Genomic DNA, 223,888 nt, shown 5'->3' with positions numbered 1-223,888 from the left:
CGGCCCGCGCGGGCCGACCGGACCACCGTGCGGATCAGGCCACCACGGACCGCAGCGGCACCTGCGCCTCCCGCAGGGCGCGGAGCAGGTCACCGAGGAAGGGGTGCTCGTCGATCTGACGGCCCTCCGGGTTGGGGATCACCAGATACGCGGAACCGTCCGCGGTGGACACCCGGGCCCCGCCGGTGAACCCCGCCACGACCGCCCGGGTCCGGGCCAGGTCGTCGGCGGCCACCTCGATGGTGATCGGCCGCCACCCGCCGCCAAGGTCCGCGGGGACCGGCGCCGCCGCCGCGGCCGCCCGGGCTGCGGGGACCTCCGCCGTCCGTGGCGCGGCGGTCCGCGCGTCCGTGCCGGCCGTCGGCAGCAGCAGCGCGTTCGCCACCAGGTGCAACCCGTTCTCGTTGTACGCCCGGAACAGCGGGTTGAACGCGAACAGCACCGCCCGACCCGTGCCGGTCGGCTCGTCGACCAGCGCGACGGTTCCCTTGAGCACGTCCCCGTGCACCGTGTAGCCGTTGGCCCAGAAGGTGTCGTCCGACGGATAGCTGAGCACGTTCGTGCCGGTGGTGCTCGGGGTCAGGATCGAGTCGCTGTTGTTGAACTCGAAGTCCTCCGCTGGGCGGCCGAGCGCGACCAGGCTGTCGTGGTCGACGTCCACCCGCAGGTGCGAGCCGATCACCTGGTACCCGGTCGGCTTCGGCTTCTCCAAGGTGGAGGTGAGCCCGGCCGCGCGCGCCATCCGGGTGCCCTCGTTGCGCAGCCCGATGTAGGTGTGGCCCTGGGCGATCCAGTTCCGCAGGTTGGCCTGGCCGGCGGCGGTCAGGCCGCCGGTCGCGCTGCTGCCGTCCGGCACCAGGAGTACCGTCCGGTCGGTGAAGGCGGGGGTGTTGTCGTTGATGTCGGTGGTGGTCACCGGCGTGAGGTCGAGCCCCCACCGCCGGCCGAGCACGTATCGGGCCTCGCCGTGGGAGCCGGAGGTGGTGGAGATCCCGGTGCCCTGGAACAGTCCCACGTCCGGCCGGGCCAACGGGCTCCCGGCGGCGGCCATGTCGCTCGGCGTCAGGGTGACCCCGAGGGACGCGGCGAGGTCGTCGACCTCCCGGGTCAGGCTGGTCGCCGGCAGGCCGACCACACCGGTCGCCAGGTCGCGTACCAGCGGTACGCCCCGGCCGAGCAGTCGGAAGGTGAACTCGGCCGCGGCGGCGGAGTCCAGCGGGTACGCGTACGAGCCGGTCGCCGGGGCCGCAGCGGTCCGGCCGCCCTCGATCCGCTGGACCGGCCGGGCCGCGGGCCGGACGTCGTCTCCGGTGTAGAGGGTCGCCACTCCCATCAGCAGCGGGTTGCTCCAGGAGGAGACGTCGTAGAAGTAGGGGAACGGGACGTACGGGTCCTCGCCGAGGATCGCCTGGATCCAGTGCTTCTGCGGCTGGTCCATCGGGATCCAGTAGGCGCCGGCCGGCACCGTGACGTCGGTGGCGGTCCGCCCGCCGAAGATCCGCGCGGTCGGCACCCGGGTCGGCTCGCGCACCTCGTACACCTCGACGTCCATCCGGCGCAGCCGCTCGACGAGCTGCCGTACGTCGGCGAGCTGCCGGTCCGGCAGCAGGAAGTACGACCGGATCGACAGGTCGGGCACCGGGAACTGGACCGAGTTGGTGGGCTGGACCACCTCGTTCGGCTCCAGGGCGCCCGCCCGGCCCTCGGCCAGCGCGTCCGTCCAGATCCGGTAGTAGTCGGTGAGCAGCTCGTGCTTGTTCGCCGCGGCCCAGCCCAGGGTCGACCACTGGGTGTGGAACTGCTGCTGCACCCGGTCGGCGACCGCGGAGGCGCTGCCCTTCTCGAACGTCATGCCGGCGGCGCCGAAGCCGGCGGCCGGGACGGTGTCGCCGTACCCCATGAAGAAGAGGTCGTACGTCGCGTAGTTGAAGTAGCACTCGGTGGTGACGGCCCCGCCGCAGGCGCCGTTGTAGCCGAAGCCGGCCTTGTTGGCCTCGCCGATCCGGTTGATCCAGTCGACCGTCTCGCCGGCGATCTCGTGGTGGATCGGGTCGGCGTTGGGCGGGAAGAAGTACTGCCGGCCGCCCATCTCGTGCGCGTCGATGAAGACCTGCGGCGGGTAGCGCCGCATCAGTTCGACCTTGCCGTCGGTCTCCTGCTGGGTGCGGGCGAACCAGTCCCGGTTCATGTCGAAGCCGAACTCGTTCTGCCGCCGGCTCGCGTCCCGACCGTCCGGGTTCTGGGTCGGCACGATCACGGTGACCAGGTTGTCGTTGCGCCGGGCGACCTCGCAGGACAGGCCGGCGGCCAGCTCGTACAGGGTCTTCAGGGCCGCGTCGGTGCCGCTCTTCTCGCCGCCGTGCACGTTCGCCGTCACCCAGACGATGGCCGGGCTGTCGGTGGCGGTCCCGGCGGCCCTGGCCGCCGGGGTCCGGCGGGGATCGCGCAGGCCGCGGAGGTCGTCGGCGATCGTCCGGAGCGTCACCGGCCGGACGTGGTCCGGGTTCGAGACGATCGCGTACGGCAGGGGTTGGCCGAGCACGCTGGTCGCCATGACACCGGTGACCACCCGGTCGGAGGCGGCGTCGACCGCGCCGAGGTAGGTGCGGACCTCCTCGTTGGTGACCACCCGCTGCTGGCCGACGCCGAGCGGGAAGCCGAGCACGCGCTCGGGCGTGGGCACTGTGCCGAGGTGGGCGGTGGGATCGTCGACGCAGGTGGCGGACCCGGGGGTCGCCGCCGCGGGCGAACCGGCCAGCAGGGGCGTCATACCGGTCAGGAGGACGACGGCCACCGCTCCCGCCAGTCGCTTCGTGGGGACTGTCCAGAACGGACGTTTCGCTGAGGCCATGGGTTCTTTTCCCTTCCCGGGAAAGGCACAAGGTTGCCGGAGCCTATGACCAGCACTTTCACCCGGTCAAGATTCGTCCGGTGATCGATGGCCGCGATCATCCCGTCGACCGTCGTGATCGGACGGAGACCCGGGTTCCGGCGGAGGGCTCAGCCGGAGGGACGAGGCGGGACGAGCCCCGAGGCACTTGATCTTCGCCGACTTCTGTGGTAATATGTCCGTTTGCGACTGGTAGCGTGGCGCCGCCCCCGGCGGTGATCCCGCGCCGTCCCGGAGGGCCCTCATCGGCCGCGCCAACCCCGGCCCGGCCGGCTCCCGGAGAGGACCAGTCGCATGTCCGAGACGCCCACCCTCGAAGCCCGCATCCGGCACTTCTTCGCCGCCTTCTCCCCGGCCGCCGGGGCGGCGGACGGCTTCGGCGAGCTGTTCGCCGATCCGTTCCTGCTGGCCGACGAGGCCGGCGCCCGGCCGGTGCCCCGGGCCGCCTTCCTCGCCGCCCTGCCCCGCCGAACGCAACTGTTCGCCGACGCCGGGCTCGGCCCCGCGACGTTGACCGACCTCAGCTACCAGCGCCTCGACGACCGGTACGTGCTGGCCCGTACCGAGTGGGACGCCCCGCGGCGGGACGGCGGCGCGCCGGTCCGGTTGGCGTCGTCGTACCTGCTCCACGACGACGCCGGCCGGTTCCGCGTCGTGCTCTACCTCAACCACCAGGGCCTGCCGGCGGCCTGAGCCTCTTCGGCCGCCGCGGTGGTCGTCAGCACCAGCCGTTGACCGGGCCGCTCACTCCGGTCCACAGGTACGCGTCGGTGACCCAGGTGCCGTCGGTCAGCCGGTTCCACAGGGACGTGGTGCCCCACCGGCCGGTGTGGGTGGTGCCGTTCGCCGAGCAGGCGACGCTCACCGTGGCCCCGTCCGCGACCGAGCCGACGATCGCGTAGCCGGTCCCCGGGCCGGAGCGCTTGTTGACCGTCCCGCCGCCGTTGGCGTCGACGACGCCCTGGGTGAGGCCGAGCGCGCCGTGGTTGTAGAGGGCGCCGCCGACGTTGACCTGCGCCGAGCCGTGCAGGGCGTAGCCCTGGTAGGTGGCGCCGCCGCTCATCACCACCCACTTGCCGAGGTTGTGGCCGGCGATCGGCACGTACGCGCTGTTCTGCCGCAGGGCGAAGTGCACGTGGCGGCCGCTGGCCGCGCCGCCGCAGGTGACGTCGGTGCCGGTGTCCCCGAGGTAGGCGCCCTCGCCCACGCCCGCGCCGTTGACGCTGATGCTGTTCCACAGGTGGTAGTAGTCCGTGGCGTAGCCCCGGTCGTGGATCACCCGGATCCACCCCCGGCACATGGTGTACGCGGTCCCGCCGCGTGCGGCCAGCACCCGCTGGTCCCCGCCGGACAGGTCGACGGAGCTCCACGGCGTGTCGCTGCCCGCCCAGCCGTGCGGCCCGCCGGTGAGGTACCACGACTGGCCGACCGCGAACGGCAGGCGCATGCCGGTGCGGTAGTCGCCCCCGGCGTACATCGGGCTCGGTGACGTGAAGACCCGCTTCTCGGTGGGGGACACCACCGGGGCGGGGGCGGTCGCGGCGAGGCCGGTGAAGGCCGGCTCGCCGTCGAACGCGATCTGCCAACCGGACCGGTCGCGGTGGGCGACGAACAGCCAACCGGCCGGGTACCGCCCCTCCTGGGCCGGGGCGACGACGACGGCCGTGCCGAACGCCCAGGCCTTGCCGTCGCGGCGGGTGACCGTGATCCGGGTGTCGTCCGCGCCGGCGCTGCGCAGTCCGGCGTCGGTGGCGCTCGCCCGGTCGAGCAGCCGGGTGGTCACCGCCGCGGTGAGGTCGCCGGCCCCCGCGGGCGCGGCCTGGGCGGTGGTGGGGTTGGTGAGCAGGGAAGCGGCGACCAGCGCTACCGCGCAGGCCCATCCTCGGACGCGACTCATGGGCACCCCGTCTCCGTTGCATCGACAAGCATCATTGCCGGTCGTGCCGGAAGATTATCGATCGCCCGGGTGGTTGTCCACGCCCGGAGCCACTGTGGGATACGACGAGATCCCGCCGGATCACGGCCGACCGACGCGGCGCGGCCCGACGGGTGAGGTCACCCGCCGGGCCACGTGGCGGCCCGCCGTGCGGCCGGCTCACCAGGACGACGGGGCAGGCGGCGGCACCACCGGCGGACGGTCGTCGCAGGTGATCGTGTTGGGCAGCAGCCAGGGGGCGAGCCAGCCGCCGTCGTTGCCACCGAGGTCGGTCAGGTGGAACTCGGAGCCCGCCGGGGTGAAGTGGAACGAGCCGCAGTTGTTCACCCCCACCGCGCCGACGTTGCGGGCGTCGACGTCGGCGAAGGAGGCCGATCCGGCGGTCCGGGCGCTCACCACCGACGTGCCGGTGCCGTCGACGCGGATGTCCCGGAAGTGGACGTTGCTGATCGAGACCGTGTCCTTCACCGGCCAGTCGCTGACCAGCATGATCGCGTTGTACGTGTTGTCGAGGAAGGCGTCGCCGACGACCTGGATGTCCGCGTCGATGCTGCGGTCCAGCGCGTAGAACCAGATCGCGCCGAGACCGATGTTCCAGTTCAGCTCGTACCCGCCGGCTCGGACCGTGGTGTTGTCGGTGATCCACAGGTGGCCGGTGAACGGCTCGGCGCCGAACCGGGAGCCGACCTGGACGGCGCTGCCCTCCCGGACGGGATCGGCGACCAGGTTGGCCGAGATCGTGTTGTCGGTGCCGCCGTACAGGGCGATGCCGTTGGCCAGCACCGGCGACTGCACGGTGTTGTGGTCGAACGTGTTGTCCGCGTTGCCGGTGCCCTCCGACCACATGGCCAGGCCGTCGTCGCCGGTGTTGCGGACGAAGGTGTGCGACACGGCGGAGTGCGTGACGCCGGTGTGGAAGTTGAGGCCGTCGGCGATCTGGTCGGCGATCACCGTGTGCGTGACCCGCAGGTCGGTCATCGGCCCGTCGAACCACATGCCGACCTTCGTGTGGTGCAGGTAGAGGCCGTCGATGGTGGAGTGGCTCAGCGCCCCGCCGATCGCGTTGACCTGGTCGGTGTCGATCCGTTCCCGCACGTCGCCCTCGATGGCGAAGTCGGCGAGGTGGACGTTGCTGCTGCCGCCCTCGGCGGCGTCGCGGCCGTAGAAGCCGACGCCGGTGTGCACCGAGCCGTCGGGGGCCGGGGTGTCCAGGGCGATCTCGCGTCCCCGGACGATCGTGTACCAGCTGCCGCCGCCCACGATGGTCACGTCGTCGACGACGATGTGCCGGTTCACCTGGTAGACCCCCGGCGGCAGGTAGAGCGGGCGGTGGGCCTGCCGGGCGTACCCGACCGCCCGGTCGAAGGCGTCGGCGGACTCCCGCCGGCCGGTCGGGTCGGCGCCGAAGGCCAGCACGTTGACCGCGCCGGGCACCACGCGCGGCGGGCCGACGAGCTGCGAATCGAGCAGGTCGATGACCGTCCAGGCGGCGCCGCTGCCGGCCGGAGCGGTCAGCCGCACCACCTCGCCGGCCCGGTACGTCCGGCCCAGCAGCAGGCGCTGCTCGTCGTAGAAGTGGTGCGGCCGGAAGGGCTTGGTGATGGTCGGCGCCGGGGTGGTGGCGGCCGGCACGCAGGAGCATTCGGTGATCCACCAGTCGGGGTGGAGCAGCCCGGCGTCCGGGTCGTTGGTGAACGGGTACTGGTTGTAGAGCCAGCCGTACCGGGAGGTCAGGGTCATGGTCCGGGTGGGTCCACGGCCGACGGTGACGTGCAGCGGCGCGGTGATGCCGCCGCCACCGGGAGCGTCGGGGATGCTGTACCGGACGGTGATCGCGTTGGCGGTCGCCGGCAGGGTGAACTCGACGTACTGGCCGGGGGTGAGGCGGACGGCCCGGCGGCCGGAGGCCTCGCCGGCGAGGGTGTAGGCGGCGCGGTCCGGGCCGATGACCACGCCCGTCGTCCGGGCGTGTTCGGCCTCCTGTTCGACGAAGTCCACGTCGGCGCCGCGGCCGGTGACCAGCGCCGGGTCGAGGCCGGCCCGGGTGACCACCGGGGCGGGGCCGGCGGGGGCCGGGCCCGCGGCCGCCGCGACGCTCCCGGCGGGTACGGCGAGGGCGACGGCGCTCGCCGCCGCGACGATCCGGGCTGTCAGCACGTGCCGGCGTCGACCCGCCGGGCCGTCGTCCATGCTCCGCTGCATCGGGTTACCCACTCTCGGGGATGGGGGACGGTGGTGGTGCGCCGTGCGCCGAGGTGTGCCTGTCCGGCTCCGGGGGGTGGCTCATGTTATTCCCGTCACTTGTCGAGATTCAAGCGCCTCTCTGTCCAAAACTTGCGACGACGAGGGCCGTCGTCGAGGCGGGTGGTCGACATGGCGAGGGCCCTGCCTCGCGCCGTCCGGACGGCCAGGTCCACCGCCGACCCGGCCGGAGTGCCTGTAAGCGATCATCCGATTCTTGCGCCACCGAGCAGCGGGCGGTTCATTTTTTGCAGGGGAGCGGCATAGGATTGCGGCGTGACGAAGAGGTTGACGGAGGTCGCCCGCAAGGCGGGCGTCAGCGAGGCGACCGTGAGCCGGGTGCTCAACGGGCGCGGCGGCGTGTCCGAGGCGACCCGGACCGCGGTGCTGACCGCGCTGGACGTCCTCGGCTACGAGCGCCCGACCAAGCTGCGCGGCGAACGGGCGCGGCTGGTCGGCCTGGTCCTGCCCGAACTGCAGAACCCGATCTTCCCGGCGCTCGCCGAGGTGGTGACCGGCTCGCTGGCGCAACGGGGCTTCACCCCGGCGCTCTGCGCCCGCACCATCGGCGGCGTGCCCGAGTCGGACTACGTGGAGATGCTCCTCGACCACCAGGTCTCCGGGGTGATCTTCGCCGGTGGGTCGTACGCCCTCGCGGACGCCTCGCACGAGCACTACCGGCGGCTGACCGACCGGGGCCTGCCCGTGGTGCTGGTCAACGCGGGCGTTGACGAGCTCGGATTCCCCCGGGTGTCCACCGACGACGCGGTCGCCGTGGAGCAGGCGTACGGGCACCTGCGGTCGCTCGGCCACGAGCGGATCGGGATGGTGCTCGGCCCCGAGGACCACGTCCCGTCCCGGCGCAAGCTGGACGCGATGGTCCGGGCCGCGGGCTGGACCGACGACCGGCCGTACGTCGAACGCTCCAGCTTCTCCATGGAAGGGGCGCGGGTCGCCGCGACCAAGTTGGTCGAGCGGGGCGTCACCGGCATCATCTGCGCCAGCGACGTGCTGGCCCTGGGCACCATCCGGGCCGCCCGGCGACTCGGTCGTAAGGTGCCGACCGACGTGTCCGTGGTGGGCTTCGACGACTCCGCGTTCATGACCTGCACCGACCCGCCGTTGACCACGGTACGGCAGCCCATCGAGACGATGGGGCAGGCCGCGGTGGACCTGCTGGTCACCCAGATCGAGGGGGCCGGCGTGCTGCACGACGAGTTGCTGTTCGAGCCCGAACTGGTGGTGCGCGGCTCCACCGCCCCGGCGCCCGGCCGCTGACCCCGACCCGCCCCGACCAACCCGGCCACGGACCGCCGCGTTCCGGCCGCTGAACGGCGCTTCCGGCCGTCGACCGCTGCTCGCGGTCGGCGGCCGTTTCGTCGTTGCCGGCGCCGATTCGCGTCGCCCCCGGGCGAGGGCCCCGGCTGGCCTCGCCCGACTCCGCCGCGAACGAGCAGCCACAACGGGGCGAAGGCGAGCAACCTGGTCACATCCCGTGGCGATGTCGGCATCTGCCGCCGAAAAGTCGCATCCTTTCAAAGCACGATCGAAACCTTGCTGAAATGAGTCGGCTTCGCTACGGTGACTGCACTCACACCTGACCCGGACAGCGTCGGGGCAGGTCGCGTGGCGGATGCAGATCACCAGGCGGCATCCCCGCGGTGACGATCACCGCAGATCAGCGAAGGCCATGGATACCCCCCGTTCCCGAAGGGATGGACAGATGTCCGTACCGCAGTACCGGAAGGCTGCGGCGCTAGCGCTCGTGGCCGGCCTGGGGCTCAGCCTTGCGGCTTGCTCCACCAAGAGCGACGACGCGACGAAGGATGCCGGCGGCAAGGTCACCATCACGGTCGACTGCCAGCCGGTCGGCTCCCAGAAGGAGCTGTTGAAGAACTGGAACGACGACGTGGCCGAGTTCCAGCGGCAGAACGCGGACATCGTCATCAAGAGCGTCAGCGTCGGGGAGCAGTGCAACAACCCGCCGGACTTCACCGCCCGCCTGGCCGGCGGCACCGTGACCGACGTGTTCTACGGGTACATGACCGATCTCCAGCAGGTGCTCGACTCCGGTCAGGCGATGGACATCACCCAGTACGCCAACAAGGACACCATCCCGACCTGGGACAGCGTCGACCCGGCGCTCAAGGAGGTCTTCACCGACAGCGGCAAGCTCTACGCCGTCCCGGTGAAGAACTACTCGATGGGCCTGGTCTACAACAAGGTCCTGTTCCAGCAGGCCGGGCTCGACGTGAACAACCCGCCCAGGACCTGGGCCGAGGTGCGGGCCGCCGCCAAGAAGATCGCCGCGCTCGGCAACGGCATCGCGGGCTACGCGGAGTACAGCGCCGGCAACACCGGGGGCTGGCACTTCACCTCCCTGCTCTACTCCCAGGGCGGCCAGGTGCTGACCGCCGACGGCAAGAAGGCCGACTTCAACAACGCGATGGGCAAGCAGGTCCTGCAGAACCTCAAGGACATGCGGTACGGCGACAACAGCATGGGCTCCCGCCAGCTCCTGCAGTGGGGCGACCTGCTGACCAACGCCGGCGCGGGCAAGGTCGGCATGTTCATCGGCGCGCCGGACACCACCCAGGCGATCGTCAGCCAGTTCCAGGGCAAGTTCCAGGACTGGGCGATGGGCCCGCTGCCCGGCCAGGACGGTCCGGCGAAGGCGACGCTCGGTGGCGGCGAGGGCTACTTCTTCAAGAAGGGCCTCACCCCGGAGCAGGTCAAGGCCGGTCTGAAGTGGATCGCGTACCAGAAGCTGACCCCGGGCAAGGGCCAGTTCGACTATGTCCGGTCCAAGCCGCAGAACTACCCGGTGGGCCTGCCTCAGCCGCTGCTCTTCGCCAACGGCAGCGCCGCGCAGAAGCAGGAGCTCGAGCTGCGTAAGGCGAACGCGAACGTCGACACCGCGAACTTCGCGGCCTTCGAGGCGAACCCGGTCCCGATCAAGGGCGAGCCCCGCAACGCGCAGGCGATCTACGCGGTGCTGGATGCCGCGATGTCCGGGGTCCTGACGAACCCGAACGCGAACATCGACGCGCTGCTCAAGACGGCCGAAGACAAGGTCAACAAGCTCCTGGCCGCCGGGAGCTGATCCACTGCGGGTGGGGGCCGGCACGCCGGCCTCCACCCGCCGCCCGCACCGTCCGGTCACCGACTTCCGCAGGAGTTGCCTTGGCGCTCACCACCGTCCCGGGTGCCACCAGACCACCGGGTCGCCCCGCTCCGCCGTACCCGCCCGGGCCTCGACGTACGGGGCTGGGCCGCAGGGTACGGGACAACCTCACCGGGCACGCGTTCCTGATCGGGGCGGTCCTCTGCTTCGTCGTCTTCTCCTGGTACCCGATGATCCGCGGCATCGTGATGAGCTTCCAACGCACCCGCCGGGGCGAGACCACCTGGGTCGGCTGGGACAACTACCTGCGCATCATCGACGACCCCAGCTTCTGGACCGCCTGGAAGAACACGTTCTACTTCACCATCCTGGCGCTGGTCCTCGGGTACGCGGTGCCGTTCTTCGTGGCGATCCTGCTCAACGAGTTCCGCCACGCCAAGGGGTACCTGCGGATCCTGGTCTACCTGCCGGTGATGCTGCCGCCGGCCTCGGCGCTCTTCCTCTTCAAGTTCTACGCGTACGACCCCAGCGAGGCGGGACTCTTCAACGCGATCCTCACGGCCCTGCACCTGCCGACGTCGGAGTGGATGCAGTCGCCCGGGATGACGATGCCGGCGATGGTGATCGCGTCCACCTGGATGAACATGGGCAGCGCGGTGCTGATCTACCTGGCCGCGTTGCAGAACATCCCCGGCGAGCTCTACGAAGCCGCCGAGCTGGACGGCGCCGGGATCTGGCGGCGGATCCGCACCGTGACCATCCCGCAGACCCGGTTGATCCTCGCGCTCCTGGCGATGCTGCAGATCGTCGCCACCATGCAACTCTTCATCGAGCCGCTGATTCTCGCCAACGGCGCGGGTACGGAGGACTCGGCGACCTCGGTCGCGTACCTCATCTACCAGCACGGCTTCTTCCAGAGCGACCTCAACGGCGCCGCCGCGCTCGGCGTGATCATGCTCGTGGTGCTGGCCGGCTTCTCCGCCGCGTACGCGCGGCTGACCGCGAAACAGGACTAGGACGGACCGCCCATGGCACAGGACTCCGGGACCCGCACCCTCATCTCTGCCGCCCAGCTCAGGCGGGGGCGCGGCAGGGTGATCTACTGGACGCTGCTCACCGTCGTCGTCGTGGGGTTCACGCTCGTCTTCCTCGGGCCGCTCTACTGGATGGTCACCGGCGCGCTGAAGTCCGGCCAGGAGATCGCGCAGACCCCGCCGTCGCTGTTCCCGCAGGATCCCCAGCCGCAGAACTACGTTGACGCGTGGACCAACCTGGACCTCGCCAAGCTGTTGTTCAACACGTTCTACTACGCGACCGGGGCGGTGCTGTTCCAACTCGTCCTCGACACCGCCGCGGCCTACTCCCTGTCGAAGCTGCGACCGGTCTTCGGCAACGTGATCCTCGGCCTGATGCTGGCGACGCTGATGATCCCGGCGATGGTCCTCATCGTCCCGCAGTACGTGACCGTGATCGACCTGCCGATCCTGCACATCAACCTGCTCGACTCGCCGTTCGCGATCTGGCTGCCGCTGGTCGCGAACGCGTTCAACATCTTCCTGCTGAAGCGGTTCTTCGACTCGATCCCGGAGGACCTGATGGCGGCGGCCCTGGTGGACGGGGCGACACCGCTGCGCACGCTCTGGTCGATCATCCTGCCGATGTCGCGTCCCATTCTCGGCGTGGTGTCCATCTTCGCCGTGACGGCGGTCTGGAAGGACTTCCTCTGGCCGAAGCTGGTCATGCCGTCGCCCGAGACCCGGACGGTCAGCGTCGGCATCTACGCCTTCTCCGGCGGCACGCCGATGAACGTGGTGATCGCCGCCTCGGTCATCGCCGCCATCCCGACCGTCGTCATCTTCCTGATCTTCCAGCGCAACATCATGTCCGGCCTGACCACCGGCGGCCTCAAGGGCTGACCGCACCGGCACGCCCCCGGCCATTCCTCCGCGGCGAACAACGACCGTTCGCCCGACACCCCTCAGGTCCGGCGAACCCGCCGACGTACCGACGCAGAAAGCAGGTGCTCGTGTCCACAGCAGACAACGGTCCGTGGTGGCGTGGAGCGGTGATCTACCAGGTGTACCCGCGTAGCTTCGCCGACGGCAACGGCGACGGCATCGGCGACATCGCCGGCATCCGGTCCCGGCTGAACCACCTGTCCGCGCTCGGCGTCGACGCGATCTGGTTCAGCCCCTGGTACCCCTCCCCGATGGCCGACGCCGGCTACGACGTGGCCGACTACCGCGACATCGACCCGGTCTTCGGCACCCTCGCCGAGGTGGAGGCGCTGATCGCGGAGGCACACGCGTTCGGCATCCGGACGATCGTCGACGTGGTACCGAACCACTGCTCCGACGCGCACCCCTGGTTCCAGGCGGCGCTCGCCGGCGGACCGGACGCGCCCGAGCGGGAGCTGTTCTGGTTCCGCCCCGGCCGGGGCCCGGACGGCGACCAGCGGCCCACCGACTGGGTCGGCGAGTTCGGCGGCCCGACCTGGACCCGGACCACCAACCCGGACGGCACCCCCGGCGACTGGTACCTGCACCTGTTCGCCCCCGAGCAGCCGGACTTCAACTGGGACCACCCTCGGGTGCGGGCCGAGTTCGAGGACATCCTGCGGTTCTGGTTCGACCGGGGAGTGGACGGCATCCGGATCGACTCGGCCGGGCTGCTGGTCAAGGACGGGACGCTGCCCGAGGCCCTGCCGGGCCGACCCCACCCGTTCCACGACCTCGACGGGGTGCACGAGATCTACCGCGGCTGGCGGCGGATCGCCGACGAGTACCCAGGGGACCGGGCGCTGATCGGTGAGGTGTGGCTGCCGGACCGGCAGCGGTTCGCCAACTACCTGCGCCCGGACGAGCTGCACGCCGCCTTCAACTTCGACTTCCTCGGCTGCGCCTGGGACGCCTCGGCGCTGCGCGAGAGCATCGACGGGACGCTGAGCGCGCACGCGCCGGTCGGCGCGCCGGCCACCTGGGTGCTCTCCAACCACGACGTCACCCGGCACGTCACCCGCTACGGCCGGGCGGACACCACGTTCAGCTTCGCCGCGAAGCGCGAGGGAATCCCCACCGACCTGGAGCTGGGCACCCGCCGCGCCCGCGCCGCCGCGCTGCTCTCCCTCGCGCTGCCCGGCGCGGCGTACGTCTACCAGGGCGAGGAGCTGGGCCTCTGGGAGGTCGAGGACATCCCGTACGAGCTGCGCCAGGACCCGATGTGGGAACGCTCCGGCCGGGTCGACCCCGGGCGGGACGGCTGCCGGGTGCCGCTGCCGTGGTCCGGCGACGCCCCGCCGTTCGGGTTCAGCCCGGACGGCGCGGCGGCGACCCCCTGGCTGCCCCAGCCGGCCGACTGGAAGGACCGGACGGTCCGCGCCCAGACCGGCGACCCGCACTCGATGCTGGAGCTCTACCGGGCGGCCATCGCGCTGCGCCGGCGCGAGCCGGCCCTCGGCGACGGCACGCTGACCTGGCTGCCGGCCCCCGATCGGGTGCTCGCCTTCCGCCGCGAGCCGGGCTTCGCCTGCCTGGTCAACCTCTCCGACACGGCGGTGCCGCTGCCCGACCACGACGGGCTGCTGCTGGCCAGCGGACCGGTCGGCGACCTGCTTCCGCCGGACACCGCCGTCTGGCTGCGTACCCGCTGATCCGTCGCGGCGCCGGCGGCCCCGCCCCGCCCCCGGCCCCCCCCCCCCCCCCCCCGGGGGGGCCCCCCCCCCCCCCCCCCCCGGCCCCCCCCCCCCCCCCAACCGGGAAACCCCACAAGGCCCCCCCCCCCCCCCCCCCCCCCCGCGGGGGGCCGCGCCCCCCCCCCCCCCCCGCCGGCCGCCCGCCCCCCCCCCCCCCCCCCCCCCCCCCGCCGCCCACCGCGAGGAAGGAGGAAGGAGCGACGCACACGGGGGACCTGGCCGCCGACGAAAGGGAGACACCCCTCATGGCCGCGCACACCACCCCGCACCACCAGCGCACAGTCCGGTTCCGCGCGGGGCTGGCCGCCCTGGCCGCCGCCGCCCTCGCCACCACCTCGCTCACCGTCGTGGCGCTCACCTCCACCGCCACCCCGGCCCGGGCCGCCGGGCTGTCGCCGTTCGACATCGCCGGCCGCGGCGCCACCGTCCCCTTCGTCGAGCAGGAGGCGGAGCGGGCCGTCCACACCGGCACCCGGATCGGTCCCGACCGGCACTACGGCACGCTGCCGTCGGAGGCCTCCGGCCGAGAGGCGGTCACCCTCGACGCCGTCGGCGAGTACGTCGAGTTCACCCTCACCGCGCCGGCCGACGCGGTCACCTTCCGGTACAGCCTGCCGGACAACGCCGCCGGCACCGGCCGGGACGCCAGCATCGACCTGCGCGCCAACGGCGCCCTGGTGAAGGCCGTCCCGGTCACCTCCCGGTACGGCTGGTACTACGGCGGCTACCCGTTCAACAACAACCCGGGCGACACCAACCCGCACCACTTCTACGACGAGACCCGGACCCTGTTCGGCAGCACGTACCCGGCCGGCACGAAGATCAGGTTGCAGGTCTCCTCGACGGCGCAGTCGCCCACCTTCACCATCGACCTGGCCGACTTCGAGCTGGTCGGCGGGCAGATCGCCAAGCCGGCCGGGGCGCTGGACGTGGTGACCGACTTCGGCGCCGACCCGACCGGCGCCACCGACTCCACCGCGAGGTTCCAGGCCGCCGTCGACGCCGGCCGGGCGCAGGGGAGGACGGTGTGGATCCCCGCCGGCACCTTCACCCTCTGGGACCACGTGGTGGTCGACGGGGTGACCCTGCGCGGCGCCGGGCCGTGGTACTCGGTGCTCGGCGGACGGCACCCCACTGACCGGAAACGGGCGGCCGGCATCTACGGCAAGTACGTCGCCGGCGGTGGCTACGGCGGCGAGATCCGGCCGCACGAGGCCGGCGGACCCAGCCGCAACGTCACCCTGCGGGACTTCGCCATCATCGGCGACATCCGCGAGCGGGTCGACGAGGACCAGGTCAACGCCCTCGGCGGGGCGATGTCGAACTCGGTGGTGGACAACCTCTGGCTCCAGCACACCAAGGTCGGCGCCTGGATGGACGGGCCGATGGACAACCTGACCATCCGCAACAGCCGGATCCTGGACCAGACCGCCGACGGGGTGAACTTCCACTGGGGCGTCACCAACTCCACGGTGACCAACACCTTCGTCCGCAACACCGGCGACGACGGGCTGGCCATGTGGGCGCAGAACGTGCCGAACGTCAACAACGCCTTCACCTTCAACACCGTCGGCGTCACCATCCTGGCCAACAACCTGGTCACCTACGGCGGGCGGGACATCCGGATCACCGACAACGTGACCGCCGACTCGGTCACCAACGGCGGCGGCATCCACGTGGCCAACCGCTATCCGGGGGTGAACGGGCCGACCGCGGTCGCCGGCACCATCACCGTCGCCCGCAACACCCTGATCCGCAACGGCAACTCCGACTACAACTGGCGCTTCGGGGTCGGCGCGCTCTGGTTCTCCGCGCTCAACGAACCGATCCAGGGCGCCAGCATCAACGTCACCGACACCGACATCCTGGACAGCTCGTACGCCGCGCTGCACTGGATCGAGGGGCAGACCAGCGGGATCAACCTCACCAACGTCCGCATCGACGGCGCCGGGACGTTCGCGCTCCAGGTGCAGGCGGCCAGCCAGGTCAGCTTCACCAACGTACGGGCCAGCGGCATCGCCCAGGCGAACCCGATGTACAACTGCGTCGGCAGCGCCTTCCAGATCACCCAGGGCGCCGGCAACTCCGGCTGGTACTCGGCCAGCCCGTACTGCGGGCCCTGGCCGGAGCCGCAGTGGGGCAACGGCCCGTCCACCCCGCCCAGCCCGACCAGCCCCACGCCGAGTCCGTCGTCGACCACGCCGCCGCCGTCGGGCGGCAACCTGGCCCTCGGCCGGCCGGTGACCGCGTCCAGCACCACCCAGACGTACGCGGCGGCCAACGCGGTGGACGGCAACGCCGGCACGTACTGGGAGAGCGCCAACAACACCTTCCCGCAGACGCTGACCGTGGACCTCGGCGCGGCCCGCGCCGTCGACCGGGTGGTGCTGAAACTCCCGCCCACCTGGGAGAGCCGCACCCAGACCCTGTCGGTGCTCGGCTCCACCGACGGGTCGACCTGGACCACCGTCAAGGCGTCGGCCGGCTACGCCTTCGACCCGGCCGCCGGCAACACCGTGTCGATCCCGCTGCCGGCGGGGGACCGGCGCTACGTCCGGCTCAGCGTCACCGGCAACACCGGCTGGCCGGCCGGCCAGGCCGCCGAGTTCGAGGTGTACGGCGGCACGACCACCACCCCGCCGCCGACCACCACGCCTCCGCCCAGCACCACGCCGCCGCCCAGCGGCAACCTCGCCGCCGGCCGGCCGGTCACCGAGACCAGCCACGCCGACGTGTACGGGGCGGCGAACGCGGTGGACGGCAACGCGGGCACGTACTGGGAGAGCGCCAACAACGCCTTCCCGCAGTCGCTGAGCGTCGACCTCGGCGCGACGTACCCGGTGTCCCGGATCGTGCTGAAGCTGCCGCCCTCCTCGGCCTGGCAGACCCGTACCCAGACGCTGTCGGTGCTCGGCTCCACCGACGGGTCCACCTGGACCACCGTCAAGGCGTCGGCCGGTTACACCTTCGACCCGGCCACCGGCAACACCGCCACCGTCACCTTCCCGGCCACCAGCCGGCGGCACCTGCGACTGACCTTCACCGGCAACACCGGCTGGCCGGCCGGCCAGCTCGGCGAGTTCGAGGTCTACGCGAGCTGACCTCCCCGGGGTCCCCGCGACGGCGCGGGGACCCCGCCCACCCCCACCACACCCACCTCTCCACGTCCCCCGGAAGAAGGTGTCCCTCCACCATGTCCCGATTCCGTTCCCGGCTGGTCGCGGTGCTCGCCGCGATCGGGCTGGCCGTCACGGTCCCGCCCCCGTCCCCGGCCGCCGCGGCCGGCGGTCCCAATCTCGCCCTCGGCCGGGCCACCTCGGCTAGCAGCGCCAACGGCGCCTACACCGCCGGCAACCTCACCGACGGCAACGCCGCCAGCTACTGGGAGAGCGCCAACAACACCTTCCCGCAGTGGGCCCAGGTCGACCTGGGCACCGCCCAGCCGGTCGACCAGGTCGTGCTGAAGCTCCCCGCCACCTGGGAGTCCCGCAGCCAGACCCTGTCCGTGCAGGCCAGCACCGACGGCAGCGGCTTCACCACCGTGGTCGGCCCGGCCGGCCGCACGTTCAGCCCGGCCAACGGCAACACGGTCAGCCTGAGCTTCCCGGCCATCACCACCCGGTACGTCCGGATCGCGGTCACCGCGAACACCGGCTGGCCCGCGGCCCAGCTCGCCGAGCTGGAGGTGTACGGCGTCAGCAGCTCGTCCACCAACCTCGCGCTCGGCCGCACCATGACCGAGAGCAGCCACGCCGACGTCTACGGCGCGGGCAACGCCAACGACGGCAACCAGGCCAGCTACTGGGAGAGCGCCAACAACGCCTTCCCGCAGTGGATCCGCGCCGACCTGGGCGGCACCGTCGCGGTCGACAAGCTGGTGCTCAAGCTCCCCGCCGGCTGGGAGTCCCGTACCCAGACGCTCACCGTGCAGGGCAGCACCGACGGGTCCACCTTCACCACCCTGGTCGCTTCCGCCGGGTACACGTTCAACCCCGGCAGCGGCAACACCGTCACGATCAGCCCCGCCACCGCCAGCACCCGGTACCTCCGCCTGCTCTTCACCGCCAACACCGGCTGGCCTGCGGCCCAGCTCGCCGAACTGGAGATCTACGGCCCGGCCGCCGGGGACACCCAGCCGCCCAGCGCCCCCGGCAACCTGGCCTTCACCGAACTGGCCCCGGACCAGGTCCGGCTCACCTGGACCGCGTCCACCGACAACGTCGGCGTCACCGGCTACGACGTCTACGCCAACGGCACGCTGCGTACCAGCGTCGGCGCCTCGACCCTGTCCTGGACCGACACCCAGCCGGCCGGGGCCACCGTCTCCTACTACGTGCGGGCGCACGACGCGGCCGGCAACCAGTCCGCCAACAGCAACACCGTCACCCGCACCGGGAACACCGGGGACACCACCGCCCCGACCGCGCCGGGCAACCTCGCGTACACCCAGCCGGCGTCCGGGCAGATCCGGCTGACCTGGACGGCCTCGACCGACAACGTCGGCGTCACCGGCTACGACGTCTACGCCAACAACGCGCTGCGCGGCAGCGTCGGCGGCACCACGCTGTCGTACACCGACACCCAGCCGGACAGCGCCACCGTCTCCTACTACGTCCGGGCCCGGGACGCGGCCGGGAACGTCTCGGCGACCTCCAACACGGTCACCCGCACCGGCAGCACCCCGGGCGGCAGCAACCTCGCCGTCGGCAAGCCGATCACCGCCTCCTCGGTGGTGCACGTCTTCACCGCGGTCAACGCCAACGACGACGACGTCACCACCTACTGGGAGGGCGCGCCGGGGGCGTACCCGAGCACGCTGACCGTGGCGCTCGGCGCGAACGCCAGCATCAGCGCGATCGTGGTGAAGCTGAACCCCGACCCGATCTGGGGGCCGCGCACCCAGACCTTCCAGGTGCTCGGCCGGGAGCAGTCCGCGTCCACCTTCGGCACCCTGGTCGGGTCGGCGACGTACTCCTTCAGCCCGGCCAGCAGCAACACCGTCACCATCCCGGTCACCGCCACGGCCGCCGACGTGCGGCTGCAGTTCACCGCGAACTCCGGCTCGTCCAACGGTCAGGTCGCCGAACTCCAGGTGATCGGCGTCCCCGCGCCGAACCCGGACCTGACCGTCACCGGCCTGTCGTCCGCCCCTTCCGCGCCGGTGGAGACCGACCCGGTCACCCTGTCGGCCACCGTCCGCAACGCCGGCACCGCCGCCTCCGCCGCCTCCGCGGTCACCTTCCACCTGGGTACGACGAAGGTCGGCAGCGCCGCCGTCGGCGCCCTCGCCGCCGGGGCCTCGGCCACCGTGGCCGTCGACATCGGGGTCCGCAACGCCGCCACGTACGAGGTCATCGCCACCGTCGACGAGGCCGACACGGTCATCGAGCAGAACGAGTCGAACAACAGCCGGACCGGCTCGCTGACGGTCAGCCCGGTGGCCAGCTCCGACCTGGTCGCCGACGCGGTGACCTGGTCACCCGGTACGCCGAGCGCGGGCGCGACGGTCGGCTTCGCGGTGTCGATCCGCAACCAGGGCACGGTCGCCTCGGCGAGCGGGGCGCACGGCATCACCCTCACCCTGCTCAGCGATACCGGCACGGCGGTGCGCACCCTGATCGGCGCGTACAGCGGCACCATCGCGGCCGGGGCGACCAGCCCGCCGGTGGACCTGGGCAGCTGGACCGCGGTCAACGGGAAGTACACCGTGCGGGTCGCGCTCGCCGTGGACGCCAACGAGCTGCCGGTCAAGCAGCAGAACAACACCAGCGACCGGTCCCTCTTCGTCGGCCGGGGCGCGAACCTGCCGTACGACATGTACGAGGCCGAGGACGGGCGGATCGGCGGCGGGGCGCAGCTGATCGGGCCGAACCGGACCATCGGCGACCTGGCCGGTGAGGCGTCCGGCCGCCGGGCGGTGACCCTCAACACCACCGGCGCGTACGTCGAGTGGACCACCCGGGCGGCGACCAACACCCTGGTCACCCGCTTCTCCATCCCGGACTCGGCGGGCGGCGGCGGGATCGACGCGACGCTGAACATCTACGTCAACGGGGTGCTGCACAAGCCGATCAACCTGACCTCGAAGCACATCTGGCTCTACGGGGCCGAAGCGGGCCCGAGCGACTCGCCGAGCGCCGGCGCCCCGCGCCACCTGTACGACGAGGCGAACGTGATGCTCAACTCGACGGTCCCGGCGGGCGCCACCATCCGGCTCCAGAAGGACCCGGCCAACAGCACCACGTACGCGATCGACTTCGTCAACACCGAGCTGGTGTCGCCCCGGCCCAACCCGGACCCGGCCCGCTACACCGTGCCGAACGGCTTCAGCCACGCCGACGTGCAGAACGCCCTGGACGCGGTCCGGATGGACCCCACCGGGAACCTGGTCGGCGTCTACCTGCCGCCCGGCACGTACGACACCGCCCAGAAGTTCCAGGTGTACGGCAAGCAGGTGAAGGTGGTCGGCGCGGGCATGTGGTACACCCGCTTCCAGACGCCCACCGGCCAGCAGAACACCGACGCGGGTTTCCGGGTGGAGTCCTCGGCCAGCGGGTCGACCTTCGCGCACCTGGCCTTCTTCGGCAACTACACCAACCGGATCGACGGCCCCGGCAAGGTGTGGGGCGAGCTGAAGGACGTGGACAACCTGACCCTGGACAGCGTCTGGGTCGAGCACACCGTCTGCGCGTACTGGGGGGTGAGCGTCAGCGGGCTGACCATCCGGGACAGCCGGTTCCGGGACACCTTCGCCGACGCGGTGAACATGACCAACGGCAGCACCGGCAACCTGGTCACCAACTCCGAGGGCCGGTCCAACGGTGACGACGCGTTCGCCCTCTTCTCGGCGACCGACCAGGGCGCGTCCACCGGCAACCACGGCAACGTGTTCGAGAACCTGACCGCCACGCTCACCTGGCGGGCGGCGGGCGTGGCCGTGTACGGCGGCTACGACAACGTCTTCCGCAACCTGTACATCGCCGACCAGCTGACGTACTCGGGCGTCACCATCAGCTCGCTGGACTTCGGCTACCCGTTCATCGGGTTCGGCACCAGCCCACCCACCCAGTTCCAGAACGTCTCGCTGGTCCGCTCCGGCGGGCATTTCTGGGGCGCGCAGACCTTCCCGGCCATGTGGCTCTTCTCCGCCTCCAAGGAGTTCCGGGGCATCCGGGTCTCCGACGTGGACATCGTCGACCCGACGTACTCCGGGATCATGTTCCAGACGAAGTACACGGCCGGCCAACCGGAGAACCCGATCACCGACACGGTGTTCACCAACGTGTCCATCTCCGGTGCGAAGCGCAGCGGTGACGCGTTCGACGCCAAGTCCGGGTTCGGCATCTGGGTCAACGAGATGCCCGAGTCCGGGCAGGGCCCGGCGGTCGGCTCCGCCACCTTCACCAACCTCCGGCTGACCGACAACTACCAGGACATCCGGAACACCACCAGCACGTTCACCCTCAACCGCAGCTGAGCCGGGCCGGGTGCCGCCGGGAGGGGAGTCCCCCCGGCGGCACCCCGCGCTACCGGCTCGTGCAGGGGCTGCCGTCGATCGTGCAGCCCTTCGGCGCCTGGCTCAGCGGGTCCGGGTCCCGTACGTCGAACCGGAACGTCGTCGACCCGCCGGCCGGGACGGCCGCCCCGGTGAAGGTGACGACCGTGCCGTCCTGCGTCGCTTGGGCCCCGTTGACGTTGCCGACCGTGGCCCCGGAGCCGAGGGTGATGACCACCGTCCAGGTCTGCTTCGGCGTGCCGCCGGGGTTGCTGACCACCACCTCGCCGCGGTAGCCGAAGACCCGGTCGGAGATCGTCTGGTAGGTGGCGGCCAGCGGGGTCGGCGACGCGCTGGCGGCGCGGGTCCGGCTGGGCGTGGCCGTCGGGCTGGGGGAGGCGGCGGCGCTGCTGCGGGTGGCGGCCCGGGGCGACCGGGACGGGCCGGCCTCGGGCGGGTTGCTGCGGGTGCTCGGCATGACCAGCGGCGTCGTGGCGGGCGCCGGCGCCGGCGTCGGCGGTTCCGGGTGGGCCGCCCACACCGCCACCCCGCCGGCCACGGCGACGAGGGCCACCCCGCCGACCAGCACCGCCCGCCGGCGTCCGGCCCCCGTTCGCGTCCGGACCACCGGCAGCTCGGCAGTCAGCCCGCCCTCGGCGCGGCGCAGGTCGACCTGCTGGAACGCCAGCCAGTCGAGGATGGCCGGCAGCCGTACGCCGATCGCCTGCTGGTGGTGCTCCGCGCGCCGGTCGGCGTCCCACTCGCCCTGCTCCAGGGTCTCGTGGACGGTCAGCCGGCAGCTGTGGCCGGTCGGCACGACCGTGGCGGTCAGCAGGGTCTGCCGGTCGCCCTCCCGGCAGCGCAGCACGAGCAGTTCCGGCACCCGCAGCTGCGTCACCTCCACCACGGCGTCGGCGTCGAATCCCGGCAGTCCGGCGGTCCGCAGCAGCAGCCGGTCCGGCGCGTCCGGCACCGTCGTGGCCTCGGCGAACCACTTGGCGAGCAGCGTCCGATCGGTCAGCGCCTGCCAGACCCGATCGGCCGGATGGAACACCTCGACGTCGGTGTCGATCTCGATCACGCGGAGACTCTACGGCTCGGTCGGTCCCCCCGCCACGGAAGGGCGACTCCCTCCGCCGTCACCCGGTCGTGTCCTCCGGGCCGCCGTCGTGCCACCGGGCGCGCCAGGCCGCCTCGCTGCTCTCCTGGTGTGTCTTCTCCTCGAACACCGCCCGCCGCAGGGCGTGCCGGGCGTCCGACAGCATCACCAGTTCCACGGCGACCAGCGCGACGCAGATGGCGGTCAGCAGCCCGAGCGCGGCCAGCGCGGGCAGGTCGCGGGCGACGGGCAGGCCCACCGCCAGGGCCATCAGCACACCGATCCGGGTCCACGTCACGGTCCGCAGCGTGCGCCACTGGAACGCCAGGTCCGCGGCCAGGTAGATCATCACCCCGCCGAACAGCAACGGCACGGCCGGCCCGTGCCCCCGCTCGCCCACCCCGCCTGCCGGATCGGTGATGGTGCGGACCAGTTCCTCGGCGCCGATGGCGAACATGATGATCCCGGCGATCATCGGCAGGTAGAGGTACGCGTACGCGTCGCGGGCCATGGCCACCCGCGGTGCGCCCTGGGCGGCGTGCAGGGCGATCCGGGCGGCCGGGCCGATCATGTCGAAGTGCGCCCACCAGAGCGCCGCCGTGAACAGGATGCCCATCATGGCCGCCGGGATGGCGGGCCAGGTGACCGGCTTGCCGAGCAGGTTGCCGCCGACACCGACCGAGATCACGGACTCGCCCAGCGCGATGATGAGGATCAGGTCGTAGCGTTCCGTCCAGTGCTCGGCGGAGGTGATCGCCCAGCCCCCGGTGCCGGCCAGCAGGCCGGTGGCGTACTGGATCACCACCACGGCGATCCACAGGCCGTCCCGCAGCCACAACCCGACGTCCGCATCCGTGGTCATGTGCGGCACGAGCGCCGCGACCAGCAGCAGGAGCGTCGTGACCACGATCTCGGGGATGAACTGGTACAGCTTGTGGCGGGCCACCGGGCGGCCCCGCGTGGCGTGCGCGTACAGCGCCAGGTGCACGGCGCGGATCACCATGTAGCTGACCGTGACCAGGATCGGTCCGGCGGCCCCCTCGTGCAGGCCGCCGAAGGTCTGCGGCAGGGCCAGGGCGAAGGTGAACAGCGCCATCATGCCGACCACCATCAGCACCGGGACGAAGCCCTCGCCCAGCCGCAGCCGGCTGGCCACCACGCTGTGCACGATCCAGCACCACCACAGCACGGCGAGCACCAGCAGCGCATGCAACAGCTCGCGCCCGGTCACGTTCGCGGCGGTGGCCCGGGTGATGATGAAGAACGACACGACGAAGACGAGGTCGAAGAAGATCTCGAACTTGTCCACCCGGGCGGCCGGGGCGATCGCGACGGCGGGCCCCAGCTTGCCGCGCCGCCGGTCGCCCTCCACCCGGACGAGTCTCGCAGCGGTGGACCGTCCGCGGGGGCGGAATCGGACGGCGACGGCTCGGCCGCCCGGTCCGGTCAACCGCCCGTCAGCCGGTCGGGCGGCCGAGGTAGGTGAGCGGGCCGGGGTCGGGCACCGGGATCACGTGGAAGCCGAGCCGGTCGTAGAAGCCGCGCGCCCGCACGTTGGCGGTGACCATGCCGACGTGCAGGGCGGGCGCGCCGGCCCGGGCGGCGGCGGCCAGGAACGTCTCCAGCAGCCGCCGGCCGTGGCCCTGCCCCTGGTGACCGGGGAGCAGGTCGATGTGCAGGTGGGCGGGGTAGCCCGCGAGCTCGGGCAGGAGCAGCCGCTCCGGGTGGTGGTGCAGGGCCACCATCTCCTCGTCCGGGGTGCGCGGGGCGCCGGCCGGCTCCGGGTAGCGGCGGGCCAGCCGGGGGATCCACTCGCGCCGGTAGCCGCGGACGAAGGCGGGGGTGTCGGCGGTGCCGAGGACGTAGCCGACCACCCGGCCGGCGTCCTCGAGGACGAACGCCAACTCCGGTTCGAGGTGCAGGTAGGGGCCAGCGAACAGGTCGGGCATCAGGTCGTCGCTCGCGTACCGCCCGCGGGCGTCCCCGCCCGCGTCGGCGGTGCGGACGCAGATGTCGTAGACCGCGTCGTGGTCGCCGGGCCGGTAGGGCCGGATGACCGCCGTGGCCGGCGTCGTCGGGCTGCTCATGCCCGGACCGTACGGCGTGAGACCGTTCTCACCGAAGCCCGCGCCGGCGGCCGGCTCAGTCGCCCAACCGTTCGCGGGCCAGGAACTTCGGCACCACCATCCGCCACGCCTCGGTCACCAGCTCGGTCATCTGCTCGTGGTCGAGCCGGTCGAGATGGCAGCACACCCAGTGGAAGCGCAGGTCGGCGGGCGGGGGGAGGAAGAACAGGTCCGGCTCGGCGGCGATCAGCGCGTCGCGCTCCTCCTTCGGGAAGCCGAAGCCCATCGTCCGCTCGTCCCGGGAGAAGGCGACGTAGACGATCTGACCGACCCGGAACTTGATCCGGTCGCGGATCAGGTGCTCGCTGGTGCGGGGGAGCGTCCGGGCGAGCGCGCGGACGTCGTCGACGGTGACCACACGGGGAACGCTAGCGCCGCCGTGTGACAGTCCAACCCGGCCCGGCCGACACGCGGCCCGCCGACCCGTCCTGCGGCACGGCGCGGCTTCCCGGCTGTCGGTTACCGCCCGGTGCCGCGTGCCGAGCGGATCAGGGGGCACGCCGGGCGCCGGTGATCGTCGGTCGGGCGGGTCGTCAGGACGCGTTCGCGGACGGTGCGGGGGCGGCCTCGACGAGGGCGGCCCGCAGCGTGTCGACCAGCGGTCCGTCCGGGTGTTCGAGCCAGTGCTGGACGGCGACCCGCAGGGTGGCCAGGAAGGTCGCGGCCAGGACCCGGGAGCGCAGTGCCGCCCCCGGAGCGCCGAGGCGTCCGGCCAGCTCGCCGGCCAGCTCCCGCTCGATGGCGGCGTACGCGGCGACCTGGTGTGCGAGCAGCCCCGGGTGTCCGTACAGGTGCCGCCGCCGGGTCAGCCAGGACATCGCCGATTCGTCGTAGCCCTCGGCGGTGAGGTCCAGGGCGGCCCGGCTCAACGCGGTCCACGGCGGCTCGTCGGTGGGGCGCGCGTGGAGCAGGTCGAGCAACCGGCGCAGCCGCGCGGTGTCGCCGTGGAAGAGGGCCTCCTCCTTGCTGGAGAAGTAGTTGGAGAACGTCCGGCGGGAGACGTTGGCCGCGTCGGCGATGGCTTCCACGGTGACCCGGTCCGGTCCCTGCTCGGCGGCGAGGCGCAGGGCCGCCTCGTGCAGGGCGAGGCGGGTCGCCGCCTTCTTGCGCTCTCGCAGCCCGCTGCTCTCCGCCATGGCCCTGAGCATACGTGACCTGGTTCTCAGTGCGCAAACTTGCCCGCTGCGCAAGATTCGTTGATTATTGCTTGAGGCAACCAACGTCGGCCGGGAGGAGATCCGTGGACACCGCAACCCGTGAACTCGGCACGCGGCTGCACGACCTGTTGAAGGGCGTGCGGTTGCTCAAACAGCGTCGCGCCGACGACCGGCCCGCCATCCCGCTCGGTCTGGTGGGCATGCTCCGGCACATCGACGCATGTGCCGCCGGGTGCCACGCCCGGGACCTGGCCGACCGCACCCGGCTCGATCCGTCCACCGTCAGCCGTGCCGTCGCCGCCCTGGTGGCGGACGGCCTGGTGGATCGGCGGGCCGACCCGACCGACCGGCGGGCCAGCCAACTGGTCGTCACCGACGCCGGCCGGGCCGCTCTGGCCGACACCCAGGACTGGTACGGACAGGTGCTCACCCGGGCGCTCGCCGACTGGACCCCCGACGAGGTGGCGGCGCTGGCCGCCGCGCTCGGCCGGTTCACCCGCGACCTCGAGGTCGCCCTCGCACACCACGACAACCTGGAGGACGCGCGATGAGCGCACCCACCGCAACGGCGGAAGCCGCACCGATGAGCAAACGGCAGACGCTGGAGGCACTCAGCGGCCTGCTGCTCGTGCTCTTCGTCGCGATGCTCAGCGGCACGGTGGTCTCGACCGCCCTGCCGAAGATCATCGGGGCGCTGAACGGCTCGCAGACCCAGTACACCTGGGTGGTCACCGCCACCCTGCTCACCGCCACCGCGACCACCCCGATCTGGGGCAAGCTGGCCGACCTGTTCAACAAGAAGCTGCTCATCCAGGTCGCCATCGTGGTCTTCCTGGCCGGCTCGGCGGCCGCCGGGTTCGCGCAGAACGCCGGCCAACTCATCGGCGCCCGTGCCTTCCAGGGCATCGGCGTCGGTGGCCTCCAGGCCCTCGTCCAGGTCGCCATCGCGGCCATGATCCCGCCGCGTGAGCGGGGCCGTTACAACGGCTACCTCGGCGGCGTCATGGCGCTCGCCACGGTCGGTGGCCCGCTGCTCGGCGGCCTCATGGTGGACACCTCCTGGCTGGGCTGGCGCTGGTGCTTCTTCGTCGGCGTGCCGGTCGCCGTGATCGCGCTGATCCTCCTGCAGCTCACCCTGCACCTGCCCACCGCGCGCCGGGACAACGTGAAGATCGACTACCTGGGCGCCACCCTGATCGCGGCCGGCGTCAGCGTGCTGCTGATCTGGATCTCCTTCGTCGACGGCTCGTTCGCCTGGCTGTCCTGGCAGACCGTCGCGATGGTCGGCGGCGCGGTGCTGCTGCTCGCGCTGGCCACCTGGGTCGAGGCCCGGGCGGCCGAGCCGGTGGTCCCGCTGGACATCGTCCGCGAGCGCACCACCGCCCTGGCCATCCTCGGCAGCCTCGCGGTCGGCATGGCGATGTTCGGCGGCGCCGTCTTCCTCGGCCAGTACTTCCAGATCGGGCGCGGCTACAGCCCCACCGAGGCCGGCCTGCTCACCATCCCGATGATGGCCGGCGTGCTGCTCTCCTCGATCGTCGCCGGGCGGCTGATCACCGCCAGCGGGCGGATCAAGCCGTACATCGTCGCCGGTTCGATCATCCTGGTCGCCGGCTTCGCCCTGCTCGGCACCATCGACCACGAGACCTCGCTGGTGCTGGTCGGCGCGGCCATGTTCATCGTCGGGGTCGGCGTCGGCATGACCATGCAGAACCTCGTGCTCGCGGTGCAGAACACCGTCGCGCTCAAGGACATCGGCGCGGCCAGCTCCTCGGTGGCGTTCTTCCGGTCGCTGGGCGGCACCATCGGCGTCTCCGTGCTCGGCGCGGTCCTGGCCCGCCGGGTCACCGACCGGATCATCCACGACCTGGCCGCCGCCGGGTTCCCGACCTCCGGCGGCGGGGGCAGCAGCAACCTCAACATCACCGCCCTGCCGGCCCCGGTGGAGCACATCGTCCGGGCCGCGTACGGCGACGCCACCGGGCACATCTTCCTGATCTCCGCGGCCATCGCGGTGGTCGGCATCATCGCCGCGCTCCTGCTCAAGCCGGTCACCCTGCGCTCCAGCCTCGACCTGCCGGACACCGGCCGCTCGGTGGCCGTGGCGGCCGACGCGGTCGACGGGGCGCCGGCCTTCGACGAGGTCACCGTGGACCCGGCGACCAGGGATCCGGCTCGTCGCTGACGCCGGACCCCCGATCCAGGGCCGTCGCCGTGACCCGGCGGCGGCCCTGGTCCGTGGCCGCGGGCCGATGCCCGCCGGCCGTGACGAATCGAGGAGTACGTGGACACGACCGAGGCCGGGGCGCCCCGGGTGGTGGCCGGCGACGCGCGGCCGGCCGGGGCGGTCCGCCGCGCGGCCCGGGAACTGGCGCTCGTCGCCACGCTGTTCCTCGCGTACAAGGTGGGGCGGGTCGCGGCGGCCGGCCGGGAGTCGACCGCGTTGACCAACGGGGAGTGGGTGTGGCGGCTGGAGCGGCTGCTCCGCCTGCCCGGCGAAGCCGCCGTCCAGCAGCCGCTGCTCGACCACCACCTGCTGATCCGACTCGCCAACAGCTACTACGCCTACGTGCACTTCCCCGCCACCGCGATCTGCCTGGTCTGGCTGTACGCCCGCCGCCCGGCCGACTACCGCTGGCTCCGCCAGGCCCTCGCCGTGCTGACCGCGGCGGCGTTGGCGCTGCACGTCCTGTTCCCGCTCGCCCCGCCGCGGATGACCGCGCTGACCGGCCTGGTCGACACCGGCAGCCGGTACGGCCCCGCCGTCTACGGGTCCCCGGCGGCCGACACCCTGAGCAACCAGTACGCGGCCATGCCGTCCCTGCACGTCGGCTGGGCGCTGGCCGTGGCCGTCGCGCTCGTCGCGGGCACCGCCGGACGGCTCCGGTGGCTCTGGCTGGCCCACCCGCTCGTCACCCTGCTGGTGGTGGTCGCCACCGGCAACCACTACTGGCTCGACGGCGTCGTCGCCGCGGTCCTGCTCGCGCTGATCCTGGCGGTCCTGCCCCGGCGTCCGGCCGACCGCCGACCGGTGCCGGCACCGGGGTCCGCCGGCCGCCTGCGGCCCCACCTGGTGGACCCGCGGCGCCGGCCCGGGCCCCGCCGGCGCGGTCCGGTGGGCTCCACCGGTCGCGGTCCCCGGTGGGGCCGGTTCCGGCCGCCCGGCCGCGGGTGACGGTCGACGGTCGAACCGCGCGAGCCGAGCCATCGACGTATCAGAATCCCCGCCGGCCCGCGAGAACCCACGACGCGCCGGTGGCGGGCCGGCATTTATAGACAGGAGTCTTTACTGTTAACAAGGTTTAATTTATGTTCATGGCATCTCCACCGACTCACCCCGAAGGAGTTGCCGCCGTGCGTCGAAGAATCACCCTGCCGCTGCTCACCACGGGCGTCGTCGGCGCCACCCTGGCCGTCGCCGCCCCCGCCCACGGATACGTCTCCTCGCCCCCCAGCCGCCAGGCGCTCTGCGCCCAGCACCGGGTCCCCGACTGCGGCCAGATCCAGTACGAACCGCAGAGCGTCGAGGGCCCCAAGGGGCTGCGCAGCTGCCACGCCGGGCTCGCCCAGTTCGCCGTGCTCAACGACGACAGTCGCAACTGGCCGGCCACCTCCGTCGGCAGCTCGGTGACCTTCACCTGGGTCAACACCGCCCGCCACGCCACCGCCAACTGGGAGTACTGGATCGGGAACACCCGGGTGGCCGTCTTCGACGGTGGCGGCCGCCAGCCCGACGCGACCGTGTCGCACACCGTCAACCTCGGTGCCTTCTCCGGCCGGCAGAAGCTGCTCGCGATCTGGAACATCGCCGACACGGCCAACGCCTTCTACTCCTGCGTCGACCTGCAGATCGGGTCGGGCGGCCCGTCCCCGAGCCCGACGCCGTCCCCGACCGCCCCGTCGCCAACGCCCAGCCCGACCGTGAGCCCCACCGGCTCGCCCGCGCCCAGCGGCACCTGGACCGCCGGCACGTCCTACCAGGTCGGCGACCTGGTCACCTACAACGGCGTCACGTACCAGTGCCGCCAGGCGCACACCGCGCTCCCCGGCTGGGAGCCGCCGAACACGCCGGCGCTGTGGCTGGCTGTCTGACCGCACGGGTGCGGCCACGCCCGGCGTGCGCCGCACCCCCGGCCCGCTCCACCCGCGAACGGAGGAACGGCATGCGTCGCGTCCTCGTCGCCGCCCTGCTGGCGGCCGTGCTCCCCGTCGCCGGCTGCGCCGGTCACCCGGCGTCGCCACAGCCGGCGGCCACCCGGCCCGGGCCGGCCGCCGACGCCCCGGCCAGCGGCATCGACGTGCTCTTCCTGACCATGATGGTGGCGCACATCCAGCAGACCCTGGAGATCGTCGGGCTCGGGCTCGACCGGACCACCGACCCGGAGATCCGTACCCTGATCGCCGCCGTCCGGGCCACCGAGACGGACGAGCTCGCCACCATGCGCGGCTGGCTGCGCGAGTCCGGGCCGTCGGCGCTGGCCGCCGCGGCCCGGCACGACCACTCCGGGCACAGCGACGCGGTCGCCGGGCTGGCCCGGCTGCGCGCCGCCCCGGCCGCCGAGGTGGACGGGGTGCTGCTCGACGTGTTGAGCGCGCACCAGCGGACAGCGGCCGACCTGGCCCGGGCCCAGGTGAAGGCGGGCACCAGCACCCGGGTGTGCGACCTGGCCGGGCGGATCGAACGGTCCCGGACCGCCGAGATCGAGCTGATGGCGAAGCTGCGGCGGTGACCGGCCGGGGTCGCCGGCGCCGCCCGGCGGCGCCGGCGTCCTCGACCTCGGCCCCGGCCCCGGCCTTCAGCCGGCCACCGACCGGGCGACCAGCAGCGCCCAGCCGAGGCACCCGAGCGCGGCGGTATTCAGCACGGCCCGCACCACGTTCCAGCGCACCCAGGTGCTCTCGAACATCGCCCGCAGCTGCGCCGGGTCGGCCGCCCGGGCGGCCCCGGCCGCCAGCCGGTCGTTCAGCGGGACGTTCACCGCGGCCGTCACGGCGAGCACCAGCCCGTAGAGCAGCAGGGCGGCCAGCAGCCAGGGCAGCGGCGCGCGCCGACCGCCGGGCAGGTGCAGCAGCACGGCCGCCAGTGTGCAGACCAGGGCCCCGCCGAAGCAGAGCGCGAACCAGCCGTTCAGGATGGCCTGGTTGATCGACCGCATGGTGGTCACGAAGGTCCGGTCGTCCACCCGGGACAGTCCCGGCATCACCGCGTACGCGAAGCCGGCGAACAGCCCCGCCATGAGGCCCGTGGTCAGCGTGGCCAGCAGCAACGTGCCGGCCCGCAGCGCGGTCACCGGGCACCCGCTCGTGTCGTCATGACCTCATCCCACCGGTACGCCGCTGGACGATCCATGGTCAGGAAGCCCGAAACCATACGCCAGCGTCTAGGCTCACCGTGATGGACGTCCTCGCCGAGGTGCTGCGCGGGCTGCGGGCCCGGGACGCCTTTCTGCTCCGGACCGTGATGGACCCGCCCTGGTCGATCCGGGTGTGCGACGCCGCCCCGCTGAGCGTCACCACGGTGGTGCGCGGCGCCGCCTGGGTGGTGCCCGACGGCGGTACGCCGGCGCCGCTGCACCCGGGGGACGTGGCGGTGCTGCGCGGACCCGACCCGTACACTGTGGCCGACCGCCCGGAGACGCCGCCGCAGGTGGTGATCCACCCCGGCCAGCGGTGCACCACGCTGGGCGGGCAGGAGCTGACCGACTCGATGACGCTGGGCCTGCGTACCTGGGGCACCCGGCCGGACGGCGCGGCCGCTCTGCTCACCGGCACGTACGCCAGCAGCGGCGCGGTCGGCGCCGGCCTGCTGGCCGCCCTGCCGCCCCTGGTGGTGCTCACCGCCGACGAGGCCGACCTGCCGGTCGTCCCGCTGCTCGCGGCGGAGCTGGACCGGGCCGAGCCCGGGCAGGAGGCGGTCCTGGACCGGCTGCTCGACCTGCTCGTCATCGCGGCGCTGCGGACCTGGTTCGCCCGGCCCGGTGGCCGGCCGCCCGGCTGGTACCGCGCCTACGCCGACCCGGTGATCGGCCCCGCCGTCCGACTCGTCCAGGGTGATCCCGCTCACCCCTGGACGGTGGCGGGGCTCGCCGCCGCCGGCGGCGTCTCCCGGGCCGCCTTCGCCCGCCGCTTCACCGACCTGGTCGGCGAGCCGCCGATGGCCTTCGTCACCGGCTGGCGCCTCGCGCTCGCCGCTGACCTGCTGCGGGACACCGAGCTGACCCTCGCCGCGGTGGCCCGCCGGGTCGGCTACGGCACCCCCTTCGCGCTCAGCACGGCCTTCAAGCGGGTGCGCGGGATCAGCCCGCATGAATACCGGGCGACGGCCTGAGGCGTGCTGCGCGCCACGAGTACCGCTAAACGGGAAGCTTGGTGTCGCAGGCGCTGGTTAGTCTGCGTGCGAATGCCCCTCGCCGCGCCTGCCCCCCCATGCGGGGCGCGGTGCCGCCACCACCCCTGCCCGAACGAAACCAGGAGACTGTTCGTGACCCATCAACCTGTCGCGACGTCGGACAAGCTCGACGCCGCGGTGCTCAAGGTGGCGGGAGTCGTCGTCCTCGGCGCGATCATGTCGATCCTCGACGTGACGGTCGTCAGCGTGGCGCTGCCGACCTTCCAGACCGAGTTCGACGCGTCGTACGCCCGGGTGGCGTGGACGATGACCGGCTACACGCTCGCGCTCGCCACCGTGATCCCGCTCAGCGGCTGGGCCGCGGACCGGTTCGGCACCAAACGCCTCTACATGACCGCCCTGGCCCTGTTCACCATCGGGTCCGGGCTCTGCGCCACCGCCGACAGCATCACCGAGCTGATCGGCTACCGGGTCCTGCAGGGGCTCGGCGGCGGCATGCTCATGCCGCTGGGCATGACGATCATGACCCGGGCGGCCGGCCCGCACCGGATCGGCCGGCTGATGGCTGTGCTCGGCATCCCGATGCTGCTCGGTCCGATCGGCGGCCCGATCCTCGGCGGCTGGCTGATCGACACCGCGAGCTGGCACTGGATCTTCCTGATCAACCTGCCGATCGGCGTGATCGCGCTCGTTTACGCCTGGCTGGCGCTGCCGAAGGACGCCCCCGAGCCGTCGGAGTCGTTCGACTTCCTCGGCATGGTGATGCTTTCGCCCGGCCTCGCCCTGTTCCTCTACGGCGTCTCCTCGCTGCCCGAGGCCGGCACGATCTCCGACAACAAGGTGTGGCTGCCCATGCTGATCGGCGCCGTGCTGGTGATCGGGTTCGTGCTCTACTCGTTCAAGCCCAAGCACCCGCTGCTCGACCTGCGGCTGTTCCGCAACCGCAACCTGACCATCGCCTCGGCGAGCCTGTTCGTCTTCATCATCGCGTTCATGGGCGCCGGCCTGCTCTTCCCGAGCTACTTCCTGCAGATCCGCGGCGAGACGACGCTCACCGCCGGCCTGCTGATGGCGCCGCAGGGCATCGGCGCCATGCTCACCATGCCGGTCGCCGGGATGCTGGCCGACCGGGTGCCGGTCGGCCGGACCGTCCCGTTCGCGCTGGTGCTCATCGCCGCCGGCTTCTTCGCCTTCACCCAGATCGACCCGCACACCTCGTACTGGCTGCTCTGCGGGGCGCTGTTCGTGATGGGCCTGGGCATGGGCGGCACCATGATGCCGATCATGACCTCGGCGCTGAAGACGCTGCACGCCTCGGAGGTGGCCCGCGGCTCCACGCTGGTCAACATCCTCCAGCAGATCGGCGGCTCGGTCGGCGCCGCGGTGATGTCGGTGATCCTCACCAACGAGCTGAACGGCTCCCGGCCGATCCCCGGGGTGACCGACCCGGCCAGCGGCAAGGCGGTCAGCGAGGCCGGCCTGGCCATCGCCGCCCAGCAGCACCCCGAGCTGCTCAAGCAGTTCCCGGTGCCCGCGGCGCTGATCGAGCGCGGTCTCGACTTCGCCGCCAGCTCGTTCGCCACCACCTTCTGGGTCGGCTTCGCGCTGGTGCTGCTCACCTTCGTCCCGGCCGCGTTCTTGCCCCGCCGGCGCGAGCCGTCGCAGCTGCTCGACGGCGAGGCGACGGAACAGCCGCCGATGCCGGTCGGCCTGCACTGACGGGCCGGCGACGGGCCGCTGGCGATCCGCCGGCGGCCCGTCGCCGCGCGCGTGGCCCCGGTCCCGCCGGCGTCACGCGGTGAACGGCCCGGCCCGCGTCCGGCGAACGGCCTACGGCCGGGGCCGCGCGGCGAACGGGAAACTGGCATGCTGGCCGCCATGCAGGAAACCGCGCAACTGGCCGGATTCTTCGCCGCGCACGGCATCTGGTGCGTGTCGGACGGCGGGCCGCTGACCCCGCTGCTCGGCGTCGAGCACGCCGATGGGAGTCGCGGCATGCACCGCTTCGTCGTCGACGACCTGGGCGAGGCCGCGCGAGCCGGCCAGAAGGCGCTGCGGAACAACGAGGACGGCGCGGCGCGCGCCGTCCTGGTGGTGGACGGGTACGTGCACCTGGAGACGGGTCGGACCGACGCCCTGATCATCGAGGCGGTCGACCACGGCAGTGGGGGGTCGGTGACGGTCGCGGTCCCGTACCGGCCCGAGCAGACCCCGGGCGGCTTCGCCGTGCACCGGCCCAAGTTCCTCGACGTCCCCGCCCGCCTGGATCTCCGCGACCTGGGCGCGGCCTTCTTCACCGGCGTCGCCGCTCACGAGAAGGCGGCGACCGTGTGGAACGACCACCTCGACGAGAGCGTGTGAGGCGGCCGGTCTGACCGGTCCCGGCGCCTGCTCGCCGGGGCCGGTGCGCGCCACGGCTCGGGGCGCGGACCCGCACCCGACGGGGTCGGGCCGCGCCTGATCGGCTCAGCGGCAGCGTTCGTGCGCCGAAACCGCTGTTTGCCCCCGGACGTGACGGGTACCGGCGGGGGACGGCGGACGAGGGGGCGGCGCGGGATGAACACGGATCGGCTCAGCGACCTGGTGGTCGGCGTGGCGGGCGACGTGGCCGGGACGGTGGTGGACCCGCGGGCGGGCCTCGCCCGGCTCCGCGCGGTGATCACGCCCCGCGCCCTGATCACCGTGGCGGCGGGGTTGGCCGTCGGCTTCCTGCTGGTCCGGGCCCGTCGCCGCTGAGCAGGCCGGATCGGAATCACGGCCGAGGCGCGACAGCAGCCGGCTGAGCTGGGTGGCGGGGCAGCGGCCGGGGGTCGGTCGAGCCGGTGCCCGGGCACCGGCGGGACGTGGCCGCGCCGGAAATCGCGCCGGATCGGATGTTTGCCGGCAACGGGCCAGGGTAGCCGCCCGAAACATCAGGGGACGCGCGGTGGACCGCCGGACGGGCCCGACGCCCGTACCGCTCGGCGCTTGCGCGTCCGCCATGCGGCCGACGCGCCGCCCCGCCGGCGGCACGACGACCGGCACCAGCGGGGGCCGACAACGCGAAACTCCACATCGGGAGGCGTGACGTGCAGGAGATCGTGGGCGAGAGCCTGGCCCGGCGACTGGTGGAATGGGGCGTCGACACCGTTTTCGGCCTGCCGGGCGACGGCATCAACGGCCTGATGGAGGGCTTCCGCCGGCAGCGGGAGAAGCTGAAGTTCGTCCTGGTGCACCACGAGGAGGCGGCCGCCTTCATGGCCGCCGGCTACGCGAAGGCCACCGGGCGGCTCGGGGTCTGCGCCGCCACCTCCGGGCCCGGGGCGATCCACCTGCTCAACGGCCTGTACGACGCCAAGCTCGACCACGTGCCGGTGCTGGCGATCACCGGTATGCAGGAGACCTCGGTGCTCGGCTCGCACTACCAGCAGGAGGTGCACACGGCGCTGCTCTACCAGGACGTCGCGGAAGCCTACAACCTGATGGTCACCAACCCGCAGCAGATGCCGGGGGTGCTCGACATCGCGATCCGGCACGCCCTGGCCCGGCGTAGCGTCGCCCACCTGAGCTTCCCGAACGACGTACAGGTCGCGCTCGCCTCCGAGGACCCGTACCGGCACGTGAGCCCTGGAAAACCGCCGTCCAGCAGTCCGGTGGTGTCGCAGCCGGCGGTGCCGGCGGAGCAGGCCGACCTGGCCCGGGCTGCGGAGGTGCTGAACGCGGGCAACAAGATCGCGATGCTGGTGGGCGTCGGGGCCCGCCGGGCGCGGGACGAGGTCCTGGCCGTGGCGGAGGCGCTGGCCAGCCCGATCGTCAAGACGCTGCCGGGCAAGATGGTGGTCCCCGACGACCACCCGCTCACGACCGGCGGCCTCGGTCTGCTCGGCACGAAGCCGAGCGAGGAGCTGATGGAGGAGTGCGACACCCTGCTGATGGTGGGCACGTCCTTCCCGTACGGGAAGTACCTGCCCTCGCCCGGGCAGGCGCGGGTGGTGCAGATCGACGTCGACGCGAGCCTGATCGGGATGCGGCTGCCCGTGGACGCCGCGGTCTGCGCGGACGCGGGGGTGGCGTTGCGGCAGTTGCTGCCGCTGCTCCAGCCCCGCACCGACCGGTCCTTCCTGACCCGGTACCAGCAGGAGCGGGACGCCTGGCGCGCCGACATGACCGTCCTGGAGGACGCCTCCCGTGACCCGATCGCGCCGCAGTACCTGATCAGTTGCGTGGACCGGGTGGCCACCTCGGACGCGATCCTGACCTGCGACTCGGGCACGATCGCCACCTGGGCGGCCCGGCACTGGACCATCCGCGGCGGTCGCGAGTTCTACCTCTCCGGCAACCTCGCCACGATGGCGCCCGGCCTGCCGTACGCGGTCGCCATGCAGCACGCGTATCCGGGCCGGCAGGTGATCGCCTTCGTCGGTGACGGCGGGTTCGCGATGCTGATGGCCGAGTTCCTCACCGCGGTACGGCACGAGCTGCCGATCAAGGTGATCATCAACAACAACAACTCGTACGGGCAGATCCTCTGGGAGCAGATCGTCCTCGGCTACCCCGAGTACGCGGTACGCCACCGGCAGCCGGAGGCCGACTTCGCCGCCTGGGCCCGCGCCTGCGGCGGCTACGGCGCGAAGGTCACCGACCCGAAAGACCTGCCCGGCGCGGTCCGCGAGGCCCTCGCGCACCCCGGCCCCGCGCTGGTGGACTGCGATGTCAACCCGAACGAGCCGCCGATGCCCGGCAAGGTCAGGTACGACCAGGCCAAGCACTTCACCGAGGCCTTCCTGCGCGGCCAGCCGAACAAGATGGCCACCCTGGCCACCGTCGCCCGTGACAAGATCAACGAGCTGCGGTCATGAGCCGCCGGGGCACCGGCACGGCGGCCCGAACCACGACGGGTGTCCCACTCCCCGAGCCCGTCCTGCGTCCGCCCGAACCGGCGTACGACGTCGACCTGGCCACCCTCGCCGCCGCGCTGCGCGCCGAGGTGGACGGCGAGGTGCGATTCGACGCCGGCTCGCGGGCGGCGTACGCCACCGGTGGCTCCAACTACCGGCAGGTGCCGCTCGGCCTGGTGGTGCCCCGAACGGCCGAGGCGGCGGTGGCGGCGATCGCCGTCTGCCGGCGGCACGGCGTGCCCGTGCTCTCCCGCGGCGGCGGGACCAGCCTGGGCGGCCAGGTCACCAACGTGGCGGTCGTCATCGACTGGTCCAAGTACTGCAACCGGCTGCTGGCGGTCGACCGGGCGACGCGGACCTGCCTGGTGGAGCCGGGCATCGTGCTGGACACGCTGAACGAGCTGCTGGCGCCGGACGGGCTGGAGTTCGGGCCGCGTCCCTCCACCCACAGCCACTGCACCATCGGTGGGATGATCGGCAACAACTCGTGCGGGTCGACCGCGCAGCGCAGCGGCAAGACCGTCGACAACGTCGTCGAGCTGGAGGTGCTGCTCTACGACGGCACCCGGATGTGGGTGGGCGAGACCAGCGACGAGGAGTACGCCCGGATCCAGCGCGACGGCGGCCGCAAGGCCGAGGTCTACCGGCTCCTGCGGGTCCTGCGCGACGAGTACCTGGCCGACATCCGCGGCCGGTACCCGCACATCCCGCGCCGGGTCTCCGGCTACAACCTCGACAGCCTGCTGCCGGAGCAGAACTTCCACGTCGCCCGGGCCCTGGTCGGCTCCGAGGGCACCCTGGTCACCGTGCTGCGGGCCCGGCTCAAGCTGCTGCCGGTGGTACCCGCCAAGTCGATGGTGTTCCTCTCCTACCCGGACATCGCCGCCGCCGGCGACGACGTGCCGCGGGTGCTGCAGCACGATCCGATCGCCCTTGAAGGGCTCGACGACAAGCTGATCAACTTCGAGAAGCGCAAGCACCTGCATCCGGAGGCCCTGCACAAGCTGCCGCCCGGCGGTGGCTGGCTGATGGTGCAGGTGGGCGGCGACACCGCCGAGGAGGCGGAGGCCGCCGCCACCCGCCTGATCGACGCGGTCCGCCGCGACGGCGGACCGGACGTGCACCGGTTCGACGACATGGTCGACGAGGAGCAGATGTGGGCGGTCCGCGAGTCCGGGCTCGGCTCCACCGCCCGCGTGCCGGGGGAGCGGGACACCTGGGAGGGCTGGGAGGACTCGGCGGTCCCGCCGGAGCACCTCGGTGACTACCTGCGGGACCTGGACCACCTCTTCGCCGAGTACGGTTTCGAGCAGGCCTCCCTGTACGGGCACTTCGGGCAGGGCTGCGTGCACACCCGGATCCCGTTCGAGCTGCGGACGGCGGACGGGATCCGCCAGTTCCGCTCGTTCCTCGAACGGGCCGCCGACCTGGTGGTCTCCTACGGCGGCTCGCTCTCCGGCGAGCACGGCGACGGGCAGGCCCGCGGCGAACTGTTGGGGAAGATGTTCGGCGACCGGGTGATCCGCGCCTTCGGCCAGGTCAAGGCGATCTTCGACCCGGACGACCGGATGAACCCCGGCAAGGTGGTCGCCCCGTACCCGCTGGACAGCCATCTGCGGCTCGGCGTCGACTTCAACCACGGCGACATGGACACGACGTTCCGCTACCCCGACGACTCCGGCAGCTTCAGCCGCGCCGTGCTGCGCTGCGTGGGGGTCGGCAAGTGCCGGCGGGAGCACGGCGGGGTGATGTGCCCGTCCTACATGGTCACCCGGGAGGAGGAGCACTCGACCCGGGGCCGGTCGCGGCTGCTGTTCGAGATGCTCGACGGCACGGCGCGCGGCGGCACGATCGCCGACGGCTGGCGTTCCGAGGCGGTCCGGGACGCGTTGGACCTCTGCCTCGCGTGCAAGGGTTGCAAGGCGGACTGCCCGGTCAACGTGGACATGGCCACCTACAAGGCGGAGTTCCTGTCCCACCACTACGCGGGCCGGCTGCGGCCCCGGTCGCACTACTCGATGGGCTGGCTGCCGGCGGCGGCCGTGGCGGCCGGTTACGCGCCCCGGCTGGTGAACGCGCTGGCGCACGCCCCGGCACTGGGCCGGCTCGCCAAGGCGGTCGGCGGGATCGACCAGCGCCGGGACATCCCCGTCTTCGCCCCGGAGTCCTTCCAACGCGGCTTCGCCGGCCGCGCGCCGGGCGGGGACGGGTCCCGGGGCGAGGTGCTGCTCTGGCCGGATACCTTCACCAACCACTTCCACCCGGGCATCGCCCACGCGGCGGTCGAGGTGCTGGAGGCGGCCGGCTGGCGGGTCCGGGTGCCCGACCAGCCGGTCTGCTGCGGGTTGACCTGGATCTCCACCGGGCAGCTCGGTGTCGCCAAGCGGGTGCTCCGGCGGACCGTGGACGTGCTGCGCCCGCACCTGCGGGCCGGGACCCGGGTGGTCGGGTTGGAACCGAGCTGCACGGGGGTGTTCCGCAGCGACGCCCACGACCTGTTCCCCGCCGACGACGACGTCAACAAGCTGCGCGAGCAGACGGTGACCCTGGCCGAGCTGCTGCACGGGCACAGCCCCGGCTGGCAGCCGCCACGGATCCCGGCGCACGCGCTGATCCAGACCCACTGCCACCACCACGCCATCCTCGGCACCGCCGCCGACCAGGCCGTGCTGTCCGCCGCCGGGGTGGACGCCGAGTTCCTCGACTCCGGCTGCTGCGGGCTGGCCGGCAATTTCGGGTTCGAGCAGGGGCACTACGAGGTCTCCGAGGCGTGCGCCGAGCGGGTGCTGCTGCCGGCCGTCCGGGGCGCCGCCGACCGGGACGTCATCCTGGCGGACGGCTTCAGCTGCCGTACCCAGGTGCAGCAGAGCGCGGCGGACGGGCGCACGGCGATCCACCTCGCCGAGCTGCTCCGCGCCGGCCTGCACGGCACCGGCGTGCCGCCCCGGCCGGAACAGGCCTGGGCCGAGCGGCCCGGACCGCCGTCGCGAATGTCTCGGTGGGCCGCCGCGGGGCTGGTCGGGCTGGCCGCGCTCGCCCCGGTGGCCGCCGTCGCCGCCCGGCTGCGCCGAGGGGGACGGTGACGGCGTGCGGCTGACCGCGGCCGCGTACCGGGTGCCCACCGACGCCCCCGAGGGCGACGGCACCCTCGCCTGGGACGCCACCACGCTGGTCCTGGTCCGGGCCGAGGCCGACGGGCACGCCGGCCTCGGCTGGACCTACGGTCCGGCTGCCGTCGTGCCGGCGGTGACCGACCTGCTCGCCCCGGCCGTGGTGGACCTCGATCCGGACGACGTGCCGGCGGCCTGGTCGGCCATGCGCAGCCGGCTGCGCAACGCCGGCCGGCCCGGCGTGGCCGGGCTGGCGCTCTCCGCCGCCGACTGCGCGGTCTGGGACCTCAAGGCCCACCGGCACGGCCTGCCCCTGGCGCGGCTGCTCGGCACCGTTCGCCGGCAGGTGCCGGTCTACGGCAGCGGTGGCTTCACCACCTACGACGACGCGCAGCAGCACCGGCAGCTCGCCGGCTGGGTGCACGAGCAGGGAATCCCCCGCGTGAAGATCAAAATCGCCGAGTCGTGCGGCACGGAGGTGGGACGGGATCTGGCCCGGATGGCCGCCGCCCGGCGGGCCATCGGCGACGACGCCGAGCTGTACGTCGACGCCAACGGCGGATACCAGCGCAAGCAGGCGGTCCGGGTGATGCGGGCCGCCGCCGACCTGGAGGTGCGGTGGTACGAGGAACCCGTCAGCTCCGACGACCTGGCCGGCCTCGGACTGGTCCGCGACCAGGTCCTGCCCGATGTGGCGGCCGGCGAGTACGGCTTCGACCTGGTCTACTTCCACCGGATGGCGCCGTACGTCGACTGCCTCCAGATCGACGTCACCCGGTGCGGCGGGATCACCGAGTTCCTGCGGGCGGCGGCGGTGGCCGCGGCGGCCGGGCTGGAGGTGTCCGCGCACTGCGCCCCGCACCAGCACCTCGCGGTCGCCGCCGCCACCCCGAACCTGCGGCACCTCGAGTGGTTCCACGACCACGTGCGGATCGAGTCGATGCTCTTCGACGGCGCGGCGCCGGCCACCGGCGGCACCGTGCCCGTGCCGCTCGACCGGCCCGGCACCGGGCTGGAGCTGCGGGCCGCCGACGCGCAGCGCTACCGGATCGGGTGACGAGTGGCCGGTGGACGGCCGGGAAAGGAGGCCCCGATGCGGGCACGCGAGGTACGCCACCAGACCGGGCGGGTGCTGGTGGTGGTCTGCGATCAGGGGGAAGAGGCGGTCGCCGCCGTCGGCGCCGCGCTGCGCGAGCAGGGCATCCGGGCCGCCCGGGTGACGGCGGTGGGTGGGTTCGCCGACGCCGAGGTCGGCTGGTTCGACCGCGCGGCCGGCGACTACCGGCGCATCCCCGTGACCGAGCAGGTCGAGGTGCTCTCCCTGCTCGGCGACGTCGCCGCGCAGCACGGCGAGCCGGCCCTGCACGTGCACGCGGTGCTGGGCCGCTCGGACGGCGGCACCGTCGGCGGCCACCTGCTGCGCGGACAGGTCTGGCCGACGCTGGAGGTGATCATCTCGGAGGTGGCGCCGGAGCTGGCCAAACGGGTCGACCCGGCGACCGGCCTGGCGCTGATCTCGGCCGCCTGACGCCCACCGGATCGGGAACGGCCGACGGTCGGGTTCCGGCTTCTTAGACTCGACCCATGCCGCGGATCGTCCAACTGCTGGCCTCACCCGCCCACCGCTTCGTGGGCCGCCCGGCGGACGGTCCCGCGCCGGCACCGCCCGGCGAACTGGTCGACGAGGTACGGATCCGGGCGGGCCTCGGCATCGTCGGCGACCGCTACTTCGGCCAGCCGGCGCACCGCGAGGCGAGCGTGACGGTGATCGCGCAGGAGTCCCTCCCGCCCGGGGCGGACCTGACCCAGGTCCGGCGCAACGTGCTCACCAGCGGCCTCGCCGTCGACGATCTGGTGGGCCGGGTGCTGGTGCTGGACTCCGGCGACGGGCCGGTACGCCTGCGGGTGCACACCCGGGCCCACCCGTGCGCCTGGATGGACGTCACCGTCGGGCCCGGCGCGTGGAAGGCCCTGCGCGGGAAGGGCGGGGTCCGGTGCGAACCGCTCACCGACGGACTGCTCCGGATCGGCCCGCTCGCCGTCACCGTCGAGGCGTGATCGTCCGCGTAGGCTGAGCGGCGTGGACCAGGAAGACCGGATCGCGCTGTTCCTCGACTACGAGAACCTGGCGCTGGGCGTACGCGACCATCACGGCGGCAGGCCTTTCGACTTCCGCCCCATCGCCGACGCGCTCGCCGAGCGCGGCCGGGTGGTGGTGCGCCGGGCGTACGCGGACTGGTCGTACTTCGACGAGGACCGACGGATGCTCACCCGCTCCCACGTCGAGCTCATCGAGATCCCCCAGCGGATGGGGGCCTCCCGCAAGAACGCGGCCGACATCAAGATGGCCGTGGACGCGGTGGAGCTGGCCCTCGAGCGCGACTACCTCTCCACCTTCGTGATCTGCACCGGCGACAGCGACTTCACCCCGCTGGTGCACAAGCTGCGCGAGCTGAACAAGCGGGTGATCGGCGTCGGGGTGGAGAAGTCCACCTCGGCGCTCCTGCCGCCCGCGTGCGACGAGTTCCTCTACTACGACCGGCTGGAGGGCATCGAGGTGCCGCCGCCGGCCGCGCGTCGGGCACGACCGGCCCGGGCCGCCGCGGCGGAGGCCCGGCCGGAGGTCGAGCCGCAGCCGGAGCCGGAGCTCCCGGCGCCGGAGGAGGAGGAAGCCGCGCGGGACATGGACCACCTCGCGGTCCTCGTCGCCCAGACGGTGGCCGGCCTGCAGGGCAGCTCCAGCGGGGAGGTGACCGCCTCCGGGCTGAAGCGGACGCTGCTGCGGAAGGACCCCACGTTCAGCGAGTCCGACTACGGCTTCCGCACCTTCGGGGAGCTGCTGCGGTATCTCGCCGAGCACAACGTGGTCGAGCTGGGGGAGGGGCCGGCCAAGGGCGATCCGGAGGTGTCGCTGCCCGAACGGGGTGACCGGGAGGCGGAGCTCGAACTGCTCCGCGCGGTGGTCGCGGACCTCGCCGGCGACGGTGGTGCGGTGGCGCTGTCGGGGCTGAAGAACCAGCTCCGGCGGGCCCGGCCGGACTTCAGCGAGAAGAAGCTCGGCTACCGCAGCTTCCTGCAGTTCGTCAAGGCGGCCGCCACCAGCGGCGTCGTCGATCTGCGCTGGGACCCGGACGCCGACGACTACCTGCTCACCCCGCGACGCCCCTGACCGCCCCGGCCCGCCGGCACCCGCCGGGTGGTGTGACCGGCCCGGGGAACTTTTCCGCCCCTTCCGCCGACCAACTGCGCAGGGCCGGCTCCGTGCCGGCGGCGGGCCCGAGCGACGCGAGGCCGGAGGAGGACCGGGGGATGAACCGAGCGACCCCACGCTCCGTACCGTCGATCATGAGCGGGAGCCGACGACGGCGGCCGGTCGGATGACCGCCGAGACGGACGACGACCAGGTGACCCGCTGGGCGCAGCGGGCCGGCCGGGGCGACCAGCAGGCCGCCGCGGCCTTCGTCCGGGCCCTCCAGGGCCCGGTCTGGCGGTTCCTCGCCCACCTGGCCGGCCCGGCCGAGGCCGACGACCTGACCCAGGAGACGTTCCTGCGCGCGGTGCGGAGCCTGCCCGGCTTCGCCGGTCGCTCCTCGGCCCGGACCTGGATCTTCACCATCGCCCGGCGGGTCGCCGTCGACCACGTCCGGGCCGCGACGGCCCGGCCCCGGGTGGCCGCACTGCCGGACTGGCAGGCCGCCGTCGAGACGGCCGGCGCGGTCACCGCCAGCAGCGACGACGTGGTGGCCCTCCGGCGGCTGATCGCCGGGCTCGCGCCCGAACGCCGGGAGGCGTTCGTCGCCACCCAGGTCGTCGGGCTGTCGTACGCGGAGGCCGCCGAGGTGTGCGGCTGCCCGGTCGGCACCATCCGGTCCCGGGTGGCCCGGGCGCGGGAGGACCTGGTGGCCGCGTGGCAGGGCGACAACCGCCCGGCCCGGAGCCTCCGGGTGGTCTGATCAGGCGGCCCGGCGGTCGCGGGCCTGGGCGGAGTAGGGGGCCGGTGGCAGCAGCCGCAGGGGTGCCGGCTCGGGCTGCTCCTCCAGCCGCAGTGACCAGCGGGAGCCGGACGAGCGACCCCGCTGCGGCGGCGTGCCGCCCGGGCGCCAGCGGGGCCGGGAGAGCACCATCATGACCACCCAGCCGACCAGCAGGACCCCGTGGCTGACCAGTCGTGGCACCGCCACCTGGCCGGTGATCAGGTCGTTCACCGACAGCAGCACCAGGGTGGCGACGAAGGCGCTGAGCATCGGCAGCAACCCCGCCGGGGTGGAGCGGCGTACCGCGACGACCAGGAAGCCGGCGCCGACGGCGACGTTCCAGGCGGCGGACTCGTGCCACAGGTGCTGGCCGGAGGCGTGCAGGTGATCGGCGACGGTGTTCCGGCCGACCTGGGTCAGGCCGAGCACCAGCTGCACCGCGCCCAGCAACCCCAGCAGGGTGCGCAGCCCGACCGCCGCCCGGACCCGCCAGGGCCGCCGTACCGGGGGTGCCGCGGCGAGCACCACGTCCACGAGGTCGGGCAGCTCCGGCACCGCGTGCGTCCGCGCCCGCCGGGTCACCGCCACCGCCGCCTCGCGCCAGGCCCGGCAGCCGGCGCAGCCCGCCAGATGCTGCTCGGCCGCCGCCGCCTCGGACCGGGTCGCCTCCCCGTCCAGCTGCGCCGACAGGATCTCCCGCCACTGCTCACACGCCATGTACGGGTAGTCGTCGGAGTCGCCCGCCCGGTTCCCGGCGGCGCCCGGAAACCCGGCTCGTCCCCGACGACCGCGCCGGGCCGCCGCGCCGACGGCCGCTGACCGTGTGACATTGTGGTGCCTCCACCCGTGTCGGGTGTGCGCCGTGCCGACCGGAAGGAAGGGTGCGCATGGGGGAGGGTTCGGCCGGGCCGCTGACCGGCCTGCTCGTCGCGGACTTCTCCCGGATCCTCGCCGGGCCGTACGCCACCATGCTCCTCGCCGACCTCGGCGCCGACGTGGTCAAGGTGGAGAGCCCCGGCGGCGACGACACCCGCACCTGGGCGCCCCCGGTCCGCGACGGCGTCGCCACCTACTACCTGGGCGTCAACCGCAACAAGCGGTCCGTGGTGCTCGACCTCGCCGACCCCGGCGACCTGGTGCTGGCCCGGCGGCTGGCGCGGCGCGCCGACGTGATGATCCAGAACTTCCGGCCGGGCGCGCTGCGCCGGTTCGGCCTCGACCACGCCGGGGTCGCCGCCGCCAACCCCCGGATCGTGTACGCCTCGATCACCGGCTTCGGCGCCGCGGCCGGCGCGGACCTGCCCGGGTACGACCTGATGGTGCAGGCGGCGTCGGGGCTGATGAGCCTCACCGGCGACGCCGACGGCCCGCCGTACAAGGCCGGGGTGGCGGTGTTCGACGTGATCGCCGGCCTGCACGCGGCGGTGGGGATCCTCGCCGCGCTGCGCCACCGCGAGCGGACCGGTGTCGGCCAGCACGTCGAGGTGGACCTGCTCTCCTCGGCGCTGTCGGGGCTGGTCAACCACGCCAGCGCGCACGTCGCCGCCGGGGTGGTGCCGCTGCGGATGGGCAACGCCCACCCGAGCATCTTCCCGTACGAGCCGCTGCCCACCGCCGACGGCGAGCTGGTCGTGATCGCCGGCAACGACCGGCAGTTCCGTACCCTCTGCGAGGTCCTCGGCGTGCCGGAACTGGCCGACGACCCGCGCTTCCGGCGCAACCAGGACCGCACGGCCAACCGGGACGTCCTGCGTCCGCTCCTGGTCGACCGGCTGGTCCGGCGCGGCGGCGCGGAGTGGTTCCGGGAGCTGCGGGCGGCCGGGGTGCCGTGCAGCCCGATCAACACCCTGGACCGGGGGGTCGCCCTGGCCCGGGAGCTGGGGCTCGACCCGGTGGTCGAGGTGGACGGCGTGCCCGGGGTGCGGCACCCGGTGGGCTTCTCGGCGACTCCGCCGCGCTACCACCTGCCGCCGCCGGAGCTGGACGCGCACGGCGCGGAGATCCGCGCCTGGCTGGCCGCCGAGTGAGCGGGCGAACGGCTCAGCGGCGCGGCGACTCGGGCCGCCGTGCCGCGGAGCCGGGCGCCGGGATGAGCGCTCAGCCCGGCAGCGCCGCCGCGAGCAGGTCGTCGATGAGCCGGGTGGCGGCGGCCGAGGTCCGGCCGGAGTCGGTCCGGGCGGCGCTGGCGTAGAGCCCCTCCACGATCAGCCAGATCCGGTCGGCGAGCTGGCCGGGGTCCGCCACGTCCAGGCGGGCCACCAGCTCGTCGATCTCGGCGCGGGTGTCGCGCAGGTAGTCCCGGGCCAGCCGGGCCGGCTCGCCCTCGTGCCCGGGGAATTCGGCGAGATACAGCCGGAACGCGCAGCCGCGGAAGTCCGGTCGGGTCGCGGTGGCGGCGACCTCGGCGACGAGCGCGCGCAGCCGAGCGGCCGGGTCGTCGGCCAGGGCCGCGGTGGCCTGCGCCGAGGACCGGTCCCGCTCCCGGCGGCAGGCCCGCAGGTACGCGGCCACCAGGTCGTCCTTGCTCGGGAAGTGCCGGTAGAGCAGGTTCTTGCCGCACCCGGCGGCGTCGATCACCTGGTTCATCCCGACGGCCCGCACGCCGTGCCGGTAGAACAGCTCGCCGGCGGTGCGCAGGATCCGCTCCCGGCTGCCCGGGGCGGCGGTACGCGCCATGGCTCCTCCCTCCCGTCGTCTGTGGCGAGGATAACGGACCGATCGGTCCGCCAGCGATTGACCTACGCCACGCGGGCGGCGCAGTATCGGACCACTCGGTCCCGGACCGATCGGTCCGATTCAACGCTCGGGAGGCAGCGATGCGGGACGCGGTGATCGTCGAGGCGGTACGGACCCCGGTGGGTCGGGCCAGGCGCGGGGCGTACCCCGACGTGCACCCGGTCGACCTGCACGCGCACGCGCTGCGCAGCCTGGTGGCCCGGGTGCCCGGCCTCGACCCGGTCGAGATCGACGACGTGATCGGCGGGACGGTCGCCCAGGTCGGCGAGCAGAGCACCAACACCACCCGGCTCGCCGCCCTCGCCGCCGGGTTCCCCGAGTCGGTCCCCGGCGTCACGGTGGACCGGCAGTGCGGCAGTAGCCAGCAGGCACTGAGCTTCGCCGCCCAGGGCCTGGTCGCCGGGGCGTACGACATCGTCGTCGCCTCCGGGGTCGAGTCGATGAGCCGGGTGCCGATCGGCAGCGCCGCCGTCGTCGACGGCGTCCGGACCGACTTCGCCGGGCCGGCCGTCGCCGCGCGCTACCCCGGGGGCCTCGTCCCGCAGGGCGTCAGCGCCGAACTGATCGCCCGCAAGTGGGGCCTGTCCCGCACCCAGCTCGACGAGTACGCCGCCACCAGCCACCGGCGGGCGGCCGAGGCCTGGCGGCAGGGGCGGTTCGCCGGCCAGGTGGCCCCGCTGCCCGGCGTCGACCTCGCCATGGACGAGACCATCCGGCCCGACACCACCGTGGCACGGCTCGCCGAACTGCCGCCCGCGTTCGCCGCCGACCACTGGACGACCCGCTTCGGCGAGATCGACTGGAAGGTCACCGCCGGCAACTCCAGCCCGCTCAACGACGGCGCGGCGGCGCTCCTGCTCACCACCGGGGAGACCGCGCGGCGGCGCGGCTGGCGGCCCCGTGCCCGGATCCACACCGCGACGGTGGTCGGCGACGACCCGATCCTCATGCTGACCGGCATCATCCCGGCCACCGCCAAGGTGCTCGCCCGGGCCGGCCTCCGCCTGGCCGACATCGACGCGTTCGAGGTCAACGAGGCGTTCTCCTCGGTCGTGCTCGCCTGGCTCGCCGAGACCGGCGCGGACCCGGCGAAGGTGAACGTCGACGGGGGCGCCATCGCCATCGGCCACCCGCTCGGGGCCAGCGGGGCCCGGCTCGCCACCACCCTGCTGCACGTCCTCGAACGCACCGGCGGCCGGTACGGCCTGCAGACCATGTGCGAGGCCGGCGGCACCGCCAACGCCACGATCATCGAGCGGCTGGACGCCTGACCGATTCCGATCGGGCGCGCGCTCGTCGGTACCGGTGGGATGACGGTCCGGTTACCGGTGGCGGATCTCCTGCTGAACAAGGCGGAAAGCGATCCCGCGTCCAGCCGATTCACAGCCACGCGGGGCAGACGCCCGGACCGCCGAGCGCCTACGCTGGTCCGGTTTGGCACCCCGTCCGCAGGAGGCACCCCGTGCCGCACGCCCCCGTGCGTTCCGACCACCCCGGCCGGCCCGTCCCGCCGGCCCCTAGCGCGCGCCCGGCGCGCCGGCGGGCACCCGGCTGGGCGCGGTGGTGCCTGGCGGTCGGCGCGACGCTGATGACGCTCAGCGGCGTGGCGCTCGGCGGCAGCCAGTTCCTGCTGCACGCCGCCACCAGCAAGGTCACCCAGCAGAACCTGCTCGGCGCCGCCGCGGCCCCCCGGCAGCACCGGACCATCACCGGCGCGAAGAACATCCTGCTGGTGGGGGTCGACACCCGCCCGCACCAGGACGCCAGCCAGCTCATCCGCTCGGACTCGATCATCCTGGTGCACATCCCGGCCGACCACAGCCAGGCGTACCTGGTCTCGCTGCCGCGCGACTCGCTGGTCGACATCCCCGCGTACGACAACGGCGCCACGCCGTTCCGGGGCGGGAAGAACAAGATCAACGCCGCCTTCGCCTTCGGCAGCCGGGGGCTGAGCGGGCCGGCGGCGCTCTCGCACGGCTTCGAGCTGCTGGCGCTGACCATCCGCGACCTCACCGGGATCACCCCGGACGCCGGCGGGATCATCGACTTCCAGGGGTTCAAGCAGATCGTCCAGGTCCTCGGCAAGGTCTGCCTGTACGTCGACGAGACCACCACCTCGATCCACGTGGGGCACGACAAGGACGGCAAGCCAGCGGGTCCGTACAAGATCAACCCTGACGGCACGGTGAACCACCGCATCCCCGGCGTCACCCCGAACATCTACACCAAGGGCAACCACTGCCTGAACCCGGCGGAGGCGCTGGACTTCGTCCGGCAGCGGGACCTGCTGGCCAACCACGACTACGACTACGGCCGGCAGCGCCACCAGCAGCAGTTCCTCAAGGCGGTGCTGCACCAGGTGATGACCGACGGCCTGAACTCGCCGACGAAGCTGCCCGGACTACTGTCGGCGGTCGGCAAGACCATGACCGTCGACGACGGCGGCATCCCGCTGGAGGACTGGGCCTTCGCCATGCGGGGGATCAACGCCGACGCGATCACCACCATCAAGACCAACGGCGGCAGCTTCAACAGCCGGTCGGTCCCCGGGGTGGGCAGCGCCGAGATCCTCAGCCCGACCAGCATGGAGCTGATGCACGCGGTCAAGGTGGACGACGTCGCCTCGTTCGTCGCGGCGCACCCCTCCTGGGTGGCTCCCTCCGGGCCGACCACCACGGCCCACTGACCCGCGGGCGGACGGCCCGGTCGCCGTTCCCCGCGGCCGCTGCGGCAAATGCCTTGGCTCCCCGCCCGCGGACGCCTATGGTGGGCGGATGTTCCCGTCCGGGCAGCCGATCTCCACCGTGGTCACCGCGGTGGCGCCGGCCGCTGCCCGGCACCCCCGTTCCGCCGCCGCGCCCGTCCACGGCCTCCCGAGTCCGATCCCCACGGACCGTGGCCCGCCGCAGATTCGCACCCGAATCCCGCGCACGGCCACCAGGGCGAAGCCATCCGGCTTCGGCCCTTTTTCTTTTTCCGAGGAAGGATCCGACATGGGCACCGACATCCGAGGCGGCGTCGACCAGCAGTGGCTCACGCGACTGCGGACCACCCTGACCAGCGAGTTCGAGGCGCAGACCGTCCGGCTGACCGAACTGACCGCGGACACCGGCGACCCCGGCGAGGCACACACCCGCGCCGCGATGATCGCCGCGACCCGGCAGAGCCTGGGGCAGATCGGTGACGCGTTGCGCCGCATCGCCGAGGGCGGTTACGGCACCTGCGAGCGGTGCCGGACGCCGATCCCGCCGGAGCGCCTGGAGGTGCTGCCGCACGCCCGCTTCTGCGTACCCTGCCAGCAGAAGCAGGGCTGACCCGGGCGCGGGGCCCCGCGCGCCTGCGGGGCCCCGCCGGCCTCACCGGCCCTGGAGGGTCCTGACGTTGTCGCCGAAGGTCCAGCCCTTCGACCCGTCCCAGTTGATCGACCAGGTCATCAGCCCCTTGAGGCGGCCCTGGTAGGTGTTCCACGCCTGCGCCACCGACGACGGCGCCATATACCCGCCACCGGCGCCGGACTGCGCCGGCAGGCCGGGCACCTGCTTGTCGTACGGGACGCGGATGGTGGTGCCCTGCACGACCAGGCCGGTGTCGAGGCAGTCGGACTGGACGACGAAGCCCTGCACGGTGCCGGCGGAGTACGAGTCGCCGGCGCAGCCGTACATGCTGCCGTTGTAGTACTGCATGTTCAGCCACCAGAGTCGGCCGTTGTCGGCGTACCGCTTGACGATCGGCAGGTACGCGCCCCAGATCGAGCCGTAGGTGACGCTGCCGCCGGTGACGTACGCGGTCTCGGGGGCCATGGTGAGCCCGAAGCCGGCGGGCATCTGGGCCAGCACCCCGTCGATGATCCGGACCAGGTTGGCCTGCGAAGTGGACAGCTGGCTGATGTTCCCGCTGCCGGTGAGGCCGGTCTCGATGTCGATGTCGATGCCGTCGAAGTTGTACCTCTTGAGGATCGGCACCACGGTGGCGACGAACCGGTCGGCGACGGCGCTGGAGCTCAGGTCGATGCCGGCGGTGGCGCCGCCGATGGAGAGCAGGATGGTCAGGCCGGCGGCCTTGGCCTGGCACATCTCGGCGGGGGTGGGCACCTTGACTCCGGCGTCCATGCCGTCCTCCCAGAGCACCGTGCCGTCGGACCGGATCACCGGGAACGCGGCGGTGACCACGTTGTAGCCGTGGCCGGGGATGCGCGGGTCGGTGATCGGGATCCAGCCGAGTCCCGGGTGCACCCCGTTGGCCGCGCCGTCCCAGTTCTCCCAGTAGCCCTGGAGCACCTTCCCCGCCGGCCGGGGCTTCAGCGCGCAGGTGGTCCCACCCGGCGAGGAGGTCGGCGTGGGCGACGGCGAGGACGTGGGGGTCGGCGACGGCGTGGGCGACGGGGATCGGGTGGGCGACGGCGTGGGGGAGGGCGAGGACGTGGTGGGGGTGGGGGACGGGGTGCCGCCGCCGTCACAGGCGCCGAGGTCGGTCCAGAGCGCCGGGGTGGCGGGCGGGGTCCAGCCGGCGCCGACCGGCGGCGTGTGCGTCTGCAGCGCCTGGTAGAGCCGGTTGGCGTAGGTGGCCTTGCTGCCGGCGGTCCAGGTGACCCCCTCGGCCCAGGCCGGTACGCCGGCACAGGACACCAGGGCGGTGGTGCCGGCGCTCGCGGCGAGGCCGGTGACGGCCGGCAGGGCGGCGCCGGCGAGCAGCACGGTGCCGCCGAGCAGGGCGGTCAACCCGCGTCTAAGTCGCATGACATACCTCCTCATCGATGCGCCGGAGGTTATCAGTTAACTTTGTTAAATGTAAATGCGCAGTACTCTGTCAGCACTTGGTTCAGGGTGTGAACACGGCCGCCGGCGGCGGGTGGGGGAGAGGACGCGCAGGACGTGGACGCCAGACGCACCACGGTGCGGGACATGCGCCGGGCCAACCGGTCGGTGCTGCTCAGCCGGATCTGGCTGGACGGCCCGCTCAGCCGGCACGAGCTGGGGCAGACCACCGCGTTGAGCCTGGCCAGCGTGAGCAACCTGGTCGGCGAGATGATCGGCGAGGGGTTGGTCGAGGAGGCCGGCTCGGTCGAGTCCGACGGCGGGCGCCCCCGGGTGCTGCTGCGGGTCGCCCCCGGCTACGGCTACCTGGTCGGCGCCGACGTCGGCGAGACGCGGGTCCAGGTGGAACTCTTCGACCTGGCGATGACCGCGCTCGCCAAGGCCGAGTACCCGATCGCCGCCGCCGGGCCCGACCCGCAGGACGTGGCCCGTCACCTGCTGCACGGCCTCGACGCGGTGGTCGAGCAGGCCGGCGTCGACCCCGCGGCGGTGCTCGGCTTCGGCGTCGCCGTCTCCGGCACCGTCGAGCGGACCGCCGACGCGGTCGTGCACGCGCAGACCCTCGGCTGGGACGGCGTGCCGCTCGGGGCGATGCTGCGCGCCGGCACCGACATCCCCGTCCACGTCGACAACGGCGCGAAGACCCTCGGCCAGGCCGAGATGTGGTTCGGCGCCGGCCGGGGCGTGCGACACGCCGTGGTCGCCCTGGTCGGTTCCGGCGTGGGTGCCTGCGTGGTCGCCGACGGGGTCGGCTACCGCGGCGCGCACAGCAGCGCCGGCGAGTGGGGCCACACCACCATCGTGTACGGAGGCCGCCGCTGCCGCTGCGGCAACCTCGGCTGCCTGGAGGCGTACGTCGGGGCCGAAGGCGTTCTCGACCGGTTCCGGCTGGCCAACCGGGGTCGCCCGGCGGCCGGCGGCGACGAGGAGACCGCCTTCGGCGAGCTGCTGCGCGCCAGCAGCCGCACCGCCGCCAAGGTGCTCGACGAGACGGTCGGCTACCTCGGGGCCGGGGTGGCGAACCTGGTCAACCTCTTCAACCCCGAGCGGGTGGTGCTCGGCGGCTGGGCCGGTCTCGCCCTCGGCGAGCGCTACCTGCCGCAGATCCGGGAGGCCACCGCCCGGCATGCGCTGCGCCAGCCGTACGCCCAGACCTCGATCGAGCTGTGCCGGCTCGGACCGGACGCCGTCGCGATGGGCGCGGCCACCCTGCCGATGGCCCGGCTGCTGCGCGACGGCGGTGTGCCGCGCGAACCGGTCGCCCGAGTGACCCCGGCGGTGGCGCGGCCGGCGCGCAGTCCCGAGCTGCCCGGTGCGGGCCCGCTGCGCGGGCGGTCGCGGACCTCCTGAGTCCCGGGCGCGGGCCCGCTGAACTGCCGGGCCGGCGTCGTGGCGCCGGCCCGGCCCCGGTTCAGGACGGCAGCGTCCACTTCTGGTTCGCGCCGCCGGTGCAGCTCCAGATCTGCGTCTTCGTGCCGTCGGCGGAGGTGTTGCCGGTGACGTCGAGGCACTTGTTCGCCTGCGGGTTCACCAGATCCCGCCCGGAGGTCCAGACCCACTGCTGGGCGGCGGTGCCGTTGCAGGTCCACAGCTGCACCTTCGTGCCGTCGGCGGTGCCGCCGCCGGAGACGTCGAGGCACTTGCCCAGCGACCGGAGGGTGCCGTCGGCGGCCCGGGTCCACTGCTGGTTCGGGCCGCCGAAGCAGGTCCAGATCTGGATCGGGGTGCCGTCGGCGGTGGCGTTGTCCGTGACGTCCAGGCACTTGCCGCCGATGCCGGTGATCAGGCCGGTCGGCGCGCCGCCGCCGGACTGGCTGCCCGACCAGGTGAACGTCGCGGTGGTCCGGGCCGGCAGGGTGTAGGTGAAGGACTGTCCACCCCAGACCACCTTCACCGACTGGGCCGAGGTGCCGCCGTTGTGCGCGAGCAGCGCCTTGCTGCCGTCCGGGTTGCGGTACGCGACGTTCTGCACGACCCCGTTGGCGGTGGAGTCGATCCGGTACGCCCCGGGCTTGACGAACTTGGTCAGGTGCCCGGTGGTGTAGTACTCGATCGTGTAGTCGACCTGGCCGGCGCGGGAATCGCCCTCGTGCACGGTGATCAGGCCGGTGCAGGTGCCGCAGCCGCCGTTGTGCGGGCCCATGTTCTGGTTGACCGCGAGGCTCCACTTGACCACGCTCCGGCTCCAGTTCCGGGCGTAGGTCACGATGTCGGCCATGTCCTCGTTGTGCTGGTTGGCGATCCAGGTGCCGCCCGAGTGCTCGGTGCTGAACTGGGACACGGCCGGGTACTGGTTGTGGACCTGGCTGCCGACGGCCGGGTCACCCCAGTAGCCGTGCCAGGCGATCCCGCCGAAGAGCGGGTCGGTGCGGACCGCGCTGTCGGCGAGCAGGCCGGAGCCGATGGTGCCGTAGTCGCCGTAGTTCCAGTCGTGCACCAGGACCTTCGTGGTGATGCCGGCGTTGCGGAACGCCGGGTAGACGAAGTTCTTGGTCAGCTCGACGAGGCCGGAGGAGTTCCAGCTCATCCCGGGGTAGTTCATGGCGGTGGGGTTGCTCGCCTGGCAGCAGTTCGGCTCGTTCTGCAGCGAGACGTAGTCGACCTTCACGCCGCGGGCCGCGTACGCCTGGATGGTCTTGACGAAGTACTGGGCGTAGGTGGCGTAGTACTCCCACTTGAGCCAGCCCATCTGGTCCATCCGGCCGTTGTCCTTCATCCACCCGGGCGCGCTCCACGGCACCACCATCACCCGCAGCGCCGGGTTGAGCTGCTTCGCCTGCGCGGTGAGCAGCTCGACGTCGGTGTTGTAGCCGTTGCTGCCGAAGTCGTTCAGGTCGCAGCAGGTGTCGTCGAGGGAGACGTTGCCGGGGCGGGACAGGTCCGAGGCGCCGACCGGGTTGCGCACGTACGACAGGCCGATGCCGTCGGTCGGGCTGAACAGCCGGCGCATCACCTCGTCCCGGGTGGCCGCGCTGACCGGGCCACCGCGCAGCAGATACGCGGTGGTGTCGGTGATGGACGCCCCGGCGCCCTCGAACTGCTGGTAGCGGGTGTTCTCGTCGACCGTGATGGTGTGCGTGGCACCCGGGCTGGACGCGGCGAAGCTCACCGGGCTCTGCTGTTGCAGCCCCCGGGTGACGGTCCGGCCGCCGGAGTCCGAGGTGGTGGTGAGCCAGATGTTGACGGTCTCCCCGGCGGCCTGTGCGGCCGGGGGCGGGGACAGGGCGAGGGTGCCGGCGGCCAGGCCGAGCGCCAGGGCGACCCGGCCGGCGAGGCGGGGGGTGGTGGTGGGGGACACGGATGCTCCCTTCGAATGAATCGACATCCGCGAATGAGAAAACCCCTCACACCTGCTTATGTCAAGGCATGAAAAAAGCGCCGACGAGCCGCCCGAGGGCAGGTCGGCGCGGCCGCCCGGGATGCTCCCGCGCGGCCGCGCCGAGGCCGGCTCAGCGTTCCCCGCGCACCCGCCGGACCGTGTCGCGGTACCAGTGCGCGCTGCGCTTGGGCGTGCGCCGCTGGGTGTCGTAGTCCACTCGGACGATGCCGAACCGCTTGTCGTAGCCGTACGCCCACTCGAAGTTGTCCAGCAGCGACCAGGCGAAGTAGCCGCGCACGTCGGCACCGGCCTGCCGGGCCCGGGCCACCGCCCGCAGGTGCTCGGTCAGGTACGCCACCCGGTCGTCGTCGGCGACGAACCCGTCGGCGTCCGGCCGATCCTCGAACGCCGCGCCGTTCTCGGTGATCACCAGCGGCAGGCCCGGGTAGTCCCGGTGCAGCCGGACCAGCAGGTCGGTGAAGGACTCCGGCACGATCTCCCAGTCCATCGCGGTGCGCGGCAGGTCCCGCGGGACCACCCGGCGCACCGGCCGGCCCTGCTCGTCGCGCTCCCGGCCCTGCTCGTCCACCCCGGAGTGCAGCTGCCCGAAGTAGTAGTTCACCCCGAGCACGTCGATCGGGGTGGAGATGACCGCCAGGTCACCGTCCTCGACCGGGATCCGCACCCCCTCGGCGGCCAGGTCGGCCACCACGTCCTCCGGGTAGCGGCCGTGGCACAGCGGGTCCAGGTAGAGCCGGTTGGCCAGCCCGTCGGCCGCCCGCGCCGCGTCCCGGTCGGCGGGGGAGTCGGTGGCCGGATCGGCGGGGGCCAGGTTGAGGGTGATGCCCAGCTCGATCGGCGTGCCCGCCGCCGCGCGCAGCCGCTGCGCCGCCAGGCCGTGCCCGAGCAGCAGGTGATGCGCGGCGGCGATCCCGTCGCCCAGGTCGCGCCGGCCCGGCGCGTGGTTGCCGTAGGCGTAGCCGAGCATCGCCGAGCACCACGGCTCGTTCAGCGTGGTCCAGGTCTTCACCCGGTCGCCGAGCGCGGCGAAGACCAGCTCCGCGTAGTCGGCGAAGCGGTACGCGGTGTCCCGGTTCGGCCAGCCGCCCGCGTCCTCCAGCTCCTGGGGCAGGTCCCAGTGGTAGAGGGTCACCCACGGGTCGACGCCCCGGCCGAGCAGCTCGTCCACGAGGCGGTCGTAGAAGGCCAGGCCGGCCGGGTTGGCCGGGCCGCGCCCGCCCGGCTGCACCCGGGGCCAGGCCACCGAGAACCGGTATGTGTCCAGGCCCAGGTCGGCGATGAGGGCGACGTCCTGCGGCATCCGGTGGTAGTGGTCGCAGGCCACGTCGCCGGTGTCGCCGTTCGCCACCGCCCCCGGGACGCGGCAGAAGGTGTCCCAGATGGACGGCGTGCGGCCGTCCTCGGCCACCGCACCCTCGATCTGGTACGACGACGTCGCCACCCCCCACCGGAAGGTCGGCGGCAGAGTGTCGATCGGGTCGGCCTGCCCGACGGGAGGGCTGGTGAGGTCGGTGTCCATGGTTCTCCTCGCAAGTCGTGCGGGTGGGTCGGTCGGGCGGTGGTGGTCAGCGCGGGAGCGGCGCCGCGGCCGGATGCAGCCAACAGGCGACGGCCCGGTCCGGGTGCCCCCCGCCGGGCGGGCCGAGCGGCGGCAACTCCTTGTCGCACGGGCCGAACGATTTCGGACAGCGCGGGTGGAACGCGCAGCCGTCCGGCATGGCGCGCAGGTCCGGCGGGGACCCGGGGATGCCGGTCAGTTCACGGCGCGGGCCGCGCAGCGCGGGGAACGAGTGCAGCAACCCGTCGGTGTACGGGTGCAGGGCCCGCCCGTACAGCTGCGCGGCGGGGGCCTCCTCGACGATCCGGCCGCCGTACATGATGGCGATCCGGTCGGAGAACTCGACCAGCAGCGACAGGTCGTGGGTGATGAACAGGACCGCGAAGCCCAGCCGCTCGCGCAGCTCGGCGAGCTGCCCGAGGATCTGCCGCTGCATCACCACGTCCAGCGCGGTGGTCGGCTCGTCCATGATGACGACCTGCGGTTCCAGCGCCAGCGCCATGGCGATCATGACGCGCTGCCGCATCCCGCCGGAGAGCTGGTGCGGGTAGCTGTCCAGCCGGTCGGCGGAGATGCCGACCAGGCGCAGCAGCTCCCGTGCCCGGTCCCGCCGGGCCGCCGCCGTGCTCCTCGGCTCGTGCGCCTTGATCACGTCGAGCAGCTGGGTGGAGATCCGGTGCACCGGGTTGAGCGAGTTCATCGCCCCCTGGAACACGATGGAGGTCTCCGCCCAGCGGAACTGCCGCAGCTGCGCCGGACTCAGGGCCAGCACGTCCACCGGTGGGCCGTCGTCCGGGTGGTAGATGACCTGACCGCCGCTGACCACGCCCGGCGGCGGCAGCAGCCGGGTCAGCCCGTACGCCAGGGTGGACTTGCCGCTGCCGCTCTCCCCGGCCAGCCCGAGCACCTCGCCCCGGTGCAGGGTCAGGTCGACGTCGCGGACCGCGTGCACCGCCTGGTCGCCGAGGCCGTAGTCGACGCGGAGCCCGCGGATCTCCAGGACGGGATCACTCACTTGTGCCCTCCTTGGTTCGCGACTGCGGGGCTCCGCTTCGCTGCACTCCTCGCGCTCACGGGGCGACCTCCTTCCGGGGAGCCGGGACCGTGCGGGCCGGGGCCAGCACGGGGGTGAAGCCGACCCGCATCCGTACCGTCCGCCCGTCGGCGGTGCGGATCCGGGTCCGGCCGCTGCTGCGCAGCCGGGGGCTGACGAACTCGTCGATGCCGAAGTTGATCAGCGCGAGGGCGGTGCCGAGCAGCGCGATGGCCAGCCCGGCCGGCACGAACCACCACCAGGCGCCCTGCGCCAGGGCCTGCTGGCCCTGCGCCCAGAACAGGATGGTGCCCCAGTTCCAGGACGAGACCGACGAGATGCCGATGAAGGCCAGGGTGATCTCGGACATGACCGCGAAGATGACCGTGCCGACGAAGCCGGACGCGATGATCGCGGTCAGGTTGGGCAGGATCTCGAACAGGATGATCCGCCCGGTCCGCTCGCCGGTGGCCCGGGCCGCCTCGACGTAGTCCCGGCGGCGCAACGACAGCGTCTGCGCGCGCAGCACGCGCGCGCCCCACGCCCACGACGTGAAGCCGATGATCAGCGCGACCAGCGTGTCACTGGCCTGTTCGACGATCGACGTGACGATGATGATCAGCGGGAGCGCGGGGATGACCAGGAACACGTTGGACAGAGCCGACAGCCCCTCGTCGGCGGCCCCGCCGAGATAGCCGGCCGTCACGCCGATGAGGATGGACAGGATCGTCGCCAGCACCCCGGCGATCAGGCCCACGACCATGACGCTGCGCGCGCCGACCAGGATCTGGCTGAAGATGTCCTGCCCGAGGTGGGTGGTGCCGAACCAGTGCGTGGCCGAGGGCGCCTGCAGGACGTCGCCGCTGCGGGCGTCCGGGTCGTACGGCGCCACCCACGGCCCGATGACCGCGAAGAGGCCGTAGACGGCCAGGATCACCACGCCGGTCGCGGCCTTGGCGTTGGCCAGGAACCGGAACCGGCGCCGCTTCGCCCGGCCCGGCGCGGCCGACGGCTGGGCCATCGCCCCCTGGCCGGGGATGACCTGTTCGATGCTCGACGGTGAGATTGCCATCGCTCAGCTCTTTCGGGTGCGCGGGTCGAGAAGCAGGTACGCGACGTCGGCGAGCAGGTTCGCCACCAGCACGGAGATCGTGATGATCAGGAAGATGCCCTGCATCAGCGGGTAGTCCTTGTAGCCGACCGCCTGGAAGAGCTGGTAGCCGAGGCCCGGGTAGGAGAACACGATCTCCACCAGGAGCGTGCCGCCGACGATGAACCCGAGCGACAGGGCGAAGCCGGAGACGTTGGGCAGCAGCGCGTTGCGGGCGGCGTAGCTGAGGGCGACCCGGCGCTCCGGCAGGCCCTTCGCGTGGGCGACCGTGATGTAGTCCTCCGACGAGACGGTGACCATCATGTTGCGCATGCTGAGGATCCAGCCGCTCATCGAGGAGACCAGGATGGTGGCGGCGGGCAGGACGCTGTGCTGGATCGCGCTCGGGATGAAGTACTGGTCGAACGCCGGCACCAGGCCCGGCTCGTAGCCGCCGGAGGAGGGGAAGAAGCTCCCCGGCCCGGTGAACACGGCGATGGCGACCAGACCCAGCCAGAAGTACGGGATCGAGGACAGGAACGTGGTGGCCGGCAGCAGCCCGTCGATCCAAGAGCCGCGCCGCCAGCCGGCGCCGACGCCGAGCGCGGTGCCGAGCAGGAAGCTGACGATCGTGGTGATGCCCACCAGGCACACCGTCCACGGCAGGCTGTCGCCGATCACCGTGGACACCGGCGTCGGGAAGAAGGTGAACGACAGCCCGAGATCGCCGTGGAAGAGCTGCTTCCAGTAGTCGAGGTACTGCTCCCAGACGTTCTCGTTCTTGTCCAGCCCGAACAGCACGCGCAACGACTGGATCGCGTCGGCGCTGATCCGGCCCTGGTTGCGCGAGATCAGGGACTGCACGGGGTCGCCCGGCACCAGCCGCGGGATGAAGAAGTTGAGCGTGATCGCCGCCCACGCCGTGAACAGGTAGAAGGCCATGCGCTGCAGGAGGAATCTCATCGTGCCTCACCCAGGGTGGCGGCGCCTTCCTGCGCGGCCGGCGCTGGCGGCCCGGTCCGGTCGGCGTCGGGAACGGCGGAGCCGGGCGCGTCGGCGGCGACGACGGTGGCCGGGTCGTAGAGCCAGCACGCGGCCCAGTGGCCGGGTCGGTCGGCGATGGTCAGCCGGGGCGGCAGGTCCGCGGTGCAGCGGGGCATGGCGTGCGGACAGCGGGGATGGAACCGGCAGCCCGTGGGCGGGCGGATCAGGCTCGGCGGCTCGCCCTGACCGCGGTCCTTCCCGGCGGTCTCGTCGGCGCCGTCACCGGTGATGCGGTCGGGGTCGGGCGCCGACCCGATGAGCAACCGGGTGTACGGGTGGGCCGGCTGCTGGGTGACGGTCTCGCTGTCGCCGCCCTCGACCATGCGGCCGGCGTACATCACGATCGTCTCGTCGGCGAAGTAGCGGGCCGAGGCGATGTCGTGCGTGATGTAGAGGATGGCGAGGTTGAGCCGCTCCTTGAGGTCCTGGAGCAGGTTGAGCACGCCGAGGCGGATCGAGACGTCGAGCATGGAGACGGGTTCGTCGGCGAGCAGCACCTCCGGGTTGGCGCCGAGCGCCCGGGCGATGGCGACGCGCTGCCGCTGGCCGCCGGAGAGCTCGTGCGGGAACACGTCCAGGAAGCGCTCGGGCGGGGTGAGGCGGACCCGGGTGAGCAGGTCGGCGAGGGCCTTGTCCAGGTCCTCGGCGGTCCGGCCCGCATTGCCGTGGATCCGCAGCGATCGGGTGAGGTGGTAGCGGACGGTGTGCACCGGGTTCAAGGACGCGAACGGGTCCTGGAGGATCAGCTGGACCCGTTTCACGTACGCCCGGAACGGGCGACCGCCGCGCACCCTGGTCGACCTGCCGTGCAGCCGGATGTCGCCGGCGGTGCGGGGGTAGATCTGGGCCAGCAGCCGGGCCACCGTGGACTTGCCGGAGCCGGATTCCCCGACCAGCGCGGTCACCTGGCCGCGACGCAGCGCGAACGACACGTCGTCGACGGCGTGCACGACCGCCGGCGTCCGGGAGATGAGGTCACGCAGCCGTCGGCGGACGGGGAAGTGCTTGGTCAGGCCGACGGCCTCCAGCACCACCTCGTCGGCCGGCGCCGCGCTCTCGCTCAACGTCATGCCGAGTTCCTGTCTGGGGGTTGCCATGTGATGGGCGTGGCCGCCGCCTCCCCGGCCGGACCGGCCGGGGAGGCGGCGCCGGGGTCAGCCGTTGGCGGGCTTCAGGTGCAGAACCACGTCCAGCGCGTTGGGCTGGGTGGGCTGCATGGCGCCGTACGGGTTCGAGTCGTCCGGCCAGCCGGTCCAGTTCTTCGTGCTGTACGCGCCACCGATGTTGTCCGCGCCGACCGGGATCATCGGCATCTGCTCGACGAAGACCTTCTGCAGGGTGTTCATCGCGGTGGTGCGGGCGGCGTCGTCGGTCGCGTTGGCGTAGGCGACCAGGGCGTCGGTCGCCTCCTTGCTGTTGAAGCGGCCGAAGTTGCCGGCGGGGGAGGCGGTGCCGATCGGCTTGAGCTGCCGGCCGTCCATGATCGTCCGGTAGATGTCGTACGGCGTGGCGCCGCCCTCGGTCCACCGGAAGGTCGCCTCGAAGTTGCCCTGCTCGACGTTGCGGAACCAGGCGTCCTGGTTGGCCTTGTCGACCGTGGCGGCGATGCCGATCTTCGACAGGCCGTCCTTCACGATCTCGAGGCTGGTCTGGTAGTCGGACCAGCCGGCCGGGTCGGTCAGCTTGATCGTGACCGCCTTGCCGGTCTTGTCCTTCAGGGTGTTGCCGTCGAGCTTGTAGCCGGCGCCGGTGAGCAGCGCCTTGGCGCCCTCGACGTCGACCTTGTGCTCCTGGCCCTTGAACTCGGGCGCGACGAACGCGTCACCGGCGGGGCTGGGCAGGCCGGTCACGCTCTTCACCAGCGGGTGGAAGTACCCGGCCTCGGCGGTGGTGAAGATGTCCTCCCGGTCGATGACCATGTTCATCGCGCGGCGCAACGTCGGGTCGTCGAACGGCTTCTTCGTGGTGTTGAGGTAGAGGCCGTGGATGCCCAGGACCGGGGGCGCCCAGACCTTGTGGTGGGCCTGGTCCTTGGCGACGAAGACGGCCTGGTAGTTCGGGATGAAGACGAAGCTCCACTCCGACTCGCCGTTGGCCAGGGCGGTGGTCTGCGCGCTGTTGTCGGTGTACGACGTGAAGCGCAGCTCCTTGACCTTCGGCAGGTCCTGCCAGTAGCCCTTGTCCCGCACCGTCAGAGTCGTCGTGGCCGGGGTGAACGACTTCAGGGTGTACGGGCCGCTGCCGACCGGCTGCTTGACCGGGTCGGTCGTCGGGTCGCTGATCTTCTCCCAGATGTGCTTGGGCACGATCGGCACCCGCCACAGCACCTTCTGCTGGTTGACGAACTGCGGGCTGGACATCTTGATCGTGACCTCGTTGCCGCTCGCGGTCGCGTCGGTGTAGGGCACGCCCTGGTCGTTGAGCGCCGGGTACTTCTTGACCAGGTTGTAGGTGAACGCGACGTCCTCGGCCGTGACCTTCTGGCCGTCGGACCACGTCGCGTTGTCCCGGATGGTGACCTTGACCGAGGTGTAGTCGGACGACCACTCGGCCTTGGTGGCCAGCCACGGCTTGAACGGGTCGGCCGGCTTGACCGGGTTCCACATCATCAACGGCTCGAAGATCTGCCAGCGGTAGCCCAGCGAGGCGGCGGCGGACGTGGTGAGGAACGGATTGTTGTTCTCGGCCTGCGGTCCGTTCGGCATGCCGACGTTGAGCACGGTGGCCGCCTGGCCGTTCTTCTTGTTGGCGTTCGGGCTGTCGCCGCACGCCGCGACGCCGGTGGCCAGCGCGCCGGCCAGCGCGACGGCGAGGAACTGCCTTCTTCTCATGGAGGTCTCCCTCGGTGCTCCCGCGTACCTCAGGCGGGGATGTGGTGGATGGAGGGTGTGCGGTGGTGCCACCGGTGGGCGGGCGCCCGTCGGTGTGGGTGGTGTGTTCGGCGGTGGAGCGGTCAGGTGGTGCTGGTCGAGGCGCGGACGGTGAAGCTGGTGGGGATGACGGTCGGGGTGTCGGCCAGCGCCGTGCCGGCGAGGTGGGCGATGAGGGTACGGGCGGCGGCCGCGCCCATCTCCCGCAACGGCTGGCGTACCGAGGACAGCGGCGGGTGGGTGTGCCCGGCCAGGGGCAGGTCGTCGAAGCCGACGACCGCGACGTCGTCGGGGACGCGCTTGCCGGCGTCCCGCAGTGCCTGGAGCGCGCCGGCGGCGGAGAGGTCGTTGTGGGCGAACACCGCGTCGAACGGCACGCCGTCGGCGAGGAGGCGCTCCACCGCCGCCCGGCCGCACGCGAAGGTGAAGTCGCCCTCCACCACCAGGGCCGGGTCGATCGGCAGGCCGGCGTCGGCGTAGCCGGCGGCGAAGCCGGCGAGCCGTTCCCGGGTGCAGCCGAAGCGGCGCAGCCCGGTCACCACGAGGGGACGCCGTCGGCCGAGCGCCAGCAGGTGCGCCGCGGCGGCCCGGGCACCGTCCTCGTTGGTGGTCCGTACGGACGGGAAGCGGGGCTGGTGGCCCCGGTCGTCGATGAGGATGACCGGCAGGCCGCGTTCGTGCAGCTCGGTGATGTAGTCCAGGGTGCCCTCCGGCTCGACCACCAGCAGGCCGTCGAAGGACTTGGCGGAGACCTGCGAGGCGAACCGGCGCATCGACTCGTCGCCGCGGGTGCAGGTGAACAGCAGCAGCCCGTACCCCTCGGACTCGACCACGTCGGCGGCGCCCTGGAGCACCTCGCCCATCCATGGCCAGGTGAGCGAGGGCACCAGCATGCCGACCACCCGGGTACGTCCGCGGGCCAGGCCCACCGCGCGGGCGCTCGGCACGTACCCCAGGTCGCTGATCACGGCGCGGACCCGGTCGGCGGTGCGGACGTGCACCTCGCCCTTGCCGTTGAGCACCCGGGAGACGGTCGTCTTGCTCACCCCCGCCCGGGTGGCGACGTCGGCGATGGTGATCGGCACGGGACCCTCCCGGGTCGCAGGGGTGGTGGGGTTGCTTCGGAACCGGTTGCGGAAGCGGTTCCACCGCAGTCAACCGAAGTGGCGCCGGTCACGTCAATAACAGCCATGTAACGAAACATGACTAAGTTCAAAACATCAAAAAAGTCGGAGCGGTCGGGTGCGGGCTTCCGCCGCCGGGCCGCGGGGGGCGGTCAGGTCGGGGGGTACCGGTCTGGCCGGGACACGGCGTACACGTCGCCCGAGTTGGCCTCGTGCGGCAGGGCGGACAGGTACGCCGCGACCTCCTCGGCCGGCAGCCAACGCGGCAGGGCGAGGGCCATCTCGTCGCCGAGCGCGACGCTGAACCCGGTGAACCCGAGCAGGATGAGCCGGTCCAGGCACTGCCGGGCCAGTTCCCGCGCGATGGTGGTGAACTCGAACGACAGCGCCGGCAGCGGACGGGTCAGTCCCGCCAGCACGGCGTCCTCGAAGCCCTCCACGTCGATCTTCACGAACGCCGGTACGCCGTGCGCGGCGATCAGCTGCTCCAACGTCGTGCCGGCGACCTCGACCTGCGCGTCCCAGATCTCGTGCGCCCAGCCGTCGGCCCCGGCGGCCGCCGCGATGAACCGCGGCGAGGCGGTGGAGATGGTGGGGTTGGCCGAGTTGACGTGCAGCCGGACCCGGTCGGGGTGAGCGCCGCAGGCCGCCTCGACCACGGTCACCCGTGGGTCGTCGGCGTAGAGCGCGCGCAGCGCGCGGGCGCAGAGCGGCTGGGGTTCGACGGCCACCACCCGCGCGCCGAGGCGGCGGAAGCTGCCGAGCCGGTCCCCGACGTGCGCGCCGACGTCGAACACCAGGTCGCCGGGGCGGACGAAGTCGGCGTAGAAGGCGTCCATCGCGGCCTCGCGGGCCGGGTCGCCGTAGTACGCCTCGAGGGAGCGGCGCAGCCCGGACAGGGCCGGGTCCGCCTTGAGTGCCTCGATCGCGGTGAGGTGATCGACCACTGCTCCGACCGTAGTCGGGTCCGGAGCGACGTGAGGGCCATTCGCGTCCATCCGGCGGCCACTCCGGGATACCCAGCCTCCTAGGACGCTGTAGAGGTGGTGATCCCGCCGGTCGCGGGAGCGGGGGATTGCTGCTGCGGCCACCGGTGACCGAGGTCAGGGCGTCTCGACGACCTCCTGGCCCAGCGGCCAGAGCGCCGCCGGCACCAGCTTGAAGTTCGCCACGCCGAACGGGATGCCGATGATCGTGACGCAGAGGCCGACCCCGGCGACGATGTGGGACAGCGCCAGCCACCAGCCCGCCAGCAGCACCCACAGCACGTTCGCCAGGCCGGAGGCGACCCCGGCGCCCGGCTTGCCGACGAGGGTGCGGCCGAACGGCCACAGCGCGTACGAGGCCAGGCGCAGCGAGGCCACCCCGAACGGGATGGTGACCACCAGGGCGAAGCAGACCAGCGCGGCGATGCCGTAGCCGAGGGCCAGGACGAGGCCGCCACCGAAGACCAGCCAGAGCACGTTGAGCACGAAGCGGAGCACGGGTCCATGGTGGCCGCCGCGGGCAAGGCGGCGCGGGCCTGCCGTCCCTGCCCGGATCGGTGCGCTCGGAGCGGCGCTCGGCCGGTCAGCCTCCGGCCGGTTCTCCGGTCGCCGGGAGCAGTCGCCTGATCTCCGGGGCGGCCGGGTGGGCCGGCGCGACGGCGAGGAAACGCCGCAGCGTCCTCCCTGCCTCGGCGGGCTGGCTGGTCCGCTGGGCCAGTCCCAGCACCAGCAGGCCGTCGGGGGAGTCCGGCTCGCGGGCCAGGACGTCCCGGGCGGTTCGTTGCGCGCCGCCGCTGTCGCCGGCGCGGAGCAGGGCGAAGGCGAGTCGCAGCCGGACGGCGTCGTCGGGCCGGTCCCGCAACGCCTCCTGGTACATCTGCGCCGCGGCGTCGTACCGGTCCTGCGTCTCCAGGTCGTGCGCGAGCTGGAGGGCGACCGCGACCGGGTCGGCCGGTGCCGGCCGGGCGGGCGGGTCGAGCCGGTCGGCGACGACCGCGACGGACGCCACGAGCGCCAGCACCCCCACGGACGCGACCTGCCACGCCCGCCGTGCGCCCCGAGCGTCCGGCGTCCAGGGTGCGGTGGGCCGGGCCCGGGCGGTGCCGGGTCGCAGCGTCCGCCGGGCCGCGTAGCCGCCGGCCAGCAGGGCCAGCACGGGTACGCCCCAGAGCAGCAGCCCGACCCCGCGGGCCGGCGGATCGGTCAGCACGTCCGGGCCGTACCGCTGGACGAACCATTGCCGGATCTCGGCCCGGTCCCGTCCCTGGGCGAGCTGGTCCGCCACCACCTGCCGCATCGCCGCCGCGATCGGTGACCGGGAGTCCGCCACCGACTCACCCTGACAGGCCGGGCAGCGGAGTCCGGCGGACACCGCGCGTACCGGGTCGTGCCGGCCGCGGTCGCCCGCCGAGCGGGCCAGCCCCGCGCCGGCCGCGGCGGCCAGCGTGACGAGCACCAGCGCCACCAGGGCGCGTCGCCACCTCACCCGGCCAGCAGCGGCGCGATCCGCTGCTCCAGCCATTGCCGGGTCACCACGCCCTGCCGCCGGTCGACGAGCCGGCCGTCCCGGCCGACCACGAAGGTCTCGGGTACGCCCCGCACGCCCCACTGGACCGCCCGGGTGCCGTCGGGATCCGGCACCACGGTCAGCCCGGTCGCGCCGGTCTCGTCCAGCAGCGCCCGGACCGCCTCGGTGCCGTCGCGGATGTTCAGCCCGACCAGCCGCAGGCCGCGCGGGGACCAGCTGCGCTCGGCGTCCACCAGCAGCGGCAGTTCCTCGCGGCACGGCCCGCACCAGGAGGCGAACACGTTGACCAGCACCACCTGGCCCCGGGCGTCGGAGAGCGCGAACTGGCCGCCGTCCAGGGTGGTGCCGGACAGCGCCGGGGCGGGAGCGCCCGTCACCGTCGGAGCCTCCTCGGCGGCCGGCGTGGCGGGGGCACGCAGGCCGAGGGCGGCGAGGGTGCCGACGGCGACGGTGAGGGCGAGCACCGCCGCCGGACCGGTGCGCAGCCAGCCGGGACGCCGTAGGGTCGGGCGCCTCACGTCGCGGCTCCGGGACCGACGGCCGCCGGGGCGGGCCGCGGCCGGTCGGCGCGGGTGGCCGCGCGTGTTGGCGGGCGGGCGGCGGCGGCCGCGAGCAACCCTCCGCCGGCCGTCAGCGCACCGCCGGCCCAGAGCAGGCCGACGAGCGGGTTCACCGCGAGCCGCACGGTGGCGCTGCCGCCGTCCCCGCTGACGGCGATCAGCGTGACGTACGTGTCGCGCAGCAGGCCGGTGCCGATCGCCGGCACGGTGACGGCGACGTCCCGGGCGGGGTGGTAGCGCAGCGTCGGGGTGACGGACCTCGCGGCGCTGCCCGACGCGGTGAGCGCCAGCCGGGCCCGTACCGCCATGCTTCCGCCGCCGCCCGTCCGGTCCACCCCGACCAGGCGGACCGCGACGTCGCCCACCCGCAGGGTCTCGCCGACCCGCAGCGTCCGTTCGGCGTCCCGGCCGTACGCCGACGAGCCGGCGACGCCCACCGCGACCAGGGCGAGCCCGGCGTGCGCGACCAGGCCGGCCAGCCGGCCGGGTCGGCGGTGCGGGCCGGACCGGCGCAGCCGGTGGGCCAGGTCACCGGCCACCCCGGTGAGCACGAATCCCGCCGCGCCGAAGGCGGTGAGCGCGGCCGGGCCGGGCCGGCTGAGCAGGCCGACCAGAGCCACGGTGCCCAGGCCGGCGGCGGCGGGCACGGCGAGCCGGCGCAGCGCCGCCGACCGGTCGCGGACCCGCAGGGCCGGCGTCACGCCCATCACCAGCAGCAGCACCACCGCCAGGGGCACGGCGGTCCGCTGGTAGTAGGCCGGTCCGACCGAGGTGCGTGTCCCGTTCAGCGGGGCGGAGAGCAGCGGCAGGATCGTGCCGATCAGCACCACCGCGGCGATGGTCGCCAGCAGTACGCCGTGGACCAGCACGAGGGTGGGTCGGGAGAGCACCCGCGGGTGCCCGCGTGGGGCCGGTTCGGGGGCTCGACGGCCGGTCAGGACGGTCGACACCACCACCGCCAGCAGCACGAAGCCGAGCAGCATCGGGCCCAGCGGCGAGTCGGTGAAGGCGTGCACGCTGGTCACCGCGCCGGACCGGGTGAGGAAGGTGCCGAGCAGCACCAGCAGGAAGCTCGCGCAGGCGAGCGCGCTGTGCCAGGCGGCCCTGCCGCGGACCAGGGTGGTGTGCAGGAACGCGGTGGCGGTCAGCCAGGGCAGCAGGGAGGCGTTCTCCACCGGGTCCCAGGCCCAGTAGCCGCCCCAGCCCAGCACCGCGTACGACCACCAGGCGCCGAGGCCGATGCCGCCGGTCAGCGCCGCCCAGGCGACCAGGGCCCACGGGCGCGCCACCCGCACCCAGCCGGCCCCGTCCCGTCCCGCCAGCGGCGCGGCCAGCGCGAACGCGAAGGGTACGACCAGACCGAGGTAGCCGGCGTAGAGCAGCGGCGGGTGCACGCCCATGGCCGGGTGCTGCTGGAGCAGCGGGTTCGGTCCGGGGCCGTCGGCCGGGACCGGGCTCACCGGGCGGAACGGGTTCGCGGCGAAGGTGGACAGCGCGAAGAAGAAGAGCACGACCACGCTGACGACCGCCATCGCGTACGCGTGCAGCCGTGGCGGGTAGGCGCGCCGGGCCAGCAGCGCCGCGTACCCGCCGAGGACCAGCAGCCACAGCAGCAGCGAACCGTCCAGGGCCGACCACAGGCTGGTGAGCGTGTAGTGGAGCGGGACGTGCCGGCCCCCGTTCTCGGCCACGAACCGCACGCTGAAGTCGTGCCGCAGCAGCGCGGTCTCCAGCAGGGCGCAGGCCGTGCCGGCGGCGGCCAGGGTGGTGGCGGTGCCGAGCCGGGCGGTGCGGGCGGGCGCGCCGAACAGGGCCACCCGCAGCCAGAGCAGGGCGGTCAGGGTCGCGCAGGCCAGCCCGGCGGCGAGGCTGGCGGTGCCGAGGTCACCCAGCATCGACCGGAACCACGGGGGAGGACGGCCGGTATTCGTTGCCGTGCCGGACCAGCACGTGGTCGGAGCGGAACACGCCGTCGGACGACAGTCGGCCCTCGACGACCGCCCCCGTGCCTTCCCGGAACGTCTCCGGGGGTGCGCCGCGCTGCTCGACGGTGATCTCGTGACCCCCCTCGGCGAGGCGGAACACGACCAGGTCGCCGTCGTGGCGCAGCGATCCCGGCACCACCTCGCCGCCGAGGCGGATTCGCTGGTGCGCGACGTCGGAATCGTCGAGCAGTTCGGCCGGCGTCCGGTAGTAGGTGACGGTGTCGCGGAGCGCGCTGGTGACCAGCAGCCCGACGGCGGCGAGCAGCACCGCGACGAGGGCGATCCGGCCCGACCGGCGGCGCATCACCCGACCCGCACCGGCGTGCGTTCGGTGGCGGGGGAGGGCTCGGCGGCCAGGCGGCGCTCCAGGCGGACCACCCGGTGCAGCAGGAGGCAGAAGGCGGCGAGGGTCGCGGCAGCCACGGCGAGGAGCAGCGCGGTGGCCATCCGGGGGTCGATGGGTGGGCGGTGCGGGGCGAGGATCGTCGCCTGCTGGTGCAGCGAGCGCCACCAGACGACGGAGAAGTGCACCACGGGGACGAGGAGGAACCCGGCGACGCCGACGACGGCGGCGGGCTTCGCCACCCGGTGGTCGCCGCCGTCGCGTGCTCCCGAACGCTCGGCGAGCGCCCGGCGCAGGGCGAGGTAGCCGACGTAGGCGAGCAGCAGCAGGGCGGTGCTGACCAGCCGGGGGTCCCAGGCCCACCAGGTGCCCCAGACCAGGTGTCCCCAGAGGGATCCGGTGGCGATGGCGGCGGTGGTGAGCGCCACCCCGAGCTCCGCCGCCGCCCGGGCGAACCGGTCCCAGCGCAGGTCGCCGCCGATCAGGTACGCCCCGCTGGCCGCGAGGACGACCGCGAACGCGGCGTACGCCACCCAGGCGGCGGGGACGTGCAGGTACATCAGTCGTTGCGCGTCGCCCTGCAGCTCGTCGGGCGGAGCGAGCCAGGTGCCGGCCAGCGTGGCCGCCGCGGCGAGCCCGCCGGCGACCCAGGCCATGGTCCGACGCGCGGCGGCCGCTCTGGCGGTGTCCGTGACCAGGTCCACCGTGGAGGCTTGCATGATCTCCCTGTCCGCGTCGCTGGGCGCTTGGCCGAAGGTGGGGAATGGAAACCACCATAAGGCGCTCACTGTCCGATATGCCTTCGTTCCCGGTAAAAGGTATGGCGGCGGCGAAGCAGGACTAAGGTCTCGTCCGGTGGAGACGACAGCGGAGCGCACCCCGCGGCCGGGCCGGCGACAGTGCCGACCCCGGCCGGTGCTGCCGCTGCTGTCCGGCCTGCTGCTGCTCGCCGGCTGCTCCGGGGGCAGCCCGTCGGCGTTGAACCCCGCGGGGACCGGGGCGGCGCGGGTCAGCGGCCTCTGGTGGCTGTTGTTCTGGATCTCCGTGGCGGTGTTCGCCGAGGTCATGGCGCTGCTCGCCTGGGCGCTCGTGTTCCGGCGGGGCGCCGCCCGGGTACGCCACGGCCAGCCGCTGCGCTTCGTCACGATCGCCGGGGCCGGGCTGCCGTTCGTCATCCTCGTGGCCGTCTACGGGGTCGGCCTGCGGGACCTCGCCGCGCTCGGCGCCGGCCCCGGCCGGGACGCGCTGACCGTGGAGGTCACCGGCCACAAGTGGTGGTGGGAGGTGCGGTACGCGGGCGCCGCCGGCGCCACCGCCAACGAGATCCACATTCCGGTGGGGGAGCGGGTCAGGGTACGCCTACGCACCGACGACGTGCTGCACAGCTTCTGGGTGCCGCAGCTGATGCCGAAGACGGACCTGATCGCGGGCGAGACCCGCGAGACCTGGCTGGAGGCCCGGCGGAACGGCAGCTACCGCGGCCAGTGCGCCGAGTACTGCGGCACCCAGCACGCCCACATGGCGTTCCTGGTGGTGGCGGAGCCCCGCGCCGACTTCGACGCCTGGCTGGCCCGGTTGGACGCCCCGGCCCGCGAGCCGCGGACCGAGGCCGAACGGCGCGGTCAGCAGACGTTCGTGCAGGGCACCTGTGCCGCCTGCCACGCCGTACGGGGCACCGGCGCCCAGGGGCAGGTGGGGCCCGACCTGTCGAACGTGGGCTCCCGGTGGAGCATCGGCGCCGGCGCGGTGCCCAACGACGCCGGGCACCTCGGCGGCTGGATCGCCAACTCCCAGACCGTCAAGCCCGGCAACGCCATGCCCCCACAGCCGGTCGACGCCGCCCGGCTGCCCGACCTCATCGCCTACCTGCGGTCGCTGGAGTAGGTGCCACCATGTCCACGACCACCAGCACCCCGTCCGGCGTCGGCCGCGACACCCTGGCCCGGCTGACCGAACACTGGGCCGAGCCCCGCTCGCTGCGCGCCTGGTTCACCACCGTCGACCACAAGAAGATCGGCCGACGTTACCTGGTCACCGCCGCGTTCTTCTTCTTCCTCGCCGGGCTCAGCGCCCTGGTGATGCGTACCCAGCTCGCCCGGCCCGAGTCCGGCGTCGTCTCGCCGCAGGAGTACAACCAGCTCTTCACGATGCACGGCACGGCGATGATCTTCCTGTTCGCCACGCCCATGCTGTTCGGCTTCGGCAACTTCCTCGTGCCGTTGATGATCGGCTCCCGGGACATGGCCTTCCCGCGGCTGAACGCCTTCGGCTACTGGGTGTTCCTCTTCGCCGGGCTGTTCATGTGGGTGAGCCTGCCGTTCGGGGCGGCGCCGAACAACGGCTGGTTCGCGTACGCGCCACTCAACCAGGAGCAGCACAATCCCGGCCTGCACATGGACGTCTACGCGCTGGGCCTGCTCTTCCTGGGCATCTCCACCACCGCCGCCTCGATCAACTTCATCGTCACCGCGCTGAAGCTGCGCGCGCCGGGGATGTCGCTCAACCGGGTGCCGTTGTTCGTGTGGGCGATCGTGGCCACCGCGTTCATGGTGATCTTCGCGTTGCCGGCGTTGAACGCGGACAACGCGATGCTCTTCCTCGACCGCCGGTTCGGCACCCACTTCTTCGACCCGGCCGGCGGCGGGAACGTGCTGCTCTGGCAGCACCTGTTCTGGATCTTCGGGCACCCCGACGTGTACATCATCGTGCTGCCCGCGCTGGGCATCGTCTCCGCGGTGCTGCCCGCCTTCACCCGCCGCGGCGTGGTCGGCTATGCGCTGATCGTGCTCTCCATCGTGGCGATCGCGATCATCTCCTTCGGGGTCTGGGTGCACCACATGTTCGCCACCGGGCTGCCACAGCTGTCGTACAGCTTCTTCAGCGCGGCCAGCACCGTCATCACCATCCCGTCCGGGATCCAGATCTTCGCCTGGCTGGCCACCATGCTGCTCGGCCGGCTGGTGCTGCGGGTGCCGCTGCTGTTCGTCATCGGGTTCGTGGTGACCTTCGTGCTCGGCGGCTTCACCGGCGCGATGTTCGCGCTGACCGCGTTCGACCAGCAGGTCACGGACTCGTACTTCGTGGTGGCGCACTTCCACTACGTGCTGATCGGCGGGGCGGTCTTCCCGATGCTCGCGGGCATCTACTACTGGCTGCCGAAGATCACCGGCCGGATGTACCACGAGGGGCTCGGGCGGTGGGCGTTCTGGCTGGTCTTCACCGGCATGCACGTCACGTTCTTCCCCATGCACCTCACCGGCCTGTTCGGCCTGCCCCGGCGCGTCTACACCTACCGCAGCGAGCCGGGCTGGGACGGATGGAACCTGGTCAGCACCGTCGGGTCGTACCTGCTGGCGGTCGGGCTGCTGCTGGTGCTCGTCGGCGTGCTGCACGCGGTGCGGCGGGGCCGGCCGGCGCCGGCGGACCCGTGGGAGGGCGACAGCCTGGAATGGGCGACGGCGTCGCCACCCGAGCCGTACAACTTCCCGGTCATTCCGCGCGTGCACAGCCTGCATCCCACCTGGGACGAGCGGACCGCCGAGTCGACCACCACCGGCGCGACGGAGGACCGCATCCTCAGCGAGGGCCGCCGCACCCTGTTCACCAGCGAGCTCGACGCGCGCCCCGAGCGGGCGGTGGAGATGCCGGAACCGTCGGTCAAGCCGCTCGTGCTCGCCGGCGCGCTGCTGGTCTTCTTCACCGCCCTGCTGCTCGGCGCGTACCCGATCGCGATCCTCGCCGTGCTGGCGGTGGCGGCGACGATCGCGGCCTGGCTCTGGCCGCCGCGACGACCCGACGAGGAACTCGGGGTCGCGTCATGACCGACCGGGGTGGGGTGGTGGCCGCGGCCACCGGCGTCGCGGCGCTGACCACGGAGGAGCCGGTCGGCCGGCCGACCGGCTGGTGGGGCATGGTCATGTTCGTGGCCACCGAGGCCACCCTCTTCGCCTGCCTGCTGGGCAGCTACTACTACCTGCGCTTCCAGCACGGCCCCACCTGGCCACCGGCCGGCATCGACAAGCCCAAGCTGCTCATCCCGCTGGTGATGACCGCGGTGCTGGTGCCCAGCAGCCTGCCGGTGGTCTGGGCCGAGCACGGCATCCGGCGGGGCCGGCGCTGGCGGCTGCGGGCCGGCCTCGCCGCGACCCTGCTGCTCGGGCTGGCCTTCCTGGCCCTGCTGGCCGTCGAGTACGCCGAGGACCTGAAGCACTACACCATGACCACCGACGTCTACGGCTCGCTGTTCTACCTGATCACCGGCTTCCACGGGCTGCACGTGCTGGTCGGGTTGACGATGATCGGGTGGCTGCTCGCCGCCTCCCTGCGCGGCGGCAGCTTCGGGGCCCACCGCCACGAACGGGTCCGCAACGCCGCCATCTACTGGCACTTCGTGGACGCGGTGTGGGTCGCCATCCTGTTCACCATCTACCTGTCTCCGCGGCTGTGATGACCACGCGACCCGGCCCACGCGTCCGCCTGACCGGCGGGCTGCTGCTCTGGTACGGCGTGCTCGGCGGGGCCGTCGCCTGGGGCGCGCATCTGCTCGTCGCCTGGCCGCTGGACGAGCTGACCTGCGCCGCGGGCCGCGAGCGCGTCGCCGCCGTGCCGCTCTGGCTGGCCGTGTGGCTCGCGGTGGTGATCCCGGGCCTGATCACCATCGGATCGCTCCTGGTGGCCACGCTGGTGTGGCGGCGGACCACGCAGGCGTCGTCGGCCGGCGCCGAGGACCGGGCCGTCGACCGGTCCCGGCTGCTCGCCGTGGTGGGCGTCTGGGCGAACCTGCTGTTCCTGACGATCATCGTGCTCGGCGGGGTCGCGGTGCTGGTGTTTCCGCCATGTCAGGGCTGAGCGTCTACCGGGCCCACGGGGCCGGCCAGGGCGACGTGGCCGAAGGGCTGCTGAGCATGCTGGCCGTCGCCGTGCTCTGCCTGCTCGCGGCCGGCTACGGCCGGGGCGTGCAGGAGCTGTGGGCGCGCCGTGGCCGGGGCCGGGTCGTCCCGGGCTGGCGGGTGGCGGCGTTCGGCGGCGGGCTGTTCGTGGTGCTGGCGGCCGACCGGGACCCGGTGCACCGGCTGGCGGAGTCCTCCTTCGCCGGGCACATGGCCCAGCACATGCTCCTGCTGCTGGTGGCCGGCCCGCTGCTCGCGGCCGGCGCGGCGGGGCTGCCGCTGACCCTGGCCGCGCCCCGGCCGCTGCGTCGGCTGTTGGCCCGCTGGCGGGCCACGGCGCCGGTGCGCCGGCTGCGCCGGCCGGCCGGGTACGCCCTGCTCGCCGGGGCGGCGCAGGTCCTCGTCCTCTGGCTGTGGCACCTGCCGGGCCCGTACGTCGCCGCCGTGGACCGTCCGGTCCTGCACGCCGTCGAGCATCTGAGCCTGGTGGCGGCAGCCTGGCTGCTCTGGGCGCCGGTGCTGGGTGCGGCGCGCCATCGGACGCCCGCGCCGGTGTCGCTGCTGCTGCTGGTCGGCACCATGCTGCCCGCCGCCGCCCTCGGCGCGGTCCTCACCTTCGCCCCCGAGCCCGTCTACCCGGCCCGTGTGCTCGGCCCCGACCCGCTGGCCGACCAGCAGCTCGCCGGGCTGCTGATGTGGGCGCCGATGGACCTGGTGGTGCTCATAGCGGCGCTGGCGGTGTTCCTGAGCTGGCTGCTGCGGCTGGACCGGGCGAGGCCGGACCTCCCGGCCGATGCTGGACCGAGCCGGCACCCCGCAGCGCCGGCGACCGGCACCGCAACGGAAGGAGTCGCGCCATGAGCCGTCGCCTCTGGCTGCTGGGCGCCGTACTGGCGGCGCTACCGGTCGTCGGCTGCTCGTCGACGTCGCCCCCACCGCCGCCGGAGTCCCGCGCCGGTCGGCCCGACCGGGGTGCGAAGCTGATCGCCCAGTACGGGTGCGGCTCGTGCCACACCATCCCCGGCGTCGACCGGGCCGGCGGACTGGTCGGCCCGCCGCTGACCCGCTTCGGCGCCCGGTCCTACATCGCCGGTGAGCTGCCCAACAACGCGGACAACCTGCAACGGTGGATCACCGACCCGCAGGCCGTCGAGCCGGGCACCGCGATGCCGCGCCTGGGCGTCAGCGCGATCGACGCGCAGGACATCGCCGCGTACCTCTACACGCTGGACTGACGGATGCGGCGACCACGAGCGGTGACACTGCCCGCCCGGCACCCGCGCCGGGCGTTCGCGGTCGGGTCCGTGCTGGCGCTCGCCATGGGCCCGGTGGCATTCGCGCCCGCGCCCGATCCCCCGCCGACCCCGGCCGCCACCACCCCCGCCGGCGACCGCGGCACCCAGCTCTACCTGGAGCAGTGCGCGAGTTGCCACGGCGTGCAGGGGCGGGGGTCGCAGCAGGGACCGTCCCTGGTCGGCGTCGGACCCGCCGCGGTGGACTTCCAGCTGTCCACCGGCCGGATGCCGGTGTCGCGGGAAGTCCCCCAGGCCCGGCGCCGCGAACCCGTCTTCTCCGCCGACGACATCGCGGCGCTGGTCGGCCACGTGGCCAGCTTCGGCGGTGGCGGCCCGCAGATCCCCCGGGTCGCCCCGGGCGACGTGGTCTCCGGCCGGGAACTCTTCGCCGCGAACTGCGCGCCCTGTCACGGGGCGACCGGCGCGGGGGCCGTGCTCACCAACGGCTGGAGCGCGCCACCGCTGTACGACGCCTCGGCCACCCAGGTCGCCGAGGCGGTCCGGGTCGGGCCCGGACTGATGCCGGCCTTCCCCGGCCAGGTGCTCACCGACCAGCAGGTCGACGACCTGACCAGCTACGTGCGGCAGTTGCGTACCGAGCGACTGGACCGGGGCGGCAACCCGCTCGGCCGGCTGGGCCCGCTGGCCGAGGGGGTGGTCGCCTGGCTGGCGGTGCTCGGCCTGCTGGTGGCCGGCGTGCGTTGGTTGGGCCGGAGGGCGGCGGAGTGAGGCACCCGATCCCGTCGCCGGCCGAGCGGTCCGCGAGCCGCCGGATCGTCGGCGCGTTCCTGGTGAGCGCCGCCGGAGCGGTCGGCTTCGCGGTGACGTACGGGCTGGGCGGCGACACCCGGTGGGAGGGCGGGTGCCTGGCGGTCGCCTTCGCCGGTCTGGCGGTGGGGCTCGCGGTCTGGGCCCGGCGGCTGGTGCCGGTCGGCGGGTACGTCGAGGAGCACGAGGGCTTCCCCCCGCCCCCGGCCGAGCAGGCGATGACGGCTGCGGAGTTCCGGGCGCCGGACAGCCCCACGCGCCGGTACGGCCTGCTCGCGGCGCTCGGGTTCGCACTGACCGCGCTCGGCGTCGCCGCGCTGTTCCCGCTGCGCTCGCTGCTCCCGTGGGACCGGATGCGGCCCGCCCAGGCGCTGAAGGACACCCCGTGGGGGCCCGGCGTCCGGCTGGTCGACGACGCGGGACGGCCGTTGCGACCGGACGACGTGCCCGCCGAGACGATGGTCGCGGTCTTCCCGGAGGGAAACCCCGACGCCGGCGACGCCCCCGCGTTCGCGCTCCGGCTCAACCCCGAACGCTTCTCCCGCCCGCCCGCCGGCGGCCACCTGGGCGGACTGGCCGTCTGGTCGCTGCTCTGCACCCATGCCGGCTGCCCGGTGCGGCTCTACCTGAAAGGCACCGGCCGGGTGCTCTGCCCCTGCCACCAGTCGTCGTTCGACCTGCTGGCCGGTGCCCGGCCGATCGCGGGTCCCGCGGCACGGCCGCTGCCGGGCCTGCCGATCGAGGTCGGCCCGGACGGCTTCCTCCGGGCCACCGGCGACTTCACCGCGCCGCCCGGCGCCGGATTCTGGAGCCGACCATGATCATCGACCGGCTGGCCCGCGCGCTGGACGACCGGCTCCGGCTCTCCCCGATCACCCGCCGGGCGCTGGCGAAGGTCTTCCCCGACCACTGGGCGTTCATGCTCGGCGAGATCGCGCTCTACTCGTTCGTCGCGCTGATCCTCACCGGGGTCTACCTCACCTTCTTCTTCGACGCCAGCTCCGCCGACCGGGTCTACCAGGGCGCGTACGCCCCGCTGGACGGCAGCACCACCTCCGCCGCGTACGCCTCCGTGGTGCGGCTGAGCTGGGACGTGCGCGCCGGGCTGCTGATCCGGCAGACCCACCACTGGGCCTCCCTGGTCTTCCTCGCCGCGATCGTGCTGCACCTGTGCCGGATCTTCTTCACCGGGGCGTTCCGGAAGCCGCGCGAAGTCAACTGGCTGATCGGCGTGACCATGCTGACCCTCGCCCTGGCCAACGGTTTCACCGGCTACTCCATGCCCGACGACCTGCTGTCCGGAATGGGGCTGCGGATCATCACCTCGGTGGTGGAGTCCGTCCCCCTGGTCGGGACCTGGCTGGCCGCCCTGGCCCTGGGCGGCGAGTTCCCCTCCGACGAGATGATCCCGCGGATGTTCATCAGCCACGTGCTGCTCGTGCCGGCCCTCCTGGTCGCCCTCATCTCCCTGCACCTGGGCATCCTGGTACGCCAGAAACACACCCAGTTCCCGGGCCCGGGCCGGACCGAGCACAACGTGGTCGGATCCCGCTTCTGGCCGGGCTACACCCTGCGTACGCTCGCTCTCTTCGCCTGGGTTCTGGCGGTGCTGTTCGCCCTCGGCGGCCTGGCCCAGATCAATCCGGTGTGGCTCTACGGCCCGTTCGAGCCGGCCCAGTCCACCTCACCGGCGCAGCCCGACTGGTACGTCGCCTGGGGTGACGGCGCGCTGCGCCTCTTCCCGCCCTGGGAGTTCCGCATCGCCGGCTACCTGGTGCCGGCGCCGTTCTTCCCCGGCGTCGTGCTCGGCGGGCTGACCTTCGGCGCCCTCTACCTCTGGCCGTTCGCCGAACGGCTGTGGCACCGGGACCGCCGCCAGCACCACCTGCTGGACCGGCCCCGGGAGCACCCCGTCCGGGTCGGTGTCGGCGTGGCCGCGCTGACCTTCTTCGCGGTGCTCGTGGTGGCCGCCGGCGACGACATTCTCGCCCGGCTGCTCGGGGTGCCGGTCTACGACCTGCTGTCGCTGTTCCGGGTGCTGGTGCTCGTCCTGCCGATCCTGACCGGCGCGGCCGCGTTCCTGACCGCGCGGGCCCTGCGTCGCGGCGACGCGACCTCGCTCGGCGACCTCACTCGGGCCGATCTGCGTCGTGCCGGCCATCCGTCGCCCCGACCCCCTGCGGACGACGACGGAGCCGAGACCCTGGCCCCGGACCGGCCGGGGGAGCGGATCGAGCTGTGGCCGGAGGGGGAGGTGTGGCGGTGGCGCTACCGGGACGAGGCCCGGCGGCTGGTGCTCACCGGCAACCGGGTCGCGGTGTCGCAGGAGGAGGCGGTCGAGGCCGCCCGGCTGGCGTACCCGGGCGTGGACCGGGTGGTGGTGCCGGGGCCGCCCCCGCCATCTCCGCCCGGTCCGCTCCGGGCGGCCCTGCGCCGGTGGGGGCGTGCCGCGGCTGCCGGCTCGTTGCTCGCGGCGGCGCTGCTCGAGCGCAGGCGGGACCGCCGCCGGCGGCGGGACAGCGACGATGATCCTCCGGTGGAACAGGCGGACGCCGCCGCGGAGGGTGGTGAAGCGTGACGGCCTACGGCTCGGCCGGGGACCGGTCGTCCGCCGATTGTGGGCTCCGCACGGGCTGGACGGCCGCGCGTCGGGCGGTTTTCCGCCGCCAGGGAGTCGCCAGCAGCAGGACGGCCAGGACGACGGCGGCGCCGGCGCCGAGAGCGGTTCGGGAGGAGAGCGCGGACGAACCGGCGTCCTGACCGTTGTGCTCGCTCTTGACCTGAGCAATGGGACGGTCCTGCTTCTTCTGCTCGTCGGGGGTGACCAGGCGGCCGACCGACGCGCCGGGGGAGAGCGCGAAGCCCCAGTCCAGCAGGGCTGCCGCCTCGCCCAGGCTGCCCAGTGGCGCGGTCTCCGCGCCGAGCAGGGTCACGGCGAGCCGTCGGCCGTTACGTTCGGCCACCCCCACGTACGTCTGTCGCGCCAGGTCGGTGAAGCCGGTCTTCCCGCCGAGCGTCCCGGGGTAGTGGTCCAGCAGGGTGTTGTCGTGGGTGATGGCGAAGCCGGGCCGTCCCGACTCGGCCGGGATCTGCGCGACCCGGGTGGCGATGTACCGCCGGAAGTCGGCGCGGGCGTAGGTGGCGCGCGCGATCAGCGCCAGGTCGTACGCGCTGGTGTACTGGCCGGGGCCGTCCAGGCCGGACGGTGTCGCCGCGTGGGTCTGGTTCGCACCCAGCCGGTGTGCCTCGTCGTTCATCGCCTGCACGCCGCCCTGCCGCCCGGCGGCGCCGCCGCCGACGCGGGCCAGCACGTTGGCCGCGTCGTTCCCCGATTTGAGGAGCAGCCCCAGCCACAGGCTCTCGACCGAGTAGCGGCCGCCCGGGACCACCCCCATCAGCGAACTGGCCGGGTCGAGATCCTGCAGGTCGGCCCGGGTCACCTCGACCACCTGTGCCGGGTCCAGGTGGGGCATGAGGGCCGCGGCCAGCAGCATCTTCTGCACGCTGGCCGGCGTGCGGCGCTCGTGCGGGCCGCAGCCGCCCAGTACCGCGCCGCTGTCGAGGTCGGCCACGACCCAGGAGGTGGCGGTCACCGCCGGCGCCGTCGGCGCACCCGGGGGAATGGCCAGCCCCGCTGTGGCCAGCGCGTCGCCGCCGACGGCCAGGTCGGCGGGACTGACCGGGGGCGGCGCCGGCGCGGCCGGTGGGGCCACCGGCGGTTTCACGGCCGGGCAGGGCAAGAACGGCGCGGCGGCCGCCCGTGCCGGTGACCCGGTGACCAGGGCGGGCGTGCTCAGCACGACGCTGAGCGCTACGGCGGAAATGCGATTGACGGTCACGCTAAAGCACCGTAATCGCCGACCGGGCGGCCGCGGCCCGAATGCAGAAAGTGGGCCCGGGGCGGCGGGGATTCCGGCCCGGCATTGGCCGTGCTCGTTCGATCGCGCTGTCCTGTTTCGCGGCGATACCGGTCCACGTGGTTCCGGGCGGGGCTGCGGATGTTTCCGGCAGACCGGCACGGCGGGGCCCGGTCGGACCCGATCCGGGTCACCGGGAGTGGTCTGTGGCTGCGGGGACGACCGCGCCGCAAGCGGATACGGCGGGCGCAGCCGGGTCGGGACGGGACGGGCGAGCAGTGGACCGCGCTTTCCGTCGGAACACTCGCGAACAGAAATCTCCCGCCGGTTCGTGCCGTCGCGCCAATTCCTGGGAAATGTTGCCCGTGAGCGGTCCCGAGGATCCGGAGAAATCGCGTCGGAGCTCGCTCGCGCCGAGAGAATGTGGGCCTGGGGAAGGCATGAACGGGGGGACGAAACATGGAGCTGAGGCGGCGATTGAGGCTGCTGTCGGTGACCGTCGCGGCGACGCCGTTGGTCCTCGTCGGGTGCACCGCCGACCACCTGCCGGGCGTCCGGCAGGCGAACGCGGCACCGCCGCAGCTGACGGTGACGCCCGGCGACCGGTCGCGGGACGTGCCGATCAGCGCCGAGGTGGGGACCGCCGTCACGGGCGGGAAGATCACCGCGGTGCGGCTGACGGACGACAAGGGTGCCCAGGTGCCCGCCGAGCCGCGGGAGGACGGGTCGAGCTGGGTGCCGACGCGTCCGTTGCAGAATTCGCGGACCTACACGGCGGAGGTGACCGCGACCGGGGACCGCGGGCGGACGACCACGCGGAAGACGACGTTCACGACGATGGCCAGATCGGACAAGCCGACGATCACCAGCGTCCTGAACGTCGACGGCAATCAGACGTACGGAACGGCGATGCCGGTGGTGGTCACCTTCGACCCGCCAATTCCGAAAGAGGCCCGGGCGGACGTGCAGCGCCGGCTGTTCGTGAAGACGGATCCGCCGCAGCCGGGCACCTGGTCGTGGGTGGCGGACGGCAAGCAGGTCGAGTACCGGGCGCCCGACTTCTGGAAGCCCGGCACGAGGATCAGCGTGCGCAGCGCGCTCGAGGGGCTGCCGATCGGCAAGGACGCCTTCGGCGACGTGGACCGCGCGGCGTCGGCGAAGGTCGGCCGGCAGGTGTCGCTGGACATCGACAACGCCACCAAGCAGATGTCGGTCTACCGGGACGGCAAGCTGCTGCGGAAGATCCCGGTGAGCCTCGGTAAGCCGAGCACGCCGACCTCGAGCGGATCCATGGTGATCATGCAGAAGTTCGAGTACACGACGTTCGACACCCGGGGCGACCCGATGGGCGGCTACGTGGTGGACGTGGAGGACGCCCAGCGGCTCACCAACGGCGGCGAGTTCATCCACGCGGCGCCGTGGTCGGAGGGGGATCAGGGCAACACCAACGTCTCGCACGGCTGCACCAACGTCTCCAACGCCAACGCCGACTGGTTGATGGGCATCACGCAGGTCGGTGACCTGGTGACGGTCAAGGGCACCGAGGTGACGCTGGATCAGGGCAACGGCTGGACCGCCTGGAACGTCGGGTGGGACGAGTTCGCCAAGGGCAGCGCGCTGCCCGTACCGGCCGGGCTGAAGCCCACGGTCACGGCCACGCCACATCCGGGCGTGGAGGCCGGCGGCTCCGCACCCGCACCCGCCCGCTCCCGCAGCGGGGGCTGACACACCCGTCACACGACGGCGCCACGGTCCGCGATCCGGATGCTCCGGTCGCCGGCCGTGGCGCTCGTCGTGGCTGACCGCGCTGTCGTGGTGGGCGGCCCCGCCGGCATCGGTGACGGCTTGGCAGCGCCTGGACCGTACGGGGCCAGCGCACGCCCCACCTACGCACCGCCCGAACGGTGCCCGTCCCGCCGGCCGCCTGCCGGAGTCGGGCTGCCGGTCCCGGCGGCGGCCCGGATGCCGGTGAGGAGCAGCCGCAGGCCGTGGTCGAAGTGTTCCTCGTGATGCGGGGCTGGCACGTGCGCGAGCGCCGCGTGCAGGTGCGGGTGGCGCCGCGGATCGACAGCCCGGACGAGACGCGTCGTGGCGGGCGCGCCCTCGTCGGGCAGGCGGGCGGCGAGCTGTTCCTCGGCGGCATGGCCCACCACGTAGTACGTGATGGCGTCGGCGGTCCATGCCGCGTCGCGGCTGGACATCCCGGCGTCGTGAAGTGCGGCGATCATGGCTTCGCCGTAGTCGAGTGCGTTGGGCAGGGGGAAGAAGAGGCTGGCGAACAGGCGTGCGCCGTCGCGACGCGCCAGCAGTGCGCGGCGTAGGCGGCGGGCGAGGTCGGTGACCCGCTCGTGCCATGGCGTGTCCGGGTCGAGATCGTCGACAATCCCGGCGAGCATGGCGTCGGCCATCGCCTCCAGCAGGGCCTGCTTGCTGCGGAAGTGCCAGTAGGTGGCGCCGTTCTGCACGCCGAGCTCGGCCGACAGCCGGCGCATCGTCAGCTGTTCCAGCCCGACCTGGTCGAGTACTTCGAGCGCCGTGCGCAGCACCTGCTCCTGGCTCAGCCGCATCTGCCCTGCCTCACAAACGGTTTGACGACGTACTCCAGTATGCCGCAAACTTCAACGGCGTTGAACTTCAACATCGTTGAGGTTCGGTGATCGACGGAAGGGAGGGTGCTGATGCTGCCGAGGAACACCGCCTGAGACGCGACGCCGCTGCCCGCCGACCCGGGCGGGCGGCCCGCCGCCGGATCCGATCACCGTGAAGGAACGAACGATGCGCAAGGTCAACTTTTCGGATGCCGGCCTGGAGGTCGTCGACGCACCTGACCCGGTCGTGATGCCGGGGCGTCTGCTGGTACGCACGCAGGCCGTCGGTGTCGGGGTCGGGCTGCTCCGCCTGCTGGCAGCCGCCGGCGGGAGAGCCGAGCCGGTGCGCCCGGGTGGTGAGATCGTCGGAACCGTCGTCGCGGTCGGCGCTGGCGTGTCCGGGTTCCAGGTGGGCGACCGGGTCGGCGGGGTCGTGTTCGAGGACGCGTACGCCGACCTCGTGCTCACCGACCCGCGGCTGGTGGCCCGCGTACCGCGTGAGGTCGAGGCCACGGCTGCCGTATGTCTGGTCCGCGGCGGCCTGATCGCACTGAGCGCCCTACGGGCGGGACGGTTCGCGCCCGGCGAGTCGATCCTGGTCACCGCCGCTGCCAGCGGCACTGGGCACCTGGCGGTGCAACTGGGCAGGGCGCTGGGCGCGGCGCGGGTGGTCGCCGCGGTTGGCTCGCCGGACAAGGCGGCGTTCGCGCGCGACTGCGGCGCGGACGGGGTCGTCACCTACGCCGAACCGTCCTGGGGTGAGCCGGTCGATCTCGTCCTGGACGCGGCCGGCGGCGACCTCGTGCCACGGGGCGTGGACACGTTGGCGCCGTTCGGCAGGATGGTCGCGTTCAGCGCCGGCGGCGGGACCGTGGACGTGGCCAGCCTGCTCGGTGGCATGAAGAGCGTGATCGGCTTCACGATCGGCACGCTCAACCGAACCCGACCCGACCTGGTCGACCAGCACCGCGCCGAACTGTGGGAGCTGCTGGCCGGCGGCGCCCTCCATCCCCGACGTGTCGAGTTCGGGCTCGACGAGATTGCCGCCGCCGTCGCGCTGGTGGCGTCGCGCGGGAACCTGGGCCGGGTCGTGGTGACGACCGGCGACCACCCCACCGCGCAGACCGTCCGACAGACAGGAGAGAGACCATGAATGTCGTGGTCTCCGGGGCCGGTGTCGCCGGGGCTGACCGCCTGTTGGTTGACCCGTCACGGGTTCGACGTGACCGTCGCGCCCGGTGTCCCCACGCCGCGACGGGCGGGGACACCGGGCGTCGGCTGGTCGTCAGGTCTGGTTGCCGGGCACGTTCTTGTAGTCCTGCGGGCTGACCCCCTTCGGGCGCGGGTCCTTCTGGGTCTGGCCGCCGCCCTGGTTGGCGTTGGCCGACCCGCCGAGAGCCTGGATCATCTCGCCCTTGTTCATCTGGTCGACGTTGCGGATTCCGGCGCGCTCCGCCTGCTTGCGCAGCTCTCCGGTCTTCATCTGGCCGGGATCGCGGGCCATCGTTCCTCCTTCGGTCAGCGGGCGAACCACGGACTCCGGTCGGTGCGCCGGTGACGGCGTCTGGGCCGTTTCGCCGCTGTCGTCCGTCTCCGTGGCTGCCGGTTACCGGTCCCGGCCCGCTTACCCGACGGCGGCCGGCAGCAACGTCGGAGGGTGTTGGGGATCAGCGACCCGGTCGTCCCGGCGGCGAGCTCGTGGTCAGCGCCCGGACCGGCGCGCCGCCGGCAGCACCAGCGGGGTGCCGGTCTCCGGATCCTCGAGGACCCGGCAGGGCAGGCCGAACACCTCCTCGACCAGCTCGGCGGTGACGATCCGGCGGGGGTCCCCGGCGGCCACCACCCGCCCGTCCCGCATCGCCACCAGGTGGGTGGCGTACCGGGCGGCCTGGTGCAGGTCGTGCAGGACCGCGACCAGGGTGCGCCCCTGCTCCTCGTGCAGCCGGGCGCAGAGGTCGAGCACCTCGACCTGGTGGGCGATGTCCAGGTACGTGGTCGGCTCGTCCAGCAGCAGCAGCGGGGTCCGCTGGGCCAGCGCCATGGCGATCCAGACCCGCTGCCGCTGCCCGCCGGAGAGCTCGTCGACGAGCCGGTCGGCCAGCTCGGCGACCCCGGTGTCGGCCATCGCCCCGGCCACCACCCGCTCGTCCTCGCGGGACCACTGCCGCAGCAGCCCCTGGTGCGGGTAGCGGCCCCGGGCGACCAGTTCGGCCACGGTGATGCCGTCCGGCGCGACGGCCGACTGCGGGAGCAGCCCGAGGGTACGGGCGACGTGCCGGGCCGGGCGGCGGTGGATGTCGGCGCCGTCGAGCAGCACCGTGCCTCGGGTGGGTCGCAGCAGCCGGGCCAGCGCGCGCAGCAAAGTGGACTTGCCGCACGCGTTCGGGCCGATGATCACCGTGAACGAGCCGTCCGGGACGGCCACGGTGAGGTCCTCGGCGACGGTCCGCCGGTCGTACGCGAGGGTCAGCGTGTCGCCGACCAGCCGGGCGGTGTCGGGTGCCATGGGCGGTGCTCCTGTCGTGGACGGGCCGGTCATCGGCGGCCGCCGCGTTCGCCGGCCAGCAGCCAGGCCAGGTAGCCGCCGCCGAGCACGCCGGTGACCACGCCGACGGGCAGTTGGTGGCCGGCGACGGCGTGCTGCGCCAGTTGGTCGGCGGCGACCAGCAGGGCGGCGCCCACCGCGGCGGCCGGCAGCAGGTTCGGCCCCGGGGCACGGGTCAGCCGGCGGGCCAGGTGCGGCGCGGTCAGCGCCAGGAAGGACACCGGGCCGGCGGCCGCCGCGGCGAGGGAGACCAGCAGCACGGCCGCGGCGAGGACGCCGAGGCGGACCCGGCGCACCGGGACGCCGAGCGCGGCGGCCGCTTCGTCGCCCATCTCGATCAGCCGCAGCGCCGGGGCGCGGGCGAGCAGCACGGCGGGCAGCAGCACGGCGAGGGCGGCGAGCAACGGCAGCGCGTTCGCCCAGCCGCGCCCGTCGAGGCTGCCGGTGAGCCAGAGCGCGGCGCGGGCCGCGTCGGTCAGCGGGGCGCGGGTGAGCAGCCAGCCGTTGACGCCGGTGAGGATCGCGGTGACGCCGATGCCCACCAGCACCAGCCGCTGGCCGGCCGCGCCGGGCCGGCCGGCGAGGGCGTACAGCAGCGCTCCGGTGGCGAGCCCGCCGGCGGTGGCGGCCCCGCCGAGGGCCGGGCTGCCGCTGCCGAGCGCCACCACGACCAGCGCGCCGGTCGCCGCGCCGGAGGTGACACCGAGGACGTCGGGACTGCCCAGCGCGTTGCGCGTCACCGATTGGAAGACCGCCCCGGCCAGGCCGAGCGCGGCGCCGACGGCGAGGGCCGTGGCGAGCCGGGGCAGGCGCAGTTCGGTGACCACGAACCGGTCGGCGGGGCTGCCCCCACCGGCGAGCACGCGCAGCACGTCGGCGGGGCTGATCGGGTAGTCGCCGGCGGCGACGGCCAGCACGCCGAGGGCGGCCGCGACCAGGGCGCCGGCCAGGCCGACGGCGAGCGCGCGGGCGTGCAGGCGCACCGACAGGCCGCCGGGGAGGCGGAGCACGATCACGAGCGGACCACCCGTCCGCGGCGCGCCAGGTGCAGGAAGAGCGGGCCGCCCAGCACGGCGGTGACCAGCCCGACCTGGAGTTCGCCCGGCCGGCCGAGCACCCGGCCGGCGACGTCGGCGGTCAGCAGCAGCACCGGCGCGTACACCGCGCACCAGGGCAGCAGCCGGCGCGGGTGGGGGCCGGTGAACGCCCGGACCAGGTGCGGGGCGAGCAGCCCGACGAAGACGATCGGCCCGCAGGCGGCGGTGGCCGCTCCGCAGAGCAGCGTGACGGTGGCGACGACCGTGGCCCGGACCAGGCCGGGGTGGGCGCCGAGCGCCCGGGCGGAGTCGTCGCCGAGGGCGAGCGCGCCCAGCGGGCGGGCCACGAGCAGCGCGAGCGCCAGCCCGGCCAGGACGAAGGGCAGCAGCGCGGGGACGGTGTCGGTGCGGGCGCCGGCGAGGGAGCCGACGGTCCAGAAGCGCAGCCGCTCCAGGGAGGTGGTGTCGACCAGCATGACCGCGCTGACGTACGAGTAGAGGGCGGCGTTGAGCGCCGCGCCGGCCAAGGCCAGCCGGGTGGGGGTGGCGTGCCGGCCGCCGGCCACCGCGTGTCCGGCGACGGTGGCCAGGGCGGCGCCGAGCAGCGCGTACCAGACCTGGTGGTCGAGGGCGGTGACGCCGAGGGCGACGGTGGCGGTGGCCACGGCGGCGGAGGCGCCGGCGTTGATGCCGAGCAGCCCGGGGTCGGCGAGCGGGTTGCGGGTGAGCGCCTGCATGGCGGCCCCGGCGACGCCCAGCGCCGCGCCGGCGGTGAGGCCGAGCAGCGTACGGGGCAGCCGCATCCGGTGCACGACGGCGTAGTCGGGGGAGGCGGGGTCGGCCAGACCGTGCCACACGTCGGCGAGGGGGAGGGGCTTCGCGCCGACGGCGAGGCTGAGCACGGCCACGGCGGCGAGCAGCAGCAGGCCGAGCGCCAGCCCGGCGGCCCGTACGCGCCGGCGTCGCCCGGGCGGGGACGCCGCGTGCAGAGCGGATCGTGGTGGGGTGATGACGGACAGTGTGGACTCCGGTTGGCGGAAGCGGGCTTGACAGAAAGTTAGGTTAGGTTAACCTAACCTCGCTGTCCATGGTCATTTCCGGCCCGTACCGAAAGAACATCGCCATGCCCGAGACCCTGTCCGGCCGCCGGCTCTCCCGCCGCGGCCTGCTCGCCGCCGGTGGCGCCGCCGGCCTCGCCGCCCTCCTCGCCGGCTGCGGCCGGGACGGCGGCGCCGCCGCTCCCGCTCCCACCGGCGGTCCCTGGTCCTTCACCGACGACCGCCGGCAGAAGGTCGACGCCGCCACCCGACCGTCCCGGGTGGTCGCCTTCACCGGGGTGGCCGCCGCCCTGGTCGACTTCGGACTCGACCGGCAGATCGTCGGCGTCTTCGGCGAGACGACGAAGAGCGACGGCAGCAGGGAGCCGCAGGCCGGCGACCTCGACGTGGCGCGCGTCGAGATCCTCGGCAACGCCTGGGGCGAGTTCAACCTGGAGAAGTACGCGGCGCTGCGCCCCGACCTGCTGGTCACCCACATGTACGACCCCGGCGCGCTCTGGTACGTGCCGGACGAGAGCAAGGCCAAGATCCTCCCGCTCGCGCCGAGCGTCGCGATCACCACCGCCCGGGTGCCGATGACCACGCCCATCGAGCGGTACGCCCAGCTCGCCGAGAGCCTCGGCGCCGACCTGTCCGCCCCGAAGGTCACCGCCGCGAAGGCCCGGTTCACCGCCGCCGCGGACGCCGTCCGCCATGCGGTCAAGGCCAACCCGGGGATCCGGGTGATGGCCGCCTCCGGCAGCCCCGACCTGTTCTACGTCTCCAACCCGAAGGTCAGCACCGACCTGATGTACTTCGCCGAACTCGGCGTCGACCTGGTGCTGCCCACCAAGCTCGAGCAGGGCGACTACTTTGCGGCTTTGAGCTGGGAGAACACCGGCAAGTTCCCGGCCGACCTGATCCTGCTGGACAACCGCCCCACCGCCCTGCAACCGAAGGACCTCGCCGCCAAGCCCACCTGGGCCCAGCTGCCCGCGGTCCGGGCCAACCAGGTCACCCCGTGGGACGCGGTGCCCCGCTTCTCGTACGCGGGCGCCGCCCCGCTGCTGGAGAACCTGGCCGCCGCCATCCGCACGGCGAAGAAGGTCACCGCGTGACCACCGCCGTCGCCCTGCGGTACCGGTTCCACGCCGCCCGGGTCGTCGCCACCCGCCCGGTCGGCGCCTCCCTGGTCCGGGTCACCTTCGGCGGCGACGACCTCGCCGGGTTCGCCGGCGGCGGCCGGGACCAGAGCGTCTCCCTCTTCCTGCCCCACCCCGGGCAGGACGCCCCGGTCGTCCCGATCGCGGCGGGAGAGGACTGGTACGCCGCCTGGCGCGCCTTGGACCCGGCGGTGCGAGCGGTGATGCGCTCCTACACCATCCGGGCCCAGCGGCCCGACCGGGCCGAGGTGGACGTCGACTTCGTCCGGCACGGCGACGGCGGCCCGGCCACCCGCTGGGCCGGGCGGGCCTGCCCCGGCGACCCGGTGCTGCTGCTCGGCCCGGCCGTCGCCGACGACCGCAGCGTCCGCTTCCAACCGCCCGCCGGCGCCGACGCCGTGCTGCTGGTCGCCGACGAGACCGCGCTGCCCGCCGTCGGCGGCATCCTCGACTGGCTGCCCGCCGGCACCCCGGTCCGGGCCTTCGTCGAGGTGCCCGCCGCCGCCGACATCCAACCGCTGCCCACCGCCGCCCGCGCCGAGGTGACCTGGCTGGTACGCGGCGGCACCGCCCCCGGCACCGGCCTGCTGGCCGACACGCTGCGCGCCGCCCGGCTGCCCGGGGCCACCCCGTACGCCTGGGTCGCCGGCGAGGCCGGCATGGTCCGGGCGGTCCGCCGCCATCTGGTCGGCGAACGCGGCCTGGACCGCCGCCGGGTCACCTTCGCCGGCTACTGGCGACGCGGCGCCTCCGAGGAGGACCTCCGCGCCGAGGCCGCCACCGCCTGACCGGGTCCCGGCCCGGGCGCCGCACCGGGTCCCGGCCGCCGCCACCACCGCCGACGCCCACCCGCCTTTCCGCAGCCCGCCGCCCGTGTCGCGGGCCGATGCCGGCTGCCCACGACAACGTGGAGGATCACATGACCGCAACCATGCGACCCGTGGCGGCGGCGCCGCCACGGCCCGGGCCGGCCGCCCGTGCCCAGCTGCTGCACGCCGGCACCGCCGAGGCGTACCGGCGGGCGGTGCTCGCCGGCGTCGACCGGGTGGCCCGGCGGGTGGCCGCCGCCGACCGGCCGTTCACCGGGATCGGGCCGGACGCCCTCGCCCACCGGATCGACGCCGTCGACCTGGACCGGCCGCTCGGCGACGGCCCGGCCGCCCTCGACGAGCTGGAGGAGGTCTGGCTGCGCGACGCGGTCTGGTTCCACCATCCCCGCTACCTGGCCCACCTCAACTGCCCGGTGGCGCTGCCGGCGCTGCTCGGCGAGGCGATGCTCAGCGCCGTCAACGCGTCGCTGGACACCTGGGACCAGAGCGCCGGCGCCACGCTCGTCGAGCGCCGCCTGATCGACTGGACCGCCGGGCGGCTCGGCCTCGGCCCCGCCGCCGACGGCGTCTTCACCAGCGGCGGCAGCCAGTCCAACCTGCACGGCCTGCTGCTGGCCCGCCAGGAGACCTGCGCCCGCCACGCCGCCGGGCACGAGCTGCTGCCCCGGCTGCGGGTGCTCACCTCCACGGCCGGGCACTTCAGCGTCCGCAAGTCCGCCGACCTGCTCGGCCTCGCGCCGGGTGCCGTGGTCACCGTCGGCACCGACGCCGAGCGGCGGATGCACCCGGCGGCGGTTCGCGCGGAACTGGCCCGCCGCCGCCGCGCCGGGGAGGTGGTGATGGCGGTCGTGGCCACCGCCGGCACCACCGACTTCGGCAGCATCGACCCGCTGCCCGAACTGGCCGAGGCGTGCGCCGCCGAGGGTGTGTGGCTGCACGTCGACGCCGCGTACGGCTGCGGGCTGCTCGTCTCGCCGACCCGCCGCCACCTGCTGGCCGGCGTGGAACGGGCCGACTCGGTGACCGTCGACTTCCACAAGTCGTTCTTCCAGCCGGTCTCCTCCAGCGCCCTGCTGGTCCGCGACCGGCGCACCCTGCGCCACGCCACCTACCACGCCGACTACCTCAACCCGGCGGGTGCGGCCGTGCCCAACCAGGTGGACAAGAGCCTGCAGACCACCCGCCGCTTCGACGCGCTCAAACTCTGGCTGACCCTGCGGGTGATGGGCCCGGACGCGATCGGCGTCCTCTTCGACGAGGTAGTCGAGCGGGCCGCCGCCGCGTGGTCGCTGGTCGCCGCCGACCCCCGCTTCGAGGTGCTGCCCCGCTCCCCGCTGAGCACCGTGGTCTTCCGTCACCTGCCGGCCGGCGCGGACGCCGCCCGGGCCGACGAGGCGAACCGGCACGCCCGCCGGGCGTTGACCGCCTCCGGGCAGGCCATGGTCGCCGCCACCGTGGTCGACGGCCGGCAGTACCTCAAGTTCACCCTGCTCAACCCGGAGACCACGGTCGCCGACGTCGGGCAGGTGCTGGACCTCGTCGCCGCCCACGCCGGGGCCTACCTGGCCGGGGAGGCGCAATGAGGGAGTACGACGTCATCGGCATCGGGCTCGGCCCGTACAACCTGGGGCTGGCCTGCCTGACCGCGCCGATCGCCGAGCTGGACGCGCTGTTCCTCGAGGCCCGCACCGACCTGGCCTGGCACCCCGGCATGCTGCTGGACTCCGTCCGCCTGCAGACGCCGTTCCTGGCCGACCTGGTCACCCTCGCCGACCCGACCTCGCCGTACTCCTTCCTGGCCTTCCTCAAGGAGACCGGCCGGCTCTACCCGTTCTACATCCGGGAGAACTTCTTCCCGCTGCGCGTCGAGTACGACGCCTACTGCCGCTGGGCGGCCGCCAAGCTGGACACCGTCCGCTTCGGGCACCGGGTCACCGCCGTCACGCACGACCCGGCCGACGACCGGTACGTGGTGCACGCCGTCACCGCCAACGGCCCGGTCACCCACCGGGCCCGGCATCTGGTGCTGGGCACCGGCACCCCGCCGCACCTGCCGGACGCTGCCGCCGGCCTGACCGACCTGCACAGCTCCCGCTACCTGGACCGGCGGGCCGAGCTGCGCCGCCGGCGCAGCGTCACCGTGGTCGGCAGCGGGCAGAGCGCCGCCGAGGTGTTCCACGACCTGCTCGCCGACGCGGGCGACCGCGAGCTGACCTGGGTGACCCGGTCACCGCGCTTCTACCCGCTCGAATACACCAAGCTCACCCTGGAGCTGACCTCACCGGACTACGTGGACTACTTCCACGCCCTGCCCGAGGCGACCCGTTACCGGCTCGAAGCCGCCCAGCACGGCCTCTACAAGGGCATCGACGCGGACCTGATCAACACGATCTTCGACCTGCTCTACGCGCGCAGCGCCACCGGCCCGGTCCGCGCCCGGCTGCTCACCGACACCGAGCTGACCGACCTGCGGCGCGACGCCGACGGCTGGACCCTCGGCCTGCGCCACCGCGAACAGGGCCGCGACCTCACCCTCCGCACCGAGGGCCTGGTCCTGGCCACCGGCTACCGGTACCGGGTGCCGGACTTCCTCGCCCCGGTCCGCGACCGGATCCGCTGGGACGGCCACGGCCGCTTCGCGGTCGCCCGCAACTACAGCATCGACCACACCGGCCAGGGGATCTTCCTGCAGAACGCCGCCACCCACGCGCACAGCGTCACCTCGCCCGACCTGGGCATGGGCGCGTACCGCAACTCGGTGATCATCCGGGAGCTGCTCGGCCGCGAGCACTACCCGGTCGAGCGGCGGATCGCCTTCCAGGAGTTCGGGGTGCCGGCGTGATCGTCCACACCCGGCACGATCCCCGGCTGGGGGAGTTCGCGCTGCGTACCCTCGACCCGGAGCGCGACGCCCGGCTGCTGCACCGCTGGGTGACCCACCCCAAGGCGGTGTTCTGGCAGATGGGGGACGCCGACGAGGCCGCCGTGGCGGCCGAGTACCGGCGGATCGCCGCCCACCCGCACCACGACGCGTACCTCGGGTTGTGGCGCGGCAGTCCCGCCTTCCTCGCCGAACGGTACGACCCGGCGCACGTCGAACTGGCCGGCCGGTACGCCGCCCGCCCCGGCGACGTCGGCATGCACTTCCTCTGCGCCCCCACCGACACCCCCGTCCCCGGCTTCACCCGGGCCGTCCTCACCACCGTCCTGGACTGGCTCTTCGCGGACTTCACCGTGCACCGGGTCGTGGTGGAGCCGGACGTGCGCAACACCGCCGTGCACGCCCGCAACGCCGAGGTCGGCTTCACCGTCGTCGGCCGGCTCGCCCTGCCCACCAAGACCGCGCTGCTCAGCACCTGCACCCGGGAGCGGTTCCGCGCCGCCACCGGCCACCCGGAAGGACCCGCCGCATGACCCCGACGCAGGCCGTCGCCCACCTCACTCCGCCGCTCTGGGCGCGGGCCAACCGCCACCTGGTCCGCAAGGCCCTCGCCGAGTTCGCCCACGAGCGGCTGATCACCCCGGAACCGGCCGGCGACGGCTACGCGGTCCGCGCCGGCGACGTCACCTACACCTTCACCGCCCGGCGGTACGCGCTGGACCACTGGCACCTCGACCCGGAGAGCATCCGCCGCACCCGGGACGGCCGGGACCTGCCCCTGGACGCCGTCGACCTCTGCCACGAGCTGCGCGAACCGCTCGGCCTGACCGACCGGACCCTGCCGCTGTACCTGGAGGAGGTCACCGCCACCCTGGCCGCCCTCGCCGACCGGCTGCGCCGCCCGGGACCGTCCGCCGCCGAACTCGCCGACGCGGAGTTCCAGACCGTCGAGGCGGCCATGACCGAGGGCCACCCCTGCTTCGTCGCCAACGGCGGCCGGCTCGGCTTCGGCGTCGACGACCACCACCGGTACGCCCCGGAGGCCGCCGCCGACGTCCGGCTGCTCTGGCTGGCCGCGCACCGCGACCACGCCACCTTCAGCGCCGGGGCCGGCCTCGACCACGACACCCTGATCCGGGCCGAGCTGGACGCCGACACCCTGGACCGGTTCGCCGCCACCCTCGCCGACCTCGGTCTCGACCTCGCCGACCACCACCTGATCCCGGTGCACCCCTGGCAGTGGTGGAACAAGCTCGCGGTCACCTTCGCCGGGGAGCTCGCCGCCCGCCGGCTGGTCCTGCTCGGCGAGGGGCCGGACGCGTACCGGGCGCAGCAGTCGGTGCGGACCTTCTTCAACGTCACGGCACCGCACCGGCACTACGTCAAGACCGCGCTGTCCGTGCTGAACATGGGCTTCATGCGGGGGCTGTCCGCCGCGTACATGGTGGCCACCCCGGCCATCAACGACTGGCTCGCCGCACTCGTCGCCGGCGACCCGGGGTTCACCCGGACCGGGGTGTCGATCCTGCGGGAACGGGCCGCCGTCGGCTACCGGCACCGGCAGTACGAGGCGGCCACCGACCGGCACTCGCCGTACCGGAAGATGCTGGCCGCCCTCTGGCGGGAGAGCCCGCTGCCCGGCCTCGCGCCGGGGCGGCGGCTGGCCACGATGGCCTCGCTGCTGCACGTCGACCCGGCCGGCCGGCCCCTGGTCGCGGCGCTGGTCGCCCGCTCCGGGCTGACCGCCGCGGCCTGGCTGCGCCGCTACCTGGACGCCTACCTGGTCCCGCTGCTGCACGCCTTCTACGCCCACGACCTGGTCTTCATGCCGCACGGCGAGAACGTCATCCTGGTGCTGCGCGACGGCGTCGTGGAACGGGTGATCCTCAAGGACATCGCCGAGGAGATCGCGGTCCTGGACCCGGCCGCCCCGCTGCCGCCGGAGGTGGCCCGGATCCGCGCCGACGTGCCCGAGGAACTGCGGCTGCTCTCGGTGTTCACCGACGTGTTCGACTGCTTCCTGCGGCACCTCGGGGCGCTACTGGCCGCCGACGGCCTGGTCGACGAGGAGCCGTTCTGGCGGACCGTGGCGCGGTGCGCGGCCGACTACCAGGCGGCCACCCCGCAGCTGGCCGCGCGGTTCCGCCGGTACGACCTGTTCGCGCCCACCTTCGCGCGGTCCTGCCTCAACCGGCTCCAGCTGCGGGACAACCAGCAGATGGTCGACCTGGCCGACCCGGCCGGCGCGCTGCAACTGTTCGGGGAACTGACCAATCCGATCGCCGCGTACCCGCCGGCGACCTGAGCGGGGCTCAGTCCAGGGTCCGCCGCTGCGGGTGGGGTGTCTCGCCGCGGGCCAGCATCTCGACGAACTGGGCGATCCGCCGGCCGCGGGTCTCGGGCCGCTTCGCGCTGGTGACCCGGTAGATCACCGCGTAGCGGTTCTGCGCGGTGAGGATGTCGAACATCCGCCGGGCCCGGGGCTCCGCGGCCAGCGCGGCCAGCAGGTCCTCCGGCGGCTCCGCGGTGGACTGCCCGGCGTACGCGGCGTCCCAGCGGCCGTCGGCCCGGGCCCGGTCCACCTCGGCCAGGCCGGCCGGGTGCATCCGCCCCTCGTCGGTCAGCCGCGCCACCAGGCCCACGTTCCGGGCCGACCAGGGGCTGCGCGCCCGGCGCGGGGTGAACCGCTGCCGGTAGGTGCCCTCGTCCCGGCGCCGGACCTGGCCGTCGATCCAGCCGTGGCAGAGCGCCTCCTCGAGGGCCTCGTCGTAGCCGAGGCGGGTGGGTGCAATGGTGCCGCGCTTCGCCAGCACCAGCCACACCCCGGTCGGGTCGGCGTGGTGGGCGGCGAGCCAGGCCCGCCAGGCGTCCGCGTCGGGAACGACCAGCTCGGGCGGCTCAGCGGGCATCGTCGCGCCCACCCGCCACGCCGACCCCGCCGAGGGGTACGACGTCCACCCGCTCCGGCGGCCCGGCCAGCATCGCCAGCACCTCGGCCACGCTCGGGCCGAGCCCGTCGCCGGGAGTGGCGGCGGCCAGCGCGGCCTGCACGGCCTCCTCGTCGGACCACACCTCGGTCACCCGGACGGTGTCCGGGTCGGCGTGGTCGCGGCTGATCACGTACAGCTCGCAGCCGGGGAACCCGCGCAGGTTGTCGGCCACCCGCAGCAGCGCGTCCGCGACCTCGGCGCCCCGCCCCGGCTGGGCGCGCATCGTCATCAGCCGTCCGACCCGTGCTGCCGCGTCCATCGTGACCCTTCCCCGTCGTGCCAGCGGTCGGCACCGAGCGTACGCGGTGCCCGGACGGCAGGCGGTTCCGGCACCGCGTGTCGCCGGGCGTTGTCCGGCGGGTGTCGAGATCGTCGGCGTGACCGGGCCGCGCCAGGTGCACGCCGCCCGGCGAGAGGCGGTCGGGCGACCGACTCCCGCCGGTGCCCAAACGACCGTTAAGCTCAGGGGGTGGGATCCGACGAGCTGTACCCCGCCGCCCGGCTGGCCGCCGCGCAACGCGCCACCGCCGCCGCCGGCCTCGACGCGCTGCTGCTCACCCCCGGCTCGGACCTGCGCTACCTGACCGGGTACGACGCGCACGAGGGGGAGCGGCTGACCTGCCTCGTGCTCCCCGCCGAGGGTGAGCCCACGCTGATCGTGCCGACCCTGGAACGGCCCGCCGCGGAGGCCGCCCCGCGCACCGGCGTCCGGATCGTCGACCACCCCGACGGCACCGACCCGTACCCCCTGGTCCGCGCGGCCCTGCCCGGCGCGGTGACCGCGGTGGGCCTGGCCGACCGGATGTGGGCCGCGCAGGTCCTCGCCCTGCGCGCCGCGCTGCCCGACGCCGACCAGCGCCTCGCCTCCGAGGTGCTGCGGGAGCTGCGGATCCGCAAGTCCCCGGCGGAGGTGGCCGCCCTCGCCGAGGCGGGCGCGGCGATCGACGCGGTGCACGCCCGGATGGGCGAGTGGCTGCGCCCCGGCCGGACCGAGGCGGAGGTGGCCGGCGACATCGCCGCGGCCATCCGCGCGGCCGGCCACGTGAGCGTCGACTTCGTCATCGTCGCCGCCGGCCCCAACGGCGCCAGCCCGCACCACGGCACCTCCGACCGGCGCATCCGGGCCGGCGAGCCGGTGGTGGTCGACATCGGCGGCACCATGCCGTCCGGCTACCGCTCCGACTGCACCCGCACGTACGTCGTCGGCGGGCCCGCCCCGGCCGAGTTCACCGACTACTACGGGGTGCTGTACGAGGCGCAGCGCGCGGCGGTGGCCGCGGTCCGCCCGGGGATCACCGCCGAGGCGGTCGACGCCGCCGCCCGCGACGTCATCGCCGCCGCCGGGTACGGCGACGCCTTCCTGCACCGCACCGGCCACGGCATCGGCCTCGACACCCACGAGGACCCGTACGTGGTGGCCGGCAACCCCCGGCCGCTGGAGGCCGGCATGGCCTTCTCGGTCGAACCCGGGATCTACCTCGTCGGGCGGCACGGCGCCCGGATCGAGGACATCGTCGTCTGCACGACGGACGGCGGCCAACGGCTCAACACCACCCCCACGGAGCTCATCGCGCTATGAACGTCGACCGGATCCTCCCCACCGACGAGGCCCACGACCTGCTGGACCTCGCCACCGAGCTCGCCGACCGGGAGCTCGCCCCGAAGGCGGCCGGCTTCGAGGAGCGCGCCGAGTTCCCCCGCGAGGTGCTGCGCACCCTGGGCCGGGCCGGCCTGCTCGGCCTGCCGTACGCCGAGGAGCACGGCGGCGCCGCCCAGCCGTACGAGGTCTACCTCCAGGTGCTGGAGATCCTCGCCAGCCGCTGGCTCGCGGTCGCCGAGGCGGTCAGCGTGCACACCCTGTCCTGCTACCCGCTCGCCCAGTACGGCACCGACGAGCAGCGCAAGCTGCTGCCCGACATGATCGGCGGGGAGCTGCTCGGCGCGTACTGCCTCTCCGAGCCGCAGGGCGGTTCCGACGCGGCGGCGCTGACCACGAAGGCGGTCCGCGACGGCGACGACTACGTGGTCAGCGGCACCAAGGCGTGGATCACCCACGCCCGGGTGGCCGACTTCTACAACATCTTCTGCCGCACCGGCGGCCCCGGCCCGAAGGGCATCTCCTGCCTGCTCGCCGACCGGAACACGCCGGGCATCCACCCCCAGGCCGCGGAGCGGACCATGGGCCTGCACGCCTCCCCGGTCGCCCAGATCGCCTTCGACGACGCCCGGGTGCCCGCCGAGCGGCTGATCGGCGGGGAGGGGGCGGGCTTCCGCATCGCCATGTCCGCGCTGGACTCCGGCCGCCTCGGCATCGCCGCCTGCGCGGTCGGCCTCGCCCAGGCCGCCCTCGACTACGCGGTCGGCTACGCGAAGGAGCGCCGGCAGTTCGGCAAGCCGATCATCGACTTCCAGGGGCTCGGCTTCAGCCTCGCCGACCATGCCACCCAGATCTCGGCGGCGCGTGCCCTGCTGCTCTCCGCCGCGCGGCTGCGTGACGCCGGCCGGCCGTACTCGATCGAGGCGGCGAAGGCGAAGCTCTTCGCGACCGACATGGCGATGCGGGTGACCACCGACGCGGTGCAGGTGCTCGGCGGCGCCGGCTACGTCGCCGACCACCCGGTCGAGCGGTACATGCGGGAGGCGAAGGTGCTCCAGATCGTCGAGGGCACCAACCAGATCCAGCGACTGGTCATCTCCCGGGCCCTCGCCAAGGGCTGAACCGACGCCGCCCGGACACGGTGCGCGTTCGGCCAACGGGCAGGGCGTGCACGCCCGCGGGCCGGGTGCGGCGGGGGAGCGTCATCTCCGGTAGGTTGCACCGCGTGGAGGAGATCGACCGGGCCATCGTCGCCGCGCTGACCGGGGACGGTCGGCTGTCGTACACCGACCTCGCCGAGAAGGTGGGGCTGTCGGTGTCCGCCGTGCACCAGCGGGTCCGGCGGCTGGAGCAGCGCGGCGTCATCAAGGGGTACGCCGCGCGCGTCTCGTTCGAGGCGCTGGACCTGCCGCTGACCGCGTTCGTGGCGATCCGGCCGTTCGACCCGTCCCAGCCGGACGACGCGCCGGAGCGGCTGGCCCATCTGCCCGAGATCGACTCCTGTTACTCGGTGGCGGGGGAGGACTTCTACCTGCTGCTGGTGCGGGTGGCCGGCCCGGCGGACCTGGAGCGGCTGCTCCAGGAGATCCGTACCGCCGCCAACGTCACCACCCGCACCACCGTGGTGCTCTCCACGCCGTACGAGAACCGGCCGCCGCGGATCAATGGCGACCTGCCTGGTCGGACGCGGCCCCGGGGGGCGGGGGAGCCGGCTGGTTCCACCGCAGGATGACGCCCCGGCCGTGCTCGTGACCGAGCACGCTGACCGTGGCGGTGTCCAGCCGCAGCAGCCCGCCGGCGGTGGGCGGCAGCCCGATCCAGCGGGCCCCGAGGACCCGGAGGCTGTGCGCGTGCCCGACCAGGGCGACGCTGCCCCGGTCGAGCAGGGGAGCGATCCGGCCCAGCACCCGGTCGAGGCGCTCGCCGACCTGCGCCGGTGACTCCCCGCCGGGGCAGCCGTCGGTCCAGATGTTCCAGTGCGGCCGGTCCTCGCGGATGTCCGCGGTGGTGCGTCCCTCGTACTCGCCGTAGTTCCACTCGGCCAGGTCCGGGTCGGCGGCGTCGACCGTCAGGCCGGCGAGGTGTGCGGTGCACAGCGCGCGCTGCCGGGGGCTGGACAGCACCCGGACGAAGCGGCGCCCGGCGAGCATCGACGCCAGGGCGCGGGCCTGCCGCTCGCCGTCGGGGGTCAGCTCCAGATCCGTGTACGAGGTGTGCCGGTGGCTGGCGCTCCAGGTGGTCTCGCCGTGGCGGATCAGCAGGATTTCTCCCATGCGGCCCAGTTAACCAGTCCGCCGGTCCCGCCGTTCACCTAGTGTCCTAGGATGTACTAGCGGTGGTGCCGCCGGCCACCCGGGAAGCATGCGTTTCGGCCAGGCCCGGACGGGGACGCGACAGGCGAGCGGGCCGTCCGGCCCGGCGTACCGCGGCAGCGGAGGGGAGTCCGATGAGCTTCACCGAGAAGGCGAAGAACAAGGCCCAGGAGCTGAGCGGCGTCGCCAAGGAGCGGATCGGCGACGTCACCGACAACGAACGGTTGCGGGCGGAGGGCGCCAGCGAGCAGAGCATGGCGCGGGCCCGGCAGACCGGCAAGGAGGCCGGTCGCGACGTCAAGGACGCCTTCGAGAAGTGACCTGTACGGCGGCGGGCTCCCGGACTTCCGGGGGCCCGCTGCCTCGCGTCTGCTCCCCGGGTACGGGCCGGCCGGCGAGCGATGTGGCGCGGGCGCCGGCCGGTGGGGATCCCGGCTCCAGGGCACCTATTGATGCGGCGTCGCCCCCGCGGCCTGGTGCGGCGGCGGGGGCGACGGGTGGTGGCGGGTCAGTCGTTGCGGTGGGCCGCCCACCAGGCCTGGCCGGACTCGGGCAGGGTGTCGATCGGGTCGTAGTAGGCGTAGCGCTTGTTGAGCGCTTCGAGGTCGGCGGATTCGATCGAGGTGCGGTAGTTCTTGGTCCAGTAGGAGATGCCGCGTTCCCGGTCGTACTCGGTGAGCATGTGCACCCAGCGCTTGCCGACGAAGGGGACGTCGCAGACGATGCGCGGGGTGGCGTAGCCGGGCAGGTAGCCCATGATGTCGTGCTGGAGCTGCTGGGCGTGCCAGACGGGGACCCGCCAGTGCTCGGCGTTGGGGATCATGTCGCACATGTAGAAGTAGTAGGGCAGGATGCCGGCCTCGCCCTGGAGGGCGAAGCAGAGGTCGAGCAGGTCGGCGCTGGTGGCGTTGACGCCGCGCATGAGGACGCCCTGGTTGCGGACGTCGCGGACGCCGACGTCGAGGGCGGTCTGGGCGGCCTTGGCGACCAGCGGGGTGATGGACTGCCGGTGGTTGACGTGGGTGTGGATGGCGAGGTTGACGCCGCGGCGGGCGGCGGTGCGGGCGACGCGTTCGAGGCCTTCGACGACGTCGGCCTGGAGCCAGTGCTGGGGCAGGCCCATGAGGGCCTTGGTGGCCAGTCGGATGTCGCGGATGGTTTCGATCTCGAGTAGCCGCATGAGGTAGGACTCGAGGTTCTTCCACGGCACGTTGGCCACGTCGCCGCCGGAGACGACGACGTCCCGGACGCCCGGGTGGGCCTTGAGGTAGGCGATGTGGGCGTCGTAGCGGTCGACGGGCTTGAGGGTGAGCTTGAGCTTGTCGACGGTGGGGGTGGAGTTGCCGACCAGGTCCATGCGGGTGCAGTGGCCGCAGTACTGCGGGCAGGTGGAGAGCAGTTCGGCGAGGACCTTGGTGGGGTAGCGGTGGGTGAGGCCCTCGGCGACCCACATGTCGTGCTCGTGGAGGCTGTCGCGGGTGGCGTAGGGGTGCGACGGCCAGTCGGTGCGCCGGTCCGAGGCGACGGGGATCATGTAGCGGCGGATCGGGTCGGCGAGGAACGCCTCGGTGGTCATGGGCTCGAACGGCACCATGGTGTTGAGCATCTGCGGGGGCACCAGCATGGACATGGTGGCCAGGGCCTTCTGGTCGGCCTCGAGGTCGGCGTAGAAGGTCTCGTCGACGAGGTCGCCGAGGACGGTGCGCAGCTGCTTGATGTTCTTGACGCAGTTGACCCGCTGCCACTGGGCGTTCTCCCACTGCTCGCGGGTGACGTGGCGCCAGCCGGGGAAGCGGGTCCAGTCGGGTTCGACCAGGGGGCTGCGGCGGTATTCGTAGGGCTGTCCGGCGGTGGGGACCGCGACCGGCGTGGAGCGGGGCGCAGGGATGGTCTCCACCGGTTGGGTCTGGGTCACGGCCCCTCCTCGTTGACGGTGCGGGTTGATCAGCGGTTGCGAAGGCTACTGGAAAATATCCGGTGAAGAAATTAGTCTGCCGGAAGTTTTCCCGCGATGCGACCCCTGGCCGGGGGTTCGAGCGGCTGGACATAGGGGGTCGGCGTGACGTCACCGGTGGGCCTGCACCGCGTTGTGGAACCGGCGGGGGTGCTGCCGCAGGCGGCGTGGCGCCTGGACGCGGACCCGCGGATCGCCTCGAACGAGGTGCGGATCCGGGTGGAACGGCTGAATCTGGACGCGGCGAGCTTCCGGCAGCTGTCGGAGAAGCACGGCGGCGACGGGGAGAAGGTCCGCGCCGAGGTGCTGGAGATCATCTCGGCCCGGGGGAAGATGCAGAACCCGGTGACCGGCTCGGGCGGCATGCTGATCGGCACGGTCGAGGAGGCGGGGAAGCGGTCCCCGCTGGGGCTGCGGCCGGGCGACCGGGTGGCGACGCTGGTGTCGCTGACGCTGACCCCGCTGATGATCCTGGACGGCCTGGCCCGCTGGGACGGGCGCAGCGAGCAGGTGCCCTGCGACGGGTACGCGATCCTGTTCGCCCGGTCGATCGCGGCGGTGCTGCCGGCGGACCTGCATCCGGAGCTGTCCCTGGCGGTGCTGGACGTGTGCGGGGCGCCGGCGTTGACCGCGCGGGTGGTGGCCGAGCAGGTGGCGCGGCGCCGCCGCGATGGTGATCCGCGGCCGGTGAGCGTGGCGGTGATCGGCGGCGCCGGCAAGAGCGGGTCGCTGTCGCTGGCGGCGGCGCGGCGGGCGGGTGCCGCCCGTACGGTCGGGGTGGTGCCGGTGGTGGGGGAGCGGGACGCGCTCGAGGCGGCCGGTCTGGCGGACGTGGTGGCGCTGGCCGACGCCCGGGATCCGGTGGGCCTGTCGACGGCGGTGACCAGCGCGCTGGGCACGCCGGCGGACGTGACCGTGGTGTGCGTGGACGTGCCGGGTTGCGAGCACGGGGCGGTCCTGGCCACCGAGGACGGCGGCACGGTGATCTTTTTCTCGATGGCGACGAGCTTCGCGGCGGCGGCGCTGGGCGCGGAGGGTCTGGCGGCGGACGTGACGATGCTGGTCGGCAACGGGTACGTGCCGGGTCACGCGGAGTTGGCGCTGGACCTGCTGCGCGGCGAGCCGGGGGTGCGTCGTCTGTTCGAGGCCCGGTTGGCGGCAGACTGACACCATGACGAACCCCTCGATCTTGTACCGCGGCGGAGTGCTGCACTGTCCGGCCGACCCGAGCGCGACGGCGCTGCTGGTGCGCGACGGCCGGATCGCCTGGCTGGGCGCGGACGGCGACGCGCCGGCCGCCGACCGGGTGGTGGAGCTGGACGGGGCGCTGGTGACGCCGGCGTTCGTGGACGCCCACGTGCACGCGACCGACACCGGGCTGGCTCTGTCGGGGCTGGATCTGTCGGGTGCCGACTCGGCGGGTGCGGTGTGTGCGGCGGTGGCGACGTTCGCGGCGGCGCTGCCGGCGGACGCGGTGGTGCTCGGGCACGGGTGGGACGAGTCGACCTGGTCGGACCGGACGCTGCCGGACGCGGCGGCGCTGGACCGGGCGGCGGGGGGCCGGAAGGTGTACCTGTCGCAGGCGTCGATCCACTCGGCGCTGGTGTCGGCGGCGCTGCTGGCGGCCTGTCCGGACGCGGCGGCGGCGCCGGGGTACGACCCGTCGGGCTGGTTGCGTCGGGACGCCCACCACGTGGTGCGGGCGGCGGCGTTCGGGTCGGTGACCCGGGCGCAGCGGGTCGCCGCGCAGCGGCGGGCGCTGGCGCACGCGGCGTCGCTGGGCATCGCCGCGGTGCACGAGTGCGGCGGCCCGGAGATCTCGGACGAGGAGGACTTCACGGGGCTGCTGGCCATTTCCGGGGCCGGCGTGCCGGAGGTGTACGGGTACTGGGGTGAGCTGCTGGGCGCGGCGCGGGCCCGGGACCTGGGGGCGGTCGGGGCCGGTGGGGACCTGTTCGCCGACGGGGCGTTGGGGTCGCGGACGGCGCACGTGTCGGCGGCGTACCTGGACGGGGAGCCGGGCGGCTGCGGGCACGGGTACGTCACGGCCGAGCAGGTGCGTGACCATCTGCTGGACTGTGCGGCGCACGGCCTGCAGGGCGGTTTCCACGCGATCGGTGACGCCGCGATCTCGACGGTGCTGGAGGGGTTCGCCGGGGCGGTGGAGAAGCTGGGTGTGGACCGGGTGCGGGCGGCCCGGCACCGGGTGGAGCACGCCGAGATCATGAACAAGCGGCTGATCGCCGGGTTCGTCGAGTACGGCATCGTGGCGTCGATGCAGCCGGCGTTCGACCGGCTGTGGGGCGGCGCGGGCCGGATGTACGAGTCGCGGTTGGGGCTGGACCGGTCGTTGGAGTCCAACCCGATGGGCGCGATGCACTCGGTCGGGGTGGCGTTGGCGTTCGGGTCGGACTCGCCGGTGACCCCGCTGGATCCGTGGGGGTCGGTGCGGGCGGCGGCGGCTCACCACAACCCGGTGCAGCGGATGAGTGTGCGGGCGGCGTTCGCCGCGCACACCCGTGGCGGGTGGCGGGCGGTGCACCTGGACAACGAGGGGGTCCTCGCGCTGGGCGCGCCGGCCACGTTCGCGGTGTGGGCCACCCCGGCCGGGGTGGAGCGGGGCCTGCCGGTGCTGCAGGCCGAGGACCCGGAGCAGCGGGGCGCGGACGACCCGACGCCGCTGCCGGTGTGCCGGGCCACGGTGCTGCGCGGTGACGTGATCTATCAGGAAGGGTCCGCGTGAGCGGGCGGCCAGAGGAAGGGTCTTCGTGACAGGGAAGCTTGGGCTGGATCCGGCGCTGGTGGCGCGGGCGCGGGAGTTGGCGCGCCGGGCCGGGCAGCCGGTGGTGGATCTGGCGCGCAGCCACACCACCGTGTCGGTGGAGCGGGCGGTGCTGCGGCTGGCCGGGGTGACCGGCGCGGACCCCGACGGCATCCCGTGGGTCAACCGGCTGGTCGACGCGGTCGTCGGTGACGTGGGCCTGGGGCACGGGGTGGCGGTGCCGGTGTTCGACGCTCTCGCCCGGGAGCAGATCAGCGACGTGACGCTGCTGGCGCAGAAGGCCGCCGCCGGGTCGGTGCGGTTCACCCAGCCCACCGGCAAGGCGGCCACGGCCGCGCGGAAGGCGGCGCGGCGGGCGGTCGCGGCCGGGATCCGGCAGATCGACCGGCGTCGCGCCGAGCGGGACCGGCTGGTCAAGCGGTACGGGGACCCGAAGCAGCGGCCGTGGATCTACCTGATCGTGGCCACCGGCGACATCTACGAGGACATCCCGCAGGCGCAGGCCGCCGCCCGCGCGGGCGCGGACATCATCGCGGTGATCCGCTCCACCGGCCAGTCGCTGCTGGACTACGTGCCCGAGGGCGCCACCCGGGAGGGCTTCGCCGGCACGTACGCCACGCAGGAGAACTTCCGGCTGATGCGGGCGGCGCTGGACACCTCGTCGAAGGAGCTGGGCCGGTACGTGCGGCTGACGAACTACGCGTCGGGTCTGTGCATGCCGGAGATGGCCACGCTGGCCGGCCTGGAACGGCTGGACATGATGCTCAACGATTCGATGTACGGGATCCTGTTCCGCGACATCAACCCGATCCGCACCTTCGTCGACCAGCGGTTCTCCCGGCAGGTGCACGCCCGCGCCGGGATCATCATCAACACCGGTGAGGACAACTACCTCACCACCGCCGACGCGGTGGACGAGGCGCACACGGTGACCGTGTCGCAGCTGCTCAACGAGTACTTCGCGCACGAGGCCGGGCTTCAGGACTGGCAGTTGGGGCTGGGGCACGCGTTCGAGATCAACCCGGACCTGCCGGAGTCGTTCCGGCTGGAGCTGGCGCACGCGCTGCTGGCCCGGGAACTGTTCCCCGACGCGCCGCTGAAGTGGATGCCGCCGACCAAGCACATGACCGGCGACGTGTTCCGCGGCAACCTGCTCGACGGGTTCTTCAACCTGGTCGGCACCATGACCGGGCAGGGCATCCTGCTGGTCGGCATGATGACCGAGGCGGTGGTGACGCCGTGGCTGTCCGACCGGGACATCGCCCTGCAGAACGTGCGGTACGTGCTGGGCGCCGCCGGCGGCCTGCACGAGGACTTCGTGCCCGCCGCCGGCGGGTTCATCCAGCAGCGCGCCCACCGGGTCCTCGGGGAGGCCGTCGACCTGCTGGAACGCATCGGCGACCAGTCGTTGCTCACCGCTATCGCCGAGGGCACCTTCGGGATCATGAAGCGGCCCGCGGACCGCGGCAAGGGCCTCGACGGCGTCGCGAAGCACGAGGCCGACTACTACAACCCGGCCACCGAGATCCTGGAAGGAGACCGCCCGTGACGGCCCCCGCGGCGGAGAAGAAGATCGTCCGGCCGTACGGGGACACCACCGGTGACGGCATGGTGCAGGTGTCGTTCACCCTGCCGGTGCCGCACGACAAGCGGGCCGAGGGCGCGGCGATCCAGCTGGCGAACAAGATGGGCATCGACCCGGCGATGCTGGTGCACGCCAAGCAGATGGGCGACGGGTTCACCTTCTTCGTCGTCTACGGGCGGGTCAACCACCTGGTGGACCTGTCGGCGGTGCAGGTGGTGGAACGGGACTTCCCGCTGCTGTCGGCCAAGGAGGTCAACGCGGTGGTGAAGCAGAAGCTGCGCCGCAAGCTGTCCGTGGTGGGGGCGTGCATCGGCACCGACGCGCACACCGTCGGCATCGACGCGATCCTCAACGTCAAGGGCATCGCCGGGGAGAAGGGCCTGGAGTACTACCGGGAGCTGAAGGTCACCAACCTGGGCGCGCAGGTCAGCGTCCCCGAGCTGGTGGAGGCCGCCCGGCGGGAGAAGGCCGACGCGGTCCTCGTCTCGCAGGTCGTCACGCAACGCGACGCGCACCTGCACAACACCCGGGAGATGTCGGCGGCGTTCCGGGAGGCCATGCCCGCCGGGAAACGGCCGCTGCTGATCGTCGGCGGTCCCCGCTTCGACGAGACGATGACCGACGAGCTGGGCGTCGACCGGATCTTCGGCCGCGGCACCACCCCCGGCGAGGTCGCCAGCTACCTGGTCGACGCCCTGATCACGAACAAGAAGGCGAGAGCATGAGCGATTCCCGGGTCGGGCTGACTGTCACCCACCGCCGGTACGTGCCGTACTCCCACGCCCACTACGCGGGGAACCTGGTCGACGGGGCGTACGCGCTGGGCCTGTTCGGGGACGTGGCCACCGAGGTGTGCATCCGCACCGACGGCGACGAGGGCCTGTTCGCCTCCTATTCGGACGTGCAGTTCAAGGCGCCGATGAAGGCCGGCGACGTGCTCGAGGTCGTCGCCACCGTCACCCGGGTCGGCACCCGCAGCCGCACCATCGACTTCCAGGCGCGGGTGGTGTGCCGGGGCCGCCCCGACAAGAGCGAGTCGGCCGCCGAGGTCCTCGCCGAGCCGATCGTGGCGGTCACCGCGACCGGCACGGTCGTCGTACCGCCGGCGGCGTGAACGTCGCCGTCTGCGCCGACGTCGGGTCCACGTACACGAAGGCGGCGGTGGTCGACCTCGACGACGGCCGGCTGGTCGCGGCGGCGGCGGCGCCCACCACCGTCGGCACGGACGTGCTGCACGGCCTGGACGCCGCCGTCGGCGCGGCCACCGCCGGGCTCGGCGTCCGCGACCTGCCCTGGTACGTGTGCTCGTCCGCCGGCGGCGGGCTGCGGCTGGCGGTCGTCGGCTACGAGCCGCTGGTGACCGCGCAGGCCGGCCGGCGGGTCGGCCTGTCCGCCGGGGCGAACGTGGTGCACGTGGCCGCCGGGCGGCTCGGCGCGGCCGACCTGACCGCGCTGCGCGCCGCCCGACCCGACGTGGTGCTGCTCGTCGGCGGCACCGACGGCGGCGACGCGGAGGTGTTGACGCACAACGCCACCCGGCTGGCGAAGGCCCGCTGGCGGGTGCCGGTGGTGCTCGCCGGCAACGCCGACGCCCGCGACGACCTGCACGCCCTCCTCGCGGCCGCGAACGTGCCGGTCACCGCCGCGGACAACGTGCTGCCCCGCATCGGGGTGCTCGCCCCCGCCCCGGCGCGGGCGGCGATCCGCGAGGTGTTCCTGCGGCACGTCATCGGCGGCAAGAGACTGTCCCGGGGCAGCCGGTTCGCCCGGCTGGTGCGGGCCGCCACCCCGGACGCGGTGCTCACCGGCGTGGAGGTCCTCGCCGACGCCCTCGGCGGTGACCTGGCCGTCGTCGACGTCGGCGGCGCCACCACCGACGTGTACTCGGTGCTCACCCCCGACGAGCGGGCCGACGGCCCCGGCCGGGAGGTCGCCGGCACCCTGTGGCGGGCCCGCACCGTCGAAGGGGACCTGGGGATGCGGTGGAGCGCACCCGGCGTGGTCCGCGCCGCCGCCGAGGAACGCCTCCTGGCCCCCGGGGAGGAGGAACCGCTGGCCGCCGCCGCGGCGGTGCGGGCCGCCGACCCCGGTTTCCTGCCCGGCGACGACACCGATCGGGCCGCCGACCGGCGGATCGCCGCGCTCGCCGCGACGGTGGCGCTGCGCCGGCACGCCCGCGGCGCCGCCACCGGGGAACGCGCCGGACGGGACCTGCGCGACGTGAAGCTGCTGGTCGGCTCCGGCGGGGTGCTGCGCCACGCCGACCCCGCCGACGCCGCCGCCGTCCTCGACGCGGTCCTCACCGACCACGCCGGCGGGTGGCCGCTGCCCCGCGCCGCCCGCCCGGTCGTCGACGTCGACTACGTGCTGGCGGCCGCCGGGCTGCTGGCCGCCGACCATCCGGGGGCCGCCGCGGCGCTGCTGCGCCGGCACCTGGACCGGTGAACCGTCGCCGTCCGCGCACGCATCGAGACGCGCCGACGCGACACGCCGTGGCGCAACACACGACAGGCCGGGGTGGGTTGACAGCGGCGGGGGTCCACGCCGTACCGTCTTTGAGTCCTACCACGGGAAGCGGCTGTTGTTCGCTTCGTCCCTTCGTCCGCTGGCCGAGCGACCCGATGCGGTTGCGGCGGCCAGGTCCAGCGGGCGGGGGTCGGCGGGGCGGCGCGAACCGGCCGCGGTTACCGGTGTACGGGCAGGGTGAAAGGCACGGCCAGTAGACAACGGCCAGGCGGGGGCAGCCAGTCCACGTCCGGTCGGTCCGAAGGTCGGCGTCGCTCGTCCTCGCCCCACCGGCCGGGAAGGGCCTGGGAGCATCGGGGCGCGGCGCAAGCCGCGCCCCGATTTCGTCTCAGCACACCTGCGACCGGTACGCCTCCAGCCGGTCGGCCAGCAGTGCCGGCTGGCTCAGCGCCAGCAGATGCCCGCCCGGCAGTTCGTCCGGCGCCACGCCCAGCCGCTCGCCGGCCAGGCGGCGCTGGAAGTCGGCGGGGAAGAACCGGTCGTCGCGCCCCACGACCACCCGGGTGGGCACGTCCGGCCAGCGGCGCAGCGGATTCGGCCGGACGAACACCGCCGCCGACTGCGGCTGCTCACCGGCGGCCAGCAGACCGGTGGTGACCTCGTCGGGCACGTCGTGGAAGAAGTCCACCGCCAGGTCCACGCCCGCGCCCGGGTCACGGCCCTGCGCGGCCGCGTACGCGGCGCGGGCCTCGGCGTGGCCGGTGGCCGCCCACCACTGGCCCGGGGTTTCCCCCGGCCGGGGCAGCATCGGGTTGACCAGCACCAGCAGGCGCACCGCGGGATGATCGGCCACCAGCGGCGCGGTGAACGCCCCCAGCGACTGCGCCACCAGCACGACCCCGCTGCGCCCGGCCAGCACCGCCCGGACGGTGTCGGCGTACTCGGGCAGGGCGGCGTCCTCGTCGCCGGCCGGCAGGTCCACCGGCACCGCCTCCCGGCCCCGCCGGCGCAGCTCGTCGACCAGCAGATGCCAGTAGGCGCCGCTGCCACCGGCCCCGGGAATCAGCACGTACGTCATCAGCGTCCCTTCCTCGACCGCTTCCGCCGGCACGCCAGTCTGTCAGGACAGGCCGACACGATCCGGCGCCGCACAGGTCTGACCCCTCACCACCGGTGCCACCGCAGTACGCTGCGGGTATGACCGGAGCGGTGCGGAAGTTGTCGATCTCGGTCCCGCCGGACGTCGCCGAGCGCCTTGAACGGGAACCCAACGCCAGCGCGTACCTGGTGCACGCCGCCCGGGTGCTCATGCGCCGGGAAGCGCTGGAGGCCGAGCTGGCCCACCAGGGCATCGCCCTCAGCGAGGAGGGGGCCGCCCGGGCCCGGGCGGCCCGCGCGGCCGTCGACGCGGCCTGGCCGGCCGACCGCTACCAGGCCGTGCGGGAGCGGGTCCGGCACGCCGTCGACGCGGACACCACCGGCCGGGTCACCGCCGCGTGAGCGCCCCGGACGCCCCGCCGGTGCGGCTGGTGCTCGACCGGTCCGCGCTGCTGGCGTACCTGGCCGGGTCGGTGCACGTCGGGGAGACCCTGCACGAGGTGATCGCCGACGGCGTGCGCTTCGGGGTCACCGCGGTCGCCGCCGCGGAGACGTACGCGGCCGTCGACGACCCGAAGGACCGGGCCGCGCTGCGGCGGCTGCTCGCCCTGGACGCCTGCGCCGTCCTGTCCACGGCCGCCGGATCCTGGCAGGAACTGGCGTACTGGCGCGGCTTCACCGGCCGGGTGGATCTGGCCGCCACCGTGCTGGCCTGCCTCGACCACGACGCGCCGACCCTCACCGGCGAGTTCCGCTACGGCGACGACGACCTGCCGGTGATCGGAATCCCCGACTGAACCCCCGCCGCGGGGGCCGCCGGGCGGCCCGGCCGGGTAGCCTTCGGCGCGTGATCGTGGTGAGGTGCCGGTGACGACGCTCGACCGGGAACAGACCCGTGCCACCGACGTGGCACCCGAGGGCGCACGCCCGCGCCCCCTGCCGCTGATGGTGGCCCTGCCGATGGCCGTCGTCGCCGGCCTGGCGCTGCTGGCCGCCTTCCCCCCGTACGGGGTGTGGGCGCTCGCCCCGGTCGGGGTGGCGCTGCTGGCCGCCGCCACCCACCGGCGGCGGTTGCGCGCCGGCGCCGGACTGGGCTTCCTCGCCGGGGTGGCGCTGTTCGCGCCGCTGCTGGAGTGGACCAACCTGCACACCGGCTACCTGCCGTGGATCCTGCTGGCGCTGCTGCAGGCCGGCTACCTCGCGCTGCTGGGCGTCGCGACCGCCTGGGTGTCGCCGCTGGTCGACCGGCACCGCTGGGCGTGGCCGGCGGTGACCGGGCTGCTGTGGGTGGGGCAGGAGGCGCTGCGCGACCGGACCCCGTTCGGCGGGTTCCCGTGGGGGCGGCTGGCGTTCAGCCAGGACGACTCGCCGCTGCTGCCGCTGGCCGCCCTCGGCGGCGCCCCGCTGGTCAGCTTCGCCGTCGCGCTCGCCGGCGGGCTGCTGGTCACCCTCGCCTGGCGCGACTGGCGCCGGCCCGCCGGGCACTGGCGCCCCGTGGCCGGGCTCACCGCGGTCCTCGCCGCGCTGCTCGCCGTCGGCGGGAGCGTGCCCACCGGGGTGCGGGGCGGCGGCGACACCCTCACCGTGGCCATCGTGCAGGGCAACGTGCCCCGCCTCGGGCTGGACTTCAACGCCCAGCGGCAGGCCGTGCTCAACAACCACGTCGACGCCACCCTGAAGCTCGCCGAGCAGGTGGCCGCCGGCACCCAGCGCCGCCCCGACCTGGTGGTGTGGCCGGAGAACTCCAGCGACATCGACCCGCTGCGCAACCCCGGCGCCGGGTACCGGATCTCCCAGGCCGCCGACGCGATCGGCGCGCCCATCCTGGTCGGCGCGGTGCTGCTCGGCCCCGGCGAGGGGCAGGTGCGCAACGCCGGCCTGCTGTGGCGTCCGGGCAGCGGCCCGGACCTGGACCAGCTCTACACCAAGCGGCACCCGGTGCCGTTCGCCGAGTACGTGCCGCTGCGCAAGGTCGCCCGGATGGTCAGCTCCGAGGTCGACCGGGTCCGCTCCGACTTCGTCCCCGGCAGCCGCGCCGGCGTGCTCGACGCCGGAAACGTCCGCTTCGGCGACGTGATCTGCTTCGAGGTCGCCTACGACGGCCTCGTCCGGGACACCGTCACCGGCGGCGGGCAGCTGCTGGTGGTGCAGACCAACAATGCCACCTTCGACGTGGCCGAGGCCCGCCAGCAGCTGGCCATGGTGCGACTGCGCGCCGTCGAGCACGGCCGCGGCGCCCTGATGGCCTCCACGGTCGGGGTGTCCGGGTTCGTTGCCCCCGACGGGCGGGTAGACGGGGCCACCGGGTTCAACACCGCGGCCGTGGTGGTGCGGCAGATGCAGCTCGGGGACGGGCGTACCCCGGCCACCCGGGCGGGGGTGTGGCCGGAGGTGGCCCTCGCGGCGCTCGCCGTCGCGGCCCTGGCCGGCGCGGCCGTGCTGCGCCGCCGCCGGGAGGAGGTCGCCGGCGGGTAGGAGACGGTGCCGGTACGCCGGCGGGGAGGCGGTACGACGGTGGTCGTGGCAGCCGACAGGAGAACGGTCGGCCATCCCGGGGTGGGCCGGGTGCTGGTGGTCATCCCCACCTTCAACGAGGCCGACAACGTCCGCCGGATCGTGACGCGGGTCCGCGAGGCGGCGCCCGCCGTGGACATCCTCGTCGCCGACGACAACAGCCCCGACGGCACCGGCGCGATCGCCGACTCGCTGGCCGGTGCCGACCCGCACGTGCACGTGCTGCACCGGCAGGGCAAGGAGGGCCTCGGCGCGGCCTACCTGGCCGGTTTCGCCTGGGCCCGGCAGCGGGGCTACGACGCCGTGGTGGAGATGGACGCCGACGGCTCCCACGCCCCGGAGGACCTGCCGGCGCTGCTGGACGCCGCCCGCGACGCCGACGTGGTGATCGGCTCCCGCTGGACCCGTGGCGCCCGGGTGGTGAACTGGCCGCTGCGGCGGCTGCTGCTGTCCCGCTTCGGCAACCTGTACGCGCGGCTGGCCCTGGGCATGCCCGTCTCCGACGCCACCGGCGGCTACCGGGTGTACCGGTCCCACGCGCTGGAGGCCATCGACCTGGACTCGGTGCGCTCCCAGGGGTACGCGTTCCAGGTGGAGCTGTCCCGGCTGGCGCACCGGGCCGGGGTGCGGATGGTCGAGGTGCCGATCACCTTCGTCGAGCGGGAACACGGCGACAGCAAGATGAGCCCGCTGATCGTGGCCGAGGCGCTGTGGCGGATCACCTCCTGGGGGCTGCGGGACCGGCGCGCGGCGGCGCGCCGCCCCGACGCGTTGGCCCGGTGGCCGTGAGCCTCGACGTGTCATGCTGGAGGAGCGTGATGACGCCCGTGGCTGATGAGGTGAGATGCGCCGAGGACTGAGGTACGTACCGCCGGCCCTGCTGCTGCTCGCGGTGCTGGAGCTGATCGTGTTCGTCCTGGTGGGCCGGGGCATCGGCTTCGGGTCCGCGCTGCTGCTGGTGTTCGCGGCGTCCCTGCTCGGCCTGGTGCTGCTGCGCCGCGAGGGGATGCGGGCGTGGCGCGGTTTCCGCGCCGCCGTGGAGTCCCGGCAGCCGCCGGGTCAGCAGGTCACCGACGGCCTGGTCGGCCTGGTGGGGGCGCTGCTGCTGGCGCTGCCCGGCCTGGTCAGCGGCGCGGTGGGCCTGCTGTTGCTGGTGCCGCCGCTGCGCCGGCTGGCCCGGGGCGGTGTGCAGCGTGCCGCCGAGCGCCGGGTGTCGTCGATGGTCGCCGGTGACCTGTTCGGGCCGCGCGTGGTGCGGGTCCGCCGGGGCGAGCCGCAGCCCCCGGCACCCGGCCCGCAGCAGCCCCCGCCGCCGCAGGAGCCCGGGCGCGCCATCGAGGGCGAGATCGTCCAGTAGAGGCCCGAAAGTGACGAAACGCCCCCGGGTGATCCCGGGGGCGTTTCGGTTGTTAGGTGCGCTCAGGCGCGACCGCGGCGGGTACGGACCTCCTGGAGCCGCTCGGCCAGGATGTCCTCCAGCTCGGCGATCGAGCGCCGCTCCAGCAGCATGTCCCAGTGGGTACGCGGCGGCTTGGCCTTCTTCTGCTCCGGCTCGCTGCCGTCGACCAGCCGGGCGACGCTGCCGTCGAACTTGCACTCCCAGGTCGTCGGGACCTCGGCGTCGACGGCGAACGGCACCTCGAACTGGTGTCCCTTGGCGCACAGGTACTCGCGGGTCTGACGCGGCGCGAGCTCCGTGTTGCGGTCGGATTCGTAGCTGACCGCGCCCAGTCGGCTTCCGCGCAGCATGCGCTCGCCCATGATCGGCTTCCCCTCGTTCGTGGTGCTGGTCTTCTCGGTGTAACGGTCCGTCCTGGCCGGGCCATTCCCGCCCGCGCCGACATGGGTCCGCGCGGTAGGGGAACCCTCCAAGGGTAGCCGGACATCACGGCTGCCCGGCGGGGTCGTCCCCGGCCGGGCCGAATCGGTGGAGTGTTTCGCCTGTCAACGGGGATGTTAGCCGCCTCCACGCGTGCGGAGGTGAGCATGGCCAGTGACGCGCCGGTCGAAGCCCGACCGCCCGCCGGGAAGACCTTCTTCGGTCACCCCCGGGCGCTGTCGACCCTGTTCCTCACCGAGATGTGGGAACGGTTCAGCTTCTACGGCATGCGTGCCATCCTGGTGCTCTACCTGACCGCGGCGGCGGCCGACGACGGGCTGGCCATCCGGGAGTCCACCGCCAACGCCGTCTACGGCACGTACAACGCGATGGTGTACCTGATGGCGCTGCCGGGCGGCTGGGTCGCCGACCGGCTGCTGGGCGCCCGGCGCAGCGTGCTGTGGGGTGGGGTGGTCATCGCGGCCGGCCACTACGTGATGGCCGTTCCCGTCCGGTGGAGCGTGTTCGCCGGCATGACCCTGATCGTGCTCGGCACCGGCCTGCTCAAACCGAACATCTCGACCATGGTCGGCGACCTGTACGACCGGGACTCGCCGCGCCGCGACGCCGGCTTCTCGATCTTCTACATGGGCATCAACCTGGGCGCGTTCATCGCCCCGCTGATCACCGGCTTCCTCGGCGAGAAGATCAACTGGCATCTGGGCTTCGGCGCCGCCGCGGTCGGCATGACCTTCGGCGTGCTGCAGTACGTGCTGGGCCGGCGCAACCTCGGCGACGCGGGCGCCCGGCCCGCCGACCCGCTGCTCGGCGCGGACCGGCGCCGGGCGCTGACCCGCATCGGCCTGGTCGCCCTGGCCGTGATCGTGGTCCTGGTGGTGCTCGCCCTGCTGGGGCTGTTCACCGTCAACACCGTGGTCAACCTGCTCACCCTGGTCACCGTGCTGGTGGCGATCGGCTACTTCGCGCGGATCCTCACCGACGGGGAGATCAGCGCCACCGAGCGCAGCCGGATGAAGGCCTACACCTGGCTGTTCGTGTTCGCCGCCGCGTTCTGGCTGATCTACGACCAGGCCGGGTCGGTGCTGAACATCTTCGCCGCCGACCGCACCGACCGCGACGTGGCCGGCTTCACCTTCCCGGCGTCCTGGCTCCAGTCGGTGAACCCGATCCTGATCATCATCGGCGCGCCGCTGGCCGCCTGGCTCTGGCTCAAGCTGGGGCACCGGGTGTCCACCCCGATGAAGTTCGCCGTCGGGCTGATCCTCAACGGCCTGTCCTTCGTACTGATGGCCGCCGCCGCGCAGGCCGCCGTCGGCGGGGGCCTGGTCTCGCCGTGGTGGCTGGTCGCGGTGTACGCGATCCAGGTCGCCGGCGAGCTGTCGCTGAGCCCGGTGGGCCTGTCGGCGACCACGAAGCTGGCCCCGGTCAAGTACGCCAGCCAGATGATGGGCCTGTGGTTCCTCGCCTCCTCCGTCGGCGACGCGATCGGTGGCCAGGTGGCGCGGCTGGCGGAGACCTGGGCGGAGCCGACCTACTTCCTCACCTTCGGCCTGGCGTCGGTGGTGCTGGGCCTGGCCGCGGTGATGTTCGCCCGGCAGATCCGCCAGTTGATGGCCGGCATCCACTGACCGGCCGCGCCGTCACGCCACCGGGGTGGGCGGCAGCGGCAGGGGCAGGCCGGGCAGCCCGTCGATGCTGGTCGCGACGTGCTCCTTGCCGGCGAAGTACACGCTCAGCGACGCGTCGTCCTCCCGGGCGAAGCGCCGGCCGTGCAGGTCCCGGTCGGCCTCGTAGGTCATCAGCGGGACCGCGTACCCGCAGGTGTCGCGGATCAGCTCGGCGCGGACCACGACGATCGCCCGCAGCCCGTGCAGGCCCGGGTCGATGTCGGGGAAGTGCCGCAGCAGCGGTGTCCACCGGGGATCGTCGCGGAACACCGGCTCGCCGCGCCCGTGCACCCGCACGATGTTCGGCGGGCCGGTGAAGGCGCACCACATCAGCGTGATCCGGCCGTTCTCCCGCAGGTGGGCGACCGTCTCGGCGTTGCTTCCGGCGAAGTCCAGGTAGGCCACCGTGAGCTCGTCGAGGACCGCGAGGGAGCCGCGCAGCCCCTTGGGGGAGAGGTTGATCGTGCCGTCGCCCGCGAGCGGGGCGGTGGCGGTGAAGAACATCGGCTGCGCCTCGATGAAGGTCCGCAGCCGCCCGTCGATGCGCTCGTACGTCTTTCCCATACGTCGATCATGGCCACCGCCGGGGGGTGGGCGCTGCCCCGTCCCAGCCCGTGGCCGCTCAGCCCAGCCGCTCGCGCAGCCAGTCGGCGAGGCCGGCCAGGGCCGGGGCGGCGATGCCGTGCCCGACCGGGTCCCGGCGGGCCGTGGTCGCCGCGCCGGACTCGCCGGTCAGGTACGCCCAGGTGCGGTCGAGCAGCTCGCGGGGGATGACGTTGTCGTGCTCGCCCTGCGCCACGAACGCCGGCACCCCGGCCAGCCGACCCGCCGTGGTGGGCACGCCGGCGTCGAAGGGGAGGGTGCCGTAGAGGATCGCGGCGCCGGCGTACCGGGCCGGGTCGTCGAGGAGCAGGCCGCCGGCGAACGCCGCGCCGCCGCTGAAGCCGACCAGCGCCACCGGGCGGCCGGCCGGGGCGACCCCGTCGAGCCAACTGGTGAACCAGTTCATGGTGGCGCGCAGCGACTCGGCCACGGGGCGGCCGATGCCCCGGTTGGCGAACCAGGCGTACCCGCCGCCCTCGGCGATAGGGGCGCGGACCGCCGCGTACGCCGGGCCGGCCGGCAGGTGGTCGGCCAGGGTGAGGATCTCCCGCTCGTGCGAGCCGCGGCCGTGCAGCAGCACGACCAGGGGCGCGGCGGGGTCGGTGCTGCCGCTGGTGGCCACGACGGGCGACGGGAAATGGTTGAGCATTCAACAACCATAGCGCGGTGGGTCGGCGGTCAGGGCAGCGCGGCGCGCACCCCGAGGGCGAGCAGGACCGCGCCGGTCAGCCGGTCGAGCAGCCGACGCACCCGGGCGGCGCGCAGCAGCCGGGCGGCGGCCCCGGAGACGGCGGTCCACCCGGCCAGCCAGCAGGTGTGCAGGGCGGCGTGCGCCGTGGCGAGCACCAGCATCGGCATCAGCACCGGACGACCCGGCTCCAGGAACTGCGGGGCGAGCGTGAGGTAGACCGCGGCGGCCTTGGGATTGAGCACATTGCCCAGCAGTGCCTGCGGGAAGGGGTGGTGTCCGCGCCACGGCAGCCGCCGCGGCCGGGCGGGCGGCGCCTCCGGCGCCCTCCTCCGACGACCGACCGAGGACCACAGCAGCCAGAGCCCCAGCCCGGCCAGGTAGGCGGCGCCGACCAGCTTGACCACCCAGAATGCCTGCGACGAGCGGAGCACCAGCGCCGCGAGGCCCACCGCGGCCAGGATGGCGTGCACGTAGAGCCCGCTCACGGTGCCCAGGATCACCCACCAGCCCTGCCGCCGCCCACCGGCGGCGACCCGCGAGACGACGAGGGTGAGGCTGGTTCCCGGTGCGGTGGTGATCGGCGCGACGGCGGCCAGGAAGCCCAGCACCGCGACCCCGCGCACTTTCAGACCACCACCCGGTAGTGGGTGGTGAGCAGCCCGGTGTCGTCGTAGACGTGGAAGGCGACGCCGGGCGGCTGGCTCTGGGTGGTCAGCCGGCCCTCGCCCTCCCACGGCATCCGCAGGGTGGAGACCACGCCCGGCGCGATCCGTAGTGGACGGCCGGCGAAGGTGCTCGCGGCGGCGGTGTGGAAGTGTCCGGTCAGCACGGCGATGACCTGCGGGTGGGCGGCGACCAGTTCGGCCAGGGGCGCGGCGGGCAGCAGCCGGGTCGGGTCGATGACCGGGTGGTGCAGCGCGACCGGCGGATGGTGGAAGGCGATGAAGGTCGGCGTGTCGGCCGGCAGGCTGCCCAGCTCGGCGGCGAGCCAGTCGATCGTCTCCGTGTCGAGGTGGCCGTCGTCCTCGCCGGGAACGGAGGAGTCGGCGAGCAGGAAGACCGCGCCGGCCACGTCGTACCGGGTGTTGATCGGCGCGTCGCCGCCGCGGTCGTCGCCGAGCAGACCCTTGCGGTACGCGTCGCGCACGTCGTGGTTGCCCGGGCAGACCAGCACCGGCGCCGGGGACTCGAACAGCCGCGCCGCGGTCTCGTACTCGGCCACCTCGCCGTGGTCGGCGATGTCCCCGGTGATCAGGATCGCGTCCACCGGTCGGGCCAGGCCGTTCAGGTGGTCCATCACGCGTGCGGTCCGCTCGGCTGAGCGGGGATGGCTGTCGATGTGCGTGTCGCTGAGGTGGGCGATGACCAGCAAGACCGCTCCCTAATGGTTATTCCCGTAAAAAGCGTTAGGGACGCTACACTCGGCCGCGAGGACCGCACAAGCCCGGAGGAGAACCGATGGCCCCGCACCTCGCGCTCGCCCTGGCCGGCACCATCCGGCACGACGGCAACGGGGGAGTCGCCGACGACCTCGGCGACGTGGCCGGCCTGGCCGCCTGGCTCCGCGCCGAGGCCCCGCTGCTGCGCGAGTACGTCGGCGCGGTCGAGCCGCTCGCCGACGCCGCCGACGAGGCGACCCGGGTCGAGGTGGCGGCGGTGCGCCGGGCGATGCGTACCCTCTTCGCGGTGGCGGTCCGACCGGGGCCGCCGAGCCGGGCGGACTCCTCGTCGCTGCTGCCGCCCGAAGAGGCGGTCGAGCAGCTCAACCGGGCGGCCGCCGCGCTGCCGGTCCGCCCCGTGCTGCACTGGCCGGACGACGCCGCACCGAGCCTCAGCTGGGCGGGTGACCCGACCGAGCCGCGGGTACGGCTCACGGCGGGACTGGCCCGGGCCGCCGTCGAGTTCCTCGCCGGCCCGGCCCGCGAACAGCTGCGCGCCTGCCCGGCGCCACGCTGCGTCCGCTACTTCGTCAAGGACCACCCGCGCCAGGAATGGTGCAAGCCGTCCTGCGGCAACCGGGCGCGGGTCGCCCGCCACTACCAGCGCCACACCACCCGCTGACCGGCCCCCGCCGGGGCGGGGTCAGCCGGTCCGGGCGCCCAGCCGCGCCAGCGCGCTGGCCAGGTCGCTGACCTGGTCGGCGAGCTGCCCGGCCCGGCGCTGGGCCGCGTCCCGGTCGGCCTCGGCGGTGGCCAGCCGTACGGTCAGCTCCGCCAGCCGGGCCTCGACGGCGTCGGCGGCGTCCCGCGCGCCGGCCAGCTCCGCGGCCAGGGCGTCCCGCTCGCCGGTGCGGGCGGCCAACTCCTGCCGCGCCGCGGTGGACGCCGCGACCGCCTCCGCCCGGGCCGCCTCGGCCTGTTCCCGGGCGGTCTGCGCCGAGTGCTGGGCCCGCCGGGCCTCGCCGGCCTCCGCCCGGGCCTGTTCGGCCGCCGTCCGGGCCGCCTCGGCGTCCGTCCGGGCCCGGTCGGCCTCGGCCCGCAACTGCTCCGCGCGGGCCAGGGCCTCGCCGGCCGAGCGGGTGGCCCGCTCCGCGTCGGCCCGGGCCGCGTCCCGCTCGGCGGTCAGGTCGGTGACCCGCCGGTGCTCGCCGTCCAGCTCCGCCCGCACGGCACGCAGCTCGTGGCGGGCGGCGTCGCGGTCCCGCTCGGCCTGCGCCCGCAGCGCCTGCGCGGCGCTGGCCTCGCCGCGCGCCTCGTCCCGGGCCGCCTCGGCCCGCGCCGCCCGCTCGGCGGCACGGCCCGCCTCCGCCTCGGCCCGGTCCGCCCGCTCCCGGGCGGCGTCCCGCTCGGCGAGCGCCGTCCGCGCCTCCTGGCGGGCCCGTACCGCGGTCGCGGTGGCGTCCTCGGCGTCCCGGCGGGCGTCGTCCCGTTCGCCGTGCGCGGCCGCCACCTGGGCGGCGGTCTCGGCGCGGACCTGGGCGAGCTGCCGCTCCACCCCGGCCGGGGAGAGCTCGGCGTGCAGCGCCTCGGTGAGGGTCTCCACGATCTGGTCGAGCCGGTCCACCGCCTCCCAGGTGCGGGCCACCTGTCCAGGCAGTCCCGGGGCGTTGCGGTGGCGCATCCGGGAGTTGCGCGAGGCGCGTTGGCAGGCGCCGTCGTTGTCCCGGCAGTACCGGAACGGCCGGCCGGCGCCGGCGCGCTGCGGCACCTCCCGTCCACAGTGGGCGCAGGGGCGGGTCTCGGGGGCGGGCTGGGCGTCCATCGGGGGCGAAGTCTAGTGGTCGGGCGCCGGGTCGGCGCGGGCCACGCGGTCCAGGGTGTAGCGGCTCTGCAGCAGCACCGCGACCAGCATCACCGCGGCGGGCAGCAGGCCGAACCCGTACCGGACGGCCGCCAGCGCCGCCGGCGACTGGGTCACCGTCTCCCCGGCGGCGGAGGCGACGAAGCCGCCGGCGGTCAGGCAGAGGGCGTAGGCGTACGGGCCGAGCGCGCCGCCGGTCGCGTCGGTGGCCGTCCACACCCCGGTGTACGTGCCGGCGCGGGCGGTCCCGGCGGCGCAGATCACGTCCGGCAGCATGGAGAACGGCAGCAGTTGCAGGGCGGCGAACGCCACCCCGAGCACCGCCACCACCCCGGTCAGCACGGGCAGGCCGACCGGCCGGCCGACCGCGAGGACCAGCGTGCCGGCCGCGAACGTGGCCTGGGCGGCCAGCAGCGCCCGCTGCTTGCCGATCCGGCGGGCCACCGCCAGCCAGGCCGGGGTGACCAGCAGCGCGGGCGCGAGGAACGCGGCCATCAGCACGGTGGTGAGCGCCGGCCGGCCCAGCTCGTACCGGGCGTAGTAGGGCACCCCGGCGAGGACCAGGTGGGTGGTGGTGGACATGGCCAGGTAGGCGGCGACCAGCCAGCGGAACTGCCGGTCGCGCAGGCTCAACGCCAGGGCCCGCCAGCCGGCCGGCCCGTGCGCGGTGGCCGGGGCGGCGGCCGCGCGCCGCAGCCGGTCGATCCCGGTGACGCCGACCAGCATCGCGACGAGCATCCCCGCGCCGAGCAGCACCGACATGCGCAGGTAGCCGCCGCGGGTGGGGGTGTCGCCGCCGGCCAGCAGCGGCGCCATCAGCCCGGAGAGCAGGATGCCGACGGTGAGGACCATCATCCGGAAGGCCATCAGCCGGGTGCGTTCGTGGTAGCCGATCCGCAGGTCGGCCGGGGTGGCCAGATACGGCACCTGGTACGCGGCGAACAGCAGGTTCCCGGCGATGAACAGCAGCGCCACCCAGGCCGCGGCGCCGGCGCCGGTGAGCTCGCCGGGCACCGCGAAGAGGGCGGCGAAGGCCGCCGGGAGGACACAGCCGGCCAGCAGCAGCCGGCGACGGTGCCCCCGGCGGGCCTGCTCGACGTCGCTGCGGTGCCCGATCCAGGGGTGCAGCAGCACGTCGGCGATCTTGGGCAGCAGCAGGGTCAGCCCGGCCAGCCAGGGCGCCACGGCGAGCACGTCGGTGAGGAAGTAGAGCAGCAGCAGCCCGGGCACGGTGAGCCAGACGCCCATGCCGAGCGAGCCGGTGGCGAAGCCGAGCAGGGGTCCGCGCCGCAGGGTGACGTCGCCGTCGAGCCCGGTCATGTGTGCGTCCTCCCCGGGCGCGTCGCCCCGCCAATCCAACGGATGATGGATTGTAGGGGGAACAATGGCGGGATGACCATGCCCCGCCGGCGGCCGGGCCGGCCGCGCCGCGACGACCAGCGCCCGACCCGCGACCTCGTCCTCGCCGCCGCCACCGCGCTCTTCGCCGAACGCGGCTTCGACGCCGTGAGCCTGCGCGACGTCGCGTCCGCGGCCGGCGTCGACGTGGCCACCGTCGCCCATCACACCGGCACGAAGGCGCAGCTCTACGACGCCTGCTTCGCCCGGGTCTTCGCCGCCGAGCAGCAGGTCCTCGAAGCGGCCGGGGAGCGGGCCCGGGCCGCGCTGGCGGCCGGACCCGGCGCGGCGCTGCGCGCACTGCACGACCTGGTGGACGTGTTCGTGGACTTCCTGGAGGACCGGCCGGAGACCACCGCGCTGTGGCTGCGTCGCTGGCTGGAGCCGCACCGGCACGGCGAACTCGACCGGCGGTACGCGGCGCCGCTGTACGGGATGGTCGAGCAGTTGCTCGCCGCCGCGGCGCACAGCGGCGCGCTGGTCGAGCCCACCCCGCACGTCACCGTGCGCAGCCTGGTCTGGGCCGTGCACGGGCACGTGGTGGCGCTGGCCGCGCAGGGCGGCGCCGGGGCGCGGGAGCGGCGGGAGTTCCGCGCCTTCCTGCACCGTTTCCTCGACGGGCTGTACCCGCCGGCCGGCTCTTGACGGTCCGCGGCCTGCTGGGCATTATCCATCGGGCGTTGGATTAAGGAGGCGGGCATGACGGCACGGCCCAGGGTCGCGGTGATCGGCGCCGGGGCGGCCGGCCTGGCCACCCTCAAGGCGCTGCGCGACGCACGCGTGCCGGCGGTGGCCTTCGAGACCGCGGACACCGTCGGCGGCCTGTGGGTGTACGGGGCGCCCGGCTCGCCCACGTACCGGACGCTGCACCTGAACACCAGCAGGGGCCGCACCCAGTTCGCCGACCACCCGATGCCCGCCGACTGGCCCGACTACCCGGACCACACCCGCATCGCCGGCTACCTCGCCGACTACGCCGACCGGTTCGGGCTGCGGGAGGACGTCCGGCTGCGGCACACCGTCGAGCGGGTGGTCCGCGCCGCCGACGACACCTGGACCGTGCAGGCCACCGGGCCCGACGGGCCGGTGCGGATCGACGTGGAGGCGGTGGTGGTGGCCAACGGCCACAACCGGGTGCTGAACCTGCCCACCGCCCAGCCCGGCGAGTGCGCCGCCGAACAGCTGCACAGCCACGACTACCGGGGGCCGGAGCAGCTCGCCGGCCGGCGGGTCCTGGTCGTGGGTGGCGGCAACTCGGCGATGGACATCGCCGTCGACGCCTCGTACGCGGCCACCCGCACCCTGCTGTCGCTGCGCCGCGGCGTCTGGGTGGTGCCCAAGTACCTGCTCGGCCGCCCGTCGGACACCCTCAACGGGGCCCTCGCCCGCCGGCTGCCCTGGCGGCTGCGGCAGCGGATCAGCCAGACCATGCTCACCGCCACCGTCGGCCCGCCCGGCCGGTACGGGCTGCCCACCCCCGCACACGGCTTCCTCCAGGACCACCCCACCCTCTCCGACGGGCTGCTGTCCCGGCTCACCCACGGCGAGATCGAAGCCCGCCCCGGCATCGCCCGGTTCGCCGGCACCCGGGTCGAGTTCACCGACGGCCGCGCCGACGAGGTGGACCTGGTGGTCTGGTGCACCGGCTACCGGGTGGAGGTGCCGTTCCTCGACCCCGGCCTGCTCGGCGACGGCGCCGACCGGCTGCCGCTGTACCGGCACGTCTTCCACCTCGACGCCCCCGGCCTGGCCTTCGTCGGGTTGATGCAGTCCACCGGGGCGGCGTTCCCACTGGTCGAGGCGCAGGCCCGGCTGGTCGCCGGACGGCTCGCCGGCACCTGGGCACCCCCGGACCCGGCCCGGCAGGCCGCCGCCTGCCGCGCCGAGCTGCGCGCCGCCACCACCCGGTGGGGGCAGCGCCGCCCGCACATGCGGGTCGACTTCGACGCGTACCTGGCCGAACTGGAGCGGGAACTGGCCGCCGGACGGCGCCGGGCGGGGGCGCCGGCATGAGCGCCCTGCACGGACGGCGCGTGCTGGTCACCGGGGCGCGGGGCACCTTCGGGCGGCACCTGGGCGCCGCGCTCGCCGGCGCCGGCGCCCGGGTCGTCGGGCTGGACCTGCGCGCCGATGAGGACGCCGACGTGCCGGTGCTCGGCTGCGACCTCACCGACCCGGCCGCGGCGCCGGCGGCGGTGGCCGCCGCCGTGGACCGGCTCGGCGGGCTGGACCTGCTGGTCAACAACGCCGGCGTGGGCGGGCCCGCCCCCGCCGAGCTGCCCCCCGACGAGCTGGTCCGGCAGCAGCTCGAGGTCAACCTGCTCGCCGCCTGGCGCACCACGGCGGCGGCGCTGCCCGCGCTGGAGGCGGCCCGCGGTCGGGTGGTCTTCGTGGCCAGCCGGATGGCCGTGCTGCCGCTGCCCCTCGCCGCCGCCTACGGGGTGAGCAAACGGGCCCTGGTGGCGTACGCCGACGCGCTGCGCCACGAGGTCGGCACCCACGTCGGGGTCAGCGTCGTCTACCCCAGCATGGTCGCGTCACCGATCCACGACAGCACCGCCCGGGCCGGGCTGTCGCTGAGCGGGGTGTCCCGGCTCGAACCGGTGGACGGCGTGATCGCGGCGATCCTGCGCGCCGCCACCGCCCGCCGGCCGCCCCGCGACGTGGCCACCACCGCCCGGGGCCGGGTTGAGCTGGCCCTGGCCCGGCACGCGCCCGCCCTCGCCGACCGCCTGGTGCGCCGTACCGTCGCCGGGCGGATCGCCGCCGGTGACCTGGACGGCGCGCCGCTGGCCGCCGGCATGGTGCGGCGGCACCGGGAGGCCCGCCGGTAGGGTGCCGGCATGCCACTGTCGCCCTACATCGCCCGGATGCGCCGCCACATCGGACACGACCTGCTGATGCTCTACGGGGTCAGTGCGGTGGTGACCGACGACGCCGGGCGGCTGCTGCTGGCCCGCCGGGGCGACAACGGCCGCTGGTCCATCCCGGCGGGGGTGGTCGACCCGGGCGAGCAGCCGGCCGACGCGCTGCTGCGCGAGGTGTACGAGGAGACCGGCGTCAAGGTCGAGATCGAGCGGGTCGGCGGGGTCGCCACCCACCCGGTCGTCTACCCCAACGGCGACGCCTGCGAGTACCTCAACGTCTGGTTCCACTGCCGGCCCGTCGGCGGCGCCCCGATGGTGGACGGTGAGGAGTCGCTCGCGGTCGACTGGTTCGCCCCGGACGACCTGCCCGAGCTGGACGACTGGTCCCGGCTGCGGATCAGCACCGCGCTGCGCGCGGACCGGGCCGCCTGGTACGCCGCGCCGGGCGAGCACCACCCGGCGCTGCACCAGCCGGACAACCTGTGACGTCAGCGCCGGAAGACGACCTCGACGGCTCGCCCCGGCGTCAGCGCCAGCACCCGCTCCCCACCCGGGCCGCGGACCCGCAGCCGCTGCGCCACCGCTGACACCAGCCGGGCGCGGACCCCGGCGGCGTCCCAGGCCAGCTCCTCGACGACGACCCGGCCCCGGCCGCGCACCCCGCGCAGCGTCCCGGAGTCCAGACCGGGCAGCGGCGCGGGCAGCAGCCGCAGCACCCCGGGCCGCGACTGCACCAGCGACTCGATCAGCACCGCCGGCAGGGCGTGCGCGGCGTCGGCGTTGTAGGTCACCCGGCCCGGGTTGTGCGCGCTCATCAACGACCGGAAGAACATGTCCGCGCCGAGAATCTTCCGCAGGTTCGCCGCGACCAGCGGGCCGTCGTGCAGCCGCGCCGCCGCGAGGGCCCGGTGCAGGCTGCCGTGCGCGGACAGGTTCTCGTCGCCGCGTACGGTCAGCGCCCGGTGCTGAACAGCAGGTAGCGGCCGGCGTGGAAGAGCTGTTCCAGCAGCGCCGGGTGCAGCCGGCCCCGGTCGGCGGCCTGCCGGTCCAGCAGCCCACCCACCGGCAGCTCCCGCTCGCGCGCCGGTCGGGGCGGCGGCGGTCACGGTCACCGCGCCGACCAGCCGGACGTCCCGGGCGGAGCGACCCACCAGCAGCGTGTGCGTGGCGTCCTCCACCACCATCGCGCCCCGGGTCTCGTCCCACCAGGCCAGCTCGTCGGTACGCAGCCGCAGCGTGACCCGCGCGGTCACCCCGGGGTCGAGGGTCACCCGGGCGAAGTCGCGCAGCTGCCGCAACGGCTGCTTGACCCGGGAGCGGCGCTGCCGGGTGTAGAGCTGCACGACCTCGGTGCCGGGGCGGACGCCGGTGTTGGTGACCTCGACGCTCACCTCGACCTCCTCGCCGGCGGGCACCACGGCCGCGCTCGACCGGAGGTGAGCGTAGTGGAAGCGGGCGTAGCTGAGCCCGTGCCCGAACGGGTACAGCGGCTCGCCCCGGTGGTACAGGTAGGTGGCGTCGGCGCCGATGATGTCGTAGTCGAGCAGCTCGGGCAGGTCGGCGGTGTCGGCGTACCAGGTCTGGGTGAGCCGCCCGCCGGGGTCGGCGTCGCCGAGCAGCACGTCGGCCAGGCCGTTGCCGTGCTCCTGACCGCCGTGCGAGGTCCACAGCACCGCCGGCAGGTGCTCCTGCGCCCAGCCCACCGCGTACGGGTAGCTGCTGGTCACCACCAGCACGGTGCGCGGGTTGGCGACGTGCACGGCGCGCAGCAGTTCCTCCTGTCGGCCCGGCAGGGCCAGGTCCACCCGGTCCTCGGTCTCCCGGCCGTTGACCATCGGGTGGTTGCCGAGCGCGACCACCGCCACGTCGGCGGCGGCGGCCAGGGCGGCGGCCTCGGCGGCGCCGTCGGCGACGAGTTCGGGAGTGAACACGGCGGCCTGCCCGGCGTCCGCCCCGACGACCAGCCGGCCGTCGCCGTCGACGGCGACGTACCGGTCGGTGGCCAGGTGGTGCAGCAGGGCGGTGCCGTCGGCGCGGTGGTGGAAGCGGAACGTCTCCCGGACCACCCAGTCGCCCGGGCCGGGCCGGTCGTTGACCAGAACGCCGGTCTCGTCGGCGCCGACGTGCCGGCCGTTGCCCACCGCGCGCAGCGCCACCACCCCCTGCCCCCAGTCGAACACGTCGAAGCGGGTGGCCGCCCCGTCGAGGGCCAGCGGGCCGCCCTCCGGACGGTCCGGGCAGTGCACGTGGCGGTCGCCGACGCGCAGCGCGATCCGGTCCGCGCCCGGATGGGTGGTCACCTCGGGCAGCCGCGCGGCCAGCCCGGCGTACGCGCTCACCGCGTACGGCAGGGTGCCGCTGTACCAGTCCTCGTACACCGCGTCGGCCAGCGGGCCGAGCACGGCCACCCGGGGCGTCTCGGCGGGGGAGAGGGGGAGCAGCCCGTCGTTGCGCAGCAGCACGACCGACTGGCGGGCCGCCTCGCGGGCCAGTTCCCGGTGCGCCGGGCAGTCGACCACGTCGGCCCGCACGCCGGCGTACGGGTCCTGCCCGGGTGGGTCCAGGTCGCCCAGGCGCAGCCGTACGGCGAGGATGCGCCGCACCGCCCGGTCCACGTCGGACTCGCCGATCAGCCCCCGGTGCAGCGCCTCGGTGAGCCGTGCCACGGTGGGGGCGCTGTCCCGGTCGTCCTCGGTGAAGCTGTCGATCCCGGCGCGCAACGCGGCGGCGAATCCCTCGACGTGGTCGGGCAGGTGGCCCTGTACGCCGGCGATGTTGCCGACCGCCCCGGCGTCGCCGACCACCATGATGTCGTCCTCGGCCCAGCCGCGCAGCTCGCCCTCGATGAGCGGGCTCAGGTGCGCCGGCACCCCGTTCACCCGGTTGTACGAGGCCATCACGGCCACCGCCGCGCCGGCGGCGAGCGGGGCGCGGAAGGCCGGCAGCTCGTACTCGTGCAGCACCCGGGGCGGCAGGTCGCTGGACGTGGTGGCCCGGTCGGTCTCGTTGTTGTAACCCAGGAAGTGCTTGAGCGTCGGCGCGGTCCGCAGCCGGGTGGGGTGGTCGCCGCGCAGCCCCCGGGCGTACGCGGTGGCCAGCCGGCCGGTCAGCCAGGGGTCCTCGGACCAGCCCTCCTCGTTGCGGCCCCAGCGGGGGTCGCGCAGCGGGTTGACCACCGGCGCCCAGACGTTGAGGCCGACGCGCTCCGGGTCGGCCTGGTGCGTGGCGCGGACCTCGTCGCCGACGGCGGCCCCCACGGCCCGGATCAGCTCGGGGTTCCAGGTGGCGGCCAGCCCGACCGCCTGCGGGAAGACGGTCGCCGGGCCGAGCCAGGCGACGCCGTGCAGCGCTTCCGTGCCGGTGCGGAAGGACGGCAGGCCGAGGCGGGGCACCGGCGCCTGCCACTGGTGCAGCAGGCCGAGCTTCTCGGGCAGGGTGAGCCGGGCCAGCAGGTCGTCGAGGCGGTGCGGGGTGCGGTCGGTCATGGCAGGTGCCTTCCGTAGGGCGTGCGGTGCGGCCCGCGGCGGGTCGAAGCGCTTCGACGACCGTCGTGACGAGTGGCGGCGCGCATGGTGGAGGGGGCGGTCGTCGGCCCGGACGCGTGGTGAAGCGCTTCGACAACCGCGGAAAGAAATGCCGCCCCGACTGCCCTGTGCCGGAGTGGCCGTACCGAGGTTGGCACCCGGCGACCGGTCCGGTCAAGGCCCGGCCGCGACGTCCGGTCCGGACGGAGCGCGGCCGAGGGCCCGCGCTCAGGCGGCCGGCAGCCGTCCCGCCTCGACGGTCGCGAGGGCCGCGGTGGCGCCGCCGAGGGCGCTGGCCGCCGAGCCGAGGTTGCTCGCCTCCAGCCGGCAACCGCCGTCCGGCGGGGCCAGGGTGCGGGCGGCGAGTTCGGCCCGGGCCGCCGGCAGCAGCCAGGGCGCCAGCGCGGCGAGGTGTCCGCCGACCACGACCACCTGCGGGTCGAGCAGGTTGGCCAGGATGGACACTCCGTGGCCGAGCTGCCGGCCGACCTCGGCGAGACCGCTCAGCGCGGCGTCGTCGCCGGAGCGGGCGAGGGCCTGGATCCGTTCGACCTCGGGCAGGTAGTCGGCGACCGGGCCGTCCGGTGCGGCGTCCGGCAGCAGCCGGCGGACCACCGCGTCCACGCCGGTGAGCGCGGCGAGGCAGCCGCGCCGGCCGCAGGCGCAGACCGGCCCGGCCGGGTCCAGCGGGACGTGGCCGATCTCGCCGGCGAAGCCCCGGCCGCCGCGCAGCAGTCGGCCGCCGCTGACCAGGCCCGCGCCGACGGCCACCCCGCCGGTGAGGTGCACCAGGTCGGCCGTGCCGGCGTACGCCCCGTGCCGTTGCTCGGCCAGGACGGCGAGGTTGGCGTCGGTGTCGACGCCGACGGCGAACCCCGGGTCGCGCAGCGCGCGGCGCAGCTCGGCGGCGAGCGGCACGTCCCGCCAGCCCAGCGCGGGTGCGAGCGGGACGCCGTCGTCGGTGTCGACCAGCCCGGGTACGCCGACGGTGAGGCCGAGCACGGTGCGGCCCTGGCCGCTGACCCGGTTGATCGCGCGGCGGGCCAGCGCGGCGAGCGCCTGCACGGTCTGCCCCGGGGTGGCGGCCGCGGCGGCGAAGGCCCGCCGCCAGGTGAGCAGCCGGTTGCCGCCGAGGTCGACCGCGACCACGACCAGTTCGTCGGCGCCGATCTGCAGGCCGAGCCCGGCGTACGGCTCGCCGTCGAGGACGAGCATGGTGGCGGGTCGGCCGACCCGGTTCTCGGTCAGCCCGGTCTCGCGCAGCAGCCGCCGGTCGATCAGCTCGGTGACCAGGCTGGAGACGGTGGCCTTGTTGAGCCCGGTGTGCGCCGCGATGTCGGCCCGGGAGCAGGGCGCGTGCAGGCGGACGTGCCGCAGGACCACGGCCCGGTTGGCCACCCGCACGTCGCCGAGGTCGGTCGGCTGGGGTGGTGTGTGGATGCTGATCACGAGCTGCCCGCTTCCTGCGCCGCCGGTCCCGGTGGTGCGGCCCCCATCATCGCCCACCCCGCGGCTGGCCCGGACCGGCCGCCGCCGGTCGTCTTGTGGGAGGGATCACCGTCGATTGGCTTGTTCGGCTGGAACCACAACTAATTCTATCCGGTTCGCAGTCCTCCGCACCGGTCACCGCGTACCTCGGCGGGGTGCTGGGCGGCCGGCCGGCGGTCACCCGGCACCGGATCGGCGACGCCCTGACCTGGTACGTCTCCACCCGCCCCGACGACGACACCTACCGCCGGCTGCTCACCGAGGCCGCCCGGCGCGCCGGCGTCACCCCTGTGTGCCCGGCGGCGCCGCCCGGGGCCGAGGCGGTGCGCCGCCGCGACAGGGACCGGAGCCGGCTGTTCCTGCTCAACCACACCGACCGGCCGCACCGCGTACCGGCCGCCGGGCTGGAGCTGATCACGGACGAACCGGTCGACGAGACCGTGACCGTCCCGGCCGGTGGGGTCGCCGTGCTCCGCGAGCCGCCCCGGTGACAGTCGTCGGGGCGTACCGGGTCAGGGCGTGGCGACGGCGGCGCGGGAGCGGTCCGCGGCGATCCGGATCGCCAGGCCGGCCAGCACGCTGCCCATCACGTACCGCTGCACCCTGGCCCAGGTCGGGCGGCGGGTCAGGAACGCCGACACGCTGCCGGCGGTGAGCACGATCAGCCCGTTCACGGTCAGCGCGATGCTGATCTGGGTCAGCCCGAGCAGCAGGCTCTGCACCGCCACGTGGCCGCGCGCCGGGTCGATGAACTGGGGCAGCAGCGACACGTACAGGATGGCGATCTTCGGGTTCAGCAGGTTGGTGACCAGGCCCATGGTGAACAGTCGCCGGGGCCGGTCCGGCGGCAGCGGCGCGGGAGTGAACGCCGAGGTGCCGCCCGGGCGCAGGGTCCGCCAGGCCAGCCACAGCAGGTACGCCGCGCCGGCCAGCTTCACCGCCAGGTACAGCGGGGGCACCAGCACGAACACGGTGGCGATCCCGGCGACCGCCGCGACCAGGTAGACCAGGAAGCCGACCGCCACTCCGAGCAGGGACACCAGCCCGGCCCGGCGGCCCTGGGTGACTGACCGGGACACCAGGTAGACCATGTTCGGGCCGGGTGTGAGCACCAGACCCAACGCCACCAGGGCGATACCCACCAGCGCACCGGTAGTGACCATGCCGACCCCCGTTCCCCGCGTCCTGCCCCGACCCTACGCGGGCGATGATCGCGGCCCGTGCCCGGGCATGACCACCCGCCACCGGCGGCCCCCGCGGACCGGGCCACTCGGGTGAGAATGCCGGCATGTCGATCGTCCTGCGCGCCCCGGCCACCCCCGTCGCCCCCGAACTGCTGCTGCGGCCGTGGTGCGACGGCGACGCCGACGCGCTGCTGGCCGCGTACCGGGATCCGGTGCTGCTGAGCTGGACCCGGCACCCGGTGACCACCCGGTCCGAGGCCCGCGCGTTCCTGAGGCGCAGCCGGCAGGGCTGGGCGGCCGACCGCCGGTTCAGCTTCGCCGTGCTGGAGCCGACCCCGGAGGGCGAGCGGCTGGTCGCGCACGTGGTGCTCAAGGAGGTGGCCCCCGGCCGGCCGGACGCCGAGGTCGGCTACTGGACGGCCGCGCCGGCTCGGGGGCGCGGGGTGGCGCCGCGCGCGGTGGACGCAGTCAGCGCGTGGGCGTTCTCCCGCTTCGCCGCCGGTGGGCTGACCCGCCTCGAGCTGCTGCACCAGGTCGACAACCCAGCCTCGTGCCGAGTGGCGGAGAAGAGCGGGTACGTCTTCGAGGAGGTGCTGCCCGCCCGGCCGCCGTTCCCGCGGGACGGCCACCGCCACGTCCGCCGCCGGGACTAACCCCGACCGTCAGCGGCCGACCGGTTCCGCCCCGGTCGCCGGATCGCCGGTCGCCGGGCCGAGCAACCGCAGCAGCAGCCGCGGCTCCCCGGGCCACGCGTCGAGCAGCACCTGCCGGGGCACCTGCCGGGCGGCGTACCGCAGCGCCAGGGCCACCACCACGATGTCGTCGAGCGGGCCGATGACCGGCAGGAACTCGGGAATCAGATCGATCGGGCTGGCCACCCAGAGCCCGGCGAACACGACGGCCACCTTCGCCCGACGCGGCACCCGCGGATCCTTGCGCAGCCGGCGCACGGTCGTCAGGCAGTCGGGGATGAACGCGGCCAGGTCCCGCAGGATGCCCGGCGGGAGCCGCCGGGCCAGCAGGACCAGCAGCGCCCAGCTGGCCAGCAGGCAGGCCACCGCGACACCGAGCCCGATCAGCCAGTCGCGCACGCCAATGATCCTTCCCACGGGGGTACGGGCCGCCCGCCGGCCCACCAGGAATGTACGCCGTGTCTCCGCCGCCCGCCGGTGGGGAATGCGTCGCTCGCCGCGCGCGCTGACCCGGGGTCGGGACTGGCGGATACGGTGGATGCGGGAGGTGACGGCGGTGACGACTGGCTGGGAGGCGGCGGTCGAGGCGCAGATCCGATCGGCCCAGGAGCGGGGCGAATTCGACAACCTGCCCGGCGCCGGCAAGCCGATCCCGGGCCGGGACCTGCCGTACGACGAGTCGTGGTGGATCAAGAGCTTCCTGGAGCGGGAGCAGCTCCCGACCGACCTGCTGCTGCCCACCCCGCTGCAACTGCGCCGGCGCATCGAGCAGGTGCCCACCGAGGTCCGTGACCTGCCCAGCGAGGAGTCGGTGCGGGCGTACGTCGCCGACCTGAACGCGCAGATCGTCGCCTGGCTGCGTACCCCGACGGGACCGCGCGTGGCGGTCCGCCCGGTCAACATCGACGACGTCGTACGCGGGTGGCGGGCCGATCGGGAGCGGGCGGCGGCCGAGCCGGTCGCCGCCGCGCCGGAGGCGGCCCCCGCCGCCCCGGCCCGGCCGCGGCGGCGCTGGCGGCTGCCCTGGCGCCGGCGCTGACTGCCGTCGTCGGGGACCGGTGCAGCCGGCCACAACGATTGCCTCATCCCGGTTGCTCCGGCGAAATTAGCTGGCGGGCTTGCCGAACCAGCGGGAGAGGTGGTCGTCCAGGTCCTGCTGATCGTCGCCGATCCAGGCGACGTGGCCGTCGGGGCGTAGCAGGACGCACGGAACATCCAGCACCACAGTGGGATCCCCGAGGTAATCGACCCGGTCCGACCAGCCGCCGACGCTCAGGCGTTCGGTGCGGTCCAGCAGCAGGCCGCGGCCGCGATGCAGCAGACCGTAGAGGTGGCCCTGTTTGACGTCGATGTCGCGCAGGCGGCGGCCGAGCAGGTCGGGGCCCGCGCCGAAGTCGTAGCGGATGCCGATCGCGGTGATCTTCTCGATCAGATAGCGGTTCACCTCGTCGAAGTCCATCAGTTCGGTGAGCAGCCTGCGCACGGCCTGCGGGCCCGGTTCGGTGGAGAGCAGTTCCATCTGGGCGCGGGTGTTGTCCAGCACGTCCTCGGCGACCGGATGACGTTCGGCCTGGTAGGTGTCCAGCAGTGTTTCCGGCGCCCAGCCGCGGATCTGTGCGGCCAGTTTCCAGCCGAGGTTGAATGCGTCCTGAACGCCCAGGTTGAGGCCCTGTCCGCCGATGGGTGGATGGATGTGTGCCGCATCGCCGGCCAGCAGCACCCGCCCGACCCGATAACGTTCGGCCAGCCGTATGGCATCCCCGAAGCGGGACAACCAGCGCGGGGAGTGCACGCCGAAATCGGTTCCGGCGATGGTGCGCAACTGTTGTTTGAAGTCCTCGAGGGTGGGCGGTTCCGCACGATCGCTGACTCCCGCCGCGGGGACCACGACGCGATAGACCCCGACGCCTGCGGGCCTGAGGTCGAGTCGCTTGTCGGTCTCGCGGATTTCGACCACCTTGGCGGCGATCTCCTCCTGCGGCACGCCCACTTCCAACTCGCCCATCAGCGTCTCGGTCCGCGAGGGCTCGCCGGGGAAGCCGACGCCGAGCAGTTTTCGCACCGTGCTGCGCGCGCCGTCACAGCCGACGAGATAGCGCGAACGCAGCCGTTCCCCGTCGGCCAGCTCGACGGTCACACCCTCGTCGTCCTGCTCGAAATTGGCCACCGCGCAACCGCGCCGGACCTGCACACCCAGTTCGATGGCATGTTCTTCGAGCAGATGTTCGATGACCGGCTGCGGGATGCCCAGCAGATAGGCGTGCGCGGAATCCAGGCCCTCGGGCGCGGGTTTGGGGATGGCGGCGAAGAAGCCGCCGGCCGGACGCTGTCTTCCGCGTTCGCGAATGCGATCCAGCAGTCCGCGCATTGCCATCAGCTCGAGACTGCGAATATGCAGGCCTACTATGCGGACGAACGACTTGGGCTCGGTTTCCTTCTCCAGGACGAGTACCCGCACGTCGTGCAGCCGCAGTTCGGCGGCCAGCATCGCACCAGTCGGCCCGCACCCGGCAATGATCACGTCGAACATGAGGGGCGCACGATCGGCGTCGGAGGCCGGTGCTGGGAGTCGGGGGACATCGCCCGCGGTGAAGTCGCGCTCGACCGTATCGGTCGACGACGGCTCGGTGGTGAACGGCAGAGAGTGCATAGGTGTTGCCTTTCGGGAGCGCCTTGTTGGCGAGGCGCTCCCGGCGACACCTACGTCAATCGCCCGACCGTGACGGGAAGGGGGAGCACCCACATCGATACAGCGTTCATGGGTCTCACCTCCTCGGTCGGTGTCGCGGTCAGCTGGAAGCTACAAGCCTGAGCATCACCCCGTCCAGTCCTTTCCCCGCCACCTGATCACGACTCCGAGCGGGGCCAGTGCGGTTGCAGCGAGGCTGGCGCCAAGCTGCACACCGCCACCAGACCGCCCAACCCATCCTCCCGGGCCCCACTCCCGCCGTTTATCGGATTGCCATTGCCGATAATCCGATAAACCAACCCGACAAAACGGGCGAACACACGATGCACCATAATGACAGTTCCTGGGTAACAACAAAAGTGATACTGTTGCAGGGTGTCCAAGGTGTGTGTCCGGTGCGACAAGACGCGACCCCGCGACAGCTTCATGAAGAACGGCCGTGAACTGCTCTCCTGCGCCCCGTGCCGCGAGTACGCCCGCGCCAACAACCACAAGAACCGCAGGGCCAACCCGGACAAGGTCCGCGCCGATAACCTCTGGTCCTTCTACCGAATCAGGCCGGAGGAGTACGACGCCCGGCGAGAGGCCCAGGGCTACCGCTGCGCCATCTGCGGTGCCCACGAGAGCGAGATCAAGGTGGGTTCGAGGGGCAGGCCGCGACTGGACGGTACGCGGAACGCCGAGCCCTTCCGGCTGGTTGTCGACCACTGCCACGACTCGAAGCGGGTCCGCGGTCTGCTCTGCGGTGCGTGCAACGCCGGCCTCGGCGGCTTCCGCGACTCGCCGGACCTGCTCATGGCGGCCGCGCGCTACCTCCTCAACCGGGAGGGTGCACCGCTGATGCTGGAGCCGAGTCGTACGGTGGAAGCGCGACGCTGACTGTGCCCCCTGCTGCGCCAGTCGCAGGACTCTCGGTGGTCTCGCCACCGAGTCTGCGGTCAGCGCCCGGGGCGGCAGTGCGGGACCGTGCCCGAGAGGAGGCGGGGCGTCCGGCCGCTGTTGCCGGCCAACGCCACGTCGACGAAGGCGCCCACCCCGGCCCGTGCGGCGTTGGCCAGCAGGGCCACCAGCAACAGTCGGACCCGGACGTCTGCGACGCGGTCCGGCGTGCCGGCGCCGGGCGGCGACCCGCCGTTGGACAGGATCGCGGCCAGCAGCCGGGGATCGGCCTCGGGCAGCCATCCGGTGACGTGGTCGAGCTGCGCGGCCAGCAGCGGCCAGGGATACCGGCCGTCCGGGTCCCACTCCTCGACCAGCAGGTCGGCGGTGTCGCGGAGGACCTGGGGCGCCCAGGGGCGGGGCAGTCGGGACAGGCGGCCGACGGCGGCCTGGAACCCTTCGCGGTTCGCCTGGTTGGCCGCGCGGACCCCGGCGACGACGGCGTTCCACAGTTCCTGCTCGACCGGGGTCGGTGGGCGCCACATCACGTCTCCTCTCGCCCCGGGGTGGGCCGCCGGGTCGGATGTGTGGTTTCGGGGTGTGGGACGGCCGCCACGACCGGCGGGCGGGGTGGCCGGCACGGGCCTGTAGGAGGGCGAGGCCCGTGCCGGCCGCGGTGATCACCCCAATCACCGTCTTTCCGCCGGCGGCGCCGGCCGGACCGGGTGGGCATTTCCGGGAGCCGGGCCGCGGCCGCTGTCGCGAGCGGACTATATGACAAAAGTTAACGAGTTATGACGAATTCAGCGCCGGGCGCGCCTCATGTCCGCTTCTCAGGTCCCGGGGCCATCACCTCCCGGAGCTGGTGCCGTCGGCGCGTCGACCGGCGGCGTGCGGGCGCGGCTGTCCGTGCCGGGCGAGGCCAGGGCAGCAGTCCGGGCGGTGACGGTTGACCCGGCAGGGTGTGGAGCACCGGTAAGCCCATCGAGCGACATGCGAACAGCCACCGGTCGAGGTTATGAGGCGCTTGGTGGGCTTTGTCCGTGTTTGAAAGGTGAGGACGCCGCGTAATGTCTCACCATTCGCATATCCGGAAATCATGTGCGTCGGATGTCGAAACAGCGCAGCCGTGCATTGAGCGGCGAAACAGGACGGCGAGGCGGAAAGCTCCGGCAGACGGGCAGCGATGTGGGCCGCCCCCGCTCGGGGGCGGCCCACAGTGGGCGCTCAGCCCTGGGTACGGTCCGGGATCTCCTGGCCCGACTCGCCGGGTCGGCCGCCGATCGCCTGCTCGGCCGCCTGGCCGCCGGTGCTCTCGTCACCCAGCGTCAGGTCGCTGCGAGGCAGCCCGGACAACCGCGCCGGATCCCGTATCTCCCCCTGGACGCCACGCGCGTCCTGCGTACGGTCCGGGATCTCCGTGCCGGCCTCGCCCGGTTGGGCGCCGATCGCCTGCTCGGCCGCCTGGCCGCCGGTGCTCTCGTCACCCAGCGTCAGGCTGCTGCGAGGCAGCCCGGACAACCGCGCCGGATCCTGGGTCGGCTGGTCGGGCCAGCCGGTTTCCGCGCCCGGGCCGCCGGCGGACTCGCGGCGTCCGACACCACGGGCGTGGTACACGCCCGAGGCGTCGCCCGGATCGCCGGGGTCGGCGAGGCTGGTGTCCACCGGCCGACCGTCCGGCCCGGCCAGACCGGCCCGGCGCAACATGTCGACCAGTTCGTCGTGCGGCAACCGCTCGGTGTCGGGTATGCCGGCACCGCGCGCGATGGACCGCAGGGTGGTCAGGTCCTGATCTGCGAAGGTCTCGGCCATACGGTTGGCTTCCCGAGGGCCAAGACAAGGAAACCTGGGTCAGGCCCGCGCGCCGCCCAGGCCGAGCAGCACCGCGAGGCCGAGGGCGCTGCGCGGGGCGTACGGCACCCGCCACAGGCCGCCGTGCGCCGCCCCGTACGCCTCGTCCCGCCACGGGTGCTCCTGCGCCGGACCGCCCCCGGTGCGCAGGTCGTGCATGAGCAGCGCGGCCATCAGCGTGTTGCTGGTGGCCGGCTCGAACACCTCGATGCCGAACCGGTGCGCCCCCGCGTACGCGGCCGCGAGGGCCCGGTTGCGCAGCACCGAGCGCGTCCGGGTGGGCGGGGCCACGGTGAACGATACCGTCGTCCCGGCGTCGCGCGCCACCGCCGCCCGCCACCGTTGCAGCCGCTTGGCCAGGGCGTAGTTAGGTCCCTGCTGGGGCACCAGGCTGTCGTTGATCCCGGGGTCGGCGGCCGGCGGATAGTTGCGGTGCAGCAGCCGGCCGCCGGAGAGCACCCGCAGCGACCGGCGGGCCAGGCCCCGGGCGGCGTAGCCGCGCTCGGCGTGGGCGACCGCCTCGGCGGGGACGGCGTACACGTCGGTGGGGGTGGCCAGGAAGGCGAGGGCGACGTCCGGGCGGCGCCGGGCCAGGTGGACGGTGAGCGCGTCGACCGCGGTGGCGACCCGCACGTTCGTCGCGCCGTCCGCGTACACGTAGTTGCCGAGCACCAGCCGCCCGTCCAGGCCGCCGAGCCAGGCGGCGGCCTGGGGGAGGCGGTGCAGCAGGTCCGCGCCGGCCCCGGCGGCGAGGGCCTCGTCGTCGTCGCCGGTGCCGGGGCGGACCGGCAGGTGCAGGCGCCCGCCGTGGCGGCGGGCGGTGCGCAGCACCCGCCGCCAGATCTCGGGTCGGGGCAGGTCGACGGCGACCACGTCGCCGCCCCAGCGCAGCACCGACGGCAGCGGGCCCATCTCCGCGCCGGCCCCGAGCACCACGATCCGCTGGTCGCGCAGGTCCAGCCAGTCCGGGTTGGCCAGCACCGCGCCGACCGCCTCGGCGCAGCTCGGCTCGATCACGCCCGCGTCCACCCAGGCGTCGAGGCGGCGGCGCAGGTCGTCGCCGCGCAGCCGCCGCCCCCGGTACGGCACGGACAGCTCCCGCTCCACCTCGCCGGTCCCGGCCACGGTGGCGGTCGCCAGCGGCTCCGGGTCGGGCAGCGCGAACACCTCGTCGAGGCCGATCTCCGCACCGCCCTCGGGCAGGTAGCGCATCCGGGCGTGCAGGGAGGCCAGCCCGTCCCGGGCGACGGTCAGCGCCGCGTCGCGGGAGAGCAGGCCGGCCTCCACCAGCCGGCGGAAGTGCCCGAGGTAGCCGTGCCGCCAGTTGGTCTCGTGCTCGGCGGCCCGGGCCCCCACCGGGTCGACCGCGCGCAGGGCGTCGGCCACCACGGCCCGGCCCAGCGCCGTCGTGCTACGCGTACCACCGGTTTGGGGGAACACTACCCCGCTCGGACCCTCCACGGTCGCCGTCCTCCCGGTCGTCTCGGCTGCGGACACCGGCCCACTCTGCCGTATCGGCGGCTGAGCCGCAGCACAGGGCCGCCGCGCACGCCGACCGATTCAGGTCACGCTTCGTACACGGATCGGTCACGACGTTCACGCTTGGATATCGGCTCGGCCACGGCGGGAGCCACCACACCGCCGCCCTGCGTCAATGACCGGGACGGATCCGGCGCGGCACGGCCGGATCACCGCCCCTCAGTCCAGCCAGGAGGATCCGATGGCCCACATGAGACGGTCGACGCTGCTGCCGCTGGTGCTGGCCGCCGCGATGACGATCACCGCCTGCTCGTACGGGGGCGGCGGCGGGCAGCGCAGCGACTCGGCCCGCGGCCCGGACCGCCCGTACGGCGGCACGCCCTGGTCGGGCGGGGAGGAGACGACCACCGCGGAGGATGCGGCCTCCACGTTCGGCGTCGACGTCGACACCGCCTCGTACGGCTACGCCCGCCGGCTCATCCGGGACGGCCGGCTGCCGGAACGCTCCGAGGTGCGGCCCGAGGAGTTCGTGAACTCGTTCCGCCAGGACTACGCCGAGCCCGCCGGCGACGGCTTCGCCGTGCACGTCGACGGCGCGCGCCTGCCCGGGACGCACCGGGCCGTGGCCGACGAGCGGCTGCTGCGGGTCGGCCTGCAGACCCGCGCGGAGGACCGGGAGAGCCGCCCGGACGCGGCCCTCACCTTCGTCATCGACGTCTCCGGCTCGATGGGTGAGCCCGGGCGGCTCGATCTCGTGCAGGACGCGCTGCACACCCTGGTGGACCAGCTGCGCCCCACCGACTCCATCGCCATCGTCGAGTTCAGCACCAGGGCCCGGGTGGTCCGGGAGATGACCCCCGTCTCCGACGCCCGCCAGCTGCACACCGCCATCGACTCCCTGCACAGCCAGGACAGCACCAACCTGGAGGCCGGCCTGGTGCTCGGCTACCGGGTGGCCCGCGACGGGTTCCGGGCCGGCCGGACCAACCGGGTGATCGTGCTCTCCGACGGGCTGGCCAACACCGGCAGCACCGAGGCGGAGCCGATCCTGCGCCGGGTACGGGAGGAGGCGGAGAAGCAGATCGCCCTGCTCGGCGTGGGTGTCGGCAGCGAGTACGGCGACCAGCTGATGGAGCAGTTGGCCGACCGGGGCGACGGCTTCGCGGTGTACGTCAGCGAGCGTGACCAGGCCCGGAAGGTGTTCGTGCAGCAGTTGCCCGCGACGCTGAGCGTCCGGGCACTCGACGCCAAGGTCCAGGTGACCTTCGACAAGGCCGCGGTGCGCTCCTACCGGCTCATCGGGTACGACAACCGGGCCGTCGCCGACGAGGACTTCCGCGACGACCGGGTCGACGGCGGCGAGGTCGGCCCGGGGCACAGCGTCACCGCGCTGTACGCCGTCCGGCTCGCCGAGGAGGCGTCCCCCTCGGCCCGGGTCGGCCGGGTGCAGGTGCGGTGGACCGACCCAAAGGACCGGGAGCCGGCCGAGACGTACGAGTCGGTGACGGTCGCCGACCTGGACCGGGACTTCGCCGAGGCGTCGCCGCGGCTGCGCACCTGCTACGCGGCCGCGTACTTCGCGGTGGCCCTGCAGGGTGGCGGGGAGGCGCGCCTGGGCGACCTGGCGACCATCGCGGACCGGGCGGCCGAGGCCACCGAGGACGCGCAGGTGCGGGACCTGGGCCAGGTGATCCGCGAGGCCGAGAAGCTGCGCTGAGCCGGGTGCCCGCCCGCCGTGGTGGCGGGCGGACACCCAGGGTCAGTTGCGGGAGAGCTTGCGCCGCGGGGCCGGGCGGGTGCGCTCGACGTCGATGCCGACCAGTTCCCCGAGGCGCGGGTCGACGGCCAGCAGCGGGCGCGGCCCGAACAGGGCCATCGCGGTGAGCAGCTCGTCGGTGCCGCGTTCGCGCCACACCGGCCGCCGCTCCGGCGCCAGGTCGGCGTGCTGGCGGCGCAGCCGCCGCAGCAGGCGACGCGCCGCGGACCCGGTCTCCGGCACCTCGCACAGCCACCAGCCGCCCAGGGCGGTGGCCAGGCAGCACAGCAGCAGCCCCACCACGGAGGCGGGGCCACCGGCGTCGCGGCCCTCGACCGCGCTGTCGACCAGCCGGGTCAACCCGACGGCGGCGACCAGGAACAGCGGCAGGGTGCCCAGCGCCACCCGCCGCCGCTGCGCCGGGGTGAGCAGCCAGCCGTCCCGGACCAGCCGAGCCACCAGCCGGCGCAGGGCCCGCCCCACCCCCGGGTCGGCGAGCACGGCCGCCCAGGTCTGCGGCCGGCGCAGCGCGGCGTGCAGGGCGCGGACCAGCGGGGCCGCGCGCGGCGGGGGCGGGCCGTCCACCGCGAGGGTGGCCAGCTCGCCGTGCCGGACCACCCCGGCGCGGTGCAGCACGGCCATGCCCACCTGGCAGGCCAGCCCGGCCCGGTCGGTCAGGTACGCCAGTTCGACGGTGTCCGGCGCCTCGCCCCGGACCCGCCGGCCGGTCAGCTCGCGGACCGCCAACGCGACCGCGAGGGCCACGGCGACCGCGGTGACGTAGTCGAGCAGGAAGAGCGGTCCGCTGACACCCCAGAGCATGGCGCCAAGTATGGCCCGGCGGCCCAGGCCGCCCGGTACCTGTTCACCCGCGCCTCGGCGGCGCGCAGCGCGCGGCCGAATATGATCACGAGGCGTGGCGTACCTCGGTCTGCCAGATCTGGGACCACGGGCGCGGCATGCCCCGGCAGACGAAGATGGGCAGCCCGTTCTCGTCGTTGTCGACGGCGACCCGCTGGTCCACCCGGCCGGCCTCGGTGACCTCGGTGAACCAGGCCCGCAGCCGGTCGGCGCGGGCCCAACCGACGGCGATGACCACGTCGGCGTCGTCGGCCGGGCGGCCGAAGGCGGCCATGCTGTTGTGGCCCGAGTACGCCCGGGGCAGTCCCCGCGCCGGCCCGTACCGTGCGAGCGCCCCAGCCTCGCCGTAGTTGGCGGTGAGCACGACCGCGCGGGCCCGTTCGGCCGCCGGCAGGCCCCGGTGGACGGCGGCGACCGAGTCGGCGAACGCGGGCCAGCCGATGGTTTCGCCCGCGTCGTAATTGACCTCGACGACGAAGCCGGGGAGCCGGTCGGCCGGCAGGGTGGGCAGCAGCAGGACGCCGCTGCTGGCGACCGCGCCCGCCGTGCCGGCGGCGAGCAGCGCCCGCCGGGCCCGGCTCCGGCCGGCCTAGTCGGCGGTGACCACCGCCCCGGCGGCGGCGAGCACCAGCAGCAACGGGGCGTCGTAGTAGCCCTTGCCGCCGACGAGCAGCACGATCGCGAACACCACGAGCCAGGCCCAACCCACCGCCCGGTACGCGGCCCAGTTCGGCCGGCGCAGCAGCGCCACCAGCCCGGCCACCCAGACCGGCACCGCGAAGGGGCTGATGATGACCAGTTGCAGCACGACGGCGTCGAGCCGCCCGCTGTAGGAGCTGTCCCCGCCGGCGATCGACGAGGCCACCGACAGTTGCGGGAAGCCGTGCGCGGCCTGCCAGACCAGGTAGGGCGCGGCGAGCAGGGCGGCCACGGCGGCGCCGAGGTGCACCCACCGGTCCCGCAGCAGCCTCCGCGGGCCGGCGATCGCCACCCCGGCCAGCAGCCCGACGGCGAGCAGGGCGGGCAGCAGCTTGTTGAGCATGCCCACGCCGAGCGCCAGGCCCAGGCCGAGGGCCCAGCGGCTGTCGCCGGTGCGCAGCATCCGGACCGCGCACCAGGCCGCAACCAGCCAGACCAGCAGGTCCACCGTGGTGGTGCTGAGCAGGTGCCCGGGGGCCAGCACGATGCCCGCGACGGCGGCGAGGAACGCGGCGAACAGTTGGGCGCCCCGCCCCGCGCCGAACTCGCGCGCGATCGCCGCGACCAGCACCACCGCTGCGCCGGCGATCAGCGCCGAGGGGGTACGCAGCACCACCAGGTTGCCCGGCGCGACCGTGTCCGCCAGCCGGGCCAGGGCCGGGACCAGCGGACCCTGGTCGACGTAGCCCCAGTCGAGGTGCCGGCCGCAGAGCAGGAAGTACAGCTCGTCGCGGTGGTAGCCGTACCGGCCGGCGAGCAGCAGCAGCACTGCGGTGACGGACGCGCCGACCAGCCACGGCCCGGCGGTACGCGGACCGGGCGGTGGGGGCCGGTCCACCGGGGACGGTGCCGGGTCGGGGCGTTCGAGGTCGGTCACGGGCTCGGCCACGCAGTCCATCATCGTCCCGCCGCGCCACCCGTGGGATCCGCTCGGCGGCCGGGTAAACCGGCTCGCGCGCCGTCGGTGCTGCGGTTAGCCTGCGCGGGATGCGCATCCGCGAGTACACCGGGGCCGACTGGGACCAGGTCCGGCCGATCCTGGACGAGGTCATCGAGGCGGGGGACACCTTCCCGTACGACCCGGCGTGGCCCGCCGAGGTCCGGCACGACGTGTGGGTGGAACGGCCGCCGGGGCGGACCGTGGTCGCCGAGGTCGACGGGCGGATCCTCGGCACCGCCAAGATGGGCCCCAACCGGCCGGGTCCGGGCTCGCACGTGGCCACCGCCAGCTACCTGGTGGCCGGCGCCGCCCGGGGGCGTGGCGTCGGCCGGGCGCTGGTCGAGCACACCCTGGACTGGGCCCGCCGCCAGGGCTACGCCGCGATGCAGTTCAACGCGGTGGTGGAGACCAATCCCGCCGTCGAGCTGTACCGGCGGCTCGGTTTCTCGGTGGTCGGCACCGTGCCGGAGGCCTTCAGCCACCCCACCCGGGGCCGGGTCGGCCTGCACGTCATGCACCGGTTCCTCTGAGGACTGTCGGGTCGACGACCGTCGTCGTCGGGACGCAACCGGATGCCGGACCGAAGCGTGTGGGGCGACAGGGCACGTCGATCCCGGGCATCCGGCCCCGGACCGTGCCGCAGCGGAAAACGGAGACCCTGATGGCTGTCATGACTGTCCGGCCGCACGCCGGTCGCGCGTACCGGCATCTCCTGCTCGTCGGCGTGCTGGCGCTGCCCGGCTGCGGTTCGGAGGCGGCGCCGTCGACGGCCGCGCCGGAGAGCACGGTGACCGCGTCGACGGCGACCTCCGGCGCGCCGATCACGGCCAGCCCGACGCGCTCGACCGTGCCGGCTGCCGGTACCCGGGTGCCGCAGCGGTGCACGGTGACGCAACTGGACGTGGTCCTCGGCGACGAGACGTCGGGGTCCGGCCATCGAGGGGTGCGGCTGATCTTCCAGAATCGCGGTGATCAGGCGTGCTGGTTGCGGGGCTACCCGGGCGCCGACGGCCTCGACCGCGCCGGGAAGACCCTGGCCCACGCGAAGCGGACCCCGCACGGCTACCTCGGCGGCGTCCGGGGCGACGAGCCCGTCCGCGTGCTGCTCGCCCCGGGTGAGCTGGCGTCCGCCCTGGTCGAGGCGCTGGCTTTCCGCGCCGGCGACGGCGGGGCGTGTGCCCCGTACGCGTCGTTGCTGGTCACGCCGCCGGACGAGACCCGGTCGGTGCGGCTGGCCTGGACCACCGACAGTTGCTCGGCGCTCGAGGTGCACCCGGTGGTGGCCGGCACGACGGGCCGGTCCGGTTGAGGGTCCGCGTCCCCAGCCGCCGGGTCGGCTGCGCGAGGATCGGTGCATGAGAGACGAACCTGTCGAGCTGGCCGCCGCCCTGGCGCGCTTCGACCAGCTGTGGAGTCCGCGCATCGTCACCAGCGTCAACGACTACGACGTCCGGATCGCCAAGGTGGCCGGGGAGCACGTGTGGCACGCCCACGACCACACCGACGAGTTCTTCCTGGTGCTCGACGGGGAGCTGCGGATCGCGCTGCGCGACGGCGCGGACGGCGCCGAGCGGGAGGTGGTGCTGCCGCGCGGCGCGGTGTACGTGGTGCCGCGCGGGGTGGAGCACCGGCCGTCCGCGCCGCAGGGCGCGTCGATCCTGATGTTCGAGCCGTCCGGCACGTCCAGTGTCGGTGACCGGCACGACGAGGTGCCCGGGCACGTGGACGCCACCACCGGCCACCGGCTCTGACCGCACCGGGTCAGCGCCCCGCCGGCACCTGTTCCACGGTGCCGGTCGGGGCGCCCGCCGGCCAGCCCAGCCGGCGTACGCCGGGGACGGCGGCGGTGCCGGCGCAGGCGAGCAGAACCAGCACCCCGGCCACCGCGAGCGGCGCGGGCGGGCCCCAGGCCCGGGCGGCGAGCGGGGCGAGGGCGTACCCGACCGGCATGGCGCCCAGCGACATCAGCCAGTCGTACGAGGTGACCCGGGCCAGCACCTCGGGCGGGAACTGGCTCTGCACCACCGTCTCCCAGACCGGGTTGAGGAAGCCGAGCGCGGTCAGCGCCACGCAGTACGCGGTGATGGTCACCGGAGCGGGTGCGGCGGCGGCGAGCAGGAGCAGCGGCGCCGCGTACGCCGCGAGCGCGAGGTTGCCCACCAGCACCGGCCGGGCGGGGCGGACCCGCGCGGCGAGCAGCGACCCGGCCAGCATGCCGACGGCCCCGGCCTGCTGGAGCAGCACCCAGACGCCCTCCCCGCCGAGGCGGTCCACGGCGACCAGCGGGCCGACGGTGAGCAGCACCGCGGCGGCGCCGTTCCACACCCCGTGGGCCAGCAGGCTGCTCCAGTACCAGTCGCGGGAGCGGACCTCGCGCCAGCCGTGCACCAGGTCGGCGCGGAGCGACCGGTGCGGGACGGGCACGTGCCGGACCCGGATGAGCGCCAGCAGCGCCGCGCTGACCGCGAACGAGGCCGCGTCCAGCACGAACGCCCACCCGGGGCCGGCGGTCCAGATCAGCAGCCCGGCCAGGGCTGGGCCGGTCAGCCGGCTGGCGTTGGCGGTGACGCCCATCAGCGCGTTGGCCCGCTGCCGGCCGTCGGCCTCGACGGTGCCGGCGACCAGCGGGGAGGCGGTGGGATTGGCGAAGGCCGAGGCCGCGCCGCCGACGGCGGAGGCCACCGCGAGGTGGGGCAGGGACGGCGTTCCGCCGAGCAGTTCCACGCCGACGACGAGTTGCGCGGCGCAGCGGACCAGGTCGGTGGTGAGGGCGACGCGTCGGGCGTCGAACCGGTCGGCGACCACGCCGCCGAGGGGGAGCAGCAGCAACCGCGGCACCATGGCGCAGCCCAGCACCACGGCCAGGGCGGCGGTGGACCCGGTGGCGCGCAGCACCGCCAGGGCCAACGCGGTGGGCACCACCGCGTCGCCGATGGCGGAGACCGTACGGCCGAGGAAGAGCAGGCGGAAGGCGGGCAGGCGGAGGGGATGTGTCACCTCTGCAGAGTACTTCGACGTCGAATATTTCGGCAACGAATATTTCGGTGGCGGCGTACCGTGGTGGGGTGACCGACCGTGACCCCGTGGACCAGCACATCGCGCGCTGGCTGCCCGTCCTGCCCGATCTGGACCCGGACGTCGAGGGCGCCGTCGTGCGGATGTCGCTGCTCACCCGGCACCTGCGCGAGGTGAAGGACCGGGCCCTGGCGGAGCTGGACCTCCAGGAGAAGGAGTACGGCACCCTGCACGCGCTCGCCGGCCGGGGCGGCCGGGCCGCGCCCTCGGACATCGCCGCCGACCTGCGGATGGCGCCGGCCTCGATCACCGCCCGGGTGGACGCCCTGGTCCGCCGCGGCTTCGTCCGGCGGATCCCCTCCACAGTGGACCGGCGGCGCATCGACGTGGAACTCACCGACGCCGGCCGGGCCGCCTGGCGGCGCGCGATCGGCGTGGTCGGTGACGAGGAGCACCGGGTGCTGGGCGCGCTGACCCCGGACGAGCGCCGACTCCTGTCCGACCTGCTCCGCCGGGTCATGCTGGTCGCCCAGCAGCCACCCGCCCGACCCTCCTGGACTGTCGGTGGGCGGGTCTAGGTTGGCCCGAGGCCAGCGGACACCGTTCCCCGGGGAGGCACCATGACCACGCTCGTCGACCGACCGCGCACCGCCCTGCTCGTCATCGACGTGCAGAACGGCGTCGTGAACCACGCCCACGACCGGGACCGGGTGGTGGCCAACATCGCCACCCTGGTCGACCGGGCGCGCGCCGCCGGCGTCACCGTCGTCTGGGTCCAGGACCACAGCGGGGAGCTGGTCCGCGACACCGAGCCCTGGCAGTACGTGCCGGAGCTGGTGCGCCGCGACGCCGAGCCGCTGGTGCACAAGGCGTACGGCGACGCCTTCGAGGGGACCGACCTCGAGGCGGTCCTCGCCGGGCGCGGCGTCGGCCGGCTGGTGGTCGCCGGCGCGCAGACCGACCAGTGCATCCGCTCGACCCTGCACGGCGCGATCGCCCGGGGCTACGACGCCACCCTGGTCGCCGACGCGCACACCACCGAGGACCTCACCGCCTACGGCGCACCGTCGCCCGAGCAGGTCATCGCCCACACCAACCTCTACTGGCGCCACCACACGGCGCCGGGCCGGACCGCCGGCACGGTCGACACCGCCGACGTCGAGTTCGCCGCGGCCCCCGCCGGCGTCTGAGCCGCGCCGGCGGAAAACGCCTGGCCACCCGTGTCGGCGGGCTGGCAGGCTGCCGGTCATGAGTTCCCAGGCCCTGGCGGGTGCGCTCGCCGACGACCGACGCCGTGCCGTGTTCGCCGCCATCGTCCTCGGCGCCGGGGACGTACCGGCCGTCGTGGCGCGTACCGGGCTGTCGGCGCGGGACGTGGTCACCGCCGTCCGCCGACTCGTCGAGGCCGAGATCGTGGCCGACGACGGGACGGCGCTGCGGGTCGACGGTGAGCGGCTGCGGGAGTTCGCCCGCACCGCCGAGCCGGCGCCGTCCCCGGCGGCGGACCCCCGGGAGAAGATCCTGCGCACCTTCCTCCGCGACGGCCGGCTAACCCGGCTGCCCGCCCAGCGCGGGCGCCGGCGGGTGCTGCTGGAACACATCACCGAGCGCTCCTTCGAGCCGGGTGTGCGGTATCCGGAGCGGGCCGTGGACGACGCCCTGCGGGCATGGTGCGACGGCGGCGAGGCGGACCATGTCTCCCTGCGCCGCTACCTGGTCGAGGATCTGCTCCTGGCCCGCGACCACGGGGTCTACTGGCGGCCCTGAGCAGACAAAATCCGTTGACCGTCCGGTGAGGATCGGACGGTGACGACCTGGACGACGACGCCCACCCGACCCGACTCCCGCGACGCGGCCACCCTGCTGTACGAGTACCTGGCGGAGATGGTCCGCCGCTGGCACCGCCGCCCGGAACGGCCCGGGGAGGTGGAGGCGGCGCTCGCCGAGTCGCCCAGCGACGACCTGGTCCCGCCCACCGGGCTGCTCCTGCTGGCGCACCGCGACGGGCAGCTCGCCGGCTGTGCCGGGCTGCGCTGGCGTCCCGAGTGGGCGGAGCTGACCCGGGTCTACGTCCGTCCCGCACACCGCGGCGCCGGCGGCGGGGCGGCGCTGCTCGCCGCCGTCGAGGCGGCCGCCCGCGCGGCCGGGGCGGACCGGATCCGGCTGGACACCCGTACCGACCTGGTGGAGGCCCGCGCCCTGTACGCCCGGCACGGCTACACCGAGATCCCCGCCTTCAACGACGGCCGGTACGCCCAGCACTGGTTCGAGAAGCGCCTGCCGGCCCGGCTTGACGACGCCATCGCCGCGCGCTAAATAAGAAATCGAGAAGTTGAGTCACTCAGACTCAACCTGACACCTTCGGCCAGGAGAACCGAGGAGGCACGGCCATGTTGATGCGTACCGACCCGTTCCGCGAGATCGACCGGCTCGCCGAGCAGTTCTTCGGCACCACCGCCCGGCCGGCGGTCATGCACCTCGACGCCTACCGCGACGGCGACTTCTTCTACGCCGCCTTCGACCTGCCCGGCGTCGACCCGGACAGCATCGACTGCACGGTCGAGCGCAACGTGCTGACGGTCCGCGCCGAGCGGCGCCGGCCCACCGGGGAGAACGTGGAGCTCGTCGCGGCCGAGCGGCCGATGGGCACCTTCACCCGGCAGCTCTTCCTCAGCGACACCCTCGACACCGACAAGCTGGAGGCCGGCTACGAGCACGGGGTGCTGACCCTGCGTATCCCGATCGCCGACCGGGCCAAGCCGCGCCGGATCGCGGTCACCGCGGCCGCCAACGGCAACGGCCGCAAGGAGATCAGCGCCTGATCCGGCGCCTACCGGGAGAGATTAGCGCTTGGCGGTGGATCAGCCGGGGACGTCCGGTTCGGATGTCCCCGGCGCCCGGTCGGGGTAGAGCCGGGCCAGGGCGCGCGCGGTGGCGGTGAACCGTTCCCGCAGCTCCACGGGCTCCAGCACCTCCACCTCGGCGCCCAGCTTCAGCAACTCGGTGTGGGCGTGCTTCACCGACTCGATCGGCACGGTGGTCTCCAGCCAGCCGTGCTCGTCGGGCTCGCCGGCCGCCGCCCGGGCCGCCCGGCTCATCTCGGGCGGGAAGACGTACGGCATGTACTCCAGGGCGGCCACCGTCATCCGGACCCGGGCCTGGTCGCGGTAGACGTCCCGCTCGTACCGCTGCGTCCACTCCCGCCAGTACGCGGCCAGGTCGAAGTCGGCCGGGCGCTCGCACCGCTCGTCGGACACCACGACGTCGAGGACCGCGCTGACCCGGTAGGTGCGCAGTTGTTCCGCGCAGCTCGCCACCAGGTACCAGCGGCCCGCCTTGAGCACCACGCCCAGCGGGGCGACCACCCGGGTCACCTCGCGCGGGGCCCGCCAGCGCCGGTAGCGCATCTGCACCAGCCGGTCCTCCCACACCGCCCTGGCCAGGGCCGCCAGGTGCGGGGTGGGTTCGGGATGCCGGAACCAGCCGGGGGCGTCCAGGTGGAAGCGCTGCCGCATCCGCCCGCCCCGGTCGGCCAGCTCGTCGGGGAGCGCGGCGAGCACCTTCAGCTCGGCCGCGGCCACCACCGGTCCGAGGCCCAGTTCGGCGGCCGGGCCGGGCATCCCGGCGAGGAACAGCGCCTCGGCCTCCGGCGCGGTCAGTCCGGTCAGCCGGGTCCGGTAGCCCTCCAGCAGCCGGTAGCCGCCGGCCGGGCCGCGGTCGGCGTACACCGGCACGCCGGCGGCGCCCAGCGACTCGACGTCCCGGTAGACGGTCCGGACCGACACCTCCAGGGCGTCGGCGAGTTCCTGGGCGGTCATCCGCCCCCGCGTCTGCAGGAGCAGCAGCAGGGAGACCAGGCGGCTGGCACGCACCGGCCGACGGTAACCCGGGCGGAAAACCGGTCGCGCCACGGCCCGCCGGCTGACTCGGGCGGCCCGAGCCACGACACCCGGTTCGCCGGGGCGGTGTGCTTCGACCGGCGTCGGCGGGTCGCCGTCGGCGGCCTCGTGGCGGAATCGGTGTGACGTTCCTCGGATTCCCGCCGGGCGCGCCTCGTCGCGATTCCTCCGGAACGCTGAGAGCCTTTCACACATGCTGCGTCCCGAGGTCATGCCCCGCGCCTCGGCGCGCCCCGCCCTGCGCGGGGGGCCCGCCGACTTCACCGAGGCGTGGCTGCGCAACCGCCGGCTGTCGGAGCACACCCGCGACGCGTACCGGCGGGACGTCGCCGGCTGGCTGAGCTGGTGCGCCGACCGGGGTCTGGATCCGCTGCGGGTCAGTTTCCTCGACGTCAACGCCTACGGCCGGGAGCTGGAGTCGACGCTGGGTGTGCGCAGTGGCCGCCCGCTCACCCCGGCCACCGTCGCCCGCCGGCTGTCCGCCCTGTCCAGCTGGTACGACTTCCTGGTCAAGCTGCGCGCGGTCGAGGCCAACCCGGTCGCCGGCGCCGATCGTCCCCGGGTCGACCGGGACCACTCCGCCACCGTCGGGCTCACCCCGGAGGAGGTGGACGCGCTGCTCGCGGCGGCCGACGCGGACACCGGGCCGACGGCGCCCCGCAACCGGGCCACCATTGCCCTGCTGGCGGATCTGGGGCTGCGGGTCGGCGAGCTGATCTCCCTGGACCTGACCGACCTGGGCGTCGAACGCGGGCACCGCAGCGTCCGGTTCGTCGGCAAGGGCGGCAAGGTGCGCCGGCGGGCGCTCACCCCGGGCACGGCGTACGCGGTGGACGCCTACCTGGCCGCCCGGGCCGCGGCGCACGGGGTGACCGTGCCCGAGCTGACCGGCCCGCTGCTGGTCACCGCCACCGGCGCCCGGCTGGACCGGCACGCGGTGTTCCGGCTGGTGCGCCGGCTCGCCCGGGCCGCCGGCATCCCGTCCTGGGCGAAGCTGTCCCCGCACTCGCTGCGGCACGCGTTCGCGACCACCGCCCGGGCCGAGGGGGTGCCGCTGGAGGACGTGCAGGACGCGATGGGGCACGCCGATCCGCGCACCACCCGCCGCTACGACCGGGACCGGCACAACCTGGACCGCGATCCCGCGTACGTCATCTGGGCCGCCCGGGCCCGGCGGAGGGGATGAACCGAGTTGACGGAGTGAGTACTCACTCCGCATGATGGGCGGCGTGACAGACACCGCCGCACCCCGACGCCGCGCGCCGGGGCTGAGCCCGGAGCAGCGCCGGGCGATGATCGTGCGGGCCGCGCTGCCGCTGCTCGCCACGCACGGCGCCGCGCTGACCACCGCCCAGGTGGCGCGGGCCGCCGGCATCGGCGAGGCGACCGTCTTCCGGGTCTTCGCCGACAAGGACGCCCTGCTCGACGCCTGCGTCGCCGAGGCGCTGCGCCCCGACACCGCGCTGGCCGAACTCGCCGCGATCCCGCTCGACCAACCGCTCGCCGACCGGCTCGCCGCCGCGGCGGCCGCCCTGCTCGCCCACCTGGAGCGGCTCGGCGCGGTGCTCACCGCCGCCCACGCCGCCGGCCGGCCCGGACGGTCGCGTCGTGCCGCCCCACCGGCCGGCGAACGCGGCGCCGGGCGGGACGAGTCGAGCGCCGCCGTGCGGGCGGCCGTGGCCGGCCTGTTCGCCCCCGAGCAGGACCGCCTGCGGTTGCCGGCCGATCGGCTCGCCGCCCTGTTCCTCGCCGTGCTGGTGCCCGCGCGCAGCCCGCTGCCGGGCGAGCCGCCCAGCCCCGCCGAGCTGGTCGACCTGTTCCTGCACGGCGCCCTCGGCCCGACCGCCCGGAAGGAGAAGGCGTGACCGTCACGCTCAACCACACGATCGTCCCGGCCCGTGACCACCACGCCGCCGCCCGGTTCTTCGCCGAGGTGATGGGGCTGCCGGTCCTGCCGCCCGCCGGCCGGCACGGGCACTTCGCCCCGGTACGCGTCAACGAGCAGCTCACCCTCGACTTCATGGCCGTGCCCGCGCCCGAGGGGCACCATCTGGCCTTCGACGTCGACCCGGACACCTTCGACGCGATCCTCGGCCGGCTGCGCGACGGCGACGTGCCGTACGGCAGCGAGCCCGGGTCGCCCGACAACGGTCGCATCGACCATCCACTGTGCCCGCGGGGGCTGTTCTTCCGGGACGACTCCGGCAACCTGTTCGAGGTGATGTCCCCGGCGTGACGGCCGGCCCGCCGCGGGCATGACGACGCGCGAGCGGAAGCCGGCTCGTCGGAGCGAGCAGGCGCCCGACGAGCCGGCCCGCCCTCAGCCCTGCGGACGCGGGCAGAGGCAGAACGGCTGCCCGACCGGGTCCAGCAGCACCGTCCACCGCTCGCCGCCCGGCTGGAACTCCGGCCGGGCGGCACCGGCCGCCAGGAACTCCTTCTCGGCGACGGTCACGTCGTCGACGTACAGGTCGAGGTGGTAGCGCTTGCCGGCGGTCTCGTCCGGCCAGGCCGGCGGGGTGTACCCGGGCACCAGGCCGAAGCCGATCGAGACCCCGTCCTTGCTGATCATCGCGTATTCGGCCTGGCTGTGGGTGACCTCCCAGCCGAGGACACGGGAATAGAACCCGGCGTGGGCGACCGGGTCGGAGCTGTCGAGGTTGACCATCGCGAGGTCGGCGTGCATTGTCATGCCGCCCATCCTGCCGACGGAAGCTGACACCTTCTGGCAGGTACCTCGGGCCGATTTCGGGAACCGTCGGCGGCGCCGCCAGGGGGCGCAAGTTCCTGCGCGCGCCCCTCACGGTCTTTACCGTCGATGGTGATGGGCAGGGAACAGGGGTGGACCAAGCCGGCCCGGCGGCGCCGGCCGATGCGCGCGAGCGTGCTCGTCGGCGGTCTCGGGATCGGCATGTGCCTGGTCGGCATCGCCGGCCTCGCCGTCTGGAACATGCAGGTGGTCCTCCAGGCCAACGGCCCGGTCCGGGAGACCGCCGACACGTTCTTCCGGCAGGTCGCGGCCGGCGACACCGACCAGGCGTACGAGAAGCTGTGCCGGGACGCCCGCGGCAAGTGGAGCCAGGTCGGCTTCGGCAGCTGGGTACGCACCCCGCCGCAGGTCAGTGGCTACCAGATCGTCGACGTGTCGGTGGCCACCCGGGGCGGCCGCCCGCGCGGCACGGTGAAGGTGCGGCTGACCCGCGAGGGCGGCGCGAGCGAGGAACGCGAACTGCCCGTGGTGCAGGAGGACGGCAAGTGGCGGGTCTGCGGGGACCCGTTCTGAACCGCCGGGGGCGGCGCCCCGCCCGGTCGTCTCCTAGGCTGTCGGCACACGACTGGCGCGGGTGGGCCACCACCGGGGAGTGAAGTCGGGGGCGTCGACCGCCTGGGTGTCCCCTCATCGACGAGATGAGGAGCCGCATGAACCCGCCCACCCGCCACCGGATCCTGCACCTGTCCGACACCCACATCGGCGCCGACGGCCACGACGAGGACGGCGTGGACGCTGCCGCCGCGCTCGACCGCATCCTCCACGACGCCCGGCACGTGCCCGACCTCGACCTGGTGGTGGTCAGCGGGGACATCGCCGACGACGGCTCCCTCGACGGCTGCGCCGCGGCGCGGGAGCGGGTCGGCCGGTTCGCCGCAGACCGGGGCATCCCGCACGTCTACTGCCCCGGCAACCACGACACCCGCCGGTCCTTCGCCGCGGTGTTGGGCAGCGGCCACCTGGCCGCCGACGGCACCGACGCCGGCGAGCTGGCCGACCCCGCCGCCGAGCTGCGGACCGCCGTCAGCGTGGTACGCGGGCTGCGCGTGGTCACGCTCGACAGCCTGGTGCCCGGGGCGGTGCACGGTGTCCTCGGTGACGAGCAGCTGCGCTGGCTGCGGTCCGTGCTGGACCGGCCGGCCGAGGCCGGCACGGTGGTGGTGCTGCACCACCCGCCGATCGCCCTGCCCTCGTCGCCGCTGATGGCCTCGGTCAACCTGCGTGACGCCGACGCGTTCGCCGCGGCCCTGGCGGGCAGCGACGTGCGCGCGGTCCTCTGCGGCCACTACCACCTGCAGGTGTCGGGCTTCCTGGCCGGCGTGCCGGTGTGGGTCACGCCCGGCGTGGTGACCCGCATCGACCTGACCGCGCCGCCCCGGCTGGAGCGGGCCGTGACCGGCGCCGGCGCGACCGTCGTCGACCTGGGCGGTCCCGGGTCGCCGATGTTCCACACCCTGCACGCCCGGGATCCTCGGGCGGGCCGGCAGGTGTACCTGGTCGACGCCGTGTCAGGGGTGGACGTGCCGGCGGAGTGAGCTCAGCCGCGCGGGCCGAGGTCGCCGGAGCGGTAGTGCCGGCGGCAGAGCACCTGGTAGCGCACGTCGGCGGTGTCCACGGTGTCGCCGATGACGACCTGCTCGCCCTCGCGCGCCACCCGCCCGTCGACGACCCGGGCGTTGAGCAGCCCTTCCCGGCCGCACCAGCAGAGCACCTCGACCTGGATGCGGGCCACCTCGTCGGCGAGTTCGAACAGCCGTTGCGCGGCCGGGAACAGGCAGGAACGGAAGTCGGTCGCCAGGCCGAACGCGTACACGTCGACGTCGTAGTTGTCGACCAGGTCGGCCATCTGCTCGACGTGCTCCAGGTTGTAGAAGGACGCCTCGTCGCAGATCAGGTAGTCGACGCGTACCCCCTCGGCCCAGGCGTCGCGGACTAGGTCGCGCAGGTCCAGGTCGTCGGTGACCTCGATCGCGGAGTGGGCCAGGCCGATGCGGGTGGTGACCTGCGGGCCGAGCGAGCGGTCGATCCGGGTGGTGACCAGGCCCCGGCGGCCCTGCCGGGCGTGGTTGTAGTTCATCTGCAGGGCCATGGTGGACTTGCCGCAGTCCATCGGCCCCCAGAAGAACTTCAGCGCGGCGGCGTGCAGCGGTCGGCCGTCGACGGCCCGGGCGGCGGCGCAGCCGCCGGCGCGGTCGTCCCCGGGCCCCGGGAGGGGGCGGGCCAGGCAGATCGGGGCGGCAGCGGCGTCGTCGGTCACGTCGGGGCAGCCTAGCCCATCGACGCGGCTGCATCCGTCCGCGCGCGGCCCCATGATCGCCGCCGGGCACCTCGTGGCCCCTCATTCACGGAAACAGTGCTCATGCGCCCGTGGATAGCCGCTGTTTCCGTGAATCAGGGGGAGGACGTGAAGGTGCGTGCCGACCTACAGCACCCGGGGCGGGGTGTTGCCGGCGGCGACGATGGCCTTGCGGATCGGCACCGCGGCCAGCAGCACGAACCCGATCACGAAGAAGATCAGCAGGGAGACCAGGCCGACCCGGTAGGAGGAGGTGAGCTGGAACACCAGGCCGAAGGCGAGCGGGCCGAGCCAGCTGGTGCCCTTGTCGCTGATCTCGTAGAAGCCGTAGTACTCGCCCTCCTTGCCGGTGGGGATGAGCTGGCTGAACAGTGACCGGCTCAGCGCCTGGCTGCCGCCCAGCACCAGGCCGATGCAGCCGCCGAGGATCATGAACGGCAGCGGCGCCTCGGCAGGCAGCCGGAACGCGGCGATGATCACACCGGTCCACAGCACCAGGGACAGCAGCACGGTCTTCCAGGCGCCGATGCGCCGCGCGAGGGCGCCGAGGGCGAGCGCGCCGCCGAAGGCCAGGAACTGCACCAGCAGGATGGTCACGATCAGGGTGCTCTGCTCCAGCCGCAGTTCCTCGGTGCCGTACTGGCTGGCCAGGGTGATGACGGTCTGGATGCCGTCGTTGTACACCAGGAAGGCGAGCAGGAAGAACAGCGTCAGCGGATACGCCTTGATGTTCCGCAGGGTGTGGCCGAGCTGCCGGAACCCGTCGGTGAGCACGTTGCCGCGGCCGACCCGGGCCGCCACCGCGGCGGCGGGATGTTCGCGCAGCCAGCGCAGCGGCAGCAGAGTGAACGCCGCCCACCACACGCCGGCCGAGACGATCGACCAGCGGGCCAGGTCCAGGGTGCGCTGCGGGTTGCCCTCCTCGCTGAGCATGGTGACCGCGACCAGGTTCAGCGCGAGCAGCAGCCCGCCACCCAGATAGCCGATGGCCCAGCCGCGGCTGGAGATGGCGTCGCGGTCGTCGGGGCCGCCGAGCTGCGGCAGGAACGAGTTGTAGACCACCACGGCCGCGCCGAAGGAGATGTTGGCGATCAGGAACAGCGCCCCGCCGAGCAGGTACCGCTCGCCGGTGACGAAGGCGAAGGCGATGGTGGCGCCGGCGCCGGTGAAGGCCGCGAGGGCCAGCAGCCGCTTCTTGTGCGCCGACCGGTCGGCGATTGCCCCGACCACCGGGAGCGCGAACACGGTGAGGAACACCGACAGCGAGATCAGGTACGGGTAGTAGGAGCCGGCGGCGACCCGGATGCCCAGCGGGTGCACGTACCCGTGGCAGCTGTCCGCGCCCAGCTCGCAGCCGGCGGCCAGCTCGGTGACGGTGGTGAGGAACGGACCGAGGAAGACCGTGATCACGGTGGTTTGGAACGCGGAGTTCGCCCAGTCGTAGAAGTACCAGCCGGTGCGTTCGCGGCGGGTGCTGCCGGGCTGGGCGGGCTCGTCCACGGCGGGGGCGACCGTATCGACCATCGGGGTCCTTTGGCTCAGGCGGCCCAGTGGCCGCGGCTGCGGTAGACGTCGCGCAGCACGCCGACGTGATCGGTCATGATGCCATCCACACCAAGATCAAGTAAGTCGTGCATTTCGGCGGGTTCGTCGATCGTCCAGACGTGCACCTGCAACCCGAGCCGGTGGCAGTACGCGAGGAACCGCCGGTCGACCACCCGGATGCGCCCGTACCGGACCGGGACCTGGGCGGCGACCACGGACGGCGGCACACGCAGCAGCCGGCCGTGCAGGGAGGCCATCCGCAGCCGGGCGACCCCGCGCATGCCGAGGCTGGTGGCGACCTTCGGCCCGGCGAGGGCGCGCAGCCGGGCCAGCCGGGCGTCGCTGAACGAGGCGAGCAGCACCCGCTCGCCGGCGCCCGACCGGATGACCGTGTCGACGGTGGGTACGACCCCGCCGTCGGCCTTGACGTCGACGTTGAACCGGACGTCGGGCCAGGCGGCGAGGACCTCGTCCAGTCGGGGCACCACGGCGGCGCCGCCGACGCGTACCGAGGCCAGGTCGGCCCAGCGCAGGTCGGCGATGCGACCGCGTTCGCCGGTCACCCGGCGCAGGGTGGCGTCGTGGAAGATCACCGGCACACCGTCGGCGGTGGCGTGCACGTCGGTCTCCACGTACCGGTAGCCCAGGGCGATGGCCCGGGCGAACGCGGCGGCGGTGTTCTCGTCCCCGTCGGCCGCCCCGCCGCGGTGGGCGAAGGCCAGCGGCGCGGGGGCGTCGAGGTAGCCGTGTCGGGGCTGCACGCGGGAAGTATGCCGCGCGTGGGTGGCCCCCGGATGACCGGCCGGCGTCGCCGCAACGAACTTCCCAATCGTTCCCTGTCCTGGCTACGATAGGGTGCGATGGGTAACGACATGTACTCGGTGGAGCAGGTCGCGGAGCTGCTCGGGCTGCACGTGCGCACCGTGCGCGGCTACATCCGTGCCGGCCGGCTGCCGGCGGTGCGGATCGGCAAGCAGTACCGGATCGCCCGCGCCGACCTCGACGCGCTGACCGGCCGGCCCGCGCCCGCTGCCCCACCGGCGCTGGAGGTGTCGAGCATCGCGCAGGTCGACGGCGTCGACCGGGCCACCGCCGACCGGCTCGCCACCCTGGTCCTCGCCGCCGCGAACACCCACCCCGACCCCGCGCGCCCGCTGCGGGTGCAGACCGTCCACGACGAGGAACACCACCGCATGAAGATCGTGATCCTGGGCGACGCCGCCGCCACCGCCGACCTGCTGCACCTGCTCGACGCCGTCCTGCGGGGCGAGGACGGCCTGCTCGCCGGTCCGGTGCGCGATGCCTGACCGGCTGGAGGAGCGGGCGGGGGTGCCGGTGCTGGTGTGCGACCCGGCCGGACCACGGATCGCCACGGAGCGGGACGCGCTGGACCTGATCGGCGCGGCCTTCCTCGGCGCCGCGGCCGTCGCCGTGCCCGCCGACCGGTTCGACCCGAGCTTCTTCGCCCTGGGCACCCGCTTCGCCGGGGAGATCATGCAGAAGTTCGTCAACTACCGGCTGCGGCTGGTCGTGGTCGGCGACATCTCGGCCCACCTGGCCGCCAGCGCCGCGCTGCGGGCCCTGGTCACCGAGTCCAACCGGCACGACCACGTCTGGTTCGTCCCCGACCTGGCCGCGCTCGACGACCGGCTGCGTGCCGCCGGCTGACCGTCAGCGCAGCCAGCCGGCGGTCAGCGAGGTCACCCCGAGCCCGTCGGTGTCGGCCAGCTTGACGGCGACGAACTGCCGGGCGGCGGCGGAGGTCTGCACCCGGGGCGCCGGCTCCGGGTCGGTCAGCGTGGCCACCACCACGGCGGCGGCGTCGGCCGCGGACTGCGCGGCGGCGAACGCGCCCGCGGCGCGCGGCAGGTACGCCCGCAACGCCGGCCCGTACACCCCGGCGGCGGCGATCGCGGCGTCGGCGTCGAGGCCGACGTTGGCGACGAACTCGCTGGCCACCGCGCCCGGCTCGATCACGGTGACGCTCACCCCGACGGTGGCGGCGACCGGGGCGAGGGACTCCATGAACCCCTCGACCGCGAACTTGGCGGCGCAGTACGCCTCGTTGAACGGCTGCCCGACGACCCCGCCGACGCTGGTGACGGTCAGCAGCCGGCCCCGGGCCGCGCGCAGGTGCGGCAGGGCGGCCTGGGTGACGTGCAGGACGCCGAAGAAGTTGACCTCCAGCACGGCCCGTACGTCCTCGACGGTCTCCTGCTCGAGGGTGCCGAGATGGCCGGCGCCGGCGTTGTTGACCACCGCGTCGAGCCGGCCGTGCGTGGCCACCACGTCGGCCACGCAGGCGGCGACCGCGGCCTGGTCGACGACGTCGAGCCGGCGTACCTCGAGCAGGTCGGCGACCCCGGCGGCGTCGGCGGCGGCGCGCAGCGGCCCGGCGCGGGCGGGGTCGCGCAGGGTGGCGACGGTGCGCCAGCCGGCGCGGGCCGCGCCCACGGCGGTCTCCAGGCCGATGCCGGTGGACGTGCCGGTGATCAGCACGGTGGGTGCGCTCACGGGTGCCTCCTGCCGCCACGGTCTCATCGCCGGGGTGGCGCGGGGGCGGGAATCAGCCGGACCGCTGCCGGCGGTGGGAGCGGGTGGTCTCCATCGGGCGGCCGGGGTCGACGTGGCGGGGCCGGTCGGGTTCGTCGGGGCGCAGCGGCGCCAGACCGTCGGTGATCGCGTCGATGATCCGGTCGGTGGCGCGGCGGGCCGCGCCCGGCGTGCCGGGGTACACGTCGTGCAGCGCCACCGGGGCGCCGAAGTGCACCCGGATCACGGGCCGGCGCAGGATCGCCCGGGCGAGGCCGCGCAGCATCCCCTTCGGCGTCCGGTACGGCAGCACCTCGTGCGAGCCCCACTGGGCGACCGGGACGACGGGGGCGCCGCTGGCGAAGGCCAGCCGGGCGGTCCCGGTCTTGCCCCGCTCGGGCCACATACCGGGGTCCAGCCCGATGCGCCCCTCCGGGTAGACCAGCACGACCGAGCCGCCGGCCACGGCCCCGGCGGCGACGTCGAGGGACTGGTGTACGGAGCTGGTGCCCCGGTCGACGCGGATGTGCCCGGCGCGGCGCATCAGCGGCCCGACCACGGGTGCGCGGAACAGCCCGCCGGTGGCCATGATCCGCGGGTGGATGCCGCGGGCCCGGCAGGCGGCGCTGAGCACCACGGGGTCGAAGGGGCTGATGTGGTTGGCGGCCAGGATCAGCGGCCCGTGCCGCAGCCGGGCCGGCACGTCGCCGGTGACCTCGAGGCGGCCGAGCAGGCCGACGATGGCGCGGGCGAGCAGTTGCGCGGCGCGCCAGAGCAGTGGCGCCCGCCAAGGGGTGGTCGGGGTGTCCATCAGTGCTGGATGGTCGCACGCCGGTGGGTGAGGCGGGGGTCCGGTCCCGGGCCGAGCGGCAGAGGTGATCAGGGTCATTGGTCCCGGGCCGGCTCGGGCCGTGCGGCCCTGCCGATTCTTCTACGACAACGAGTAGTATCTACTACGTCTCGTAGTACGACCGCTGGGGGTTTCAGGTGGACGCGTTGGACGTCGCCCGCTGGCAGTTCGGTGTCACCACCGTCTACCACTTTCTCTTCGTGCCCTTGACCATCGGCCTGTCCATCCTGGTGGCCATCCTCCAGACCCTGTGGCACCGCACCGGCAACGAGCGGTACCTCAAGCTCACCAAGTTCTACGGCAAGCTCTTCCTCATCAACTTCGCGATGGGCGTCGTCACCGGCATCGTGCAGGAGTTCCAGTTCGGCATGAACTGGTCGGACTACTCGCGGTTCGTCGGGGACATCTTCGGCGCGCCCCTCGCCATCGAGGCGCTGGTCGCGTTCTTCCTCGAGTCGACCTTCATCGGCCTGTGGATCTTCGGCTGGGACCGGCTGCCCAAGCGCCTGCACCTGGCCGCCATCTGGGCCGCGGCGATCGGCACCAACCTGTCCGCGTACTTCATCCTCGCCGCGAACTCGTTCATGCAGAACCCGGTCGGCTACCGGGTCAACCCGAGCACCGGCCGGGCCGAGCTGACCGACTTCTTCGCCGTGCTCACCAACAAGGTCGCCCTGATCACCTTCCCGCACACCCTCTCCGGCGCGTTCCTCGTCGCCGGGTCGCTGATCGTCGCGGTCGGCCTGTGGCACGTCATCCGCAACCGCGACAGCGCCGACACCGACGCCTACCGCTTCGCCACGAAGTTCGGCGCCTGGGTGGTCCTGGTCTCCTCGGCGCTGGTGCTGTTCACCGGCGACATCCAAGGCAAGATCATGACCGAGGTGCAGCCGATGAAGATGGCCGCCGCCGAGGGCCTCTACACCACCGAGAGCCCCGCCTCGTTCTCCGTGCTCACCGTCGGCAGCCTCGACGGCAGCCGCGAGGTCTTCGCCATCAAGATCCCGTACCTGCTGTCGTTCCTCGGCACCGGCGACCCCAACGGCACCGTCCAGGGCATCAACGACCTGCAGGCCCAGTACGCCACCCAGTACGGCGCCGGCAGCTACACCCCGATCATCCCGGTCACCTACTGGAGCTTCCGTTTCATGATCGGCCTCGGGTTGGCCGCCGCCGCGATCGCCCTGATCGTGCTCTGGAGCCAGCGCAAGGGCCGCACTCCGCGCAGCCGTTGGCTGCTGCGCGCCGGACTGGTCATGCCGCTGCTGCCGCTGCTGGCCAACTCCTTCGGCTGGATCTTCACCGAGATGGGCCGCCAGCCGTGGATCGTCTTCGGCGAGATGCTCACCCGCAACGGCGTGTCCCGCACCGTGTCGCTGGCCGAGGTGCTCACCTCGTTCACCGCGTTCACCCTGATCTACGCCACCCTCGCGGTGATCGAGTTCAAGCTGCTGGTCCGCTACGCCAAGGCCGGCGTCCCCGACGTCACCCCGGCCCCCGTTGACGACGCCACCGACGACGCCGAGCGCCCGCTGGCGTTCGCCTACTGATCCCCGGAGCCCATCGTGGAACTGACCACCGTCTGGTTTCTCCTCGTCGCCGTGCTCTTCACCGGCTACTTCATCCTCGAAGGCTTCGACTTCGGCGTCGGCATGCTGCTGCCCGTGCTCGGCCGCGACGACCGGGAACGCCGCGTCCTGATCAACACCATCGGACCGGTCTGGGACGGCAACGAGGTCTGGCTGATCACCGCCGGCGGCGCCATGTTCGCCGCCTTCCCCGAGTGGTACGCCACCCTCTTCTCCGGCTTCTACCTGCCGCTGCTGCTGATCCTGCTCGCCCTGATCGCCCGGGGCGTCGCCTTCGAGTACCGGCACAAGCGCCCCGAGGCGTCCTGGAAACGCCGCTGGGACCAGGCCATCTTCTTCGGCTCCCTCGTCCCGGCCATCCTGTGGGGCGTCGCCTTCGCCAACATCCTGCGCGGCGTGCCGCTGTCCGCCGACCACGAGTACGTCGGCGGCCTCGTCGACCTGCTCAACCCGTACGCCCTGCTCGGCGGCCTGACCACCCTGGGCCTGTTCCTCACCCACGGCGCGGTGTTCCTCGCCCTGAAGACCAGCGGCGACATCCGCGAGCGCGCCGGCGCCCTCGCCGTCAAGCTCGGCGTCGGCACCGCCGTGGTGGCGGTGGCCTTCCTGTCCTGGACCCTGACCATCCGCTCCAGCGCGGCCGCCGTCGTGCTCGCCGTCGGCGCCGCCCTCGCCCTGCTCGGCGGTCTCGCCGCCGCCCGGGTACGCCGGGAGGGCTGGGCGTTCACCGGCACCGCCGTGGCCATCGCCCTCGCGGTGGCGACCCTGTTCGCCGCGCTGTTCCCGAACGTGCTGCCCTCCACCCTGGACGCCGCCGGCACGCTGACCGCCAGCAACGCCGCCTCCACCCCGTACACCCTGAAGATCATGACCTGGGTGGCGGTGGTGTTCACCCCGATCGTGCTGGCCTACCAGGGCTGGACCTACTGGGTGTTCCGCAGGCGGATCGGGGTACAGAACATCCCGCAACACTGATCAGCCTGCGGGCGCGGGGACGCGGGGCCGGTGCGAGGGGGTTGCACCGGTCCCGCGGGGCGTCCGGGCGGTGTCAGCCGGTCGCCCGCTCGTCCGCCCACACCCGGCCCGAGTTGTGCGGGTCCTCCGGGCGCAGGGGGCCGTCGGACGGGCGGGGTTGCCGGCCCCGGGCCGCCTCGTACTGCGTCCGCAGCCGCTCCGCCCGCCGCGCCAGCCCCGCCATGTCCACCTCCGGCCGGTACAGCGACGCCCACAGCTCCTCGTCCAACTGGATCGCCGGCGCCTCCCACGGCGCTGCCGGCTCGGGTTCGTCGCCGTCTTCCACCGCCGCCTGCCGGTACGCGGCCTCCGAGCGGGCCCGCGGCCCCAGCAGGTCCGTAATCCACCGCAACGGCCACTGTTCCAGCGGCACCGACCACGGCCGGGTCCGCCCGATCCGTGCCACGCCGAGAGCCTTCACCAGCGTGAACAGCAGGTCGTCCGCCACGACCGGAGGCTCGTGCCCCAGCGCCGCGCGCAGCCGCGCCGCGTCCGCCCGCAGGCTGGCCGCCGTCGACCACGCCACCAGCTCCGCGACCACCTCGTCGACAGCACGGCCGGTCGGCTCCGGCAGGCCGCGCGGCTGGTGCCGGTACACCCCGCACGGCCCGTCGGTGTCCCACAGGTGCGTCAACGGCCCCACCGCGCCGGGCACCGCCGTCGCCATCACCGCGCAGTCGCCGTCACTGACGTACGCGGCGAGGACGGGGTGACCCGTCGACGCCGCGAGCGCCCCGGCCGGGGCGAGCAGGTCCGGCGGATCGTTCCAGCCGCTGGTCTCCACCAGTTGCCAGCCGTCACCCAGGTCCCGCAGCCACCGGTGCTGGTAGCCGAACCCGCCGATGCCGTCCTGGTCGACCAGCAGCCCGGCCGCCCGCGCCACCACCACCGCGCCCCAGTAGCCCACCCGGGCAGCCTAGGGGCGCACACCGACATGTGCGGCCCGACCGGCGGGAAGCCGGCCCGCCGCCGCGGCGGCGGGCCGACCCACGGGCGGTCACACCAGGTCGACGCGTTCCCACTCGACCGGGTAGCCGGCCCGGGCGAAGGTGGCCGCCATCGGCGTGTTGCCCTGGTCCGTGGCCGCCACGATCTCCTGCGCGTCCGCCTCGACCAGCCGGTGCGTGGCCTCCACCAGCAGGTCGTACGCGTACCCGTGGCCCCGCTGCCCGGGCAGCACCCCGACGAACCCGACGATGTGGTGGGTCTGGTTGCGGGCCGGCACGATGATGCCGGCGAGCTCCCCGTCGGAGGTCCAGGCGAGCTGCCACCAGTCACGCGGGCTCGGCAGCCACCGCAGCAGGTCCAGGTCCTCCTGGGCTGCGGCCTCCGGGCCGTGTTCGGCGGCCGCGTGCCGGAAGTGGGCGTCCAGGCTGCCCTCGCCGATGCGGCGCAGCACGTCCAGGATCACCGCGTCGTCCGGTTCGGGCCGGAACTCCAGCCGACCCGGCCGCGGCGGCAGGCCGCACTCCGGCGTCCACCGGTAGCGGTAGCGTTCCACCAGCACCCGCAGGCCGGCGGCGGTCGCCGCGTCGATCCGGGCCTGCCCCTGCGCCCGGACCAGCGGATCGTCCCGCCAGCCGTGGGGGAGCAGGATCGAGTACTCGGCGCGCAGCGGCGCGGTCCGCAGCAGCGCCACACCGGCGTCCGGGTCGGTGAAGTCGAACCAGTCCAGCGCCAGCGGCGCCGGGTCGTCCGGGCCGGCCCACCAGGCGGCCCGGGCGACGACCACCCCGTCGCGCAGGGCCACCCACGTCCACTCCGGGCGGTAGCCACCCCCGGCGTACGTCTCGCCGAGCACGGCCCGCCCGACCAGCCCCGGGTCGGCGAGAGAGTCGAAAAGCTGTTCCTCGCCCGCGACGAGCGGGCGGATGACCAGGTCGCTCATGCAGGTCCTTCCAGGAAGCGGTGCGCTCTCCGGTCAGGAACCCGACGTCCTCGCGATCGGGTGGGAGCGCATGACAGTCGTACGTGCCATGGCGCTCACCTCCCTCCGGTCTCGTCGAGGACGCCGCGGAACCGTATCAGACGGCCCCAGCCCCGGCCGAGGGATTTTTCGGCCGGGGCGGCGACCTCAGCTCGCCTCGCGCAGCTCCGCCAGCCGCGCCTCGATCTCGGCCAGCTCGGCGCGCAGCTTCTCCGCCTGCTGCTCCGCCTCCGCCCGCTCCGCGGCCAGGATCTGCTCCACCGCCTCCTGCACCCCGGGCACGTCCACCAGCGCCACCATCCGCAGCGCCTCGGCCGGCTTCACCACGTACGGCTTCGCGAGGACCTTGGCGCCCTGCTGCGCCGCCACCGTCCACTCGCCCTCGACGTACGCCAACGTCACGGTCAACCCGGCCGGGGTCTTCGGCTTCGCCGCCTTGACCGCCCGCTTCGCCGGCTTCGGCTCCGCCTGCTGCTCCACCTTCGGCTCCTCCCGACGCGGCGCCGGCACCGGCGGCGTGTCCAACACGAACTCCGGCTCCGGCGCCGCCTCCTGCTCGACCGGCGGCTCCGGCTTCGGCTCCGCCGGCTTGCGCCCGGCCCCCCGCGGGGCGATCGCCACGTCCGCGGGGGAGAAGGGCAACTCGTCCCGGCCGAACCGGACCACCACGAACTCCTCGGACAGCTCCGGGTCGGTCAACTCCACCACCTGCCCGAGCTGACCGGCCATCTGCCCGGCGGCCGCGGTGAACACCACCTTCGGCTTGCGGCCCGCCGCCAACGACTCCCGGATCCCCTGCACCTCGTCAGTGGACAAACCCTGGCCCGCCATCACGCCCTCTTCCGTACACATGTTTGATGTGCAGCCTTGATACCAGCCGGCTGCGACAACCGGAAGATCAACCCCCCAGGGCGCGCAACGCCGCGTCGGCGTGCTCGTTCATGCTCAACTCGCTGCGCACCACGGCCAGCACCCGCCGGTCCGGGCCGATCACGAACGTCATCCGCCGCGTGCTCAGCGGCCCCAACGCCAGCCGACGCCGCACCCCGAACGCCTCCGCCACCGTCCCGTCGACGTCCGACAGCAGCGGATAGTCGAAGCCGTGCCGGCGGGAGAACTCCGCCTGCTTCGCCACCGGGTCCCGGCTGATGCCGACCCGCCGCGCGCCGACCGCCGCGAACTCCGCCGCCAGGTCACGGAAGTGGCAGCTCTCCGCCGTGCAGCCCCGGGTCATCGCCGCCGGGTAGAAGAACAGCACCACCGGCCCGGCCGCCAGGAACTCCGACAGCCGCCGCGGCGTGCCCGTCTCGTCCGGTAGTTCGAAGTCCTCGACCAGGTCACCGACACCCACCGCCACCGCGTACCTCCCTGCCGCACCAGCGCCGACGCGGTGAGCCTAACGACCAACCCCACGCCGCGTCGCGGTGTGACCGTCCTCTCCACCCGGCGTCCCGCCCGCTGCCGTAACGTCACCGGCACCACCAGGGCAGGGGAGAGGGCATTGACCTCAGTCACCGTCATCACCGGCGGCAGCCGCGGCATCGGCGCCGCCACCGCCCGGCGGCTCGCCGCCGCCGGCCACGACGTCGCCATCGGCTACCGCCGAGACCACGACGCCGCGCAGGCCGTCCTCGCCGACGTCCGGGCCGCCGGCCGCCGCGGCGTCGCCGTCCCCGCCGACACGACCGACCCCGACCAGGTGCAGCGCCTCTTCGACGCCGCCGCCGACCTCGGCCCGCTGACCGGCCTGGTCAACAACGCCGGCATCACCAGCCCGATCGGCCCGTTCACCGACCTGCGCGTCGACGACCTGCGCCAGGTCGTCGACGTCAACCTCATCGGGTACGTCCTCTGCGCCCAGCAGGCCGCCCGCCGGATGACCCGCGGCGGGACCATCGTGAACGTCTCCTCCGCCGCCGCCACCCTCGGCAGCCCCGGCGAGTACGTCCACTACGCGGCCGTCAAGGCCGCCACCGACACCCTCACCGTCGGCCTGGCCAAGGAACTCGCCCCCCAGGGCATCCGGGTCAACGCCGTCGCCCCCGGCATCATCCGCACCGACATCCACGCCCTGTCCGGCGCACCCGACCGCCCCGACACGGCCGTCGGGCGCATCCCGCTGGGCCGCGCCGGCGAGCCGGACGAGGTCGCCGGCGCCATCGCCTTCCTCCTCGGCCCCGACGCCTCCTACACCACCGGCGCGGTCCTGCGCATCGCCGGCGGCCTGTGACGGCCGGCGGCCGGAGGAAGTCCACCCCGGCCGCCGGTCGCACCGTCCCTAGTGGGTGAACAACTTCGCCGCCGTGATCACCGTCTGCACCACTCCGTAGCCGAGCAGCACCGACACGACCACCCACGACACCACCAGCCGGACCCGCTGCCCGTGACCCGCCTCGTTCACCGCGTGCTCCTCTCCGCCGCCACCGGCTCCGTACCCTCCGTCACGTCCCGACCCGACGCCGGCTCGTGGAACCGCTCCGGCACCGGCCGGATCAGCAGGTTGGCGACGAATCCCACCGCCAGCACCCCGACCATCGTGAACAACGCCGGCCGGTACGCCGCCGCCGTCAACGTGCCCGGCTTGCCCTGCGCGTCCAGGAACGCGTTCACGATCAGCGGACCGGCCACCCCCGCCGCCGACCACGCCGTCAACAACCGGCCGTGGATCGCGCCCACCTCGAAGGTGCCGAACAGGTCCCGCAGGTACGCCGGCACCGTCGCGAACCCGCCGCCGTAGAACGACAGGATCACGCACGCCAGCAGCACGAACAGCGCCGTCGCCAGCTGCCCGACCAGGGCCAGCAACACGTACAGCACCATCCCGACACCCAGATACAGCAGGTAGATCGGCTTGCGGCCGAGCACGTCGGACGTCGACGACCACACGAACCGGCCGCCCATGTTGAACAGCGACAGCAGCCCGACGAACCCGCCGGCCGCCGCCACCGACACCGACGAGGTGCCGTTGTCCCGGAAGAAGTCCTGGATCATCGGGCTCGCCTGCTCCAGGATCCCGATGCCCGCCGTCACGTTGCAGAACAGCACCACCCACAGCAGCCAGAACGACCGGGTCTTCACCGCGTTCGCCGCCGACACGTTCGCCGTGGTCACCAGCGGCTTCGCCGCCACCTGGGCCGGGTCGAAACCCGCCGGCCGCCACTCCGGCGCCGGTACCCGCACGTTGAACACCCCGAACATCATGATCAGGAAGTAGCCGACGCCCAGCGTCACGAACAACCACACCAGCGCCGAACCCGACGCCGTCGATCCCGCGTTCGCCGGGTCGTACCCCGCGTCGTAGAACGACAGCAGCTGCCGGGACAGGGGAGAGGCCACCATCGCCCCACCACCGAACCCCATGATCGCCAGGCCGGTCGCCAGACCCGGCCGGTCCGGGAACCACTTGATCAACGTCGAGACGGGGGAGATGTAGCCGATCCCCAGACCGATCCCACCCAGCACCCCGTACCCGAGGTAGAGCAGCCACAACTGCTTCGTCGCGATGCCCAACGCCCCGACCAGGAAACCGGCGGCCCAGAAACACGCCGAGACGAACATCGCCTTGCGCGGCCCGTTCGCCTCCACCCAGGTGCCGGCCACCGCGGCCGACAACCCCAGCATCACGATCGCGATGCTGAAGATGATCCCGATCGCCGTCTGGCTGGCGCCGAAGTGCGAAATCAAGGAGTTCTTGTACACGCTGGTCGCGTAGACCTGCCCGATGCAGAGATGGATCGCCAACGCCGCCGGGGGGATCAGCCAACGGCTGTACCCGGGCGGCGCGACGGTGTGCCGACGGTCGAGTGCGGAAAGCATGCGCGCTTCCTCTCCGGAAAAATGGCGGAAACTTCCCGCCACATGCCCACCCGGACGGCGGCGGCCAAACCCACCGCGCGCCGGACGGTCGAAACCGTGAGCCGAACGGTCACCGCCGACCCGGACATCCGCCGCTGGCACTGCCGCAGCATGACCGACGACGAGGCCCGCGACTGGATCACCGCCTGGCCGCACCGCTGGCAGGCGGAAACCCCCGCCGGCTGGGCCGTCACCGACACCACCGGCGTCCTCGGCCAGATCAGCCTCCGCCGGATCGACCTGGCCGAGGCAGAGGCCGAGGTGTCGTACTGGGTGCTGCCCACCGCCCGCGGCCGCCGCATCGCCGCCCGCGCCCTGACCGCCCTCACCGGCTGGAGCTTCGCCGAGGCAGGACTGCACCGGGTGTGGCTGCGCCACTCCACCGCGAACCCGGCCTCCTGCCGGGTCGCCCGACGCGCCGGCCTCGCCGTCGAAGGCACCAACCGCGGCGCCGCCCGGCACGCCGACGGCTGGCACGACATGCACCTGCACGCCCGCCTGCGCACCGACACCTGACCGGTCACCACCAGCGGATACGGGGGATGCGACCATGACCTGGTGAAGATCCTCTCCATCCAGTCCTCGGTCGCCTACGGCTACGTCGGCAACTCCGCCGCCGCGTTCCCGCTGCAACGGCTCGGGCACGAGGTCTGGCCGGTGCTCACCGTGCACTTCTCCAACCACACCGGGTACGGTGCCTGGCGCGGGCCGCTGCTCGCACCGGCCGACGTCGCCGACGTGATCACGGGCATCGAGGACCGCGGCGTCCTCGGCGACGCCGACGCCGTGCTGTCGGGCTACCAGGGCGACCCGGCGATGGGCGCGGTGATCCTCGACGCCGTCGACCGGGTGAAGACGGCCAACCCGAACGCCGTCTACTGCTGCGACCCGGTGATGGGGGACGTCGGCCGCGGCATGTTCGTCCGACCCGGCATCCCGGAGTACCTGCGCGACACCGTCGTCCCGCGCGCCGACATCATCACCCCGAACCAGTTCGAGCTGGAGTTCCTGTCCGGCCGCACCACGAACTCCCTGGCGGACCTGCTCGCGGCGGTCGACGTCGTCCGGGAGACGGGACCCCGGCAGGTGCTGGTCACCAGCGTGCTGCACGGCGACATCCCGCAGGGCTCGCTGGAGGTGGTGGCCGTGTCGGACGAGGGCGCCTGGGCGGTCACCACCCCGCTGCTGCCGATCAGCCCGAACGGCGGCGGCGACATCACCGCCGCGCTCTACCTGGCCCACCTGCGCACGACCGGGTCGCCCGCGACCGCCCTGGAGCGGACCACCAACTCGGTCTTCGCCGTCTACGAGGCGACGCTCACGGCCGGCACCCGGGAGCTGCAACTGGTCGCCGCGCAGGACGCGATCGCCCACCCGCCGACCCGGTTCGCCGCCCGCCGGCTGCGCTGACCCCGCACCGGCCCGGCCGTGGCGAGTGTGGCAGATCCGACCGCCTCCCGCCTCCGTGCTGCCTACGCTGCCAGGTAGGCGAGGCGGGGGGGCGGCGGTGACGCGGGTAGCGGTGATCGGGCTCGGCGGCATGGGCACGCCGATGGCGGAGAACATCATCCGGGCCGGGCTGCCCACGGTCGTGTGGAACCGCCGCCCGGACCCGGCGAAGCGGCTCGGCGCGCAGGGCGCGGAAGTGGCCACCAGCCCCGCCGACGCCGTCCGCCGCGCCGACGTGGTGGTCACCATGGTGACCGACGCCGGCGCGGTCCGGTCCATCGCCGTCGACCAGGGCATGCTGGGCGCCCTCCCCGACGGCGCCGTGTGGGCGCAGATGAGCACCATCGGCGTGACCGAGACCGAGCGGCTGGCCGGCCTCGTCGACGCCGAGCGTCCCGAGGTGACCCTGGTGGACGCCCCGGTCGCGGGCAGCCGGGGGCCGGCGCAGCAGGGAAAACTCGTCGTCCTCGCGTCCGGCCCGCAGCAGGCGCGGGACCGGGTGGCGCCGGTGTTCGACGCGGTCGGGCAGAAGACCGTCTGGGTCGGCCCGGTCGGGGCGGGATCCCGGCTGAAGCTCGTCAACAACCTGCTTCTCGCCTTCGTCGCCGAAGGTGTCGCCGCGGCGGCCGCCTTCGGCGACGCCCTCGGCCTGGACCGGGCAACCGTGCTCGGTGCCCTGCACGGCAGTCCGCTGGTGTCGCCCTGGGCCGCGGAGAAGCTGGAGCGGATCGGCCGGGACGACTTCACGACGCAGTACTCGCTCGCCCTGGCGCTCAAGGACGTGGACCTGGCCCTGCGTGAGGTGCCGGCCGGTCGTTTCCCGGCCGCGGCGGCGCTGGCGGCCGAGTGGCGGCAGGCGGTGGAGCAGGGCCTCGGCGGCGACGACCTGACGGTCATGGCGCGGGCGCTCCGCGCCGATCCGGGTGGGGGACGACCGTGACGGAGATCGAACTGACCGACGCCGACCGGCGCGTGGTGGTGGTCGCGGTCGGCAAGGGCGAGGACGCGGTGACCGCCATCAACGAGGCCGCCGCGCGGCACCGCATCCACGGCGCCCGGGTCACCGCCGTCGGCGGGTTCGCCTCCGCGGAACTGGGCTACTTCGACCGCGCCAAACGGGACTACCTGCCCATCCCCGTCCGGGAACAGGTCGAGGTCCTGTCCCTGCTCGGCGACATCGCGGACGACCACGGCCGGCCGGCCCTGCACCTGCACGCGGTGCTCGGCCACCGCGACGGCAGCACCGTCGGCGGCCACCTCCTGCGCGGCGAGGTGTGGCCCACCCTCGAGGTCATCATCACCGAGGTCGGGGCGAGCCTCACCAAACGCATCGACCACGAGACCGGGCTGGCGCTGCTGACCGGCACGACCGGCCCCTGACCGGCGCCGCTACGCCGTTATCCGTGCTCGGGCTCCTTCGGCGGTGCCTGGATCCGGTCGACGCCCCCCGCGAGGTCGGCGAGCCACACGTCGACCTCCACCGGAAGCAGCACCTCCGGCCGACGCTCGCCGGCCGCGACGAGCCGGCGGACCTGTTCGACGACGTCCGCCGCCGGCGCCGCGGCCTCCACCGGACGGTCGACCCGCCCGCCGGGCAACTGGCGGGCCAACTCGCGGTAACCGGACCCGAGCCGCTGCGCCCACCCGATCAGCTCGGCCGACAGGCCTGGCCAGGGCGCCAGGACACCGGGCCGATGACGGGCGAGCAGCGCCTCCGCCCCGTCCACGACACGGTGCCCGACGGCAAGGGCCGACTCCCAGTTCACGTGGGACACCCGTGGTTCCTGGCGCTCCGACTGGTAGCGGATGAAGGACGCGTCGGCGAGAACCCCAGCACGGCGCGCCGCCTCGACCGCCCGCCGATCATGCGCCCGGCCCGCCAGCGCGCCGACCGTCTCCTCGATCACCCGCGCACCCGCGGCGAGGTACGCGGCGGCGTCGCGGCGCAACTCCCCGCCGCCGCCGCGCGGCCACATGAGCAGACCGGCGAGCACCCCGACCGCCGCACCGATCAGGACGTCCACCAGCCGGGCCCCGGCCAGCTGCCAGTCCGTCGGCGTGAGCTGGGCGAAGACGACAATGAGCAGCAGCGTCTGGAACGCCTGCGTCCACGCCAGCCCCAGCAGGGGGCCGACGCCGAACGCCAGCAGCAGGGCCAGCGGCAGGACCGCCGCGTACGCCTCGTGGCCGGGGGAGGCCAGCAGCAGCAGCGCACCGCCGGCGGCGCCGGCGAGCGTACCGACCACCGCGGGACCGAGCGTGGTCCGCGTCTGCGCGGCGGAGGTCCGCATCAGGGTGAGAGTCGCCAGGAGCGCCCAGAAACCGTGCATCAGATCGAACGTCCCGGCGATCACGCGGGCGGCCGCCAGCGCCACGGCCAGCCGCAGCGCCCCCTGGAAGTACACCGAGCGGGGAGTCAGGTGCGCCCGCAACTGCCGCCAGTACAACGACGCGGCGGGGCGCCCGGCGTACCAGAACCGGTCCGCGTCCGGCCGCAGCGCGGATCCGCCGGCGATCCGGGCCGCTGTCGTGAACACCTCGACATGATCGACGAGGGTCTGGCCGATCGCGTACCGGCGCAGGTCGCCGGCCGTCGCCTGCCGCCACGCCGGTTGCGCGGCGGCGACATCCAGGTCCTCCGCCGCAGGGGCCGACGCCTGCCCCCGCGCCTCGACGCCGCAGCGGCGCACCGCCGCCGCCGCATCCCGCAGCAGCCGCGCCATGTCCGGGTCCCGGACCGTACCCGTCGTGGCGCCGGCCGCGAGCGGCTCGGCGGTCCGCAGCAGCTGGCGCAGCGCGGCGGCCGCATCCCGCAGCGCCCGGTCCCGCCGGCTCGCCGACGTCGGACGCTGGGTCATTGGAAGCGCCTGCATCCGCGTCTGCTCGACGGCTTGGACCGCTCGCGCGTGGCACCCGCGTACCGCCTCGCCCGCGCCGGGCCGTCCCGCGAGCACGTCCGCGATGCCGTCGACGAGCGCGGCGAGGCTCCGCGCGGCCTCGGCCAGGCGCTGCGGGAAGGTGACCGGCGCCGGGCCGGGCCAGAGCACCACCTCGGCGAGCGCCACCAGCAGGATGCCGACCGTCACGCCGGCCAGCCGCTGCGGGAGCGTGCCGGGTTGATACGGCGGGAAGCAGGCCAGAATGTAGAACAGCTGGAAGGCGCTGGCCAGCCCGACCAGGCGGGGGCCGCCGGCGCCGGCGAACGCCGCGGCGAATCCGACGACCAGCATGCCGGCCGCCGCCGCCCAGGTCCGCACGGCCAGCACGGTGCCGACCGCCACCAGCACCCACGCCACCGGCAGCGCCGCCAGCAGCGTCCGCGCCCGCTCGACCGGCCGGCCCGGCAACCGGGCGAAGGCGCCCGTCGCGACGGTGCCGAACAACGCGTACGTCGCCAGGACGACGTTGCCCACCCCGTACCGGCAGCCGTAGAAGACGAGGGAGGCGACGAGGGTGAGCCGCGCCGCCCGCCGGACGACCTGGTAGCCCGGGTCCCGGCGGCGCAGCCGGTCCACAACAGCTGCCACGTCGGCCTTCTCCCGGGACGCGACCGGGCGCAACGCCCTCGGACGACAGGCGGGACAGTGCCGCAGTGGGCCCGCCCACCGGCACGACCCCCGACGTTTCCGCCGCTCAGGGCAGCCTAGCCCACCTCGTGACCGGCCATCCGGGCTTCGCACGGCGGGCGACCACACCACGGCACGCCCACGCCGACAGCGCTGGGGAACTCCCGCACGACGTGGCAGGATCACCAGGTGACCAGCACACCCGCCGAGACTCAGCGCCTGCGCGACCTCGCCCGGCTGCGCCGCGTTCGCGACCGGATCGACCGGGACTACGCGAAACCCCTCAACGTCGAGGCCCTCGCGCGCGGCGTGAACATGTCCGCCGGACACCTCAGCCGCGAGTTCCGACGCGCCTACGGCGAATCGCCGTACGCCTACCTCATGACCCGGCGGATCGAGCGCGCGATGGCGCTGCTGCGCCGAGGCGACCTCAGCGTCACCGAAGTCTGCTTCGCGGTCGGCTGCTCCTCACTGGGCACCTTCAGCACCCGCTTCACCGAGTTGGTCGGCATGCCACCCAGCACCTACCGGGCCCGGACCGCCCCCGCGACCGCCGAGATGCCCCCGTGCATCGCGAAACAGGTGACCAGACCGGTCAGGAATCGAGAAGCACAGGCCAGCGAGCCGCAACTAGCGTGACCGGCATGAACATCACCATCCAATACGCCTTCCTCCCGCAGACCGACCCGGACGCCGCCCTGGCCTTCTACCGCGACACCCTCGGCTTCGAAGTCCGCAACGACGTCGGATACGACGGAATGCGCTGGATCACCGTCGGTCCCCCCAACCAGCCGGGCACCTCCATCGTCCTGCACCCGCCGGCCGCCGACCCCAGCATCACCGACGACGAGCGCCGCACCATCCTCGAAATGATCGCCAAGGGCAACAACATCGGCATCACCCTGGCCACCGACGACCTCGACGGCCTCTTCGAACGGCTGGAGGCCAGCGGCGCCGACGTCGTCCAGGAACCGATCGAACAGCCGTACGGCGTCCGCGACTGCGCCTTCCGCGATCCCACGGGCAACCTGATCCGGATCAACGAACTGCGCTGACCAGACCTACCGCTCGACGCCGGTGGGACCGCTCCGGGCAACGCCGCCGGAGACCGCGGAGACGGCCCGCCGCACAGATGGAGACACGATGACCATGGCCACGAAGACGGACACCCAGCCGCCTGCGCCGCGCGGCGCCACCAGCCACGACCAGATCCGCGTGCAGGGCGCCCGCGAGAACAACCTCAAGGACGTCAGCGTCGCCATCCCGAAACGGCAGCTGACGGTCTTCACCGGCGTCTCCGGCTCGGGCAAGAGCTCGCTGGTGTTCGGCACGATCGCCGCCGAGTCGCAGCGGCTGATCAACGAGACCTACAGCGCCTTCGTGCAGGGCTTCATGCCGACGCTGTCGCGGCCGGAGGTCGACGTGCTGGAAGGCCTCACCACAGCCATCATCGTCGACCAGGAACGGATGGGCGCCAACCCCCGCTCCACCGTCGGCACCGCCACCGACGCCAACGCGATGCTGCGCATCCTCTTCAGCCGACTCGGGCAGCCGCACATCGGCTCGCCCAACGCGTACTCCTTCAACGTCCCGTCGGTCCGGGCCAGCGGCGCGATCACCGTCGAGCGCGGCGCCGGCCGGACCAAGACCGAGAAGGCCACCTTCACCCGCCTCGGCGGCATGTGCCCGCGCTGCGAGGGCATGGGCTCGGTCAACGACATCGACCTGACCCAGCTGTACGACGACAGCAAGTCGCTCAACGACGGCGCGCTCACCATCCCCGGCTACAGCATGGACGGCTGGTACGGCCGCATCTTCCGCGGCTGCGGCTTCTTCGACCCCGACAAGCCGATCCGCAAGTACACCAAGAAGGAACTGCACGACCTGCTCTACAAGGAACCCACCAAGATCAAGGTCGAGGGGATCAACCTGACCTACGCGGGACTGATCCCGCAGATCCAGAAGTCGTTCCTGTCCAAGGACGTCGACGCGCTTCAGCCGCACATCCGCGCCTTCGTCGAGCGGGCCGTGACCTTCACGACCTGCCCCGAGTGCGACGGCACCCGGCTCAGCAAGGAAGCCCGCTCGTCGAAGATCAACGGCAAGAGCATCGCCGACGTCTGCGCGATGCAGATCAGCGACCTCGCCGACTGGATCCGCAGCCTCGACGAACCGTCCGTCGCCCCGCTGCTCACCGGACTGCAGCACCTGCTCGACTCGTTCGCCGAGATCGGGCTGGGATACCTCTCGCTCGACCGGCCGGCCGGCACCCTGTCCGGGGGAGAGGCCCAACGCACCAAGATGATCCGGCACCTCGGCTCATCCCTCACCGACGTCACCTACGTCTTCGACGAGCCGACGATCGGCCTGCACCCGCACGACATCCAGCGGATGAACAACCTGCTGCTGCGGCTGCGGGACAAGGGCAACACCGTACTGGTCGTGGAACACAAGCCCGAGACGATCGCGATCGCCGACCACGTCGTCGACCTCGGCCCGCGCGCCGGCACCGAGGGCGGCGAGGTGGTCTTCGAGGGCACCGTGGAAGGGCTGCGAGCCAGCGGCACCCTCACCGGGCGGCACCTGGACGACCGGGCCGCCCTGAAGCCCGACACCCGCACCCCGTCGGGAGCGCTGGAGGTACGCGGCGCCCGCACCCACAACCTGCGGGACGTGAACGTCGACATCCCGCTCGGCGTGCTGGTTGTGGTGACCGGGGTCGCCGGCTCCGGCAAGAGCTCACTGATCCACGGCTCGGTCGCCGGCCGCGACGGCGTGGTGGTCGTCGACCAGGGCGCCATCCGCGGTTCGCGACGCAGCAACCCGGCGACGTACACCGGCCTGCTCGAACCGATCCGCAAGGCGTTCGCGAAGGCCAACGGGGTGAAGCCGGCGCTGTTCAGCGCCAACTCCGAAGGCGCGTGCCCCACCTGCAACGGCGCCGGCGTCATCTACACCGACCTGGGCGTCATGGCCACCGTCGAAACCACCTGCGAGGAGTGCGAGGGCAAACGCTTCCAGGCGTCCGTGCTGGAGTACACGCTGGGCGGCCGGAACATCGCCGAAGTGCTCGCCATGTCGGTGGCCGAGGCCGAGGAGTTCTTCGCGCAGGGCGAGGCACGTACGCCGGCCGCCCACAAGATCCTCGACCGGCTCGCCGACGTCGGGCTCGGCTACCTCACCCTCGGCCAGCCGCTCACCACGCTGTCCGGCGGCGAGCGGCAGCGGCTCAAGCTGGCCGCCCAGATGGCCGAGAAGTGCGACGTGTACGTCCTAGACGAGCCGACCACCGGCCTGCACCTCGCCGACGTCGAGCACCTGCTCGGCCTGCTCGACCGGCTGGTCGACTCCGGCAAGTCGGTCATCGTCATCGAGCACCACCAGGCGGTCATGGCGCACGCGGACTGGATCATCGACCTGGGGCCGGGGGCCGGCCACGACGGTGGCCGGATCGTCTTCGAGGGGACACCGGCCGACCTCGTCGCCGCCCGTTCGACGCTCACCGGCGAGCACCTCGCGGACTACGTCGGCGCCTGATCGGACCCCGGCTGGGACGAGGACCCTCGTCCCAGCCGGACGAGGTCTCCGTCCAGATTCGATAATCTACATTATGTCAAGTAAGGCGGCTCCGGCCCTCCTCCGGGCAGCTCCAGCGGGGCGGTGATCCGGAAGTCGCGGTCGACCGCCGTGACGAGGGCCGCACCACGTACGCCGAGTCGTGCGTCGCGCGCCCACGCGTCGAGCCGGGCCAGGAAGCCGCGCAGATCGGACTGCGCGGACGCCAGCAGTTCGGCCAGGTGCGCCGGGGTCAGCTCGACGTACGGGCCGCGCCGGTCCGGCCCGCCGTGCTGCCACACCCGCAGCAGGCCGCCACGTGCCTCGATCTCCGGTCCTGGGTCGTGGCCCAGCCAGGGCGTGCCGCCGTCGAGGGCCGACGTCCACTCCCGCCAGTCCTCCAGCCCCGCGCAGCAGCCTGGTGACACGGTCGCCCCGGTGGCCGGGTCGTCCAGTCGTAGACCCCCGGCGGCGAGCAGCAGGTCTTCGCGCAGCAGCGCGTCCACCACCTCGTCCCGGCCGCCGGGCGGCGCGACGTCGAGGTCGGCCGCCAGGATCGAGACGAACAGTTCGATCTCCTCCGGCGGGCTGCCCGCGTGCAGCGTGAGCCACGGGCCCGTCGGCGTACGTGCCGGCCAGATCCGGGTCGGATCAGTCGGCAGCTCGACGACCGCGCGGAGGGTGATCATGTCGCTCATTCCACCGTGCGGCCCGCTCCCCTACGGCCCGCCGTGCCCAGAACGCGAAATTCATGCATAATATCCCTTATGCATGACAAACCGGGCGAATCGGTAGGGCGATTGATCGAGGAGTTCCTGACCGACCGGGCCACCCGGAAGCCCTCCCCTCACACCGTGGCGGCGTACCGGCGGGACCTGACCACGATCGCGGCGCTGACCGGCCCGGACGACACCACTCCCCTCCCCCTCGACCGGGTGCCGATCACCGCCCTCTCCCCCCGCGTCATGCGGGCGGCGTTCGCCCGGTTCGCCGCTCCCCGCGCCGCCGCCTCCGTCCACCGTGCCTGGTCCACCTGGAACAGCTTCTTCACCTTCCTGGTCGCCGAGGGCGTCGTACCCGGGAACCCGATGCCGGCGGTGGGGCGGCCCCGCGCACCGCTCCCCCGCCCGAAGCCGCTGCGCGGCGAGGACACCCCGGAGGAACTGCTCGCCGCGGTGGCCCGGGAGGACGGACGGCAGCGCGACCCGTGGCCGGAGCGCGACGTGGCGGTGCTGGCGCTCGCCCTCTGCGCCGGGCTGCGCCTGTCCGAGCTGCTGGCGCTGCGGGTGGCGTCGGTCGCCGGGCGGGACGGCGAGCGGCGGGTGGACGTGGCCGGCAAGGGCGGGCGTTTCCGTACGGTGCCGATCGAGCCGGGCCTGGATCGGGTCGTGACGGACTACCTGGACAGTCGCCGGCGGCGCTTCGGCGCGCGCAGCGTACGGCCGGACTCGCCGTTGCTGGTGGATCGGCGGGGCGAGCCGCTGCGCCGTGGTGGCCTGCAGTATCTGGTGGAGTCGTGTTACCGGCGGGCGGGGATCGGTGACCGGGTGCCGAAGGGGGCGCGGCTGCACGCGTTGCGGCACACGTTCGCGACCCGGTTGGCGGAGGACGGGGCGAGTGCGGCGGAGATCATGCGGTTGTTGGGGCACGCGTCGTTGGCGTCGTCGCAGACGTACATCGAGGTGACGGCGGGGCAGCAGCGCGCGGCGGTGCGGTCGAACCGGACCAACCGGGCGTTGCTGGGGCTGACGATGCGTGCCGGGGGTCGTGGGGCGTGAACGACGGTGACGGCTCGGCCGGTTCCGGTCCGGAGAGTCGGGCCGGAGCCGGAGTGGGCGCGAGGGACCGCGGGACCGGATGGGTTCTCGAGTGGGCGTCGGCGGGTGTCCTGCCGACCGGCCTTGGCTGGACCAAATGCCGGCATTCCGGGTGGGCTGCGATGTCTGACCGTGATGCTGTACCTATGCGAGACGTCGCTGATGTTCCAGTCGTCGGCGGGCCGGCCGACGGGCGCACCGCCACCGTCGAACTGGACGATCTTGGGCAACCGCCGGCCGAGTTGCACCCGGGTGAGATCGACGTGGACGGCGACGGTTTGTACGTGCGGGCGCCCGTGGTCGGTGCCGGGCCGCCCTGGACCTATCGCTGGCGGTCGGCGGCCCGTTGACCGCAGCGCCAGGGCGGGTCGGACTCGACGTGGTCCGTCCGGCGGGTGCCGCCGGTCGTCGGCGCGGAGCCGGCCCGGTCGCTGTTCGGCGCGCTCGCGGTCGTGGGGGCGCTGCCCGCCGCTGTCCCCGTGCGGCCCGGCGGCCGGCTGCCCGTGGCTGGTGGCCCCGAGTTGCGCCGTCGAGGTGCGGTCGCGATGGCAGGATCGCCGGGATGCGGGTGGGTACGGCGCGGGCGGTGGCGGTCGGCTGGGTGCGCGAGCGGGTGCGGCGGGATCCGGGTATCGGGGGCGCGTTCTTCAGCGGGTCGACGGTGGGGTTGCCGGATGACGCGGTGCTGCCGGCGTCGTCGGACGTGGACGTGTTGCTGGTGCGGGACGGTCCGGGCGCGAAGCTGGGCAAGTTCCGGCACCGGGGGGTGCTGCTGGAGGTCAGCACGGTCAGCTGGGACGAGTTGGGTGGGCCGCGGGACGTGCTCGGGTCGTGGGTGTTCGCCCCGTTCTTCCGTACCGACACGGTGATCGTGGATCCGGCGGGTCGGCTGGCGGCGATCCGGGAGCGGGTGTCGGCGGGGTACGCGGATCCGGTGTGGGTGCGGCGGCGCTGCGCGGGGGTGCGCCGGCGGATCGAGGCGGGGCTGCGGCGGCTGGACGACGCGGCGCCGCTGCACGAGCAGGTGCTGGCGTGGGTGTTCCCGACGTCGGTGCTGGCGTTGCTGCCGGTGGTGGCGGGGCTGCGGGATCCGACGGTGCGGCGGCGGTACGTGCGGGCCCGGGAGGTGCTGGCCGGGCACGGGTTCGCCGACCGGTATCCGGAGTTGTTGGCGACGTTGGACGGCGGTGGGGTGGGGCCGGGGCGGGTGCGGGAGCACCTGGCTGGGCTGGCGGTGACGTTCGACGAGGCGGCGCGGGTGGTGGGTACCGGGTTTCCGTTCCGGGCGGACGTGAGCGTGGCGGGTCGGCCGGTGGTGGTGGACGGCGGCGCGGAGCTGATCGGAGCGGGCGCGCACCGGGAGGCGATGTTCTGGATCGTGGTGACGTACGCGCGGTGTCACGCGATTCTGGCGACGGGCGCCCCGGCGCGGGAGCGGGTGTTGCGGCCGGCGTTCGAGGCGGCGGTGGCGGACCTGGGCGTGCTGTCGGCGGAGGATCGGCGGCGCCGGGCGGACGGGCTGCTGGGGTCGCTGCCGGGGTGGCAGCGGGTGGCGGATGCGATCGTCGGGCGCGGTGTGGCAGGCTGAGGTGGACGCGACTGGCGGCACGGGGATGGCAGCAACCATCGGGGAGCTTCGTCGCGGGGGTCGACCGCCTGGGCCTCCGCGGGCGAGGTGTGGCATGTCTTCTTCGGGTGCGACGGCCCGGCTGCTGCCGGGTGGGCCGGTGGCGGAGCAGGTGCTGGCGGAGGTCGCCGATCAGGTGGCGGCGCTGCGCGCGGCGGGGGTGACGCCGGCGTTGGCGACGGTGCTGGTGGGTGACGACGACGCCAGCGCCGGGTACATCCGGATCAAGCAGCGGCAGGCGGCGGAGCTGGGTTTCGACTCGCCGCACGTGCACCTGCCGGCGTCGGCGTCGCAGGCGGATCTGCACGCGGTGCTGGAGGACTTCAACTCCGACAAGGGTGTGCACGGGGTGCTGGTGCAGTATCCGATCCCGGGGCACCTGGACTACGACCGGGCGCTGGCTGTGCTGGATCCGGACAAGGACGTCGACGGGATGCACCCGGTGAACATGGGCCGGCTGGCGTTGGGGCTGCCCGGGCCGCTGCCGTGCACCCCGGCGGGGATCGAGGCGCTGCTGGCGTTCCACGGGGTGCCGGTGGCCGGCCGGGAGGTGGTGATCCTGGGTCGGGGCGCCACGCTGGGGCGGCCGTTGGCGATGCTGCTGGCGCAGAAGCGGCCGACGGCGAACGCGGCGGTGACGGTGGTGCACACGGGGGTCGCGGACTGGCCGCGGTACACCCGGCGGGCGGAGATTCTGGTGGCGGCGGCGGGCGTGCCGGGGATCGTGCAGCCGGAGCATGTGCGGCCGGGCGCGGTGGTGGTCGGCGGCGGCGTGCGGTACGAGGGGCGGCGGCTGCTGCCGGACGTGGACGAGTCGTGCGCGCGGGTGGCGGGGGCGATCACGCCGCGGGTCGGTGGGGTGGGCCCGACGACGGTGGCGATGCTGTTCCGCAACGCGGTGCGGGCGGCGCAGCGGGCGGCCGGGCTGGGCTGAGCCGGGTCAGGGTGTGTTGACGGGGCGGCCCAGCCAGGTGGAGAGCCAGTCGAAGGCGGGTGCTTCGACGGCTCGCCAGGTGGACGGGTTGTGGCCGCCCCCGTCTACGTAGCTGGTGGTGAGGGCGATCGGTGGGCGGGCCAGCCGGCTCAGCGCGCGGGTGTCGTGCATCGCGTGGTGGTCGGCGCGGCCGCAGGACAGGTAGAGGGCGACGGCGGGGCGGGGCAGGTGTTGCAGCCGCCAGATGTCGTTGTTGAGGGTGTGTTCGGTGCCGTCGCCGATGGTGAGGCCGGGGTCGGCGTAGCCGGAGAGGCTGGCCGCGGCGGCGTACCGGTCGGGGTGGCGTAGTAGCAGGTTGGTGGCGCAGTAGCCGCCGGCGGACAGGCCGGTCAGGCCCCAGGCGTTGCGGTCGGTGCGTAGCCGCAGGTGGGTGGTGGCCCAGGCGGGCACGTCGGCGGTGAGGAACGTTTCGGTTTGCGGGCCGTGGGTGAGGTTGACGCATTCGGTGTCGAGCATGGTGTTGGGCGTCTGGTAGGGGAACAGCACGACGGTGGGGGCCATCCGGCCGGCGGCGATCTCCCGGTCCAGGTGGCCGGGGGCGTCGAGCAGTTGCAGCCAGCCGGCGGGTGAGCCGGGGTAGCCGTGCAGCGCCTCGATGACCGGGAAACGCTGCTTCGGGTGGGTGTCGTAGGCGGCCGGCAGGTAGACGTACATGGGCAGGTTGAGGCCGCTGGCGGTGCCGGGGACGGTGACGGTGAGGACCCGGCCGCCGTGGTGGCCGTCGGCGCCGGTGGGGATGGCGGTGGTGCCGGTCGCGGCGGCGTCGGGCGAGCCGAGCAGGTCCGCCCACCTGGTGTACGTGGCGCTCTGCCGGTTGGCCCAGGCCAGCCCGACTGCGGCGGTGGTGGCGAGGCAGAGCAGACCGGCGACGGCTCGCACGGCGTGCCGCCGTGGGCCGTGCGGCGTGTCCCAGATGGCGGCGAGGAGCACGGCGGCGGCGACGGCGAGCGCGACCGCGGTGAGCTCAGTGGGGATGCTGTCGGGTGACATGGGTGTCTGCCGTCGAGGGTGGGTTGGCCGGTGGGTGCGGGTGCCGGGGGTGCTGCGCGGGCGGGATCAGCGGGGCGGGGGCGGCCAGTGGCGCCGGGGTGTGCTGGCAGGCCCACCGCAGGGCGGCGGGCAGGCCCCGGCCGGGGCCGGCCGGGAGGTGGGTGGTGGCCGCGGCGGTGGGTGCGGTGACGGCGAGGGCTTCCCCGGTGGGCAGGGCGGGCGGGGTGCGGGCGGGGGTGTCCGCGACCAGGGCCAGGGCCGGGTAGCGGTCGGGTGCGGCGTGCACGACGGCGTCGGCGAGGGCCTGCCGGCGGGTGGTGGTCACCAGGGCCCAGCTGTGGCCGGTGACGCGCAGGTCGCGGGCGAGGCTCAGCGGTACGGCGCCGGCCAGGACGCCGGGGTCGACGGTGGGGGCGGGTCGGGTGAACACCAGCACGGCGGGGCCGGCGGTGACGGCGGCGCGGGCGGCGTCCTGGTCCTCGGTGGGGGTCCAGCGGTCGTCGTCGGCGACGACGAGGACGGCCGGGTAGCGCCAGTCGGGGTGGCGCAGGTAGCCGGCGGGCACCACGACGGTGGGTGGGGTGGCCAGGTGCCAGTCCTGCCAGCCGGTGGGCCGCCAGTCGACGGTGACCGGGGTGTCCGGGTCGGTGGTGCGGTGGCTGAGCCAGCGGTCCAGTCGTCCGGGGTGGTCGTCGCGGCCGGCGGTGGTGTTCCCGCCGGTGTGCAGCAGGTCGTTCCAGGAGGTGTAGAACTGCTCCTGCCGGTTGACGGCCAGGCCGACGGTGAGCAGCACGAGCAGTTCGGTGAGCAGGACGGCGGTGGGGCGGACCAGCAGCCGGGCCCGGCGTACGCGGGGCCAGCCGACCACGGTGGCGCCCGCGGCGGCGAGGGTGGCGGCCGTGGCCAGGGCGAGCAGCGGTATGCCGGTGAGGGACACCTCGTGCCTCCCGTCGTCGCACCATCGTTACCACGGTCGCCGCCGCGGCCGGTGGGGAATGCCCGGCCCGGGGTCGGGGCGAGGGTGATTGTGATCCGGTCGGCTGGGTGCCGGCCGAGGGGTGCCTGGGAGTGGGCTGACGGTGTGGTTCAGCCGAGGTCGACGACCAGCGGCCGGTGGTCGGAGATCACCGACAGCGGGGTGTCGACGGCGGTGACGGGTGGCAGCCGGTGCCGGTCCTGCCGGTCGGCGAGGATGTGGTCGAGCTGCACCCGGGGCTGCCCGGCCGGGTAGGTGGGGCGGCGGCCGAGGGGCGGCCAGCCGGACAGCAGCCCGGCGGGGCCGGCGGGGAGGTTCAGGTCGCCGAGGAGGATCCGCGGGGCGGGTAGCGCGCGCAGGGCGCGTACCACGCGGCGCAGTTGCAGGATGTTCCAGCCGGGCACGAAGGACAGGTGGGTGGCCGCGACGGTCAGCGGCCCGTGCGGGGTGTCCAGGACGGCGGCGAGGACGACGCGGGGTTCGTCGTGCAGCAGCACCAGTCCCCCGCCGGCGCCGGGTACGTAGACCGGGGAGCGCACGGGGGCGGGGCGCAGGCGGGTGACCTGCCAGGAGCGGACGGGGTACCGGCTGACCAGGCCGACGCCGTAGAGGGGTTCGCCGTGCCCGTCGTCGTCGTGGGTCAGCGGACGGAACCGTTCGCCGGGGGTGCCGACCACGGCGGCGGCGAAGTGGTGCTCGGGGGCGTCGAGGGCGCGGGCGGCGATGGCGGTCAGGTCGAGCTTGCCGCTGCGGGACTGGTCCCGGTCGACCTCCTGCAGGGCGAGCACGTCGGCGTCGAGCGCGGCGACGGCGCCGGCGAGCCGGTCGGGGTCGACGAGCCCGTCGGTGAGGGAGCGGCCGTGCAGCAGGTTGAACGTGGCCAGGCGCACGAGCACACCCTACGTCCCCGTGGCAGGCTTGCCGGGTGCTCAAGCTGCTGCTCTGTTCGATGCTGGTGTTCGTGGCGCTGGGGTCGGCGGGCCTGTGGTTGCGGCGGCGCCGGGGGCGCTGAGCGGCGGTGAGGCTGGCCACAGCCGGCCTCGTCGCGGCGGTGGTGGTGGGAAGAATGGCCGCCCGTGGATCCTGTCTCGCTGACCACCCTGTTGACCGCGGCCGCCATGGCGGGCTGGGTGGATGCCGTGGTCGGGGGCGGGGGCCTGTTGCTGTTGCCGGCGCTGCTGGTGGCCGCGCCGGGGGTGCCGGTGGCCACGGCGTTGGGCACGAACAAGCTGGCCGCGATCTTCGGTACGTCCACCGCGGCGCTCACCTACGCCCGGCGTACGAAGCTGGACTGGGCGGTGGCCGGTCCGTCGGCGGGCCTGGCGGTGGTGACCGCCGGGTTGGGCGCGGTGCTGGCGGGGGCGGTGCCGGCGGGCGCGTACCGGCCGGTGGTGCTGGTGGTGCTGCTGTCGGTGGCGGTGTTCGTGCTGACCCGGCCGCGGTTGGGGGTGGTGGCGTTGCCGCACCGGCGCACGGGGGCGCGGGTGGCGGCGGCGGTCGCGGTGGCCGGGCTGGGCATCGCCCTGTACGACGGGTTGATCGGGCCGGGCACCGGCACGTTTCTGGTGTTGGCGTTCACCGCGCTGGTGGGGGCGGATTTCGTGCACGCCTCGGCGATGGCGAAGGTGGTCAACGCCGGCACGAACCTGGGCGCGCTGGTGGTGTTCGCGATGACCGGGCACGTGTGGTGGCTGCTGGGTGCGGCGATGGCGGTGTGCAACGTAGCCGGAGCCGCGCTGGGCGCGCGGATGGCGCTGCGGCGCGGCTCCGGCTTCGTGCGGGTGGTGCTGCTGGTCGTGGTGGTGGCCCTGGTGGGCAAGCTGGGCTACGACCAGTGGATGGCGAGCTGACCCGCTCGCCTCAGGCGTGCCGGACGACGTCCTCGTAGTCCAGGCGGGGCAGTCGGGGGAACCAGGCGTCCGGGCCGGGCTTGCCGATGTTGACCACGAGCAGGGACCGCCAGCTGCTGTCGGCGAAGAACTCCTTGTCGAGGCCGTCGGCGTCGAAGCCGGCCATCGGGCCCGCGGCCAGGCCGGCGGCGCGGACGGCGAACAGCCAGTAGCCGATCTGCAGGGTGGCGTTGAAGCGGGCCATCCCCTCGCGGGCGACGGCGTCGGCGGCGAGGCCGTCGCGCATCTCCGGGCGGATCGGGAAGACCCGCGGGATGAACTCGTGGAAGTCGGTGTCGGCGGCGAGGACGGCGACGACGGGCGCGGTGGCGGTCTTGGCGCGGTTGCCCTCGCCCATGTGGGCCAGCAGCCGCTCGCGGGCCTCCCCCTGCCGGACGATCAGCACCCGCAGCGGCTGCGTGTTGGCGGCGGTGGGCGGGTACTTGGCCAGCTCGAAGATGGCCCGCAGCTGCTCGTCACTGACCGGCTCGTCCGTGAAGGTGTTCGCGGTGCGGGCGTCGGTGAACAGCTGCGCCTGCGCCTCGGGGTGCAGGGTGATGAAATCGCTCATATCGGTTCCTTGTTCCGGGCTTGCCCCTCCGACATCGAGAGGGGCTAGCTTTTTAGTAGTGCCTTCCGGGACGAGGGTAGCGCGTATCCTGGAGAGGTGACAGTCAGGCCGGAGGTGGGCGGCGAGCCCCGCATGTGTGACCAGGGGCTGGCCCAGGCCTTCGCGTTCCTCGGCAAGCGCTGGAACGGCGTCCTGCTGGGCACCCTCGCCGCCGGGCCGGCCGGCTTCGCCGAGCTGGGCCGGGCACTGCCCGGGATCAGCGAGTCGGTGCTCTCCGACCGGCTCGGCGAACTGTGCCGGGTCGGCCTGGTCTCGCGCACCGTGCGGGAGGGTCCGCCGGTCGGGGTCAGCTACGAGCTCACCGAGCGCGGCGCCGCCCTGCTGCCGGCCCTGGACGCGCTCGCCCGCTGGGCGCACGAGAACCTGCCCGCCGAGCGGGGACGCGCCGGCGGCTGCTGACCGCCGCCATGTGATCATGGCCGGGTGCCCGTACGCGCCGAACACGACCGGGCCGTCCTGGCCGAGCTGCTGGGACGCGACCCGGTGCTGCACGCCTACCAGCTGGGCGACCTGGACGACTTCTTCTGGCCTTACACCTCCTGGTACCGCCGCGGCGACCAGGTGGCCCTGCTCTACCACGGCGTCGAGCTGCCGACCCTGCTGGCGTTCGCCCCGCCGGAGCGCACCGACGAGATGGCCGCGCTGCTGACCGAACTGGCCCCGCTGCTGCCGGCCCGGCTGTGGGCGCACCTCTCCCCCGGCCTGGACGCCACGGTGGCCCGCTGGTACGAGCCGACCGACGCCGCGCCGCACCACCGGATGGCGTTGACCGACCCGGCCCGGCTGGCCCGGGTCACGCCCGCCGGGCAGGTGCTCGACCGCGCCGACCTGCCGGCGCTGCACGCCCTCTACGCCGCCGCGTACCCCGGGAACTGGTTCGACCCGCGGATGCTGGACACCGGCCAGTACGTGGGGATCCGCGCCGACGGCGACCTGGTGGCCGTGGCCGGGGTGCACGTCTGGTCGCCCACCTGGCGGGTGGCCGCCCTGGGCAACGTCACCACCCACCCGCACGTGCGCGGCCAGGGCCTGGCCGGCGCCGCCATGGCCGCGCTCTGCGCCCGGCTGCGCGAGAGCGTCGACCACGTCACCCTCAACGTCCGGGCCGACAACACCGCCGCCGTACGCCTCTACGAGCGGCTGGGCTTCACCCGGGTCGCCGACTTCACCGAGTGCGGGCTGCGCCGCCGCCCGTGACCGGCTGACTCCAGCTCGGCGCGTCCGCCGCCGCGCCGCGACCTGGAGCCGTCGTCCGACAACCCCGGCTCGGCGCGTCCGGCGCCGCGCGCCGACCGGGTGCCGTGGCTGCCGTGTCCAGTCGCCACGCCGGGTCGGGAAACCGACCGTGAGCTGGGCAAGTGTCGGACCGGTCCGGGCCCGACGAGCCCCTAGCGTCTGCCTTCGAGGCCGCGCCCGGGGCGGGCGCGGCGGAGCCGAAGGAGACACGATGGGTTTCACAGCGACACCCCGGGGGCGACGAAGGGCGGTGACCGTCGCCGCCGCCGTGACCGCGATGGTGACCGCGGCGGCCACACCCGCCTGGGCGGCGCCCGGCGTCGACCCGGCCACCGTGGACCGGGCCGCCGACCCCGGCGCCACCATCCCGATCAGCAAGGTCGTCTCGACCCCGCCGATCCCGCCGAACCCGGACGTGGTGCTGCTGGTCGACACGACCGGCAGCATGGGCCCGGCGATCGCCAACGTCCGCACCAACCTGCAACAGGTGATCGACAACGTGCGCGGCGCGCAGCCGAGCGCCCAGTTCGCGGTCGCCTCCTACCGCGACGAGGGTGACGGCGCGGAGCTGTTCCGGGTCCGGCAGAACCTCACCGGCGACGCCACGGCGCTGCAGGACGCGGTCAACGGGCTGGTCGCCGGCGGCGGCGGGGACACCCCGGAGGCCTGGGTGAACGGCCTGTTCCAGGTCTCCGAGGGCGGGATCGCCTACCGGTCAGGCAGCAGCCGGATCGTGGTGCTGGTCGGCGACGCCCCCAGCCACGACCCGAGCGCCGGGCACACCCTGACGCAGGCCACCGCCGCGCTGCAGGCCGACGACGCCCGGGTCCTGGCGGTCGACGTCAGCGGCGGAGGCGGCGGGCTGGACGCCCTCGGGCAGGCCACCACCGTGGCCAACGCCACCGGCGGCCAGGTGATCGGCAGCGCCCCGGACACGGTCACCGCGGCGATCCTGTCCGGGCTGCACGACCTGGACGTCACCGTCACCCCGACCGTCACCTCCTGCGACCCGGGCCTGTCGGTGAGCTTCGACGCCGCGTCGAAGACCCAGCAGAGCGGCACCGACGTGCCGTTCGCCGAGACCATCACGGTCGCCGCCGACGCCGCCCAGGGCGCCACCCTGCACTGCACGGTGGAGTTCCTGCTCAACGGCCTGTCCGGCGGACCCGCGTTCGTCGAGCAGATCAGCGTCACGGTCAACGACGTCACCCCGCCGACCGTGGTCGTCGACGACCGGACCGTCGAGGCGACCAGCCCCGCCGGCGCGGTGATCACCTACCCGGCGACCGCGACCGACAACGTCGACGGGCTGCTCACCCCGACCTGTGCGCCGTCGTCCGGCAGCACCTTCCCGCTGGGCGCCACCACGGTCACCTGCACCGCCACCGACGCGGCCGGCAACACCGGCAGCGACACCGCGGTGATGCGGGTGGTGGACACCACCGCCCCGACCACCCAGTGCGTGCCGACCAACAACCCCAGCGGCGACAACACCCCCGGCTCGTACAACCCGGACGGGTTCTACGAGCTGGCCGCCACCGACATCGTCGACACGGCCGTCGAGGTGTACATCGGTGACGCCGCCGACCCGTCGGTGAAGTTCGGGCCGTTCCCGGCCGGCACGAAGATCAAGCTGGTGCAGGCGCCGGGCGCGCAGTCCCGGGTCAAGGACGGCACCGGCGACATCGACTACAAGGTGACCCTGCGCGGCGACGCCGTGATCACCGGCGTGGACGACGCCGGCAACGCCTCGACGGCGACCTGCCTGGTGGCCCCGCCGCCGAAGTGACGACCCGGTCGTGACGCGGGGGTGGCCGGCGGTTCCGGCCACCCCCGCCGTGCGTCAGAGGCCGCGGCTGGGCGAGTGGAACCGGCCGGCGCGGATCTCCCGCAGCGCCCGGCGGCGGGTATCCCCGCGCAGCGTGTCGACGTAGAGGCGGCCGTGCAGGTGGTCGGTCTCGTGCTGCAGGGCCCGGGCGAGGAAACCCCGGCCGGAGATGGTCAGCGGCTCGCCGTGCTGGTCGAAGCCGTGCGCGGTGGCCCGCATCGCCCGCGGGGTCGGGAAGTACAGCCCGGGGATGGACAGGCAGCCCTCGTCGTCGTCCTGGCGCTCCTCGGACAGCTCCAGCGTGGGGTTGATCAGGTGGCCGCGGTGGCCGTCGGCGTCGTAGACGAACACCTGCGCGTTCACCCCGATCTGGGGCGCGGCCACCCCGGCCCGGCCGGGCGCGCCGAGCAGCGTGTCCATCAGATCCTGCACGAGCGCGCGCAGTTCGGCGTCGAAGCTGGTCACCGGCTCCGAAGGGGTACGCAGCACGGGGTCGCCGATGATCCGGATCGGGCGCATAGTCATGCCCGGAAGGCTATCCGTCCGTTACCCGCGCCGGTGCGGGCACCCGCCGCTCAGCCGGCGGTGCGCTCCCGGATCAGGACCTCCACGCCGTCGAGGAGGCGGGCCAGCCCGAACTCGAAGGCGCCGGCCGGGTCGGCGGCGGCCTGGTACGCCTCGCCGGCGGCGGTGCCGACCCGCGCGGCGCGCGGGAACCGCCGGGGGTCGAGCACCTTCTCCAGGTACGGGGCGTGCGCGTGCCACCACTGCTGCTCGGTCATGCCGGTGCGCTGGGTGGCCTCCGCCGCCTCCACGGCGCCGCGGACCGCGCCGTGCACGTAGTTGTCGACGAGGGTGACCACGGCGTCCATCTCCAGGTCGGTCAGGCCGATGCCGTCGACCGCGCGCAGCTCGTAGTCGTACTTGGCGATCAGGTTCGGGCCCAGCGGCGGCCGGGTGGTGGCGACCTGCAGCAGCCACGGGTGCCGCAGGTACAGGGCGCGGTTCTCCCGGGCGATCTGTTCCAGCCGGCCCCGCCAGCCGCCGGGCACGTCGTCGGGGCGGGCGGTCTCGCCGTAGACGGTGTCGAGCATGACGTCGAACAGCTCGCCCTTGCCGGGCACGTGCGTGTAGAGGGTCATGGTGCCCACGCCCAGCCGCTCGGCGACCCGGCGCATGGACAGCGCGGCGAGCCCGTCGGCGTCGGCGACCTCGATGGCCGCCCGCACGATCCGGTCGACGGTGAGGTCGCCGCCCTTGCGGCTGGGCCGGTCCCGGGTACGCCAGAGCAGGGCGAGGCTGCGTGCGGGGTCGCCGGTGCCGCTGTACTCGGTGGTCACCGGCCGACTGTACCGTCACCAATACCGTATGGTGTACGGTACAGCGTACCGGAACGATGGAGCGGGGGCGTGATGCGACGGGACGGACCAGTGATCGAGGCGGCCGGGCTGCGCAAGCGGTACGGCGACCAAACGGCGCTCGACGGCGTGGACCTGGCCGTGCCGGCCGGCACCGTCTGTGCCGTGCTCGGCGTCAACGGGGCCGGCAAGAGCACCCTGGTCCGCATCCTGAGCACGCTGCTGCGCCCCGACGCGGGCGTCGCCCGGATCGCCGGCTTCGACGTACGCCGGCAGGCCGACCAGGCCCGCGCACACCTGGGTCTGGTCGGCCAGTCCGCCGCCGTCGACGAGATCCTCGGTGGCCGGCAGAACCTGGTCCTGTTCGGCCGGCTGCACCATCTGTCCCCCGCCCGGGCCGCGGCCCGCGCCGACGACCTGCTGGACCGGTTCGGGCTCACCACGGCCGCGGACCGGCCCGTCGCGACCTGGTCCGGCGGGATGCGCCGCCGGCTCGACCTGGCCGCCGCGCTGATCGTCGACCCGCCGGTGCTGTTCCTCGACGAGCCCACCACCGGGCTGGACCCGCGCGCCCGGGCCGACGTCTGGGACACCGTCGGTGACCTCGTCACCGCCGGCACCGCCGTGCTGTTGACCACGCAGTACCTGGAGGAGGCCGACCGGCTGGCGGACACGGTGCGGGTGCTCGACCGGGGGCGGATCACCGCCGCCGGCACACCCGAGGAGCTGAAGTCCACCCTCGGCGGTGACCGGGTGGACCTGGTCCTGCACCACCCGGACGACCTGGCGCCCGCCGTCGCCGCGCTCACCGCCGCCACCGGCCACCCGCCCACCGTGGACCGGGCGGCGTTGCGGCTCAGCGTGCCGGCCACCGACCGGGTCGCCGGGCTCACCGCCGTCCTGCGCGCGGTGGAGGCGGCCGGACTGGCGGTGGGCGACGTGGCGGTCCGGCGCCCCACCCTGGACGAGGTGTTCCTGCGCCTCACCGAAGCGCCGGTGGAGGTGACGGCGTGACCACGCTGCCACTGCGCCGGGCCCGCTGGGCGGCCACCGACACCGCCACCCTCACCGGCCGGGCCCTCGCCCACTGGCGTCGCCGCCCCGCCGACCTGCTCGTCGGGCTGCTCTTCCCGGTCCTGCTGGTGCTGATGTTCGGCTACCTGTTCGGTGGTGCGATGGCCGTGCCCGACGGCGCCGACTACCGCGAGTTCCTGCTGCCCGGCATGGCCGCCATGACCATGCTCTTCGGCGTCGAGACCACCTACACGGCGGTCGCCGGCGACACCGCGCGCGGGGTGACCGACCGGTTCCGGTCCCTGCCGATGAGTCGGGCCGCGGTGGTGACCGGGCGGGCCCTGGCCGACCTGCTGCACGCCACGGCGGCGCTGGCCGTGGTCCTCGGCTGCGGCGTCCTGGTGGGCTGGCAACCGCACCGGGGGCCCGTCCGGGCGGCCGCCGCCGTGGCGCTGCTGCTCCTCCTGCGCTTCGCGATGATCTGGCTCGGCGTGTACCTGGCGCTGCTGCTGCGCCGCCCCGAGGCGGTCGCCGCGCTGCAGATCCTGGTGTGGCCGCTGGGCTTTGCCTCCAACGCCTTCGTCGCCCCGGCCACCATGCCGGGCTGGCTCGCCGCCGTCGCCGCCTGGAACCCGCTGTCGGCCACCGTGGCGGCGTGCCGGCAGCTGTTCGGCAATCCCGGCTGGGGCGCCGACTCGTGGCCGGCACAGCACGCGTGGGTGCTGGCCGTGGCCTGGCCGCTGCTGGTCATGGCGATCCTCGTGCCGCTGGCGGTGCGCCGCTGGCGGGAGCTGGGCCGCTGACCGACGCGCCGCTCGGGGCAGGCACCCGCCGGTGGACCCGCCCCGGTGCGTCGGTCAGGCCGGCGGGACGGCGGGGGCCAGGCCGGTGTCGGTGATCCGGTCGCGCAGCGGCCGGCGGCGCAGCGCCGCGAGGACCGCGTACAGCTCGTCGGCCAGGGGTACGGGCAGCTCGGCGTCGAGCTGCCGCATGGCGGTGGTGGTGGCCGCCCACTCGGCCTCGATCACCGGCCGCAGCGCGTGGGCGCGGTCGGTGAGGGTGACGATGCGCTGCCGGGCGTCCGCGCCGGGGCTGAGGGTGACCAGGCCGGCGCGGCTCATCTGGGCGACGGTCTGGCTGGCCGCGGAGTGGGTGACGCCGACCCGGGCGGCGAGGTCGCGGATGGGCAGCGGGCCGTCGGCGAGCAGCACCCGCAGCAGGGGCGAGTAGCGGGGCCGGTAGTCGGCCAGGTCCAGGTCGGCGTAGACGGCGGCGACGTCGCTGTCGAGCAGCTCCAGGACGTGGCGCAGCAGGGTGCCGAGGGCCTCGCGGTCGGGGGCGGCGGTCATGTCCGCTAATGTAACAGCGCTGTTGTATCTGGTGCGTGGGAGGGGACCCGGATGTATCCACCGATCGAGCCGTACGCGCAGGGCCAGCTCGACGTCGGCGACGGCCAGCGGATCCACTGGGAGACGTGCGGCAACCCGGACGGCCGGCCCGCGCTGGTGGTGCACGGCGGCCCCGGCTCGGGCGCCACCCCGTCCTGGCGGCGGCTGTTCGACCCGGCCGCCTACCGGATCGTCCTGTTCGACCAGCGCGGCTGCGGCCGCAGCACCCCGCACGCCAGCGACCCGGCGGTGGACCTGTCGGTCAACACCACCGCCCACCTGCTGGCCGACATGGAACGGCTGCGCGAGCACCTGGGCGTGGACCGGTGGCTGCTCTGCGGCGCCTCCTGGGGCTCGTCGCTGTCCCTGGCGTACGCCCAGCGCCACCCGGAGCGGGTCACCGCGCTGGTGCTGTTCAGCGTGGTCGCCAACACCCGCCGGGAGATCGACTGGGTGACCCGGGACATGGGACGGGTCTTCCCGCAGGAGTGGGCCCGGTTCCGCGACGGCGTGCCCGCGGCCGACCGGGACGGCGACCTGTCCGCCGCGTACGCCCGGCTGGTCAACGACCCGGACCCGCTGGTGCGGGAGCGGGCGGAGCGGGACTGGTGCGCCTGGGAGGACGTGCACGTCTCCCTCGCCGGCGGGTTCAAGCCCGACCCCCGCTACGCCGACCTGGTGTTCCGGGCCGCGTTCGTCCGGATCGTCACCCACTACTGGAGCAACCTCGGGTTCATGCCGGACGGGCAGCTGCTGCGCGACGCCGGCAAGCTCGCCGGCATCCCCGGCGTGCTGGTGCAGGGCCGGCTCGACGTCAGCGGCCCGCCGGAGATCGCCTGGCAGCTGACCCGGGACTGGCCGGACGCCCACCTGGAGATCGTCGAATCCGGCGGCCACGGCAGCGGCCACGGCGTGGGCGAGCGGGTCGTCGCCGCGCTGGACGCGTTCGCCCGCGCCTGACATGGCACCGCCGAGGCATCGCGCCCGGTTCAGGCGGCGGCGAGCAGCGCGCGGACCGGGGCGGCCTTGGCGGCCGCCTCGGCCACCTCGGCGGCCGGGTCGCTGCCCCAGGTGATGCCGCCACCGGCCCACACGTGCAGCCGCTCGGCGTCGGCCGCGGCGGTGCGGATGGTCAGCCCCAGGTCGATCCGCCCGGGCCCCACCCAGCCCAGCGCGCCCATGCTGGCGCCCCGGCCGACCGGCTCCAGGGCGGCGATCCGGTCCAGCGCGGCCAGCTTCGGCGCGCCGGTCACCGATCCGCCGGGGCAGACCGCCCGCAGCAGCGCCGCCAGGCCCAGCCCGTCGGCGGGCGCCGCCGAGACCGTCGACTCGGCCTGCCACAGGTCGCACCACCGGCGTACGGCGAACAGCTCGTCGACCCGGACCGAGCCGGTGCGGGCGACCCGGGCCAGGTCGTTGCGTTCCAGGTCGACGATCATGACGTGCTCGGCGCGTTCCTTGGCGGAGGCGAGCAGCTCCCGCCGGCCCGCGCCGGTGGCCGGTCGGGTGCCCTTGATCGGCCGGGTGACGAGACGGCCGTCCTCGAGGGCGATCAGGGTCTCCGGGGAGGCACAGCCAACCGCCCAGCCCAGCCCGGCGAGGGTGCCGCCGTAGCGGGCGCCCGGCAGGGCGGCCAGCCGGGCCAGGGCGGGCAGCGGATCCCCCGCGTACGGGGCGGCGGCGTGGCCGACGACGTTCACCTGGTAGACGTCCCCGCGACCGATGGCGGCACGGACCGCCTCGACGGCGTCGGCGTGCGCGTGGGGCGTCCAACTGTCCCGCCAGTCCCCCAGCCACCAGCCACCCGGCGCGCGGCCACCGCCGGACGGGGCGGCCGGCTGGTCGGCGTGGCCGTAGACCACCACCGCGAGGTCGGGCAGCGCCGGCACCGGGGTGGGTGCGCCGGTCGACCCGCCGGCGGCGCGGGCCCCGGCGGCGGCCGACAGGTACAGGGCGGCACCGCAGACACCGTCGGGGTCGTGGACGGCGGGACGGGACACCTCCCGCAGGTCGATGCCGTGGGCGGCGAGGAAGTCCTCGGCGAGGGCGGCGGGGTCGCCGCCGTCGGCGGGCCACCACTCCAGGCGGGCCCGTTCGACGAGCCGGTGCCGGCAGTCGAGCGGTGCCGCCGGGGCGTCGACGAACCTCTTTGGGAGCGCTTCCACGCCGTCCGGTCCGTTCTCACTCATCCGTTCAGCCGATTCTGGGGGAACAAGCCGGATCCTTGCTCGATGCCGCGCGGTTTTGCTTGGTACTGTGCGTCACTGGTCATGTGAACCATGACACAGCGCCCCCACAGTCCGGAGAACCCGATGTGCCAGCACCAACCCACCTGCCCCTCCGCTGAGGCGACCGACCGAGAAGCCGCCCGTGTCCTCGCCTGCTTTCCTGAACAGGGGTGGAGCCTGCTCTGCAACGGTGTGATCGTCTTCGAGGACACCGGAGAACTGCTCCCCGACGGCAGCACCATCGCCCCGCACCGCGGCCCCGCCCGACACGCCCTCGTCGCCTGATCTCACCACGCTGCGTGACCGCAGCATGCGTCGTCGACCCAGGCTAGCCCCCACCGGCGAGGGCTCGCTCCCCAGGTCGACGACGCGCCGGGGCGGCTTGACGACCGCCCCGGCCTCCGCGCACCTCAGTTCTCGAACGCCTCCGGCGCCGGGCACGAGCAGACCAGGTTCCGGTCGCCGTACGCGCCGTCGATCCGCCGCACCGGCGGCCAGTACTTCCCCGCCCGGTCCTGAGCGGGGTACGCCCCCACCGACCGCGGGTACGGGTGCGGCCACTCGTCAGCCGAGACCATCGCCGCGGTGTGCGGGGCGTTCGCGAGCGGGTTGTCCCCCGCCGGCCACTCCCCCGACCCCACCTTGTCGATCTCCGCCCGGATCGCGATCATCGCGTCGCAGAACCGGTCCAGCTCGGCCAGGTCCTCGCTCTCGGTCGGCTCGACCATCAGCGTCCCCGCCACCGGGAACGACATCGTCGGCGCGTGGAAGCCGTAGTCGATCAGCCGCTTCGCCACGTCGTCGACGCTCACCCCGGTCGCCTTGGTCAACGGCCGCAGGTCCAGGATGCACTCGTGCGCCACCAGGCCCTTGTTGCCGGCGTACAGCACCGGGAAGTGGTGGCGCAGCCGCGCGGCCACGTAGTTCGCCGCGAGCACCGCCACCCCGGTCGCCCGGGCCAGCCCCTCGGCGCCCATCATCCGCAGGTACGCCCACGGGATCGGCAGGATCCCCGCCGACCCGTACCGGGCCGCCGAGATCGCCGGCCGGCCCTCGGCAGGCTCCCCGGCCGGGTCGCCGGGCAGGAACGGCGCCAGGTGCGCCCGCACCGCCACCGGACCGACCCCCGGACCGCCGCCGCCGTGCGGGATGCAGAACGTCTTGTGCAGGTTCAGGTGCGACACGTCCGCCCCGAACTTGCCCGGCTTGGCGAACCCGACCAGCGCGTTGAGGTTCGCCCCGTCGACGTACACCTGGCCGCCGGCGTCGTGCACCTTCGCGCACAGCTGCGCGATGCCCGTCTCGTACACCCCGTGGGTGGACGGGTAGGTCACCATGATCGCCGCGAGCGCGTCCCGGTGCTTGTCGATCTTCGCGTCGAGGTCGACCAGGTCGACGTTGCCGTCGGCGTCGCAGCCGACCACCACCACCCGCATGCCGGCCATCACCGCCGACGCGGCGTTGGTGCCGTGCGCCGATGACGGGATCAGGCACACGTCCCGGTGCCCCTCGCCCCGCGACCGGTGGTAGGCCCGGATGGCCAGCAGCCCGGCCAGTTCCCCCTGGGAGCCGGCGTTGGGCTGCACGCTGACCGCGTCGTACCCGGTCACCTCGGCCAGCCAGTCCTCCAGCTGCCCGATCAGCTCCCGGTAGCCAGCGGTCTGCTCGGTCGGCGCGAACGGGTGCAGGTGCGCGAACTCCGGCCAGGTGATCGCCTCCATCTCGGTGGTGGCGTTCAGCTTCATCGTGCACGACCCCAGCGGGATCATGCCCCGGTCCAGGGCGTAGTCGAAGTCGGCCAGCCGCCGCAGGTAGCGCAGCATCGCCGTCTCGGAGTGGTGGTTGCGGAACACCGGGTGGGTGAGGAAGTCCGAGGTGCGGGCCAGCTCGGCCGGCAGGGCGGCGGCCACCTCGCCGGTCGCCGGGGCGACCCCGAAGGCCGCCCACACCGCCTCCAGGTGAGCCAGGGTGGTGGTCTCGTCGCAGGAGATCCCCACCCGGTCGGCGTCGACCAGCCGCAGGTTCACGTTGCGCTCGGCCGCCGCGGCGACCACCGCGGCCGCCCGCCCCGGCACGGTGGCCGTGACGGTGTCGAAGAACGCCACGTCCGCGACCCGCACGCCGCCGGCGCGCAGCCCGGCCGCGAGCCGCGCGGCCATGTCATGGGTACGCCGGGCGATCGCCCGCAGCCCGTCCGGGCCGTGGTAGACCGCGTACATGCCGGCCATCACGGCCAGCAGCACCTGCGCGGTGCAGATGTTGCTGGTCGCCTTCTCCCGGCGGATGTGCTGCTCGCGGGTCTGCAGCGCCAGCCGGTAGGCCGGGTTGCCGTCGGCGTCCTTGGACACGCCGACCAGCCGGCCGGGCAGCATCCGCTCCAGGCCGGAGCGGACGGCCAGGTAGCCGGCGTGCGGGCCGCCGAAGCCCATCGGCACGCCGAACCGCTGGGTGGTGCCGGCGGCGATGTCCGCGCCGATCTCGCCGGGTGGGCGCAGCAGCGTCAACGCCAGCAGGTCCGCGGCCACCGTGACCAGGGCGCCGGCCGCGTGCGCGGCCTCGACCAGCCCGGCGTGGTCGCGGACCGCCCCGGACGCGCCCGGGTACTGCAGGTGCAGGCCGAAGAACTCGCCCGGCAGCTCGTCGTGGTCGACGTCCAGCACCCGCACCTCGATGCCCAGCGGCTCGGCCCGGCTGGTGATCACCGCGACGGTCTGCGGCAGGGTGTCCGCGTCGACGACGTACACCGGGCTCTTGCTCCGGGACGCGCGGCGGGCGAGGGTCATCGCCTCGGCCGCGGCGGTGCCCTCGTCGAGCATGGACGCGTTCGCGGTGGCCAGCCCGGTCAGGTCGGTGACCATGGTCTGGAAGTTCAGCAGCGCCTCCAGCCGGCCCTGGCTGATCTCCGGCTGGTACGGCGTGTACGCGGTGTACCAGGCGGGGTTCTCCAGGACGTTGCGGCGGATCACGCCGGGGGTGTGGGTGCCGTGGTAGCCGAGGCCGATCATGGAGACGGCGACGGTGTTGCGGGCGGCCAGGGCGCGCAGCTCGGCGAGGGCCTCCCGTTCGCCGGCGGGGGCGGGCAGGTCGAGGGTGCCGTGCCAGCGGATCACCTCGGGGATCGCGGCGTCCATCAGCTCGTCGATGGAGCTGTAGCCGACGGTCTCCAGCATGCGGCGTTCGTCGTCGGGGCCGGGACCGATGTGCCGGTCGGCGAACTGCTCTGCGGTCATGCGCTGCGCTCCTTGCGGGGGCCAGGTCGACGGGTCGGCCTCCCCCTGAGTCGCGCCAAGCGCTCCACAGTGCCTGCCCACGCGGTCCTTTTGCCTGAGAGGTTCCGGGGAGGAATCTGCCCCTTCGGCGCCGTCCGGGGGTTTTCCGGGCGGTCTCTCCCGCGTGGGTGGTACCGGCATGGTCAACGCTACCAGCGACCGTGTTTCCGGCTCATGTCGTACCCCGGCCGGCCGGGGTCACACCGCGGCGGGCTCCACCGCCGGAGCGCCGGCCGCGGCGTCGACGTGGTCGGCCAGGGCGGTCAGCACCGCGCCCAGCGGCGCGTCCAGGGTGAGGGTGGCGTGCCCGTCGCCGCGGGTCGGCCCCTGGTTGACGATGGCCACCGGGATGCCGAGCTTCGCCGCGCGGATCACGAACCGGCGTCCTGACATGACCGTCAGGGAGGAACCGAGCACCAGCAGCGCCCGGGCCCGCTCGACCAGGGCGAAACAGTCGGCGACCCGGGGCGCGGGCACGGTCTCGCCGAAGAACACCACGTCCGGTTTCAGCATGCCGGTGCCGCAGATGCCGCAGTCGACGGTGCGGAACCGGGCCACCGCCTCGTCGGGCAGGTCGACGTCGCCGTCGGGATTGACGTGGGCGATGTGCGCGTCGAAGCCCGGGTTGGCCTCCCGCAACCGCCGGTCCAGCTCCTCCCGGGAGGTGAGGTTGCCGCAGTCGAGGCAGGTCACCTCGTCGAGGCGGCCGTGCAGTTCGATCACCCCGGTGGCGCCGGCGGCGGTGTGCAGACCGTCGACGTTCTGCGTGATGATCCCACCGACCAGGCCGGCCCGCTGCAGCCGCGCCACCGCCCGGTGCCCCACGTTGGGGGCGGCCCGGGCGATCGTGCGCCACCCCAGGTGGCTGCGCGCCCAGTAGCGCCGCCGGGCGTGCGGGTCGCGGGTGAACGCCTGGTAGGTCATCGGGGTGTGCCGGCGGGCCGCGCCGCTGGGCCCCCGGTAGTCCGGGATGCCCGACTCGGTGGACAGGCCGGCGCCGCTGAGCACCACGACGTCCCCGGCGCCGACGAGCCGGGTCAACGCGTCGAACGTCTCCGTCACGCGTCCATGCTGCCTCACCCGCCGCCCGCCGACGACCGGTGGCCGCCGGGGTGCCGGTCCGGGTGACCACGGTCACCGCCACTGGTCCCGTAATCCGGGGACGCCGTCGGCTCGCCGCCCGCCGGGCGGGCCGGGCCCGCCGAGGATCCCCGGCGGGCCGGCCCGCACGTCAGCGCTCGTGGCGCGGCAGTGCCTGCTGCGGCTGCCCGGCCCCGACCGGCGTGGCCTCCCGGGCGATCCGTTCCATCGTCCGGGCCAACTGCTCGGTGCCGTCGTCCAGGTGCCGCGCCGCCGCCCGCATGTGCGAGATCATCATCTCGCCGAAGATCCGCAGCGCCTCCCGGGTGGCCACCGAGTCGTCGAAGTTCGCGCCGGCGGTGCTGCGGTACTGCGCCACCGCCCGCTCGGCCTCCTGCTTCGCCTCCTCCGCCGCCGCACGCATGTAGCTCTCGTACTGCATCTGGGCGTACTCGGCGACCCGCCGGGCGTAGTCGTGCGCCTGGGCGATGATCTGCTCCGCCTCCCGCTGCGCCGCCGACAGCAGGTTGACCTCCTTGGCCGCCGGCAGCGTCGCCGCCGGGTCGGTGCTCGGGATCACCCCGTGCCGGTGCAGCTCCAGGTGGTCCTGCAGCCGCTCGGTCTCCGCCCGCAGGTTGGCGATCTGCGTGGCCAACAGGTCCAGCTCGTCGGCCACCTGCAGCTTGAACCGGTCCACGTCGGCGTGGTCGTAGCCGCGCCGGGTGAACGACGCGCTGCCGAACTCCCACCGGCGGACCCGGTCGGCGGTCAGGCGCACCTGCACCCCGCCGGAGAACATCCCACCCTCGTACCTGCTGATCGGGGTCGCGCTCACCGGACACCTCCGGATTCGTCAGGGGCGGTCGCGGTCCGCCACGTCGGCCCGTACCAGTGCTTGCCGAACCCCTCGTGGTGCAGCTGACCGGCCTGGTAGCCGGCCCGGGTCAGCGCCGCCACGGAGTGGCTCACCATCTCGTCGGAACCACACACGTACACGTGCCGGGACCGCCAGTCCCCGTCCGCGAGCGCCCGGTCCGCCACGTGGACGAACTCGCCCGGACGCAGCGGATCCGCCCCGACCACGTAGTTCACCGTCAACCACGGGTGCGACGCGGCCAGCTTGTCGATCGCGTCGGTGTCGTAGAACTCCATCCGGGACCGGGCCCCCACGTACAGGTCCACCCGGCGTCCCGCGCCCTCGGCCGCGACCTGCTCGACCAGGGCCTTCACCGGCGCCCAGCCGGTGCCGCCGGCCAGCAGCAGCAGATCCGACGACCCGGCCGGCCACAACGTCAACCGGTCGCCCACCGGCGAGGCCAGGTGGATCTGGTCACCGACCGCGCACCCGTACACCAGCCGCGACGACACCACACCACCCGGCGTCGCCCGCACGTGCAGTTCCAGCGTCCCGTCCGGGCGGGGGGCGTTCGCCGGCGAGTAGTACCGCCACGTCCGCGCCGCCGGGTGCGACACCCCGATCGACTGGCCGGGCGTGAACGGCAGCAGGTACTGCGGGCGGACCGTCAGCACCGCCACGTCGAACGTGCGCCGCTCGTGCCCGAGGATCTCGGCCACCCACCACGGCGGGGACACCGCCTCCGCCGACTGCGCCGCCTCGATCATCACCTGCGAGATCAGCCCGTACGCGGCCGTCCAGTCCGCGGCCAGTTCCTCGGTCCACTCCTCCCCGAGGAAATGCCGCAACGTGGCCACCAGCGCCTCACCGACCGCCGGGTAGTGCTCGGGGCGTACCGCGAACTTGCGGTGGTCGGCGCCGAGTTCCTGCAGGAACCCGACGAGCCGGTCCACCTGGTCCACATGGGACACGATGTGCCCCAAGGCGCTCACCAGGCGGTCCCGCTGCCCGGCCATGTTCGTGGGGAACATCTGCCGTGTCTCCGGGTACGCCAGGAACAGCGTCGAGTAGAAGTAGAGCGGCACCTGGTCGCCGTGCGCGGCGACCAGGGACCAGCTCTGCTTGAGCCGTGCCGCGTCCACGCTCAGGCGTTCCCCGTCGACACGACCTGGTCCCGCACCTGGCCCAGCACGACCTGCACGTCGGCGATGATGTCCGCCGGCACCCCCAGCTCGTTCAGCGTCGCCGTCAGGTGCTCACCCACCTTGGCGTAGTGCGCCGGCGGGATGTTCAGCGGCTGGTGCGCCTCGGCCAGCCCCCGGCCGGCGTACTCGTTCGGTCCGCCGAGCACCACGGCCAGCATGAGCGCCAGGTGGCGGCGCTGCTCGGCCATGTTCACGTCGGAGAAGTAGCCGGCCAGCTCGGGGTCGACCAGCACCCGGTCGTAGAAAAGCTCCACGGCCGCCTTCACCGCGGCGGCGCCGCCGATCCGCTCGTAGTGCGAGATCGGGGTGGTCTCTTCCGTCACCGTCATGGTCACATTCCTTCCGGAGGGGGTCACGCGGCCGGGACCGCGGAGGGGCAACGGCAGCCGCGCGCGCCGCACAGCAGTCCGCCACAACGTCCACGCGCAAGCGACCGTGTCGGACCATAGCGTGCTCGCCCGAACGGTTCACCCCTGCCCTATCCGATTCCCGACAACCGTCAACTACGGACAGTCAACATCGGCCTCGAAGTCGGCGGCACCCCGCACTCACCCCGACACGCTGCGTGGCAGCCGCGCCGTCACCGACCTTCGGAAGAGTCCTTTTCGGACACCCTCGGACACCCCGCCCGCGACGTCCGCGAACCCCGCCGCGACCTGCGGACACGCCCTCACCCCGGCCCGCCCGCCGGGCGACCCGCACCGGCGCCGGCCGGCGCGCCGTCGCGGGTCGACCAACCGACACGGGCAGTAACCAAAAAAGTGGACCGCGCCGTGCCCCTTTGGGCGCGTCGCGGTCCCCGAACGGATGACCGGCGGATCAGCCGGCCCGGCGACGCGCCCGCCGCGCCGCCAACTCGTCACCCACCGACTCCGGCGACTCCGGCGACTCGGCCGCCGGCTCCTGCCCACCCACCGGCTCCGCCGGCAGATGCGACAACGAACCCTGGATCTCCTTGAACGCGCCGCCGATCGCGATACCGAACACCCCCTGGCCGCCCTGCAACAGGTCGACCACCTCCTCCGGCGACCGGCACTCGTACACCGTCGTCCCGTCGGAAATCAACGTGATGCCCGCCAGATCCTCCACCCCGCGCGACCGCAACGCCTCGATCGCCTTGCGGATGTTCTGCAACGACACCCCGGCGTCCAACAGCCGCTTCACGACCTTCAACACCACCAGGTCGCGGAAGGAGTACAACCGGGACGTCCCCGACCCCGACGCGTCCCGCACACTCGGCACCACCAGGCCCGTCCGGGCCCAGTAGTCCAACTGCCGGTAACTGATGCCCACCGCCGAACAGGCGGTCACCCCCCGGTAACCCACCTCGCCGTCACCCACCGGCGCGGGCGGCACCCCCGGCTGCTGCTGTTCCGAACTCGGACCAGGATCTCGCGGCTCGTGCATCCGGACAACCTCCCCGCCCGTGCGGTGACACGTCGTCTCCCCGTACGTGCACCCCTCGACAACCGCAACCCTATAGCGGCCCCCAGGACTTACCACGCAGGAAGCACCACGACACGCCGCGCCGCCACCAGGAAGATCACCGAACGCGGCCCGCCGCCACCCACCGTGACGGCCACCGCCGCGCCACCCGGGCCCAGCGACCCGGCACCACTCAGCCCGCGAAGTCCTCCGGACGCACCTGCTCCAGGAACTCCCGGAACTTCTCCACCTCGTCCTCCTGCTCGTCCGGGATCACGATCCCCGCCTCACTGAGGACCTGCTCGGCACAACGAATCGGAGCCCCGACCCGCAACGCCAACGCGATGGAATCGCTCGGCCGCGCCGACACCCGCACCCCGTCACCGATCAACAGATCGGCGTAGAAGACGTTCTCCTTCAACTCGGTGATCTCCACCGCCCGCAACGGCGCCTGCAACGCCGCCAACACGTCCCGCAACAGATCATGCGTCAACGGCCGCGCCGGCTTGACCCCCTGCTGCTCGTAGGCGATCGCCGTCGCCTCGACCGCGCCGATCCAGATCGGCAGATAGCGGTCCCCCTCGACCTCCCGCAGCAGGACGATCGGCTGGTTGCTGGGCAACTCCACCCGAACTCCGACCACGCTCAGCTCGCGCACCGCCCGCCTCCGTGTCGTCGTCGTCTACGCACCGCGCCCTTCCCTGCACGGTACACGGACCGCGACACGAGAGTCCCATGCGCTACGTGCACCACGCCTCGCCAGAAGGGGTTACCCCGGCAAGCCTACGACACGCACCCGCAGGCAGATCTTTCCGCGTCCACCCACGCACAAGGGCCGGGCGCCCCCACGACACCCGGCCCCACACACCTCAACGACCCAACGTCGACCGCAGCCCCACCCGCACCAGAGCCGCGTGCAACTGCTGCGACAACGCCACCAACTCCCGCGCCGTCTCCGCCGCCCGGGCCCGCGCCGCCGGATCACTCTGCCGCGCCAACGGCGCCACCAACTGCGCGAACAGACCGACCTCCCGATCCGCCGCCGTCCGGTACCCCCGCAGATGCCGCGGCTGGAACCCGTACGCCGCCAACCCCGCCACCGCCCGCGCGATGATCAACGCATCCCCGTCGTACCACCCGGGCGGATCGGACACCAGCACACCGAGCCGCTCCAACTCCACCAACGTCGACTCGTCGATCCCGCTCCGGGAAACCAGATCAGCCCGCCCCAGCCGCACCTGCGACGACTCGGCGGACTCCTCCACCTCCCGACCCGGAACCTCACCACCGGGACCCACAGCCACCAACGTCGGCCGCTGCCGCCCCGGCGCCGCACCCGACGCGTCCCACTCCGCCAACTGGTCACGGATCACCCGCAACGGCAGGAACTGGTCCCGCTGCGCGGTCAACACGAACCGCAACCGCGCCACATCGTCCCAGCTGTACTTCCGATACCCCGCCGGCGTCCGCTGCGGCTCCACCAGGCCCTCGGCCTCCAGGAACCGCAACTTCGAGATCGTGACGTCCGGGAACTCCACCCGCAGCTGCGCCAACACCTCACCGATACTCATCAGCGGGGTGGAACGCGCCGCCCCGGAAGGCGTCGAAGCCGCAGGCTCGTTCACCCCCGGCCGGCCTCCTGCTCCGGACGCGGACCGGCGATGAACACCACCCGGAACTTGCCGATCTGCACCTCGTCACCATTGCTCAACGTGGCCGCCTCGACCCGCTCCCGATTCACGTACGTGCCGTTCAGGCTGCCCACGTCCCGCACCGTGAACGTGCCACCATCCCGGTGGAATTCGGCGTGCCGCCGAGAAACCGTCACGTCATCGAGGAAAATGTCACTGTCGGGGTGCCGGCCACTCGTCGTCACATCGTGGTCCAGCAGGAACCGGGCACCCGCATTCGGACCCCGACGAACCACCAGCAGCGCCATACCCGGCGGCAACGAACCGGACATCCGGCTCGGCACCACATCGGTGTCCGGCCCCTCCAGCACTTCGTCGAGCGAACCGAGATTGAGCGTCGAAGTGACGTCGAGCGGGGGGAACTCGTCGTCTGGCCGCGTCATGGGGACCACCTCACGGATCTGTTTCGGTCGGCGTCGGGGTAATGGCGGGTCTGGCCGCCGGGCAGACACACACCCGGCGGCTGGCTCCCCGTGCCCGGGAAGGCGCATTCCACAACGCTCAACTATTGGGTTCTCGGTCGACTGGGCGAGCCTAGCCAGCGCCGAAATGCAGGGCAACCGGACGCGCGGAGACCAACCCCGCCGCCCGGCACGACAACTCAGCTCTCAGTGAGCTCGCGGTACGCACCAGCGGTCAACAAACCCTCGACCGCCGCCGGATCATCCGGAGTGATCTCCAACAACCACCCCGCACCGTACGGATCCGTGTTGATCACCTCAGGGGTGTCGGCCAACGCATCATTGCGCGCCGCCACCGTTCCACTCACCGGCGCGTAGATCTCCGACACGCTCTTGGTCGACTCGATCTCTCCCAGCGGCTCACCCGCCGCCACCACCGCGCCCTCGTCCGGCAACTGCACGAACACGATGTCACCCAGGGCGTCCTGCGCAAAGTGCGTGATACCGACCCGGACGGCGCCGCCGCCACCACCGGCCACCCACTCGTGCTCGGCGGTGTACCGCAGATCCTCAGGAATCACCAGCTGCGTCCTCCTCATCGGTGCACCGGGGGGAAACCGGCGCGGCCGCGACCGATCAGGAGACCGGCCGGGCGTGATCCAGCTTGATCGGCGCGTGCAGCTGCGAAACCTCCACAGCCTCACGATCCTCAACGGTCAACTTACCGCCGGCATCCTCCACCGATGCGACCACCCCGCCGGGAATGCTCAACGCCGTACGCATCGTCGCCGGATCCCCGATCACCATGATCGTGAACGGACCGCTCAACCGCCGCCCGTCCACCACCAGACCACCCCCACCGGCATCCACGAAGTACGTCGACGCGATGATCCGCACCGCCGTCCCGTCCGACCCGGCGATCTGCATCGCCTCCGCACCCGCGCCCCGCAACTCCTGCACCGCGTCCAGGATCCGCACCGACGAGATGGCCTTGTCCGGACCCTCGAACCGCACCGACAGACCCGGCCCCACCGCCGGCAACGTCCCCGCCAGGATCCCCAGCTCGTCCGCCCGCCGCGTGGCCTCCTCCAACGCCGCCTGCCGACCCTGCTCACCCGACCGCAACTGACGCTGGCTCTCCTCCAACGCCTCGATGTCCTGCCGCAGCCGCCGCTCCCGCGAATCCAGATCCGACGAGATCCGGACCAGGTCCTCCTCGCGCGTCGCCGCCAGCGTCGGATCCGTCGACGTCGTCTTCAACTGCACCACCAGGGTGAACCCCAGCAACGCCAACAGCACCGCGATCATCGCGCCCGCCGACGTCAACCGCCGCGCCACCGACACCGGCTGCCCCGCCGCCGCACCCGGGCCGGCACCCGCCGACTCCTCCACCGGCGGCACGTCCACCTCCCGCTCGGCCGGCTCCACCGGCTCGACCGGCTCGACCGGCTCCGCCGGCGCCAACGGGCTCAACTCGTCCGGATCGGGCGCGTCCGGGCGCGGATCCGGCTCACCCGCCGGACCCGTCGGCCGCCCCGGCTCCGCCGGCTCCGGCCAACCCGTCCCCGTCTCCCTGTGCTCCTCGCTCATCGCCTCGAACCCTACGCCCGGAACAGGTGCCGGCGGATCGCCGCCACGTTTCCGAAGATGCGCACCCCGAGCACGACCACCACCCCGGTGGACAACTGACCACCCACCCCGAGCTGGTCACCCAGGTACACGATCAGACCCGCCACCAGCACGTTCGAGATGAACGACACCACGAACTGCTTGTCGTCGAAGATCCGGTCCAGCTTCGCCCGCACGCCGCCGAACACCGCGTCGAGCGCCGCCACCACGGCGATCGGCAGGTACGGCTGCAACGCCGCGGGCACAGTGGGGTCCAGATACACCCCGAGCACCACACCGGCGAGCAACGCCAGCACCGCGATCATCGGCCACCTCCGGAGGGGCTGGGAGACGTCCGCGAGCCGGACGGCTCCGGACTACTGGTCGAACCGGCGACACCCGAACCCGACATCGACGGGCTCGGACTCACCGAGGGCTCGGCGTAGCGTAGCCGCGGCTGCGGCGCGGCCGGCAGGGTGAGGCCGTCGACCTCCTTCACCCCGAACGACAACCCGGTGGACTTCGCCACCTCGCGCATCAGGCCCGCCGCCCGGCTGTCCTCGAACCGGTCCCGCATCGACCCCGGACCGATCGCCGCCACCTCGTACGGGCTCGTCACCGGCCGGTAGTCCACCAGGATCGCCTCACCCGCCGACCGGATCGTCGACGTCGCCGTCAACCGCTGCCCGTTGATCGCGACCGCCTCCGCGCCCGCCGCCCACAGCGCGTTCGCCACCTTCTGCAGGTCGGAGTACAACACCCGGGACGGCCCGGCGTCCGCTCCCGTCACCGCGTCCTTGTCCCGCGCCGCGTCGGCCAACCGCACCACCACACCGTCACCGCGCACCCGCCCCAGCCCGGTCCCCGCCTCCAGGTTCCGCAACCGGTACGCCTGCGAGCCGCTCAGCGCCGCGTCCCGCTGCCGGCTCACCTCCTCGCGCAACTGGTCCGCACGGGCGGTCAACCGGTCCGTCTCGGCCTCACGCTGCTTGATCTCGGCGATCAACCCCGCCCGGGCCTTCGCCCGCCCCGGCTCCTCCGCCATCGTCTCCCGATACGCCACCGCGAACAGGAACCCGATCGCCACGATCACCACCAGGCTCACCGGACGACCCAGCAACCGACGCACCCGCGACTGCGGCACCGTCCGCCGCCGGGCCGCCGCGTCGGCGTACCCCGGATCCAGCGGGTTGCGGAACAGGTCGGTGAGGAAGTCCGGCGCGTACACCCGCGCCGACGGGTCCCGCCCCTCCCGGCCCGGCGCGCTCATGCCACCACCTCGCTCCGCTCGGCGCCGGCATGAGGCACATCCGCGCTGAGCCAGATGATTCGCTCGCAGGGCTCGCTCATGCCACCACCCCGGCGCGCCGCGCCCGCATCTCCCGCACCAGGCGGCTGGCCTGCACCACGTACATCGCCCCGGCCACCCAGTAGAGGACCAGGCCCCACCAGGCCAGCCCCCAGCCGATCGCCCCGGCCGCGGTCGCGACACCCGGCGCGGCGGCCGCCAGCAGCAGGATCGGGAACGCCGCCAACAGCAGGAAGGTGGCCGTCTTGCCGACGTAGTGCACCGGCGGCGGGCCGTACCCGTAGCGGCGCAGCACCCCCAGCGAGGCGAGCAGCAGCAGTTCACGGGCCAGCAGCGCCGCGGTGAACTGCCACGGCACCACCTCCCGCGCGGTGAACGCCAGCAGCGTGGCCAGAATGTAGAGCCGGTCGGCCAGCGGGTCGAGCAGCTCCCCGAGCCGGCTGACCTGCTGCAGCCGGCGGGCCACCCAGCCGTCCACCCAGTCGCTGGTGCCACCGATCGCCAGCACCACGATCGCCGCGACGTCGGCGCGCACCACCAGGAACAGGTAGAGGAAGAGCGGCACGCCGACGAGCCGGACGAAGCTGATCAGGTTGGGCAGGGTGAGGACACGGTCCCCCACGACCGCCGTCGTACCGCCCGGAGCGGGGTGCTCCGACGGAGCCGGCCGACGCGACACCGAACCTCCCTTCGCAGCACGCTCCGGCGGCCGACCGTGATCGGCCGCTCCTCCAGGCTCGTGCGCGTTGCCGGCCGGTCAGCGCCGGCGCCCTCTGCGATCCCGGGCTGGGACCTCCCCGATGCGGCCCACGATCTCCTCGATCATGGGCCGGCCAGTTGCGCTGCCACTATATCGGGCTCCGCCGTGCCGCCCGGGACGGTGCTTCCCGCGTCGTCGGCCGTTGCCGGTTGTGTGGCACCGCACCATCTGTAGGGCATCCTAGGACACTAGCGGGGTGGGCGGGACGCAGGTGGGAAGCGCGACCAATCGGCCTGCCGTCAGGCCGTACGAGCGGTGGAGTCGGAGCTGGCCGGAGTGCCCACGGCCGCCGCCTGGCTGAACGCCATCAGGGCCAGCAGGAGCTCGTGCTGCACCCGGTTGGGCATCCGGTCCAGCACGGCCTGGACCGCCTGGTGCCGCCGCTCCTTCAGCTCCCGCAGCAGGCTCTCCGCGGCGGCGGTGGGGATCAGCCGCACCTCGCGTCGGTCGCGGGGATCGGCGACCCGGCGCAGCAGGCCGACCGCCTCCAGCCGGTCGCAGAGCCGGCTCGCCGAGGACGGCACCACGTCCAGCAGCTCGGCCAGCCGGTTCACGTTGCTGTGCGGGTGGGCGATGATCAGGGAAAGCACGCGCAGCTGCGTCGGGGACACCACGTTGTGCCGTGCGGTGGCCGAGTCGAGCACACCGACGAGCGCCTCGGCGGCCGTGTCGATGGCCGCGGCAAGATTCGGAGGTCGCTCCACCCGCTGTCCCCTGCGATCGTCCCGTCGTGTTTCCTCGCTGGTGCGGTTACCGCCCGCCGGCGTCGTCGACCCGGCTGGAACCGCGCCAGTCCAGGCAGACGACGACCGCGTCGTCGCGGAGATCCGCGTCGGCATGGTACGCGTGCAGTTCGCGCATCACCGTACCAACCGCTTCGGTCGCCGGCTGCAACCGAGTGGACCGCATCGCGCGCGCCATGGCTCTTTCTCCATAGGGCTCCTGGCCATCGGGCTCCGCCGCGTACACCCCGTCGGTGACGACGAACAGCCGGTCCCCCGGTGCCACGGTGAACTCCTGCACGACGTACCGGGTCTCGGGGAACATGCCCAATGGCAACTGTTGCTCCAGCGCGACCGGGCTGACCGTGCCGCCGCGCAGCCGCAGCACGTGCGGCGAGCCGGCGTCCACCGCCCGCACCACGCCGCGCCGGGTGCCCAGCTCCAGCAGCAACGTCGCCACGTGCCGGCTCCCCCGGTGCTGGTAGAAGATGGTGTCCGAGGCCAGCTCGGCCTGTTCCACCAGGCTGCCGCCCGACCGCCGGGCGTTGCGCATGGCGTTCACGGTGACGGCGGTGAGCAGCGAGGCGGCCAGGCCGCTGCCCGTGCCGTTGAGCACGGTCAGGGTCAGCCGGTCCCCGTCGACCGACCAGTCGAAGTGGTCACCACCCACCGTGTACGCCGGTTCGAGCTGCCCGGCCAGCACGAAGTCGCCGTGCGTGACACTGCGCCCGGGCAGCAGGTCCCACTGCATCTCGGCGGCCATGCTGAGCCGTTCCCGCCGGCGGGCGCGCCGGTAGCGGTCGGTCTCCCGGTCGGCCGCCCGCAGCGCCATCGCCAGGTCGTCCGCGACGTCCCGGACCGCCTCGACGGTCGCCGCGGCGGGCGCGTCCGGCAGCTCGACCATCAGCACCCCGAGCCGCTCCCCCCAGACCGACAGCGGCAGGTACGCCCGGCACCGGCCGTCCTCGCCGGTGTCCAGCATCGGCTGCTGGCCGCTGAAGCAGCGCTGCGCCACGCCCTGGCGGGTGAGGGAGCCGCCCTCGGGCAGGTCCGGGTCGAGCACCGGCCACAGTCCACTGAACCGGTAGTCGGCGATGAACACCTCGGTCCGTGAGGCGCCGAGCGCCGAACGGAGCTCCCGGTTGGCGGTCTCCGCCAACTGGTCGGGCGGCGCCTCGCGTAGTGCGCGCGCCACCTGTCCGGGCCCGTGCGGCATGCTCATCCTCCGAGGACGACTATTGCTGTAGGGCAAGCATCATACGGAGGTCGGCCGGCGCGCCGGCGCGCCGGCTCCGACCGCCCGGCCTACCAGCTCTCTGACCAGCGCAGACACTGTGGACGGTCGCGTCGCCATCGGCGGGCCGACCGCCCGGACGGGCCATGGGGCCGGCGATGCGGGCGCCGGCCGCCGCGACGCAGGGCGCGGCCGCCGCACGATCCGCAGGGGTTGACGGGGGCGGGCCACAGCGCCCGGCCAGCCCTCCGCCCTGCGGTGGCCCGCCAGGCAACCCGGGCCGATCCCGGCAGAAACGGGGCCGATCCCGGCGACGGGGCCGGTCAGGTGCCGGGCTTCGTCGCCACCGCGCCGTAGAAGGCGTCCGGCACCGCCTCCGGCGTGCCCTCGGCGCGCCACTCCGCGACCGGCACGATGCCGTCCGCCGTCGGTTGCCAGCGACCGAGCAGCGGCGCGAACGCCGCGGGCGGCCGCATCCGGAACGCCGGCCCCATCATGGCCAGGGCCTCCGGGTACGCGGTCAGCTCCTCGCTGTCGAAGTCCACCGCCAGGAAGCTGCCCGGCGCGGTCGCCTCGTACAGCTCGTCGAGGGTGCGGGCCAAGGTGGCGTCGTCGAGGAAGGCGGCCAGCCCGAGGAAGACCACCCCGACCGGCCTCCTCCCCCACCCCGGCACGAAGCGGTGCAGCTGGGCCGGGTCGATCGTGCCGATGTCGGTGGCGTCGCCGAAGCCGTACCCGGCCCGGTCGCTGTCGGCGAGCAGGCGCTGGCCGAGCCGGATGGTGACCGGGTCGACGTCGGTGTAGAGCACGGTGGCGTCCGGGGCCACCTCGTGCACGTTGCCCCGGGTCGGCACCCCGGCGCCGAAGACCAGGAAGCCGTCCACTCCCTCGTCGGCGATCGACCGGACCGCCCGGCCGAGGAAGGCGCGCAGCGAGCGGAAGATCGCCGCGCACGGCCCGTACGCGCCCTCGAAGGCGCGGGCCGCGGCGACGTCGACCGGCAAGTGGTGCTCGCCGCCGAGCCAGAAGTCGATCATACGGGCGGTGCTCGGCTGATCGGGCTCGGCCATCGACGAAGCTCCCTTCCTCGGGCGGTGCTCGCCAGCGTACCGACGGGTCGGCTCCGGCGGTATCGCCCCGGTGACGCCGCGACGGCCGGGATACTGGCCGCGAGCGGGCGGGCCAGGGAGGTACGGGGTGAACTCGGCGAACGGCGCGGCGGTGGTGGTCGGCGTGGACGGCTCGGAGTCCGCGCTGCGGGCCGTACGCCTGGCCGCGGATGAGGCCGCCCGCCGGCACCGGCCGCTGCGGGTGGTCCACGGGTTCATCTGGCCGCTGCTGCGCGTACCCGTGAATCCGCTGGCCGAGGGGCCGCCCGGCGGCGGTCTGCGGCACCAGGCGGAGGAGATCGTCCGCGCGGCGGTCGCCGAGGCGGAAGGCGCGGTGCCCGGGATGCGGGTGTCCGGAGAGATCATCGACGGCGAGGCGGCGGCGGCGCTGCTCGGCGAGGCCTCCACCGCCACCATGATCGTGCTCGGTGACCGTGGCCTCGGCGGGTTCGCCACCCTGGTGGTGGGCTCGGTGGCGATCCAGGTCGCCGCGTACGCCGACTGCCCGGTGCTGGTGGCGCGCGGCGCGGACCGCACGGCGGGCCCGGTGGTGGTCGGGGTGGACGGCTCGGCGCGGTCCCGGGCGGCGGTGGAGTTCGCCGCCGAGGAGGCGTCCGTGCGGGGCACCCGCCTGCACGCGGTGCACGCCTACACCCATCCGTTCTCCGGCGGGCCCGGCGACATGCAGCCGCTGGTCTACGAGGAGGGCCAGCTGCGCGGCGAGGAGGACCGGGTGCTGGCCGAGTCGCTCACCGGGCTGGGTGAGCGCTGGCCGGAGGTGCCGGTGACCCGGGAGGTGGTGCACGGTCGGCCGGTGGGGGTGCTCACCGAGGCCTCCCGCACGGCGCAGCTGGTGGTCGTCGGCGCGCAGGGCAGGGGCGAGCTGAGCGGGCTGCTCCTGGGGTCGGTGAGCCAGGGGGTGTTGCACCACGCCGACTGCCCGGTGGCCGTGGTCCGCTCGCCCGGCTGAACGGTTGGCCCCGCGCCCGGCGGGTAGACGGTCGGGTAGCCAAACCGGAGGAGGCAGGGATGCCAGGACCACGGCCGGGCAGCAACGCGTACGACAAGCAACGGGCCAGACTGCGCGATCTGGTCGAACAGTCCGGGCGCGCCGCCGACGACGAGGCGAACGAGGCCGCGAACCGGATCCTGCAGGACGACCGCGGCCAGCGCGGGATCGTCCGGGGCGAGCGGACGTTCGGCCCCAAGGGCGAGCGCGAACCGGGCGACCCGAAGTGAGGGCCGCACCGGCCGTCGACGGCGCCATCGCGGGCGCCGTCGGCAGCGCCGCGTTGAACATCGTCAGCTACCTGGATGTCGCGGTCCGGGCCCGCCCGGTGAGCAGCACGCCGGAACAGACCGCGGGACGCCTCGCGGACGCCGCACACGTCAACCTCGGACCCGAGCAGCAGGCGGCCAACCGCCGCTCCGGCGTCGGGGCGGTGCTCGGGTACGGCATCGGCATCGCCGCCGGAGCGGCCTTCGGCGTGCTGGCCGCCCGTCGGCGGGTCCCGCTGCCGGTGGCCGTCGGTCTGCTCGGCGGCGGCGTGATGGCGTCCTCCGACGGGTCGCTCGCGGTGCTGCGGATCAGCAACCCGCGCACCTGGCGCCGGGCCGAATGGATCGCCGACATCGTGCCGCATCTGGCTTACGGAATGGCGGCCGCAGCCACCTGGCGGAGGCTGCGACCGCCGTCGCGGCGGGGCGGTTAGCCCCGCCGGCCGCTCTCGTCGTCGGCCACCGGCTCACCTGCCGGGCCGTACGGCGACACCTGCCCCTTCGGGACGGGTCGACCCACGTCCGCGTTGGACGTGCCCTTGTTGCGCGGAGACCCGCTCACGTGCATACCCATTCGGCTGTCCTGGCTCGTCGCGCCCTTGTCGTTGCGGCGGAGTTCCTCCTGCTGCGGCTTGACCACAGGTCTCTCCTTCCCGGTGGGAGCACGCGACATCGGTCGCGCACCTGATCCGGGTACCCGCCGCCGCCGAGCGCATTCCGGCCGCCGTCCCGGGTCTGGCGGGGCCCGGCGGGGGTATTCGGAACGGATGCCGAACGATCGGAACGTGGCCCGGGCGCTGCTCGACCGGCAGGGCCGCACGTACGCGGAGGAGGCCGGCATCGGGCTGGCCGACCGGCCCGGTCCGCTCTACCAGTTGCTGGTGCTCACCACGCTGCTGAGCACCCGGATCCGCGCCTGCGTGGCGATCGCTGCGGCCCGGGAACTCTTCGCCGCCGGCTACCGCACGCCGCAGGCGATGGAGGCGGCCGGCTGGCAGGACCGGGTCGACGCGCTCGGCCGCGGCCACTACCGGCGCTACGACGAGCGGACCGCCACCATGCTCGGCACCGGGGCGCGGCTCTGCCTGGACCGGTGGCACGGGGACCTGCGCCGGATGCACAAGGAAGCGGACGGGGACCGCACCGTGCTGCGCCGGCTGCTGACCGAGTTCCCCGGGATCGGCCCGACCGGGGCGGACATCTTCCTGCGCGAGGTGCAGACGGTCTGGCCGGACGTGCGCCCGTACGCCGACCGGCGGACCCTGGCCGGGGCGCGGCGGCTGGGCCTGCCGGCGAACCCGACCGGGCTGGCCGGCCTGGTGGGCGACGGCGAGTTCGGGCGGCTGGCGTCGGCGCTGGTGCGGGTGGCGCTCGGCGAGGAGCCCGCGGGCGAGGTCAGCCGGGCGGCGGCCGCCGCGCGCTGAGCCCTACTTGGCCGGGCCCGGCTTGGTCAGGTGCCACGCCAGCGCCGAGGCGAGCAGTGCCAGCAGCACGATCCCGCCGGAGATGCCGCTACCCTCCTCGCCGCTCTGGCGGTGCCCGGTGACCCCGAAGTAGATGACGGCGACCCCCGCGAGCACCGTGATGAACGTCCGTATTCCTCGGTCCCTCACGCCTCGCACGGTACGGCCGATCCACACTGGTTCGCGGCGTTTCGCGCCCCTTTCCCCCGTCCGGGGTCGGCGTCACTCCTCCGGGCAGCCGGCCGCCGGGCCGCGCAGGCGGACCCGGCGGATCGCCCGATCCGCCACCTCCACCACCTCCACGGTGAGCCCGGGCAGCCGCACCCGCTCCCCCGGCGCGGTGGGCACCCGGCCCAGGCCGGCCATCACCAGCCCGGCCACGGTGGTGTACTCGCGCGACAGCGGGAAGGTGAGCCGGACCCCGACGTCGGGCAGGTCGTAGAGCGGGAAGTCGCCGGGCAGCAGCAACGCCCCGTCCGGCTCGCGGACCGCGCTGCGCACCTCCGGGTCGGTCTCGTCGTACAGCTCGCCGACGACCTCCTCGAGCAGGTCCTCCATGGTGATCAGGCCGGCGATGCCGCCGTACTCGTCGACCACCAGGGCCAACTGCTCGTGCCGCTGGCGCAGCTGCCGCATGGCGTCGGCGACCGGCAGGGTGGCGGGCAGCAGCAGCGGCGGCCGGGCACGCCGCCCGGTCTCGGCGCCGTCGGCGTCGACCAGGTCGCGGATGTGCACCACCCCGCGTACGTCGTCCAGGCCACCGGGGCCGACGACCGGCGCGCGGGAGCGGTTGGCGGTGGCCAGCCGGCGCATCGACTCCGCTGCCGGCAGGGACGCGGGCAGGAACATCACGTCGCGGCGGGCGACCAGGATCTCCCGGAGGGTACGGCCGGCGATGTCGAACGCCCCGGCCAGGATCTCCCGCTGCTGCGCCGACAGCCCGCGCTGGCTGACCAGCAGCTCCCGCAGCTCCTCCTCGGTCATCTCCTGCCGGCCGGCCCGGGGATCCCCGCCGGCCAGCCGGACCAGCAGGTCGGTGGCCCGGCTGAGCAGCCACACCGCCGGCCGGGACAGTCGGGCCAGCAGGTCCAGCGGCGGGGCGCTGAGCAGCGCCCAGCGTTCCGCCGACTGCATGGCCAGCCGCTTCGGGGCCAGCTCGCCGACGACCAGCGTGACGAAGGTCAGCGCCACGGTCACCAGCACCACGGCGACCGGGTGGGCGGCCCGGCCGAGGAAGCGCAGCGGGCCGACCAGCGGTTGCGCCAGGGACACCGCGGCGGCCGCCGAGGCGAGGAATCCGGCCAGCGTGATGCCGAGCTGGATGGTGGCCAGGTAGCGGTTCGGTTCCCGGGCCAGCCGGACCAGCCGGGCCCCGGACCGCCCGACCCGGCCCAGCCGGCGCAGCTGGCCCTCGCGCAACGTCACCAGGGCCATCTCGCTGCCGGAGAGCGCCGCGTTGACCAGCACCAGGACGAGCACCAGGGCGAGTTGGCCGCCCATCAGTCGCTCTCCAGGTCGTCGAGGGAGATCGCGTGGGTCATCAGCCACCGGGCCAGCGCGGACATCCCGAACAGCCACAACGGCGCGGACTCGGTGGTCCCGTTCGTGGCGAAGATGGCGAACCGCAGGTCGGGGGCCCGGTACGCCTCGATCCGCCACCGGTGGTTCTTGTCCCGCCAGACCGCCGAAGGGTCCATGGCGTCACCGTAGGTGACCGGGTGCTTCCGCCGACGCCACTTCGGCTCAGCGGGGCGGGGCCACCACCTCGCGGGCGTCGTCGGGCAGCCGGCGGGTGGCCCCCCGGCGGTCCAGCAACTCCAGCAGCGGCACCGCCACCCGGCGGGTGGTGTCCAGGGCCTGCCGGGCGGCGCTGAGCGTGAACGGCTGCGGCAGCCGGGCGAGCACCCGCACCGCGTCGTCGAGCGCGCCGGGCAGCAGCACCACGTTCTCGGCGAGCCTCAGCAGCGCGCCGGCCCGGACGGCCGCGCCGATCTCCCGGGGGCCGAGGCCGAGGTCGGCGAGGCGATGCGCCTCGGGAGCCTGGAACGGGCGGTCGTCGTACTCGGCGCGGACCCGGGCGACCGCGCGGGCCACCGGTTCCGGCAACGCGTCGGTCGCCGCGGCGGTGACCCGGCCGGACCACAGCCGCAGCGGCGGCCGCAGCAACGCCTCGACCAGGGCCCGGTCGGGCAGGGCGAGGCGCTGGCGCAGCACGTCGACCGGCACGCCGGGTTCGAGGGGATGCTCGCGGGCGTACCGGGCGACCTCCTCGGTGAGCCGGGCGCCCAGGGCCCGCCAGTGCGCCGGGTCGGCCAGCCAGTCCCCGGCGACCGGCGCGGCGCGGCCGGTCACCCCCATCCGGGTCAGGTCACCGGCCCGGACCAGCCGTCGGCGGCGCAGCTCCCCGGCCAGGTCGGGCCGGCCGTCCAGCCCGGCGAGGACGGCGGCCCGGGCGGCGGCCGCGCCGCGGCGGCGCAGCGGCGGCGGGTCCACGTCCAGCACGGTCACCCCGCCGGCCACGTGGTGCCGGCCGGGGTCGCGCAGCAGGGCCCGGTCGCCGATGAGCAGCGGCAGCGGGCGGGCCAGCCGCAGCCGGACGGTGTCCGGGCCGAGCGGCCGGACCCGTACCGGCACCGCAGCGGACCCGACGTGCAGGGTGAGGGTGGCCGGCAGGTCGGCGGCCGGGTCCCCGGCGAGCCGGACGTCGAGCAGGTCGGTGCGGTGGAACCGCCCCGGGGTGAGCAGCGCGTCGCCCCGGGCGATCCGGTCCCGGGCCACCCCGCGCAGGTTCACCGCGACCCGGGCCACCGCGTCGACCTCGGCGCGGGCGGTGTTCAGCGCGTGCAGGCCGCGGATCCGGACCGGTTCCCCGGTGGTGGCCAGTTCGAGGTGGTCGCCGACGCGCAGCCGGCCGCCGCCGAGGGTGCCGGTGACCACGGTGCCGCTGCCCCGGATGGTGAAGGAGCGGTCCACCCAGAGCCGCACCGGCGCGTCCGGCGCCGGATCGGGCAGCCGGGCGACGAGCCGGTCCAGGGCCGCGCGCAGTTCGGGCAGGCCGGCGCCGGTGGCCCCGCTGACCGGCACCGCCTCCACCTCGCCGAGGGAGGTCGCGGCGATCTCCTTGCGGGCCCGGGCCAGGGCCGGCCCCGGATCGGCCAGGTCCGCGCGGGTCACCGCCAGCAGGCCGTACGACACCCCGAGCGCGTCCAGGGCGGCCAGGTGCTCGGCGGACTGCGGCATCCAGCCCTCGTCGGCGCCGACCACGATCAGCGCGGCCGGGACCGGGCCGACCCCGGCGAGCATGTTCGGCACGAACCGCTCGTGCCCGGGCACGTCCACGAAGGCGACGGTCCCGCCGGAGGGCAGGGTGGTCCAGGCGAAGCCGAGGTCGATGGTCATGCCCCGGCGGCGTTCCTCCGCCCACCGGTCGGGCTCCATCCCGGTCAGCGCCCGGACCAGGGTGGACTTGCCGTGGTCGACGTGCCCGGCGGTGGCCACCACCCACATGTCAGCCGCCCACCCGCAGCACCGCCGCGCGGAGGGTCTCGTCCGCGTTGGCCGGTACGCAGCGCAGGTCGAGCAGGAGCCGGCCGTGCAGCACCCGCCCCAGGATCGGCGGTTCGCCGGTGCGCAGCGGCGCGGCGTACCGCTCGGGCAGGCTGAGCGCCCACGAGTCCAGTTCCACGCCGGGGGCGCCTCCGCCGCCCACCACGGCGGCGCTGGGCACCACCTCGGCCTTGCAGCCGTCCTCGCCGAGCCGGTCGCGCAGCCGTTCGGTGCGCTCGCGCAGGGCGGCCGGGTCGGCGTGCAGCGCGTCGCGGGTGGGGGTGGTCGGGCCGTGCAGGGTGGCGGCGAGCGCGGCCAGGGTGAGCTTGTCGACCCGCAGCGCCCGGGCCAGCGGGTGCCGGCGCAGCCGCTCGACCAGGTCGGCCGCGCCGAGCAGCAGCCCGGCCTGCGGGCCGCCGAGCAGCTTGTCGCCGCTGGCGGTGACCAGGTGGGCGCCGGCGCGCAGGGTGGTGGCCGCGTCCGGCTCGTCGGGCAGCAGCGGGTCGGGGGCGAGCAGCCCGGAGCCGATGTCGACGACCACCGGTACGCCCAGCGTGGCGAGCTCCCGGACCGGCACGGCCGAGGTGAACCCGGTGACCACGAAGTTCGACGGGTGCACCTTGAGCACGAACCCGGTGCGCGGGCCGACCGCGGCGGCATAGTCGCCGAGGGTGGTGCGGTTGGTGGTGCCCACCTCGCGCAGCCGCGCGCCGGTGCTCTCCAGCAGGTCCGGCAGGCGGAAGCCGTCGCCGATCTCGACCAGCTCGCCGCGGCTGACCACGATCTCCCGGTCGGCGGCCAGCGCGGTGGCGGCGAGCACCAGGGCGGCGGCCCCGTTGTTGACCACGTGCACGGCCGGCGCGTCGGGCACGGCGGCGGCGAGCGCGTCGAGGGCGTCCCGGCCCCGCCGGGCCCGCCGGCCGGTCCGCAGGTCGAGCTCCACATCGGTGTGTCCGGCGGCGGCCACCAGCGCGCCGACGGCGGCGGCGGAGAGCGGGGCGCGGCCGAGGTTGGTGTGCAGGACGACGCCGGTGGCGTTGAGCACCGCCCGCGGGGCCGGCGCGGGCAGGTCGGCCAGCGCGGCGTCGCGTACCTCCTCGGGGGTGATCTCACCGGAGCGGGCGCGCTGCTGGGCGCGGACGACGGCGGCCTTGACCCGGTCGCGGCCGAGCGTGCCGACGGCGGCCGCCAGGGCGGGGTCGGCGAGCAGCGCGTCGGTGCGCGGCACCCGCCGCCGCGGGTCGGCGTCACGCATAGGTCACCCCCTGCCAGGCCGCGGCGGCGGAACCCCGGGATCTGCTTGGCGGAGACGGACGGGAATCGAACCCGCCTGGCCCGGGTCCCGGACCACACCGGTTTTGAAGACCGGGAGGGGCACCAGCCGCCTGAACGCCTCCACCAGCACTTAACCACATACGATCTCCGGCCGCCCGCGGAGGGCACGGCTGGCACCGGATCAGGGCCCGGGCGTCTGGAAGTGGGGTCGGGGCTTGCCGGGCGCGGTGGGCAGGCGGGTGATCGGCGGGAGCACCAGCGCGACGAAGGCGACGATGGCGATCACCGTGAACGGCAGCGTGTAGCTCTTGCCGCTGGCGTCGTAGAGCAGCGCGGTGAGCAGCGGACCCACCACACCGCCGATGCTCCAGGCCACGATCATCGCCCCGTAGATGGCGCCCGCGTTCGGGGTGCCGAAGTAGTCCGCGGCGGTCGCCGGCATCGTGCCGAAGCCCCCGCCGTACGCGAGGTACACCAGCGCGGCGAGGACCGCGAAGAGCCAGAAGGCGGAGGCGTGCGGCAGGATCAGGAAGCAGACGCCCTGCAGGGCCAGCATGCCGAGGAACGCGGTCATCCGGCCGATCCGGTCGGACAGCCACGCCCAGAACACCCGGCCGCCGCCGTTGAACAGGCCGAGGACGCCGACCATCCCGGCGGCGGTCGCGGCGCTGACCCCGGCGACCGCCTGGGCCGCGTCGGCGGCCTGGGAGATCAGCGCGATGCCGCAGGTCACGTTGAGCGTGAGGATCAGGGTGAGCAGGTACCACTGCCGGGTGCGCAGCGCCTCACCGAAGGTGTAGACCCGGGTGCCCGCGACGGCCCGACCGCCGACCGCCGGGGTGAAGCCCGGCACCTGGTAACCGGCGGGCGGGTCGCGGAAGAAGGACGCCCCGAGCAGCACCGCGACCAGGTAGGCGAGGCCCAGGGGCAGGAAGACGCTGGTCTTGTGGTCGGTCCCGGCGAGCAGCGCCTTGGCCACCGGCGCGGTGATCACGGCGCCGAAGCCGAAGCCGGCCACGGCGATGCCGGTGATCAGCCCCCGCTTGTCCGGGAACCACTTGCTGAGCATCGCGATCGGGGTGATGTACGCGGCGCCGAGCCCGATGCCGCCCAGCACCCCGTAGGTGAGCAGCAGCAACCACAACTGGTCGCTCGAGGACACCAGCGCCGCCAGCATCGTCCCGACGGCGTACAGGATCCCACCGCCGAGCGCGACCGGACGCGGTCCCCGGCGGTCCTGGATGCGCCCGCCCACCAGGCTGCCGATGAAGATGGTGCCGATCGCCACCTCGAACGGCAGCACCACCTCGGCCTTGCTCCACCCGAACTCGGCCTGCAGCGGCTTGTTGAACACGCTCCAGGCGTAGACCGCGCCCAGCGCGAGCTGGACGAGCACGGCCGCGACCACGAGACCCCACCGGCCCCGCGTCGGTTGTCGACTCCCCCGTGCAGTTGTGGCCATGAGCTAACCCCCGTATCGCTCATGGGCCCGGCGCCTGCTTCCTGGCTACCCCCCGTTCGGGCCGGCGCCCGGCCCGTTGTCGTCCGGTGCCGGGCGCTGGTGCCCGCGCACCCGTTCCCGCTGTGGCACCACGGTGTACTTCGGATCGCGGGCGGAGGCGACCCCGCCGTGGAAGATGCCGAACCGGGTGCAGACGGAAGCCGCGAGCAGCGCCCCGCCCGACAGGGCGGAGAGGACGCGGCTGCGCCGACCCACCAGCGCGCCGACCACGCCGGCGGCGGTCAGCGACCGCCCGGCCCGCAGCAGTCGGCCGGCGGTGCCGGTGGCGTAGGGCTCGCTGAGCAGGCCGAGCCGGTTCTCCACCCGGTGCGAACCCCACAGCTCGAGGCCGGCCCCGGCCACCGCGAGGCGCCGCGCCGGGCCGGCCTGCGCCGGTGGCGCGGCGATCAACCCCACGCCGGCGCCGCTGGCCAGCGCGCTGCCCGCGAAGACCATCGGCAGTTCCGGGTACGCCTCGTGCCACGACGGCACGGCGGTGTCGGCGAGCAGCACGGCGGTGTACGTGGCCAGGGCCGGCGCGGTGGCGGCGGCGGCCAGCCCGGCGGCCTGCCCGACCGGGGGCAGCACCCGGCGGGCCAGCCCGAACAGGCCCCGCTCGGGCAGCCGGGGCGCGGCCTCGGCCACCGCGGCGATGCCCGCGGCCGGCCCGAACGCGGTGAGGATCCAGGTGCCCATCGACATCGGCGAGGTCGGCTTCGCCACGCGCAGCATGTGGTGGAACCGGCTCGGCCTGCCCAGGTCGTGGATCAGGAAGTACGCGCTGGCGCTGACCGCTGCCAGGGCGGTGACCCGGCCGGCCCGGCGCAGCGCCGGCCGGTCGGTGAGCTGCCCACCGGCGGCCAGCAGCGACGAGCCCGCGGCGAGGCCACCGGTGAAGAGGTAGGCGGCGATGTCCCACTTCCACACCGGCGGTTTGAGGATCGGCCGGCCGTAGTAGGAGGTGAACTCGGCGGGCGGCACGGCGAGCTGCTCCCCGCGGCCGCCCCGGCCTCGACCGACGGTCCACCCGTCCGCCGGCGCGGCGTCGCGGGACGGCACCGGCGCCAGCCCGGCACGGGCGGCACCGCCGTCGGTACGCGCCACGCCCTCCCCGGCGCCGGTCGCCCGGCTGCCGTTCGTGCCCGCCTTCGGGGTGTGGCCGCCGGGCTGGCCGGGGCGGGCGGGACCCGCCACGGCGAGCCGCTCGCGGAAGCGGCGGAACAGGCCGCCCACGGGAGCACGGTCCGGACTCACGATGAACCTCCGACGAACGCGGCGACGGCGGCCGCCGCCATGGCCAGGGCGGCCAGCCCGGCACGCTTCCACATCCTCGGCAGGTCCCGGGTGGTGACCACCGGGTCCGGCGGCAGCCCGTACACCTCCGGCTCGTCCAGCAGCAGGAAGAACGCGCCGTCGCCGCCCACCCCGTCGGTCGGGTCGTGGCCGTACAGCCGGGCCTCCGGCACCCCCCGCTCGTGCAGGACGGCCACCCGCTTCGCCGCCCGGTCACGCAGCTCGTCCAGCGGCCCGTACTGGATCGACTCGGTCGGGCAGGCCTGCGCGCAGGCCGGCGTCATGCCGGCGCCCAGCCGGTCGTAGCAGAGCGTGCACTTCCAGGCCCGGCCGTCGTCCTTGCGCTGGTCGATCACGCCGTACGGGCAGGCGGAGATGCAGTAGCCGCAGCCGTTGCAGATGTCCTCCTGCACCACGACCGTGCCGAACTCGGTCCGGAACAGCGAACCCGTGGGGCAGACGTCCAGGCAGGCGGCGTGGGTGCAGTGCTTGCAGACGTCGGACATCATCAGCCAGCGGAAGTCGGTCCGTGACTCCGCGCCGGTGGCCCGGCCGGGCGGTTGCGCGCCGGGCATGCCGAGGAACTCGGGCCCGCCCTCGGCCATCCGGGCGGCCGCCGGCGGCGACCCGGTCGGCACCCCGGGGTCGGTGCCGCTGTCCTGGTCGGTGCGGGCGGCCTTCGCCGCGGTCTCCGCGCTCACCGGCGGGCCGGTCGGCGTGCCGGCGAAGGGCGGCGTCCGGTGCCCGGCCGGCAACGGCTGCTCGACGAAGGCCACGTGGCGCCACGAGTTGGCGGTCAACGCGCCGGTGTTGTCGTACGACATGCCGAGCAGGTCGAACCCGGAGGCGGGAACGTTGTTCCACTCCTTACAGGCCACCTCGCACGCCTTGCAGCCGATGCAGACGCTGGTGTCGGTGAAGAAGCCCATCCGGGGCTGGCCGTCGGTCCACCCGGCGTCGGGCGCCGGGTCGAGCGGCCCGTAGAGGCTGTTGCCCTCCAGCAGCGTCATGCCTGTCTCCCGCCTGGGCCGGCGTCCGTGGTGATGATCGGCGTGCGGTGTTGCGGGGTGAGGCCGGCGCGTCGCTGGTAGTCGGTGACGAGGTCGAGCAGGGCGGGGCCGGTGGGTCGGCGGCCGGGGCGGATGTCGCAGGTGCCGACTTTGCTTTCCTGGATGAGGACGTTGGGGTCGAGGGTGATGCCGAACAGGTCGTTGACCGAGTCGCCGGTGACCAGGCCTTCGCGGCCGAAGTGGTAGGGCAGCCACACCTGGTGGATGATGCGGCCGTCCACGCGTAGCGGGGTGAGTCGGTCGGTGACCAGGACCTTGGCTTCGATCGCGGCGCGGCCGGTGATCAGGTGGGCCCAGTCCAGGTCGTCGAGCCCGATCTGCGCCGCCAGTTCGGGTGAGACTTCGACGAACATCTCCGGTTGCAGTTCCGCGAGCGGCCGTACGGTGCGGCTCATGCCGCCGGCGGTGTGGTGCTCGGTGAGCCGGCTGACGGTGAAGACGTACGGGAAGACGTCGCTGTGCGCCTCGGGTGGGCTCGGGTTGATCGGGTTCACCGGGTTGTCGTAGACCTTGCGGGTCGGGTTCGCCTGCTGCCCGTACAGCGGGTTGCGGATCGGCGACTCGGCCGGCTCGTAGTGCGTCGGCATCGGCCCGTCCTGCAGGCCGCTGGGCACGTACAGCCAGCCCTTTCCGTCGCCTTGCATGATGAACGGGTCGTCGCCGGCGAGCCCCGCGACGCCGGTGGTGCCCTCCGGCGGCCGGTACGTCGGCGGCTTCTTCTTCTCGAAGTCGGGCACGTCGTACCCGGTCCACTCGGCCTTGTCGGGGTCCCACCAGACGTACTTCTTGCGTTCGCTCCAGGGCCGCCCCTCCGGGTCCGCCGAGGCACGGTTGTAGAGGATGCGGCGGTTCGCCGGCCAGGCCCAGCCCCACTCGGCGGCCACCCAGTCCTGGTCGTGCCGCGACCTGCGCCGGGCTGCCTGGTTGACGCCGTCGGCGTACACCCCGGTGTAGATCCAGCAGCCGACGGCGGTGGAGCCGTCGTCCTTGGCCTCGGTGAACGCCGACAGCGGGCGGCCGGTGGCCACCTCGTACCCGTTGATCTCCTTCAGCACCGCCTCGGCGCTCGGCTCCGCATGGTCGCCGTGGGTGGGGTAGGTCCACGCCAGGTCGCGCACCGCACGGTCGCGCGGTTTTTCGGAGCCGGCCAGCTTCTGCCGGATGATCCGGCCGAGGTGGTAGAAGAACCAGAGTTCGGAGCGGCAGTCGCCCGGTGGGTCGAGTGCCTTTTCCCGCCATTGCAGCAGCCGTTGGGTCTGGGTGAAGGTGCCTTCCTTCTCCACATGCGAGGCGGCCGGGATGAAGAACACCTCGGTGCGGCATTCCTGCGGCACGATCTCGCCGGTCTCCACCTCGGGGCTGTTCTTCCAGAACGTCGCGCTCTCGATCATGAACAGGTCCCGAACGACCAGCCAGTCCAGATTGGCCATGCCCAGCCGTTGCGCCCTGCCGTTGGCGGAGCCGACCGCGGGGTTCTGGCCGAGCAGGAAGTAGCCCTTGACCTTGCCGTCGATCATGTTCAGCACGGTCTGGTAGGTGCCGTGGTCGCCGGTCATCCGGGGCAGGTAGCCGTAGCAGAAGTCGTTCTCCGGGGTGGCCGCGTCCCCCCAGTACGCCTTGAGCAGACTGGCCCCGAACGCTCGCGCGTTGGACCAGAAGCCCTTCTGGCCCGGGTGCCGGATGGCGTCCACCCAGTCGGTGAAGGTCGCGTGGTTGCGGTGGTGCGGCATGGGCAGGTAGCCGGGCAGCAGGTTGAACAGCGTCGGGATGTCGGTGGAGCCCTGGATGCTGGCGTGCCCGCGCAGCGCCAGGACGCCACCACCGGGGCGGCCCATGTTGCCCAGCAGCAGTTGGATGATGGCCCCGGTGCGGATGTACTGCACCCCCACGGTGTGCTGGGTCCAGCCCACGGAGTAGATCAGCACACCGGTGCGCTCTCGCCCGGAGTTCTCCGTCCAGGCCCGGGCCAGCTCCAGGAACTTCTCCCGCGGGATCCCGCAGACCCGCTCCACCATCTCCGGCGTGTAGCGGGCGAAGTGCCGCTTCAGGAGTTGGTAGACGCACCGCGGATGCTGCAACGTCTCGTCCCGCTGTACCCGGCCGCCGACCGGGATGCCGTGCGACTCGTGGCGCAGGCCGGCAGCGGTGTCCCGCTCCTGGTGGGCGGCGCGGTAACCGGTGGTCTCCTCCTGGCCCTCGTACTGCCAGCTGCGCTGGTTGTAGGCGTGCGTGTCTGGGTCATAACCGGAGAAGAGGCCGTCGAGGTCCTCGGTGTCGGCGAACTCCTCGCTGACGATGGTCGCGGCGTTGGTGTAGGCCAGCACGTACTCCCGGAAGTC

The 223,888-nt window shown here is 73.8% G+C and carries 219 protein-coding genes, 1 tRNA gene, 1 pseudogene and 2 riboswitches; of the genes and pseudogenes, 113 read left to right on the top strand and 108 right to left on the bottom strand.

The genetic code is table 11. The annotated features are described in order from the left end of the window. Positions 1–34 precede the first annotated feature (34 nt). Positions 35–2,794 (bottom strand): M14 family zinc carboxypeptidase, encoded by a 2,760-nt coding sequence (locus ACGFI9_RS01105; protein ID WP_393173526.1) that lies wholly within the window; start codon positions 2,792–2,794, stop codon positions 35–37. 390 nt (positions 2,795–3,184) lie between these two features. On the opposite strand from ACGFI9_RS01105, the gene ACGFI9_RS01100 reads away from it, so the two are divergent. Next, positions 3,185–3,583 (top strand): hypothetical protein, encoded by a 399-nt coding sequence (locus ACGFI9_RS01100; protein WP_393173524.1) that lies wholly within the window; start codon positions 3,185–3,187, stop codon positions 3,581–3,583. Positions 3,584–3,608: 25 nt separating this feature from the next. Here the strand turns inward: ACGFI9_RS01100 and ACGFI9_RS01095 are convergent, their stop codons facing one another. Together ACGFI9_RS01095 and ACGFI9_RS01090 are read right to left on the bottom strand one after the other, a co-directional pair. Next, positions 3,609–4,787 carry a peptidase M23 gene (locus ACGFI9_RS01095; protein ID WP_393173522.1) on the bottom strand — a complete coding sequence of 393 codons (1,179 nt, stop codon included), beginning with the start codon at positions 4,785–4,787 and terminating at the stop codon, positions 3,609–3,611. Between the two features lie 198 nt (positions 4,788–4,985). Beyond that, positions 4,986–7,028, bottom strand: a complete 2,043-nt coding sequence (locus tag ACGFI9_RS01090; RefSeq protein WP_393173520.1) for a glycosyl hydrolase family 28-related protein — start codon at positions 7,026–7,028, stop codon at positions 4,986–4,988. 315 nt (positions 7,029–7,343) lie between these two features. Between ACGFI9_RS01090 and ACGFI9_RS01085 the strand changes: the two genes are divergently transcribed. The 7 genes from ACGFI9_RS01085 to ACGFI9_RS01055 all read left to right on the top strand — a co-directional run bounded on the left by ACGFI9_RS01085 (position 7,344) and on the right by ACGFI9_RS01055 (position 21,359). Next, positions 7,344–8,345 (top strand): LacI family DNA-binding transcriptional regulator, encoded by a 1,002-nt coding sequence (locus tag ACGFI9_RS01085; protein WP_393173518.1) that lies wholly within the window; start codon positions 7,344–7,346, stop codon positions 8,343–8,345. A 445-nt stretch (positions 8,346–8,790) separates the two neighbouring features. After that, positions 8,791–10,170 carry an ABC transporter substrate-binding protein gene (locus ACGFI9_RS01080; protein ID WP_393173516.1) on the top strand — a complete coding sequence of 460 codons (1,380 nt, stop codon included), beginning with the start codon at positions 8,791–8,793 and terminating at the stop codon, positions 10,168–10,170. A gap of 80 nt (positions 10,171–10,250) precedes the next feature. Further along, positions 10,251–11,207, top strand: a complete 957-nt coding sequence (locus ACGFI9_RS01075) for a carbohydrate ABC transporter permease (RefSeq protein WP_393173514.1) — start codon at positions 10,251–10,253, stop codon at positions 11,205–11,207. Positions 11,208–11,219: 12 nt separating this feature from the next. Beyond that, positions 11,220–12,107 (top strand): carbohydrate ABC transporter permease, encoded by an 888-nt coding sequence (locus tag ACGFI9_RS01070; protein WP_393173512.1) that lies wholly within the window; start codon positions 11,220–11,222, stop codon positions 12,105–12,107. Positions 12,108–12,217: 110 nt separating this feature from the next. Next, on the top strand, positions 12,218–13,840 hold the full coding sequence (locus ACGFI9_RS01065) for a glycoside hydrolase family 13 protein (RefSeq protein ID WP_393173510.1): 1,623 nt from the start codon (positions 12,218–12,220) through the stop codon (positions 13,838–13,840). 287 nt (positions 13,841–14,127) lie between these two features. Then, positions 14,128–16,983, top strand: coding sequence for a discoidin domain-containing protein (locus tag ACGFI9_RS01060; RefSeq protein ID WP_393173508.1), 2,856 nt, complete (start codon positions 14,128–14,130; stop codon positions 16,981–16,983). A gap of 92 nt (positions 16,984–17,075) precedes the next feature. Then, positions 17,076–21,359 carry a discoidin domain-containing protein gene (locus ACGFI9_RS01055; RefSeq protein ID WP_393173506.1) on the top strand — a complete coding sequence of 1,428 codons (4,284 nt, stop codon included), beginning with the start codon at positions 17,076–17,078 and terminating at the stop codon, positions 21,357–21,359. A 49-nt stretch (positions 21,360–21,408) separates the two neighbouring features. On the opposite strand, the gene ACGFI9_RS01050 is transcribed toward ACGFI9_RS01055, so the two are convergent. From ACGFI9_RS01050 to ACGFI9_RS01030, 5 genes are all read right to left on the bottom strand, one after another. Continuing rightward, the gene (locus ACGFI9_RS01050) at positions 21,409–22,458 is read right to left on the bottom strand and encodes a cellulose binding domain-containing protein (RefSeq protein ID WP_393173504.1); all 1,050 of its coding nucleotides are present in this window, start codon (positions 22,456–22,458) and stop codon (positions 21,409–21,411) included. A gap of 58 nt (positions 22,459–22,516) precedes the next feature. Beyond that, on the bottom strand, positions 22,517–23,848 hold the full coding sequence (locus ACGFI9_RS01045) for a low temperature requirement protein A (RefSeq protein WP_393173502.1): 1,332 nt from the start codon (positions 23,846–23,848) through the stop codon (positions 22,517–22,519). 85 nt (positions 23,849–23,933) lie between these two features. Beyond that, on the bottom strand, positions 23,934–24,563 hold the full coding sequence (locus tag ACGFI9_RS01040) for a GNAT family N-acetyltransferase (RefSeq protein WP_393173500.1): 630 nt from the start codon (positions 24,561–24,563) through the stop codon (positions 23,934–23,936). Positions 24,564–24,618: 55 nt separating this feature from the next. Further along, entirely contained in the window at positions 24,619–24,960 is a 342-nt protein-coding gene (locus ACGFI9_RS01035; protein ID WP_393173498.1) for an MmcQ/YjbR family DNA-binding protein, read from the bottom strand. A 175-nt stretch (positions 24,961–25,135) separates the two neighbouring features. After that, positions 25,136–25,738: a TetR family transcriptional regulator gene (locus tag ACGFI9_RS01030; protein WP_393173496.1), complete on the bottom strand. Its 603-nt coding sequence runs from the start codon at positions 25,736–25,738 to the stop codon at positions 25,136–25,138. 104 nt (positions 25,739–25,842) lie between these two features. Here ACGFI9_RS01030 and ACGFI9_RS01025 point away from each other — a divergent pair, with 104 nt between their 5' ends. From ACGFI9_RS01025 to ACGFI9_RS01005, 5 genes are all read left to right on the top strand, one after another. Beyond that, the gene (locus tag ACGFI9_RS01025) at positions 25,843–26,310 is read left to right on the top strand and encodes a MarR family winged helix-turn-helix transcriptional regulator (protein ID WP_393173494.1); all 468 of its coding nucleotides are present in this window, start codon (positions 25,843–25,845) and stop codon (positions 26,308–26,310) included. After that, entirely contained in the window at positions 26,307–27,944 is a 1,638-nt protein-coding gene (locus tag ACGFI9_RS01020; protein ID WP_393173492.1) for an MDR family MFS transporter, read from the top strand. The genes ACGFI9_RS01025 and ACGFI9_RS01020 overlap by 4 nt, the downstream gene beginning before the upstream one ends. Before the next feature lie 99 nt (positions 27,945–28,043). Beyond that, on the top strand, positions 28,044–28,934 hold the full coding sequence (locus tag ACGFI9_RS01015; protein ID WP_393173490.1) for a phosphatase PAP2 family protein: 891 nt from the start codon (positions 28,044–28,046) through the stop codon (positions 28,932–28,934). A 179-nt stretch (positions 28,935–29,113) separates the two neighbouring features. Further along, on the top strand, positions 29,114–29,851 hold the full coding sequence (locus ACGFI9_RS01010) for a lytic polysaccharide monooxygenase (RefSeq protein WP_393173488.1): 738 nt from the start codon (positions 29,114–29,116) through the stop codon (positions 29,849–29,851). Positions 29,852–29,922: 71 nt separating this feature from the next. Next, complete coding sequence (locus tag ACGFI9_RS01005; RefSeq protein ID WP_393173486.1) at positions 29,923–30,489, top strand: DUF305 domain-containing protein; 567 nt, start codon at positions 29,923–29,925, stop codon at positions 30,487–30,489. A gap of 66 nt (positions 30,490–30,555) precedes the next feature. Here the strand turns inward: ACGFI9_RS01005 and ACGFI9_RS01000 are convergent, their stop codons facing one another. Next, entirely contained in the window at positions 30,556–31,050 is a 495-nt protein-coding gene (locus tag ACGFI9_RS01000) for a DUF1772 domain-containing protein (RefSeq protein WP_393173484.1), read from the bottom strand. A gap of 104 nt (positions 31,051–31,154) precedes the next feature. Between ACGFI9_RS01000 and ACGFI9_RS00995 the strand changes: the two genes are divergently transcribed. The 11 genes from ACGFI9_RS00995 to ACGFI9_RS00945 all read left to right on the top strand — a co-directional run bounded on the left by ACGFI9_RS00995 (position 31,155) and on the right by ACGFI9_RS00945 (position 44,048). Continuing rightward, positions 31,155–32,087 (top strand): AraC family transcriptional regulator, encoded by a 933-nt coding sequence (locus tag ACGFI9_RS00995; protein ID WP_393173482.1) that lies wholly within the window; start codon positions 31,155–31,157, stop codon positions 32,085–32,087. A 153-nt stretch (positions 32,088–32,240) separates the two neighbouring features. Beyond that, positions 32,241–33,827 (top strand): DHA2 family efflux MFS transporter permease subunit, encoded by a 1,587-nt coding sequence (locus ACGFI9_RS00990; RefSeq protein WP_393173480.1) that lies wholly within the window; start codon positions 32,241–32,243, stop codon positions 33,825–33,827. Between the two features lie 159 nt (positions 33,828–33,986). Further along, entirely contained in the window at positions 33,987–34,469 is a 483-nt protein-coding gene (locus ACGFI9_RS00985) for a hypothetical protein (protein ID WP_393173478.1), read from the top strand. Between the two features lie 195 nt (positions 34,470–34,664). Then, a complete protein-coding gene (locus tag ACGFI9_RS00980) occupies positions 34,665–34,844 on the top strand; it encodes a hypothetical protein (RefSeq protein ID WP_393173476.1) in 180 nt (59 codons plus the stop codon). Positions 34,845–35,176: 332 nt separating this feature from the next. Continuing rightward, positions 35,177–36,946 carry a thiamine pyrophosphate-dependent enzyme gene (locus tag ACGFI9_RS00975; protein WP_393173474.1) on the top strand — a complete coding sequence of 590 codons (1,770 nt, stop codon included), beginning with the start codon at positions 35,177–35,179 and terminating at the stop codon, positions 36,944–36,946. Continuing rightward, the gene (locus ACGFI9_RS00970) at positions 36,943–40,068 is read left to right on the top strand and encodes an FAD-binding and (Fe-S)-binding domain-containing protein (RefSeq protein WP_393173472.1); all 3,126 of its coding nucleotides are present in this window, start codon (positions 36,943–36,945) and stop codon (positions 40,066–40,068) included. The genes ACGFI9_RS00975 and ACGFI9_RS00970 overlap by 4 nt, the downstream gene beginning before the upstream one ends. A gap of 4 nt (positions 40,069–40,072) precedes the next feature. Then, positions 40,073–41,152, top strand: a complete 1,080-nt coding sequence (locus ACGFI9_RS00965) for an enolase C-terminal domain-like protein (RefSeq protein WP_393173470.1) — start codon at positions 40,073–40,075, stop codon at positions 41,150–41,152. Positions 41,153–41,188: 36 nt separating this feature from the next. Continuing rightward, positions 41,189–41,623: a PPC domain-containing DNA-binding protein gene (locus ACGFI9_RS00960; protein WP_393173468.1), complete on the top strand. Its 435-nt coding sequence runs from the start codon at positions 41,189–41,191 to the stop codon at positions 41,621–41,623. A 56-nt stretch (positions 41,624–41,679) separates the two neighbouring features. Then, positions 41,680–42,153, top strand: coding sequence for a molybdenum cofactor biosysynthesis protein (locus ACGFI9_RS00955; RefSeq protein WP_393173466.1), 474 nt, complete (start codon positions 41,680–41,682; stop codon positions 42,151–42,153). 22 nt (positions 42,154–42,175) lie between these two features. Next, on the top strand, positions 42,176–43,264 hold the full coding sequence (locus tag ACGFI9_RS00950) for an NYN domain-containing protein (RefSeq protein ID WP_393173464.1): 1,089 nt from the start codon (positions 42,176–42,178) through the stop codon (positions 43,262–43,264). 208 nt (positions 43,265–43,472) lie between these two features. Then, positions 43,473–44,048, top strand: a complete 576-nt coding sequence (locus tag ACGFI9_RS00945; RefSeq protein ID WP_393173462.1) for a sigma-70 family RNA polymerase sigma factor — start codon at positions 43,473–43,475, stop codon at positions 44,046–44,048. On the opposite strand, the gene ACGFI9_RS00940 is transcribed toward ACGFI9_RS00945, so the two are convergent. Then, entirely contained in the window at positions 44,049–44,786 is a 738-nt protein-coding gene (locus tag ACGFI9_RS00940) for a zf-HC2 domain-containing protein (protein WP_393173460.1), read from the bottom strand. 170 nt (positions 44,787–44,956) lie between these two features. Between ACGFI9_RS00940 and ACGFI9_RS00935 the strand changes: the two genes are divergently transcribed. Then, a complete protein-coding gene (locus ACGFI9_RS00935; protein WP_393173458.1) occupies positions 44,957–46,096 on the top strand; it encodes a CaiB/BaiF CoA transferase family protein in 1,140 nt (379 codons plus the stop codon). A gap of 70 nt (positions 46,097–46,166) precedes the next feature. On the opposite strand, the gene ACGFI9_RS00930 is transcribed toward ACGFI9_RS00935, so the two are convergent. Further along, positions 46,167–46,745, bottom strand: a complete 579-nt coding sequence (locus ACGFI9_RS00930; RefSeq protein WP_393173456.1) for a TetR/AcrR family transcriptional regulator — start codon at positions 46,743–46,745, stop codon at positions 46,167–46,169. A 140-nt stretch (positions 46,746–46,885) separates the two neighbouring features. On the opposite strand from ACGFI9_RS00930, the gene ACGFI9_RS00925 reads away from it, so the two are divergent. The 3 genes from ACGFI9_RS00925 (at position 46,886) to ACGFI9_RS00915 (ending at position 50,119) form a co-directional block, all read left to right on the top strand. Beyond that, a complete protein-coding gene (locus tag ACGFI9_RS00925) occupies positions 46,886–48,076 on the top strand; it encodes a thiolase family protein (RefSeq protein ID WP_393173454.1) in 1,191 nt (396 codons plus the stop codon). A gap of 317 nt (positions 48,077–48,393) precedes the next feature. After that, positions 48,394–49,491 carry an LCP family protein gene (locus tag ACGFI9_RS00920; protein WP_393173452.1) on the top strand — a complete coding sequence of 366 codons (1,098 nt, stop codon included), beginning with the start codon at positions 48,394–48,396 and terminating at the stop codon, positions 49,489–49,491. 307 nt (positions 49,492–49,798) lie between these two features. Then, positions 49,799–50,119: a TraR/DksA family transcriptional regulator gene (locus tag ACGFI9_RS00915; RefSeq protein ID WP_393173450.1), complete on the top strand. Its 321-nt coding sequence runs from the start codon at positions 49,799–49,801 to the stop codon at positions 50,117–50,119. A 42-nt stretch (positions 50,120–50,161) separates the two neighbouring features. Here the strand turns inward: ACGFI9_RS00915 and ACGFI9_RS00910 are convergent, their stop codons facing one another. Next, the gene (locus ACGFI9_RS00910; RefSeq protein ID WP_393173448.1) at positions 50,162–51,541 is read right to left on the bottom strand and encodes a glycosyl hydrolase family 18 protein; all 1,380 of its coding nucleotides are present in this window, start codon (positions 51,539–51,541) and stop codon (positions 50,162–50,164) included. 135 nt (positions 51,542–51,676) lie between these two features. Between ACGFI9_RS00910 and ACGFI9_RS00905 the strand changes: the two genes are divergently transcribed. Then, positions 51,677–52,969: an ROK family protein gene (locus ACGFI9_RS00905; RefSeq protein WP_393173446.1), complete on the top strand. Its 1,293-nt coding sequence runs from the start codon at positions 51,677–51,679 to the stop codon at positions 52,967–52,969. Between the two features lie 61 nt (positions 52,970–53,030). Here ACGFI9_RS00905 and ACGFI9_RS00900 read toward each other — a convergent pair whose 3' ends face one another. The 15 genes from ACGFI9_RS00900 to ccsA all read right to left on the bottom strand — a co-directional run bounded on the left by ACGFI9_RS00900 (position 53,031) and on the right by ccsA (position 69,799). Then, entirely contained in the window at positions 53,031–54,917 is a 1,887-nt protein-coding gene (locus tag ACGFI9_RS00900) for a ricin-type beta-trefoil lectin domain protein (protein WP_393173444.1), read from the bottom strand. A 151-nt stretch (positions 54,918–55,068) separates the two neighbouring features. Next, the gene (locus tag ACGFI9_RS00895) at positions 55,069–56,478 is read right to left on the bottom strand and encodes a GH1 family beta-glucosidase (RefSeq protein WP_393173442.1); all 1,410 of its coding nucleotides are present in this window, start codon (positions 56,476–56,478) and stop codon (positions 55,069–55,071) included. A 46-nt stretch (positions 56,479–56,524) separates the two neighbouring features. Continuing rightward, on the bottom strand, positions 56,525–57,532 hold the full coding sequence (locus ACGFI9_RS00890; protein ID WP_393173440.1) for an ABC transporter ATP-binding protein: 1,008 nt from the start codon (positions 57,530–57,532) through the stop codon (positions 56,525–56,527). A 55-nt stretch (positions 57,533–57,587) separates the two neighbouring features. Then, positions 57,588–58,622 carry an ABC transporter permease gene (locus tag ACGFI9_RS00885; protein WP_393173438.1) on the bottom strand — a complete coding sequence of 345 codons (1,035 nt, stop codon included), beginning with the start codon at positions 58,620–58,622 and terminating at the stop codon, positions 57,588–57,590. A 3-nt stretch (positions 58,623–58,625) separates the two neighbouring features. Next, positions 58,626–59,603, bottom strand: coding sequence for an ABC transporter permease (locus tag ACGFI9_RS00880; protein ID WP_393173436.1), 978 nt, complete (start codon positions 59,601–59,603; stop codon positions 58,626–58,628). Next, positions 59,600–60,754: an ABC transporter ATP-binding protein gene (locus ACGFI9_RS00875; RefSeq protein ID WP_393173434.1), complete on the bottom strand. Its 1,155-nt coding sequence runs from the start codon at positions 60,752–60,754 to the stop codon at positions 59,600–59,602. Before ACGFI9_RS00875 ends, ACGFI9_RS00880 begins: the two co-directional genes overlap by 4 nt. Before the next feature lie 84 nt (positions 60,755–60,838). Further along, entirely contained in the window at positions 60,839–62,515 is a 1,677-nt protein-coding gene (locus ACGFI9_RS00870) for an ABC transporter substrate-binding protein (protein ID WP_393173432.1), read from the bottom strand. 122 nt (positions 62,516–62,637) lie between these two features. Further along, complete coding sequence (locus tag ACGFI9_RS00865; RefSeq protein WP_393173430.1) at positions 62,638–63,639, bottom strand: LacI family DNA-binding transcriptional regulator; 1,002 nt, start codon at positions 63,637–63,639, stop codon at positions 62,638–62,640. 191 nt (positions 63,640–63,830) lie between these two features. Beyond that, positions 63,831–64,625: an FkbM family methyltransferase gene (locus tag ACGFI9_RS00860; protein ID WP_393173428.1), complete on the bottom strand. Its 795-nt coding sequence runs from the start codon at positions 64,623–64,625 to the stop codon at positions 63,831–63,833. Between the two features lie 156 nt (positions 64,626–64,781). Then, on the bottom strand, positions 64,782–65,162 hold the full coding sequence (locus tag ACGFI9_RS00855) for a YccF domain-containing protein (protein WP_393173426.1): 381 nt from the start codon (positions 65,160–65,162) through the stop codon (positions 64,782–64,784). Positions 65,163–65,247: 85 nt separating this feature from the next. Continuing rightward, complete coding sequence (locus ACGFI9_RS00850) at positions 65,248–66,150, bottom strand: cytochrome c-type biogenesis protein CcmH (RefSeq protein WP_393173424.1); 903 nt, start codon at positions 66,148–66,150, stop codon at positions 65,248–65,250. Then, positions 66,147–66,710: a TlpA family protein disulfide reductase gene (locus ACGFI9_RS00845; protein ID WP_393173422.1), complete on the bottom strand. Its 564-nt coding sequence runs from the start codon at positions 66,708–66,710 to the stop codon at positions 66,147–66,149. The genes ACGFI9_RS00850 and ACGFI9_RS00845 overlap by 4 nt, the downstream gene beginning before the upstream one ends. Then, complete coding sequence (locus ACGFI9_RS00840; RefSeq protein WP_393173420.1) at positions 66,707–68,647, bottom strand: heme lyase CcmF/NrfE family subunit; 1,941 nt, start codon at positions 68,645–68,647, stop codon at positions 66,707–66,709. The genes ACGFI9_RS00845 and ACGFI9_RS00840 overlap by 4 nt, the downstream gene beginning before the upstream one ends. After that, positions 68,637–69,041 carry a cytochrome c maturation protein CcmE gene (locus tag ACGFI9_RS00835; RefSeq protein WP_393173418.1) on the bottom strand — a complete coding sequence of 135 codons (405 nt, stop codon included), beginning with the start codon at positions 69,039–69,041 and terminating at the stop codon, positions 68,637–68,639. Before ACGFI9_RS00835 ends, ACGFI9_RS00840 begins: the two co-directional genes overlap by 11 nt. Further along, on the bottom strand, positions 69,041–69,799 hold the full coding sequence (gene ccsA / locus ACGFI9_RS00830; protein ID WP_393173416.1) for a cytochrome c biogenesis protein CcsA: 759 nt from the start codon (positions 69,797–69,799) through the stop codon (positions 69,041–69,043). The genes ACGFI9_RS00835 and ccsA overlap by 1 nt, the downstream gene beginning before the upstream one ends. A 136-nt stretch (positions 69,800–69,935) precedes the next feature. Between ccsA and coxB the strand changes: the two genes are divergently transcribed. From coxB to ACGFI9_RS00785, 9 genes are read left to right on the top strand one after another with little or no spacing between them, the layout of a single operon-like run. After that, positions 69,936–70,964, top strand: coding sequence for a cytochrome c oxidase subunit II (coxB, locus tag ACGFI9_RS00825; protein WP_393173414.1), 1,029 nt, complete (start codon positions 69,936–69,938; stop codon positions 70,962–70,964). An 8-nt stretch (positions 70,965–70,972) separates the two neighbouring features. After that, positions 70,973–72,901 carry a cytochrome c oxidase subunit I gene (gene ctaD / locus ACGFI9_RS00820; protein ID WP_393173412.1) on the top strand — a complete coding sequence of 643 codons (1,929 nt, stop codon included), beginning with the start codon at positions 70,973–70,975 and terminating at the stop codon, positions 72,899–72,901. Then, positions 72,898–73,527, top strand: coding sequence for a heme-copper oxidase subunit III (locus ACGFI9_RS00815; protein ID WP_393173410.1), 630 nt, complete (start codon positions 72,898–72,900; stop codon positions 73,525–73,527). The genes ctaD and ACGFI9_RS00815 overlap by 4 nt, the downstream gene beginning before the upstream one ends. Beyond that, positions 73,527–73,928: a hypothetical protein gene (locus ACGFI9_RS00810; protein WP_393173408.1), complete on the top strand. Its 402-nt coding sequence runs from the start codon at positions 73,527–73,529 to the stop codon at positions 73,926–73,928. Before ACGFI9_RS00815 ends, ACGFI9_RS00810 begins: the two co-directional genes overlap by 1 nt. Beyond that, complete coding sequence (locus ACGFI9_RS00805; protein ID WP_393173406.1) at positions 73,916–74,830, top strand: cytochrome c oxidase assembly protein; 915 nt, start codon at positions 73,916–73,918, stop codon at positions 74,828–74,830. The genes ACGFI9_RS00810 and ACGFI9_RS00805 overlap by 13 nt, the downstream gene beginning before the upstream one ends. Further along, positions 74,827–75,204, top strand: a complete 378-nt coding sequence (locus ACGFI9_RS00800; protein ID WP_393173404.1) for a c-type cytochrome — start codon at positions 74,827–74,829, stop codon at positions 75,202–75,204. Before ACGFI9_RS00805 ends, ACGFI9_RS00800 begins: the two co-directional genes overlap by 4 nt. A gap of 3 nt (positions 75,205–75,207) precedes the next feature. Continuing rightward, positions 75,208–75,993 (top strand): c-type cytochrome, encoded by a 786-nt coding sequence (locus ACGFI9_RS00795; RefSeq protein ID WP_393173402.1) that lies wholly within the window; start codon positions 75,208–75,210, stop codon positions 75,991–75,993. Beyond that, a complete protein-coding gene (locus ACGFI9_RS00790; RefSeq protein WP_393173400.1) occupies positions 75,990–76,853 on the top strand; it encodes a Rieske 2Fe-2S domain-containing protein in 864 nt (287 codons plus the stop codon). The genes ACGFI9_RS00795 and ACGFI9_RS00790 overlap by 4 nt, the downstream gene beginning before the upstream one ends. Further along, positions 76,850–78,610, top strand: a complete 1,761-nt coding sequence (locus ACGFI9_RS00785) for a cytochrome bc complex cytochrome b subunit (protein WP_393173398.1) — start codon at positions 76,850–76,852, stop codon at positions 78,608–78,610. Before ACGFI9_RS00790 ends, ACGFI9_RS00785 begins: the two co-directional genes overlap by 4 nt. A 4-nt stretch (positions 78,611–78,614) precedes the next feature. Here the strand turns inward: ACGFI9_RS00785 and ACGFI9_RS00780 are convergent, their stop codons facing one another. Further along, on the bottom strand, positions 78,615–79,871 hold the full coding sequence (locus ACGFI9_RS00780) for a D-alanyl-D-alanine carboxypeptidase family protein (protein ID WP_393173396.1): 1,257 nt from the start codon (positions 79,869–79,871) through the stop codon (positions 78,615–78,617). Positions 79,872–80,348: 477 nt separating this feature from the next. Between ACGFI9_RS00780 and ACGFI9_RS00775 the strand changes: the two genes are divergently transcribed. After that, a complete protein-coding gene (locus ACGFI9_RS00775) occupies positions 80,349–81,614 on the top strand; it encodes an Ig-like domain-containing protein (protein ID WP_393173394.1) in 1,266 nt (421 codons plus the stop codon). 161 nt (positions 81,615–81,775) lie between these two features. Here ACGFI9_RS00775 and ACGFI9_RS00770 read toward each other — a convergent pair whose 3' ends face one another. After that, positions 81,776–82,456 carry a TetR/AcrR family transcriptional regulator C-terminal domain-containing protein gene (locus ACGFI9_RS00770; RefSeq protein WP_393173392.1) on the bottom strand — a complete coding sequence of 227 codons (681 nt, stop codon included), beginning with the start codon at positions 82,454–82,456 and terminating at the stop codon, positions 81,776–81,778. Positions 82,457–82,664: 208 nt separating this feature from the next. On the opposite strand from ACGFI9_RS00770, the gene ACGFI9_RS00765 reads away from it, so the two are divergent. Then, entirely contained in the window at positions 82,665–83,630 is a 966-nt protein-coding gene (locus ACGFI9_RS00765) for a zinc-binding alcohol dehydrogenase family protein (RefSeq protein ID WP_393173390.1), read from the top strand. 132 nt (positions 83,631–83,762) lie between these two features. Here the strand turns inward: ACGFI9_RS00765 and ACGFI9_RS00760 are convergent, their stop codons facing one another. From ACGFI9_RS00760 to ACGFI9_RS00745, 4 genes are all read right to left on the bottom strand, one after another. Then, positions 83,763–83,981: a Rho termination factor N-terminal domain-containing protein gene (locus ACGFI9_RS00760; protein ID WP_393173388.1), complete on the bottom strand. Its 219-nt coding sequence runs from the start codon at positions 83,979–83,981 to the stop codon at positions 83,763–83,765. Between the two features lie 198 nt (positions 83,982–84,179). After that, positions 84,180–84,983, bottom strand: a complete 804-nt coding sequence (locus tag ACGFI9_RS00755; protein WP_393173386.1) for an ABC transporter ATP-binding protein — start codon at positions 84,981–84,983, stop codon at positions 84,180–84,182. Positions 84,984–85,012: 29 nt separating this feature from the next. Further along, positions 85,013–86,038: a FecCD family ABC transporter permease gene (locus ACGFI9_RS00750; protein WP_393173384.1), complete on the bottom strand. Its 1,026-nt coding sequence runs from the start codon at positions 86,036–86,038 to the stop codon at positions 85,013–85,015. Then, positions 86,035–87,078 carry a FecCD family ABC transporter permease gene (locus tag ACGFI9_RS00745; protein WP_393175189.1) on the bottom strand — a complete coding sequence of 348 codons (1,044 nt, stop codon included), beginning with the start codon at positions 87,076–87,078 and terminating at the stop codon, positions 86,035–86,037. Before ACGFI9_RS00745 ends, ACGFI9_RS00750 begins: the two co-directional genes overlap by 4 nt. A 104-nt stretch (positions 87,079–87,182) precedes the next feature. On the opposite strand from ACGFI9_RS00745, the gene ACGFI9_RS00740 reads away from it, so the two are divergent. The 6 genes from ACGFI9_RS00740 (at position 87,183) to ACGFI9_RS00715 (ending at position 94,275) form a co-directional block, all read left to right on the top strand. Next, positions 87,183–88,214, top strand: coding sequence for an ABC transporter substrate-binding protein (locus ACGFI9_RS00740; RefSeq protein ID WP_393175186.1), 1,032 nt, complete (start codon positions 87,183–87,185; stop codon positions 88,212–88,214). Further along, on the top strand, positions 88,211–89,047 hold the full coding sequence (locus ACGFI9_RS00735) for a siderophore-interacting protein (RefSeq protein WP_393173383.1): 837 nt from the start codon (positions 88,211–88,213) through the stop codon (positions 89,045–89,047). Before ACGFI9_RS00740 ends, ACGFI9_RS00735 begins: the two co-directional genes overlap by 4 nt. A 131-nt stretch (positions 89,048–89,178) precedes the next feature. Continuing rightward, a complete protein-coding gene (locus ACGFI9_RS00730; protein WP_393173381.1) occupies positions 89,179–90,672 on the top strand; it encodes a pyridoxal phosphate-dependent decarboxylase family protein in 1,494 nt (497 codons plus the stop codon). Next, positions 90,669–91,931, top strand: a complete 1,263-nt coding sequence (locus ACGFI9_RS00725) for a lysine N(6)-hydroxylase/L-ornithine N(5)-oxygenase family protein (protein ID WP_393173379.1) — start codon at positions 90,669–90,671, stop codon at positions 91,929–91,931. The genes ACGFI9_RS00730 and ACGFI9_RS00725 overlap by 4 nt, the downstream gene beginning before the upstream one ends. Further along, positions 91,928–92,503 carry a GNAT family N-acetyltransferase gene (locus tag ACGFI9_RS00720; RefSeq protein WP_393173377.1) on the top strand — a complete coding sequence of 192 codons (576 nt, stop codon included), beginning with the start codon at positions 91,928–91,930 and terminating at the stop codon, positions 92,501–92,503. Before ACGFI9_RS00725 ends, ACGFI9_RS00720 begins: the two co-directional genes overlap by 4 nt. Further along, a complete protein-coding gene (locus tag ACGFI9_RS00715) occupies positions 92,500–94,275 on the top strand; it encodes an IucA/IucC family protein (protein WP_393173375.1) in 1,776 nt (591 codons plus the stop codon). Before ACGFI9_RS00720 ends, ACGFI9_RS00715 begins: the two co-directional genes overlap by 4 nt. 7 nt (positions 94,276–94,282) lie before the next feature. Here the strand turns inward: ACGFI9_RS00715 and ACGFI9_RS00710 are convergent, their stop codons facing one another. Both ACGFI9_RS00710 and ACGFI9_RS00705 read right to left on the bottom strand, forming a co-directional pair. After that, positions 94,283–94,879, bottom strand: coding sequence for a YdeI family protein (locus ACGFI9_RS00710; protein ID WP_393173373.1), 597 nt, complete (start codon positions 94,877–94,879; stop codon positions 94,283–94,285). Beyond that, on the bottom strand, positions 94,869–95,219 hold the full coding sequence (locus ACGFI9_RS00705; protein ID WP_393173371.1) for a putative quinol monooxygenase: 351 nt from the start codon (positions 95,217–95,219) through the stop codon (positions 94,869–94,871). Before ACGFI9_RS00705 ends, ACGFI9_RS00710 begins: the two co-directional genes overlap by 11 nt. Before the next feature lie 210 nt (positions 95,220–95,429). Between ACGFI9_RS00705 and ACGFI9_RS00700 the strand changes: the two genes are divergently transcribed. The 3 genes from ACGFI9_RS00700 to ACGFI9_RS00690 all read left to right on the top strand — a co-directional run bounded on the left by ACGFI9_RS00700 (position 95,430) and on the right by ACGFI9_RS00690 (position 98,289). Continuing rightward, positions 95,430–96,539, top strand: a complete 1,110-nt coding sequence (locus ACGFI9_RS00700; protein WP_393173369.1) for a M24 family metallopeptidase — start codon at positions 95,430–95,432, stop codon at positions 96,537–96,539. Next, positions 96,536–97,678, top strand: a complete 1,143-nt coding sequence (locus tag ACGFI9_RS00695) for an acyl-CoA dehydrogenase family protein (RefSeq protein ID WP_393173367.1) — start codon at positions 96,536–96,538, stop codon at positions 97,676–97,678. The genes ACGFI9_RS00700 and ACGFI9_RS00695 overlap by 4 nt, the downstream gene beginning before the upstream one ends. A 104-nt stretch (positions 97,679–97,782) precedes the next feature. Then, positions 97,783–98,289 (top strand): Lrp/AsnC family transcriptional regulator, encoded by a 507-nt coding sequence (locus tag ACGFI9_RS00690; protein WP_393173365.1) that lies wholly within the window; start codon positions 97,783–97,785, stop codon positions 98,287–98,289. Here ACGFI9_RS00690 and ACGFI9_RS00685 read toward each other — a convergent pair. Then, positions 98,219–98,830 carry a histidine phosphatase family protein gene (locus ACGFI9_RS00685; protein ID WP_393173363.1) on the bottom strand — a complete coding sequence of 204 codons (612 nt, stop codon included), beginning with the start codon at positions 98,828–98,830 and terminating at the stop codon, positions 98,219–98,221. The two genes, ACGFI9_RS00690 and ACGFI9_RS00685, sit on opposite strands and share 71 nt — an antisense overlap. A gap of 173 nt (positions 98,831–99,003) precedes the next feature. On the opposite strand from ACGFI9_RS00685, the gene ACGFI9_RS00680 reads away from it, so the two are divergent. Continuing rightward, the gene (locus ACGFI9_RS00680) at positions 99,004–99,189 is read left to right on the top strand and encodes a CsbD family protein (protein ID WP_393173361.1); all 186 of its coding nucleotides are present in this window, start codon (positions 99,004–99,006) and stop codon (positions 99,187–99,189) included. Positions 99,190–99,377: 188 nt separating this feature from the next. On the opposite strand, the gene ACGFI9_RS00675 is transcribed toward ACGFI9_RS00680, so the two are convergent. Beyond that, positions 99,378–100,784, bottom strand: coding sequence for a KamA family radical SAM protein (locus ACGFI9_RS00675; protein ID WP_393173359.1), 1,407 nt, complete (start codon positions 100,782–100,784; stop codon positions 99,378–99,380). Positions 100,785–100,940: 156 nt separating this feature from the next. On the opposite strand from ACGFI9_RS00675, the gene ACGFI9_RS00670 reads away from it, so the two are divergent. Genes ACGFI9_RS00670 through ACGFI9_RS00645 form a run of 6 tightly spaced genes read left to right on the top strand, consistent with a single transcriptional unit; the run spans position 100,941 to position 107,635 of the window. After that, positions 100,941–101,990, top strand: coding sequence for a zinc-binding alcohol dehydrogenase (locus tag ACGFI9_RS00670; protein WP_393175184.1), 1,050 nt, complete (start codon positions 100,941–100,943; stop codon positions 101,988–101,990). A gap of 4 nt (positions 101,991–101,994) precedes the next feature. Then, positions 101,995–103,566, top strand: a complete 1,572-nt coding sequence (locus ACGFI9_RS00665; protein WP_393173357.1) for an amidohydrolase — start codon at positions 101,995–101,997, stop codon at positions 103,564–103,566. A 25-nt stretch (positions 103,567–103,591) separates the two neighbouring features. Further along, a complete protein-coding gene (locus tag ACGFI9_RS00660; protein ID WP_393173355.1) occupies positions 103,592–105,154 on the top strand; it encodes a lysine 5,6-aminomutase subunit alpha in 1,563 nt (520 codons plus the stop codon). Then, positions 105,151–105,915, top strand: a complete 765-nt coding sequence (locus tag ACGFI9_RS00655) for an OAM dimerization domain-containing protein (protein ID WP_393173353.1) — start codon at positions 105,151–105,153, stop codon at positions 105,913–105,915. The genes ACGFI9_RS00660 and ACGFI9_RS00655 overlap by 4 nt, the downstream gene beginning before the upstream one ends. After that, on the top strand, positions 105,912–106,304 hold the full coding sequence (locus ACGFI9_RS00650) for a hotdog domain-containing protein (RefSeq protein ID WP_393173351.1): 393 nt from the start codon (positions 105,912–105,914) through the stop codon (positions 106,302–106,304). Before ACGFI9_RS00655 ends, ACGFI9_RS00650 begins: the two co-directional genes overlap by 4 nt. Next, positions 106,301–107,635 carry a glutamate mutase L gene (locus ACGFI9_RS00645; protein ID WP_393173349.1) on the top strand — a complete coding sequence of 445 codons (1,335 nt, stop codon included), beginning with the start codon at positions 106,301–106,303 and terminating at the stop codon, positions 107,633–107,635. The genes ACGFI9_RS00650 and ACGFI9_RS00645 overlap by 4 nt, the downstream gene beginning before the upstream one ends. A 409-nt stretch (positions 107,636–108,044) precedes the next feature. On the opposite strand, the gene ACGFI9_RS00640 is transcribed toward ACGFI9_RS00645, so the two are convergent. Then, positions 108,045–108,734, bottom strand: coding sequence for an alpha/beta fold hydrolase (locus ACGFI9_RS00640; RefSeq protein ID WP_393173347.1), 690 nt, complete (start codon positions 108,732–108,734; stop codon positions 108,045–108,047). 119 nt (positions 108,735–108,853) lie between these two features. Here ACGFI9_RS00640 and ACGFI9_RS00635 point away from each other — a divergent pair, with 119 nt between their 5' ends. The 5 genes from ACGFI9_RS00635 to ACGFI9_RS00615 all read left to right on the top strand — a co-directional run bounded on the left by ACGFI9_RS00635 (position 108,854) and on the right by ACGFI9_RS00615 (position 112,625). Beyond that, a complete protein-coding gene (locus ACGFI9_RS00635) occupies positions 108,854–109,156 on the top strand; it encodes a hypothetical protein (RefSeq protein WP_393173345.1) in 303 nt (100 codons plus the stop codon). Next, positions 109,153–109,551, top strand: coding sequence for a hypothetical protein (locus ACGFI9_RS00630; RefSeq protein WP_393173343.1), 399 nt, complete (start codon positions 109,153–109,155; stop codon positions 109,549–109,551). The genes ACGFI9_RS00635 and ACGFI9_RS00630 overlap by 4 nt, the downstream gene beginning before the upstream one ends. 70 nt (positions 109,552–109,621) lie before the next feature. After that, positions 109,622–111,229: an apolipoprotein N-acyltransferase gene (gene lnt / locus ACGFI9_RS00625; RefSeq protein ID WP_393175182.1), complete on the top strand. Its 1,608-nt coding sequence runs from the start codon at positions 109,622–109,624 to the stop codon at positions 111,227–111,229. Between the two features lie 39 nt (positions 111,230–111,268). Continuing rightward, on the top strand, positions 111,269–112,057 hold the full coding sequence (locus tag ACGFI9_RS00620) for a polyprenol monophosphomannose synthase (RefSeq protein WP_393173341.1): 789 nt from the start codon (positions 111,269–111,271) through the stop codon (positions 112,055–112,057). A gap of 55 nt (positions 112,058–112,112) precedes the next feature. Next, positions 112,113–112,625, top strand: a complete 513-nt coding sequence (locus tag ACGFI9_RS00615) for an FxsA family protein (RefSeq protein WP_393173340.1) — start codon at positions 112,113–112,115, stop codon at positions 112,623–112,625. Between the two features lie 62 nt (positions 112,626–112,687). On the opposite strand, the gene ACGFI9_RS00610 is transcribed toward ACGFI9_RS00615, so the two are convergent. Continuing rightward, positions 112,688–113,029, bottom strand: coding sequence for an RNA polymerase-binding protein RbpA (locus ACGFI9_RS00610; RefSeq protein ID WP_046564157.1), 342 nt, complete (start codon positions 113,027–113,029; stop codon positions 112,688–112,690). A gap of 225 nt (positions 113,030–113,254) precedes the next feature. Between ACGFI9_RS00610 and ACGFI9_RS00605 the strand changes: the two genes are divergently transcribed. Further along, positions 113,255–114,736, top strand: a complete 1,482-nt coding sequence (locus ACGFI9_RS00605; RefSeq protein WP_393173338.1) for a peptide MFS transporter — start codon at positions 113,255–113,257, stop codon at positions 114,734–114,736. Positions 114,737–114,748: 12 nt separating this feature from the next. On the opposite strand, the gene ACGFI9_RS00600 is transcribed toward ACGFI9_RS00605, so the two are convergent. The 4 genes from ACGFI9_RS00600 to ACGFI9_RS00585 are packed head-to-tail and all read right to left on the bottom strand — an operon-like array spanning position 114,749 to position 117,441. Then, positions 114,749–115,339, bottom strand: a complete 591-nt coding sequence (locus ACGFI9_RS00600; protein WP_393173336.1) for a pyridoxamine 5'-phosphate oxidase family protein — start codon at positions 115,337–115,339, stop codon at positions 114,749–114,751. Between the two features lie 58 nt (positions 115,340–115,397). After that, positions 115,398–116,027: an alpha/beta hydrolase gene (locus ACGFI9_RS00595; RefSeq protein WP_393173334.1), complete on the bottom strand. Its 630-nt coding sequence runs from the start codon at positions 116,025–116,027 to the stop codon at positions 115,398–115,400. Between the two features lie 29 nt (positions 116,028–116,056). Beyond that, entirely contained in the window at positions 116,057–116,692 is a 636-nt protein-coding gene (locus ACGFI9_RS00590; protein WP_393173332.1) for a LysE family translocator, read from the bottom strand. A 2-nt stretch (positions 116,693–116,694) separates the two neighbouring features. Further along, complete coding sequence (locus tag ACGFI9_RS00585) at positions 116,695–117,441, bottom strand: metallophosphoesterase (RefSeq protein ID WP_393173330.1); 747 nt, start codon at positions 117,439–117,441, stop codon at positions 116,695–116,697. A gap of 86 nt (positions 117,442–117,527) precedes the next feature. On the opposite strand from ACGFI9_RS00585, the gene ACGFI9_RS00580 reads away from it, so the two are divergent. Further along, complete coding sequence (locus ACGFI9_RS00580) at positions 117,528–118,130, top strand: CGNR zinc finger domain-containing protein (RefSeq protein WP_393173328.1); 603 nt, start codon at positions 117,528–117,530, stop codon at positions 118,128–118,130. A 21-nt stretch (positions 118,131–118,151) separates the two neighbouring features. On the opposite strand, the gene ACGFI9_RS00575 is transcribed toward ACGFI9_RS00580, so the two are convergent. Both ACGFI9_RS00575 and ACGFI9_RS00570 read right to left on the bottom strand, forming a co-directional pair. Then, positions 118,152–119,270, bottom strand: coding sequence for a hypothetical protein (locus tag ACGFI9_RS00575; RefSeq protein WP_393173326.1), 1,119 nt, complete (start codon positions 119,268–119,270; stop codon positions 118,152–118,154). 12 nt (positions 119,271–119,282) lie between these two features. Beyond that, entirely contained in the window at positions 119,283–120,629 is a 1,347-nt protein-coding gene (locus ACGFI9_RS00570; protein WP_393173324.1) for an MFS transporter, read from the bottom strand. A 72-nt stretch (positions 120,630–120,701) separates the two neighbouring features. On the opposite strand from ACGFI9_RS00570, the gene ACGFI9_RS00565 reads away from it, so the two are divergent. Genes ACGFI9_RS00565 through ACGFI9_RS00550 form a run of 4 tightly spaced genes read left to right on the top strand, consistent with a single transcriptional unit; the run spans position 120,702 to position 124,060 of the window. Continuing rightward, on the top strand, positions 120,702–121,352 hold the full coding sequence (locus ACGFI9_RS00565) for a TetR/AcrR family transcriptional regulator (protein WP_393173322.1): 651 nt from the start codon (positions 120,702–120,704) through the stop codon (positions 121,350–121,352). Positions 121,353–121,406: 54 nt separating this feature from the next. After that, the gene (locus ACGFI9_RS00560; protein ID WP_393173320.1) at positions 121,407–122,720 is read left to right on the top strand and encodes a flavin-containing monooxygenase; all 1,314 of its coding nucleotides are present in this window, start codon (positions 121,407–121,409) and stop codon (positions 122,718–122,720) included. Next, positions 122,717–123,541 (top strand): SDR family NAD(P)-dependent oxidoreductase, encoded by an 825-nt coding sequence (locus ACGFI9_RS00555; protein WP_393173318.1) that lies wholly within the window; start codon positions 122,717–122,719, stop codon positions 123,539–123,541. Before ACGFI9_RS00560 ends, ACGFI9_RS00555 begins: the two co-directional genes overlap by 4 nt. Before the next feature lie 9 nt (positions 123,542–123,550). Beyond that, positions 123,551–124,060 carry an NUDIX domain-containing protein gene (locus ACGFI9_RS00550; protein WP_393173316.1) on the top strand — a complete coding sequence of 170 codons (510 nt, stop codon included), beginning with the start codon at positions 123,551–123,553 and terminating at the stop codon, positions 124,058–124,060. 2 nt (positions 124,061–124,062) lie between these two features. Here ACGFI9_RS00550 and ACGFI9_RS00545 read toward each other — a convergent pair whose 3' ends face one another. Continuing rightward, entirely contained in the window at positions 124,063–127,059 is a 2,997-nt protein-coding gene (locus ACGFI9_RS00545; protein ID WP_393173314.1) for a beta-glucosidase, read from the bottom strand. Positions 127,060–127,326: 267 nt separating this feature from the next. Then, positions 127,327–128,547 carry an ROK family protein gene (locus ACGFI9_RS00540; RefSeq protein ID WP_393173312.1) on the bottom strand — a complete coding sequence of 407 codons (1,221 nt, stop codon included), beginning with the start codon at positions 128,545–128,547 and terminating at the stop codon, positions 127,327–127,329. Positions 128,548–128,642: 95 nt separating this feature from the next. Here ACGFI9_RS00540 and ACGFI9_RS00535 point away from each other — a divergent pair, with 95 nt between their 5' ends. Continuing rightward, a complete protein-coding gene (locus ACGFI9_RS00535) occupies positions 128,643–129,077 on the top strand; it encodes a Beta-galactosidase C-terminal domain (RefSeq protein ID WP_393173310.1) in 435 nt (144 codons plus the stop codon). 21 nt (positions 129,078–129,098) lie between these two features. Here ACGFI9_RS00535 and ACGFI9_RS00530 read toward each other — a convergent pair whose 3' ends face one another. Then, complete coding sequence (locus tag ACGFI9_RS00530) at positions 129,099–129,749, bottom strand: LysE family translocator (protein ID WP_393173308.1); 651 nt, start codon at positions 129,747–129,749, stop codon at positions 129,099–129,101. 125 nt (positions 129,750–129,874) lie between these two features. Between ACGFI9_RS00530 and ACGFI9_RS00525 the strand changes: the two genes are divergently transcribed. Beyond that, positions 129,875–130,423, top strand: a complete 549-nt coding sequence (locus ACGFI9_RS00525; protein WP_393173306.1) for a GNAT family N-acetyltransferase — start codon at positions 129,875–129,877, stop codon at positions 130,421–130,423. Between the two features lie 9 nt (positions 130,424–130,432). Here the strand turns inward: ACGFI9_RS00525 and ACGFI9_RS00520 are convergent, their stop codons facing one another. Further along, positions 130,433–130,861, bottom strand: coding sequence for a YkvA family protein (locus ACGFI9_RS00520; RefSeq protein WP_393173304.1), 429 nt, complete (start codon positions 130,859–130,861; stop codon positions 130,433–130,435). Positions 130,862–131,018: 157 nt separating this feature from the next. Between ACGFI9_RS00520 and ACGFI9_RS00515 the strand changes: the two genes are divergently transcribed. Next, positions 131,019–131,501 carry a DUF1992 domain-containing protein gene (locus ACGFI9_RS00515; RefSeq protein WP_393173302.1) on the top strand — a complete coding sequence of 161 codons (483 nt, stop codon included), beginning with the start codon at positions 131,019–131,021 and terminating at the stop codon, positions 131,499–131,501. A 66-nt stretch (positions 131,502–131,567) separates the two neighbouring features. On the opposite strand, the gene rox is transcribed toward ACGFI9_RS00515, so the two are convergent. Further along, positions 131,568–132,992 carry a rifampin monooxygenase gene (gene rox, locus ACGFI9_RS00510; RefSeq protein ID WP_393175180.1) on the bottom strand — a complete coding sequence of 475 codons (1,425 nt, stop codon included), beginning with the start codon at positions 132,990–132,992 and terminating at the stop codon, positions 131,568–131,570. 534 nt (positions 132,993–133,526) lie between these two features. Here rox and ACGFI9_RS00505 point away from each other — a divergent pair. Then, complete coding sequence (locus tag ACGFI9_RS00505; protein ID WP_393173300.1) at positions 133,527–134,030, top strand: endonuclease VII domain-containing protein; 504 nt, start codon at positions 133,527–133,529, stop codon at positions 134,028–134,030. Positions 134,031–134,089: 59 nt separating this feature from the next. Here ACGFI9_RS00505 and ACGFI9_RS00500 read toward each other — a convergent pair whose 3' ends face one another. The 3 genes and pseudogenes from ACGFI9_RS00500 to ACGFI9_RS00490 form a co-directional block, all read right to left on the bottom strand. Further along, the gene (locus tag ACGFI9_RS00500; protein WP_393173298.1) at positions 134,090–134,575 is read right to left on the bottom strand and encodes a hypothetical protein; all 486 of its coding nucleotides are present in this window, start codon (positions 134,573–134,575) and stop codon (positions 134,090–134,092) included. An 850-nt stretch (positions 134,576–135,425) separates the two neighbouring features. After that, positions 135,426–135,842 (bottom strand): annotated as a pseudogene (locus tag ACGFI9_RS00495) (hypothetical protein); the annotation flags it as partial. Between the two features lie 39 nt (positions 135,843–135,881). Then, positions 135,882–137,378: a hypothetical protein gene (locus ACGFI9_RS00490; RefSeq protein ID WP_393173296.1), complete on the bottom strand. Its 1,497-nt coding sequence runs from the start codon at positions 137,376–137,378 to the stop codon at positions 135,882–135,884. Between the two features lie 223 nt (positions 137,379–137,601). On the opposite strand from ACGFI9_RS00490, the gene ACGFI9_RS00485 reads away from it, so the two are divergent. Next, positions 137,602–139,077, top strand: a complete 1,476-nt coding sequence (locus tag ACGFI9_RS00485) for a von Willebrand factor type A domain-containing protein (protein ID WP_393173294.1) — start codon at positions 137,602–137,604, stop codon at positions 139,075–139,077. Positions 139,078–139,119: 42 nt separating this feature from the next. Here the strand turns inward: ACGFI9_RS00485 and ACGFI9_RS00480 are convergent, their stop codons facing one another. From ACGFI9_RS00480 to ACGFI9_RS00470, 3 genes are all read right to left on the bottom strand, one after another. After that, entirely contained in the window at positions 139,120–139,938 is an 819-nt protein-coding gene (locus tag ACGFI9_RS00480; protein ID WP_393173292.1) for a TIGR04222 domain-containing membrane protein, read from the bottom strand. A gap of 85 nt (positions 139,939–140,023) precedes the next feature. Further along, positions 140,024–140,341 carry a hypothetical protein gene (locus ACGFI9_RS00475; RefSeq protein ID WP_393173290.1) on the bottom strand — a complete coding sequence of 106 codons (318 nt, stop codon included), beginning with the start codon at positions 140,339–140,341 and terminating at the stop codon, positions 140,024–140,026. A gap of 225 nt (positions 140,342–140,566) precedes the next feature. Further along, entirely contained in the window at positions 140,567–141,565 is a 999-nt protein-coding gene (locus tag ACGFI9_RS00470; protein ID WP_393173288.1) for a glycosyltransferase family 39 protein, read from the bottom strand. A gap of 98 nt (positions 141,566–141,663) precedes the next feature. Here ACGFI9_RS00470 and ACGFI9_RS00465 point away from each other — a divergent pair, with 98 nt between their 5' ends. The 3 genes from ACGFI9_RS00465 (at position 141,664) to ACGFI9_RS00455 (ending at position 143,367) form a co-directional block, all read left to right on the top strand. Next, complete coding sequence (locus ACGFI9_RS00465) at positions 141,664–142,146, top strand: GNAT family N-acetyltransferase (RefSeq protein ID WP_393173286.1); 483 nt, start codon at positions 141,664–141,666, stop codon at positions 142,144–142,146. A 131-nt stretch (positions 142,147–142,277) separates the two neighbouring features. Next, complete coding sequence (locus ACGFI9_RS00460; protein WP_393173284.1) at positions 142,278–142,925, top strand: DUF4232 domain-containing protein; 648 nt, start codon at positions 142,278–142,280, stop codon at positions 142,923–142,925. A 46-nt stretch (positions 142,926–142,971) separates the two neighbouring features. Next, positions 142,972–143,367 (top strand): cupin domain-containing protein, encoded by a 396-nt coding sequence (locus ACGFI9_RS00455; RefSeq protein ID WP_393173282.1) that lies wholly within the window; start codon positions 142,972–142,974, stop codon positions 143,365–143,367. A gap of 10 nt (positions 143,368–143,377) precedes the next feature. Here ACGFI9_RS00455 and ACGFI9_RS00450 read toward each other — a convergent pair whose 3' ends face one another. Further along, complete coding sequence (locus ACGFI9_RS00450; protein ID WP_393173280.1) at positions 143,378–144,613, bottom strand: MFS transporter; 1,236 nt, start codon at positions 144,611–144,613, stop codon at positions 143,378–143,380. 68 nt (positions 144,614–144,681) lie between these two features. Between ACGFI9_RS00450 and ACGFI9_RS00445 the strand changes: the two genes are divergently transcribed. From ACGFI9_RS00445 to ACGFI9_RS00425, 5 genes are all read left to right on the top strand, one after another. After that, the gene (locus ACGFI9_RS00445) at positions 144,682–145,209 is read left to right on the top strand and encodes a MarR family winged helix-turn-helix transcriptional regulator (protein WP_393173278.1); all 528 of its coding nucleotides are present in this window, start codon (positions 144,682–144,684) and stop codon (positions 145,207–145,209) included. Between the two features lie 42 nt (positions 145,210–145,251). Further along, positions 145,252–145,821: an isochorismatase family protein gene (locus ACGFI9_RS00440; RefSeq protein ID WP_393173276.1), complete on the top strand. Its 570-nt coding sequence runs from the start codon at positions 145,252–145,254 to the stop codon at positions 145,819–145,821. A 58-nt stretch (positions 145,822–145,879) separates the two neighbouring features. Then, positions 145,880–146,398 carry a DUF2087 domain-containing protein gene (locus ACGFI9_RS00435; protein ID WP_393173274.1) on the top strand — a complete coding sequence of 173 codons (519 nt, stop codon included), beginning with the start codon at positions 145,880–145,882 and terminating at the stop codon, positions 146,396–146,398. A 39-nt stretch (positions 146,399–146,437) separates the two neighbouring features. Then, positions 146,438–146,947 carry a GNAT family N-acetyltransferase gene (locus ACGFI9_RS00430; RefSeq protein WP_393173272.1) on the top strand — a complete coding sequence of 170 codons (510 nt, stop codon included), beginning with the start codon at positions 146,438–146,440 and terminating at the stop codon, positions 146,945–146,947. A gap of 74 nt (positions 146,948–147,021) precedes the next feature. Beyond that, positions 147,022–147,453 carry an Hsp20/alpha crystallin family protein gene (locus ACGFI9_RS00425; RefSeq protein WP_393173270.1) on the top strand — a complete coding sequence of 144 codons (432 nt, stop codon included), beginning with the start codon at positions 147,022–147,024 and terminating at the stop codon, positions 147,451–147,453. A gap of 39 nt (positions 147,454–147,492) precedes the next feature. Here the strand turns inward: ACGFI9_RS00425 and ACGFI9_RS00420 are convergent, their stop codons facing one another. After that, positions 147,493–148,503 (bottom strand): helix-turn-helix transcriptional regulator, encoded by a 1,011-nt coding sequence (locus ACGFI9_RS00420; RefSeq protein WP_393173268.1) that lies wholly within the window; start codon positions 148,501–148,503, stop codon positions 147,493–147,495. Between the two features lie 220 nt (positions 148,504–148,723). Between ACGFI9_RS00420 and ACGFI9_RS00415 the strand changes: the two genes are divergently transcribed. Genes ACGFI9_RS00415 through ACGFI9_RS00405 form a run of 3 tightly spaced genes read left to right on the top strand, consistent with a single transcriptional unit; the run spans position 148,724 to position 150,766 of the window. Continuing rightward, the gene (locus ACGFI9_RS00415; protein WP_393173266.1) at positions 148,724–149,716 is read left to right on the top strand and encodes a tyrosine-type recombinase/integrase; all 993 of its coding nucleotides are present in this window, start codon (positions 148,724–148,726) and stop codon (positions 149,714–149,716) included. A gap of 43 nt (positions 149,717–149,759) precedes the next feature. Further along, positions 149,760–150,395 carry a TetR/AcrR family transcriptional regulator gene (locus ACGFI9_RS00410; protein WP_393173264.1) on the top strand — a complete coding sequence of 212 codons (636 nt, stop codon included), beginning with the start codon at positions 149,760–149,762 and terminating at the stop codon, positions 150,393–150,395. Beyond that, the gene (locus ACGFI9_RS00405; RefSeq protein ID WP_393173262.1) at positions 150,392–150,766 is read left to right on the top strand and encodes a VOC family protein; all 375 of its coding nucleotides are present in this window, start codon (positions 150,392–150,394) and stop codon (positions 150,764–150,766) included. The genes ACGFI9_RS00410 and ACGFI9_RS00405 overlap by 4 nt, the downstream gene beginning before the upstream one ends. An 84-nt stretch (positions 150,767–150,850) precedes the next feature. Here ACGFI9_RS00405 and ACGFI9_RS00400 read toward each other — a convergent pair whose 3' ends face one another. After that, complete coding sequence (locus ACGFI9_RS00400; protein WP_393173260.1) at positions 150,851–151,222, bottom strand: VOC family protein; 372 nt, start codon at positions 151,220–151,222, stop codon at positions 150,851–150,853. Positions 151,223–151,354: 132 nt separating this feature from the next. Between ACGFI9_RS00400 and ACGFI9_RS00395 the strand changes: the two genes are divergently transcribed. Both ACGFI9_RS00395 and ACGFI9_RS00390 read left to right on the top strand, forming a co-directional pair. Continuing rightward, positions 151,355–151,813 carry a hypothetical protein gene (locus ACGFI9_RS00395; RefSeq protein WP_393173258.1) on the top strand — a complete coding sequence of 153 codons (459 nt, stop codon included), beginning with the start codon at positions 151,355–151,357 and terminating at the stop codon, positions 151,811–151,813. Positions 151,814–151,950: 137 nt separating this feature from the next. Then, entirely contained in the window at positions 151,951–152,835 is an 885-nt protein-coding gene (locus tag ACGFI9_RS00390; protein WP_393173256.1) for a metallophosphoesterase family protein, read from the top strand. 2 nt (positions 152,836–152,837) lie between these two features. On the opposite strand, the gene ACGFI9_RS00385 is transcribed toward ACGFI9_RS00390, so the two are convergent. The 3 genes from ACGFI9_RS00385 to ACGFI9_RS00375 form a co-directional block, all read right to left on the bottom strand. Beyond that, positions 152,838–153,557 (bottom strand): thymidine kinase, encoded by a 720-nt coding sequence (locus ACGFI9_RS00385; protein WP_393173254.1) that lies wholly within the window; start codon positions 153,555–153,557, stop codon positions 152,838–152,840. A 165-nt stretch (positions 153,558–153,722) separates the two neighbouring features. Continuing rightward, positions 153,723–155,120, bottom strand: coding sequence for an MFS transporter (locus ACGFI9_RS00380; RefSeq protein WP_393173252.1), 1,398 nt, complete (start codon positions 155,118–155,120; stop codon positions 153,723–153,725). Positions 155,121–155,134: 14 nt separating this feature from the next. After that, the gene (locus ACGFI9_RS00375) at positions 155,135–155,902 is read right to left on the bottom strand and encodes a glycerophosphodiester phosphodiesterase family protein (protein WP_393173250.1); all 768 of its coding nucleotides are present in this window, start codon (positions 155,900–155,902) and stop codon (positions 155,135–155,137) included. Positions 155,903–156,001: 99 nt separating this feature from the next. On the opposite strand from ACGFI9_RS00375, the gene ACGFI9_RS00370 reads away from it, so the two are divergent. Next, a complete protein-coding gene (locus tag ACGFI9_RS00370; RefSeq protein ID WP_393173248.1) occupies positions 156,002–156,448 on the top strand; it encodes a helix-turn-helix domain-containing protein in 447 nt (148 codons plus the stop codon). Beyond that, positions 156,441–156,809, top strand: coding sequence for a DUF4180 domain-containing protein (locus ACGFI9_RS00365; protein WP_393173246.1), 369 nt, complete (start codon positions 156,441–156,443; stop codon positions 156,807–156,809). Before ACGFI9_RS00370 ends, ACGFI9_RS00365 begins: the two co-directional genes overlap by 8 nt. Positions 156,810–156,812: 3 nt before the next feature. Here the strand turns inward: ACGFI9_RS00365 and ACGFI9_RS00360 are convergent, their stop codons facing one another. Both ACGFI9_RS00360 and ACGFI9_RS00355 read right to left on the bottom strand, forming a co-directional pair. After that, entirely contained in the window at positions 156,813–157,655 is an 843-nt protein-coding gene (locus tag ACGFI9_RS00360) for an SDR family NAD(P)-dependent oxidoreductase (protein WP_393173244.1), read from the bottom strand. Positions 157,656–157,707: 52 nt separating this feature from the next. Then, positions 157,708–158,484: a lysophospholipid acyltransferase family protein gene (locus ACGFI9_RS00355; RefSeq protein ID WP_393173242.1), complete on the bottom strand. Its 777-nt coding sequence runs from the start codon at positions 158,482–158,484 to the stop codon at positions 157,708–157,710. A 176-nt stretch (positions 158,485–158,660) separates the two neighbouring features. Here ACGFI9_RS00355 and ACGFI9_RS00350 point away from each other — a divergent pair, with 176 nt between their 5' ends. Next, positions 158,661–160,073, top strand: coding sequence for a cytochrome ubiquinol oxidase subunit I (locus ACGFI9_RS00350; protein WP_393173240.1), 1,413 nt, complete (start codon positions 158,661–158,663; stop codon positions 160,071–160,073). Between the two features lie 15 nt (positions 160,074–160,088). Further along, positions 160,089–161,087 carry a cytochrome d ubiquinol oxidase subunit II gene (gene cydB, locus ACGFI9_RS00345; protein WP_393173238.1) on the top strand — a complete coding sequence of 333 codons (999 nt, stop codon included), beginning with the start codon at positions 160,089–160,091 and terminating at the stop codon, positions 161,085–161,087. 73 nt (positions 161,088–161,160) lie between these two features. Here the strand turns inward: cydB and ACGFI9_RS00340 are convergent, their stop codons facing one another. The 4 genes from ACGFI9_RS00340 to ACGFI9_RS00325 form a co-directional block, all read right to left on the bottom strand. Beyond that, entirely contained in the window at positions 161,161–162,033 is an 873-nt protein-coding gene (locus ACGFI9_RS00340; protein WP_393173236.1) for a hypothetical protein, read from the bottom strand. A gap of 90 nt (positions 162,034–162,123) precedes the next feature. Further along, complete coding sequence (locus ACGFI9_RS00335; protein ID WP_393173234.1) at positions 162,124–163,014, bottom strand: GNAT family N-acetyltransferase; 891 nt, start codon at positions 163,012–163,014, stop codon at positions 162,124–162,126. A 186-nt stretch (positions 163,015–163,200) separates the two neighbouring features. After that, the gene (locus tag ACGFI9_RS00330; RefSeq protein WP_393173232.1) at positions 163,201–163,884 is read right to left on the bottom strand and encodes a hypothetical protein; all 684 of its coding nucleotides are present in this window, start codon (positions 163,882–163,884) and stop codon (positions 163,201–163,203) included. Between the two features lie 67 nt (positions 163,885–163,951). Then, entirely contained in the window at positions 163,952–164,410 is a 459-nt protein-coding gene (locus ACGFI9_RS00325) for a peroxiredoxin (protein ID WP_393173230.1), read from the bottom strand. 144 nt (positions 164,411–164,554) lie between these two features. Here ACGFI9_RS00325 and ACGFI9_RS00320 point away from each other — a divergent pair, with 144 nt between their 5' ends. Then, the gene (locus ACGFI9_RS00320) at positions 164,555–165,283 is read left to right on the top strand and encodes an SDR family oxidoreductase (protein WP_393173228.1); all 729 of its coding nucleotides are present in this window, start codon (positions 164,555–164,557) and stop codon (positions 165,281–165,283) included. A gap of 48 nt (positions 165,284–165,331) precedes the next feature. On the opposite strand, the gene ACGFI9_RS00315 is transcribed toward ACGFI9_RS00320, so the two are convergent. Both ACGFI9_RS00315 and ACGFI9_RS00310 read right to left on the bottom strand, forming a co-directional pair. Further along, entirely contained in the window at positions 165,332–165,454 is a 123-nt protein-coding gene (locus ACGFI9_RS00315) for a hypothetical protein (RefSeq protein ID WP_265006863.1), read from the bottom strand. After that, a complete protein-coding gene (locus ACGFI9_RS00310; RefSeq protein ID WP_393173226.1) occupies positions 165,451–166,869 on the bottom strand; it encodes an OFA family MFS transporter in 1,419 nt (472 codons plus the stop codon). Before ACGFI9_RS00310 ends, ACGFI9_RS00315 begins: the two co-directional genes overlap by 4 nt. Positions 166,870–166,890: 21 nt before the next feature. Between ACGFI9_RS00310 and ACGFI9_RS00305 the strand changes: the two genes are divergently transcribed. From ACGFI9_RS00305 to ACGFI9_RS00290, 4 genes are all read left to right on the top strand, one after another. Continuing rightward, positions 166,891–167,424 (top strand): GNAT family N-acetyltransferase, encoded by a 534-nt coding sequence (locus ACGFI9_RS00305; RefSeq protein WP_393173224.1) that lies wholly within the window; start codon positions 166,891–166,893, stop codon positions 167,422–167,424. A 42-nt stretch (positions 167,425–167,466) separates the two neighbouring features. Next, positions 167,467–168,318: a pyridoxal kinase PdxY gene (pdxY, locus tag ACGFI9_RS00300; protein ID WP_393173222.1), complete on the top strand. Its 852-nt coding sequence runs from the start codon at positions 167,467–167,469 to the stop codon at positions 168,316–168,318. A gap of 97 nt (positions 168,319–168,415) precedes the next feature. Then, positions 168,416–169,297 (top strand): NAD(P)-dependent oxidoreductase, encoded by an 882-nt coding sequence (locus ACGFI9_RS00295; RefSeq protein WP_393173220.1) that lies wholly within the window; start codon positions 168,416–168,418, stop codon positions 169,295–169,297. Then, positions 169,294–169,737, top strand: coding sequence for a PPC domain-containing DNA-binding protein (locus tag ACGFI9_RS00290; RefSeq protein WP_393173218.1), 444 nt, complete (start codon positions 169,294–169,296; stop codon positions 169,735–169,737). Before ACGFI9_RS00295 ends, ACGFI9_RS00290 begins: the two co-directional genes overlap by 4 nt. Positions 169,738–169,754: 17 nt before the next feature. Here ACGFI9_RS00290 and ACGFI9_RS00285 read toward each other — a convergent pair whose 3' ends face one another. Continuing rightward, positions 169,755–171,884 carry an FUSC family protein gene (locus ACGFI9_RS00285; RefSeq protein WP_393173216.1) on the bottom strand — a complete coding sequence of 710 codons (2,130 nt, stop codon included), beginning with the start codon at positions 171,882–171,884 and terminating at the stop codon, positions 169,755–169,757. Positions 171,885–172,112: 228 nt separating this feature from the next. Here ACGFI9_RS00285 and ACGFI9_RS00280 point away from each other — a divergent pair, with 228 nt between their 5' ends. From ACGFI9_RS00280 to ACGFI9_RS00270, 3 genes are all read left to right on the top strand, one after another. Continuing rightward, entirely contained in the window at positions 172,113–172,562 is a 450-nt protein-coding gene (locus ACGFI9_RS00280) for a helix-turn-helix transcriptional regulator (protein ID WP_393173214.1), read from the top strand. A 5-nt stretch (positions 172,563–172,567) separates the two neighbouring features. After that, complete coding sequence (locus ACGFI9_RS00275) at positions 172,568–172,978, top strand: VOC family protein (RefSeq protein ID WP_393173212.1); 411 nt, start codon at positions 172,568–172,570, stop codon at positions 172,976–172,978. A gap of 88 nt (positions 172,979–173,066) precedes the next feature. Further along, complete coding sequence (locus tag ACGFI9_RS00270; RefSeq protein ID WP_393173210.1) at positions 173,067–175,460, top strand: ATP-binding cassette domain-containing protein; 2,394 nt, start codon at positions 173,067–173,069, stop codon at positions 175,458–175,460. A 71-nt stretch (positions 175,461–175,531) separates the two neighbouring features. Here ACGFI9_RS00270 and ACGFI9_RS00265 read toward each other — a convergent pair whose 3' ends face one another. Then, a complete protein-coding gene (locus tag ACGFI9_RS00265; protein WP_393173208.1) occupies positions 175,532–176,167 on the bottom strand; it encodes a hypothetical protein in 636 nt (211 codons plus the stop codon). A gap of 78 nt (positions 176,168–176,245) precedes the next feature. On the opposite strand from ACGFI9_RS00265, the gene ACGFI9_RS00260 reads away from it, so the two are divergent. The 4 genes from ACGFI9_RS00260 to ACGFI9_RS00245 all read left to right on the top strand — a co-directional run bounded on the left by ACGFI9_RS00260 (position 176,246) and on the right by ACGFI9_RS00245 (position 179,856). Beyond that, complete coding sequence (locus tag ACGFI9_RS00260; protein WP_393173206.1) at positions 176,246–177,256, top strand: tyrosine-type recombinase/integrase; 1,011 nt, start codon at positions 176,246–176,248, stop codon at positions 177,254–177,256. A gap of 185 nt (positions 177,257–177,441) precedes the next feature. Then, positions 177,442–177,645 carry a hypothetical protein gene (locus ACGFI9_RS00255; RefSeq protein WP_393173204.1) on the top strand — a complete coding sequence of 68 codons (204 nt, stop codon included), beginning with the start codon at positions 177,442–177,444 and terminating at the stop codon, positions 177,643–177,645. A gap of 212 nt (positions 177,646–177,857) precedes the next feature. Then, positions 177,858–178,883: a hypothetical protein gene (locus ACGFI9_RS00250; protein WP_393173202.1), complete on the top strand. Its 1,026-nt coding sequence runs from the start codon at positions 177,858–177,860 to the stop codon at positions 178,881–178,883. After that, a riboswitch (ZMP/ZTP riboswitch) is annotated at positions 178,881–178,964 on the top strand. (Overlaps the previous gene by 3 nt.) 13 nt (positions 178,965–178,977) lie before the next feature. Beyond that, entirely contained in the window at positions 178,978–179,856 is an 879-nt protein-coding gene (locus tag ACGFI9_RS00245; protein WP_393173200.1) for a bifunctional 5,10-methylenetetrahydrofolate dehydrogenase/5,10-methenyltetrahydrofolate cyclohydrolase, read from the top strand. Between the two features lie 6 nt (positions 179,857–179,862). Here ACGFI9_RS00245 and ACGFI9_RS00240 read toward each other — a convergent pair whose 3' ends face one another. The 3 genes from ACGFI9_RS00240 to ACGFI9_RS00230 form a co-directional block, all read right to left on the bottom strand. After that, positions 179,863–180,906 (bottom strand): alpha/beta hydrolase, encoded by a 1,044-nt coding sequence (locus ACGFI9_RS00240; RefSeq protein WP_393173198.1) that lies wholly within the window; start codon positions 180,904–180,906, stop codon positions 179,863–179,865. Further along, positions 180,881–181,843 (bottom strand): hypothetical protein, encoded by a 963-nt coding sequence (locus tag ACGFI9_RS00235; protein ID WP_393173196.1) that lies wholly within the window; start codon positions 181,841–181,843, stop codon positions 180,881–180,883. The genes ACGFI9_RS00240 and ACGFI9_RS00235 overlap by 26 nt, the downstream gene beginning before the upstream one ends. 149 nt (positions 181,844–181,992) lie before the next feature. Continuing rightward, positions 181,993–182,772 (bottom strand): endonuclease/exonuclease/phosphatase family protein, encoded by a 780-nt coding sequence (locus ACGFI9_RS00230; protein WP_393173194.1) that lies wholly within the window; start codon positions 182,770–182,772, stop codon positions 181,993–181,995. Between the two features lie 186 nt (positions 182,773–182,958). On the opposite strand from ACGFI9_RS00230, the gene ACGFI9_RS00225 reads away from it, so the two are divergent. Then, on the top strand, positions 182,959–183,732 hold the full coding sequence (locus ACGFI9_RS00225; protein WP_393173192.1) for a sulfite exporter TauE/SafE family protein: 774 nt from the start codon (positions 182,959–182,961) through the stop codon (positions 183,730–183,732). Between the two features lie 10 nt (positions 183,733–183,742). On the opposite strand, the gene ACGFI9_RS00220 is transcribed toward ACGFI9_RS00225, so the two are convergent. Beyond that, positions 183,743–184,342, bottom strand: coding sequence for a malonic semialdehyde reductase (locus ACGFI9_RS00220; protein WP_393173190.1), 600 nt, complete (start codon positions 184,340–184,342; stop codon positions 183,743–183,745). A 96-nt stretch (positions 184,343–184,438) separates the two neighbouring features. On the opposite strand from ACGFI9_RS00220, the gene ACGFI9_RS00215 reads away from it, so the two are divergent. The 3 genes from ACGFI9_RS00215 to ACGFI9_RS00205 all read left to right on the top strand — a co-directional run bounded on the left by ACGFI9_RS00215 (position 184,439) and on the right by ACGFI9_RS00205 (position 187,427). Continuing rightward, on the top strand, positions 184,439–184,801 hold the full coding sequence (locus ACGFI9_RS00215; RefSeq protein ID WP_393173188.1) for a winged helix-turn-helix transcriptional regulator: 363 nt from the start codon (positions 184,439–184,441) through the stop codon (positions 184,799–184,801). 24 nt (positions 184,802–184,825) lie between these two features. Further along, on the top strand, positions 184,826–185,599 hold the full coding sequence (locus ACGFI9_RS00210) for a GNAT family N-acetyltransferase (RefSeq protein ID WP_393173186.1): 774 nt from the start codon (positions 184,826–184,828) through the stop codon (positions 185,597–185,599). A 250-nt stretch (positions 185,600–185,849) separates the two neighbouring features. Then, positions 185,850–187,427 carry a VWA domain-containing protein gene (locus ACGFI9_RS00205; RefSeq protein ID WP_393173184.1) on the top strand — a complete coding sequence of 526 codons (1,578 nt, stop codon included), beginning with the start codon at positions 185,850–185,852 and terminating at the stop codon, positions 187,425–187,427. Between the two features lie 54 nt (positions 187,428–187,481). Here the strand turns inward: ACGFI9_RS00205 and def are convergent, their stop codons facing one another. Further along, positions 187,482–187,991 carry a peptide deformylase gene (def, locus tag ACGFI9_RS00200; RefSeq protein ID WP_393173182.1) on the bottom strand — a complete coding sequence of 170 codons (510 nt, stop codon included), beginning with the start codon at positions 187,989–187,991 and terminating at the stop codon, positions 187,482–187,484. Between the two features lie 50 nt (positions 187,992–188,041). Further along, positions 188,042–188,806: a TetR/AcrR family transcriptional regulator gene (locus tag ACGFI9_RS00195; RefSeq protein ID WP_393173180.1), complete on the bottom strand. Its 765-nt coding sequence runs from the start codon at positions 188,804–188,806 to the stop codon at positions 188,042–188,044. A 72-nt stretch (positions 188,807–188,878) separates the two neighbouring features. On the opposite strand from ACGFI9_RS00195, the gene ACGFI9_RS00190 reads away from it, so the two are divergent. After that, positions 188,879–189,838 carry an ATP-binding cassette domain-containing protein gene (locus ACGFI9_RS00190; RefSeq protein ID WP_393175178.1) on the top strand — a complete coding sequence of 320 codons (960 nt, stop codon included), beginning with the start codon at positions 188,879–188,881 and terminating at the stop codon, positions 189,836–189,838. Then, on the top strand, positions 189,835–190,641 hold the full coding sequence (locus ACGFI9_RS00185; RefSeq protein ID WP_393173178.1) for an ABC transporter permease: 807 nt from the start codon (positions 189,835–189,837) through the stop codon (positions 190,639–190,641). Before ACGFI9_RS00190 ends, ACGFI9_RS00185 begins: the two co-directional genes overlap by 4 nt. A gap of 54 nt (positions 190,642–190,695) precedes the next feature. Here the strand turns inward: ACGFI9_RS00185 and ACGFI9_RS00180 are convergent, their stop codons facing one another. After that, positions 190,696–191,187, bottom strand: a complete 492-nt coding sequence (locus ACGFI9_RS00180; RefSeq protein WP_393173176.1) for a MarR family winged helix-turn-helix transcriptional regulator — start codon at positions 191,185–191,187, stop codon at positions 190,696–190,698. Positions 191,188–191,238: 51 nt separating this feature from the next. Here ACGFI9_RS00180 and pip point away from each other — a divergent pair, with 51 nt between their 5' ends. Then, the gene (pip, locus tag ACGFI9_RS00175; protein WP_393173174.1) at positions 191,239–192,186 is read left to right on the top strand and encodes a prolyl aminopeptidase; all 948 of its coding nucleotides are present in this window, start codon (positions 191,239–191,241) and stop codon (positions 192,184–192,186) included. 29 nt (positions 192,187–192,215) lie between these two features. On the opposite strand, the gene ACGFI9_RS00170 is transcribed toward pip, so the two are convergent. Further along, a complete protein-coding gene (locus ACGFI9_RS00170) occupies positions 192,216–193,415 on the bottom strand; it encodes a chorismate-binding protein (RefSeq protein ID WP_393173172.1) in 1,200 nt (399 codons plus the stop codon). 123 nt (positions 193,416–193,538) lie between these two features. Here ACGFI9_RS00170 and ACGFI9_RS00165 point away from each other — a divergent pair, with 123 nt between their 5' ends. Further along, the gene (locus tag ACGFI9_RS00165; protein ID WP_036371784.1) at positions 193,539–193,739 is read left to right on the top strand and encodes a DUF5999 family protein; all 201 of its coding nucleotides are present in this window, start codon (positions 193,539–193,541) and stop codon (positions 193,737–193,739) included. Between the two features lie 125 nt (positions 193,740–193,864). Here ACGFI9_RS00165 and gcvP read toward each other — a convergent pair whose 3' ends face one another. The 17 genes from gcvP to ACGFI9_RS00080 all read right to left on the bottom strand — a co-directional run bounded on the left by gcvP (position 193,865) and on the right by ACGFI9_RS00080 (position 210,084). Further along, positions 193,865–196,684 (bottom strand): aminomethyl-transferring glycine dehydrogenase, encoded by a 2,820-nt coding sequence (gene gcvP, locus ACGFI9_RS00160; protein WP_393173170.1) that lies wholly within the window; start codon positions 196,682–196,684, stop codon positions 193,865–193,867. A 72-nt stretch (positions 196,685–196,756) separates the two neighbouring features. Beyond that, positions 196,757–196,856: riboswitch (glycine riboswitch) on the bottom strand. A 65-nt stretch (positions 196,857–196,921) separates the two neighbouring features. Then, positions 196,922–197,785, bottom strand: coding sequence for an NAD-dependent protein deacetylase (locus ACGFI9_RS00155; RefSeq protein WP_393173168.1), 864 nt, complete (start codon positions 197,783–197,785; stop codon positions 196,922–196,924). A gap of 169 nt (positions 197,786–197,954) precedes the next feature. Next, the gene (locus ACGFI9_RS00150) at positions 197,955–198,638 is read right to left on the bottom strand and encodes a DivIVA domain-containing protein (protein ID WP_393173166.1); all 684 of its coding nucleotides are present in this window, start codon (positions 198,636–198,638) and stop codon (positions 197,955–197,957) included. Continuing rightward, on the bottom strand, positions 198,635–199,801 hold the full coding sequence (locus ACGFI9_RS00145; RefSeq protein WP_393173164.1) for a globin domain-containing protein: 1,167 nt from the start codon (positions 199,799–199,801) through the stop codon (positions 198,635–198,637). Before ACGFI9_RS00145 ends, ACGFI9_RS00150 begins: the two co-directional genes overlap by 4 nt. A gap of 2 nt (positions 199,802–199,803) precedes the next feature. Further along, complete coding sequence (locus ACGFI9_RS00140; RefSeq protein WP_393173163.1) at positions 199,804–200,193, bottom strand: group 1 truncated hemoglobin; 390 nt, start codon at positions 200,191–200,193, stop codon at positions 199,804–199,806. A 490-nt stretch (positions 200,194–200,683) separates the two neighbouring features. Beyond that, complete coding sequence (locus tag ACGFI9_RS00135; RefSeq protein ID WP_393173161.1) at positions 200,684–201,271, bottom strand: MerR family transcriptional regulator; 588 nt, start codon at positions 201,269–201,271, stop codon at positions 200,684–200,686. A 211-nt stretch (positions 201,272–201,482) separates the two neighbouring features. After that, entirely contained in the window at positions 201,483–201,947 is a 465-nt protein-coding gene (locus ACGFI9_RS00130; protein WP_073833177.1) for a bifunctional nuclease family protein, read from the bottom strand. A gap of 211 nt (positions 201,948–202,158) precedes the next feature. Next, positions 202,159–202,860, bottom strand: a complete 702-nt coding sequence (locus ACGFI9_RS00125) for a MerR family transcriptional regulator (RefSeq protein ID WP_393173160.1) — start codon at positions 202,858–202,860, stop codon at positions 202,159–202,161. Positions 202,861–202,910: 50 nt separating this feature from the next. Beyond that, a complete protein-coding gene (locus ACGFI9_RS00120) occupies positions 202,911–203,363 on the bottom strand; it encodes an FHA domain-containing protein (protein ID WP_393173159.1) in 453 nt (150 codons plus the stop codon). 218 nt (positions 203,364–203,581) lie between these two features. Further along, the gene (gene gcvH / locus ACGFI9_RS00115) at positions 203,582–203,962 is read right to left on the bottom strand and encodes a glycine cleavage system protein GcvH (RefSeq protein WP_393173157.1); all 381 of its coding nucleotides are present in this window, start codon (positions 203,960–203,962) and stop codon (positions 203,582–203,584) included. 55 nt (positions 203,963–204,017) lie between these two features. Beyond that, positions 204,018–204,971, bottom strand: a complete 954-nt coding sequence (locus tag ACGFI9_RS00110; RefSeq protein WP_393173155.1) for a DUF881 domain-containing protein — start codon at positions 204,969–204,971, stop codon at positions 204,018–204,020. 11 nt (positions 204,972–204,982) lie between these two features. After that, the gene (locus tag ACGFI9_RS00105) at positions 204,983–205,315 is read right to left on the bottom strand and encodes a small basic family protein (RefSeq protein ID WP_007071104.1); all 333 of its coding nucleotides are present in this window, start codon (positions 205,313–205,315) and stop codon (positions 204,983–204,985) included. Next, positions 205,312–206,259: a DUF881 domain-containing protein gene (locus ACGFI9_RS00100; protein WP_393173153.1), complete on the bottom strand. Its 948-nt coding sequence runs from the start codon at positions 206,257–206,259 to the stop codon at positions 205,312–205,314. Before ACGFI9_RS00100 ends, ACGFI9_RS00105 begins: the two co-directional genes overlap by 4 nt. A 76-nt stretch (positions 206,260–206,335) precedes the next feature. Further along, positions 206,336–206,977: a CDP-alcohol phosphatidyltransferase family protein gene (locus ACGFI9_RS00095; RefSeq protein ID WP_393173151.1), complete on the bottom strand. Its 642-nt coding sequence runs from the start codon at positions 206,975–206,977 to the stop codon at positions 206,336–206,338. Between the two features lie 320 nt (positions 206,978–207,297). Continuing rightward, positions 207,298–207,762 carry a MarR family transcriptional regulator gene (locus tag ACGFI9_RS00090; RefSeq protein WP_393173149.1) on the bottom strand — a complete coding sequence of 155 codons (465 nt, stop codon included), beginning with the start codon at positions 207,760–207,762 and terminating at the stop codon, positions 207,298–207,300. A gap of 46 nt (positions 207,763–207,808) precedes the next feature. After that, a complete protein-coding gene (locus ACGFI9_RS00085; RefSeq protein ID WP_393173147.1) occupies positions 207,809–209,002 on the bottom strand; it encodes a PP2C family protein-serine/threonine phosphatase in 1,194 nt (397 codons plus the stop codon). 335 nt (positions 209,003–209,337) lie between these two features. After that, positions 209,338–210,084 (bottom strand): SAM-dependent methyltransferase, encoded by a 747-nt coding sequence (locus ACGFI9_RS00080; protein WP_393173145.1) that lies wholly within the window; start codon positions 210,082–210,084, stop codon positions 209,338–209,340. Positions 210,085–210,211: 127 nt separating this feature from the next. On the opposite strand from ACGFI9_RS00080, the gene ACGFI9_RS00075 reads away from it, so the two are divergent. Genes ACGFI9_RS00075 through ACGFI9_RS00065 form a run of 3 tightly spaced genes read left to right on the top strand, consistent with a single transcriptional unit; the run spans position 210,212 to position 211,835 of the window. Then, positions 210,212–211,093 carry a universal stress protein gene (locus tag ACGFI9_RS00075; RefSeq protein WP_393173143.1) on the top strand — a complete coding sequence of 294 codons (882 nt, stop codon included), beginning with the start codon at positions 210,212–210,214 and terminating at the stop codon, positions 211,091–211,093. A gap of 59 nt (positions 211,094–211,152) precedes the next feature. Beyond that, positions 211,153–211,362, top strand: a complete 210-nt coding sequence (locus tag ACGFI9_RS00070; RefSeq protein WP_393173141.1) for a phosphatidylethanolamine-binding protein — start codon at positions 211,153–211,155, stop codon at positions 211,360–211,362. Further along, positions 211,359–211,835: a hypothetical protein gene (locus tag ACGFI9_RS00065; protein WP_393173139.1), complete on the top strand. Its 477-nt coding sequence runs from the start codon at positions 211,359–211,361 to the stop codon at positions 211,833–211,835. The genes ACGFI9_RS00070 and ACGFI9_RS00065 overlap by 4 nt, the downstream gene beginning before the upstream one ends. On the opposite strand, the gene ACGFI9_RS00060 is transcribed toward ACGFI9_RS00065, so the two are convergent. Then, complete coding sequence (locus ACGFI9_RS00060) at positions 211,832–212,041, bottom strand: hypothetical protein (RefSeq protein ID WP_393173137.1); 210 nt, start codon at positions 212,039–212,041, stop codon at positions 211,832–211,834. The two genes, ACGFI9_RS00065 and ACGFI9_RS00060, sit on opposite strands and share 4 nt — an antisense overlap. A gap of 127 nt (positions 212,042–212,168) precedes the next feature. On the opposite strand from ACGFI9_RS00060, the gene ACGFI9_RS00055 reads away from it, so the two are divergent. Further along, positions 212,169–212,825, top strand: a complete 657-nt coding sequence (locus ACGFI9_RS00055) for a hypothetical protein (RefSeq protein ID WP_393173135.1) — start codon at positions 212,169–212,171, stop codon at positions 212,823–212,825. Positions 212,826–212,828: 3 nt separating this feature from the next. Here the strand turns inward: ACGFI9_RS00055 and ACGFI9_RS00050 are convergent, their stop codons facing one another. The 10 genes from ACGFI9_RS00050 to ACGFI9_RS00005 form a co-directional block, all read right to left on the bottom strand. Beyond that, entirely contained in the window at positions 212,829–213,014 is a 186-nt protein-coding gene (locus tag ACGFI9_RS00050; protein WP_393173133.1) for a hypothetical protein, read from the bottom strand. Between the two features lie 72 nt (positions 213,015–213,086). Then, positions 213,087–214,364 carry a hemolysin family protein gene (locus tag ACGFI9_RS00045; protein WP_393173131.1) on the bottom strand — a complete coding sequence of 426 codons (1,278 nt, stop codon included), beginning with the start codon at positions 214,362–214,364 and terminating at the stop codon, positions 213,087–213,089. Continuing rightward, on the bottom strand, positions 214,364–214,561 hold the full coding sequence (locus ACGFI9_RS00040) for a hypothetical protein (RefSeq protein ID WP_393173129.1): 198 nt from the start codon (positions 214,559–214,561) through the stop codon (positions 214,364–214,366). The genes ACGFI9_RS00045 and ACGFI9_RS00040 overlap by 1 nt, the downstream gene beginning before the upstream one ends. 46 nt (positions 214,562–214,607) lie before the next feature. Further along, positions 214,608–216,371 carry a selenocysteine-specific translation elongation factor gene (gene selB, locus ACGFI9_RS00035; protein ID WP_393173127.1) on the bottom strand — a complete coding sequence of 588 codons (1,764 nt, stop codon included), beginning with the start codon at positions 216,369–216,371 and terminating at the stop codon, positions 214,608–214,610. A gap of 1 nt (position 216,372) precedes the next feature. Further along, positions 216,373–217,665, bottom strand: coding sequence for an L-seryl-tRNA(Sec) selenium transferase (gene selA / locus ACGFI9_RS00030; protein ID WP_393173125.1), 1,293 nt, complete (start codon positions 217,663–217,665; stop codon positions 216,373–216,375). Positions 217,666–217,711: 46 nt separating this feature from the next. Next, a tRNA-Sec gene (locus ACGFI9_RS00025) sits at positions 217,712–217,807 on the bottom strand. Between the two features lie 59 nt (positions 217,808–217,866). Beyond that, a complete protein-coding gene (locus tag ACGFI9_RS00020) occupies positions 217,867–219,093 on the bottom strand; it encodes an OFA family MFS transporter (protein WP_393173123.1) in 1,227 nt (408 codons plus the stop codon). A gap of 99 nt (positions 219,094–219,192) precedes the next feature. Further along, positions 219,193–220,440, bottom strand: a complete 1,248-nt coding sequence (nrfD, locus tag ACGFI9_RS00015) for an NrfD/PsrC family molybdoenzyme membrane anchor subunit (RefSeq protein WP_393173121.1) — start codon at positions 220,438–220,440, stop codon at positions 219,193–219,195. Then, complete coding sequence (locus ACGFI9_RS00010; protein ID WP_393175176.1) at positions 220,437–221,483, bottom strand: 4Fe-4S dicluster domain-containing protein; 1,047 nt, start codon at positions 221,481–221,483, stop codon at positions 220,437–220,439. Before ACGFI9_RS00010 ends, nrfD begins: the two co-directional genes overlap by 4 nt. 2 nt (positions 221,484–221,485) lie before the next feature. Further along, a partial coding sequence (locus tag ACGFI9_RS00005; RefSeq protein WP_393173119.1) for a molybdopterin dinucleotide binding domain-containing protein occupies positions 221,486–223,888 on the bottom strand: 2,403 nt, incomplete at its 5' end.

The organism is Micromonospora sp. NPDC048930 (assembly GCF_043197935.1).
In the GTDB taxonomy this organism is placed as follows: domain Bacteria; phylum Actinomycetota; class Actinomycetes; order Mycobacteriales; family Micromonosporaceae; genus Micromonospora.
The sequence above is the reverse complement of the archived record's forward strand: the minus strand, read 5'-3'. Positions and strand labels throughout refer to the sequence as shown.

What these genes read in the sequence shown, in the direction of transcription:
- ACGFI9_RS00255 (WP_393173204.1), top strand. Translation starts at nt 177,442, where the DNA reads ATGCGAGACGTCGCTGATGTTCCAGTCGTCGGCGGGCCGGCCGACGGG.
- ACGFI9_RS00390 (WP_393173256.1), top strand. Translation starts at nt 151,951, where the DNA reads ATGAACCCGCCCACCCGCCACCGGATCCTGCACCTGTCCGACACCCAC.
- ACGFI9_RS01020 (WP_393173492.1), top strand. Translation starts at nt 26,307, where the DNA reads ATGAGCGCACCCACCGCAACGGCGGAAGCCGCACCGATGAGCAAACGG.
- ccsA (WP_393173416.1), bottom strand. Translation starts at nt 69,799, where the DNA reads ATGCAAGCCTCCACGGTGGACCTGGTCACGGACACCGCCAGAGCGGCC.
- ACGFI9_RS00245 (WP_393173200.1), top strand. Translation starts at nt 178,978, where the DNA reads ATGTCTTCTTCGGGTGCGACGGCCCGGCTGCTGCCGGGTGGGCCGGTG.
- ACGFI9_RS01090 (WP_393173520.1), bottom strand. Translation starts at nt 7,028, where the DNA reads ATGCAGCGGAGCATGGACGACGGCCCGGCGGGTCGACGCCGGCACGTG.
- ACGFI9_RS00785 (WP_393173398.1), top strand. Translation starts at nt 76,850, where the DNA reads ATGATCATCGACCGGCTGGCCCGCGCGCTGGACGACCGGCTCCGGCTC.
- ACGFI9_RS00880 (WP_393173436.1), bottom strand. Translation starts at nt 59,603, where the DNA reads ATGAGATTCCTCCTGCAGCGCATGGCCTTCTACCTGTTCACGGCGTGG.
- ACGFI9_RS00500 (WP_393173298.1), bottom strand. Translation starts at nt 134,575, where the DNA reads ATGTGGCGCCCACCGACCCCGGTCGAGCAGGAACTGTGGAACGCCGTC.
- ACGFI9_RS00970 (WP_393173472.1), top strand. Translation starts at nt 36,943, where the DNA reads ATGAGCCGCCGGGGCACCGGCACGGCGGCCCGAACCACGACGGGTGTC.
- pip (WP_393173174.1), top strand. Translation starts at nt 191,239, where the DNA reads ATGTATCCACCGATCGAGCCGTACGCGCAGGGCCAGCTCGACGTCGGC.
- ACGFI9_RS00710 (WP_393173373.1), bottom strand. Translation starts at nt 94,879, where the DNA reads ATGCCCGCTGAGCCGCCCGAGCTGGTCGTTCCCGACGCGGACGCCTGG.
- ACGFI9_RS00935 (WP_393173458.1), top strand. Translation starts at nt 44,957, where the DNA reads ATGGGGGAGGGTTCGGCCGGGCCGCTGACCGGCCTGCTCGTCGCGGAC.
- ACGFI9_RS00800 (WP_393173404.1), top strand. Translation starts at nt 74,827, where the DNA reads ATGAGCCGTCGCCTCTGGCTGCTGGGCGCCGTACTGGCGGCGCTACCG.
- ACGFI9_RS00330 (WP_393173232.1), bottom strand. Translation starts at nt 163,884, where the DNA reads ATGGCGGGCCAGGGTTTGTCCACTGACGAGGTGCAGGGGATCCGGGAG.
- ACGFI9_RS00760 (WP_393173388.1), bottom strand. Translation starts at nt 83,981, where the DNA reads ATGGCCCGCGATCCCGGCCAGATGAAGACCGGAGAGCTGCGCAAGCAG.
- ACGFI9_RS00775 (WP_393173394.1), top strand. Translation starts at nt 80,349, where the DNA reads ATGGAGCTGAGGCGGCGATTGAGGCTGCTGTCGGTGACCGTCGCGGCG.
- ACGFI9_RS00465 (WP_393173286.1), top strand. Translation starts at nt 141,664, where the DNA reads ATGCGCATCCGCGAGTACACCGGGGCCGACTGGGACCAGGTCCGGCCG.
- ACGFI9_RS00305 (WP_393173224.1), top strand. Translation starts at nt 166,891, where the DNA reads ATGGCGGAAACTTCCCGCCACATGCCCACCCGGACGGCGGCGGCCAAA.
- ACGFI9_RS00635 (WP_393173345.1), top strand. Translation starts at nt 108,854, where the DNA reads ATGACCGGAGCGGTGCGGAAGTTGTCGATCTCGGTCCCGCCGGACGTC.
- ACGFI9_RS00425 (WP_393173270.1), top strand. Translation starts at nt 147,022, where the DNA reads ATGTTGATGCGTACCGACCCGTTCCGCGAGATCGACCGGCTCGCCGAG.
- ACGFI9_RS00795 (WP_393173402.1), top strand. Translation starts at nt 75,208, where the DNA reads ATGCGGCGACCACGAGCGGTGACACTGCCCGCCCGGCACCCGCGCCGG.
- ACGFI9_RS00910 (WP_393173448.1), bottom strand. Translation starts at nt 51,541, where the DNA reads ATGCGACTTAGACGCGGGTTGACCGCCCTGCTCGGCGGCACCGTGCTG.
- ACGFI9_RS00040 (WP_393173129.1), bottom strand. Translation starts at nt 214,561, where the DNA reads ATGGACCCTTCGGCGGTCTGGCGGGACAAGAACCACCGGTGGCGGATC.
- ACGFI9_RS00045 (WP_393173131.1), bottom strand. Translation starts at nt 214,364, where the DNA reads ATGGGCGGCCAACTCGCCCTGGTGCTCGTCCTGGTGCTGGTCAACGCG.
- ACGFI9_RS00770 (WP_393173392.1), bottom strand. Translation starts at nt 82,456, where the DNA reads ATGCGGCTGAGCCAGGAGCAGGTGCTGCGCACGGCGCTCGAAGTACTC.
- ACGFI9_RS00525 (WP_393173306.1), top strand. Translation starts at nt 129,875, where the DNA reads ATGTCGATCGTCCTGCGCGCCCCGGCCACCCCCGTCGCCCCCGAACTG.
- ACGFI9_RS00875 (WP_393173434.1), bottom strand. Translation starts at nt 60,754, where the DNA reads ATGACGTTGAGCGAGAGCGCGGCGCCGGCCGACGAGGTGGTGCTGGAG.
- ACGFI9_RS00055 (WP_393173135.1), top strand. Translation starts at nt 212,169, where the DNA reads ATGCCGAACGATCGGAACGTGGCCCGGGCGCTGCTCGACCGGCAGGGC.
- ACGFI9_RS00870 (WP_393173432.1), bottom strand. Translation starts at nt 62,515, where the DNA reads ATGAGAAGAAGGCAGTTCCTCGCCGTCGCGCTGGCCGGCGCGCTGGCC.
- ACGFI9_RS00810 (WP_393173408.1), top strand. Translation starts at nt 73,527, where the DNA reads ATGACCACGCGACCCGGCCCACGCGTCCGCCTGACCGGCGGGCTGCTG.
- ACGFI9_RS01055 (WP_393173506.1), top strand. Translation starts at nt 17,076, where the DNA reads ATGTCCCGATTCCGTTCCCGGCTGGTCGCGGTGCTCGCCGCGATCGGG.
- ACGFI9_RS00715 (WP_393173375.1), top strand. Translation starts at nt 92,500, where the DNA reads ATGACCCCGACGCAGGCCGTCGCCCACCTCACTCCGCCGCTCTGGGCG.
- ACGFI9_RS00370 (WP_393173248.1), top strand. Translation starts at nt 156,002, where the DNA reads ATGGGTAACGACATGTACTCGGTGGAGCAGGTCGCGGAGCTGCTCGGG.
- ACGFI9_RS00615 (WP_393173340.1), top strand. Translation starts at nt 112,113, where the DNA reads ATGCGCCGAGGACTGAGGTACGTACCGCCGGCCCTGCTGCTGCTCGCG.
- ACGFI9_RS00600 (WP_393173336.1), bottom strand. Translation starts at nt 115,339, where the DNA reads ATGGGAAAGACGTACGAGCGCATCGACGGGCGGCTGCGGACCTTCATC.
- ACGFI9_RS00170 (WP_393173172.1), bottom strand. Translation starts at nt 193,415, where the DNA reads ATGAGTGAGAACGGACCGGACGGCGTGGAAGCGCTCCCAAAGAGGTTC.
- ACGFI9_RS00220 (WP_393173190.1), bottom strand. Translation starts at nt 184,342, where the DNA reads ATGAGCGATTTCATCACCCTGCACCCCGAGGCGCAGGCGCAGCTGTTC.
- ACGFI9_RS00260 (WP_393173206.1), top strand. Translation starts at nt 176,246, where the DNA reads ATGCATGACAAACCGGGCGAATCGGTAGGGCGATTGATCGAGGAGTTC.
- ACGFI9_RS00555 (WP_393173318.1), top strand. Translation starts at nt 122,717, where the DNA reads ATGAGCGCCCTGCACGGACGGCGCGTGCTGGTCACCGGGGCGCGGGGC.
- ACGFI9_RS00140 (WP_393173163.1), bottom strand. Translation starts at nt 200,193, where the DNA reads ATGACGGTGACGGAAGAGACCACCCCGATCTCGCACTACGAGCGGATC.
- ACGFI9_RS00265 (WP_393173208.1), bottom strand. Translation starts at nt 176,167, where the DNA reads ATGATCACCCTCCGCGCGGTCGTCGAGCTGCCGACTGATCCGACCCGG.
- ACGFI9_RS00960 (WP_393173468.1), top strand. Translation starts at nt 41,189, where the DNA reads ATGCGGGCACGCGAGGTACGCCACCAGACCGGGCGGGTGCTGGTGGTG.
- ACGFI9_RS00640 (WP_393173347.1), bottom strand. Translation starts at nt 108,734, where the DNA reads ATGACGTACGTGCTGATTCCCGGGGCCGGTGGCAGCGGCGCCTACTGG.
- ctaD (WP_393173412.1), top strand. Translation starts at nt 70,973, where the DNA reads ATGTCCACGACCACCAGCACCCCGTCCGGCGTCGGCCGCGACACCCTG.
- ACGFI9_RS00730 (WP_393173381.1), top strand. Translation starts at nt 89,179, where the DNA reads ATGACCGCAACCATGCGACCCGTGGCGGCGGCGCCGCCACGGCCCGGG.
- ACGFI9_RS00815 (WP_393173410.1), top strand. Translation starts at nt 72,898, where the DNA reads ATGACCGACCGGGGTGGGGTGGTGGCCGCGGCCACCGGCGTCGCGGCG.
- ACGFI9_RS00840 (WP_393173420.1), bottom strand. Translation starts at nt 68,647, where the DNA reads ATGCTGGGTGACCTCGGCACCGCCAGCCTCGCCGCCGGGCTGGCCTGC.
- ACGFI9_RS00435 (WP_393173274.1), top strand. Translation starts at nt 145,880, where the DNA reads ATGAGTTCCCAGGCCCTGGCGGGTGCGCTCGCCGACGACCGACGCCGT.
- ACGFI9_RS00415 (WP_393173266.1), top strand. Translation starts at nt 148,724, where the DNA reads ATGCTGCGTCCCGAGGTCATGCCCCGCGCCTCGGCGCGCCCCGCCCTG.
- selA (WP_393173125.1), bottom strand. Translation starts at nt 217,665, where the DNA reads ATGCGTGACGCCGACCCGCGGCGGCGGGTGCCGCGCACCGACGCGCTG.
- ACGFI9_RS00665 (WP_393173357.1), top strand. Translation starts at nt 101,995, where the DNA reads ATGACGAACCCCTCGATCTTGTACCGCGGCGGAGTGCTGCACTGTCCG.
- ACGFI9_RS00070 (WP_393173141.1), top strand. Translation starts at nt 211,153, where the DNA reads ATGCCAGGACCACGGCCGGGCAGCAACGCGTACGACAAGCAACGGGCC.
- ACGFI9_RS00120 (WP_393173159.1), bottom strand. Translation starts at nt 203,363, where the DNA reads ATGACGCGGCCAGACGACGAGTTCCCCCCGCTCGACGTCACTTCGACG.
- ACGFI9_RS00080 (WP_393173145.1), bottom strand. Translation starts at nt 210,084, where the DNA reads ATGGCCGAGCCCGATCAGCCGAGCACCGCCCGTATGATCGACTTCTGG.
- ACGFI9_RS00920 (WP_393173452.1), top strand. Translation starts at nt 48,394, where the DNA reads ATGACGCTCAGCGGCGTGGCGCTCGGCGGCAGCCAGTTCCTGCTGCAC.
- ACGFI9_RS01080 (WP_393173516.1), top strand. Translation starts at nt 8,791, where the DNA reads ATGTCCGTACCGCAGTACCGGAAGGCTGCGGCGCTAGCGCTCGTGGCC.
- ACGFI9_RS00570 (WP_393173324.1), bottom strand. Translation starts at nt 120,629, where the DNA reads ATGACCGGGCTCGACGGCGACGTCACCCTGCGGCGCGGACCCCTGCTC.
- ACGFI9_RS00580 (WP_393173328.1), top strand. Translation starts at nt 117,528, where the DNA reads ATGGCCCCGCACCTCGCGCTCGCCCTGGCCGGCACCATCCGGCACGAC.
- ACGFI9_RS00705 (WP_393173371.1), bottom strand. Translation starts at nt 95,219, where the DNA reads ATGGACGCGGCAGCACGGGTCGGACGGCTGATGACGATGCGCGCCCAG.
- ACGFI9_RS00085 (WP_393173147.1), bottom strand. Translation starts at nt 209,002, where the DNA reads ATGAGCATGCCGCACGGGCCCGGACAGGTGGCGCGCGCACTACGCGAG.
- selB (WP_393173127.1), bottom strand. Translation starts at nt 216,371, where the DNA reads ATGTGGGTGGTGGCCACCGCCGGGCACGTCGACCACGGCAAGTCCACC.
- ACGFI9_RS00545 (WP_393173314.1), bottom strand. Translation starts at nt 127,059, where the DNA reads ATGACCGACCGCACCCCGCACCGCCTCGACGACCTGCTGGCCCGGCTC.
- ACGFI9_RS00440 (WP_393173276.1), top strand. Translation starts at nt 145,252, where the DNA reads ATGACCACGCTCGTCGACCGACCGCGCACCGCCCTGCTCGTCATCGAC.
- ACGFI9_RS00685 (WP_393173363.1), bottom strand. Translation starts at nt 98,830, where the DNA reads ATGGGAGAAATCCTGCTGATCCGCCACGGCGAGACCACCTGGAGCGCC.
- ACGFI9_RS00695 (WP_393173367.1), top strand. Translation starts at nt 96,536, where the DNA reads ATGAACGTCGACCGGATCCTCCCCACCGACGAGGCCCACGACCTGCTG.
- ACGFI9_RS00575 (WP_393173326.1), bottom strand. Translation starts at nt 119,270, where the DNA reads ATGGACGCCCAGCCCGCCCCCGAGACCCGCCCCTGCGCCCACTGTGGA.
- ACGFI9_RS00380 (WP_393173252.1), bottom strand. Translation starts at nt 155,120, where the DNA reads ATGGTCGATACGGTCGCCCCCGCCGTGGACGAGCCCGCCCAGCCCGGC.
- ACGFI9_RS00105 (WP_007071104.1), bottom strand. Translation starts at nt 205,315, where the DNA reads ATGATCGCGGTGCTGGCGTTGCTCGCCGGTGTGGTGCTCGGGGTGTAT.
- ACGFI9_RS00100 (WP_393173153.1), bottom strand. Translation starts at nt 206,259, where the DNA reads ATGAGCGCGCCGGGCCGGGAGGGGCGGGACCCGTCGGCGCGGGTGTAC.
- ACGFI9_RS01095 (WP_393173522.1), bottom strand. Translation starts at nt 4,787, where the DNA reads ATGAGTCGCGTCCGAGGATGGGCCTGCGCGGTAGCGCTGGTCGCCGCT.
- gcvP (WP_393173170.1), bottom strand. Translation starts at nt 196,684, where the DNA reads ATGACCGCAGAGCAGTTCGCCGACCGGCACATCGGTCCCGGCCCCGAC.
- ACGFI9_RS00925 (WP_393173454.1), top strand. Translation starts at nt 46,886, where the DNA reads ATGCGGGACGCGGTGATCGTCGAGGCGGTACGGACCCCGGTGGGTCGG.
- ACGFI9_RS00945 (WP_393173462.1), top strand. Translation starts at nt 43,473, where the DNA reads ATGACCGCCGAGACGGACGACGACCAGGTGACCCGCTGGGCGCAGCGG.
- rox (WP_393175180.1), bottom strand. Translation starts at nt 132,992, where the DNA reads ATGTTCGACGTGATCATTGCCGGGTGCGGGCCGACTGGTGCGATGCTG.
- ACGFI9_RS00165 (WP_036371784.1), top strand. Translation starts at nt 193,539, where the DNA reads ATGTGCCAGCACCAACCCACCTGCCCCTCCGCTGAGGCGACCGACCGA.
- ACGFI9_RS01100 (WP_393173524.1), top strand. Translation starts at nt 3,185, where the DNA reads ATGTCCGAGACGCCCACCCTCGAAGCCCGCATCCGGCACTTCTTCGCC.
- ACGFI9_RS00765 (WP_393173390.1), top strand. Translation starts at nt 82,665, where the DNA reads ATGCGCAAGGTCAACTTTTCGGATGCCGGCCTGGAGGTCGTCGACGCA.
- ACGFI9_RS01005 (WP_393173486.1), top strand. Translation starts at nt 29,923, where the DNA reads ATGCGTCGCGTCCTCGTCGCCGCCCTGCTGGCGGCCGTGCTCCCCGTC.
- ACGFI9_RS00610 (WP_046564157.1), bottom strand. Translation starts at nt 113,029, where the DNA reads ATGGGCGAGCGCATGCTGCGCGGAAGCCGACTGGGCGCGGTCAGCTAC.
- ACGFI9_RS01060 (WP_393173508.1), top strand. Translation starts at nt 14,128, where the DNA reads ATGGCCGCGCACACCACCCCGCACCACCAGCGCACAGTCCGGTTCCGC.
- ACGFI9_RS00560 (WP_393173320.1), top strand. Translation starts at nt 121,407, where the DNA reads ATGACGGCACGGCCCAGGGTCGCGGTGATCGGCGCCGGGGCGGCCGGC.
- ACGFI9_RS00985 (WP_393173478.1), top strand. Translation starts at nt 33,987, where the DNA reads ATGCAGGAAACCGCGCAACTGGCCGGATTCTTCGCCGCGCACGGCATC.
- ACGFI9_RS00805 (WP_393173406.1), top strand. Translation starts at nt 73,916, where the DNA reads ATGTCAGGGCTGAGCGTCTACCGGGCCCACGGGGCCGGCCAGGGCGAC.
- ACGFI9_RS00480 (WP_393173292.1), bottom strand. Translation starts at nt 139,938, where the DNA reads ATGCTCTGGGGTGTCAGCGGACCGCTCTTCCTGCTCGACTACGTCACC.
- ACGFI9_RS00205 (WP_393173184.1), top strand. Translation starts at nt 185,850, where the DNA reads ATGGGTTTCACAGCGACACCCCGGGGGCGACGAAGGGCGGTGACCGTC.
- ACGFI9_RS00190 (WP_393175178.1), top strand. Translation starts at nt 188,879, where the DNA reads ATGCGACGGGACGGACCAGTGATCGAGGCGGCCGGGCTGCGCAAGCGG.
- ACGFI9_RS00895 (WP_393173442.1), bottom strand. Translation starts at nt 56,478, where the DNA reads ATGGACACCGACCTCACCAGCCCTCCCGTCGGGCAGGCCGACCCGATC.
- ACGFI9_RS00885 (WP_393173438.1), bottom strand. Translation starts at nt 58,622, where the DNA reads ATGGCAATCTCACCGTCGAGCATCGAACAGGTCATCCCCGGCCAGGGG.
- ACGFI9_RS00310 (WP_393173226.1), bottom strand. Translation starts at nt 166,869, where the DNA reads ATGCTTTCCGCACTCGACCGTCGGCACACCGTCGCGCCGCCCGGGTAC.
- ACGFI9_RS00355 (WP_393173242.1), bottom strand. Translation starts at nt 158,484, where the DNA reads ATGGACACCCCGACCACCCCTTGGCGGGCGCCACTGCTCTGGCGCGCC.
- ACGFI9_RS00275 (WP_393173212.1), top strand. Translation starts at nt 172,568, where the DNA reads ATGAACATCACCATCCAATACGCCTTCCTCCCGCAGACCGACCCGGAC.
- ACGFI9_RS00940 (WP_393173460.1), bottom strand. Translation starts at nt 44,786, where the DNA reads ATGGCGTGTGAGCAGTGGCGGGAGATCCTGTCGGCGCAGCTGGACGGG.
- ACGFI9_RS00550 (WP_393173316.1), top strand. Translation starts at nt 123,551, where the DNA reads ATGCCACTGTCGCCCTACATCGCCCGGATGCGCCGCCACATCGGACAC.
- ACGFI9_RS00995 (WP_393173482.1), top strand. Translation starts at nt 31,155, where the DNA reads ATGGACGTCCTCGCCGAGGTGCTGCGCGGGCTGCGGGCCCGGGACGCC.
- ACGFI9_RS00135 (WP_393173161.1), bottom strand. Translation starts at nt 201,271, where the DNA reads ATGCACGAGCCGCGAGATCCTGGTCCGAGTTCGGAACAGCAGCAGCCG.
- ACGFI9_RS00595 (WP_393173334.1), bottom strand. Translation starts at nt 116,027, where the DNA reads ATGCTCAACCATTTCCCGTCGCCCGTCGTGGCCACCAGCGGCAGCACC.
- ACGFI9_RS00110 (WP_393173155.1), bottom strand. Translation starts at nt 204,971, where the DNA reads ATGAGCGAGGAGCACAGGGAGACGGGGACGGGTTGGCCGGAGCCGGCG.
- ACGFI9_RS00680 (WP_393173361.1), top strand. Translation starts at nt 99,004, where the DNA reads ATGAGCTTCACCGAGAAGGCGAAGAACAAGGCCCAGGAGCTGAGCGGC.
- ACGFI9_RS01030 (WP_393173496.1), bottom strand. Translation starts at nt 25,738, where the DNA reads ATGGCGGAGAGCAGCGGGCTGCGAGAGCGCAAGAAGGCGGCGACCCGC.
- ACGFI9_RS00835 (WP_393173418.1), bottom strand. Translation starts at nt 69,041, where the DNA reads ATGCGCCGCCGGTCGGGCCGGATCGCCCTCGTCGCGGTGCTGCTCGCC.
- ACGFI9_RS00955 (WP_393173466.1), top strand. Translation starts at nt 41,680, where the DNA reads ATGCCGCGGATCGTCCAACTGCTGGCCTCACCCGCCCACCGCTTCGTG.
- ACGFI9_RS00725 (WP_393173379.1), top strand. Translation starts at nt 90,669, where the DNA reads ATGAGGGAGTACGACGTCATCGGCATCGGGCTCGGCCCGTACAACCTG.
- ACGFI9_RS00485 (WP_393173294.1), top strand. Translation starts at nt 137,602, where the DNA reads ATGGCCCACATGAGACGGTCGACGCTGCTGCCGCTGGTGCTGGCCGCC.
- ACGFI9_RS00395 (WP_393173258.1), top strand. Translation starts at nt 151,355, where the DNA reads ATGGGCAGGGAACAGGGGTGGACCAAGCCGGCCCGGCGGCGCCGGCCG.
- ACGFI9_RS00650 (WP_393173351.1), top strand. Translation starts at nt 105,912, where the DNA reads ATGAGCGATTCCCGGGTCGGGCTGACTGTCACCCACCGCCGGTACGTG.
- ACGFI9_RS00915 (WP_393173450.1), top strand. Translation starts at nt 49,799, where the DNA reads ATGGGCACCGACATCCGAGGCGGCGTCGACCAGCAGTGGCTCACGCGA.
- ACGFI9_RS01040 (WP_393173500.1), bottom strand. Translation starts at nt 24,563, where the DNA reads ATGAGCAGCCCGACGACGCCGGCCACGGCGGTCATCCGGCCCTACCGG.
- ACGFI9_RS00180 (WP_393173176.1), bottom strand. Translation starts at nt 191,187, where the DNA reads ATGACCGCCGCCCCCGACCGCGAGGCCCTCGGCACCCTGCTGCGCCAC.
- ACGFI9_RS00250 (WP_393173202.1), top strand. Translation starts at nt 177,858, where the DNA reads ATGCGGGTGGGTACGGCGCGGGCGGTGGCGGTCGGCTGGGTGCGCGAG.
- ACGFI9_RS00740 (WP_393175186.1), top strand. Translation starts at nt 87,183, where the DNA reads ATGCCCGAGACCCTGTCCGGCCGCCGGCTCTCCCGCCGCGGCCTGCTC.
- ACGFI9_RS00335 (WP_393173234.1), bottom strand. Translation starts at nt 163,014, where the DNA reads ATGAGCGACCTGGTCATCCGCCCGCTCGTCGCGGGCGAGGAACAGCTT.
- ACGFI9_RS00460 (WP_393173284.1), top strand. Translation starts at nt 142,278, where the DNA reads ATGGCTGTCATGACTGTCCGGCCGCACGCCGGTCGCGCGTACCGGCAT.
- ACGFI9_RS01070 (WP_393173512.1), top strand. Translation starts at nt 11,220, where the DNA reads ATGGCACAGGACTCCGGGACCCGCACCCTCATCTCTGCCGCCCAGCTC.
- ACGFI9_RS00755 (WP_393173386.1), bottom strand. Translation starts at nt 84,983, where the DNA reads ATGGCACCCGACACCGCCCGGCTGGTCGGCGACACGCTGACCCTCGCG.
- ACGFI9_RS00930 (WP_393173456.1), bottom strand. Translation starts at nt 46,745, where the DNA reads ATGGCGCGTACCGCCGCCCCGGGCAGCCGGGAGCGGATCCTGCGCACC.
- ACGFI9_RS00530 (WP_393173308.1), bottom strand. Translation starts at nt 129,749, where the DNA reads ATGGTCACTACCGGTGCGCTGGTGGGTATCGCCCTGGTGGCGTTGGGT.
- ACGFI9_RS00240 (WP_393173198.1), bottom strand. Translation starts at nt 180,906, where the DNA reads ATGTCACCCGACAGCATCCCCACTGAGCTCACCGCGGTCGCGCTCGCC.
- ACGFI9_RS00270 (WP_393173210.1), top strand. Translation starts at nt 173,067, where the DNA reads ATGACCATGGCCACGAAGACGGACACCCAGCCGCCTGCGCCGCGCGGC.
- ACGFI9_RS00125 (WP_393173160.1), bottom strand. Translation starts at nt 202,860, where the DNA reads ATGAGTATCGGTGAGGTGTTGGCGCAGCTGCGGGTGGAGTTCCCGGAC.
- def (WP_393173182.1), bottom strand. Translation starts at nt 187,991, where the DNA reads ATGACTATGCGCCCGATCCGGATCATCGGCGACCCCGTGCTGCGTACC.
- ACGFI9_RS00565 (WP_393173322.1), top strand. Translation starts at nt 120,702, where the DNA reads ATGACCATGCCCCGCCGGCGGCCGGGCCGGCCGCGCCGCGACGACCAG.
- ACGFI9_RS00365 (WP_393173246.1), top strand. Translation starts at nt 156,441, where the DNA reads ATGCCTGACCGGCTGGAGGAGCGGGCGGGGGTGCCGGTGCTGGTGTGC.
- ACGFI9_RS00605 (WP_393173338.1), top strand. Translation starts at nt 113,255, where the DNA reads ATGGCCAGTGACGCGCCGGTCGAAGCCCGACCGCCCGCCGGGAAGACC.
- ACGFI9_RS00980 (WP_393173476.1), top strand. Translation starts at nt 34,665, where the DNA reads ATGAACACGGATCGGCTCAGCGACCTGGTGGTCGGCGTGGCGGGCGAC.
- ACGFI9_RS00455 (WP_393173282.1), top strand. Translation starts at nt 142,972, where the DNA reads ATGAGAGACGAACCTGTCGAGCTGGCCGCCGCCCTGGCGCGCTTCGAC.
- ACGFI9_RS00400 (WP_393173260.1), bottom strand. Translation starts at nt 151,222, where the DNA reads ATGACAATGCACGCCGACCTCGCGATGGTCAACCTCGACAGCTCCGAC.